The 227,367-nt window shown below is 72.5% G+C and carries 193 protein-coding genes, 1 tRNA gene, 2 other RNA genes, 1 pseudogene and 1 riboswitch (2 of these 198 only partly in view); of the genes and pseudogenes, 99 read left to right on the top strand and 98 right to left on the bottom strand.

Features of this window, described 5'->3' with window-relative positions; genetic code table 11:
* Positions 1-966, bottom strand: partial view of a 2-isopropylmalate synthase gene (locus P2H44_RS11185; RefSeq protein ID WP_275763605.1) — the 5' portion only. Its footprint begins 600 nt before the window's first position; the window shows 966 of its 1,566 coding nt (coding positions 1-966); its start codon is at positions 964-966; the stop codon falls past the left edge of the window.
* Positions 967-1,350: 384 nt separating this feature from the next.
* On the opposite strand from P2H44_RS11185, the gene P2H44_RS11180 reads away from it, so the two are divergent.
* A complete protein-coding gene (locus tag P2H44_RS11180; protein WP_275763604.1) occupies positions 1,351-3,927 on the top strand; it encodes a methyl-accepting chemotaxis protein in 2,577 nt (858 codons plus the stop codon).
* Between the two features lie 187 nt (positions 3,928-4,114).
* Here the strand turns inward: P2H44_RS11180 and P2H44_RS11175 are convergent, their stop codons facing one another.
* Entirely contained in the window at positions 4,115-5,662 is a 1,548-nt protein-coding gene (locus tag P2H44_RS11175; RefSeq protein ID WP_275763603.1) for an MORN repeat-containing protein, read from the bottom strand.
* An 807-nt stretch (positions 5,663-6,469) separates the two neighbouring features.
* Here P2H44_RS11175 and P2H44_RS11170 point away from each other — a divergent pair.
* The 8 genes from P2H44_RS11170 (at position 6,470) to P2H44_RS11135 (ending at position 29,477) form a co-directional block, all read left to right on the top strand.
* Entirely contained in the window at positions 6,470-8,128 is a 1,659-nt protein-coding gene (locus P2H44_RS11170; protein WP_275763602.1) for an NAD+ synthase, read from the top strand.
* A complete protein-coding gene (locus tag P2H44_RS11165) occupies positions 8,121-8,819 on the top strand; it encodes a hypothetical protein (RefSeq protein WP_275763601.1) in 699 nt (232 codons plus the stop codon). The genes P2H44_RS11170 and P2H44_RS11165 overlap by 8 nt, the downstream gene beginning before the upstream one ends.
* Positions 8,816-10,150: a glutamate--tRNA ligase gene (locus P2H44_RS11160; protein WP_275763600.1), complete on the top strand. Its 1,335-nt coding sequence runs from the start codon at positions 8,816-8,818 to the stop codon at positions 10,148-10,150. Before P2H44_RS11165 ends, P2H44_RS11160 begins: the two co-directional genes overlap by 4 nt.
* 93 nt (positions 10,151-10,243) lie before the next feature.
* The gene (locus tag P2H44_RS11155; protein WP_275763599.1) at positions 10,244-12,283 is read left to right on the top strand and encodes an adenylate/guanylate cyclase domain-containing protein; all 2,040 of its coding nucleotides are present in this window, start codon (positions 10,244-10,246) and stop codon (positions 12,281-12,283) included.
* Between the two features lie 257 nt (positions 12,284-12,540).
* Complete coding sequence (locus P2H44_RS11150; protein WP_275763598.1) at positions 12,541-12,879, top strand: hypothetical protein; 339 nt, start codon at positions 12,541-12,543, stop codon at positions 12,877-12,879.
* Between the two features lie 457 nt (positions 12,880-13,336).
* Positions 13,337-14,983: a ShlB/FhaC/HecB family hemolysin secretion/activation protein gene (locus tag P2H44_RS11145; RefSeq protein ID WP_275763597.1), complete on the top strand. Its 1,647-nt coding sequence runs from the start codon at positions 13,337-13,339 to the stop codon at positions 14,981-14,983.
* Positions 14,984-14,985: 2 nt separating this feature from the next.
* A complete protein-coding gene (locus P2H44_RS11140) occupies positions 14,986-26,871 on the top strand; it encodes a two-partner secretion domain-containing protein (protein ID WP_275763596.1) in 11,886 nt (3,961 codons plus the stop codon).
* On the top strand, positions 26,868-29,477 hold the full coding sequence (locus P2H44_RS11135) for a CHAT domain-containing protein (RefSeq protein ID WP_275763595.1): 2,610 nt from the start codon (positions 26,868-26,870) through the stop codon (positions 29,475-29,477). Before P2H44_RS11140 ends, P2H44_RS11135 begins: the two co-directional genes overlap by 4 nt.
* Before the next feature lie 157 nt (positions 29,478-29,634).
* Here P2H44_RS11135 and P2H44_RS11130 read toward each other — a convergent pair whose 3' ends face one another.
* The 7 genes from P2H44_RS11130 to P2H44_RS11100 form a co-directional block, all read right to left on the bottom strand.
* Positions 29,635-31,293, bottom strand: a complete 1,659-nt coding sequence (locus P2H44_RS11130) for a hypothetical protein (protein WP_275763594.1) — start codon at positions 31,291-31,293, stop codon at positions 29,635-29,637.
* A gap of 45 nt (positions 31,294-31,338) precedes the next feature.
* Positions 31,339-33,222: a hypothetical protein gene (locus P2H44_RS11125; RefSeq protein ID WP_275763593.1), complete on the bottom strand. Its 1,884-nt coding sequence runs from the start codon at positions 33,220-33,222 to the stop codon at positions 31,339-31,341.
* 228 nt (positions 33,223-33,450) lie between these two features.
* Entirely contained in the window at positions 33,451-34,767 is a 1,317-nt protein-coding gene (gene hflX, locus P2H44_RS11120; protein WP_275763592.1) for a GTPase HflX, read from the bottom strand.
* A gap of 10 nt (positions 34,768-34,777) precedes the next feature.
* Entirely contained in the window at positions 34,778-35,017 is a 240-nt protein-coding gene (gene hfq / locus P2H44_RS11115; protein ID WP_275763591.1) for an RNA chaperone Hfq, read from the bottom strand.
* Between the two features lie 143 nt (positions 35,018-35,160).
* The gene (locus tag P2H44_RS11110) at positions 35,161-36,684 is read right to left on the bottom strand and encodes a potassium transporter TrkG (RefSeq protein WP_275763590.1); all 1,524 of its coding nucleotides are present in this window, start codon (positions 36,682-36,684) and stop codon (positions 35,161-35,163) included.
* Between the two features lie 16 nt (positions 36,685-36,700).
* Positions 36,701-38,077: a Trk system potassium transporter TrkA gene (gene trkA, locus P2H44_RS11105; RefSeq protein WP_275763589.1), complete on the bottom strand. Its 1,377-nt coding sequence runs from the start codon at positions 38,075-38,077 to the stop codon at positions 36,701-36,703.
* A 161-nt stretch (positions 38,078-38,238) separates the two neighbouring features.
* Positions 38,239-39,204: a DUF2239 family protein gene (locus tag P2H44_RS11100; RefSeq protein WP_275763588.1), complete on the bottom strand. Its 966-nt coding sequence runs from the start codon at positions 39,202-39,204 to the stop codon at positions 38,239-38,241.
* A 103-nt stretch (positions 39,205-39,307) separates the two neighbouring features.
* Between P2H44_RS11100 and P2H44_RS11095 the strand changes: the two genes are divergently transcribed.
* Both P2H44_RS11095 and P2H44_RS11090 read left to right on the top strand, forming a co-directional pair.
* A complete protein-coding gene (locus P2H44_RS11095) occupies positions 39,308-39,640 on the top strand; it encodes a GIY-YIG nuclease family protein (protein ID WP_275763587.1) in 333 nt (110 codons plus the stop codon).
* Between the two features lie 201 nt (positions 39,641-39,841).
* Positions 39,842-40,480 (top strand): glutathione S-transferase family protein, encoded by a 639-nt coding sequence (locus P2H44_RS11090; protein WP_275763586.1) that lies wholly within the window; start codon positions 39,842-39,844, stop codon positions 40,478-40,480.
* 107 nt (positions 40,481-40,587) lie between these two features.
* On the opposite strand, the gene ntrX is transcribed toward P2H44_RS11090, so the two are convergent.
* The 5 genes from ntrX to dusB form a co-directional block, all read right to left on the bottom strand.
* Entirely contained in the window at positions 40,588-42,009 is a 1,422-nt protein-coding gene (ntrX, locus tag P2H44_RS11085; protein WP_275763585.1) for a nitrogen assimilation response regulator NtrX, read from the bottom strand.
* Complete coding sequence (locus P2H44_RS11080) at positions 42,002-44,344, bottom strand: sensor histidine kinase NtrY-like (protein WP_275763584.1); 2,343 nt, start codon at positions 44,342-44,344, stop codon at positions 42,002-42,004. The genes ntrX and P2H44_RS11080 overlap by 8 nt, the downstream gene beginning before the upstream one ends.
* Positions 44,345-44,485: 141 nt before the next feature.
* Positions 44,486-45,937 carry a nitrogen regulation protein NR(I) gene (gene ntrC, locus P2H44_RS11075; protein WP_462976281.1) on the bottom strand — a complete coding sequence of 484 codons (1,452 nt, stop codon included), beginning with the start codon at positions 45,935-45,937 and terminating at the stop codon, positions 44,486-44,488.
* Positions 45,934-47,061, bottom strand: a complete 1,128-nt coding sequence (locus tag P2H44_RS11070; protein WP_275763583.1) for a two-component system sensor histidine kinase NtrB — start codon at positions 47,059-47,061, stop codon at positions 45,934-45,936. Before P2H44_RS11070 ends, ntrC begins: the two co-directional genes overlap by 4 nt.
* Positions 47,062-47,117: 56 nt before the next feature.
* Positions 47,118-48,158 (bottom strand): tRNA dihydrouridine synthase DusB, encoded by a 1,041-nt coding sequence (gene dusB / locus P2H44_RS11065; RefSeq protein ID WP_275763582.1) that lies wholly within the window; start codon positions 48,156-48,158, stop codon positions 47,118-47,120.
* A 184-nt stretch (positions 48,159-48,342) separates the two neighbouring features.
* Between dusB and P2H44_RS11060 the strand changes: the two genes are divergently transcribed.
* Both P2H44_RS11060 and P2H44_RS11055 read left to right on the top strand, forming a co-directional pair.
* Positions 48,343-49,566: a bifunctional 2-C-methyl-D-erythritol 4-phosphate cytidylyltransferase/2-C-methyl-D-erythritol 2,4-cyclodiphosphate synthase gene (locus P2H44_RS11060; RefSeq protein ID WP_345798991.1), complete on the top strand. Its 1,224-nt coding sequence runs from the start codon at positions 48,343-48,345 to the stop codon at positions 49,564-49,566.
* Between the two features lie 26 nt (positions 49,567-49,592).
* Positions 49,593-50,093, top strand: coding sequence for a phosphatidylglycerophosphatase A family protein (locus tag P2H44_RS11055; RefSeq protein ID WP_275763581.1), 501 nt, complete (start codon positions 49,593-49,595; stop codon positions 50,091-50,093).
* Between the two features lie 385 nt (positions 50,094-50,478).
* On the opposite strand, the gene P2H44_RS11050 is transcribed toward P2H44_RS11055, so the two are convergent.
* Both P2H44_RS11050 and P2H44_RS11045 read right to left on the bottom strand, forming a co-directional pair.
* Positions 50,479-52,335 (bottom strand): ABCB family ABC transporter ATP-binding protein/permease, encoded by a 1,857-nt coding sequence (locus P2H44_RS11050; protein ID WP_275763579.1) that lies wholly within the window; start codon positions 52,333-52,335, stop codon positions 50,479-50,481.
* A 162-nt stretch (positions 52,336-52,497) separates the two neighbouring features.
* Entirely contained in the window at positions 52,498-53,880 is a 1,383-nt protein-coding gene (locus tag P2H44_RS11045) for a LysM peptidoglycan-binding domain-containing protein (protein WP_275763578.1), read from the bottom strand.
* Between the two features lie 191 nt (positions 53,881-54,071).
* On the opposite strand from P2H44_RS11045, the gene P2H44_RS11040 reads away from it, so the two are divergent.
* A complete protein-coding gene (locus tag P2H44_RS11040; protein WP_275763577.1) occupies positions 54,072-54,647 on the top strand; it encodes an LOG family protein in 576 nt (191 codons plus the stop codon).
* A gap of 122 nt (positions 54,648-54,769) precedes the next feature.
* Here P2H44_RS11040 and P2H44_RS11035 read toward each other — a convergent pair whose 3' ends face one another.
* Together P2H44_RS11035 and P2H44_RS11030 are read right to left on the bottom strand one after the other, a co-directional pair.
* Positions 54,770-55,366, bottom strand: a complete 597-nt coding sequence (locus P2H44_RS11035) for a superoxide dismutase (protein WP_275763576.1) — start codon at positions 55,364-55,366, stop codon at positions 54,770-54,772.
* A gap of 301 nt (positions 55,367-55,667) precedes the next feature.
* Positions 55,668-56,042 (bottom strand): Mth938-like domain-containing protein, encoded by a 375-nt coding sequence (locus P2H44_RS11030; RefSeq protein WP_275763575.1) that lies wholly within the window; start codon positions 56,040-56,042, stop codon positions 55,668-55,670.
* A gap of 493 nt (positions 56,043-56,535) precedes the next feature.
* On the opposite strand from P2H44_RS11030, the gene P2H44_RS11025 reads away from it, so the two are divergent.
* From P2H44_RS11025 to P2H44_RS11010, 4 genes are all read left to right on the top strand, one after another.
* A complete protein-coding gene (locus P2H44_RS11025; RefSeq protein ID WP_275763574.1) occupies positions 56,536-57,219 on the top strand; it encodes a DNA-3-methyladenine glycosylase I in 684 nt (227 codons plus the stop codon).
* Positions 57,220-57,484: 265 nt separating this feature from the next.
* Positions 57,485-59,164, top strand: coding sequence for a calcium-binding protein (locus tag P2H44_RS11020; protein WP_275763573.1), 1,680 nt, complete (start codon positions 57,485-57,487; stop codon positions 59,162-59,164).
* Positions 59,165-59,374: 210 nt separating this feature from the next.
* Complete coding sequence (locus P2H44_RS11015; RefSeq protein ID WP_275763572.1) at positions 59,375-60,502, top strand: carboxylate-amine ligase; 1,128 nt, start codon at positions 59,375-59,377, stop codon at positions 60,500-60,502.
* 180 nt (positions 60,503-60,682) lie between these two features.
* A complete protein-coding gene (locus P2H44_RS11010; RefSeq protein ID WP_275763571.1) occupies positions 60,683-61,468 on the top strand; it encodes a hypothetical protein in 786 nt (261 codons plus the stop codon).
* 17 nt (positions 61,469-61,485) lie between these two features.
* Here P2H44_RS11010 and P2H44_RS11005 read toward each other — a convergent pair whose 3' ends face one another.
* Positions 61,486-61,935 (bottom strand): PaaI family thioesterase, encoded by a 450-nt coding sequence (locus P2H44_RS11005; protein ID WP_275763570.1) that lies wholly within the window; start codon positions 61,933-61,935, stop codon positions 61,486-61,488.
* A gap of 191 nt (positions 61,936-62,126) precedes the next feature.
* Between P2H44_RS11005 and P2H44_RS11000 the strand changes: the two genes are divergently transcribed.
* From P2H44_RS11000 to P2H44_RS10985, 4 genes are all read left to right on the top strand, one after another.
* A complete protein-coding gene (locus P2H44_RS11000) occupies positions 62,127-62,654 on the top strand; it encodes a hypothetical protein (protein ID WP_275763569.1) in 528 nt (175 codons plus the stop codon).
* 5 nt (positions 62,655-62,659) lie between these two features.
* The gene (locus P2H44_RS10995) at positions 62,660-63,250 is read left to right on the top strand and encodes a hypothetical protein (protein WP_275763568.1); all 591 of its coding nucleotides are present in this window, start codon (positions 62,660-62,662) and stop codon (positions 63,248-63,250) included.
* Complete coding sequence (locus P2H44_RS10990) at positions 63,247-63,945, top strand: SCO family protein (protein ID WP_275763567.1); 699 nt, start codon at positions 63,247-63,249, stop codon at positions 63,943-63,945. Before P2H44_RS10995 ends, P2H44_RS10990 begins: the two co-directional genes overlap by 4 nt.
* Positions 63,946-64,341: 396 nt before the next feature.
* On the top strand, positions 64,342-65,127 hold the full coding sequence (locus P2H44_RS10985; protein ID WP_275763566.1) for a DUF2189 domain-containing protein: 786 nt from the start codon (positions 64,342-64,344) through the stop codon (positions 65,125-65,127).
* Positions 65,128-65,146: 19 nt separating this feature from the next.
* Here the strand turns inward: P2H44_RS10985 and P2H44_RS10980 are convergent, their stop codons facing one another.
* Positions 65,147-65,968, bottom strand: coding sequence for an SDR family NAD(P)-dependent oxidoreductase (locus P2H44_RS10980; protein WP_275763565.1), 822 nt, complete (start codon positions 65,966-65,968; stop codon positions 65,147-65,149).
* A gap of 275 nt (positions 65,969-66,243) precedes the next feature.
* The gene (locus P2H44_RS10975) at positions 66,244-67,008 is read right to left on the bottom strand and encodes a calcium-binding protein (RefSeq protein WP_275763564.1); all 765 of its coding nucleotides are present in this window, start codon (positions 67,006-67,008) and stop codon (positions 66,244-66,246) included.
* A gap of 523 nt (positions 67,009-67,531) precedes the next feature.
* On the opposite strand from P2H44_RS10975, the gene P2H44_RS10970 reads away from it, so the two are divergent.
* The 5 genes from P2H44_RS10970 to P2H44_RS10950 all read left to right on the top strand — a co-directional run bounded on the left by P2H44_RS10970 (position 67,532) and on the right by P2H44_RS10950 (position 72,797).
* Positions 67,532-68,569 carry a metal ABC transporter solute-binding protein, Zn/Mn family gene (locus P2H44_RS10970; RefSeq protein WP_462976280.1) on the top strand — a complete coding sequence of 346 codons (1,038 nt, stop codon included), beginning with the start codon at positions 67,532-67,534 and terminating at the stop codon, positions 68,567-68,569.
* A gap of 2 nt (positions 68,570-68,571) precedes the next feature.
* On the top strand, positions 68,572-69,486 hold the full coding sequence (locus P2H44_RS10965) for a metal ABC transporter ATP-binding protein (protein ID WP_275763563.1): 915 nt from the start codon (positions 68,572-68,574) through the stop codon (positions 69,484-69,486).
* Position 69,487: 1 nt separating this feature from the next.
* Entirely contained in the window at positions 69,488-70,705 is a 1,218-nt protein-coding gene (locus P2H44_RS10960) for a metal ABC transporter permease (RefSeq protein WP_275763562.1), read from the top strand.
* Positions 70,702-71,652, top strand: coding sequence for a metal ABC transporter permease (locus P2H44_RS10955; RefSeq protein ID WP_275763561.1), 951 nt, complete (start codon positions 70,702-70,704; stop codon positions 71,650-71,652). Before P2H44_RS10960 ends, P2H44_RS10955 begins: the two co-directional genes overlap by 4 nt.
* Positions 71,653-72,059: 407 nt before the next feature.
* Positions 72,060-72,797 (top strand): invasion associated locus B family protein, encoded by a 738-nt coding sequence (locus tag P2H44_RS10950; RefSeq protein WP_275763560.1) that lies wholly within the window; start codon positions 72,060-72,062, stop codon positions 72,795-72,797.
* 101 nt (positions 72,798-72,898) lie between these two features.
* Here P2H44_RS10950 and P2H44_RS10945 read toward each other — a convergent pair whose 3' ends face one another.
* The 4 genes from P2H44_RS10945 to P2H44_RS10930 form a co-directional block, all read right to left on the bottom strand.
* Positions 72,899-74,143 carry a beta-ketoacyl-[acyl-carrier-protein] synthase family protein gene (locus P2H44_RS10945; protein ID WP_275763559.1) on the bottom strand — a complete coding sequence of 415 codons (1,245 nt, stop codon included), beginning with the start codon at positions 74,141-74,143 and terminating at the stop codon, positions 72,899-72,901.
* 4 nt (positions 74,144-74,147) lie between these two features.
* On the bottom strand, positions 74,148-74,453 hold the full coding sequence (locus tag P2H44_RS10940; protein ID WP_275763558.1) for an acyl carrier protein: 306 nt from the start codon (positions 74,451-74,453) through the stop codon (positions 74,148-74,150).
* 131 nt (positions 74,454-74,584) lie between these two features.
* A complete protein-coding gene (lpxD, locus tag P2H44_RS10935; RefSeq protein WP_275763557.1) occupies positions 74,585-75,664 on the bottom strand; it encodes a UDP-3-O-(3-hydroxymyristoyl)glucosamine N-acyltransferase in 1,080 nt (359 codons plus the stop codon).
* 174 nt (positions 75,665-75,838) lie between these two features.
* Entirely contained in the window at positions 75,839-77,710 is a 1,872-nt protein-coding gene (locus P2H44_RS10930; protein ID WP_275763556.1) for a L,D-transpeptidase family protein, read from the bottom strand.
* Between the two features lie 440 nt (positions 77,711-78,150).
* On the opposite strand from P2H44_RS10930, the gene P2H44_RS10925 reads away from it, so the two are divergent.
* Positions 78,151-78,648, top strand: a complete 498-nt coding sequence (locus tag P2H44_RS10925) for a YcbK family protein (protein WP_275763555.1) — start codon at positions 78,151-78,153, stop codon at positions 78,646-78,648.
* A gap of 194 nt (positions 78,649-78,842) precedes the next feature.
* Here the strand turns inward: P2H44_RS10925 and P2H44_RS10920 are convergent, their stop codons facing one another.
* From P2H44_RS10920 to P2H44_RS10905, 4 genes are all read right to left on the bottom strand, one after another.
* The gene (locus P2H44_RS10920; RefSeq protein ID WP_275763554.1) at positions 78,843-79,352 is read right to left on the bottom strand and encodes a hypothetical protein; all 510 of its coding nucleotides are present in this window, start codon (positions 79,350-79,352) and stop codon (positions 78,843-78,845) included.
* Between the two features lie 180 nt (positions 79,353-79,532).
* Positions 79,533-80,786, bottom strand: a complete 1,254-nt coding sequence (locus P2H44_RS10915; protein ID WP_275763553.1) for a DUF2333 family protein — start codon at positions 80,784-80,786, stop codon at positions 79,533-79,535.
* A 103-nt stretch (positions 80,787-80,889) separates the two neighbouring features.
* Positions 80,890-81,201 carry a ribbon-helix-helix domain-containing protein gene (locus P2H44_RS10910; RefSeq protein ID WP_275763552.1) on the bottom strand — a complete coding sequence of 104 codons (312 nt, stop codon included), beginning with the start codon at positions 81,199-81,201 and terminating at the stop codon, positions 80,890-80,892.
* Complete coding sequence (locus P2H44_RS10905) at positions 81,198-81,434, bottom strand: DUF4169 family protein (RefSeq protein ID WP_275763551.1); 237 nt, start codon at positions 81,432-81,434, stop codon at positions 81,198-81,200. The genes P2H44_RS10910 and P2H44_RS10905 overlap by 4 nt, the downstream gene beginning before the upstream one ends.
* 310 nt (positions 81,435-81,744) lie before the next feature.
* Here P2H44_RS10905 and P2H44_RS10900 point away from each other — a divergent pair, with 310 nt between their 5' ends.
* Complete coding sequence (locus P2H44_RS10900; protein ID WP_275763550.1) at positions 81,745-82,062, top strand: hypothetical protein; 318 nt, start codon at positions 81,745-81,747, stop codon at positions 82,060-82,062.
* Positions 82,063-82,152: 90 nt separating this feature from the next.
* On the top strand, positions 82,153-83,100 hold the full coding sequence (locus P2H44_RS10895) for a DUF2927 domain-containing protein (protein ID WP_275763549.1): 948 nt from the start codon (positions 82,153-82,155) through the stop codon (positions 83,098-83,100).
* Positions 83,101-83,488: 388 nt separating this feature from the next.
* On the opposite strand, the gene argE is transcribed toward P2H44_RS10895, so the two are convergent.
* Together argE and P2H44_RS10885 are read right to left on the bottom strand one after the other, a co-directional pair.
* The gene (gene argE / locus P2H44_RS10890; protein ID WP_275763548.1) at positions 83,489-84,649 is read right to left on the bottom strand and encodes an acetylornithine deacetylase; all 1,161 of its coding nucleotides are present in this window, start codon (positions 84,647-84,649) and stop codon (positions 83,489-83,491) included.
* 65 nt (positions 84,650-84,714) lie between these two features.
* On the bottom strand, positions 84,715-85,875 hold the full coding sequence (locus tag P2H44_RS10885; protein WP_275763547.1) for a M20 aminoacylase family protein: 1,161 nt from the start codon (positions 85,873-85,875) through the stop codon (positions 84,715-84,717).
* A gap of 347 nt (positions 85,876-86,222) precedes the next feature.
* On the opposite strand from P2H44_RS10885, the gene P2H44_RS10880 reads away from it, so the two are divergent.
* The 6 genes from P2H44_RS10880 to P2H44_RS10855 all read left to right on the top strand — a co-directional run bounded on the left by P2H44_RS10880 (position 86,223) and on the right by P2H44_RS10855 (position 90,695).
* Entirely contained in the window at positions 86,223-86,570 is a 348-nt protein-coding gene (locus P2H44_RS10880) for a hypothetical protein (RefSeq protein WP_275763546.1), read from the top strand.
* Positions 86,571-86,675: 105 nt separating this feature from the next.
* Positions 86,676-87,050: a transfer-messenger RNA gene (ssrA, locus tag P2H44_RS10875) on the top strand.
* A 56-nt stretch (positions 87,051-87,106) separates the two neighbouring features.
* On the top strand, positions 87,107-87,790 hold the full coding sequence (locus P2H44_RS10870; protein ID WP_275763545.1) for a hypothetical protein: 684 nt from the start codon (positions 87,107-87,109) through the stop codon (positions 87,788-87,790).
* Between the two features lie 201 nt (positions 87,791-87,991).
* Positions 87,992-88,480, top strand: coding sequence for an SspB family protein (locus tag P2H44_RS10865; protein WP_275763544.1), 489 nt, complete (start codon positions 87,992-87,994; stop codon positions 88,478-88,480).
* Positions 88,481-88,720: 240 nt separating this feature from the next.
* Positions 88,721-90,112: a class II fumarate hydratase gene (gene fumC, locus P2H44_RS10860; protein ID WP_275763543.1), complete on the top strand. Its 1,392-nt coding sequence runs from the start codon at positions 88,721-88,723 to the stop codon at positions 90,110-90,112.
* Positions 90,113-90,215: 103 nt separating this feature from the next.
* Complete coding sequence (locus tag P2H44_RS10855) at positions 90,216-90,695, top strand: GNAT family N-acetyltransferase (protein ID WP_275763542.1); 480 nt, start codon at positions 90,216-90,218, stop codon at positions 90,693-90,695.
* 34 nt (positions 90,696-90,729) lie between these two features.
* Here P2H44_RS10855 and P2H44_RS10850 read toward each other — a convergent pair whose 3' ends face one another.
* On the bottom strand, positions 90,730-91,746 hold the full coding sequence (locus P2H44_RS10850; protein WP_345798990.1) for a GlxA family transcriptional regulator: 1,017 nt from the start codon (positions 91,744-91,746) through the stop codon (positions 90,730-90,732).
* Positions 91,747-92,012: 266 nt separating this feature from the next.
* On the bottom strand, positions 92,013-93,197 hold the full coding sequence (locus tag P2H44_RS10845; protein WP_275763540.1) for a mechanosensitive ion channel family protein: 1,185 nt from the start codon (positions 93,195-93,197) through the stop codon (positions 92,013-92,015).
* A gap of 279 nt (positions 93,198-93,476) precedes the next feature.
* Between P2H44_RS10845 and P2H44_RS10840 the strand changes: the two genes are divergently transcribed.
* From P2H44_RS10840 to msrP, 3 genes are all read left to right on the top strand, one after another.
* A complete protein-coding gene (locus tag P2H44_RS10840) occupies positions 93,477-94,850 on the top strand; it encodes a class II 3-deoxy-7-phosphoheptulonate synthase (protein WP_275763539.1) in 1,374 nt (457 codons plus the stop codon).
* An 89-nt stretch (positions 94,851-94,939) separates the two neighbouring features.
* Positions 94,940-95,794, top strand: coding sequence for a phosphoserine phosphatase SerB (gene serB / locus P2H44_RS10835; RefSeq protein WP_275763538.1), 855 nt, complete (start codon positions 94,940-94,942; stop codon positions 95,792-95,794).
* A gap of 500 nt (positions 95,795-96,294) precedes the next feature.
* Entirely contained in the window at positions 96,295-97,269 is a 975-nt protein-coding gene (msrP, locus tag P2H44_RS10830) for a protein-methionine-sulfoxide reductase catalytic subunit MsrP (RefSeq protein ID WP_275763537.1), read from the top strand.
* A gap of 349 nt (positions 97,270-97,618) precedes the next feature.
* Here msrP and P2H44_RS10825 read toward each other — a convergent pair whose 3' ends face one another.
* Entirely contained in the window at positions 97,619-98,509 is an 891-nt protein-coding gene (locus P2H44_RS10825; protein WP_275763536.1) for a LysR family transcriptional regulator, read from the bottom strand.
* Positions 98,510-98,614: 105 nt separating this feature from the next.
* On the opposite strand from P2H44_RS10825, the gene P2H44_RS10820 reads away from it, so the two are divergent.
* Positions 98,615-99,538: a hypothetical protein gene (locus P2H44_RS10820; RefSeq protein ID WP_275763535.1), complete on the top strand. Its 924-nt coding sequence runs from the start codon at positions 98,615-98,617 to the stop codon at positions 99,536-99,538.
* Between the two features lie 71 nt (positions 99,539-99,609).
* On the opposite strand, the gene P2H44_RS10815 is transcribed toward P2H44_RS10820, so the two are convergent.
* From P2H44_RS10815 to P2H44_RS10775, 9 genes are all read right to left on the bottom strand, one after another.
* A complete protein-coding gene (locus P2H44_RS10815; RefSeq protein WP_275763534.1) occupies positions 99,610-99,969 on the bottom strand; it encodes a winged helix-turn-helix transcriptional regulator in 360 nt (119 codons plus the stop codon).
* A gap of 147 nt (positions 99,970-100,116) precedes the next feature.
* Positions 100,117-101,079, bottom strand: a complete 963-nt coding sequence (locus P2H44_RS10810; protein ID WP_275763533.1) for an alpha/beta fold hydrolase — start codon at positions 101,077-101,079, stop codon at positions 100,117-100,119.
* 61 nt (positions 101,080-101,140) lie between these two features.
* Complete coding sequence (locus P2H44_RS10805; protein ID WP_275763532.1) at positions 101,141-102,085, bottom strand: AEC family transporter; 945 nt, start codon at positions 102,083-102,085, stop codon at positions 101,141-101,143.
* A 141-nt stretch (positions 102,086-102,226) separates the two neighbouring features.
* Positions 102,227-103,027, bottom strand: coding sequence for an MBL fold metallo-hydrolase (locus P2H44_RS10800; protein ID WP_275763679.1), 801 nt, complete (start codon positions 103,025-103,027; stop codon positions 102,227-102,229).
* Between the two features lie 2 nt (positions 103,028-103,029).
* Positions 103,030-103,836: a TatD family hydrolase gene (locus P2H44_RS10795; protein WP_275763531.1), complete on the bottom strand. Its 807-nt coding sequence runs from the start codon at positions 103,834-103,836 to the stop codon at positions 103,030-103,032.
* 22 nt (positions 103,837-103,858) lie between these two features.
* Positions 103,859-105,073 (bottom strand): DNA polymerase III subunit delta', encoded by a 1,215-nt coding sequence (locus tag P2H44_RS10790; protein WP_275763530.1) that lies wholly within the window; start codon positions 105,071-105,073, stop codon positions 103,859-103,861.
* Positions 105,074-105,082: 9 nt separating this feature from the next.
* Positions 105,083-105,787, bottom strand: coding sequence for a dTMP kinase (gene tmk, locus P2H44_RS10785; protein WP_275763529.1), 705 nt, complete (start codon positions 105,785-105,787; stop codon positions 105,083-105,085).
* A gap of 207 nt (positions 105,788-105,994) precedes the next feature.
* Positions 105,995-107,212, bottom strand: coding sequence for a D-alanyl-D-alanine carboxypeptidase family protein (locus P2H44_RS10780; RefSeq protein WP_275763528.1), 1,218 nt, complete (start codon positions 107,210-107,212; stop codon positions 105,995-105,997).
* Entirely contained in the window at positions 107,209-108,378 is a 1,170-nt protein-coding gene (locus P2H44_RS10775; protein ID WP_275763526.1) for a hypothetical protein, read from the bottom strand. Before P2H44_RS10775 ends, P2H44_RS10780 begins: the two co-directional genes overlap by 4 nt.
* Positions 108,379-108,766: 388 nt before the next feature.
* Here P2H44_RS10775 and P2H44_RS10770 point away from each other — a divergent pair.
* The 8 genes from P2H44_RS10770 (at position 108,767) to P2H44_RS10735 (ending at position 114,715) form a co-directional block, all read left to right on the top strand.
* Positions 108,767-108,856 (top strand) — tRNA-Ser (locus P2H44_RS10770).
* Positions 108,857-109,004: 148 nt separating this feature from the next.
* Positions 109,005-110,183: a tyrosine-type recombinase/integrase gene (locus P2H44_RS10765; protein ID WP_275763525.1), complete on the top strand. Its 1,179-nt coding sequence runs from the start codon at positions 109,005-109,007 to the stop codon at positions 110,181-110,183.
* 12 nt (positions 110,184-110,195) lie between these two features.
* Complete coding sequence (locus P2H44_RS10760; protein WP_275763524.1) at positions 110,196-111,170, top strand: hypothetical protein; 975 nt, start codon at positions 110,196-110,198, stop codon at positions 111,168-111,170.
* Positions 111,171-111,272: 102 nt separating this feature from the next.
* Complete coding sequence (locus P2H44_RS10755) at positions 111,273-111,503, top strand: MerR family transcriptional regulator (RefSeq protein ID WP_275763523.1); 231 nt, start codon at positions 111,273-111,275, stop codon at positions 111,501-111,503.
* 180 nt (positions 111,504-111,683) lie between these two features.
* A complete protein-coding gene (locus P2H44_RS10750) occupies positions 111,684-112,028 on the top strand; it encodes a hypothetical protein (RefSeq protein ID WP_275763522.1) in 345 nt (114 codons plus the stop codon).
* A gap of 31 nt (positions 112,029-112,059) precedes the next feature.
* Positions 112,060-112,536 (top strand): helix-turn-helix domain-containing protein, encoded by a 477-nt coding sequence (locus P2H44_RS10745; protein WP_275763521.1) that lies wholly within the window; start codon positions 112,060-112,062, stop codon positions 112,534-112,536.
* Positions 112,537-112,565: 29 nt separating this feature from the next.
* Positions 112,566-113,093 (top strand): hypothetical protein, encoded by a 528-nt coding sequence (locus P2H44_RS10740; protein WP_275763520.1) that lies wholly within the window; start codon positions 112,566-112,568, stop codon positions 113,091-113,093.
* Between the two features lie 779 nt (positions 113,094-113,872).
* Positions 113,873-114,715: a protein NO VEIN domain-containing protein gene (locus tag P2H44_RS10735; RefSeq protein WP_275763519.1), complete on the top strand. Its 843-nt coding sequence runs from the start codon at positions 113,873-113,875 to the stop codon at positions 114,713-114,715.
* Here the strand turns inward: P2H44_RS10735 and P2H44_RS10730 are convergent.
* The 3 genes from P2H44_RS10730 to P2H44_RS10720 all read right to left on the bottom strand — a co-directional run bounded on the left by P2H44_RS10730 (position 114,691) and on the right by P2H44_RS10720 (position 116,782).
* Positions 114,691-115,446, bottom strand: a complete 756-nt coding sequence (locus tag P2H44_RS10730; protein ID WP_275763518.1) for a hypothetical protein — start codon at positions 115,444-115,446, stop codon at positions 114,691-114,693. The genes P2H44_RS10735 and P2H44_RS10730 overlap by 25 nt on opposite strands.
* A 146-nt stretch (positions 115,447-115,592) precedes the next feature.
* On the bottom strand, positions 115,593-115,973 hold the full coding sequence (locus P2H44_RS10725; protein ID WP_275763517.1) for a hypothetical protein: 381 nt from the start codon (positions 115,971-115,973) through the stop codon (positions 115,593-115,595).
* Complete coding sequence (locus P2H44_RS10720) at positions 115,973-116,782, bottom strand: recombinase family protein (RefSeq protein WP_275763516.1); 810 nt, start codon at positions 116,780-116,782, stop codon at positions 115,973-115,975. Before P2H44_RS10720 ends, P2H44_RS10725 begins: the two co-directional genes overlap by 1 nt.
* 62 nt (positions 116,783-116,844) lie before the next feature.
* On the opposite strand from P2H44_RS10720, the gene P2H44_RS25555 reads away from it, so the two are divergent.
* Together P2H44_RS25555 and P2H44_RS10710 are read left to right on the top strand one after the other, a co-directional pair.
* On the top strand, positions 116,845-117,285 hold the full coding sequence (locus P2H44_RS25555) for a hypothetical protein (RefSeq protein WP_462976279.1): 441 nt from the start codon (positions 116,845-116,847) through the stop codon (positions 117,283-117,285).
* A 38-nt stretch (positions 117,286-117,323) separates the two neighbouring features.
* Positions 117,324-117,422 (top strand): annotated as a pseudogene (locus tag P2H44_RS10710) (IS5/IS1182 family transposase); the annotation flags it as partial.
* A gap of 1,054 nt (positions 117,423-118,476) precedes the next feature.
* Here P2H44_RS10710 and nadC read toward each other — a convergent pair.
* The 3 genes from nadC to nadA are packed head-to-tail and all read right to left on the bottom strand — an operon-like array spanning position 118,477 to position 121,956.
* On the bottom strand, positions 118,477-119,325 hold the full coding sequence (gene nadC / locus P2H44_RS10705; protein ID WP_275763515.1) for a carboxylating nicotinate-nucleotide diphosphorylase: 849 nt from the start codon (positions 119,323-119,325) through the stop codon (positions 118,477-118,479).
* On the bottom strand, positions 119,322-120,893 hold the full coding sequence (locus P2H44_RS10700) for an L-aspartate oxidase (protein WP_275763514.1): 1,572 nt from the start codon (positions 120,891-120,893) through the stop codon (positions 119,322-119,324). Before P2H44_RS10700 ends, nadC begins: the two co-directional genes overlap by 4 nt.
* Before the next feature lie 13 nt (positions 120,894-120,906).
* Positions 120,907-121,956 (bottom strand): quinolinate synthase NadA, encoded by a 1,050-nt coding sequence (nadA, locus tag P2H44_RS10695; RefSeq protein WP_275763512.1) that lies wholly within the window; start codon positions 121,954-121,956, stop codon positions 120,907-120,909.
* 184 nt (positions 121,957-122,140) lie between these two features.
* Positions 122,141-122,242, top strand: a riboswitch (TPP riboswitch).
* A gap of 117 nt (positions 122,243-122,359) precedes the next feature.
* Here nadA and P2H44_RS10690 point away from each other — a divergent pair.
* Genes P2H44_RS10690 through P2H44_RS10670 form a run of 5 tightly spaced genes read left to right on the top strand, consistent with a single transcriptional unit; the run spans position 122,360 to position 125,884 of the window.
* The gene (locus tag P2H44_RS10690) at positions 122,360-123,361 is read left to right on the top strand and encodes an FAD-dependent oxidoreductase (protein WP_275763511.1); all 1,002 of its coding nucleotides are present in this window, start codon (positions 122,360-122,362) and stop codon (positions 123,359-123,361) included.
* On the top strand, positions 123,345-123,542 hold the full coding sequence (thiS, locus tag P2H44_RS10685) for a sulfur carrier protein ThiS (protein ID WP_275763510.1): 198 nt from the start codon (positions 123,345-123,347) through the stop codon (positions 123,540-123,542). The genes P2H44_RS10690 and thiS overlap by 17 nt, the downstream gene beginning before the upstream one ends.
* A gap of 1 nt (position 123,543) precedes the next feature.
* The gene (locus P2H44_RS10680; RefSeq protein WP_275763509.1) at positions 123,544-124,314 is read left to right on the top strand and encodes a thiazole synthase; all 771 of its coding nucleotides are present in this window, start codon (positions 123,544-123,546) and stop codon (positions 124,312-124,314) included.
* Positions 124,311-124,907 carry a thiamine phosphate synthase gene (locus P2H44_RS10675; protein WP_275763507.1) on the top strand — a complete coding sequence of 199 codons (597 nt, stop codon included), beginning with the start codon at positions 124,311-124,313 and terminating at the stop codon, positions 124,905-124,907. The genes P2H44_RS10680 and P2H44_RS10675 overlap by 4 nt, the downstream gene beginning before the upstream one ends.
* On the top strand, positions 124,904-125,884 hold the full coding sequence (locus tag P2H44_RS10670) for a HesA/MoeB/ThiF family protein (protein ID WP_275763506.1): 981 nt from the start codon (positions 124,904-124,906) through the stop codon (positions 125,882-125,884). The genes P2H44_RS10675 and P2H44_RS10670 overlap by 4 nt, the downstream gene beginning before the upstream one ends.
* Positions 125,885-125,918: 34 nt before the next feature.
* Here P2H44_RS10670 and P2H44_RS10665 read toward each other — a convergent pair whose 3' ends face one another.
* Positions 125,919-126,521 carry a 2-hydroxychromene-2-carboxylate isomerase gene (locus tag P2H44_RS10665; RefSeq protein WP_275763505.1) on the bottom strand — a complete coding sequence of 201 codons (603 nt, stop codon included), beginning with the start codon at positions 126,519-126,521 and terminating at the stop codon, positions 125,919-125,921.
* Between the two features lie 295 nt (positions 126,522-126,816).
* Between P2H44_RS10665 and P2H44_RS10660 the strand changes: the two genes are divergently transcribed.
* From P2H44_RS10660 to P2H44_RS10630, 7 genes are all read left to right on the top strand, one after another.
* Positions 126,817-128,562, top strand: coding sequence for a flavin-containing monooxygenase (locus P2H44_RS10660; RefSeq protein ID WP_275763504.1), 1,746 nt, complete (start codon positions 126,817-126,819; stop codon positions 128,560-128,562).
* Positions 128,563-129,081: 519 nt separating this feature from the next.
* The gene (locus P2H44_RS10655; protein ID WP_275763503.1) at positions 129,082-130,353 is read left to right on the top strand and encodes an ABC transporter substrate-binding protein; all 1,272 of its coding nucleotides are present in this window, start codon (positions 129,082-129,084) and stop codon (positions 130,351-130,353) included.
* 130 nt (positions 130,354-130,483) lie between these two features.
* A complete protein-coding gene (locus P2H44_RS10650) occupies positions 130,484-131,383 on the top strand; it encodes a branched-chain amino acid ABC transporter permease (RefSeq protein WP_275763502.1) in 900 nt (299 codons plus the stop codon).
* A gap of 2 nt (positions 131,384-131,385) precedes the next feature.
* A complete protein-coding gene (locus P2H44_RS10645; RefSeq protein ID WP_275763501.1) occupies positions 131,386-132,402 on the top strand; it encodes a branched-chain amino acid ABC transporter permease in 1,017 nt (338 codons plus the stop codon).
* Entirely contained in the window at positions 132,399-133,196 is a 798-nt protein-coding gene (locus tag P2H44_RS10640) for an SDR family NAD(P)-dependent oxidoreductase (RefSeq protein WP_275763500.1), read from the top strand. The genes P2H44_RS10645 and P2H44_RS10640 overlap by 4 nt, the downstream gene beginning before the upstream one ends.
* On the top strand, positions 133,193-133,969 hold the full coding sequence (locus P2H44_RS10635; protein WP_275763499.1) for an ABC transporter ATP-binding protein: 777 nt from the start codon (positions 133,193-133,195) through the stop codon (positions 133,967-133,969). Before P2H44_RS10640 ends, P2H44_RS10635 begins: the two co-directional genes overlap by 4 nt.
* Positions 133,969-134,721 (top strand): ABC transporter ATP-binding protein, encoded by a 753-nt coding sequence (locus tag P2H44_RS10630; protein WP_275763498.1) that lies wholly within the window; start codon positions 133,969-133,971, stop codon positions 134,719-134,721. Before P2H44_RS10635 ends, P2H44_RS10630 begins: the two co-directional genes overlap by 1 nt.
* A 294-nt stretch (positions 134,722-135,015) precedes the next feature.
* Here the strand turns inward: P2H44_RS10630 and P2H44_RS10625 are convergent, their stop codons facing one another.
* Both P2H44_RS10625 and P2H44_RS10620 read right to left on the bottom strand, forming a co-directional pair.
* Positions 135,016-135,909 carry a dihydrodipicolinate synthase family protein gene (locus tag P2H44_RS10625; protein WP_275763497.1) on the bottom strand — a complete coding sequence of 298 codons (894 nt, stop codon included), beginning with the start codon at positions 135,907-135,909 and terminating at the stop codon, positions 135,016-135,018.
* A 171-nt stretch (positions 135,910-136,080) separates the two neighbouring features.
* Positions 136,081-137,115: a calcium-binding protein gene (locus P2H44_RS10620; protein WP_275763496.1), complete on the bottom strand. Its 1,035-nt coding sequence runs from the start codon at positions 137,113-137,115 to the stop codon at positions 136,081-136,083.
* A gap of 312 nt (positions 137,116-137,427) precedes the next feature.
* On the opposite strand from P2H44_RS10620, the gene P2H44_RS10615 reads away from it, so the two are divergent.
* Together P2H44_RS10615 and P2H44_RS10610 are read left to right on the top strand one after the other, a co-directional pair.
* Positions 137,428-137,985: an NADPH-dependent FMN reductase gene (locus P2H44_RS10615; protein ID WP_275763495.1), complete on the top strand. Its 558-nt coding sequence runs from the start codon at positions 137,428-137,430 to the stop codon at positions 137,983-137,985.
* Between the two features lie 121 nt (positions 137,986-138,106).
* Complete coding sequence (locus P2H44_RS10610; RefSeq protein ID WP_275763494.1) at positions 138,107-138,931, top strand: tyrosine-protein phosphatase; 825 nt, start codon at positions 138,107-138,109, stop codon at positions 138,929-138,931.
* Between the two features lie 117 nt (positions 138,932-139,048).
* On the opposite strand, the gene P2H44_RS10605 is transcribed toward P2H44_RS10610, so the two are convergent.
* The 4 genes from P2H44_RS10605 to ffs form a co-directional block, all read right to left on the bottom strand.
* A complete protein-coding gene (locus P2H44_RS10605) occupies positions 139,049-139,510 on the bottom strand; it encodes a hypothetical protein (protein WP_275763493.1) in 462 nt (153 codons plus the stop codon).
* A 581-nt stretch (positions 139,511-140,091) separates the two neighbouring features.
* Positions 140,092-140,436, bottom strand: coding sequence for a YbaB/EbfC family nucleoid-associated protein (locus tag P2H44_RS10600; protein WP_275763492.1), 345 nt, complete (start codon positions 140,434-140,436; stop codon positions 140,092-140,094).
* Between the two features lie 72 nt (positions 140,437-140,508).
* Entirely contained in the window at positions 140,509-142,434 is a 1,926-nt protein-coding gene (locus P2H44_RS10595) for a DNA polymerase III subunit gamma/tau (protein ID WP_275763491.1), read from the bottom strand.
* A gap of 236 nt (positions 142,435-142,670) precedes the next feature.
* An RNA gene (ffs, locus tag P2H44_RS10590) (signal recognition particle sRNA small type) lies at positions 142,671-142,766 on the bottom strand.
* 602 nt (positions 142,767-143,368) lie between these two features.
* Here ffs and nudC point away from each other — a divergent pair.
* Together nudC and P2H44_RS10580 are read left to right on the top strand one after the other, a co-directional pair.
* Positions 143,369-144,373 (top strand): NAD(+) diphosphatase, encoded by a 1,005-nt coding sequence (nudC, locus tag P2H44_RS10585; protein ID WP_462976278.1) that lies wholly within the window; start codon positions 143,369-143,371, stop codon positions 144,371-144,373.
* 514 nt (positions 144,374-144,887) lie between these two features.
* Positions 144,888-145,070: a hypothetical protein gene (locus P2H44_RS10580; protein WP_275763490.1), complete on the top strand. Its 183-nt coding sequence runs from the start codon at positions 144,888-144,890 to the stop codon at positions 145,068-145,070.
* Between the two features lie 439 nt (positions 145,071-145,509).
* Here P2H44_RS10580 and P2H44_RS10575 read toward each other — a convergent pair whose 3' ends face one another.
* Positions 145,510-146,013, bottom strand: coding sequence for a c-type cytochrome (locus P2H44_RS10575; protein ID WP_275763489.1), 504 nt, complete (start codon positions 146,011-146,013; stop codon positions 145,510-145,512).
* 240 nt (positions 146,014-146,253) lie between these two features.
* Between P2H44_RS10575 and P2H44_RS10570 the strand changes: the two genes are divergently transcribed.
* Complete coding sequence (locus P2H44_RS10570; RefSeq protein ID WP_275763488.1) at positions 146,254-147,159, top strand: prephenate dehydratase; 906 nt, start codon at positions 146,254-146,256, stop codon at positions 147,157-147,159.
* Positions 147,160-147,472: 313 nt separating this feature from the next.
* On the opposite strand, the gene P2H44_RS10565 is transcribed toward P2H44_RS10570, so the two are convergent.
* Positions 147,473-148,258, bottom strand: coding sequence for a calcium-binding protein (locus P2H44_RS10565; protein WP_275763487.1), 786 nt, complete (start codon positions 148,256-148,258; stop codon positions 147,473-147,475).
* A 302-nt stretch (positions 148,259-148,560) separates the two neighbouring features.
* Here P2H44_RS10565 and P2H44_RS10560 point away from each other — a divergent pair, with 302 nt between their 5' ends.
* The 9 genes from P2H44_RS10560 to P2H44_RS10520 all read left to right on the top strand — a co-directional run bounded on the left by P2H44_RS10560 (position 148,561) and on the right by P2H44_RS10520 (position 158,575).
* Positions 148,561-149,649 carry an NADH:flavin oxidoreductase gene (locus tag P2H44_RS10560; protein ID WP_275763486.1) on the top strand — a complete coding sequence of 363 codons (1,089 nt, stop codon included), beginning with the start codon at positions 148,561-148,563 and terminating at the stop codon, positions 149,647-149,649.
* 140 nt (positions 149,650-149,789) lie between these two features.
* The gene (locus tag P2H44_RS10555) at positions 149,790-151,808 is read left to right on the top strand and encodes an extracellular solute-binding protein (RefSeq protein ID WP_275763485.1); all 2,019 of its coding nucleotides are present in this window, start codon (positions 149,790-149,792) and stop codon (positions 151,806-151,808) included.
* Entirely contained in the window at positions 151,805-151,969 is a 165-nt protein-coding gene (locus P2H44_RS10550; RefSeq protein WP_275763484.1) for a hypothetical protein, read from the top strand. Before P2H44_RS10555 ends, P2H44_RS10550 begins: the two co-directional genes overlap by 4 nt.
* Positions 151,970-153,061 carry a microcin C ABC transporter permease YejB gene (locus tag P2H44_RS10545; RefSeq protein WP_275763483.1) on the top strand — a complete coding sequence of 364 codons (1,092 nt, stop codon included), beginning with the start codon at positions 151,970-151,972 and terminating at the stop codon, positions 153,059-153,061.
* The gene (locus P2H44_RS10540) at positions 153,058-154,281 is read left to right on the top strand and encodes an ABC transporter permease (protein ID WP_275763482.1); all 1,224 of its coding nucleotides are present in this window, start codon (positions 153,058-153,060) and stop codon (positions 154,279-154,281) included. Before P2H44_RS10545 ends, P2H44_RS10540 begins: the two co-directional genes overlap by 4 nt.
* Positions 154,278-155,873, top strand: a complete 1,596-nt coding sequence (locus tag P2H44_RS10535; protein ID WP_275763481.1) for an ABC transporter ATP-binding protein — start codon at positions 154,278-154,280, stop codon at positions 155,871-155,873. Before P2H44_RS10540 ends, P2H44_RS10535 begins: the two co-directional genes overlap by 4 nt.
* On the top strand, positions 155,870-156,193 hold the full coding sequence (locus tag P2H44_RS10530; RefSeq protein ID WP_275763480.1) for a hypothetical protein: 324 nt from the start codon (positions 155,870-155,872) through the stop codon (positions 156,191-156,193). Before P2H44_RS10535 ends, P2H44_RS10530 begins: the two co-directional genes overlap by 4 nt.
* 301 nt (positions 156,194-156,494) lie before the next feature.
* The gene (gene purB / locus P2H44_RS10525) at positions 156,495-157,799 is read left to right on the top strand and encodes an adenylosuccinate lyase (RefSeq protein ID WP_275763479.1); all 1,305 of its coding nucleotides are present in this window, start codon (positions 156,495-156,497) and stop codon (positions 157,797-157,799) included.
* Positions 157,800-157,993: 194 nt separating this feature from the next.
* Positions 157,994-158,575 carry a glutathione peroxidase gene (locus tag P2H44_RS10520; protein ID WP_275763478.1) on the top strand — a complete coding sequence of 194 codons (582 nt, stop codon included), beginning with the start codon at positions 157,994-157,996 and terminating at the stop codon, positions 158,573-158,575.
* A gap of 270 nt (positions 158,576-158,845) precedes the next feature.
* Here P2H44_RS10520 and P2H44_RS10515 read toward each other — a convergent pair whose 3' ends face one another.
* The 4 genes from P2H44_RS10515 to P2H44_RS10500 all read right to left on the bottom strand — a co-directional run bounded on the left by P2H44_RS10515 (position 158,846) and on the right by P2H44_RS10500 (position 170,913).
* Positions 158,846-163,801 carry a translocation/assembly module TamB domain-containing protein gene (locus P2H44_RS10515; RefSeq protein WP_275763477.1) on the bottom strand — a complete coding sequence of 1,652 codons (4,956 nt, stop codon included), beginning with the start codon at positions 163,799-163,801 and terminating at the stop codon, positions 158,846-158,848.
* The gene (locus P2H44_RS10510) at positions 163,801-165,837 is read right to left on the bottom strand and encodes an autotransporter assembly complex protein TamA (RefSeq protein ID WP_275763476.1); all 2,037 of its coding nucleotides are present in this window, start codon (positions 165,835-165,837) and stop codon (positions 163,801-163,803) included. Before P2H44_RS10510 ends, P2H44_RS10515 begins: the two co-directional genes overlap by 1 nt.
* Positions 165,838-165,925: 88 nt before the next feature.
* Positions 165,926-166,975, bottom strand: a complete 1,050-nt coding sequence (locus P2H44_RS10505; protein ID WP_275763475.1) for a class I SAM-dependent methyltransferase — start codon at positions 166,973-166,975, stop codon at positions 165,926-165,928.
* A gap of 491 nt (positions 166,976-167,466) precedes the next feature.
* The gene (locus P2H44_RS10500; protein ID WP_275763474.1) at positions 167,467-170,913 is read right to left on the bottom strand and encodes a pyruvate carboxylase; all 3,447 of its coding nucleotides are present in this window, start codon (positions 170,911-170,913) and stop codon (positions 167,467-167,469) included.
* A 210-nt stretch (positions 170,914-171,123) separates the two neighbouring features.
* Here P2H44_RS10500 and ypfJ point away from each other — a divergent pair, with 210 nt between their 5' ends.
* Complete coding sequence (gene ypfJ, locus P2H44_RS10495) at positions 171,124-172,044, top strand: KPN_02809 family neutral zinc metallopeptidase (RefSeq protein ID WP_275763473.1); 921 nt, start codon at positions 171,124-171,126, stop codon at positions 172,042-172,044.
* 434 nt (positions 172,045-172,478) lie between these two features.
* Here the strand turns inward: ypfJ and P2H44_RS10490 are convergent, their stop codons facing one another.
* From P2H44_RS10490 to P2H44_RS10470, 5 genes are all read right to left on the bottom strand, one after another.
* Positions 172,479-172,910, bottom strand: coding sequence for a hypothetical protein (locus tag P2H44_RS10490; RefSeq protein ID WP_275763472.1), 432 nt, complete (start codon positions 172,908-172,910; stop codon positions 172,479-172,481).
* Between the two features lie 137 nt (positions 172,911-173,047).
* On the bottom strand, positions 173,048-173,833 hold the full coding sequence (locus P2H44_RS10485) for a hypothetical protein (protein WP_275763471.1): 786 nt from the start codon (positions 173,831-173,833) through the stop codon (positions 173,048-173,050).
* A 489-nt stretch (positions 173,834-174,322) separates the two neighbouring features.
* On the bottom strand, positions 174,323-174,985 hold the full coding sequence (locus P2H44_RS10480; protein ID WP_275763470.1) for a LutC/YkgG family protein: 663 nt from the start codon (positions 174,983-174,985) through the stop codon (positions 174,323-174,325).
* A complete protein-coding gene (locus P2H44_RS10475) occupies positions 174,982-176,427 on the bottom strand; it encodes a LutB/LldF family L-lactate oxidation iron-sulfur protein (protein ID WP_275763469.1) in 1,446 nt (481 codons plus the stop codon). The genes P2H44_RS10480 and P2H44_RS10475 overlap by 4 nt, the downstream gene beginning before the upstream one ends.
* Positions 176,424-177,200: a (Fe-S)-binding protein gene (locus tag P2H44_RS10470; RefSeq protein ID WP_275763468.1), complete on the bottom strand. Its 777-nt coding sequence runs from the start codon at positions 177,198-177,200 to the stop codon at positions 176,424-176,426. The genes P2H44_RS10475 and P2H44_RS10470 overlap by 4 nt, the downstream gene beginning before the upstream one ends.
* Before the next feature lie 635 nt (positions 177,201-177,835).
* Here P2H44_RS10470 and P2H44_RS10465 point away from each other — a divergent pair.
* The 11 genes from P2H44_RS10465 to P2H44_RS10415 all read left to right on the top strand — a co-directional run bounded on the left by P2H44_RS10465 (position 177,836) and on the right by P2H44_RS10415 (position 188,080).
* On the top strand, positions 177,836-178,465 hold the full coding sequence (locus P2H44_RS10465) for a 50S ribosomal protein L25/general stress protein Ctc (RefSeq protein WP_275763467.1): 630 nt from the start codon (positions 177,836-177,838) through the stop codon (positions 178,463-178,465).
* A gap of 242 nt (positions 178,466-178,707) precedes the next feature.
* Positions 178,708-179,199 carry an MOSC domain-containing protein gene (locus tag P2H44_RS10460; protein ID WP_275763466.1) on the top strand — a complete coding sequence of 164 codons (492 nt, stop codon included), beginning with the start codon at positions 178,708-178,710 and terminating at the stop codon, positions 179,197-179,199.
* A 5-nt stretch (positions 179,200-179,204) separates the two neighbouring features.
* Positions 179,205-180,152 carry a PDR/VanB family oxidoreductase gene (locus tag P2H44_RS10455; RefSeq protein ID WP_275763465.1) on the top strand — a complete coding sequence of 316 codons (948 nt, stop codon included), beginning with the start codon at positions 179,205-179,207 and terminating at the stop codon, positions 180,150-180,152.
* Between the two features lie 108 nt (positions 180,153-180,260).
* Positions 180,261-181,184 (top strand): nucleoside triphosphate pyrophosphohydrolase, encoded by a 924-nt coding sequence (mazG, locus tag P2H44_RS10450; RefSeq protein ID WP_275763464.1) that lies wholly within the window; start codon positions 180,261-180,263, stop codon positions 181,182-181,184.
* Between the two features lie 121 nt (positions 181,185-181,305).
* Positions 181,306-181,737 carry a Fur family transcriptional regulator gene (locus P2H44_RS10445; RefSeq protein ID WP_275763463.1) on the top strand — a complete coding sequence of 144 codons (432 nt, stop codon included), beginning with the start codon at positions 181,306-181,308 and terminating at the stop codon, positions 181,735-181,737.
* A 76-nt stretch (positions 181,738-181,813) separates the two neighbouring features.
* The gene (eno, locus tag P2H44_RS10440) at positions 181,814-183,088 is read left to right on the top strand and encodes a phosphopyruvate hydratase (RefSeq protein ID WP_275763462.1); all 1,275 of its coding nucleotides are present in this window, start codon (positions 181,814-181,816) and stop codon (positions 183,086-183,088) included.
* Positions 183,089-183,343: 255 nt separating this feature from the next.
* A complete protein-coding gene (locus P2H44_RS10435) occupies positions 183,344-183,598 on the top strand; it encodes a hypothetical protein (protein WP_275763461.1) in 255 nt (84 codons plus the stop codon).
* 179 nt (positions 183,599-183,777) lie between these two features.
* Positions 183,778-184,080: an FtsB family cell division protein gene (locus P2H44_RS10430; protein WP_275763460.1), complete on the top strand. Its 303-nt coding sequence runs from the start codon at positions 183,778-183,780 to the stop codon at positions 184,078-184,080.
* A gap of 245 nt (positions 184,081-184,325) precedes the next feature.
* Positions 184,326-185,312: a pyruvate dehydrogenase (acetyl-transferring) E1 component subunit alpha gene (gene pdhA / locus P2H44_RS10425; protein ID WP_275763459.1), complete on the top strand. Its 987-nt coding sequence runs from the start codon at positions 184,326-184,328 to the stop codon at positions 185,310-185,312.
* Between the two features lie 11 nt (positions 185,313-185,323).
* Complete coding sequence (locus P2H44_RS10420; RefSeq protein WP_275763458.1) at positions 185,324-186,736, top strand: pyruvate dehydrogenase complex E1 component subunit beta; 1,413 nt, start codon at positions 185,324-185,326, stop codon at positions 186,734-186,736.
* Positions 186,737-186,748: 12 nt separating this feature from the next.
* Complete coding sequence (locus tag P2H44_RS10415; protein ID WP_275763457.1) at positions 186,749-188,080, top strand: pyruvate dehydrogenase complex dihydrolipoamide acetyltransferase; 1,332 nt, start codon at positions 186,749-186,751, stop codon at positions 188,078-188,080.
* A gap of 84 nt (positions 188,081-188,164) precedes the next feature.
* Here the strand turns inward: P2H44_RS10415 and cysE are convergent, their stop codons facing one another.
* The 25 genes from cysE to fabD all read right to left on the bottom strand — a co-directional run bounded on the left by cysE (position 188,165) and on the right by fabD (position 208,771).
* The gene (gene cysE, locus P2H44_RS10410) at positions 188,165-188,968 is read right to left on the bottom strand and encodes a serine O-acetyltransferase (protein WP_275763456.1); all 804 of its coding nucleotides are present in this window, start codon (positions 188,966-188,968) and stop codon (positions 188,165-188,167) included.
* A gap of 127 nt (positions 188,969-189,095) precedes the next feature.
* Positions 189,096-189,794 carry a DUF2793 domain-containing protein gene (locus P2H44_RS10405; protein ID WP_275763455.1) on the bottom strand — a complete coding sequence of 233 codons (699 nt, stop codon included), beginning with the start codon at positions 189,792-189,794 and terminating at the stop codon, positions 189,096-189,098.
* Entirely contained in the window at positions 189,787-193,734 is a 3,948-nt protein-coding gene (locus tag P2H44_RS10400) for a baseplate multidomain protein megatron (RefSeq protein WP_275763454.1), read from the bottom strand. The genes P2H44_RS10405 and P2H44_RS10400 overlap by 8 nt, the downstream gene beginning before the upstream one ends.
* A 3-nt stretch (positions 193,735-193,737) precedes the next feature.
* Entirely contained in the window at positions 193,738-194,217 is a 480-nt protein-coding gene (locus tag P2H44_RS10395; protein WP_275763453.1) for an NlpC/P60 family protein, read from the bottom strand.
* Positions 194,189-195,082: a DUF2163 domain-containing protein gene (locus tag P2H44_RS10390; RefSeq protein ID WP_275763452.1), complete on the bottom strand. Its 894-nt coding sequence runs from the start codon at positions 195,080-195,082 to the stop codon at positions 194,189-194,191. Before P2H44_RS10390 ends, P2H44_RS10395 begins: the two co-directional genes overlap by 29 nt.
* Positions 195,082-195,714 carry a DUF2460 domain-containing protein gene (locus P2H44_RS10385; RefSeq protein WP_275763451.1) on the bottom strand — a complete coding sequence of 211 codons (633 nt, stop codon included), beginning with the start codon at positions 195,712-195,714 and terminating at the stop codon, positions 195,082-195,084. Before P2H44_RS10385 ends, P2H44_RS10390 begins: the two co-directional genes overlap by 1 nt.
* A gap of 35 nt (positions 195,715-195,749) precedes the next feature.
* Positions 195,750-196,409 carry a phage tail tape measure protein gene (locus P2H44_RS10380; protein WP_275763450.1) on the bottom strand — a complete coding sequence of 220 codons (660 nt, stop codon included), beginning with the start codon at positions 196,407-196,409 and terminating at the stop codon, positions 195,750-195,752.
* Positions 196,406-196,603 (bottom strand): rcc01693 family protein, encoded by a 198-nt coding sequence (locus tag P2H44_RS10375; protein WP_275763449.1) that lies wholly within the window; start codon positions 196,601-196,603, stop codon positions 196,406-196,408. Before P2H44_RS10375 ends, P2H44_RS10380 begins: the two co-directional genes overlap by 4 nt.
* Positions 196,604-196,606: 3 nt before the next feature.
* Positions 196,607-196,930, bottom strand: a complete 324-nt coding sequence (locus tag P2H44_RS10370; protein ID WP_275763448.1) for a GTA-gp10 family protein — start codon at positions 196,928-196,930, stop codon at positions 196,607-196,609.
* A 1-nt stretch (position 196,931) separates the two neighbouring features.
* Positions 196,932-197,339 carry a phage major tail protein, TP901-1 family gene (locus tag P2H44_RS10365; RefSeq protein ID WP_275763447.1) on the bottom strand — a complete coding sequence of 136 codons (408 nt, stop codon included), beginning with the start codon at positions 197,337-197,339 and terminating at the stop codon, positions 196,932-196,934.
* A gap of 21 nt (positions 197,340-197,360) precedes the next feature.
* Complete coding sequence (gene gp17 / locus P2H44_RS10360; RefSeq protein WP_275763445.1) at positions 197,361-197,753, bottom strand: tail completion protein gp17; 393 nt, start codon at positions 197,751-197,753, stop codon at positions 197,361-197,363.
* Between the two features lie 20 nt (positions 197,754-197,773).
* The gene (locus tag P2H44_RS10355) at positions 197,774-198,127 is read right to left on the bottom strand and encodes a head-tail adaptor protein (protein WP_275763444.1); all 354 of its coding nucleotides are present in this window, start codon (positions 198,125-198,127) and stop codon (positions 197,774-197,776) included.
* Positions 198,124-198,699, bottom strand: a complete 576-nt coding sequence (locus P2H44_RS10350; protein WP_275763442.1) for a head-tail connector protein — start codon at positions 198,697-198,699, stop codon at positions 198,124-198,126. The genes P2H44_RS10355 and P2H44_RS10350 overlap by 4 nt, the downstream gene beginning before the upstream one ends.
* 12 nt (positions 198,700-198,711) lie before the next feature.
* Positions 198,712-199,002, bottom strand: a complete 291-nt coding sequence (locus P2H44_RS10345; RefSeq protein WP_275763441.1) for a phage fiber-tail adaptor protein — start codon at positions 199,000-199,002, stop codon at positions 198,712-198,714.
* Positions 199,003-199,208: 206 nt separating this feature from the next.
* Complete coding sequence (locus P2H44_RS10340; RefSeq protein WP_275763440.1) at positions 199,209-200,372, bottom strand: phage major capsid protein; 1,164 nt, start codon at positions 200,370-200,372, stop codon at positions 199,209-199,211.
* A gap of 51 nt (positions 200,373-200,423) precedes the next feature.
* Entirely contained in the window at positions 200,424-200,990 is a 567-nt protein-coding gene (locus tag P2H44_RS10335; protein WP_275763439.1) for an HK97 family phage prohead protease, read from the bottom strand.
* Positions 200,991-201,003: 13 nt separating this feature from the next.
* The gene (locus P2H44_RS10330; RefSeq protein WP_275763438.1) at positions 201,004-201,261 is read right to left on the bottom strand and encodes a GTA head formation protein, RCAP_rcc01685 family; all 258 of its coding nucleotides are present in this window, start codon (positions 201,259-201,261) and stop codon (positions 201,004-201,006) included.
* Complete coding sequence (locus P2H44_RS10325) at positions 201,258-202,454, bottom strand: phage portal protein (protein WP_275763436.1); 1,197 nt, start codon at positions 202,452-202,454, stop codon at positions 201,258-201,260. The genes P2H44_RS10330 and P2H44_RS10325 overlap by 4 nt, the downstream gene beginning before the upstream one ends.
* A gap of 47 nt (positions 202,455-202,501) precedes the next feature.
* The gene (locus P2H44_RS10320) at positions 202,502-203,890 is read right to left on the bottom strand and encodes a DNA-packaging protein (protein WP_275763435.1); all 1,389 of its coding nucleotides are present in this window, start codon (positions 203,888-203,890) and stop codon (positions 202,502-202,504) included.
* Complete coding sequence (locus tag P2H44_RS10315; RefSeq protein ID WP_275763434.1) at positions 203,781-204,113, bottom strand: hypothetical protein; 333 nt, start codon at positions 204,111-204,113, stop codon at positions 203,781-203,783. The genes P2H44_RS10320 and P2H44_RS10315 overlap by 110 nt, the downstream gene beginning before the upstream one ends.
* 162 nt (positions 204,114-204,275) lie before the next feature.
* The gene (mltG, locus tag P2H44_RS10310; protein WP_275763433.1) at positions 204,276-205,274 is read right to left on the bottom strand and encodes an endolytic transglycosylase MltG; all 999 of its coding nucleotides are present in this window, start codon (positions 205,272-205,274) and stop codon (positions 204,276-204,278) included.
* 7 nt (positions 205,275-205,281) lie between these two features.
* Positions 205,282-206,544: a beta-ketoacyl-ACP synthase II gene (fabF, locus tag P2H44_RS10305; protein WP_275763432.1), complete on the bottom strand. Its 1,263-nt coding sequence runs from the start codon at positions 206,542-206,544 to the stop codon at positions 205,282-205,284.
* Between the two features lie 109 nt (positions 206,545-206,653).
* Positions 206,654-206,893 carry an acyl carrier protein gene (locus tag P2H44_RS10300; protein ID WP_275763431.1) on the bottom strand — a complete coding sequence of 80 codons (240 nt, stop codon included), beginning with the start codon at positions 206,891-206,893 and terminating at the stop codon, positions 206,654-206,656.
* Between the two features lie 196 nt (positions 206,894-207,089).
* Positions 207,090-207,827: a 3-oxoacyl-[acyl-carrier-protein] reductase gene (fabG, locus tag P2H44_RS10295; protein WP_275763430.1), complete on the bottom strand. Its 738-nt coding sequence runs from the start codon at positions 207,825-207,827 to the stop codon at positions 207,090-207,092.
* 5 nt (positions 207,828-207,832) lie between these two features.
* Complete coding sequence (gene fabD / locus P2H44_RS10290; RefSeq protein WP_275763429.1) at positions 207,833-208,771, bottom strand: ACP S-malonyltransferase; 939 nt, start codon at positions 208,769-208,771, stop codon at positions 207,833-207,835.
* A gap of 349 nt (positions 208,772-209,120) precedes the next feature.
* Here fabD and P2H44_RS10285 point away from each other — a divergent pair, with 349 nt between their 5' ends.
* The 8 genes from P2H44_RS10285 to purN all read left to right on the top strand — a co-directional run bounded on the left by P2H44_RS10285 (position 209,121) and on the right by purN (position 215,477).
* On the top strand, positions 209,121-210,338 hold the full coding sequence (locus P2H44_RS10285) for an Ig-like domain-containing protein (protein WP_275763428.1): 1,218 nt from the start codon (positions 209,121-209,123) through the stop codon (positions 210,336-210,338).
* Between the two features lie 144 nt (positions 210,339-210,482).
* The gene (gene rpsF, locus P2H44_RS10280) at positions 210,483-210,872 is read left to right on the top strand and encodes a 30S ribosomal protein S6 (protein ID WP_275763427.1); all 390 of its coding nucleotides are present in this window, start codon (positions 210,483-210,485) and stop codon (positions 210,870-210,872) included.
* A 21-nt stretch (positions 210,873-210,893) separates the two neighbouring features.
* Positions 210,894-211,121, top strand: a complete 228-nt coding sequence (gene rpsR, locus P2H44_RS10275) for a 30S ribosomal protein S18 (RefSeq protein ID WP_092860043.1) — start codon at positions 210,894-210,896, stop codon at positions 211,119-211,121.
* 11 nt (positions 211,122-211,132) lie between these two features.
* Positions 211,133-211,738, top strand: coding sequence for a 50S ribosomal protein L9 (gene rplI / locus P2H44_RS10270; protein ID WP_275763426.1), 606 nt, complete (start codon positions 211,133-211,135; stop codon positions 211,736-211,738).
* A gap of 133 nt (positions 211,739-211,871) precedes the next feature.
* Complete coding sequence (locus P2H44_RS10265) at positions 211,872-212,285, top strand: MarR family winged helix-turn-helix transcriptional regulator (RefSeq protein WP_275763425.1); 414 nt, start codon at positions 211,872-211,874, stop codon at positions 212,283-212,285.
* A gap of 153 nt (positions 212,286-212,438) precedes the next feature.
* Entirely contained in the window at positions 212,439-213,746 is a 1,308-nt protein-coding gene (locus tag P2H44_RS10260; protein ID WP_275763424.1) for a beta-ketoacyl-ACP synthase, read from the top strand.
* 76 nt (positions 213,747-213,822) lie between these two features.
* Entirely contained in the window at positions 213,823-214,866 is a 1,044-nt protein-coding gene (gene purM / locus P2H44_RS10255) for a phosphoribosylformylglycinamidine cyclo-ligase (protein ID WP_275763423.1), read from the top strand.
* Positions 214,863-215,477: a phosphoribosylglycinamide formyltransferase gene (gene purN, locus P2H44_RS10250; RefSeq protein WP_275763422.1), complete on the top strand. Its 615-nt coding sequence runs from the start codon at positions 214,863-214,865 to the stop codon at positions 215,475-215,477. Before purM ends, purN begins: the two co-directional genes overlap by 4 nt.
* A 144-nt stretch (positions 215,478-215,621) precedes the next feature.
* Here purN and P2H44_RS10245 read toward each other — a convergent pair whose 3' ends face one another.
* Positions 215,622-217,682, bottom strand: a complete 2,061-nt coding sequence (locus P2H44_RS10245) for a M3 family metallopeptidase (protein WP_275763421.1) — start codon at positions 217,680-217,682, stop codon at positions 215,622-215,624.
* 349 nt (positions 217,683-218,031) lie between these two features.
* Here P2H44_RS10245 and P2H44_RS10240 point away from each other — a divergent pair, with 349 nt between their 5' ends.
* Positions 218,032-220,035: a BTAD domain-containing putative transcriptional regulator gene (locus P2H44_RS10240; RefSeq protein ID WP_275763420.1), complete on the top strand. Its 2,004-nt coding sequence runs from the start codon at positions 218,032-218,034 to the stop codon at positions 220,033-220,035.
* Between the two features lie 26 nt (positions 220,036-220,061).
* Here the strand turns inward: P2H44_RS10240 and P2H44_RS10235 are convergent, their stop codons facing one another.
* From P2H44_RS10235 to rpiA, 5 genes are all read right to left on the bottom strand, one after another.
* Positions 220,062-220,244: a DUF2065 domain-containing protein gene (locus tag P2H44_RS10235; protein WP_275763419.1), complete on the bottom strand. Its 183-nt coding sequence runs from the start codon at positions 220,242-220,244 to the stop codon at positions 220,062-220,064.
* A gap of 115 nt (positions 220,245-220,359) precedes the next feature.
* Entirely contained in the window at positions 220,360-221,388 is a 1,029-nt protein-coding gene (gene hflC, locus P2H44_RS10230; RefSeq protein ID WP_275763418.1) for a protease modulator HflC, read from the bottom strand.
* Positions 221,388-222,578, bottom strand: a complete 1,191-nt coding sequence (hflK, locus tag P2H44_RS10225; RefSeq protein WP_275763417.1) for an FtsH protease activity modulator HflK — start codon at positions 222,576-222,578, stop codon at positions 221,388-221,390. The genes hflC and hflK overlap by 1 nt, the downstream gene beginning before the upstream one ends.
* Before the next feature lie 103 nt (positions 222,579-222,681).
* Entirely contained in the window at positions 222,682-224,037 is a 1,356-nt protein-coding gene (gene gor / locus P2H44_RS10220; RefSeq protein ID WP_275763416.1) for a glutathione-disulfide reductase, read from the bottom strand.
* A gap of 157 nt (positions 224,038-224,194) precedes the next feature.
* Complete coding sequence (rpiA, locus tag P2H44_RS10215) at positions 224,195-224,935, bottom strand: ribose-5-phosphate isomerase RpiA (protein ID WP_275763415.1); 741 nt, start codon at positions 224,933-224,935, stop codon at positions 224,195-224,197.
* A gap of 243 nt (positions 224,936-225,178) precedes the next feature.
* Here rpiA and P2H44_RS10210 point away from each other — a divergent pair, with 243 nt between their 5' ends.
* Together P2H44_RS10210 and P2H44_RS10205 are read left to right on the top strand one after the other, a co-directional pair.
* Positions 225,179-226,135: a protein-methionine-sulfoxide reductase heme-binding subunit MsrQ gene (locus tag P2H44_RS10210; protein WP_275763414.1), complete on the top strand. Its 957-nt coding sequence runs from the start codon at positions 225,179-225,181 to the stop codon at positions 226,133-226,135.
* An 86-nt stretch (positions 226,136-226,221) separates the two neighbouring features.
* A protein-coding gene (locus tag P2H44_RS10205; RefSeq protein WP_275763413.1) for an MFS transporter crosses the window boundary here: on the top strand, positions 226,222-227,367 show its 5' portion. The gene runs 96 nt beyond the window's last position; only the first 1,146 of its 1,242 coding nucleotides appear in the window; it begins with the start codon at positions 226,222-226,224; its stop codon lies beyond the right edge, outside the window.

Below are 227,367 nucleotides of genomic sequence, written 5' to 3'. Positions count from 1 at the left end.
GGGACGCATGATCTCGTAGGTGGTGGTGTCCTTCAGCATCCCGTCCTGGTGGATGCCGCTCTCGTGGGCGAAGGCGTTCTTGCCGACCACGGCCTTGTTGTACTGCACCGGGAAGCCGGTGATCTGGCTGACCAGGCGCGAGGCCTGCATGATCCGGGTGGTGTCGACGCCGTTGGTCCAGGGCAGGATGTCATGGCGCACGCGCATCGCCATCACGATCTCCTCCAGCGCGGCGTTGCCCGCCCGCTCGCCCAGGCCGTTGATCGTGCACTCCACCTGCCGCGCGCCGGCCGAGACGGCGGCCAGCGAGTTCGCGACGGCCATGCCCAGGTCGTTGTGGCAGTGGGTCGAGAAGACCACGTCCTCGATCCCCGTCACCCGCTCGCGCAGCATGCGGATCAGGGCGGCGCTCTCCTCCGGCGCGGTGTAGCCGACGGTGTCGGGGATGTTGATGACCTTCGCCCCGGCGTCGACGGCGACCTGCACGGCCTTGACCAGGAAGTCATGCTCCGAGCGGGTGGCGTCCTCGGGCGACCACTGCACCTCGTCCACGAACTTGCGCGCGTGGGTGACGGCGAAGTGGATCTTCTCCAGCACCGCCTCGGGCTCCAGCTGCAGCTTGCGGGCCATGTGGATCGGCGAGGTGGCGATGAAGGTGTGGATGCGGTTCGTCTTGGCCTTCTCCACCGCCTTGGCGGCGCGCTCGATATCGGCGGCGCCGGTGCGGGCCAGGCCGCAGACGGTGGCCTTCTCGACGATTCCGGAGATGGCCGAGACGCTCTCGAAGTCGCCCTCGGAGGCGATGGGGAAGCCCGCCTCGATGATGTCCACGCCCATCTCGTCCAGCAGGCGGGCGACCGACAGCTTCTCGGCCAGGGTCATGGTGGCGCCGGGCGACTGTTCGCCGTCGCGCAGGGTGGTGTCGAAGATCTGCACGCGGTCGGACGCGGGAGCAGGAGCGGTCATGTCGGTGATCCTTTGCGCTTGTGCCTGAGACGGACCGGCCGGGAAATCAGCCGAGGCTCCGTCGGGTCTGCGCGGCGCGTCGCGAACGTCCCCTGAGCGCGCGCGCCGCAGATCCCGGCACGCTCAGGGGCGCGTAAGGAGAAGGAGGTCGAGGCCGCGGAGGACGCGGATATGCGCGCGCGCCGGAACGCCGGGCGCGAAGGGCGCGCGGGCGTCGGCGGGGGCGATATGGGCGTCGGTGACCATAGGCGGGCTTATACACGCGTCGCGCCGGGGAAGAAAAGCGCGAAATCGCGGCGTCGGGCGCCTCGGCGTTGACGCTCTGGAAAGCATATCGGCCGATGGTCCCGCCGCCGAGACCTTGGATCGCAGCGGAGCCGCCGGATGTTCAACTTCACCATCGTGCATCGTTTCGCCCTCGCCGTGGGCGTGCCGCTGCTGTTCATGGCGGCCTTCGCCGCCGTGACGGTGCAGGACGCCTGGAGCCGGCGGGAGGCGGCGCAGGAGGTGGGCAAGGGCGTGGCCATGATGCGCGCCGCCTCGAACCTGGTGCATTCCCTGCAGAAGGAACGCGGCGTCTCGGCGGGCTTCATCGGCGCGCAGGGGCAGGGCGGCTTCGCCTCGCGCCTGGCCGCCGTCCGCGGGGAGACGGACGCGGACCGCGCCGCCTTCGCAACCGCGGTCGACGCCTACCGGGAGGAGGGCGGCGCCCAGGCCGCGCTGGACTCGGCCGCGGCCGCGATGGCGCAGCTCGGCGCGCTCGCCGCCGCCCGCCAGGCGGTGGACGCCCTGACGATGCCGCTGCCCGAGATGGCCAAGACCTACACCGGCGGCATCCGCGACCTGATCGAGGTTGAGAGCGACCTGCGCGCCTCCCTCGACTTCCCCGCCGGCGACCGGCTGATGGGCGTCTACGCCGCCCTGGTCGAGGCGAAGGAGGCCGCGGGGCTGGAGCGGGCGATGGGCGCCAACGGCTTCGGCGGGGGCCGGTTCGAACCGGCGGTGTACGCGCGGTTCACCGATCTCGGCATCCGCCAGTCGGTCCACCTCGACACCGCCCGCGTGGCCGCGGAAGGGGACCTCGCCGAGACGATCGCGGCCTTCGCCGCCTCGCCCGCCTCGCAGGAGGTCGAGCGCCTGCGCGCAGCCGCCGCCGACGGCGTGCGCCTGGGCTTCCTGGCCGGCGTGACGGGGCCGGAGTGGTTCGACGCCGCGACCCGGCGAATCGGGGAGCTGAAAGCGCTCGAGGACCAGGTGGCCGACCGCCTGCAGGCGGCCGCGGCGGGCGTCACGGCGCAGGCCGACGGACGCCTGGCCACGACCGTCGGGGCGATGCTCGTCACCTTCCTGGCGGCCGCCGCGGTGGCCTTCGTGCTGGCGCGCGGCGTGGTCGGGCCGATCCGCGCCCTCTCGCGGGTGTTCGAGGCGCTCAACTCCGGCAAGGACGTCGATCTTCCCCCGGGCGTCACCGCGCGCAAGGACGAGGTCGGCGTGCTGGCCCGCACCGCCGAGGAGACGCAGCGCCTCGCCGACCGCATGCACCGCATCACCACCGCGCTCGACGTCTCCGAGGCGCCGATCGTGGTCTGCAACGCGCGTTTCTACATCACTTACGCCAACCCCGCCTTCTCGAAGATGATCGAGCCCTCGCGCGGCTACTTCGCCTCGATGGGCTCGGACATCGACGGCCTGGCGGGCAAGAAGATCGACATCTTCCACAAGGACAAGGCCCGCATCCAGCAGATGCTGGAGGGGCTGACCGGCCGCCACCATTCGACCATCAGCTTCGACGAGCGGATGTTCGACGTCTCGGCCTCGCTCATCGTCGACCGCAACCGGCGGCGGCTGGGCTACGTGATCACCTGGGACGACGTCACCGACAGCCGCCGGCTGGAGACGCAGCTGCGCGAGGTGCTGACGGCGGCGGCGGACGGCGACTTTTCGCGCCGCATCGACACCGACACGCAGGACGCCTTCCTGCGCGACGTGGGCGGCGGCATGAACCGCATCTGCGAGATCGTGGCCGCCTTCTCGGCCGACGTCGACGCCTCGGTGCGGGCGCTGGCCGAGGGCGACCTGACCCGCCAGGTGCAGGGCGAATACGCGGGCGTGCTGGGCCAGCTCGCGCGCGGCGTGAACGAGACGACCGAGCGGCTGGACACCCTCGTCTCCGAGATCAAGTCCGCCGGCGGCCGGGTGCGCGGCGCCTCCGAGGAGATCGCCTCGGGCGCGGGCTCGCTCGCCGAACGGGCCGAGAGCCAGGCCGCCGCCCTCGAGCAGACCGCCGCCCTGATGGAGGAGATGACCGGCTCGGTGAAGGCCAACGCCGACGCCGCCTCCGAGGCGCGCAGCGAGGCGACCGACGCCGACCGCCGCGCCGACGGCGGGCGCGTGGTGGTCGACGAGGCGGTGGAGGCGATGGGCCGCCTCTCCGAAAGCTCCCGCCGGATGGGGGAGATCGTGGACGTGATCGCCTCGATCGCCACCCAGACCAACCTGCTCGCCCTCAACGCCGCGGTGGAGGCTGCGCGCGCCGGCGACGCGGGCAAGGGCTTCGCGGTGGTCGCCTCCGAGGTCGGGGCGCTCGCCCGTCGCTCGCGCGAGGCCGCCGACGACATCCGCGGCCTGATCGCCGAGAGCGCCGAGCGCGTGACCGAGGGCGTGGGCCTGGTCGAGCGCACCGGCGCCTCGCTCTCCGAGATGGCCGAGAGCCTGCGGCGCATCTCCGAGCGGGTGGGCCGCATCGACGCCGCCAGCCGCGAGCAGGCCTCGGGCGTGGAGGAGATCAACCAGGCGGTCACCCAGATGGACGAGAACACCCAGCGCAACGCGGCGCTCGCCGACAGCTCGGCCCGCTCCGCCCGCGATCTCGCCCGCGAATCCGAAGAGCTCGACCGCCTGACCGCGATGTTCCGCACCCGCGACAGCGCCGCCCCCGCCGCGAAGTCTCGCGCCGCCTGAGGCCGGGAAGGGGAGGAATTCCGGGGAGACCGGGCGTTCGCCTGGAGACCGGGTGTCGGCGAGACGGTCGCGGACGCCGGCGGGGTCAGCTCCGGCCAGGGGAGGCGCCTGTCATTGCCCCGCGGACGGGTTCCAGACGCCGGCGCGCCGGAGGCTCTCCGCCCCCCGAGGCGCCGACGTCCAGGCTTCAGCCGTCGCCTTCCGCCGGCTGGGTCTCGCCCGAGGTGCCTGCGTCGGCGCCAGACGCATCTGCAGCGGGCTGGTCGGCGGCTTGGCCGGCGGACCCGGCGGCGGCGTCGCCCGAGGCTTCGCCGGCGGCCTGACCCTCGGCCTCGCCCGAGGGCTCGGCGCCGGGTCGGCCGTCGACCCACCAGCCCTCGAACACCGTGCCGTCGGCGTATTCCATCCGGCCGGGGCCGTTGCGCTGGCCATGTTCGAAGCGGCCGCGGTAGACGTCGCCGCCCTTGTAGGAGGCCACGCCCTCGCCGTGGATCTCGCCCTCCTGCCAGCCGCCCTCGTAGACGAAGCCGTCGGGCATCTCGATCCGCCCCTGGCCGTCGCGCAGCCCGTTCACGAAGCCGCCCGAGTAGACCGAGCCGTCGGCGAAGGTGGTCGTGCCCGTCCCGTCCTGCACGCCCGCGGTCCATTCGCCGTCGTAAACGTAGCCGTCGGGGTATTCGAGCCGGCCGCTCCCGTCGTACTTGCCGTCGACGAAGCCGCCCTCGTAGCGCGCGCCGTTGGCGTAGACCGCCACGCCCTCGCCCTGGATGCGCCCGCCGGACCACGATCCCTGGAAGGTGGAGCCGTCGGGATAGCGCACCACGCCCGGCCCCTCGGGCGCGCCGGCGACGAATGTCCCCTCGTGCACGGCGCCGTCGGCGTAGGTGGCCTTGCCCTGGCCCTCGATCCGGCCCTCGACCCACTCGCCCTCGTAGCGGAAGCCGTCGGCGCCCACGAAGCGGCCCGCGCCGTGGCGCAGGTCGTCCTTGAAGCCGCCCTCGTAGACGTCGCCGTTGGCGTAGACGACACGGCCCTCGCCCTCGCGCCGGCCGTCGACGAAGGCGCCCTCGTAGACGTCGCCGTTGGCCTGGCGGGCGCGGCCCGAGCCCTCGATCCGGCCCTCGACGAAGCCGCCCTCGTAGACGAAGCCGTCGGCGAGCTCGATCTTGCCCTCGCCGTGGCGCAGTCCGCCCTGCATGCCGCCCTGGTAGACCGAGCCGTCGGGGTAGCGCACGGTCGCCTCGCCCTCGGGCGCGCCGGCGACGAAGGTTCCTTCATAGCGATAGCCGTCGGGGCGGGTCAGCACGCCCTGGCCGGAGGGCTGGTTCTCGACGAAGGCACCCTCGTAGACCACGCCGTCGGCATAGCGCGCCACGCCCTGGCCCTGGATCTTGCCCTCGACCCACTCGCCCTCGTAGGAGCCGCCGTCCGAGTAGCGGATGGTGCCGCGGCCCTGCGGCTTGCCGCCCACGAACTCGCCCTCGTAGACCGAGCCGTTGGGGTATTCGGCGACGCCCTTGCCCTGGATCCAGCCGTCCACGAACTCGCCCGTGTAGCGGAAGCCGTCGGGACGCACGAGCGTGCCGGTCCCGTGTTGGCGGCCTTCCTTGAACTGGCCCTCGTAGACCTCGCCGGTGTCGTAGCGCTTGGTCTCGACGTTCGATTGCGCGGTCGCGACCCCCGCGGCGGCCGCCGCGCCGGCGCCGACCAGCGCCCAGACCCAACCTCGGCCCATGTATCTCCCGCCTGTTCAGCGTCCCGATGCGACGCGCGCCCTCGCGGCGTCCGCGCGCCGGGCGATCGTCGGCGTCGCAGGGCGCAGTCCCCAGGCCCCGCGGCACGCAAGGCGGACAGTAGGCGCGCCCTCCGCCCCATGCAACCGGGCGCGAGGCGGTGCGCAGCGGAAGCCCTTCCAGTTCGGGACGAATTCTCCGCGAAGCCGCCGCAGGCGGGATCCGGCCGCAGGCCGGCCCGCGCTCCGCCCCCGGAGTCTTTCGACCGCCGTTCCGCCGACGCCCGTCGACGACGCGGCCGACCAACCGGGCCGCGTCCGCCGGAGGCGATCCCGGCCGCAGGCCGGCTCCCCTCCGCGAAGCGCGCATAGCGCCCTAGGGAGCCGACGGCCTCCCCGCCAGGCCTCCGCGCAGCCGCGTCTTTGCGCCGGAGGCGAAACCCGGCCGCAGGCCGGCTTACTTTCCGAGGGCGCCGCCGGCGCCCAGGCGCGGCCGCCATTGCAGACGCCCAGGCGCCGTCGCCGCGGATGCGATCGGGCAGGGAGGGCGCCTCGGCATCGCCCCGCTCTCCGTTCCGCTCCCGCCGCTCTCGCGAATGCAGGCCGGCGGCGAGGGACGCGGCGCCGCCTTCGCCCGCCGCAGGCGAGGACCGGCCGCAGGCCGGCTCCCTCGGCGCTTCCCCTCCTTGAGGCGCCATCCGCGAGCCCCCCTCCCCAAGGCCGCGTCGCCGCGCGGGCTTGCCTCGCCGGGCGGGGCGCCTGTAACTGCCCGACCTGAAACCGACCCCGCCGCCCGCGCCGGAGACCGCGATGCCCGACGCCTTCCGCCTGACGCTCGCCCAGCTCGACCCCCGCGTCGGCGACCTGGACGGCAACGCCGCCAAGGCGCTCGCCGCGTGGGAGCAGGGCCGGGACGCCGGCGCCGACCTCGTGGCGCTGCCCGAGATGTTCCTGGCCGGCTACCAGCCCCAGGACCTCGTCCTCAAGCCCGCCTTCGTGAAGGCCTGCATGGCGCGCATTGAGCGCCTGGCGCAAGCCACCCGGGAGGGGCCCGCGCTCGCCATCGGCGCGCCCTGGGCGGGGCTCGAGCGGCCGGAGAATGCCTACTGGATCCTGCAGGGCGGCGAGGTGCGCGCGCGCATCTCCAAGCACCACCTGCCCAACTACGGCGTCTTCGACGAGAAGCGGCTCTACCACTCCGCCGACCCCTCGGGCCCGGTCCAGATCGGCGAGGCGCGCATCGGCGTGCCGATCTGCGAGGACGCCTGGTTCCCCGACGTGGCCGAGACCGCGGCCGAATCCGGGGCCGAGATCCTGTTCGTGCCCAACGGCTCCCCCTACGAGCGGGGCAAGCACGACATGCGCCAGAACCTGATGGTGGCGCGCGTGATCGAGACGGGCCTGCCGCTGGTCTACCTCAACCGCACCGGCGGTCAGGACGACCAGGTCTTCGACGGCGGCAGCTTCGTGCTGAACGTCCACGGCGGGCTGGCCGTGCAGCTTCCGTTCTTCACGGAGCAGGTCGTCCATATCGATTTCGAACGCACGAACGAGGGCTGGCGCTGCGCGCAGGGCCCGCTCGCGCCCGTGCCCGACGCGGCGGAGCTCGACTACCAGGCGATGGTGGTGGGCACGCGGGACTACCTCGCCAAGACCGGCTTCAAGAAGGTGGTGCTGGGCCTCTCGGGCGGGGTCGACAGCGCGCTGGTCGCGGCCATCGCCGCCGACGCCATCGGGCCCGAGAACGTGCGCTGCGTGATGCTCCCCTCCCGCTACACGTCCGAGCACAGCCTCGAAGATGCGGCGGGGGTGGCGAAGGCGCTGGGCACGAAGCTCGACACCGTGCCGATCGGCCCCGGCGTCGAGACCATGACGCAGACGCTGGCGCCCCTGTTCGACGGGCTGGCCGCCGACGTGACGGAGGAGAACCTCCAGTCCCGCCTGCGCGGCCTGATCCTGATGGCGCTCTCGAACAAGTTCGGCGAGCTGCTGCTGACCACCGGCAACAAGTCCGAGGTGGCGGTCGGCTACGCCACGCTCTACGGCGACATGAACGGCGGCTGGAACCCGATCAAGGACCTCTACAAGATGCGGGTCTTCGCGGCCTGCCGCTGGCGCAACGCCAACCATCGCGACTGGATGAAGGGGCCCGAGGGCGTCGTCATCCCGCCGCGCGTGATCGACAAGCCGCCGAGCGCCGAGCTGCGCGAGGACCAGAAGGACGAGGACAGCCTGCCCCCCTACGAGGTGCTGGACGACATCCTGGAAGGGCTGGTGGAGGGCGACCTCTCGGTCGGCGACCTGGTGGCGAGGGGCCACGACCGCGAGACCGTCGAGAAGGTGGAGCGGCTGCTCTACCTCGCCGAATACAAGCGCTTCCAGTCGGCGCCGGGCCCCAAGCTGGGCCCCAAGGCCTTCTGGCTGGACCGCCGTTACCCCATAGCGATGAGCTGGCGCGACCGTGACTGATCCGACCCCGACCGACCCCGTCGCCTTCCTCTACGGGGAGGGGGGCGAGATCCCGCGCGTGATCGAGTTCCACCAGAACACGTTCAAGCTGAAGATGATGAGCGTGATGGCGCTGCTGGTCGCGGCCCTGTTCCTGTGGACCGCGGTCAGCGCCGCGCTGGACCAGCAGCTGGCGCAGACGCGGGCGCAGACCGACGCCGGCCCCACCATCGAGGCGCTGCCCTCGGTGGAGGGTCCGGCCTCGCCTTCGGCCGACGCCTCGGGCGAGGATGCGGGGCAGGGCGGCGACGCGCCCGCGGGGCCGGCCGAGCCGCCCTCGCCGATGATCGCGGGCGTGGGCGGGCTGTGCTTCGCCCTGATGGGCCTGCTGCTGTGGCGCGAGGGGGCGAAGACCCAGCCGGTGCTGCGGGTGACGGCCGAGGGGCTGGAGGACCGCCTGTTCGGCTTCGTGCCCTGGGCGAACGTGAAGAGCTACCGCCTGGTCTCGTCTTTCTTCTCGCCCGGCTTCGGATACAGCCTGAAGAAAGGCGTGCGACCCCCGAAGACCGTTGCGCTTTTCCAGTTCCAGAAGGCGATGAACATGCTGTCGGGGATGCCCGCGCGCTGCTTCCGCAAGCAGATGATCGTGGGCGGCTGCGACCCGATGCTGCTGACCTTCCGCGCCCATCGCCCGGAGCTGGAGGGGAAATGACCCTCACGCGCTTCGCGCCCTCGCCCACCGGGTTCCTGCACCTGGGCAACCTGCGCGCGGCCTTCTTCAACTGGGCCATCGCCCGCCGGGCCGGCGGGCGCTTCGTGCTGCGCATCGACGACACCGACGCCGCCCGCTCGGAGGAGCGCTACGTCGAGGCGATCCGCGAGGATCTCGACTGGCTGGGCCTGGATCGCGACGCGGAGCTGCGCCAGTCCGAACGGCTCGACCGCTACGCCGAGGCGGCGGAGCGGCTGAAGGCCTCCGGCCGCCTCTATCCCTGCTGGGAGACGCCCGACGACCTGGCGCTGAAGCGGCGCGTGCAGCTCTCGCGCGGGCTGCCGCCGGTCTACGACCGGGCGGCGCTGGCGCTGGGCGAGGCGGAGAAGGCGCGGCTCGCCGCCGAGCGTCCGCCCCACTGGCGTTTCAAGCTTGAGCGGCAGCGGGTGGAGTGGATCGACGGGATCCTGGGCCCGGTCTCGATCGACGCGGCCTCGGTCTCCGATCCGGTGCTGATCCGGGAGGACGGGCAGGTCCTCTACACGCTCGCAAGCTCTGTGGACGACGCGGAGATGGGGGTCACCGACGTGGTGCGCGGGGCGGACCACGTGACCAACACCGCCGCCCAGGTGCAGATCATGCGCGCGCTGGGGGCCGAGGCGCCGCGCTTCGCCCACCACTCGCTGCTGACCGGGCCAGAGGGGGAGGCGTTCTCCAAGCGCGCCGAGGCGCTGAGCCTGCGGGCCCTGCGCGCGCAGGGGCTGGAGCCGATGGCGCTGCTGTCGCTGATCGCGCGGCTGGGCTCGGCCGATCCGGTGGAGCCGCGCCAGACGCCGGCGGAGCTGGCCGAGGGCTTCGACGTGACCCGCTTCGGAACCGCGCCGACGCGGCTGGACGCGGCCGACCTCGGGCCGCTGTCCGAGAAGATCCTGCACGCGATGCCCTACGAGGCCGCCGCGCCGCGGCTCGCGGCCCTGGGCGTGGCGAACCCCGAAGCGCTGTGGGCGGCGGTGCACGCCAACCTGACCCGCTTCGACGAGATCGCCGAGTGGGACGCGCTGCTGCGCGAGGGGACCGCGCCCGTGGTCGCGCCCGAGGACCGGGCGTTCGTGGCCCAGGCGCTGGCCGCCCTGCCGCCCAAGCCCTGGACCGAGGCGACCTGGGGCGAGTGGACCGGGGCGCTGAAGGCCGCGACCGGGCGCAAGGGCCGGGGCCTGTTCCTGCCGCTGCGCCGGGCGCTGACCGGGCGCGACCGGGGGCCGGAGATGGCGGCGCTGATGCCGCTGATGTCCGCGCCCGCGCCGCAACCCGGTGAAATCCCCGCCGATTGATCCCGAGGCGTCGCCAAGGTTGACGCGGCTGCGGAGCGCGTGCCACCTCGGTCTGCGGCGTCCACGGACGTCTCGGGGGGAGGACGATCGAGGGTGAGCGCGACGAGCGACGAGGGCGCCTCGGGCGCAGGCGAGCACGGGCGGCTGCGGACGCTGGCCTCGCCGCGGCGTCTGGCGGGGCTGGTCATCGCGCTGGGCGTGGCGCTGGTCTGCGTGATGGGCTTCGCCAACGTGCAGGTCCTCAAGAGCCTGGAATCGGGGCTCAACGACCGGCTGCGGGTGCTGTTCTCGCCCCTGACCGACAAGCAGGACCCAAGGATCTCGGTCATCACCATCACCGAGGAAACGCTGGCGCTGTTCCCCTACCGCTCGCCGGTGGACCGCAACCACCTGGCCGAGGTGATCGACCTGCTGGGAGCGGCGGGGGTGAAGGGCTTCGCGCTCGACATCCTGATCGACCAGCCGACCGAGCCCGCGAAGGACCAGCGCCTGATCGAGGCGATCCGCAACTTCCCCGGCAAGGTCGTGCTGGCCTATGCCGACGAGCGGGCGGGGATGCTGCCGCGGCAGATGGAATACATGAACTGGTTCCGGGAGCAGGCGGGCGCGATCCCCGGCTCGGCGGTGCTCGACTACGACCCCGACGGGGTGGTGCGCCGCTTCGACAACTACATGACCGGCGAGATCCTGGGCATGTCGGCGGCGATGCTGGAATCGGCGGGCGTCGAGGGCGACTTCCAGAAGCGCGGCATCGTCGACTGGCGGCGCGAGACGGTGGATCACGCCGAGGCCTTCCAGAAGATCCAGAGCCAGGTGCTGCTGAACCCCGCGCTGCCCCGGCAGATGTTCTCGGGCTGGTTCGGGGGGCGCTTCGTCTTCATCGGCGCGGACCTGCCGCAGACCGACCGGCACGCGACCTCGCTGCTGGTCGATCCCGGCCTGACCGAGTTCAAGGGCTACGCCGGCGTGCTGGTGCACGCGCATGTGCTGAGTCAGCTGCTCGACGGGCGGGTGGTGCGCAACTGGAGCGTGGACCAGCGCAGCGGCATGGCGGTGGTGGCGGCGATGGCGCTGCTGGGCGCGCTGATCGGCATCTCCTCGATCGCGCTGCACTGGCGCGCGGTCGGGGTGGTCGTGGCCTTCGTGGGCTACATGGCGCTGGCGCTGACGCTGGCGGGCGTCTGGGGCGGGCCCTACCTGCCCATCGGCCCCGGCCTCGCCGCGCTGGCGCTGGCCTTCGGGCTGGGGGGCGCGGCGGAGGCGTTCTTCTCGGTGCAGGAGAAGGCCTTCATCCGCCAAGCGTTCTCCCACTACCTGGAGCCCGCGATGGTCGACCGGCTGGCGCGCGACCGCTCGAGCCTGCGGCTGGGCGGAGAGCGGCGCGAGATCTCCTTCATCTTCACCGACGTCGCCGGCTTCACCGACATGTCCGAGAAGCTGGAGCCGGAGGTGCTGGCGGGGATGCTGAACGAGTATTTCGACGGCATGTCCGACATCATCGGGGCGCATGGCGGCTCGATCGACAAGTTCATCGGCGACGCGGTGGTGGCGCTGTTCGGCGCGCTGACGCCCGAGCGCGACCACGCCCTGAACGCGGTGCGCTGCGCGGTGGCGATGGACGCCTTCGCCGAGGACTTCCGCAGGGCGCACGCGCATCTCGGGCTGGGGGTGACGCGGATCGGGGTGCATTCGGGCGCGGCATCGGTCGGCAACTTCGGCGGGCGCAAGCGCTTCGACTACACCGCCATGGGCGACGCGATGAACACCGCCGCCCGGCTGGAGAGCATCAACAAGACGCTCGGCACCCGGGTGACGGTGTCGGAGGCCGCGCGCGCCGCGGCCGAGGTCTTCGCCGAGCCCGACAAGCCGCTGCCCGCGCTGCGTCCCGTGGGCCGGGTGATGCTGAAGGGCAAGGCCGAGCCGGTGCAGGTGTGGAACCACGATCCCCGCGCCGGCGAGCGGCTGCGCGAGGCCTATGCGCAGGCCCATGCGCTGATCGCGACCGACCCCGCCGCGGCGCTCGCCGCCTTCGAGGCGCTGGCGGCCGAGGGCGCGCTGGGGCAGGGCGATCCGCTGGTCGAGCTGCACGTGGCTCGGCTGCGCGCCGGGCTCATGGACGATCGCATCGCCTGAGCGGCGACGGTTTCCGCCGGCCCCCGGTGTGCGGCGCCCACGACACGCCCTCCGTGGAGCGGAGTCGTGAATCGGGCGGAAATGAGGTATCGTGTCCTTGCGTCACATGGGTGTGGATACGATCTTGTGTTTGACGACGGTGGATTATCCACGCGTTCGCCTGGGCCCCGCCGTCGTCGGCGTCCGCAATTTCGCCGCGTTTCAAGGCAAAGGGTCCGTCGACCTTTTACATGGGAGTATTCGGCATGAAACGGCCTGTGACCCAGATTATCGGCACGGTCCTGTTCGCCGCCGCCGTGTCCCTGGCCGCGCAGCCCGCGGCGGCCTCCGACTTCGTGATCCTGGAGAGCAACGTCTCCTCCATCGTGCCCGGCTCGGTGATTCCGGCCTCGCAGAGCGTGTCGCTCTCGGGCGGGCAGAAGCTGGTGATGATCGCGGCCGACGGCTCGACCCGCTCGGTGAACGGCCCGTATTCCGGGGCGCTGGGCAAGGCGGGCTCCGACGCCCCCGGCGCGCTGGAGCGGCTGACCGCCGAGCGCAACGACTCGAGCCACGTGGTCGGCGCCATCCGCGCCCCCTCCTGGGACCAGGAGTGAGCGGACCGGGCGCGACCGCGCGAAGGGGCTGAGCCTCTGGGTTGAGAACCTGGGCTGAGCGTCCCGCTTTTCGCACCGCACCCACGCGCGCCGGCCCCCGGCTGACGCGCGCGTCGGACCGGCCGAGCGCTGGACGCCGCCGGCGCGCGCCGCGCGTGGCGGGGGCCCGATCCGCGCGACGAAAATCCCTTTCTGAACGTATGGTTAACCGGGGTCTTTCTCTGTAGGAGTCCCCGTTCATTCGTTTGACCGCATACCTTACGCGATGTTAACGCTTGATCGGGCGGGTCGCAGCACGGCGAGGGATATCTTGGGCAAGGCCGGTGGGTCGCGACGGGGGAAGCGACGCGCGTCGGCGGCGACGGCCGCGGCGTTCGCGGCCGGTTTCACGTCTTTCGCGGCGGAGGCGCAGACCGCGCCGCCGATCGCCACGCGCCTTCCCGATCCGGGGCGCGCGATGCGCGAGGCGACCGACCGCGTCCGGCCCGAGCCCGGCGCGCTGGGGCCCGCGGCCGACGTCGAGTTCACCTCCCAGACCCCGCCCGCCAACGCCCGCGACATCCGCTTCGTCCTGACCGGGCTGACGCTGTCGGGCGGCACGCTCTACGACGACGCGACCCTGGCGCAGGCCTACGAGGGCCTGCTGGGGGAGGAGATCGACCTCACCGAGCTCTTCGCCATCGCCGGGCGGCTCCAGCAGCGCTATCGCGACGACGGCTACCTGTTCACCCGCGTGGTGGTGCCCGCCCAGCGCATCGACGGCGGCCGCGCGCGGATCGAGATCGTCGAGGCGGTGATCACCAAGGTCGCCATCGAGGCGCCGGAGCTGCCCATCGGCCCCGTCCGCGCCCTGGCCGAGACCTTCGCCAAACCCCTGGAAGGCAAGCGCAACCCCACGCTCGAAGAGCTGGAGCGGGTCCTGCTGCAGCTCAACGACATCCCCGGCATCACCCGCGCCGCCGCGGTGCCCAAGATCGGCGGCGACGAGCGCGGGGCCATCGAGCTCTACATCAACATGGAGCGGGAGCCGTTCTCGCTGACCGCCTTCGCCGACAACCGCCAGTCGCCGATCCTGGGCCCCGGCCTGGTGGGCCTGGTGGGCACGTTCAACTCCTGGTCGCCCGCCGCCGACACCACCACGCTGAGCTGGTTCAACTCCGCCGACTACGAGGACCTGCTGGGCGACAGCTGGGAGGAGCGCTGGACCGTCCAGCTCGAGCACGAGCGGTTCCTGGGGACCTCCGGCCTGAGCGGGTGGTTCCGCGCGCTATATTCCGAGAGCGCGCCGGGCGACATCGTGAAGGGCTTCGACATCTCGAACGACCAGACCGAGATCGAGCTGGGCCTGCGCTATCCCGCGGTGCGCACCCGCGCGATCAGCCTGGATTTCTTCGGCGGCTTCGAGGCGGTGCAGGTGAACTCCCTGACCCCCGCCGTCGCGCCGATCCCGGGCCTGCCGGCGGTGGGCCAGAACCTGGTGACCGACGACCGGCTGAACGTGCTGTTCTTCGGCTACGAAGGCGTGATGCGCGACGAGAGCGGCTTCACCGAGGGCCGGATCGAGCTGCGCCAGGGCCTGCCGGTGCTGGACGCGAGCCGGGCGGGCGACGTCAACCTCAGCCGCCAGGACGGCGACGGCGTGTTCCTGTCGGTGCGCGCGGAGCTCTCGCGCACCCAGGTGCTGGGGGAGGGGTTCTCGCTCTGGGGCAAGGCCTGGGCGCAGACCGCCGACCGGGCGCTGCTCGCCTCCGAGGAGATGTCGATCGGCGGGCCCGAGCTGGGCCGCGCCTATCACCCGTCCGAATATTCCGGCGACACCGGCCTCGGCGGCGCGGTGGAGGTGCGATACGGCGACGAGCTGGTCATCGACTCCCTGCGCGCGCCCTACGAGCTTTACGGCTTCATGGACTGGGCGGAGGTGCGCAACCTCGACGGCGGCGCGCCGCCGCATGCCGAGATCTTCTCGGCCGGGTTCGGCGTGCGCGCCACCTTCCCCGGCCGCCTGTCGCTGAACCTCGAGGCCGCGAAGCCGATCAACGTTCCCCTCGCCTATGACCAGAGCCGCTCGTGGCGGCTTCTGTTCAGCGCGGTGAAGGAGTTCTGAGCATGGTCCGTTCCTTCCGCGTTCCCCCCACCCGCGTCTTCCCGATCCCGGCCCCGTCGGCCGCCCCGCGCGCGGCGCGGGGGCGCGGAGGGCTGCTGGCGGGGGTCGCGGCCGCGGCGATGGCCGCGGCGCTGGCGGCGCCGCCGCCGGCCGCGGCGGGACCCAGCGGCGGGCAGGTGAAGGGCGGGCAGGCGACCATCGTCACCCGGGGCGACGTGACCGTGGTGCGCCAGGGCTCGCGCCGGCTGATCATCGACTGGACCAGCTTCGACATCGGCGCGGACGAGGCGGTGAAATTCCTCCAGCCCGGGCGCAGCTCGGTGGCGCTGAACCGGGTGCTCGACGGGCTGCCCACCCATATCCGCGGCAAGCTGACGGCCAACGGCAACGTCTGGCTGGTCAACCAGTCGGGGGTGATGTTCCACAAGGGCTCGGTGGTGGATGTGGGCGGGCTGATCGCCACCACCGCCGACATCGACGACGCCGCCTTCATGGCCGGCGGCGGCACGTTCGACAAGCCGGGCGAGCCCGGCGCGGCTGTGGTCAACGAGGGGACCATCACCTTCGCCGAGGCCGGCATGGTCGGCCTGGTCGCCCCCGAGGTCGCCAACCGCGGCGTCATCGCGGGCAAGCTCGGCAAGATCGTGGTCGCGGGGCAGGAGAGCTTCTCGGTCGACGTCTCCGGCGACGGGCTGTTCGAGATCGACCTCAAGGACGCCGCGAAGACCAAGGGCGCGCGGGCCGAGAACTCGGGCCTGCTGATCTCCGAGGGCGGGACGGTCATCATCACCGCCGCCGCCGCGCGCGACGCGGTCGAGGCGGCGGTGTCGATGGGCGGCGTGATCGAGGCCAAAAGCGCCCGCGTCGACGGCGGGACCATCGTGCTCGACGGCGGGGCGGGGGACGTGGTCGTCTCGGGCACGCTCGACGCCTCGGGCGGGGACGGGGCGCGGGGCGGGCGCGTGGACGTGACCGGCGGCACGGTGCGGCTGGCGCGGGGCGCGCGCATCGACGTCTCGGGCGGCACCGGCGGCGGAACCGCGCGGATCGGCGGCGGCGCCCATGGCGCGGGGCCCGCCCAGGGCGGGCTGCGCGCGGCCGAGGTCGTGGCGATGGAGGCGGGCGCGACCATCGACGCCGACGCCCGGATCGAGGGCGACGGCGGCGAGGTCGTGCTGTGGTCGTCCGCCGCCACCTGGATGGGCGGGCGGATCGAGGCGCGCGGCGGCGAGCTGGGCGGCGACGGCGGCTTCGCCGAGATCTCCTCGGCCGCCGCGCTGGGCTTCCACGGGATCGTGGATCTCGCGGCCCCCGCGGGCGCGCCGGGGCTGCTGCTGCTGGATCCGCGCGACGTGCGCATCGTGGCCGACGGCATGGGCGGCTCGGTCCTCACGGGGCCGATCTTCGCGGACGACGCCGCCGGACTGGATCTGACCATCGCCGCCTCCTCGCTGAGCGCGAGCGTCGCGGACGTGCGCATCGAGGCGACGCGCGACATCTCGGTGGAGGCGGCGGTCAGCAACCGCCGCTCGACCGTGGACATGACGCTGAGCGCAGGGCGCGACATCCTGCTGAGCGCCTCGCTGCAGCTGCGCGGCGACCTGACCCTGATCGCGGACGCCGACTTCGCCTCCCAGCCCGCCGACGGGACCGGGGCGATCAAGGTGCTGAACGCGCTGACGCTGGAATCGAGCTTCGGCGCGCTGTCGCTGGCCGCGCCCGGCGGCATCGACGGCGGGGCCATGGCGCTCGGCGACGTGCTGCTGCTGAAGACGAACGAGGGGCTGACCCTGCCCGAGACGGACCTCGCGGGGGGGCTCGCGCTCGACGTGCTGGGGCCGGCGATGCTGGCGGGGCTCGACGCGCACACGCTGACGGCGAACGCGCTGTCCTTCGAGGCGGCGGGCGCGGTCCACGTCGACGCGGCGGCCGAGATCACCACCCGCGGCGGCGACATCACGGCGGTCAGCGGCGGCAACGTCTTCCGGGGCGAGGTGACCCTGGACACCAGCGGCGGGGGCCTGTTCGCGCCCGCGTCGGTGTCGATCCTCTCCCAGCTCGGGCTGCGCCTCGACGGGCTCGTCGCCGACAAGGTCCGCGCGCTGTCGCCCCGCGGAAACATCGACCAGACCGGGCCGGTCTTCGTGAGCGGGGATTCGACGCTGATCGCGCGGGCGATCGACCTGTCGCTGCTCGACAACCTGTTCGGCGGGCCGGTGGCCATGCTGACCCAGGGCACGGCCGCGCTGGGCGCGGCCGGCGACGTGACGCTGTCGACGGTCTTCGCCAACCGGCTCGAGCTCGTCTCGATGGGCGAGATCCGCCAGGCGGCGGGCTCGGCGGCGGTGGTCAACTCGAGCACGACGGTCGCCACGGACGGCGGCGCGGTGCGGCTGGAGTCGCCGACCAACCGCTTCGGCGGCCGGGTCTCGGTCGACACTTCGCTGCTGGGCGCCTCGCCCGCCGACGTGGTCCTGGCCGCCACCGGCGACCTGACGCTGGGCGGCACGCGGGCCCGGGACCTGGAGGCGACGGCGACCGGGGCGCTGGCGCAGCTCGCGCCGCTGACGGTCGAGGGGGCGGCGACGCTGTCGGGCGCCGCCATCACGTTCGACATGGCCGGGAACCGCTTCGGGGGCGCGGTCTCGGCCGCGTCGGTCGGCGACGTTTCGCTGCACGCCGCGCAGGACCTGCTGCTGGGCGACGTGAGCGCGACGGGGCTGAGCCTGGTGGCCGCGGGCGACCTCGGCCAGCTCGCGGGCGCGGGCCTGGTCGCGACAGGCGCGACGGCGATCCGGAGCGCGGGCGGCGACGTCGCGCTGGGCGAGACGACGAACCTCTTCGGCGGCCCGGTCTCTGTCGACGCCCCGGGCGACGTGACGCTGGGGGCCGCGGGCGACCTGGAGATCGCGGGCGCGACCGCGGACCTGCTGCGCCTCGACGTCGCCGGGGCCCTGACCCAGAGCGGCGCGCTGCTGCTGGGCGCGGGGCTGGAGGCCGAGGCGGCCTCGGTCGATTTCTCCAACCCCGCCAACGACCTGGGCGCGCTGGCGAGCGTCTCGACGCCCGGCGCGGCCTTGCTGCGGGACGCGGGCGACCTGGTGCTGGGCGACGTGACGGCGGCCTCGCTGGAGGTGGTCGCGGCGGGCGCGGTCGGGCAGGGCGCGGGCGCGAGCCTGGACGTGGCGGGCCTGACCATGGTGCGCACCGCGGGCGGGGCGGCCACGCTCGGCGCCGCGGGCAACCGCTTCGGCGGCGCCGTCTCGGTGGACACGACCGACACGGGCGCGGCGGCGGCCGACGTGACGCTGGGCGCGACCGGCGACCTGGTGCTGGCCGGCGTGATCGCCGACCGGCTGAGCGTCGAGGCGACGGGCGCGCTGACCCAGACCGGGGCGCTGAGCCTGATCGCGGGCGGCGACCTGGCGGCCGGCAGCTTCACCCTGCTCGACCTCGCCAACGACTTCGGGGCGGAGCTGTCGCTGCAGGGCGGCGCGGCGCGGCTCGCGACCGGCGGCGGGGTACGTTTCGGCGCCTCGAGCCTCGCCTCGCTGGAGCTCTCGGCGGGGGACGACGTGGGGCAGGGCGGCGCGATCGCCGTATCCGGAACCACGCGGATCGAGACGCCGGGCGACGTGATCCTGACCGCGGCCAACGCCTTCGACGGCGCCGTCTCGATCTCGGGCGACGCGGTGGCGGTGACGGATGCCGACGCGCTGACCCTGGTCTCGGTGGAGGCGGGCTCGACGCTCGAGGCCATGGCGCTGGGCGGCGACCTGTCGATGGCGCGGGTCCGCGTGGGCGGCGGAGCGGGCGCGCTGACCGGCGGCGCGGACGGAGGGTCGATCTTCCTCGCCTCGGTCCTCGCGGGCGACACGGTGCTGGGCGGCGCGACGGGCGCCGCGGCGCAGGACGTCACGGTCGAGGCGGCCTCGCTGGGGTCGCTGAACGTTGCGGCCTCGGGCGGCGGCGCGCTGAACGGCGTGCGGCTGGCGGAGGTGGTGCTGGCGGGCGACCTGGGCGTCGCGGGCGCGCCGAACCTGACGCTGGACGGCGTGGCGCTGGCGACCGACGCGGGCTTCGATCCGGGCGACGTGACCGGCGTGCTGACCCTGCACCGGGTGCGCGCGGCGGGCGACCTGACGGCGAGCGTCGCGGGCGACATCCGCCTGGGGCTGGTCGAGCTGACGGCCGGCGCGAAGGGCGCGGGCGACCTGTCGCTGACCTCCACGGGCGGGAGCATCCTGAAGCTCGCCGACGCCGCCATCGACTTCGGCGCGGCGGCGGCCGGCGGGGGCGAGGTCACGATCCTGCTGCCCGACGGCTCGCAGACCACGGTCGCCTCGGTGGCGCTCGCGCCCTATGCGGACCTCCTGGCGACGGCGGGCGACCTGAAGCTGGCGGCGGCGGGAGACCTGCTGCTGCCCCAGGCCGAGGCCGGGACCAGCGCGCGGGCGGCCGCGTCCGGCCTGCGCGTGCGGGTCGGCGGCGCGGCGGACCTCGCGGCGGGGGGCGGCCTGGCGCTGTCGCATGCGGGCGACCTGACGCTGGCGGCGCTCGCGGTCGGGGGCGACGCGGCGATCCAGGTTCTGGCCGACGGCGACGCGGGCGGGCTGGGCCAGAGCGGCGCGGCCTCGGTCGCGGGCACGCTGACGCTGGACGTCGCGGGCGACGCGACGCTGGATCGGGCGGACAACGCGCTGGGCGCGCTCTCGGGCCGGATCGGCGGCGCGCTGGCGGCGCGGGACGCGGACGGCTTCGCGGTCGCGGACCTTCGCGCGGCCTCGCTCTCGGTCGCCGGGCAGGCGGGCGACGTGACTCTGCGCGACGTGGCGACGGCCGGAGACCTGACCGTGGAGGCCGGGAGAGTCTCGGCCCGCCGCATCGCCTCGGGCGCGGAGGTGGCGCTGACGGCGACGCTGGGCGCCGCGCAGGCGCAGGACGTGCAGGCCGCGGGCGCGCTGGCGATGCAGTCGGCGGGCGACCTGACGCTGGCGCGGGTCTCGGCGGCCTCGCTCGATCTCGTCTCCGGCGGGGCGCTGAGCCTGCGGGACGGGGCGGCGGGCGATCTGCTGGCCCTCTCGGACGGCGACGCGACGCTGGCGAACCTGCGGCTGGGAACGGCGCAGGTCGAGGCGGAGGGCGCGATCTCGGCGCTCGGCATCGCGGCGGACGCGCTGTCGCTCGACGCGGTCGGGGCGATCGCGCTGGGCGGGGTGAGCGCGACGGGCGACCTCTCGGCCGTCTCGCTCGACCGGATCGCGACGGTGGACGACGCGCCGGCGGAGCTCTCGGCCGTCACGATCGCGGGCGTGCGCGGCGCGACCGTGGGGGTCGAGACGCAGGCGCGGCTGGGCGATGCGACGCCCGGGCGGCAGCAGCTGAGCCTCGCGGCCGGCCCGGACCTGGCGCTGGGCGCGCAGGCGACGACCGACATGGTGGGCGTGGGCGGCGAGGCGGTCTTCGCCGCGGCGAACGGCATCGACCTGCGGGGCGAGGACGCCCCCGCGGGCGGGCTTCAGAACCGCTTCGACGGCACGCTGATGCTGACTTCCGGCGGCTCGGCGCGGGTGGAGGCGGCGGGCGGCCTGACCTTCGGCGCGACCACGGTGCTGGGCGATCTCTTCGCGCGATCGAACGCCGACGGGGCGGACCTGGCGGGCGGCGCGGGCATCGACCAGCGCGGCGCGCTGCAGGTGCAGGGGCTGGCGCGCTTCGTGACCGGTTCGGGCGACGCGCCCGCGGGCGCGGAACTGGGCGACGTGACGCTGGACCTCGCGGGCAACGGCTTCGCCACGCTCGAGGTCGTGGCGCGCGACGCGACGCTGCGCGACGCCGACGGGTTCGCGCTGGCGAACACGACCCTCTCGGGCCGCCTGACGGTGGGCGGCGGCGGCGTGGCGCAGGCGGGGGACGTGACCCTCTCGGCCGTCTCGGCCGACGGCGGGGCCTTCGTGCTGGCCGCGGGCGACGTCGACGGCGTGGACGTGGCGCTGCGGGCGGACTCCGGCTTCGCCTCTCGGACGGGCGCGGTGTCGCTGGCCGACGTCGCCTCGACCGCGCGGGTGGAGGCGACGGCCGCCACGGACCTGGCGGTGAGCGACTCCTTCATGGCCGCGCTCGCGGCGCAGGCCGGGGGGAACCTGGCGCTCGACGCGGTGCGCGCGCGCTCGGTCGCGGCGACGGCGGGGGGGGCGCTCTCCGCCACCGGCGGCGCCTTCGACGCGGCGACGCTGGCGGCGGACAAGGCCCTGTCGATCGCCGGCGGCGCCCATGGCGACGTGGCGGCGACGGCGGGCGGCGCGGCCTCGGTCTCGGGCGGCACCTTCGCCTCGCTGGACCTGACCAGCGGGGGCGACGCGGCGCTGGGGCTGGTCTCGGCGCAGGATCTCTCGGTCGAGGCGGGCGGAAACGGCCTGCTGGACGAGGTCGCGGCCCGCACCGCGCAGGTCTCCGTCGCGGGGGACCTGGGCGTGATGGGCGGCGCCCTGCGCACGGCCTCGCTGGTCGCGGGCGGGTCGCTGAGCCTGATCGTGGGCGTGCATGGCGACGTGACGGCGCAGGCCGCGACCTCGGCCGAGGTCGTGGGCGCAGGCTTCGCCTCGCTGGGCCTGACCGCGGGCGGGGACGCCTCCCTGTCGCGGGTCACGTCGACCGACCTGTCGGTGGACGCGGGCGGCAACGCGCGCCTCGTCGAGGTGCAGACGAACACGCTCGTGGCCCTGGCCGGCACGGACCTGTCGACGACCGGCGGCGCCTTCGGCACGGCCGCGCTGACGGCGGGCGGCGCGCTCGTCCTGCAGGGCGGCGCGCATGGCGACGTGACCGCGGCGGCGGGTTCGTCGGCGAGCGTCGCCGATGCGCGGTTCGCCTCGCTGGACCTGGCCGCGGGCGTCGACGCGGCGGGCGACGCGGCGCTGGAGGACGTGACCGCGCAGACCGCGACGGTCGCGGCCGGGCGCGCGCTGAGCCTGACCGGCGGGGCGCTGCAGACCGCCTCGCTGACCTCCCTCGGCGCGATGAGCGTCGCGGGCGGGAGCCACGGGACCGTGGCCGCGACCGCGGGCGCTTCGGCCGACCTTCGCGACGCGAACTTCGGCTCGCTGGACCTGACCGCGGGCGCCGGCGTCGCGCTGCTGCGGGTCGCGGCGGAGGATCTCGCGGTCGCCGGCGCCGCCTCGGGCGCGCTGGAGGACGTGTCGGCGCTGGACGCGACGGTCGAGGTCGTGGGCGACCTGGGCGTGATCGGCGGCGCGCTGGAGATGGCCTCGCTGTCCGCGGGCGGGGATTTCAGCCTTTCGGGCGGCATGCATGGCGTCGTGACCGCGCGGTCCGGCGGGGCGGCGAGCCTCGCGGACGCGGATTTCGCCGCGCTGGACCTGACGGCGGGGACCGACGCGGCGCTGGCGCGGATCGGGGCCGGGGACCTGGCGGTCCTGGCCGGCGGAAACGCCGGGCTCGACGCGGTGACGGCGGCGCGGGCCTCGGTCGAGGCCGGGGGCGACCTCGACCTCACGGGCGGGGCGCTGGAGGCGGCGACGCTCGTCTCGGGCGGAGCCTTCCGACTGGCCGGGGGCACGCACGGCGACGTGACGGCGCGAGCGGGGACCACGGCGGCGCTGACCGACGCGGCCTTCGGCTCGCTGGACCTCGTCGCCGGCGGGAACGCCGCGCTGACGCGGCTGACCGCGCGGGCGCTGACCGCGGCGGGCAGCGCGGACGTGGCGCTGACGGCGGTCGAGGCGACGGACGCCGCCGTCTCGGCGGATGGCGACCTGGGCCTCGCGGGCGGCGCCCTGCAGACCGCCTCGCTGACCGCGGGCGGCGGGCTGAGCATCGAGGGCGGCGCCCATGGCGACGTCACCGCGCGCGCGGGGCAGGGCGCCTCGGTCGCGGGGACCGCCTTCGCCTCGCTGGCGCTGGAGGCCGGCGGCGCGGCCTCGCTGGAGACGGTGACGGTCGCCGGCGCGTTGGGGCTGGTCGCGGGCGGCGACGCGGCGCTGAGCGGCGTGACGGCGGACACGCTCGACGCGGACGCGAGCGGCGCGATGAGCTGGACCGACGTCGGCGCACGGATCGCCGGCGGGCGGGCGGGGGGCGACTTCGCCCTCCTGCGGGTCGCCGCGGACGAGGCGACGCTCTCGGGCGACGCGGCGAGCGTCGACGCCTCGGACTTCGGGACGCTGGCGCTCGCGGCTCTCCGCGCCGCGCGGCTGACGGACGTGACGATGGACGCGGGCGCGGTCGACGCCGGCGGCGACGCGGACCTGACGCGGATCGAGGCGGGAACGCTCGACGTGGACGCGGGCGGCGGGATCTCGCTGCGCGAGGTGGCGGCGGGTTCGCTGGACGCGCGCGCGGGCCTCGCGATGAGCTGGACCTCGGTCTCCGTCGACGGCGCGGCGGTGGGCGTGGCCCGAGGCGGCGGCGCGGTCCTGAGCGAGGTCGAGGCGCAGACGGCCGAGATCTCGGCCCGCGGCGACGTCAGCGTGACCGACGCGAGCTTCGAACGCTTCGACCTGATCGCGCTGGGCGACGCGCTGCTGACGAACGTGGCGGCCGGCGATCTGGCGGTCGCGGCCGGCGTGGACTTCGGCGGCGGAGAGGGGCGGCGCACGGCCTCGGTCTCGGAAGGCGAGGGGATCGGCGAGGGCTCGGCGATCCTCGCGAACGTGACCTCGGCCGACGCGACGCTGAGCGCGACGGCGGACGTGATCGCGACGGACTCGGAGCTGACGCGCGTCTCGGCGCTGGCCGGGCGCGACGGGATCTTCGCCCGCGTGCGCGGCGACGCGCTGGACCTGACCGCCGGGCGCGACCTGAGCTGGACGGACCTGAGCTTCGCCACAGCCGCGGGCGTCGCGACGACGGGCGACGCGCAGCTGAGCCGCGTCTCGCTGGGCGCGGCGAGCGTGACGGCGGGGCGCGACCTGGGCGTCGCGGACTCGCGCTTCACCTCCCTCGCGGCCGAGGCCGGGCGGAGCGCCGCCCTCGCCCGCAGCGCGGGCGCGAGCCTCGACGTGGCGGCCCTGGGCGACCTGACGGTCCGCGACGTGGAGGCGGGCGAGCTCGCGCTCGACGCCGGCGGCGCGATGACGGCGCTGCGGGTGGCGGCGCAGAGCGGCGCGCTCACGGCCGGCGGGGCGCTGAGCGCGACCGACCTCTCGGGCGGGCAGGGCGTGCTCTCCTCCGGCGCGGCGACGACGCTGACGCGGGTTGCGCTGGATCAGCTGGAGGCGACGTCGGGCGGCGCGATGACCGTCGCCGACCTCACCCACGGCCGGGCCGTGCTCGACGCCGGCGGCGGGCTGAGCGTGGCGCGCGCCGAGGGCGACGTGCTGCTCGCGACCGCCGGGGGCGCGGCGACGCTGACCGACCTCTCGGCCATGCGCATCGAGGCGGCCGCCGATGGCGACCTGACCGGCACGCGCCTGTGGACCGAGAAGGCGATGACCCTCTCGGGCAAGGGCGTCACGCTGCTGGACCTCGCCGCGGGCGGCGACGTGAGCGTCGCGGCCCGCGCGGGGCTGGACGTGCGCAAGCTGGCGGGCGGCGGCGACGCGACGCTGAGCGCGGGCGACGCCGCGACCCTGACCCAGGTCGCCGCGGCAGGGCTGCTGCGCGCGAGCGCGGACCTCGACGGTTCCGCCGACGCGCCGGCGCTGAAGCTGCGCACGGTCGAGGCGGGCCGGCTCGTGGCGGACGCGGGCGGCCAGATCGACCTCGACGGCGTGGCGACCGGGGCCGACGCCAGCCTGCGCGCGCGCAGCGGCGACCTGCTGCTGGGCTCGCTCTCGGTGGGCGGCGCGCTGACGGCGCAGGCGAACGGCGGCTCGATCCGCACCAAGGTGGGGGCGGCCTCGACCGCGGGCTGGTCGGTCGCGGGCGCCTCCGGTCCCGCCTCTCCTGCAAGCCCCACGGGCCTGCCGAGCGGCGAAACCGGGGAGAGCCTGGGCGCCCCGCTCGAGGTCTCGATCGCGGCGGGCGCGGCCGAGGTCGCCGCGCGCGCCTACTCCGACCTTCTGCGGGTCGAGGGCGACGCGGTCTTCGACGCCGCCGGATCGGTCCTGCTGCCGGGCGAATTCAACGGGCGGAACAACGACTTCCGCGGCGGCGTTACGGTCAGCCGGGCGCGTCACGCGGCCATCTCTGACCGCAACGACCTGCGCATCGGCGCGGCCGAGACGACGCTGCCCGACGGCGGCACGGCGCAGGGCGGCCTCTACAACCGCGTGGACGGGGAGCGGCTGGCGACGATCCACATCGAGGCCGGCGGCGACGTGACCGACGCGGCCGGGGCGAAGATCCGCACCGCCGGCGATGCCTGGGTGGTCGCGGGCCGCGACGTGCGGCTGAACTCCGGCCGGCACGACTTCGGCGGCGCCTTCGCGGCGCGCGCCGGCGACGTCGAGGTGGCGGTGCGCGGCGACCTGCGGCTGGGGCCGATCCAGGCCTCGGGCACGCTGATGGCGCTGGCCGGAAGCTCGGGCGACTACGCCTCGATCACGCAGACGACCTCGGCGCGGGTGACCAAGCTGGGGATGGAGAACGGGCGCGCGGCCGACGGAATGATCGACCTCTCCGGCCCGATCCGGGTGAACGGCGACGCCGACTTCGCCACCGGCGCCGATCCCCATGCGCCGGCCTCCGACCAGGGGGCGGACCTGACGCTGGACGCCGGGACCAACGTCTTCGGGGGCGACGTCGCGATCCGCCGGATCTTCGGCGACGTGACCCTGATCGAGGAATCCGCGCCCGGCGCCCTGCGCGTCGACGCCCATGACGCCGGCTGGCTGCGCTTCGCCGAGTTCGACGCGGGCGGCGACGTGCTGATCCGCACCTCCGACAACGTGCTGTTCATGGGCCGCACCACCGGCCTGACCGACGACATGGACCCCGACGGGCCGCTGCTGCCGCCGAGCGCCGCCTCGGCCGACGCGTGGATCGAGCAGGGCGGGAAGGGCGTGAAGCGCGCCGACCTGCGCCTGTTCATCCGCGACGGCACGGTCTTCGCCATCGACACGACCGCGGGGGGCGCCGACGGGCAGGGCGGCCAGGTGCGCTTCGACCGCCCCATCGACGGCGCCAACGCCCTGTCGAGCGCGCGCGAGCCCGACGCCGCCGCCGGGCGCGACGGCGCGGGGGCGCTGGAGATCGATGCCGGGCCCGGCGGCGACGTGCGCTTCCGCGACTACGTGGGCGCCGCCAACCCGATCGGCGCGGTCACGATCGTGGATGCGCGCAACGTCAGCCTGGGTCACACCTTCGCCCAGCGCGACGCGCGCCCCGACGACGATCCCGACCGCTTCCTGCTGCGCGGCAAGGGCCAGTCGGTGGACATCTTCACCTCCGGTCCCATCGTCATCGACGCCCGCGGCGCGGTCGAGATCTACATGCCCGCCGGCCTGCTCGAGGAATACGAGACCAACGACGACTACTTCGGCCTCAACACCCCCGGCCTGACCTACGGCGAGAACATCGAGCCCGACAGCCTGAGCCTGTTCGGCTACATCGGCGACAGCGGCCAGAAGGCCGCCGGCCTCTACCCGGTGGGGCCGAAGGGCGTGGACTACCTGCTGAACGGCTGCGTGATCGGCGACGTGCAGGACTGCACCGGCGTCAGCCCGCCGCGCATCCTCAACATCGTCACGGTCGACCAGCCGGAGATCCTGAACGTCGAGGAGGAAGACCTCCTCGAACTGTTCGTCTCCTACGGCAACGAGGAGCTCTGGGGCGTGCCTGACGGATATTTCGACGACTCCGACCTCGCCCGCGCGCGCGCCGAGGCCAATCGCCAGGCCGCGGGCGACGACGACGAGGACGACGAGGAGGAGGAGGACCAGGCCGCGGCCCAGGGCGGCGTCCAGGTCGGAGGGACGGACCGATGAGGCGGATCATCTCCCGCTGGCTGCTGGCCGGGGCGGCTGCGGCGCTCGCGGCCTGCGCGGGCTCGGTCCCACCGGGCACGTTCTCGCTCGCCTCGCGCGAGGACGCGCCGGAGCTGTGCGGCCGGGTCGACCAGATCCTGCTGCGCGGCCAGCGCAACAGCTTCGGCCTGAACTTCCGCGCCGCGGAGGACGCGTTCTCGGAGCTGCTGTCGGTCTACGAGATCGAGAACGTGACGGCCAACTGCCCGACCGCCCCCAGCCGGGCGTTCGTGCTGATGAACCAGGCGCTTGCGCACTCGTCTCAAGAGCGGTTCGTAACCGCCGACGGCCTGTTCGACCGGGCCGAGGCGCTGCTGGACGGGGTCGAGGCGGGGCGCGCGGACGCCGAGCGCGACCGCGCCCTGCTGGTCGCCTACCGCGCGCAGGACCAGCTCAACCGCTCGATCCTCGAGGGCGCGCGCGCCTTCGTGGACCAGGCCTCGGCGAGCCTGACCGACACGGTTCAGTTCGGGCTGAACGCGCCGGCCGCGCGCTCCTCCGGCTCCGGCCAGATCACCGGGGGCGCGCTGATCGAGACCTCGGGCGAGGAGCAGCTCGCCCTGATCGAGGAGGCCTCGAACAACCACACGCTCAGCCACGTGCGGCTGCTGGAGGGCGACGACGCAGGCGCCGAGCAGGCGATCAACCGCGCCCTCGACGTGATCGCGCTGGCCCCGCGGGCGGCTGCGGCCTACCGGCCGCGGTTCCTGTCCCAGCGCGCGCTGATCGAGCTGGAGCAGGGCGACTACGAGGACGCCCGGCGCGACGCGCACGAAGCCGCGGAGACCTTCGGCGCGCTGATGCCCGACACCCCGCTCGAGGCCCGCGCGCGCCTGCGCGAGGGGCGGGCGCTGGTGGCGCTGGGACGCAAGGACGAGGCCATGGAGGTCTTCGAGCGCGGCTTCCTCGTCTACGAGGAGAACCCGGTGGTGGTGGACTACGGCTCGCTGTGGCCGTTCTTCCAGCTCGGTCTCAGCATCGTCTCGGAACAGCCTGAACGACAAACGGAAATGGGCGCGCGCATCTTCCGCGCCGCGCAGATCGTGCGCCAGTCGATCACCGCGCAGACCGTCTCCGGCGCCGCTGCGCTGCTGGGCGAGGGCGACAACGACAAGGCCCGCGCGGTGCGCGCCTGGCGCGATGCGAACGAGCGCTATGCGACCCTCAAGGCGCTGCAGGTGCTCCAGCTTCGCGATCCGCTGAGCCAGCCCGATCAGGCCAGGGCGCTCGCCGAGGCGGTGTCCCAGGCGCAGACGGAGGTCGAGCGGCTGCGCGCCGCCCGCGACCGCATCGCGCCCGAGTACCAGTCCGCGATCTCGAGCCCCGTGTCGCTGGAGCAGCTCCAGTCGGTGCTCCAGGAAGGCGAGGCGCTGGTGCAGGTGCTGGTGGGCTGGCCGCGCAGCTTCCTGCTGATCATCTCGCGCGACGAGGTCACCTATGGCGCGCTGCCGGTGACAGACAGCCAGATCAACGTGTTGGTCGGCGTTCTTCGCAGAGGGGTCGAGACGGACCGCGAGGGCAGGGTGCCCGCCTACCGCGCCGACGTGGCCTTCCAGGTGTTCAACCTGCTGTTCCCGGGCTACCGCGACGCGCTGATGAAGCACGACCGGCTGATCTTCTCGACCTCCGGCGCGCTGCAGAGCCTGCCGCTGGAGCTGCTGGTGACGTCGTCGCCGGGCACGGCCTGGCAGTCGGGCGACTACACGCAGGTGCCGTTCCTTGGCGCGCAGCGGGCCGTGAGCTACGTGCCGAGCCCGCGCAACCTGGTGGACATCCGCGCGCGGGCCGGAACCTCGAACGCCTCGGGCGCGGTCGCGTCCTTCGCCGACTTCAGAGCGGGCGTGAACCCTCAGAAAGTGCTCGATGTTTCCAGCCTGCCGCAGACCTGCCTGCGGCTCGCCCAGGCGGTCGACCGGGTGGGCGAGCTGCCGGGCACCGCGCGCGAGGCGGAGGTGATCCGCGAGATCTTCGGCGACCAGGCGCTGCTCGCCACCGGGGCGGAGTTCAACGAGGACGCGGTGAAGCGGGAGGCGGCCGACGGCACGCTCGCCGACTACCGGGTGCTGCATTTCGCGACCCACGGCATCCTGTGGCCGACGCCGGACTGCTTCACCGATCCCGCGCTGACCGTGACCGCCACGACCTCGGAGGACAGCGACGGGCTGCTGACCGCCTCCGAGATCCGGTTGATGAACTTCGACGCGCAACTGGTTGTTCTGTCGGCCTGCAACACGGCCTCGGGCTACCTGACCACGGCCTCGAACTCGATCTACGGCGCGCGTCGCCAGGTGGGCCTGTCGGGGGCGGGGGGCGAGAGCCTGTCGGGCCTCGCGCGGGCCTTCTTCGCCGCCGGCGCGCGCGCGGTGCTCGCCACCCACTGGCCGGTGGCGGACAAGGAGACGACCTTGCTGATGGAGCGGTTCTTCCGGCTGCTGAAGGACGACGGCCTCGACTTCGCCGACGCGCTCCAGCAGGCGCAGGAGGAGCTGCGCCGCAATCCCGCGACCTCGCATCCGGTGTTCTGGGGACCGTTCGTCCTGATCGGCGACGCGTCGGCCTCGCTCTGAGGCCGCGCGCGGCGCCGGAAGGGGGGATCAGGAGGGCGAGGGGCGCAGGCGGACGCGGCCGTCCGCGCGCATGTCCGTTCTTCGTATAATCAATATTATGTAAAATATCTGGATGGAGAAACGCGGGGCGACGTTGCAACGCCGCCCCGCAAGTCCCTCAGCCGAAGAGGAAATCGTGGTGGTCGAAGGCGTCGGCGTCCTTCACGTCCTCGAACACCACCGTCGTGCCGGCCTTGAGCTTCAGCACCACGTCGCCCTTCTTCTCCTTGAACTTCAGGTCGTCGAACTCCGACGCGCCCCAGGTCAGCCAGACCTGGTCCACGCCATGCTGGAAGTCCGCGATCGCGAGCTTGGTCTTCTTCTCGACCAGGAACGTGTCCGAACCCTCGCCGCCCATCGCCCAGTCCTTGCCCGAGCCGCCGTCGAGCAAATCGTCGCCGTCGCCGCCGAAGAGCTCGTCCTTGCCTCGGCCGCCGCGCAGCACGTCGTCGTCGTCGCCGCCGTAAAGGTCGTCCTTGCCGTTGTTGCCGAACAGGCTGTCGTCGCCCTCATGGCCCCACAGCTTGTCCTTGCCGTTCCCGCCGCGCATCACGTCGTCGTTGTTGCCGCCGTGCTCGCGGTCCTTGCCGTTGCCGTAGTCGGCGATCACCGGATCGTCGAGCACCACGCCCGTGGTCGTCCCCGAGGGATCGAGCCGCTGGGCGAGGATCTCGTAGTCCGGGCCGCTCTCGTAGGCGACGATCAGGTCGTCGTCGGTCAGCAGCGCCACGTCCGCGCGGCCCTGGTGACCATCGGGATCCTGGTTGACCACGAAGGGATCGCCCTCGGACAGGCAGTCGGCGTCGAACTTCTGGGCCATCACCTCGTAGCCCGCGGGATCGGCGTAGTCGCCGCCCAGGTAGACCACCAGGAAGCCGCCGTCGGCGGTCGGCGAGATCGAGCGCGCCTCCAGCGTCTCGTCCACGGTCGAGACCAGCGGCGCGGCCACGGTGCCGTCCGCATCCACCTTCCAGATCGAGAGCTCGGAGCTGTCGCCCGTGCGCACGACCTCGACCACCACCGCGCCGCCGTCCGCGGTCGCGGCGAAGAGGAACGAGCCGGGATTGGGCAGATCGTCGACGATCACGGTCGAGGACAGCAGGTTCCCGTCCGCGTCCAGCCGGTGCAGCGTCAGGTCGCGCGACCAGCTCATGTCCGGCAGGCGCGAGCCCACCGTGTTGCGCAGGAACAGGATGTCGCCGTTCGAGGCCGTCGTCGCCTGCCACGCGCCCCCGACCAGCGAGTTGCGGCCCATCCCCTCGTCCTCGTAGTCCTTCGAGAGCGTGCCGTTCGTCTCCACCACGCTGACGCGGGTGCTGTCGTCGGTGAAGTCGGAATGGATCACGACGATCTCGCCGGTGGGCGCGGCGCTGAGGCCGATCACGCCGCCGAAGTCGCTGTAGCCCAGCTCCACCGCATCGCCGTCGCGGGTCCCGTCCGCGTCGAAGCGCTGGAGCATGGGAACCTGCGGGCTCCCCACGAGCGGGCTCGCGAGCCACAGCACCGCGAAGCCGGTGGGCGTGGCGATGATCTCCTGCGGCAGGTGCGAGCCGGTGGTGTCGAGCGCCACGTGGAAGGCCGGGCCCGCGGGCTGGCCGTCGGCGTCGTAGATCCGCACCGCCGCGCCGGCGCCCCCGTCAGGGTCGGTCGCCGCGTCGAAGGTGGTCTGGTAGAGCACCGCGAACCCGCCGCCCGGCAGTCCGAGGACCGCAGGCGAATAGCTGGTGGAGGACTGGGTGATCTCGATCGGCGCGCCGTCGAGGCTTGGCACGGTCATTCAGTTTCTCCTTGCAAGCCGTTGCGTTCGTTCACGCAATCGGGATCAAACGAACACGAAATCGGAGGCGTCGAGATCGGCCTTGTCCACGTCCTCGAGGATCGCGAGCTTCACGCGGCCGTCCTTCAGCAGGACGTCGTCGCCCTTGCCGCGCAGCTTCAGGTCGTCGAACTCCGATGCGCCCGAGGCGATGGCCAGCGTGTCGAACCCGTCGGCGAAATCCTTCACCCGGTCGGGACCGCCCTTGCCGTCGAGCACGAACTGGTCCGCGCCCTCGCCGCCGATCAGCCGGTCGCGGCCCTTGCCGCCGTCGAGCCGGTCGTCGCCGGCGTCGCCGCGCACCAGGTCCTTGCCGCCGTCGCCGCGCAGGTCGTCGTCGCCGTCCCGGCCCAGCAGCTTGTCCTTGCCGCCCTTGCCCTTGAGCACGTCGTCGCCGGCCGCGCCCTCGAGCGTGTCCTTCTTCTTCGTGCCGACGAGGTTGCGGGGCTGGGGCTCCGGCTCGGTCCCGGCGAAGGGGATCGTCAGCGTCTCGACATAGGTGTTGAACTGGGCGTCGGTGACGCGGATCTGCACCTGGTTGTAGGCGTAGATGTCGGTCGGCGCGATCGCGGGATTGAAGCGCAGCTCGTCGCCCACGATCTCGAAGCGCAGGGCCTCGTAGGGGTCGACGAAGGAGAACACGAAGCTCTCGTCCGCGTCCGGGTCCACGGCCGAGAGCGTGCCGATGGTCTGGCCCTGCACGCCGGGCTCGATCGGGTCGCCGGTCAGCACGATGTCGGTGGGCGCGTTCCCCGCGGTCGTGCCGGAGGGGTCGAACCCCTGCCCCATGATCTGCACCACGGAGGCGGTCGGCGAATCCTCCCACACCGCGATGAAGTCGCCGCCCTCGAGCCAGGCGCCGTGGGCGCGCGACTGGAAGCCGGCGGACTCGCGGTGGATCGGGAACGCCTCGCCCTCGACCTCGCCGTCGGCGTCGAACTTCAGCGCGATCGCCTCCTGCTTGTCGGGGCCGAAGACGTCGCCGGAGGTCATCAGCACCAGGAAGCCGCCGTCGGGCGAGGGCACGATCTGGCTGGGATAGTTGTCGCCGTCGGGATCGGGATCGAAGGTCGCGTCCGTCAGCGCCGCGCCGTCGGCGCCGAACAGGCGCACGCGCAGCACGCTCGCGTCGCCGTCCTGGAACGAAAGCGCCACCACCGCGCGCCCGTCCGGCAGCACCTGGCCCAGGTAGTTGCCGAAGGAGTTCTCCGAGGCGATCAGCGGGGTCGAGGAGACCACCGCCCCGTCCGCGCCCAGCACGTGCAGCGTGGCGCTGCGCGAGGAGGCGCCGCCGGAGAGCTCGACGAAGGCCGCGCCGTCGCCGAGCGGGCTGAGGATGTTCTCCCCCCCGATCGACACGGCGGCCGCCCCGGTCGGCACGTCGGTCGCGCCCACCGTGTTGGTCTCGTCCACGATGGTCGCGACGATGCCCGAGGTCGGGCCGTAGATCACGCGCAGCACCGCCACCGACCCGTCGGAGAGCCCCGCGACGCCCACCGCGCCGGTCCCCTCGGAGACCTTGGCGTCGTCCGCCACCCGCGCGCCGGTCTTGTCGAAGCGCGCGACGAAGGAGCCGGGGTCCGAGGCCACGGTCACGTCGGTGTAGAGCACCGCGAAGCCGCCGTCGGCGGTGGCCGTTACGAGGAAGTCGGACTGGGAGCCGTCGAGATCGCCGGGGACCTCGAAGCTCGCCCCCCTGGGGTTGCGGTCGGCGTCGAAGATGCGCGCGATCAGCGTCTGGCCTTGGTCGGCGTCGACGTCGGGGCCGCGGAACCCGGCCCAGACCACGGCGAAATCGCCGTCGGCCAGCGCCACGATCTGCGGGCGATACTTGGCGTAGCCGCCGTCGGAGGTCAGGAAATCCGGCCCATCCCAGCTCGGTATGGTCATGCGTGCGTCCTGCCCCATCGGCGCGCTCTGCGGCGCGCGCTCCCGCTTTCCCCAACGGCCCTTCTGCGACAGGAAAGGGATTGTTGCAAGAACATGAACGCTGCGGCGGTGGAAACGCGTTCCGACACGTGACGGCCACGCGCGGCGCCGGGCGCGCGACGATGCGCGGCCCGGGGGCCGGATCGGATCGGGTTTCCGGGGGGCGCCAAGGCGCCCTGCCCCGCGCGCCTACTCGGCCACGCGCGGCAGGTTTTCTTCGGACGGGATCTCGGCGACGTCCTCGAAACGCTTGGCGAGACGGCCGAAATCTTCCGGATCGCCGCGCACGTCGAGGATCGTCGCCTCGTCGGTCGTCTCGGTCCGGTCGACGGTCATGTGGGCGTGGACCCAGGCGAGCGCCGCGCCGTTCTCGGAGGGCACGCGCAGGCGGCGCGGAAGCTCCCGCGCGCCCAGCCGCGCCTCGATGGCGGCGAGGAGGTCGGGGATCCCCTGCCCGGTCAGCGCAGAGCAGGCCACCGCCTCGGGGCGGCGGTCGGTCTCGTTGAGCATGGCGAGCCGCTGCGCGTCGGGCAGCCGGTCGACCTTGTTGCGCACCTCCAGCATCCCGGCGCGGCGGTCGTCGCCGACCCCCAGCGCCCCCAGCACGCGGGCCACGTCCTCGGCCTGGGCCTCGGCGTCCTCGTGGCTGACGTCGCGCACGTGCAGGATCAGGTCGGCCTCCAGCACCTCCTCCAGCGTGGCGCGGAAGGCCGCGACCAGCTGCGTGGGCAGGTTGGAGATGAAGCCCACCGTGTCCGACAGGATCGCCCGGCGGCCCGAGGGCAGCCGGATCTCGCGCATCGTGGGGTCGAGGGTCGCGAACAGCATGTCCTCGGCCATCACCTGCGCCTCGGTCAGGCGGTTGAACAGCGTGGACTTGCCGGCGTTGGTGTAGCCCACCAGCGCGATCACCGGATACGGGATCTTGCGGCGGGACTCGCGATGCAGCTCGCGGGTTTTCACCACCGTCTCAAGGCGTTTCTCAAGCTTCTTGATCCGCTCGCTCAGCGCGCGGCGGTCCGCCTCGATCTGGGTCTCGCCGGGTCCGCCGACAAAGCCGAGGCCGCCGCGCTGACGCTCGAGGTGGGTCCAGGACCGGACCAGGCGAGTCTTCTGGTAGTTCAGATGCGCCAGCTCGACCTGGAGCACGCCCTCTCGCGTCCGGGCGCGCTCGCCGAAGATCTCCAGGATCAGGCCGGTGCGGTCGAGGATCTTGACCTTCCAGGCCTTCTCCAGGTTGCGCTGCTGGACGGGGGAGACGGGGCCGTCGATGACGACCAGCTCCGTCTCCGTCTCCTTGAAGCGTTCGCCCAGCTCCTCGACCTTGCCGGAGCCGAAGAGATGGCCGGCGTCCGCCTTGGGCAGGCGGACGACGTCCGCGCCGACGACCTCGAGGTCGATGGCGGCGGCGAGGCCCACGGCTTCCTCCAGCGCCTGCTGAGGCAGGCGGAGGTCGTCCGTCGGGCGGTTGCGGATATCGGGATGCAGCACATGAGCGCGGGTCATCCCGCGCGCATTAAGCCTCTTCGCCGGGCTCGTAAAGGGAGATCGGCTGCGACGGCATCACGGTGGAGATCGCGTGCTTGTAGACGAGCTGGCTCTGCCCGTCCCGGCGCAGCAGCACGCAGAAATTGTCGAACCAGGTGATCACGCCCTGCAGCTTGACCCCGTTCACGAGGAAGATCGTGACCGGGACCTTGTTCTTGCGGATGTGATTGAGGAAGGCATCCTGCAGGTTCTGCTTGTCGGCCGCCATGTTTGCGTCCCCCTCTCATGGGGTTTCAGTTTTATGAGTCGGGCGCCCTTCGGCGCTCTTGGGTCGATGAAGGCAAGATGAGGGCGCGGCCTGCGAATTGAAAGTCCTTTTCGCGCGTGCGTCCGTTTGCTGCGGGTGCGAGATCAGGAGCGCCAGTAGGCCGGGTTGCACAGCGCCACGGCGGCCAGCACCTCGATCCGGCCCAGGATCATCGCGGCCATCATCACCGCGCGCGCGCCCTCGGAGGCCTGCTGGTAATCGTGGCCGGTGGCCAGCGGAAACAGCGGCCCGGTGTTCGACAGCGAGGCGACCGCGCCCGCCATCGCCGCGTCGAAATCCATGCCCGCCAGCGTCAGCGCCATCAGCGCCACGGCCAGCGCGGTCATGTAGAGCATGACGTAGACCCAGGCGTTCACGATCGCGTCGCGCGACAGCCGCCCGCCGGAGGTGCGCGCCGTGTCGACCCGCGAGGGGTGGCAGAGCCGGTCGAGCTCGCCCCCGCCATGGCGGTAGAGCGCATAGGCCCGAAACAGCTTCACGCCCCCCGCGGTGGTGGCCACGCCCCCGCCGAGGGTGGCGAGGCCCATCAGCATCAGCGAGGGCGCCTCGACCTGCGCCCAGGTCACCACGTCCGGCCAGTCGGCGGAGACGTAGCCCGAGGTGGAGATCATCCCCACCGAGGTCGCGAAGCCGCCCCACAGCGCGCGGCCGGCGTGGAAGGGGTTGTCGAAGATCTGGCTCGGCCCCGCCCCGACCCAGACGCCATGGGCGAAGAGCCAGGCCGTCGCCACGGCCACCGCGATCAGGAACAGCTGGATCTCGGGGTCGCGCCGCGCCTCGAGCCAGTTGCGCGCGGCGCCGGGGCCCGCGGTGGGGCCGCGCCGCCCGAAGGTCAGGCGCGAGATCGACAGGATCAGGAACAGCACCGCCACCACCTCGGCCATGCGGTTGCCCTGGGCCGCGAGCCCGCCCGCGAGCGGCGAGATGCCGGAGGTCGAGACGATGCCCATCGCGTGGCACAGGGCCACGAAGCTCGGCGTTCCCGCGGTGGCGAGCGCCGCAGCGGCGATGGCGGTCAGCGCGGCGTAGGCCGGCCCGATCGCCATCAGCGCGCGCATCGCGCGGCGTCCGCCCGGCCCCAGCGCCAGGATCCGGCCGACGCGCATCCGCGCCTCGCCCGCGGACGAGGCGCCGGGCAGGTCCAGCAACTCCCGCGGGGCGAGGATCGAGACGGCGCCCACCAGCGTCGCCAGCCCCCCGACCCAGCCCAGCATCGAGCGCCACAGGTGGATCGACGGCGGCGCCGAGAAGGGCGTGATCAGCGTGGCCCCGGTGGTGGTCAGGGACGAGGTCGCCTCGAAATAGGCCCCGGTCCAGCCCAGTTCCGGCAGGATCAGCGCGATGGGCGCGGCGGCGAAGACCGGCCCCGCGGCGAAGACGCCCAGCAGCGTCATCAGCTCGGCCCGCGCGTTCGCCCCCGACGCCCCGCGCCGCCAGGCCGCCGCCCCCAGCGCCGAGGCCGCCAGCATCACGAAGAGCGCCGCGTAGAAGAACAGCCGCGCCGAGCGCCAGTCCCGCTCCAGCCCCGCCGCCAGCGCGGGCAGCAGCATCATCGCCCCCAGCGCGAAGGCGAAGACCAGGAAGACGGGAAAGCCCCTCAGGCGCATGGCGGGCCTGCGCGGTTCAGAAGAAGTCGACCGAGACGCGGAACAGCTGCTCCACCTCCCGCACCACGTCGCGGCGCGCGAAGACCACCACGCGGTCATGCTCCTGGATCACGAGGTCGCCCGAGGGCATCTTGACCCCGTCGCGCGTCAGCACCGCGCCGACGATGGCGGATTCGGGAAAGCCCGCCGCCCGCAGCGGCTTGCCGGCGATGGGCGAGGTGGCGAGCACCTGCGCCTCGATCACCTCCGCCTCGGCGTCGCCCACCGCGTAGACCGCCCGCACCCGGCCCCGGCGCACGTGGCGCAGGATCGAGGAGACGGTGGTCGAGCGGGGCACCAGCAGGGCGTCGACGCCCAGGCTGTCCGAAAGCTCGGCGTAGGAGGGATCGTTCGACAGCGCGATCGCCGTCCGGCAGCCGGCCTTCTTGCCCCGCGCCGCGGCCAGCAGGTTGGTCTTGTCGTCGTCGGTCAGCGACAGGATCGCGTCGGCGTCGCGGACGTTCGCCTCCTCGAGCAGGATCGGGTCGAGGCCGTCGCCCAGCAGGACGATGGTGCGCTCCAGCTCCTCGGCCGCGCGCTCGGCGCGCACGCGGTTGCGGTCGATCATCTTCACGCGGGGGCGGCCCGGGTGTTTCTCAAGCATTCTGGCCACTTGCAGCCCGACGTTGCCGGCGCCCACGATCACCACACGCGCGACCTTGCGGCTTTCGCGACCGAACAGCGACAGGGTGCGGGTCACGTCCTCGGCCGCGGCCACGAAGTAGATGTCGTCGCCGGCAAACAGCGAGTCCTGCGGCGAGGCCACGTGAAGCTGCCCGTCGCGGCGGTAGGCGACCACGATGGCGCGCAGGGTCGAGAACAGCTCCGACAGCTGGCGCAGGGGCGTGTTCACCACCGGGCAGTCGTCCAGCAGCCGCGTGCCCACCAGCCGCACCTTCCCGTCGAGGAAGTTCTCGATGTCGAAGGCCTCGGGGTTCTCCAGCCGGCGCATGGCGACGCGCGCGACCTCGAGCTCCGGGCTGATCACCACGTCGATGGGCATGTGATCGCGCCGGAACAGGTCCGCCCAGCGGTTCTCGAGGTAGGACTGCGCGCGGATGCGGGCGATCTTCTGGGGCACCGAGAAGACCGAGTGCGCCACCTGGCAGGCCACCATGTTCACCTCGTCGGCGAAGGTGGCTGCAATCAACATGTCGGCGTCCTCGGCGCCCGCGCGCTCGAGCACGTCGGGATGGGAGGCGAATCCAACGATTCCATTGACATCGAAGGAGTCCGTCACACGCCGCACGAGCCCCGCGTCCTGGTCGACGATGGTGACGTCGTTGGCCTCGCGGCTGAGGTGGCGGGCGATCTGCGAGCCGACCTGGCCCGCGCCGCAGATGATGATCTTCATGGGATCTCCGTCCCCGCAGGTCGTCGCCTGCACGCCGGGGCGGAGGATGCGACGGCGCCCGCGCGGTGTCAAACGGGGACCGGGCGGCAGGCCCCGCGGCACGGGGCGGCGCCGGCCGGGGCGCGCGCGCCCCCTGCCCCGTCCGGTGGCCGTGGCCGGGCTCAGTCCAGCGGCGTCTCGGTCAGCGGGATCAGGCGGCTGTCGGCGACGGCGGCGGTCCGGTGCGGCAGGGCGGCGGCGATGCGCGGATCCTGCGCGTGGGCGAGGAACGCCTCGAGACTCGCCTGGCGCACCAGCATCGCGCGGTCCCACCGCTCCCCCTCCGGCCCGATCAGGGCGGGGTGGGCGCGGGCGAGCAGCGTCAGCTCCCCCCCGCTCTCGCGCAGCAGGGGGAGCGTCTCGCGCACGTAGCGCTCGAAGGCCGCGACGCCCGAGATCGGGGTCTCGGGGGCGAGGTCGGGGGTCTCGGAATAGTCCGCCACCTCCCGCAGCCGCAGCAGGTTCAGCATCAGGGCCGCACCCGGCGGCGGGTCGGCCATCAGCGCGCGCACGGCGGTTGGGGAGACGTCCCGATGGCCCGCCGGCTGGCGCAGCCCCGGGGCGGCGAGGCGGCGGGCGTGCTCGGCGAGGTCCGCGGGCCAGGCGGCGAGCCGGGCGGCGAAGCCCTCGGCGTCGCCGGCGTAGAGGGCGCGGGCGGCCTCCTCGAAGCCCGGCAGGTCGCCGCCGGCCGCGGACATGAAGCGCCAGGCGGCGTCACGGGCGTCCTTGGGGGCCTCGGCGCGGCGCGCGGCCTCGACCAGGCGGCGGATCGCGGCCGAGGCGCCGCCCCGCCCCGTCAGCCAGTCCCAGTGCCGCGGCAGCAGCGTGACCTCGCGCGCCACCACGCCCAGCTTCGGGCGGCCGCGCCCGCGGGGACGGGGCGCGGTCTCGGCCGGATCGGCGTGGCGGGCGCGGACGTCGGCCTCGGTCCCGCGCAGGTCGAGGTCGATCTGGCGGCCCTGCGGATCGAAGACCAGCGCCCCCGGCGCGGGCGAGGCGTGCAGCGCCGCCGCCACCTCGGCCAGCGATCCGCGCGCCAGCAGGCGGGGGCCGAGGAAGGCGGCGTGGAGGGGGGCGGGATCGGTCATGGCTCGGGGTCCGGTGCGGGGACGGCGGGGGGGCGTCGCGGACCCATTGCCATCGGGCGGCGGTCATGTCAATTAAACCCGGGTTTAATTCGAGGAGCCGGTCATGAAGACGTCGGATCGCAAGGCGGCCATGGCCGCGTGGAAGGAAAGCAAGCGCCGCCCGGGCGTATGGCTCGTGCGCTGCGAGGCGACGGGCGAGGCCTGGGTGGGGGCGGGCCGCGACCTCGTCGCCGCGCGCAATCGCTTCGACTTTTCAATGCGCCAGGGCTCGCCCCTGCATCCCGACATGAAGTCCGCGCTCGCGGCCCATGGAGGCCAGGCCTTCACCTTCGAGGAGGTCGAGTCGCTGGAGAAGATCGAGGAGATCGCCCTGCCCCGCGAGCTCAAGGATCGCCGCGCCGCCGCCGCGGAACGGCTGGGGGCGCGGGCGATCTGAGGCGGGGCCGCGCCGAAGGGCCGCTTGAGGAACGCCGGACATCTATCTGACTTCCCACCGAATTCCGGGATCGACCCAGCGACCGCGGAACTTTCTTCAGCCCCTCCGAAGCCTGCTGACACGATGCTGTCAGCAGGCGGGGCGCAGGGTGCGCAGCAAGGGAGGCGGATGGCCGCCCCCATCTTCGCAAGGACCCTGAGCATGATCCTGCATCTGCATCCGTTCTCTCAGAATTCCCGCCGGGTCGAGGCCCTGCTGAACTGCGCCGGCGTCGTCTGCGAGCGTCGCGTGGTGGACCTGATGAAGGGCGACCACCGGCGGCCGGAGTTCCTGGCCCTGAACCCCAACGGCCAGATCCCGGTGCTGGAGGACGACGGGCTGGTGCTGGCCGAGTCCATGGCGATCCTGCGCCACATCTGCCGCTCCCGCGGGCTGGAAGACTGGCATCCCGGGGATCCGGCGCGTCATGCGCAGGTCGACCAGTGGCTCGACTGGATCCAGTGCCGCATCGCCCGGCCCACGAGCCTGGTGTTCTTCAACACCATCGTCGCCGACCCGATCGAGAACGCTGCCCTGATCGCCGAAGGCAGGCGCCTGCTGGCCGACCTCGTCCCGATCCTCGAAGCGGCGCTGAGCGGGCGGGAGTGGCTGGTGGGCGAGGGGCCGACGATCGCCGACCTCGCGCTCGTGACCGGCTTCCAGAACCTGGCCTTCATCGACGCCCGTCCCTCGGCGCCGGCGCTCGACGCCTGGTTCGACCGGGTCAACGCCCTGCCCGGCGTGCGCGCCGCCCTGCCCGAGCCCTTCGCGCAGCGCATGGGCCTGGCGGCGGCCGCCTGAGGAGAACCGCGAGGGCGGGCCTGCCCGCCCTCGCAAAACACCGCGGGGGCGGGTCCGCCCGCCCGCGTCGAGGTCGAGGGGGGCGGGCGAGCCCGCCCCCGGGGCGATCAATCCTCGAACTCGTCCTCGTCCCCGTCGCCCTCTCCGGCGATGGCGACGCGGGCGCCGCCGCGGGTGACGGTGGCGACGCCCAGGCTCTTGAGCTTGCGGTGCAGGGCCGATCGCTCCATCCCCACGAAGGCGGCGGTGCGGGAGATGTTGCCGCCGAAGCGGTTGATCTGGGCGATCAGGTAGTCCCGCTCGAACAGCTCGCGCGCCTCGCGCAGCGGCAGGGTCGCCATGGCGGGCGAGAGCACCGCGCCCCCCTCGGCCGGATCGCCCGCGGTCAGGGGCAGCTCGTCGGGCGAGATCTCGCCCGTGCCCCCGCCCAGGATCAGCACCTGCTCCATCACGTTGCGCAGCTGGCGCACGTTGCCGGGCCAGTTCTGCGTCTGCAGCAGCGCCGCCGCGTCGGGCGAGAGCTTGCGCAGCGGCAGGCCTTCGGTCTTCGCCAGCCGGGCGAGGAAGTGGTTGGCCAGCACCGGGATGTCCTCGCGAAGCGCGGCCAGCGACGGCGTCTCCAGCGGCACGACCGAGAGGCGGTGGAACAGGTCCTCGCGGAAGCGCCCCGCCTGGATCAGCGATTGCAGGTCGCGCGTGGTGGCCGAGATCACCCGCACGTCGGTCTGCACCATGTCCGAGCCGCCGACGCGGGCGAACTTCTGGTCGACCAGCACGCGCAGGATCTTCGACTGGGCCCCCGCCGGCATCTCGGCCACCTCGTCGAGGAAGAGCGTGCCGCCCGAGGCCTTCTCGAACAGGCCCGGCACCACGGCGCCGTCCTCCCGCTCGCGGCCGAACAGGGTCTCCTCCATCTTCGCGGGCTCGATGTTGGCGGCGTTCAGCACCACGAAGGGCGCGCGGGCGCGGTCGGAATGGGTGTGGATGTAGCGCGCCGCCACCTCCTTGCCCGAGCCCGGCGGGCCCGAGAGCAGGACGCGCGACGCGGTGCGCGCCACCCGGTCGAGCTTCTGGCGCAGCGCCGCGATGGCGTGGGAGGAGCCGATGATCTCGGCCTGCGCGCGATCCGCCTCCTGCAACGAGGCGATCTCCCGGCGCAGGCGCGAGGCCTCGAGCGCGCGGGTCGAGACCAGCATCAGCTGGTCGGTGGTGAAGGGCTTCTCGATGAAGTCGTAGGCGCCCTGCTTCACCGCCGCGACCGCGATCTCGATGTTGCCGTGGCCGGAGATGATGACCACGGGGATGTCGGGCTGGTTGCGCCGCACGGTCTTGAGGATCTCGATCCCGTCCATCCGGCTGCCCTGCAGCCAGATGTCGAGGATGATCAGGTCGGGGCGCGCCACCTCGACCGCCTTCAGCGCGCCGTCGGCGTCGGAGGCGGTGCGGGTGGCGTGGCCTTCGTCCTCCAGGATGTCGGCGACCAGCTCGCGGATGTCGGCCTCGTCGTCCACCACCAGAATGTCAGCCATCGGTCGGGCCTCCTGCCTCGGTCTCGGTCGCGCCGGGCTTCGCCGGCGTCTGTTTCTGGGTCGTCGCGTCGCCGCCGCCGCCGCGCTTGCCGGCGAGCGGCAGGCGGATCACGGCCATGGCCCCGCGCGGCGCGTCGGCGGGCGCGTCGGGATCGAACGGCGCATCGTCGAGCGCGAAGGTTCCGCCATGTTCCTCGGCGATCTTCTTGACGATTGCGAGGCCGAGGCCCGTGCCCTTGTCGCGGGTGGTGACGTAGGGCTCCAGCAGCCGGGCGCGGCCCGTCTCGGGAAGGCCCACGCCGTTGTCGATCACCCGGATCTCGGCGGTCTCGGCGTCGCGGCGAAGCTGGGCGATCACCCGGCCCGGGGGCTCGGGCCGGTCGGCCAGCCGCGCCTCGACCGCCTCGCCCGCGTTCTTGAGCAGGTTGGTCAGCGCCTGGCTCAGCATCGCGCGGTCGCAGCGCAGCGGCAGCGGCTCGTCCGCCCCCTCCGCCTCGAAGCGCACGGGGCCGCCGGCCTCGGCCTGCAGCAGCACCGCCTCGCTCACGATCCCGGCGAGGTCGTCGCGCGCCAGCTCCGGCGCGGGCATGCGGGCGAATTTCGAGAACTCGTCCACCATGCGCCGGATGTCGCCGGCCTGGCGCACGATCATGTCGGCGTAGCTGTCGAAGCGTTCCCGGTCGCGCCCGGTCAACCCGTCGGCGAACTTCTTCTTCAGGCGCTCGGCCGAGAGCTGGATGGGGGTCAGCGGGTTCTTGATCTCGTGGGCGATGCGCCGCGCGATGTCGCCCCAGGCGGCCATGCGCTGGGCGGTCACCAGCTCGGTCAGGTCGTCGAAGGTCAGCACGAAGATCTCGGCGTCGCCCTCGGGCGCGATGCGCGAGACGCGGGCGAGGAAGTCGCGCTCGGTCCCGTCGACGCGGGCGTGGATGCGCTCGGTCGTCTGACCGCCGCGCCGTTCCCGCGACTGGGAGAGGAGGCCCTCGAACATCGGCGCGACCTCGGCCAGCGTGCGGCCCGCGGCCTCGGCCGGGGTGACGCCCAGCATCCGTGCGCCGGCCTCGTTCAGCAGCTCCACCCGCCCCTCGGAGTCGAGGCGCGCGACCCCCGCGGTGACGCCCGCGAGCACGGTCGAGGAGAAGCGGCGCCGGCGCTCCGTCTCCTGGTTCACGGCGACGAGCGCGTCGCGCTGGGCCTTCACCTGCTCGGTCATGCGGTTGAAGATGCGGGCGAGCACCGCGATCTCGTCGTCGCCCCGCTCCTCGCGCACGCGCACGTCGAGGTCGCCCGCGCCCACCCGCTCGGCCGCGCCGGCGAGGCGGCCGATGGGCCGCGCGAGCCGTTCGGCGAAGTAGAGCCCGGCCCAGATCGCGGCCAGCGTCACCACCAGCGCGAAGCCCACGTAGAGGATCGCGAATTCCAGCAGGATCGAGTTCCGCTGGCCTTCCAGCGCCTCGTAGAGGCGCACGGTGTCCTGGGTTTCGTCGAGCAATCTCAGGACGTTGCCGTCCACGTTGCGGCCGACGTAGAGGTAATAGTCGACGAAGCCCTTCAGCGCGACCAGGGCGCGGACCTCGGATTCGTTCTCGTCCGAGATCACCACCACCTGCCCCTCGCGGGCGCGGGCCATCTGCTCGGCCGTCGGCGGGGTGAAGTTGAAGAGGTAGGAGAATTCGCCCCGCGCGCGCAGCTCCATCGAGCCGTCGAAGATGTAGGCCTCGGGGATCTCGCGCAGGTAGGCCTGGGCGCGCAGCATGTCGCCCAGCTGGGCGTCGTTGACCATGCGCGCGGCCTCGGAGGCGAGGTCCCCGGCGATGGCCAGCGCCTCGCCCCGGATGCGGCGGCGGTGCTCGTCCTCGTAGCTCTCGGCGACCTCGAGCGAGTTGCGCACCACCGAGCCGATCTGGTTCGAGAACCAGCCCTCGATGCCGAAGGAGACGGTCAGCGTGGCGAAGACCGCGACCAGGATGGTCGGGGCCAGCGCCATCGCCGCGAAGACGCCGGTCAGCCGCAGGTGCAGCCGCGAGCCGGCCGAGCGGGCGCGTCGCGCCGAGATCAGCGCGGCCACCCGCCAGGCGACCAGCCCCGCGATGACGAGGATGTAGACGAGATCGAGCAGGAAGACGCCGCGCAGCACCTCCTGCCGCACGGGGCCCCGCTCGCCCCCCGACAGGGCCCAGCCGGTGACGACGGCCAGCAGCGGGCCGAGCGCCGCCACCGCCAGCGTCAGGCGGGCCCGGGTTCGACGCGAGAGCTCTCCGCGTAGCGCGACGGAGGGGAGCGACGCCAACGCCTCTGCGGCGGATCTGGCGGCGCGGATCGTGCGCTGGGTCACAAGGCCTCCCCGGTTGCGACGGCGCCGCGCCCGGGGCTGCGACCCGCGCGCGGCGACCTCGCGCAGCCGTCGGAACCCCCTCCGTCCCGGAAGCGCGCGGGCGGCGGACCTGTCGGACCGCCGCCGGTCACTGTTGCAAACTTACATCAATGTCTTGCCGCGCGTGACAGGAATGTCAAGCTCCCGGATCTTCTTGCGCAGGGTGTTGCGGTTGATGCCCAGCAGGTCCGCGGCGCGAAGCTGGTTGCCCCGGGTGGCCGAGAGCGTCAGCGCGATCAGCGGCAGCTCCACCTCCCGCAGGATCCGGTCGTAGAGGCCCGGAGGCGGCAGCGCGTCGCCGTGGAGCTGGAAATAGGCGCGCAGATGCGCCTCGACCGAGGCGCCCAGCGACGCCCCCCGCTCCATCTCCGGCGCAGCGGCGGAGGGACGCGCCGCCAGCTCCCGCTCCACGTCCGCCAGCGTGATCACCTCGTCGGCGCACAGCGCCGCGAGCCGCTTCATCAGGTTCTCCAGCTCGCGCACGTTGCCGGGCCAGGACTGGGCCTTCAGCACCTCGACCGCGTCGTTGGCGATGGACTTGCGCGGCAGACCCTCGGTCTCGGCCTTGCGCAGGAAGGCGCGGGCGAGGTCGGGGATGTCCTCGGTCCGGTCGCGCAGCGGCGGCAGTCGGATGGGCACGACGTTGAGGCGGTAGAACAGGTCCTCGCGGAACGAGCCCTCGTTGATCAGGGAGCGCAGGTCCTGGTGGGTCGCCGCGATCACACGCACGTCGGCCTTGATCGGCGTGCGCCCGCCGATGCGGGTGAACTGGCCGTCCTGCAGGACGCGCAGCAGGCGGGTCTGGGCGTCGAGCGGCATGTCCCCGATCTCGTCGAGGAACAGCGTGCCGCCGGCCGCGGCCTCGAACTTGCCGGCCGCCCGCTCGGTCGCGCCGGTGAAGGCGCCCTTCTCGTGGCCGAACAGCTCCGCCTCGATCAGGTCGCGGGGGATGGCGGCCATGTTGACGGCGATGAAGGGACCCTGCTTGCGCCAGCCGAAGCTGTGCAAAGCGCGGGCCACCAGTTCCTTGCCGGTGCCGCTCTCGCCGTTGATCATCACCGTCAGGTCGGTGTTCATCAGGCGGGCCATGATCCGGTAGACCTCCTGCATCGCAGGGGATCGCCCGATGATCGGCAGGCCCTCGTCGCGCGGCGCGTCGGCGGCGGGGGTGGGCTTCTTCACCCCCTCCAGCGCGCGGTCCACGTGCTCGAGCACCTGGCGCAGGTCGAAGGGCTTGGGCAGGTATTCGTAGGCCCCGACCTCGGCCGCGCGGATCGCGGTCAGCATCGTGTTCTGCGCCGACATGACGATCACCGGCAGGTCGGGCCGCTTCTTGCGGATCGCCGGCAGCAGGTCCAGCGCGTCGCCGTCGGGCATCATCACGTCGGTGACGATCAGGTCGCCCTCGCCGTCCTCGACCCAGCGCCAGAGCGTCGAGGCGGAGCCGGTCGAGCGCACCCGCGCGCCGGCCCGCGACAGGGCCTGCGACAGGACGGTGCGGATCGCGCGGTCGTCGTCGGCGACGAGGATGGTGCCGTTCATGCGGCCGGTCATGCCGTCTTCTCCTTTCGGCGCCGGGGCGCGGGTTTCTTCTTCTTCACCTCGGGGTCGGACCACACCGGCAGCAGCACGCGGAACGTGGTCCAGCCGGGATCGGATTCGCACTCGATGACGCCGCCATGGTCGGCCACGAGCTTGGAGACCATCGCCAGCCCCAGCCCCGAGCCGGTAGCCTTGGAGGTGACGAAGGGCTCGAAGATGTCGCGCTTGAGCTGCTCGGGCACGCCCGAGCCGTTGTCCGAGATCGAGACCTGCAGCGGCAGCGACTCGGTCCCCCCGCCCGCCACGGCCATGCGGATGCCCGGGCGGTAGGAGGTGCGGATGGTGATCATGCCGCCCACTTCGGGCGTCGCCTCGGCGGCGTTCTTCAGCAGGTTCTGGAACACCTGCATCAGCAGGTCCGCGTCGCCCGCGGTGGGGGGCAGCGAGGGGTCGTATTCCTCGACGAAGCGCACGTGGCGCGCGAAGCCCGCCGCCGCGGAGCGCTTGGCGCGGTCGAGCACGTCGTGGATGTTCACCGGATCGCGCGGCGCGGGGCGGCTGTCGCCGAAGAGCTCCACCTTGTTGAGCAGCGAGGCGATGCGCTCGGCCTCCTCGCGGATCAGGTCGGTGAGCTCGGTCTCCTCGTCGCCGAGCTGCATCGCCAGCAGCTGCGCCGCGCCGGAGATGCCGGCCAGCGGGTTCTTGATCTCGTGCGCCAGCATCGCCGCCATGCCCGAGACCGAGCGCGCGGCGGCCCGGTGGCTGAGCGTGCGGTCCATCTTCTCTGCGATCGACTGGGGCTGGATCATCACCAGCACCTGCCCCGCGTCGTCGGAGACGAGGCTCACGTACAGGTCCACGATCCGCGGCGCGCGGTCGGTGGCCGACAGCTCCATCTGGTGCTCGGCGAGGCTGACCGAGCCATGGCGCACCTGCCCGACCAGGTCCGCGACCCGCGAGGCGGGGCCGAACATCGTCTCCAGCGAGCGCCCGGCAAGCGAGCGGGAGGACATGCCGAAGAACACCTCGGCGGCGGAGTTGGCGTCCTGCACGCGGTCCTCGGGGTCCAGAACCAGCGCGGCGAAGGGCACGGCGTTCCAGATGGCGGGGCAGGACGTGGCTGGGATCTCGGGCATCTGGGAACCGTATGTCAGGCCGGGGGGCGGGGCGGCGGGCGGCGGAGCGGAACGGGTCAGGCGGCGCGGGCCCCGGGGGGCGCGGCCTCGGCGAGGCCCTGCGGCAGGTCGGCGAGGCCGGCGAGCGTCGCCAGCACCCGCTCGGGATCGGTCTCGCGCAGCAGGGCGGGGCGCAGCGCCTGCGCGCCCTCGATCCCCTCCAGCCGCCAGTCGAGGTGCTTGCGCGCGCAGCGCAGCCCCACGTCGCGGCCGTAGAAGCGCAGCATGTCGCGATAGTGCTCGATCAGGCTCCCGGCCTGGTCGGCGAGGCTGGGCGTCGCGGGGACCGGCCGTCCTGCGAGCGCCGCGGCGATCTGGGCGGGCAGCCAGGGCCGGCCGCGCGCCGCGCGCCCCACCATCACCCCCGCCGCGCCCGACAGGCGCAGCGCCTCGGCCGCGGTGGCGGCGTCGACCACGTCGCCGTTGACGACGACGGGGATCGAGACCGCCTCGACCACGCGGCGCACCGCCGCCCAGTCGGCGGCGCCCTTGTAGAACTGGCAGCGGGTGCGGCCGTGGACGGTGACCATCGCCACCCCCGCCGCCTCGGCCCGGCGGGCGATGTCGGGCGCGTTCAGGCAGCCGTCGTCCCAGCCCAGCCGCATCTTGACGGTGACCGGGACCGAGACCGCTGCGACCGTCGCCTCGATCAGGCGCAGGGCATGGTCGGGCTCGCGCATCAGGGCCGAGCCGGACTGGCCGCCGGTGACCTTGCGCGCGGGGCAGCCCATGTTGATGTCGATGACCGGCGCGCCCTGCCCCTCGGCGTAGCGGGCGGCCTCGGCGATCCATTCGGGGTCGCGGGCGGCGAGCTGCACCGCGGTCGCGCCCAGCGCGCCGTCGATCTCGGCCTTGGCCCGCGCGCGCGCGTCGCCTTGCGCCGCCTCGCGGGAGGCGATCATCTCCGACACCATCAGGCCGGGGGCGTTCTCGCCCGATCCGTCCGCGCCGTCGCCGAACCGCGCGACCTGCCTGCGGAACGGCAAATCGGTGATTCCTGCCATCGGCGCGAGCAGAACCGGATTTCGCAACGCCAGTTTGCCTATCGCGAAGGACACCTGCCCATTCCTTATGCAGCTCGGGCAAGGGATATCTCCGCCCCTTGCGGGACGCAAGGCCGCGTGCCACCCATCGCCCCGCCGGGCCCGTGTTTTCCACGCGCAAGGCGTGAACCCGCCCGATCCCCGGGCGCCCGGGGGCCCGACGCCCCCCGAACGTTGCTCGCCGGAGGCGCCGCCGCCCGTGTCCGACCCGTCCCCGCCGCCCGTCCCGCGCGATGATTCCTCGCCCGGCCCGATCCACGTCCTGGTGGTCGCGGCGGGCCGCGGCACGCGGGCCGGACCGGGCGGACCCAAGCAGTATCGCCGCCTCGGGGGCGAGACGGTGCTGCGCCGCACCCTGGCCGCCGTCGCCGCCTGGCCCGGGGTCGCGCCGGCGCGGATCCGGGTGGCGATCCACCCCGACGACGCCGAGGCCTACGCCGAGGCCGCCCGCGGCCTGCCCCTCGGCGCCCCCGTCCCCGGCGGCGCCACCCGGCAGGAGAGCGTGCGCCTGGGCCTCGAGGCGCTGGCGGCCGAGGGCGCGACGGGCGCGGTCCTGATCCACGACGCCGCCCGCCCCTTCGCCGACGCGGCCCTCGCCGGCCGGGTGCTGGACGCGCTTGCCCGCGGCGCCGCGGGCGCCTGCCCGGCCCTGCCGGTGGTCGACACCCTGCGCCGCGGCGCGCCGGGGGGCCTCGCGGGCGAGGGGGTGGAGCGCGCGGGCCTGCTGCGCGCCCAGACCCCGCAGGGCTTCGCGCTGGAGGCGATCCTCGCCGCCCACCGCGCGGCGCGGGGCCGGGAGATGACGGACGACGTGGCGGTCGCGCAGGCCGCGGGACAGGAGGTCGAGATGGTCGACGGCGACGAGGCGAACCTGAAGCTCACCACGCCTGCGGATTTCGCCCGCGCCGAGACCTGGCTGCGCGCCGCGGCCCCCGCGACCGAGACGCGCGTGGGGACCGGCTTCGACGTCCACGCCTTCGCCCCCGGCGACAGCCTGTGGCTGTGCGGGATCGAGATCCCGTTCGACCGCACCCTCTCGGGCCATTCCGACGCCGACGTGGGCATGCACGCCCTGACCGACGCGATCTTCGGCGCGCTCGCCGAGGGCGACATCGGCCGCTGGTTCCCGCCCTCCGACCCGCAGTGGAAGGGCGCGGCCTCCAAGATCTTCCTGCGCAAGGCGATGGAGCGGGTGGCCGCCCGCGGGGGGCGCCTGGTCAACGCCGACGTCACGCTGATTTGCGAGGCGCCAAAGATCGGCCCCCATTCGGCCCAGATGCAGGCGCGCCTTGCGTTCATCATGAACGTTCCGCCCGAGCGCGTTTCGGTGAAGGCCACCACCACCGAGCGTCTCGGGTTCCCCGGTCGGGGCGAGGGGATCGCGGCGCAGGCCGTCGCCTCGCTCGCCCTGCCCGCTCCCTGACCCGTCTGCCCGGAGGATATGGACGCATGATCACCGCCCGTTTCGCGACCCTCTTCGGCCTGGGCGAGGCGACGCCGGCGGCGCCGGGCACGGTGGGCTCGCTGGTCGCGCTGCCGGTGGGGTGGCTTCTGCACTGGGCGGGGGGCTTCCCGCTGTTCGCCTTCGGGCTGATCGTGGCGATCGCGCTGGGCTACACGTCCATCGACCGCTACCTCGCCATCCATGGCGAGGACGAGGACCCGGGCGAGGTGATCGCCGACGAGCTCGCCGGCCAGCTCCTCGCGCTCGCGCCGCTGTCGCTGGGCCTGTTCCTGGCCGGCGCGCCCGCGCATGTGTTTCCCTGGCCGGGCTGGGTCGGGGCCTTCGTGCTGTTCCGCCTGTTCGACATCCTCAAGCCGCCGCCGGTCTCGACGGCCGAGCGTCTGCCCGGCGCCACGGGCGTGATGGCCGACGACCTCGTCGCGGGCCTGCTCGCCGCCATCGTGGTCACCGTCTCCGCCGCCGTCGCCCACGGCTGGCTCGCCTGAGCCCGCTCGCCTCCAGGCGCCCCAGCGCAACGCCGGAGGCCCGCGCGAAGCGCCTGTTCCCCGGAGCCGTCCGTCGCTGATGCCGATCAGAGCGAGTCGCCGGGAGGGGTCCAGGATCGCGCAGCGACCCCCGAAGGGGGCTTGTCCTTGACCCCTCCCGGCGACTCGCTCAGGCATCAACAGCGACGGACGGATCCGGGGGACAGGCGCGGCCCTGTTCCCGGGTGAGCTCCCGAAGCGGCCCCGCGCGCAGCGCGCAAGCCGAGCGAGCCCCGCCTCGCGAGGCCCTCGCCCCATGCGCCCCGCCCGCCCCGCGCCGCGGGCCGAACGCCCCCCGCGGGCGCGACGCCCGACGCGGCGCCGCCTCCAGCCCGGGCCGGCGCCCTCAGGCCGCCTCGTCCGCCTCCTGCTGACGCCGCCACAGCTGCGCATAGCGTCCGTTGCGCGCCAGCAGCTCCCCATGCGTCCCGGTCTCGGCCACGCGCCCTTCCTCGAGCACCACGATCCGGTCCGCCGCCGCCACCGTCGACAGCCGGTGCGCGATGACCAGCACCGTGCGGTCGCGCGAGAGCCGCTCGAGGCTGTCCTGGATCTCCCGCTCGGTCTGGGTGTCGAGGGCCGAGGTCGCCTCGTCCAGCAGCAGGATCCGCGGGTTCTTGAGGATCGCGCGGGCGATCGCCACCCGCTGCTTCTCCCCGCCCGAGAGCTTCAAGCCCCGCTCGCCCACCACCGTCTCATAGCCCTTGGGCAGCGCCTCGATGAAGTCGTGGATGCGCGCGGCCTTCGCGGCCTCCACCACCTCGGCCTGCGAGGCGCCCTCGCGCCCGTAGGCGATGTTGTAGCCGATGGTGTCGTTGAACAGGACCGTGTCCTGGGGCACCACGCCCACCGCCTCGCGCAGCGAGACCTGGGTCACGTCGCGCACGTCCTGCCCGTCGATGGTCACCCGGCCCGACTGCACGTCGTAGAAGCGGAACAGCAGCCGCCCCAGCGTCGACTTGCCCGAGCCGGTGGCCCCGACCACGGCCACCGTCTCGCCGCCCGCGCCCTCGATGGTCACGCCCTTCAGGATCGGGCGGTCGGGCTCATAGGCGAAATGCACGTCCTCGAAGGCGAAGCGCCCGTCGCCCCGGCGCAGCGCCGGCGCGCCGGGCTTGTCGGAGACCTCGGGCGGCTGGTCGATCAGGCGGAACATCTCGGCCATGTCGACCAGCGCCTGGCGGATCTCGCGGTAGACGGTGCCCAGGAACCCCAGCGGCATGGTGATCTGGATGATGTAGGCGTTGACCATCACGAAGTCGCCGACCGTCAGCGTGCCCGCCTGCACGCCCTGCGCGGCCATCGCCATCACCGCCACCAGCCCCAGCGAGATGATCGTCGCCTGCCCCGCGTTCAGCGCGGCGAGCGAGGTGGCGGTCTTCACCGCCGCATCCTCGTAGGCGGCCATCGAGCGGTCGTAGCGCTCGGCCTCGCGCGCCTCGGCGCCGAAGTATTTCACCGTCTCGAAGTTCAGCAGGCTGTCGATGGCCTTCTGGGTGGCGGCCTGGTCCTCGTGGTTCATCTTGCGCCGGATGCGCACCCGCCACTCGGTCACCGCGAAGGTGTAGGCGATGTAGGCCACGATCATCGCCACCACGACCGCGAAATAGCGCCAGTCGAAGGCGAGCAGGAAGATCACCGCCACCAGCGCCAGCTCGATCACCAGCGGCACCAGGCTGAACAGCAGGAAGCGCAGCAGGAAGTCGACCGCCTTCACGCCCCGGTCGATGACCCGGCTCAGCGAGCCGGTCTGGCGGGAGATGTGGTAGCGCAGGCTCAGCGCGTGGACATGGCGGAAGGTGGTCAGCGCCATCTTGCGCAGCGCCCGCTGGCCCACGCGCGCGAAGACCGCGTCGCGCAGCTGCTGGAAGCCCGCCCCCGTCAGGCGCATCACCCCGTAGGCGACGACCAGCGCCACCGGCCCCGCGGCGATCAGGATCGCGAGGTTGCCCGTGCCGCCCCCCTGCCCCGCGCCCGCCTCGGGCGCGAGCGCGTCGACGGCGGCCTTGTAGAACCAGGGCGTGGCGACGGTCGCGGCCTTGGCCAGCGCCAGCAGCGCCAGCGCGATCAGCACGCGGCGCTTGGCCCAGCCCTCGCCCTCAGGCCACAGCCACGGGGCCACGCGGGAGAGGATGCGCAGGTCGCCGTCGGCGCCCTCCAGCGCATCGGGGGCGCCGACGGGCGGGGTACGGATGCGTTTCATGAAGCTCCTGGGTCCTGGCGGGCGCGCCTCGCGCAGGCCGGGGGGCGCGCGGGCGGCGGGCTTGGGCGGGAGGCCCGCGGCGGCCCCGGTTGCGGGGCGCGCGGGCGCGGAGGCGGGGCGCGGGAGGGCCGCCGCGGTCGTCCCCGCCTCGGCGCGCAGGCTCTAGCGGGGCGGCGGCGTCTCTCCCGAGGGCAGGTCGAAGACCTGGCCGGGATAGATCAGGTCGGGGTCGCGGATGCGGTCCCGGTTCGCCCCATAGATTAGGGCGTAGCGCGTCCCGCTTCCATAGCGCGCCTGCGCGATGGCCCACAGGCTGTGGCCCGGCTGGACCACCACCTGCCCCGGCTGGGCGGCCAGCGCCTCGGGCGGCTCGCGCAGGAAGGGGGATTCGATGCGGCTGGCGACGCGGCCCCGCTCGTCGACCTCGTCGACCCTGAGCGTGTAATGTCCCGGCCGCCGCAGGCCGGCGAGGGTGATGCGCCAGGCGCCGTCCTCGCCCACGGCGGCGTCCGCCTGGTGGCGGTCGTCGGCGTAGATGCGCGCCGTGCGCCCCGCCGCTCCGCGCCCGGCCAGGTGCACGTCGCCCCGCTCGGTATAGGTCAGCGCGTCGAGCGTGACGCCCCGCGCCGGCCCCAGCCGCTCGGGATCGAGGACCGAGACCTCGCCGGTCGAGGAGGTCTTGAGCAGCACCGGCGGCGCGGGTTCCAGCGCCGCGGCCTGCTGCGTCGCCTCACCCGCCGCGTCGCCCTGCCCGGCGGGTTCGGCCGAGGCTTCGGCGATCTGCGGCGCCTGCGACGCGTCCGGGGTTCCAGCCGCGGGCGCGTCGGCGAACTCGCCCTCGGCGGGGGCCTCCGTCCGGGTCGGAGCGGGGGGCGGCGCGGGACCGGGCGCGGCGGGGGCGCCGGGGCGCGGCGCGCCCGCCTGCGGCGCCTCCAGCGGCGCGACCGAGGCGATGGTCGCGCCCGGCGCGGCCGCGGCGGGCAGGATCAGGACGCTGTCGGCCGAGAGCGTCTCGGGCCGCCCCGGCAGGCGGGCGGCGAGCGTCAGCTCCTGCGCCACGGCCGCGGGGGCGGCCTCGGGCCCCGCCTGGGTCTCGGCCCGGGGCGCGGTCTCGGCGAAGAGCACGAACTGGCCCGTGGCGTCGGCGACGGCCTCGCCGATCACGGCGCCGTTCAGCCGCGCCTCGACCGTCGCGCCCGGCGCGGCGCGGCCGGCGACCAGGGCGGCGCCGTCGGGCTCGACCCGCACCACGTCGAAGCGGGGCGCGTCGGGGGAGGCCGCCTCGGCCACGCTCGTCCCGGCCTCCGGCGCGGAGGGCGCATCGGCGTCGGCGGCGGGGGCGGCTTCGGGTGCGGGGGTCTCGGGCGCGGAGGCGCCGGGCGTCGTCGCGGGCGGCCGGCCCGGGATCGCCGCCACGGGGGCGGCGCCGGGCGAGGCGTCGGGCCCGCCTCCGGGCGCGGAGGGTCCCTTCGGGCCGATCCAGCCGGTCAGCGCCAGCGCGCCCGCGCCGAGCGCCAGCGCGGCGACGACGGTCGCGATCCGCATCGGGGCCCTCGATTCGGCCATCGTTTTCCCTTGCCCCGCCTCGCTTTCCCTCCCATTAGCATGCCTCCCGACGCGCCCCCGCGCAATTCATGTCCGTTTCATGGCGCCGGGCCCGCGCGCAGCCATCCGCCGCGCCGCCCGCCGACGCCCCATCGCGACGCCTCGCCCCGCGATCTTCGAAAGGAGCTCCCATGACCGCCTCCGCCGCCCGCGCCCATCCCTACAGCGTCTGCGTCTACTGCGGCTCCCGCCACGGGGCGCGCGAGAGCTATCGCGCCGCGGCCGAGGCGGTGGGCCGGGGACTGGCCGCGCGGGGCATTCGGCTGGTCTACGGGGCGGGCGACGTGGGCCTGATGGGCGAGGTCGCGCGCGCGGCCGGCGAGGCCGGCGGCCAGACCTTCGGCGTGATCCCCCGCCACCTCGAGGCGCTGGAGGTCGGGCGGCGCGAGCTGACCTCCTACGTGGTCACCGAGACCATGCACGAGCGCAAGAAGGTGATGCTGATGAACTCCGACGCCGTGGTCGCCCTTCCCGGCGGCGCCGGCACGCTGGACGAGCTGTTCGAGGCGCTGACCTGGCGCCAGCTCGGCCTGCACGACAAGCCGGTGCTGCTGCTGAACACCGAGGGCTACTGGGATCCGCTGCTGGCGCTGATCGAGCATGTGGTGGCCGAGGGCATGGCGGGCGAGAGCTTCCTCGACCTCTACGAGACCGTGCCCGACGCCACCGCCCTGCTCGCGCGGCTGGAGGCGCTGGCGGAGGGCTGACGCCACCCGCACCGCGCGTCCCGGCTCCGGGCCGGGACGTCGGAGCCCGGACGCGCGAAAGGCCCCGCCCGGGGGGCGAGGCCTTCGCTTGCGGGCCCGAGGGCCCGGACCGGGTCGGCGCCTCAGAGCTTGGCGGCCACGTATTCCCAGTTCACCAGGTTATCCAGGAAGTTCTGGAGGTAGACCGGGCGCTTGTTGCGGAAGTCGATGTAGTAGGAATGCTCCCACACGTCGCAGCCCAGCAGCGCGGTCTGGCCGAAGCACAGCGGGTTCACGCCGTTTTCGGTCTTGGTGACCTTCAGCGAGCCGTCCTTGTCCTTGACCAGCCACGCCCAGCCCGAGCCGAACTGGCCGGCGCCGGCGGCGGAGAACTCCTTCTTGAAGTCGTCGACCGAGCCGAAGGCCTCCTTGAGGGCCTTCTCGACCTCGGAGGGCATCGCCATCTTCGGCGCCATCATCTGCCAGAACTCGGTGTGGTTCCAGTGCTGGGAGGCGTTGTTGAAGATCCCCGACTGGGCGACCGCGCCGGACTGGTAGGTGCCCTTCACGATCTCCTCGACCGACTTGTCGGCCCACTCGGTGTCCTTGATCAGGTTGTTGCCGTTGTCGACATAGGCCTTGTGGTGGATGTCGTGGTGGAACTCCAGCGTCTCCTTCGACATGCCGGCGTCGGCCAGCGCGTCGTGGGCGTAGGGCAGCGGGGGAAGTTCGAAGGCCATGGAAAGCTCCCGGTCGTATCTCGCGTCGAATGCCGGAGACGCGCGTGCGCCCCGGTGGGCGGCGGGGGCCGCCCGGCGTTTCTGAGAGCGGCTCCGCGCCCGGAAAGGGCGCGTCGGTTTCCGCTCGACACCACACATAGCCCCCGACCGGCAGGCCTTAAAGGGCGTCCTGCAAGATGGAAGCGCGCTTCGTGCCGCGGCGCCGCGACGACGGGCGCGAAGGTAGGCGCAAGGGCGGGCTGGAGGACGGGCGCATGGTCGTTCGCCAGCAGCCGCGCCGGGCGGACGCTCGGGCGGGAGCTCAGACCGCGATCAGCGCGGCCGCGACGCGGCGATCCTCGGCCAGCAGCACGTTGAAGGTGCGGCAGGCGGCGGCGGTGGACATGGTCTCGTAGCCCAGCGCGGCCGCCTCGAACGCCTCCCGCGCGGCGCGCGGCAGGGGGGCGATGTCGGGGCCCATGCCGATCAGCACCACGTCGATCTCGCCCGCCTCGGCCAGCACCGCGGCGAAGGCCTCGGGCGTGGTCTCGGCCGGGGCCGCCACCGACCAGGCCGCGAGGCCCGAGGGCAGGTGCAGGAGCGAGCCCAGCCGCTTCTCCCCCGCGATGCGGAAGCCGCCGCCGCCGTAGGCGTCGATGGGGGGGCGGGCCTCGTAGTCGATCTCGATCATGCGCATGGGGGCGGTCTCCGGCGCGGGGAGGGGCGGGCAAGGGCGGACGATACCGGGGATGGGGCGCCATGTCGAACCGGGGGGGGAGCCTCGCCGGAGCGGGGCTCCTCTCGGGGGGCGCTTCGCGCGGGAGGACCGCCTGGGGGGCCCTTGCCGGGAGGGGGCGGGACGCTCCTGACTCACCAAAGAACAGGGGCCGCGCCTGTCCTCCGGATCCGTCTCTCGCTGAAGATGCCTGAGCGACTCGACGGGAGGGGTCAAGGACAAGCCCCGCTTGCGCGGGGTCGCTTCGCGATCCCTGACCCCTCCCGCCGAGTCGCTCTTTACGGCATCAGCGAGAGACGGCTCCGGAGAACAGGCGCTTCGCGAGGGCCGCAGGCGGCGCGCCGGCCCTCGGGGCGGGCGGCAGGCGATTCTGGGTGGACAGGGGGCGCAGCGGCGGGGCTTGGTGAAGGCGGTCGGGGGATGCGGCCCCGACGCAAGGCGAAGGGAGGCGGCCGTGACCCCGTTCAAGGACCTGTGGGAGATGGCGCGCGCGCGCAAGGGCGGACATGCGGCGGTGGAATCGGAGCTGCCCCGGCCCGCCACGCCCGAGGCGCTGCATGCGGTCTCGGACAGCCAGTGGCTGTCGGACATGGGCAAGCGGGTGTTCTCGGCCGGGTTCAACTGGAAGGTCGTGGACGCCAAGTGGCCCGCCTTCGAGGCCGCCTTCGACGGCTTCGACCCCTGGAAGATCCGGATGCTGTCCGACGAGGCGCTCGACGACCTCGCCGCCAACAAGGACCTGATCCGCAACCGCATGCGCATGGAAAGCCTGCGCGAGAACGCGGCCTTCCTGTGCGAGCTGTCCGAGGAGCGCAAGAAGCCCGCGGGCCACGTCTTCGCCGACTGGCCCCGGACCGACTACGTGGGCCTGCTGGACCTGCTCAAGACCCGCGGCTCGCGCCTGGGCGGGCTGACCGGCATGTACCTGCTGCGCTGGCGGGGGATCGACGGCTTCGTGCTGTCGGACGACGTGGTCGCGGCCCTGCAGCGCGAAGGCGTGATCGAAGGCCCCGCCACCTCGAAGAAGGCGCTGCGCGCGATCCAGACCGCCTTCGACATCTGGCACTCCGAAAGCGGGCGGCCGATGATGCAGATCTCCAAGGTCCTGGCGCTGACCGTCGGCCCGAAGCCCGCCTGAGGGGGCGCTCGGGACCGCGACCGAAGGACGTCGCGACCGTCGCAGCCGTCCCGCGCCTTCGGCGGCGCGGGACGCTGGTCCCGCGCCGGCGGGGGCCCGGGCCGCGCGTCCGCGTGTGGCGCGGGGAGCGCCCGGCGCGACGGTGCGGCGAAAAGCATTCTGGTTTTGATATATATCAAGGCCGGCGCGCCGCCGATGATCAGACTGCCTTTGAAACGAAACCGAGTCCCCCAAGCGACGGGGGACCGTCTGGAGGATTTCGATCATGGCACATTCCGGTGGCGGCAGCGGCGGCGGCGGCGGTGGCGACCTTTACGGCGACCTCTGGGTCCTGGTCCGCGACCTCGATCCCAGCGACGGCGGCGGGAACGGCGAGCCGGTGCTCGACGAGAACGGTCAGGTCGTCCCTGTCGGGCTCGACGCCGAGACCGGCGACCTGTTCCCGATCCACCTCGTCGACGCCGGCGAGGACGACTGGGAGGTTCCGGCCGAGCTGCTCGACAGCGTTCAGGAGGTGGAGCTCGAGCGGGCCAACATCATCCGCTCCCCCGACTCGGTGAAGGAGGCCGCCCTCGAGGAGGCGCTGGCCAAGATCGAGGGGGGCACGGAGATCACCGCCGACGCCTCGGGCCGGATCGCGGTGGACGGGGTCCTGATCGACTCCCCGCGCGAGTGCATGGCCCTCTACGACCTGATCATGACCGCCGGCGGCGCGATGAGCTGGACCGAGGCCCAGGCCAACGCCGACGGCGTCCTGCCTCACGCGATCGTCGACCTGATGGCCGCGGGCTGGAACCCCACCGGGCTGCTGGCGGGCACGTTCTCGAAGTTCGTGCCGGTGGGCCTCGACGAGGTGCTGACCGCCCATACGCTGATGGGGATCAACGACTTCGACGACACGGGGCCGGCGCCGGTCACCACCTTCTACAGCTTCCTCGAGGACGGGGGCGAGGCCTTCGACTACGACCGCGAGGCGGCCTACGGCGGCAAGTGGATCCAGTGGTTCCAGGACATCGACGGCGACCCCTCGGACCTCGAGGCCGTGCAGCGCTCGCTGTTCGACCTGGTCTGGGGCTATGACAAGAACGGCGACGGCATCAACGACGTGGGCTCCGGCCGCGCCTGGACGGACGAGTACATCGCCCTCTCGGCCGACGGGCTGAGCTTCGAGACGGTCGCGGCCGACAGCGCCGGCGTGAACGACTGGGCCCAGGCCGTCGAGGACGCCCGCGCGGTCATCTACGCCCTGCACGAGAACGTGGGCGCCTTCGAGATCGACGCCCCCGGCGACGAGGACGAGCTGATCGAGGGCGGCCCGGACAGCGACCTGCTGGCCGGCTGGGGCGGCGACGACACCATCCTGGGCCATGGCGCGGACGACACGCTGGAAGGCGGCGACGGCGAGGACCTCCTCAAGGGCCAGCGCGGCGACGACCTGCTCGACGGCGGCGACGGCGACGACGTGATGCGCGGCGGCGTGGGCGACGACCGGCTGGTCTACGGCCAGGGCGCCGACCGCATGTTCGGCGGCGCGGGCGACGACCGCATGGGCGGCGGCTTCGGCGACGACGTCATGGACGGCGGCGACGGCGACGACCGGCTGAGCGGCGGGCGCGGCGCGAACGAGCTGACCGGGGGCGAGGGCGCGGACGACTTCGTGTTCCGCGCCGCCAAGGCGCCGGTCGACACGATCCTCGACTTCTCGGCGGCCGAGGGCGACCGGATCCGGCTCGACCCGATGGACGCCGACGCCTCGACGCCCGAGGACGACGCCTTCGCGTTCCTGGGTTACGCCGCCTTCAGCGGCGCGGCCGGCGAGCTGCGGGCCGTCCACCTCGACGGCGCCCAGCGGATCGAGGGCGACGTGGACGGCGACGGCGCGGCCGACTTCGCGATCGAGGTCGCGGGCGACGCCTCGGCGGTCGAGGGCTGGTTCGTGCTCTGACGACGCTGGCCCCCGCCCGTCCTGCACGGGCGGGGGCCGACGACGGCCGGGGGCGGCGCTCCGCCCCCCCGGTCCGTCGAACCCCATCGCGGCGCGCGCTCCCCTGCCGGAGCGCGCGCCGTTCGTCGTTGCGGCCCCCGCCCATTGCTCCGCGCCCCTGCGCCGGGCAGGGTCGGACCTTGGGGGAACGAACCGGGAGGGAGGCGCGCCATGGACCGTCCGAGCCTGACGCTGGGGATCGAGGAGGAGTACCTCGTCGTCGACCGCGAGACGCGCGACCTGGTGCGCTCGCCCGATCCCGGCTTTCTCGAGATGTGCTCGGACAAGATCGGCGACCGGGTGACGCCCGAATACCTGCAATGCCAGGTGGAGGTCGGCACCTCGGTCCACCGCTCCGTCCCCGAGGCGATCGAGGAGCTGACCGCCCTGCGCCGCGGCGTGGCGGAGGCGGCGGAGGCCTTCGGCTACGCCCCCATCGCCGCCTCCACCCACCCGTTCGCCAAGTGGCGCGAGCAGACCCACACCCGCAAGGCCCGCTACGACGCCCTGCGGGAGGACCTGGGACACCCGGTGCGGCGGATGCTGATCTGCGGCTGCCACGTACACGTCGGCGTCGAGGACGACGACCTGCGCATCGACCTGATGAACCAGGCGGCCTATTTCCTGCCCCACCTGCTGGCGCTGTCGTGCTCCTCGCCGTTCTGGGAGGGGGAGGACACCGGCCTCGCCTCCTACCGGCTGACGGTGTTCGACGCCCTGCCCCGCACCGGCCTGCCCGATCCGCTGGCCTCGTGGTCCGAGTATCGCCGCCTGACCGAGCACCTGGTCGCTTCGGGCTGCATCGAGGACGCGACGCGGATCTGGTGGGACGTGCGCCCCTCGGACAAGTTCCCCACGCTCGAACAGCGGGTGACGGACGTGTGCTCGCGCGTGCGGGACGCGGCGGCGGTGGCGGCGGTGTGGCAGTCGCTGCTGGGCTTCCTGCTGCGCCTGCGCACCCGCAACCAGCGCTGGCGGGTCTATCCCGCGACCCTGGTGAACGAGAACCGCTGGCGGGCGCAGCGCTACGGCTCGGGCGCGAAGCTGGTCGACCACGGCCGCCAGCGCCTCGCCCCCTTCGCGGACCTGGTCGAGGAGATCCTGGAGCTGACCCTGCCCGACGCCGAGACGCTGGGCTGCCGGGCCGAGCTTCTGCACGCCCGCCGGATCGCAGCGGAGGGCGATTCCTCCGCCCGCCAGCGCGCCGCCTACGCCAAGGCCCGCCAGGACGGCGCCGACGACCGGGAGGCGCTGACGGCGGTGGTCGACGGCCTGATCGCCGAGTTCCTGGAGGACTGAGCGGCCGGGACCGCGGCACGGACTGCGTGCGCCGCCCGGGGCCGCACGGCCCGGCCCCCCGGGCGACCTGACGCAGGGATGAACGGATCATTGACGGCGCGGCATGGGCGTGCGTTCCATCGGGGCGCGTCCCCTTTTCTTCGCGCGCCCCGCGCCCGCCTCGATCCGCAGGAGACCGCCTTGCCGTCCCCCCGCCCCCCCTTCGTCCGCCGTCCCTCCCTCCGCCGCGCCCTCGTCCTCCTCTCGCTTCTCGCCGCGCCGCTGATCGCCCCCTCCCTGCTCGTCCCGTCCGCGCTCGCCCAGTCCCGCGGGGCGCTGCCCGAGGAGGTGCAGATGGCCGTCAGCTTCGGCGCCGAGCTGCCCTCCTCGGGCGGCGACGGCGCCGCGCGGCTGGAGATGATCTGCGCGGTGACCGAGTATCCCTCCCGCTCCGACCCGCGCTTCACCCTGCGCGAGCCGCTGCTGGTGGCCGAGATCGACGCCGACGCCGACGCCTTCGTCTTCTACGGCGCGCGCGAGACCCGCCGCCTGCAGGCGCTGTTCCTCGCCGACGACGGCCGCATGCGCTGGAGCCCGCAGGAGATGGACCGCGTCACGCCCCCGCCGGCGCCGGATATGGACCTAGACTCGGTCGTGGCGCTGTCGCGCGAGAAAGAGGACGCGAGGCTGTGGCGCACGTCGTCGACGATCCTCTTCGCCGACGAGCTGCGCGACGCGCAGAAGTTGACCGTGGCCTTCACCAACCCCTACCAGCCCGACCGCCAGGTCGCCTTCGAGTTCCAGGGCGAGGCGTTCAAGGCCTGGGCGGAGGAGGCGCACGAGCTGATGCGCTGCTGCGGCCAGCGCGGCGACGGGCGCACGGTGTCGCAGAGCCGGCTGCCCCGCGACTGCCGCCGGCGCGCGGACCTCACCGCGGACTTCGTGGTGGACTACGAATCCCGCAGGATCCTGCGGCCCGTCGAGTAGGCCGCCGCCGCCGCGCCTCAGGCGGACTGGAAGCTCGCCGAGGCGCGGGCGGCGGGCTTGCCGTCGATCTCGATCAGCGCGTCGGCGAAGGCCATGCGCCGCCCCACCCGGATCACCCGCGGGCGCACCTCGAACCACTGGCCCGGCCGGCCGGTGGCGAGGTAGTCGACCGTCAGCCCCACCGTCAGGTAGCCGCGACGCGGGGCGCCGTCCTCCGCCGGGGCGGGCGCCGGCGCGCCGGGCGCCTCGAGCGCGCCGGCGACCAGCGCGCAGGACAGGCCCATGGCGTTGTCCGCCAGCGCCGCGATCAGCCCGCCATGGACGAAGCCCCGCCCGTTGCAATGCGCAGGCCGCAGCTCCAGCCCCAGGCGCACCGCCTCGCCGGGGTCGATGCGCGACAGGATCGGCTCCCACGGGTCGGTCAGGGGGCTGGAGCGGAAATGCGGGGCGAAACCCTCTGGCGGCATGGCGCCCTCCGATTTGCTTGCCTGTCGGCCGGTTGGCTGAGGCTATCACCCCCGCGCGCCGCTGTCTCCCGCCCCCCGCGCGATCCCGGATCGCGCGGCGCACGCAAGGATGTGACGACACGGCGCCCGGCACGGGGCTAGAGTCGGCGACGAACGCGGCCGGGGGCGCGCGGGAGGGACGGGAGGGGACGATGATCGGCGACCTGACACGCGGCGGACGGCCGCTCGGCCGGGAACGGCCGGCCCGCCGGGGCCGCGCGGCGCTGGCGCTCGTCGCGACGGGGCTGGCGGCGCTCGCGGCGCAGGCGGGGCCTGCGCGGGCGGCGGCCTCGGGCGAGCGCATCCAGGTGACGGGGGAGATCATCGACACCTGGTGCTACCTCTCGGGCGTGATGGGCGGCCAGGACGCGGTGGTGGGCTCGGCCCACCACACCTGCGCCATGTGGTGCGCGGCGGGCGGCATCCCCGTGGGCCTGCTGGGCGACGACGGCGAGGTCTACATGGTCCTGAAATGGGAGGGCTCGGACGACGTCGCCGGTGGCGACACGATCCTCGAGCTTCAGTCCGACCGCGTGGTCGCCGACGGCGTCCTGCACCGGCGCGACGGCGTCAGCTACATCATCGTCGAGAAGGTGGTGGCCAACGAGGGGATCGCGAACCTCAGCCACGAGGACTACGGCGTGGTCCCCCCCTTCGCCATCCCCGAGCCGAAGGAGTGAGCGCCATGAGCCTGCGGTCCGCGGCCCTCGCGCTGTGCCTCCTCCACCCCTCCGCCGCGCTGGCGCAGGATCCGGGTCCGTTCTCCGAAGGCAGCCAGGCCGAGTCCTGGGGCCTCGCCGGCGAGGAGAAGGCGCGGTTCGAGGCGACGGTGGTCGACGTGCTGTGCGCGCTGACCGGCGACTGCCCCGCCGACTGCGGCGCCGGGCGGCGGCAGCTGGGCCTGCTGCGCGGGGCCGACGGCGCGCTGGTGCTGGCGGCCAAGAACGGCCAGCCCCTGTTCACCGGCGCCGGCCAGGACCTGCTGCCCTGGTGCGGGCAGGCGGTGGAGGTCGACGGCCTGATGGTGGGCGACCCCGAGGAGGCCCCCGCCCGCGTCTTCCAGATCCAGCTGATCCGCGCGGCGGGCTCGGACGGCGATTTCGTGAAGGCCGACCGCTGGACGCAGACCTGGGACGCGCGCTATCCCGAGCTCGCGGCCCTGCCCGGCCCCTGGTTCCGCAAGGACCCGCGCGTCGCCTCGCTGGTCGAGGCGAACGGCTGGCTGGGGCTGGGGCTCGAGACCGACGCCAAGTTCCTGGAAGAGTGGTTCCCATGACGCAGACCTCCCCCGCCCGCCGCGCTCCGTCGTCGGGCAAGGCGCTCGGAACGGCGCTGGCCGCGGCCGGGCTCTGGGTGGGCGTCTGGGCGGGGCTCTTCGCGGGGCTCGCCCCGGCCGCGCAGGCGCAGGAGACGGCGGCCGAGCTGCGCGCGGCCGGCCTCGCGGTGCGCGACGAGGAGGCGGGGGCGATGCCCGAGACCGCCCCCCTGCCCTTCGAGATCGAGCCGCACTTCCGCCTGATCGACCAGACCGGCCGCGAGGTGACCGAGGCGGACTTCGCCGGCAAGCCCTACGCGCTGTTCTTCGGCTACGTCTCCTGCCAGTCGATCTGCTCGGTGGTGCTGCCGCGGATCGCGGGGGCCACCAACATCCTGCTCGACGCAGGGCTCGAGGTGACGCCGGTGGTGGTCACCATCGACCCCGCCCGCGACACGCCCCAGGCGCTGGCCGAGGCCCTGCCCCAGTGGCACGAGAAGCTGGTGGGCCTGACCGGCTCCGAGGAGGACCTGCAGGCGATCCGCGACACGTTCCAGGTGCAGATGGAGAAGGTGGCCGAGCTCCCCGACGGCTCGCCCGTCTACGCCCACGGCAGCTTCGTCTACCTCGTGGGCCCGGACGGCAAGGTGCTGACCCTGCTGCCCCCGATCATCTCGCCGCGCCGCATGGCCGAGGTCTTCGCCTCCTACCTCTGAGGCCGCGCCTCCCGCGTCAGGCGGAAGCCGCGCGTCGACGGCCGCGCCGGTGCGTCGCGCCCGCCCGCGCGGCCGGGCGGCCGTCGCGCAGGTGGGACGGGTCGCCCGTCGGCTCCGGTCGCGCTCCGCCTCATGGCGAAGACGCCTGCGGACGCCGCCGGGAGGGGCCGCGGAACAGCGCCGAACCTCCCCGCCAGGGACCCTCCCCGCACGCGCCGACGCCCGCCGCGCCGCGCGGGCGGGCGCGGGCCACGGGCGCGGGGGTCGACGCGCGGCTCCCACGCTCGCCTCCGACGCGAGCGGGACGGACCGCGACTCCTTCCCCCGCCCGCCTCCCTGCGGCATGATCGGGGCCAAGGCCGCGGGACGGCGGCCAGGCGCAGGGAGGGCGATGCGATGACCCAGGCGACGATCCGGCCCCGGCCGATGCCGCAGGTGCGGCCGATCACCTACGACGACCTTGGCGAGGCGTTCCGCGCCGGCGTCTCGGACTTCAAGCGCGCGCCCCGCTTCGGCCTGTTCTTCGGCGGCGTCTACTTCCTGGGCGGCTGGGTCATGTGGGCGCTCCTGAACCTCGCCCACGCGCCCTGGCTGATGCTGCCCTTCGCGCTCGCCTTCCCGCTGATCGGCCCCTTCGTGGCGGTGGGGCTCTACGACGTCTCCCGCAGGCTCCAGGCGGGCCAGAGCCTCGACTGGCAGTCGGTGCTGGGCGTGGTGTTCGAGCAGCGCAAGCGCGAGCTCGGCTGGATGGCCTTCGTCACCCTCTTCATCTGCTTCGTGTGGTTCTACCAGGTGCGCACCATCATGGTGCTGACCATGCAGAACATGAGCTTCAGCAGCTTCGAGCAGTTCCTGGCCCTCGTCTTCACCACCACCGAAGGAATGACCTTCCTCGCCGTCGGCACGCTGGTCGGGGGGTTCCTGGCGCTGGTGCTGTTCTCGGTGACGGTCGTCGCGATCCCCCTGCTGCTGGAGCGGGACCGCGACTTCATCACCGCCATCATCACCTCGGTGAAGGCGGTCACCACCTCGCCCGCGCCGATGATCGGCTGGGGGATCACGGTGACGGCGCTGATGATGGTCTCGATCCTGGCGGGCTTCCTGGGGCTGCTGGTGACGCTGCCGGTGCTGGGCCACGCCACCTGGCACCTCTACAAGCGCGCCGTGGCCCCCGAGACCTGAGGCTCCCCCGCCGCGCCCGTCAGCCCCTGCGCGCCCGCGACGCGAGCAGGTCGAACCAGACGTCCAGCGCCGGGCGCACCGCGGGGGCGAGGCGCAGGAGCGCCCAGGTCGCAAGGCCCACGGGCACGTCCGCCCGCCCCCGCCGCGCCCCGCGCAGGAGCGCCGCGGCCACGTCCTCCGCCGACCGCGCCTTCGCCGTTCCCGCGATCGCCGCGAGCTCGGGCGGACGCTCAGCCCGCTCGGCCGCGAGCTGCGGCGTCTCGACGTCCGGCGGATGGGCGATCGAGACGCGCACCCCGTCGGGCGCGCATTCCGCGCGCAGCGCTTCGGCGAGGCCCCGGAGCGCGAACTTGGTGGGCGCATAGGCCGAGTAGCCCCACAGCCCCGCCAGCCCCGCCGCCGAGCCCACGATCAGCGACCGCCCCGCTCCCCGCGCCCGCATCGCCGCGAGGCTTGGGCGCAGCAGGTTGAGGACGCCGAAATAGTTCGTCTCCATCAACCCGCGATGCGCCGCCGGGTCGAGCGCCTCGAAGGTCCCCGCCTTCACAACGCCCGCGCAGGCGACGACGAAATCGAGCGGCGCCTCCGCCTCCGCCCGCGCCACGGCCTGGGCGACCGCCTCGGCCTCGCGCATGTCGCAGGGGATCGTCAGAACCGCCGCCGCGGGGGAGGCCGCCCGGATCTCCTCCGCCGCCGCCTCCAGCCGGACCGGGTCGCGGGCGAGCAGCGTCAGCCGGCTCCCCTGCGCCGCCAGCGCCTGCGCCATCGCCAGCCCGATGCCCGACGAGCCGCCGGAGATCACGGCATGGCGCGGCGGCCAGGGCGGTCGGGGTCGAGGCATGCGGCGAGGCTCCGAAGGAACGCGGGACGGGCGAAGGGCGGCGAGGCGGTCCCGCGCACAATCGCCCGCCCGCCCGCGATTGTCAGCAGGGCGGCGGCGTCGCGGTCCGGGCGGGCGGGAGAGAGCGCCGCCCGCGGCCCGTCGGCCGAGAGCGAGCCCCCGCGCGACGCGCGCGCCCGGCGACCGAAGCGCTCGCGATGGGCGCAGGGCGGCCCGCTCCACGGAGCGCAGCCGCGGCGCGGACGCCTGCGCCCCGCCGGCTCCGCCCGACGGCCTCAGCCCTCGGAGAACAGGAAGTCGCCCTTGTCGAAATCGCCCGGCCGGGCGTCGTCGACGAAGAACGCGACGCCGGTGTCTCCGATGGTCACCTTCACGTCCGATCCCTTCTTCGCGAAATCGAGGTCGGAGAAGCCCAGGCCCTCGAAGTCGATCTCGAACCGGTCGGTCCCGTCCTTCCAGTCGCGCACGATGTTGCGCCCCGAGGCGAGCTCGGAGAAGTGGAACAGGTCGCGCCCGCCGCCGCCGGTCATCTCGTCCTTGCCGGCGCCCGCGGTCAGCCGGTCCTTGCCGCCCTGCCCGAACATGCGGTCGTCGCCCTCGCCGCCGGCCAGCTCGTCGCCGCCGCGCCCGCCCTTGAGCAGGTCGTCCCCGTCGCCGCCGAAGATCAGGTCGTCGCCCCCGCCGCCCAGCAGCCGGTCGTCGCCCGAGTTCGCGAAGGCGAGGCCGTGGCCTGCGCCGAACAGGATGTCGTCGCCGCCGCCGCCCTTCACCACGTCGTCGCCCTGCCCGCCGTAGACGATGTCGTCGCCGCCCCCGCCGCTCGCCACGTCCTTGCCGTCGTTTCCGTAAAGCCCGTCGTTCCCCGCCCCGCCGAGGATCTTGTCCTTGCCCGAACTGCCGGAGACGAAGTCGTTCCCGCCCTTGGCGTCCAGCCGCCCGGGCGTGTCCATGGTCAGCGTGTCGTCGCCGTTGGTCGGCCGCGGCGCCGCCGCCGCGATCACGTTGTCGACGCTGTCGGGAAGCAGGTCCTGCTCGTTCATCTTCGCCTCCGCGCCGCGGCTCCGCTGCACCCCCGCGCGCCGCGCGGCGGCCGGCGGCGGAGGCGGGGCGGCGACGCCCGGCCGCCGACGCGCCGGAACGGGCGCGGCCGGGTCGGACCGGTCGAAGCGGGCGGTCGTGCGTCTCCCCCCATCCGCGGGCGCCGGCCCCGGCCGGCCCCCGCGTGCGCCCGTGTCGCGCAGGCCCTTCCCCGGGCCCGTCGCCGGCGCGTTCATGTTCCGTTAGGCAAACTCGCGCGCCCGTTGTCAATCATCTCGCGCGGCGGCCGTCGGTTTCGGGGGCGCCTGTTTCGCTTCCGCCCGCGTTTGCGCGCGGACCCGTCCCCCCGCTTGCGCCCGCGATGCGGGCGCCTGGGGGCCGCAGGCGCCCGAATGAACGGCGCCCGGGCGCCGGCGCCCCCAATTCGGCGCCGCGGCCGCGGGAATCCTCTTGACGCAGCGCCGCGAGGCGCCATGTTACTTGCGAACGCTTCTCAATCTCAGCAATCCAAGGCCCCGCCCCTTCATGCCCCCCATGGCCACGCTCCCCGAGGCTTCGATCCGCCCCGCCGCCGCCCGACCGCGACCCGCCTCCGGGCTCTCCCGCCGCGCGCTGCTGGCGGGGACGGCGGCGGCGACGCTGGCGGCGGGCCTGCCCCGCGGCGCCCGCGCGGCCGCGCCCCTGCAGGTGGTCGCCACCACCTCGATGATCGCCGACCTCGCCCGGCGCGTGGGCGGCGACCGGGTCGAGGTCGCGGCCCTGATGGGCCCCGGCGTCGATCCCCACGCCTACCGCCAGACCCGCACCGACATCGTGCGCCTGACCCGCGCCGACCTGGTGCTCGCCAACGGCCTCTACCTCGAGGCGCAGATGGAGGAGTTCCTGGACGAGCTCGCCGCCCGCCGCCCCGTGGTCGAACTCGCCGAGGTCTCGATCCCCGAGGACCTGCGCCTGGGCGCCGAGGTCTACGAGAACCGCTGGGACCCGCACGTGTGGATGGACCCCGCCCTCTGGTCCCGCCTGATCCCCTCGCTGCAGGCGACCCTCTCCGACCTGGATCCCGAGGGCGCCGAGACCTACGCCGCCGGCGCCGAGGAGGCGACGCGGACCCTGGCCCGCCTCGACGCCTACTCGCGCGAGGCGCTGGCCTCGATCCCGCCGGAGCGGCGCGTGCTGGTCACCGCCCACGACGCCTTCCGCTACTTCGGGCGCGCCTACGGGTTCGAGGTGATGGGCATCCAGGGCATCTCCACCGAATCCGAGGCCGGCCTCGCCCGGATCGAGGAGCTGGTCGGCGTCCTCGCCGCCCGCTCGATCCCCGCGGTCTTCGTCGAAAGCTCGGTGCCCGAGCGCAACGTGCGCGCCCTGATCGAGGGCGCGCAGGCCCGCGGCCACGACGCGCGGGTGGGGGCGGAGCTTTTCTCCGACGCCATGGGCCAGCCCGGCACCTACGAGGGGACCTACCCCGGCATGATCGACCACAACGTCACCGCCATCGCCCGCGCGCTGGGCGGCGCGGCGCCCGAGCGGGGCATGGACGGCCGCCTCTCGGCGGGGCTGTGATCATGCGCCTGTTCGAAAGCTTCGCTCCCCGCGCGCCGCGCGTGGCGCTGGGAGCCTCCGTTCCCGGCGCCGCCCGCCCGCCCCGCGCGCAGGGGCCGGAGCGCGGCGCGGGCGGACCGGCGGCGACCGGCGCGAGCGCCGACGCGCCGCTCCGCGTCCGCGGCCTGACGGTGGCCTACGGCGACAAGCCCGCGATCTTCTCCGTCGACGCCGACCTGCCCGCCGGCTCGATGACCGCCATCGTGGGGCCCAACGGCGCGGGCAAGTCCACCTTCCTCAAGGGCGCGCTCGGCGTGATCCCGACCGTCTCGGGCGAGGTGACGGTCTTCGGCCGCCCCTTCGCGAAATCCCGCGCCCGCGTCGCCTACGTGCCCCAGCGCGCCTCCGTCGACTGGGACTTCCCCGCGCTCGCCGAGGACGTGGTGATGATGGGCCTCTACGGGCGCATCGGCCTGTTCCGCCTGCCCTCCCGCCGCCACCGGGAGACGGCGCGCGCCTGCCTCGCCCGCGTGGGCATGGAGGCCTTCGCCGAGCGCCAGATCGGCCAGCTTTCGGGCGGCCAGCAGCAGCGGGTCTTCCTCGCCCGCGCGCTGGCGCAGGACGCGGACCTCTACCTGCTCGACGAGCCCTTCGCCGGCGTCGACGCGGCGACCGAGCGGGTGCTGGTCTCGGTCCTCCAGTCCCTGCGCGACGAGGGGCGCACGGTGGCCTGCGTCCACCACGACCTCGCGACCGTGCCGGAATACTTCGACCGCGTGCTGCTGCTCAACGGCGCCAAGATAGCCGAGGGGCCGACGGCGGCGGCCTTCACCGAGGCGAACCTCCAGGCCGCCTACGGCGGGCGCCTCGCGACCACCGGCCTCGGCCTCGGCGGCCCCGCCGCCGACCTCGCCCCTGATCTCGCCGCAGGGGCCTGAGATGGACTTCGCCGGCGCGCTGATCGCGGCGCTGACGCTTCAGGGGGGCTGGAACGCCTCGCTGGTGGCGCTGGGCGCGGGCATGCTGGGGCTCGCGGCCGGGGGGGCGGGCTCGTTCCTGTTCCTGCGCAAGCGCGCGCTGGTCTCCGACGCCGCCAGCCACGCCACCCTGCCCGGGGTCGCGGCGGCCTTCCTCGCGATGGTGGCGCTGGGCGGCGACGGGCGCTTCCTGCCGGGGCTGATGCTGGGCTCGGCGATCTCGGCGGGGCTGGGCCTCGCCCTCGTCGCCTGGATCACCCGGGCCACGCGGCTCGCCGAGGACGCGGCCATCGGCGCCGTCCTCTCCGTCTCCTTCGGCCTCGGCATCGTGCTGCTGACGGTGATCCAGACCGTGCCCGCGGGCAAGGCGGCGGGGCTCGAGGGGTTCCTGCTGGGCTCCACCGCCGGGATGCTTCAGTCCGAGGCGATCACCATCGCCGTCGCGGGCGCCCTCGCCGCCGCCCTCGTCTTCGCCCTGCGCCGCCCGATGACGCTGGTCGCCTTCGACCCCGAGCACGCCGAGGCGACGGGCGTGGGCGTCTGGCGCACCGACCTCGCGATGATGGGCGTGGCGCTGCTGGTCACCGTGGTGGGGCTGAAGATCGTGGGCCTGGTCCTGATCGTCGCCCTGCTGATCATCCCCCCCGTCGCCGCCCGCTTCTGGACCGACCGGGTCTCGACGCTGGCGCTGCTCGCCACCGCCTTCGGCGGGCTCTCGGGCTACGTCGGCGCGGCGATCTCCTCGATCGAGGGGCGCCTGCCCACCGGGCCGATCATCGTGCTGGTCGCCTTCGCGATCTTCGCCGTCTCCTTCCTCGCCTCCCCGCGCCGCGGGGTGCTCGCCGCCCTCCTGCGCCGCCGCCGGCTCGAGGCGCGGGTCCACCTGCGCCAGGGCCTGCTGGCGCTGGCGCGGGGCGAGGCGGTCTACGACCGGCTGACCCTGCGCCTGATGCTGCGCCGGGGCCTGATCCGCCCCGACGGCGCGATGACCGAGGCCGGCCGCGCCGCCGCCGCCCGCGCCGCCCGCGACGAGGCCCGCTGGACCCTCGCCCGAACCCTGCTGCCCGAGGCGGGCGTGGCCGAGCGCTACGACGGGCTCACCCCGCTCGAGCGCAGCCTGACCCCCGACCAGATCGCCGAGATCGACCGTCGCCTCGCCCTGGGGGGCGCCCCCGCATGATCGTCGCCATGATCGCCGAGATCCGCTCGCCCGAGTTCGTGATGATCTCCCTGCCGCCGATGCTGGTGGGTCTGCTCGCCTCGCTCGCCTGCGCGCTGCCGGGCAACTTCCTGCTGCTGCGCCGGCAGGCGCTGATCGGGGACGCGATCTCCCACGTCGCGCTGCCGGGCATCGTGCTCGCCTTCCTGGTCACCGGCACGGTGGCCGCCTGGCCGATGCTGCTGGGCGCGGGCGCGGCCGCCGTCGTCGCCGTCGCCCTGATCGAGGCCGTGCGCCGCCTCGGCCGGATCGAGAGCGGGGCGGCGATGGGCGTGGTCTTCACCGCCCTCTTCGCCGCCGGCGTCCTGCTGCTGGAGCGCTCCGACGCCTCCTCGGTCCATCTCGACGTGCAGCATGCGCTCTACGGCAATCTCGAGTCGCTGATCTGGTTCGACGCGCAGGGGTGGAGCTCGCTGCTCGACCCCGCCGCGCTCGCCTCCCTGCCCGACGCGGCGCCGCGGCTGGCGGTGGTGCTGGCGGCGGTGGCGATCCTGACGCGGCTGTTCTGGAAGGAGCTGACGCTGACCACCTTCGATCCGGGCCACGCCTCGGCCATCGGCCTGCCCACCGGGCTGATCGGCGTGGGGCTGACCATGGCGACCGCCACGGCGGCGGTGGCGGCCTTCGACGCCGTCGGCTCGATCATCGTGATCGCGATGTTCGTCTGCCCCCCCGCCGCCGCTCGGCTGATGACCGACCGGCTGGGCCGGCAGGTGGCGTGGAGCCTGCTGTTCGCCGCCGTCTCCTCGATCCTGGGCTACGTGCTGGCGGGCTACGGGCCGCTGTGGTTCGGGGCCTCCGACGCGGTCGGGGCGGCGGGGATGATCGCCGTGGTCGCCGGCGCGATCCTGGCGCTGGCCTGCGTGGCGGGCCCGCGGCGGCGTCGCGCCAACGCTACGGTTTCCTGACGAATGGCGTTAGGGAAAGATCAATGCTTGCCAGCCCTCCACGGGGCTTGACCCCCCCTGCGACTCACCGTAGCGTCCCCCTTGCGATTGGCACGGCCAGTCCGACAGGGACCTACGGGGCCCGCCCCCGCCGAGAACCCGGAGACCGGGCGAAACGGGGAGCGGTCCACCAAAAGAACGCCGCACATGCGGGAAAAGGACGCTTGGGAGGGCGTCCTTTTCATTTTCCGGGGAGGTCCCGCGCCCCTCTCCGGCGCGGGCCTTGATTTCGCCTTTAGCGGCGGCGAGAACCCGAACCCGAGCCGAGCCGCGCGTGCACCGCGGCGCACCGTCCGGGGCCGAGCGCCGCGACGGGCGCGCCCGGAGACGCCGCGCGGAGACCGAGCCCGAAGCGCACAGGAATCGACATGCCGAGAACCCACGTCCGCTCTTCCCTCCGCCTTGCGGCGCTGGCCGCCCTGATGGCCGGCGCGGCGGCCCCTGCGCTCGCCCAGCAGGCGCAGACCGGGACGAGCGACCCCGCCCAGGCCCCGGCGGCGCAGGCCCCCGCGCCCGCCGCCCCGGCCGCCGAGGCGCCCGCGGCCCAGGCCCCCGCCCTGGCGCCTGCCGCGCCCGCCCAGCAGGCCCCCGCCCAGGCCCAGCAGGCGCCCGCCCAGCAGGCGCCCGCCCAGCAGGCCCCGCAGCAGCCCGCCGGCCCGCAGCCGCAGGTGGTCGCGACCCATGGCGACTGGACGATCCTGTGCCTCGACGGCAAGCCGCCCTGCATCATGCGCCAGCTCGGCTACAACGCCGACGGCCGCGAGGTGATGGAGCTGTCGATCCGCCGCATCCCCCCGCAGCAGACCCAGCAGGGCACCGTCGAGGCGGTGATGGACGTGCGCGTCCCCCTGGGCGTGTTCCTGCGCGAGGGGCTGAGCCTGCAGATCGACAGCGCCGAGAGCCAGCGCGCCCAGTTCTCGATCTGCCTGTCCGAGGGCTGCCTGATGCGCCAGCCGATTCCCAATGCCATGGTCTCGGCCATGAAGAAGGGCGCGGTCGCCAAGTTCGGCTTCGTGGTGCCCCAGGGCGGCCAGGGCGGCACCGAGTTCAACATCGACATCTCGCTGTCGGGCTTCACCGCCGCCTACAACGCGCTGGCCGAGTAAGCCGCGCGCCCTCGGGCCGGAAACCGAACGGGCCGCCCCATGGGGCGGCCCGTTTCGCGTTCGGCAAGGCCCGGCCCCCTCGGACCGCGCCCCCGGCCCCCTCAGACCCGCCGCAGCGCCAGCACCGCGTTCAGCCCGCCGAAGGCGAAGGCGTTGCTCAGCGCGGCGGGGACCGCCCGCTCCCGCGCCACGTTGGGGGTGACGTCGAGATCGCACTCGGGGTCCGCCTCGAGGTGGTTCGCCGTCGGCGGGATCACCCCCTCGCGCAGCGCGCCCAGGACGGCGGCGAACTCCAGCGCCCCCGCGGCCCCCAGCGCATGCCCGTGCATCGACTTGGTGGACGAGATCGAGAGCCCGTCCGCCAGCCCCCCGAACACCTGGCGCAGGGCCGCGACCTCGGTCCGGTCGTTGGCCGCGGTGCCGGTGCCGTGGGCGTTCACGTAGGCGACCTCGCCCGGGTCCATGCCCGCGTCCGCCAGCGCCCCCGCGATGGCGCGAGAGGCGCCGTCGACCGAGGGCTGCACGATGTCGCCCGCATCCGCCGACATCGCGAACCCCGCCACCTCGCCCAGGATCGTCGCGCCGCGGGCCTGCGCCCGCTCCAGGTCCTCGAGCACGAAGACGCCCGCGCCCTCGGCGATGGCCATGCCGGTGCGGCCCTTAGAGAACGGGCGGCAGACGTCCTTCGTCATCACCCGCAGCCCTTCCCAGGCCTTCATCGCGCCGAAGGTCAGCGGCGCCTCCGCCCCGCCCGCCACCGCCAGCGGCGCGGCGCCCGAGCGGACCAGGTGGAAGGCCTGCCCGATGGCGTGGTTGGCCGAGGCGCAGGCGGTCGACACCGTCCACGCCGGCCCCTTCAGCCCGTGGGTCATCGAGATGTGGGAGGCGGGCGCCGAGACCATCAGCCGGGGCACCACGAAGGGATGCACCCGGCTCTTCCCCTCCTCGAACACCGCGCGATAGCTGTCGTCGACCGTGTTCATCCCTGGCAGCGCGGTGCCGATCACCACCGCGGCGCGCAGGGCCTCCGCCTCGCTCAGGCCGGGGTCGGACTGGGCCCAGGCCTCGGCGGCCGCGGTCAGCGCGAGCTGCGCGTGACGGTCGTAGAGCGTGAGCTGGGAGCGGGAGAACCGCTCCCCCCCGTCGAAGCCCTTCGCCTGCCCGCCGATCCCCACGCTCAGCCGGTCGAGGTCGCGGATCTCCAGCGGGCCGATCCCGCAGACCCCCTCGACCAGCGCCCGCCAGTGCGCGCCCGAGTCGAGCCCCAGCGCCGAGACGACGCCCATGCCGGTGACGACGACCCGGCGCGGGCCGCCTGCGGCGCTCTGCGCGCGCGGAGCGGTCATGCGCTCAGCCTTTCTGCTCGGCGATCAGGCGCTTCACCGCTGCGACGATCGCCGCGACGTCGGCGATGTCGAACTCGCTCTGCGCAGGGTCGTTGGCGTTGAAAGGGATCGAGATGTCGAACCGCTCCTCGATGGCGAAGACGGTCTCGACGAGGCCGAGGCTGTCGACCCCCAGCTCCTCGGGCGTCGAGCTCAGGCGCACTTCGGCGGGATCGAGCACGGCCTGGTCGGCGATGATGCGGATCACCTCGCGGGCGACCTCGTCCTCGGCGGATCCGGTTGCGGCGGCGGCGGCGGCGGCATCGGTCATCTCGACCTCCCACGGAACGACAAAGCCCGGCGACGTCGACGGAGCGACGGTCCGCCCGACGGCCCTGTTACCCCCTCGACGGAGGTCAGGGAAGGCGAAATCTGGTCCCACCCTCCGGCAGGCGCAAGGGGTCAGCGCAGGCTTCCGGTCAGGGCGCGCAGCTTGTCCATCGCCCGCGGCAGGCGGCGCATGGCCATGTACATGCGGTTGAACTCGTCGCGCTTCATCGCCGGGGAGCCGATCATGACCGAGCGCGGCGGCACGTTGGTGCCCACGCCCGAGCCTCCCGCGATCACGCTGTCATGGCCGATGGTCAGGTGGTCGGCGACGCCCGCCTTGCCCCCCAGCACCACCCGGTCCTCGATCACCGCCGAGCCGGCGATGCCCACATGCGCGCACAGCAGGCAGTGCGCGCCGACCGAGACGTTGTGGCCGACCTGCACGAGGTTGTCGATCTTGGTGCCGTTCCCGATCGTGGTGTCCTTCAGGGTGCCGCGGTCGAGGCAGGCGCCCGCCCCCAGCTCCACGTCGTCGCCCACCGAGATCGATCCCAGCGAGTGGATGCGCACGTAGACCGTCGCCGCCGCCCCGAACACGTCCGAGGCGCCGCGGTCCTTCGCGGCCTCGACCGCGCCGGGCTCGGGCGTGACGAAGCTGAAGCCGTCCGCGCCCGCGACCGCGTTGGGATGGGCGATGAAGCGATGCCCGATGCGGGCCCGCGCGCCGATGCGCACCCCCTCCATCAGCAGGGCGTCGTCGCCGATCCGCGCCTCGGCCCCGACGGAGACATGGCTCAGGATCCGCGCCCGCGCGCCGATCTTCACGTCCCGCCCGATCACCACGAACGGCCCGATCGAGGCGCCGGGCCCGATCTCGGCCGAGGGGTCGACGATCGCCGAAGGGTGCACCCCCGCGGGCGCGTCGACCGGGTGCTGGAAGCGCGCGGTCAGCCCGGCCATGGCGTAGCGCGCGCGCGGCGCGAAGATCGCAGCCGCGAGCCCCAGCCCCCGCCAGTCGGCTCCCGCCGGCAGCACCGCCGCCCGCGCCCGGCCGGCGGCGAGGTCGCCCAGGAACTTGGGGTCCATCGCGACGGCCAGGTCCTCGGGCCCCGCCTGGGCGGGCGGAGCGGGCGTGCGCACCATCAGGTCCCCGTCGCCGGCATGCTCCAGCCCCAGGGCGGCGGCGACGTCGGCGATGCGATGGGCGGTCATGGGCGGCTCCGTCGATTGCGGGGGGCCGGCTCGCCTCCCCCGCGCCCTGATTAGCGGCCGCGAGGCGCCCCGGCCAGTCCCCGGCGCGGGATCGGGCGCATGAAAAACCCCCGCGCCGGGGACGGCGCGGGGGCGGGATCGCGGCGCGGGGCGCCGCGGCTTTTCAGGCGGGCCTCAGTAGGCGGGGGCCAGGCCCTTCTCCTCCAGCGCGGCCCAGACCGCCTCGTCGCGGTCGTAGACGTCGGCGCGGAACTGCGCCTGGCCATGCTCGTCCACCCAGGCGGTGCGGTAGGTGAGGTTCACCTTCACCGGCTCCTTGAGGTTCACCCAGCGCTCGCGGCCCGAATCCAGCAGCGACTGGAACGAGCCCTTGGGGTCCGCGTACTGCGGGGCGAGCAGGATGTAGGCCAGCTCGAACGGGTTCTCGACCCGCACGCAGCCGTGCGAGAAGGCCCGCGCGTCGCGCGAGAACAGCCGCTTGGACGGCGTGTCGTGCAGGTAGATCGAGAACTGGTTGGGGAACATGAACTTCACCTTCCCCAGCGCGTTGCCGTCGCCCGGCGCCTGCTTCACGCGATAGGGGAAGTGGCCCTTGGAATACTGCGTCCAGTCCACGAACGACGGATCCGCCGGCACCGGGCCGCCGTCGGTCGAGATCAGCCGCATGTTCTGCTTCTCGAGGTAGTAGGGATCCTTGCGCAGCGCCGGCAGGATCTCGTTCGTCGCGATCGAGCGGGGCACGTTCCACGACGGGTTCACCACCAGGTGGTCCATGTCGTCGATGAACTCGGGCGTCTGGTGCTGGCGCTGGCCCACGACCACGCGGGTCTGGTGGATCAGCTTGCCGTCCTCGTAGAGGCGCAGGCGGTAGTCGGGCTGGTTCACCACGATGTACTTGCGGCCCAGGTCATGGGGCGCCCAGCGCATCCGCTCGAGGTTCACCGCGACCTGCCGGATGCGCGAGCCGACGTCCGCGCCGAGCGCCGCGAAGGTGCGCGCGCCGGCGATGCCGTCGTCGTTCAGCCCGTGGCGGCGCTGGAAGGCCTTCACCGCGGTCTCGAGGCCCGCGTCGTAGAGCTCGGGGCTCGCGGAGGCCGGCGTGGGCTCGCCGAGCTCGGCCAGGCGCGCGCGCAGCTGGGTCACCCGCTCGCCGGTCTGGCCGGGGCGCAGGGTGCCGCCCTCGGACAGGGTGGCGCGCCAGCCGCCCGAGGCCGCCTCGGTCTGCAGGCGGGCGTAGAGCGCGCGCAGCGGCGCGTAGCCCGGATCGGTCGGGGCCAGCCCGTCGAGCCAGGCGCCCAGGTCCGGCGCGGTCTCGGCCTGGGTCATCAGCGCCATCGCCTTCGGCCGGTCGGGGAAGACGTGGATGTCGGAATCGATGCGGCTGGGCACCAGCGCGCCCGCGCTCATGTCGCCGGCATAGCGCACCAGCGCCCGGCTGAGGTCGAGCTCCAGCGCCGCCATGTCCTCGGGCGCGCCGGAGGAGGCGAGCGCCCCCTGCGCGCGCTGGCGCAGCGCGGCGGGCGAATAGGCGGCGGCGGGCAGCGCGTGGCTCTCGGCCTCGTCGAGACGCGCGAGCAGCGCCTGCGCGTCCAGCTCGCCGCCCGAGACGGTCCAGGCGGGGCGGCCGTCGCGCGCGGCGTACCAGGCCTTCAGCTCGCCGTCCGAGGCCGCGGCGCGCAGGATCGCGGCGGCCAGCGGGGTCTGGGGCGAGGGAACGGCGGCCACGGTCTCGGGGGCCGGCGCCGGGGCGGGCGGAACCGCCTCGACCGGCGCCGCGGCGCCCGTCCCGGCCTGGGGCGCGGCTTCGGGCGCGGTCTCGACGGAGGCGACCTCGGCGGACGTCTCTGCGGGGGCCGCGGCCGCCTCGGAGGCCGTGCGGTCCGCGCCCAGCAGGGCATCCTTGACCGGCGTGGAGGAGGCCGTCGCCGCCGGGCTCGCCGTCAGACCCAGGGTCTGGGCGACGGCGGGACCCGCGGGCGCGAGCGACGCGCCTCCTGCGAGCCCGCCGACGGCGATTGCGGCGACAATGTGGAACTTGAACGACATAGTGGCGCCTCTGACACAGGGATCCGCTTGCGAAGATCATAGCGTGAACGCCGGGGGTCGACGAGGACACGCCCCCGTGAGCCGCGGACGAAGGGTCGGGGCGTGTGAAATCCGCCGCAGATACAGGGCCGAACCGGCCCGGGCTTCCAAGGGGCGGCGACGCCCTCCACCAAGCGACGCGGCGCCCGACCGGCAGGCAGGCGATCGTTTCACGCTGCGACAGGCGCCTTTTCCCCGGGCGCCGGACGGGAAAGCGCTGCGAATCTGCAACTTTAACCTTGGCGCCCCGCGTGGCATATTCCGGGCGTCCACCAAGAACCGCCGAGAAACATCGGCTAGACGGACGAACGAGGCGACAGACAGTGAAACCGAGCGATTACGGGCGAGTGTCCCGTCGCGCGGCCCTAGCGGGTCTCGCTGGCGGACTCCTTGCGGCGACCATGGGCGGGCAGGCCCTTGCAGCGCCGTCGATCAACTCCGGAAAGGGCGCGTTCCGACGCATCCGGTTCGTCAATTCGCGGCTGCAGGAGCAGCTCGACACGGTCTACTGGATCGATGGCGAATACGTGCCCGAGGCGCTTCAGGAGATCAGCGGCATCCTGCGGGACTGGCGCGCCGATCTGGTGAAGCCCTACCACGAGCGCGCGCTGGACGTGCTGGCCGCGGCGCATGCCCGGCTGGGCGTTAACGAGCCGTTCGAGGTGGTGTCGGGCTACCGCTCGCCGCAGACCAACGCGGCGATGCGCCAGCGCTCCTCGGGCGTGGCGCGCAACAGCTACCACACCCGGGCGATGGCCGTGGACGTGAAGCTCAAGGGCCGGACCGTGCGCCAGATCGCCGGCGCGGCCGAGAGCCTGAGCGCCGGCGGCGTGGGGCGGTACTCGCGCTCCAACTTCGTGCACATGGATTGCGGCCCCGTCCGCACCTGGGGCGCCTGAGCCCCTCCGCACGCGGCGCCTGACGCGGCCCCGACGGGCCGGACCGATCGCCTTCGCCTCCTCCGGGCGCGGGCGCGAAAGACCTGAGCGATGCGACACGTTCCGAACGGCCGGGCCCTGCGCCCGGCCGTCGGCGTTCCGGGGTGCGCCCCGCGGCCTCCGGCCGGGCGCCGCGCGCCCCATGCCCGCCCCGCTCAGCCCGCGGCCGGCGGACAGGGCCGCCCCGGCGCGTAGACGCCCAGCAGCCCGGCCGCGAGCACCGCGTCGACCGTCGCCGCGTCCGCCTGCCCCTCGACGCCCCGGCGCACGAAGGTTCCGCGCAGGCCCTGGGCACGCAGCGCGTTGAAATCCACCGTCAGCGAGGGCATCGCCTCGCTCCCGTGGCGCAGCGAGGTGCGGCCGGGCAGGTCGTCGAGATGCAGGGGCCAGGTGCCGGCGCTGATGCCGGTGCAGCGAAGGACCTTGTCGCGGAAGCGCTGGCGAAGCTCGAACGGCTCCAGGGCCGCGGCGGCGTTCGGATCGACCTCCGCGGCCAGGTCCTCGATCCAGGCGGCCATGTCGCGGTCGGGCCCCAGCGCCTCGCCCAGGCCCAGCGAGGCGCCGTAGACGGCCAGCGCCCCCAGCAGCAGGAAGGACGACGCGACGCTGATCTGCGCCCCGCGCACGCTGCGCCTGCTCCGGGGATCCTCGGCGGCCGCGCTCATCGCGCGGCCGTCATGACGCGGCTTCCATCGCTCAACCCTCCGATACGCGGGGTCACGCCTGACGCGAAAGGGGGCCGGCGGACCGGCCCCCCCTCATCCAGAGACTGCCCGAGTCGCCCGCCGGGGTCGAGGGCCCCGCCGCCCCCGAAGGACCGGCGCCCGCCCCGGCCGGCGCCCGGGTCAGCGATCAAGGATGTCGCGCAGCTCCACCATGTTGGCCCGCGCGCGCAGCAGCTTCTCACCCATCACGGCCAGGTGGTCGGGGGTCACGGTGCCGTCCTCCTGCCCGTTGGCCACGATCATCGGGTTCATCCGCACACCCTCGGCGATATGCGCCTCCATCCGGTCCCAGACCTGGCGCAGGTCCGAGACCTCGATGGTCTTGGCGAAGTCCTGGCGCACCGCCTGCAGCACGCCGTGCAGCGCGAAGAGCTCGCCGCGGGCCTCGTGGAACAGATTGTCGGCCCGGAAGTCGAAGTAGCCCAGGTTGTTGCCGCCCGCGTCGACGAAGGCCTTCTTCTCGACCGACCACTCCTTCGCCTTGGAGCGGGTGTTCAGCCGCGAGGCCATCGAGCCGAGGTCCGCCGCCAGCCGGTCGATCAGCGTGCGCAGGTTGTCGCGGCGCACGTCGAACAGCGCGTTGCAGGCGCCCAGGCGGTCATTGTAGCTCTGATAGAGCGGGATCGCGCCGCGATAGGACTGCTCCGCCCCCTCCATCACCGTCTGCAGCTGCGGGTCGAACGGATTGTTCAGCACCCAGGCGCGCTCGTTCACGCGCAGGCGGCCCTGGGCGGCCTGCAGGTCGGGGTCGGCCTCCGAGGTGCCGCGCACGCGCCCCAGCGTGTCGGCGAGGTCGAGCGAGACGCGCCGCACCACGGTCAGCATGCCCATCTGCATCGCCGCCTTGTTGTCGAACCAGGGCGTGTCGGCGAAGTCGATCAGGCCGAAGAAGCCCAGCCGGTACTGCGGATCGCCCGGAACCCAGGGGTTCTGGTTCACCATCAGGTCCAGCAGGCCCACCTGCATCTGCACGATCCGCGAATGCGCGCAGGTGCGCGGGTCCGAGTTGCCGGCCGCGCTGGTGTCGCCCGCCGGCAGGCCGGAGTCGGCGCTGGCGGTGGTCGAGGTTCCGGGCTCGGCGTCGCCGTTGGGGCGCGTCACCTCGGGCCGGTCCAGGATCACGCCCTCCTGCGGGATGATCCGCTGGGGATAGGCGACGTCCATGCCGGGATAGAAGCAGAACCGCCAGAACAGCACGCCCACGTAGACGATGGCCAGCACCGTCAGGATCGCCGGCAGAGCGCCCAGCAGGCGGCGGAACCAGCCGCGGTTGGGGTCCGCGAAGGGATCGTTGGGGTCGGTCTTGCGGCGGAGGCCGAAGAACCGCCCGATCCGCTCCAGGATCTCCACCAGGAAGTCGACGATGCGGGTCATGAATGGCTCCGGTTTCGCTTCGGCGCACAAGAGGTAGCTTCTCGGGCGCGGCAGGAAAAGGCGAAGGGGGGCGTCGGGGCGCCGCGCTTGGACGCGGGCGACGCTATCGGGGCCCCTCTGCGTGCGTGTCGGGGGCGTCAGGTTCGGACGACAGCGCGCCGGCGATGGCCTGGCGCAGGACGAAGGTGCGCAGGGCGCAGGCGAGCCCCACCTCGGGCGGGCGGGTCGCGTCGATCTCGGCGGCGAGCGCGTTCAGCGCCTGCCCCCGCCGCGCGGCCAGCGCGCGGAACGCCTCCCAGAACTCGGGCTCCAGCGTCACCGAGCTGCGGTGGCCGCGCAGCGTCAGCGAGCGTTTCTCGGGCGCGGCGTAGGGCGCCGGGGACGCGGCGGTCGAGGAGAGGGACGCGGCGCTCATCGCGGGCCGGGATCGTCGGGGGCGGGATCTTCAGGCGCGTCGGGGGCCTCGTCCTCCGTCGCCTCGCGCAGGTGGCCGTCCAGGCGGCGGCGGGCCAGCGCCTCCTCGGCGGCCTCGCGCGCCTTGTCGGCGGCGGCGCGGCCGTGGCGGGCGGCGTTGGCGTCGCCCTCCTTGCGGCGCGCCTCGCGGCCGCGCTTCTTGCGCGCCTGGCGCAGGTTGATGATCTCGGCCATCGGCGTCTCTCCCTTGCGGGGAGGAGTCTAGCGCCCCGCGGCCGCCCGGGCGAGGGGGCGCCGCCCCCCGCCGCGGCGACCCGGCCGGAAACGGCGCGGAAGGCGCGCGCGAACGCCGCCTCGACGGCTGCGCCAAGCGCGACGCCCTGGATCGCCAAAGTCCGGCGCCCAGGCGTTCCGGTCGCCTGAAAGACGCGCGCGGGGACCGCTTGCGCGGCCGCTCGGGACGCCCCATCTGCTCCCATCGCCGGCGCTCCGCCGGCGCCTCGGCGCGGCGCGGGTCGCCCGCCGTCACGGGAGCCGCCCCTCGATGCTTCGCTATGGCGCGCCGGTGCTCTACGCCGGGTTCCTGGTTCTCTCCTTCGCGCGGATCTGGCTGAACCGCCCCGGGCGCGATCCCGGGATCTCCGGCTACATGCTGGGGGCCTCGATCAGCTACCTGGTGGTCTTCGGCACGGCCTACGGCGGCGTCGCCACGCTGGTCGAGGCCTTCTCGGGCGAGGCCGGCCCCCTGTTCTGGGCCGAGGTCGCCCTGCTCGCCCCCGCCTGCTGGCTGACCTGGCGCGGCCTGCGGGCTCTGTTCCCCTGGCCCCTGGCCATGGAGGCCGAGGGCGGCCCCGGCGCCTGAGCGACCCCCGGGCGACGAGGCGCCGCGCGCGGCGCCTCGCGCTCGCCCCGATTGGCAGGGCATCGTGCGCCGACCGATTCTGGAGGCCCGATGTTCCGACCGCCGCTCCTCGCAGCCCTGCTGAGCGCCCTGTGCCTCGCCACGTCCCCGCCCGCCGCGGCGCAGACCGCGGGCGGCGCGCAGACCGAGACGCCTGCGCAGGCGCCCGCCGGCGCGCCCGATGCAGTAGAAGAGAGCGCCACGAGCGAGAGCGTTCCGGGCGAGGCCCCCTCCGCCCCCGACCGCCCCGCGATCCGCCTGCCGGGGGGCGAGACGCTGGACCCCGCGATCCTGCGCCAGCTCGCGCTCGACATCGGCTTCGGGCGGGAGATGTTCCAGCTTCCCGGCGACGCCGCCCACTGGTCGGACGCGCGCCTGCGCCGCTTCCGCCGCGGGGGCGTGCCGGTGGAGGTCTATTCCGACGACCCCGACTTCGCGACCAACCCCGCCTTCTGGGGCCCGTTCAAGCTGCTGGCCGAGAAGCTCCCCGCCCTGACCGGCCTGACCCTGATCCCCCGCTCGCGCATCGAGCTGTGGGACGGCCCCCCCGGCCTGATGATCTTCGTGGGCAAGCGCCTCTGGCTGAAGGACAGCCTCGTGGGCCTCGCGCGCCTGGCCGGGGCGGACGAGGAGATGGCGGCGCGGCGCTTCGACCGGCTCGCCCTGCCCTTCCTGATGCGCGGCCGCCCGGTCTGCTTCGCCGAGGTGCGCTTCCGGGCCGAGGACTCGGCCGAGCTCGCGCTGTCGGTCGTGGCGCTCGAGATCAGCCCCCACCTCTCCGAATGCGTCTACGAGGAGGTGATCCAGGCCCTGGGCCCGATCAACGACAGCCGCACCGTGGCGCAGACCATGTTCAACGACGACGGCGTCGAGACGATCCCCACCACCTACGACTGGCTGGCGCTGTCGATCCTCTACGACCCCCGCCTGAAGACCGGCATGACCCGCGAGGAGGCGGCGCCGGAGATCGATGCGATCCTCGACGGCCTGATGCGCTGAGCGGGGGAAAGGGGGGGCGGGCGCATCGCCCGCCGGCCGGGGAAGTCGGCCGACGGGACTGCTGCAGCGGTGAAGTCAGGACGCCATACGACTTCACACCTTACACGCATGACGCGACGCAACGCTCTGGACCAACTACCCTTTCGGGAACCGGGCCATCGCCATGAATGCAGCAATCATTATGAATGCATCCTGAATCTTATCAGGAAGCTGAATGCGTCCGCAGGCTGTGCCCGAAATGCCACGCATGTGGCGCCCCAGCGCCATCGACGCGCCCGCCCCGGCCGCGCCCGACCAGCCGCCGCTTCCCTCGCCGAAGCGAAACGCCGCGGGGCCGTCCGGGCGGCTCCGCGGCGCGTTCTGGTCCCGAAAGCCCCAGTTGCCGCCCTCAGGCGGAGAGCGTCTCCACCAGCCGCTTCATGAAGGCCTCGCCCTTCTCCAGCTGCTCGACCTCGAGGTATTCGTCGGGCTGGTGGGCCTGGGCGATGTCGCCCGGCCCGCAGACCGCGGTCGAGTAGCCGACCCGCTGGAACAGCCCCGCCTCGGTCGCGTAGCTGACCGCGTTCGAGGCGTTGTCCCCGGTCAGCCGGCGCAGCAGCGCCTCGGCCGCGCCGCCCTCCTCGGGGGCGCAGGGGGGCACGTCGGCCTTCACCTCCACCCGCAGCTCCGCCTCCGGGCGCACCTTGCGCGCGGCGGCCTCCAGTTCGGCGGCCTTCTCGCGGATGCGCGCCAGCCACTCGGCCGAGGTCTCCGGCGGGCAGGCCCGCACGTCGACCGAGAACCAGGCCCGGCCGGCGGTGATGTTGTGCGCCTCGCCCCCCTGGAACTCGCCCACGTGGACCGAGGTGCAGGGCGGGTCGAACAGCTCCGCCCCCGGCAGCGGCCGGCTCAGGTTCTCGTCCTGCCGGTCGTCCAGCCAGGTGACCATGCGGGCCGCGAGATGCACCGCCGACACGCCCTTGTGGCGGATCGAGGAATGCGTCTCGAACCCCTTGGCGCGCACGATCAGCTCCAGGATCCCCTTGTGGGCCCCCACGACCGAGAGGTTCGTGGGCTCCCCCACGATCACCGCCGAGGCCTCGGGCAGCTCGGCGCGCATCCGCTCGATCATCGGAGGGGCGCCGTACATGCCGTCCTCCTCGTCGTAGCTCAGCGCGATCTGGATCGGGCGCTTCAGCCCCGCCTCCAGCGCATGGGGCACGATGGTCAGCGCCAGCGCGTCGAACCCCTTCATGTCGCAGGCCCCGCGGCCGTAGAGGCGCCCGTTCTCCTCGACCAGCGTCCAGGGATCGCGCGACCAGTCCTGCCCCTCCACCGGGACCACGTCGGTATGCCCCGACAGCACCACGCCGCCCGGAACCATCGGCCCGACGTTGGCGAACAGGCTCGCCTTGTCGCCCGCATCGTTGGGGGTGATCGTGCAGGCCACTCCGTGGCCCTCGAGGTAGTCGCGCACGAACTCGATCAGCGCGAGGTTCGAGCGGGTGCAGGTGGTGTCGAAGGACACCAGCTTCTCGAGCATCTCGCGCGGGGTGTAGCGGTCGCCCATGGGACCTCCTGAAAGCGAAGGCGCCGCCCGTTCCGGGGCGGCGCGTCGCGGGTCTGCGTTCGGGTTCAGCCGGCGGCGAGGCGCGCCTCGGCGACCTTCACCAGCATCGAGGCGCCCAGCGGGATCGCATCGTCGTCGAAGACGAAGGCGGGGTTGTGCAGCGGCACGTCGCCCTTGTGGCCGACGGTGAAATAGACCCCCGGCGCGGCCTTGAGCATGTCGGCGAAGTCCTCCGAGCCGGTGGCGGCCTCGTCCTGGATCTTCACCAGCGCCTTGTCGGTGACCTCGGCGGCGATGCCGGCCACGATCTCCGACAGGCCGCCGTCGTTCTCCAGCACCGTGAAGATGTCGCGGATGTCGACCTCGATCTCCACCCCGAAGGCGGCGGCGAGGCCGCCGGCGATTTCGCGCATGCGGGTGCGCATCCGCTCGGCCGCCTCGTCGGTGAAGAAGCGCATGGTGCCCGAGAGCGTCGCCTCGGACGGCACCACGTTGTAGGCCGCCCCCGAGTGGATCTGGGTGATCGAGAGCACCGCCGCCTCATGCGGGGGGGCGTTGCGCGAGCGGATGGTCTGCAGCGCCTGCGCCAGCGCCGTCGCCACCATGATCGGGTCCTTCGAGTGCTGGGGCGAGGCGCCGTGGGAGCCGACGCCGCGGATGCGGATGTCGAAGAAATCCGCCCCCGCCATCGCCACGCCCGGCTTGATCCCCACCACGCCCGGATCGGTGTAGGGGGAGTTGTGCAGCCCGTAGACCTCGTCGCAGGGGAATTTCTCGAACAGCCCGTCGGCGATCATCGCGCGCGCGCCGCCCAGCCCCTCCTCGGCCGGCTGGAAGATCAGCACCACGCGGCCCGCGAAGTCGCGCGTCTCGGCCAGGCGCTGGGCGGCGGCGAGCAGGATGGTGGTGTGCCCGTCGTGCCCGCAGGCGTGGGAGACGCCCGGCACGGTCGAGCGCCAGGGCAGGTTCGTCTCCTCCTCGATCGGCAGCGCGTCCATGTCGGCGCGCAGGCCCACGGTGCGGCCGGGGGACTTGCCCTCGATCACGCCCACCACGCCGGTGCCGCCGATGCCGGTGTGCACCTCGATCCCCCACTCCTTCAGCTTCTCGACCACGATGCCGGAGGTGCGCACCTCCTGGAAGCCGATCTCGGGATGGGCGTGGATGTCGCGGCGGATCGCGGCGAAGGTCTCGAGGCGGTCGGCGATCTCGGGGATGACGGGCATGGGGGCTCCGGGAGCGGGACGTGGGGGGCCGCGCGGGGGGCGCGAAGGTTCGGACATTCGTCGCTCCGCAGGCGGGGCCGGTCAAGGGGCACGCGGCCCGGCGCGCCGCGCGGGGCGTGGGAGCGGGGCGCGGGAGGCGGCGTCGGGAGCCGGGACGGCCCGCCCCTCCGCGCGGAGCCCCCGCCGCGGAGGACCGGGCTCGCCGCCGCCCCTCGCCCACCGCCGCGCGCGCTGGACCCCGGCCGAGGCCGCAGGCCCGCCCCCCCTCCGGAGAGGGTTCGGCAACCCTGGCGCCCCTACCCTGCCCCGCGGCCCGCGCCCCGGGCCGGGAGCCCAGGAGTCGCCCCATGCCCCGCCCCGCCGTCGCCGCAGCCCCCGTCCTCGCCGCAGCGCTCGCCGCCGTGCCCGCGTCCTCGGCCGCCGCGCCCTCCGGCTGCCGGATGAACGTGGCCGAGTTCGTCGGCTGGCAGATCATCTACCGCGGCACGCTGAGCGGCACCGTCGACCCCTCCGGGCGCAGCGAGACCTTCCAGGGCTGCGTCCCCGGCCGGATCCTGCTGCTCGACGAGGACCGCAGCGTGGTGTGCACGGGCGCGGGCCTCGGCGCGGGGTGGCGGCCCGACGTGGTGGTGCTCTCGGACGGGCGGCGGATGGTCGCCTGCATCGCCGACCGGCTCTACGCGGTTCGGGACTGATCGGGGCGGGACTGATCGGGGCGGGACCGGGCGGGGCGGGACCGGGCCGGGCCGCGGCCCCCGCTCCGCCGGTCCCGCGGAAATCCGCGCCGCCACCCCGGGCGCCCCCTTCAAATCCGGGGAGGAGGGGGCTATATGTGTCCTGTCTCCGCAAGGGGACTATGGCGATAAACGCGCACGGAATAAGCGGCTCGGACCCGGGGGCGGTACCCGGCGGCTCCACCAATCTCCTGCTTCCCGGTCTTGGACGGGGGGATCACAGGACGCGAGGGGCCGAAACAGGATCGACGGACGTGTAAAGGTGTTTGCTTTCGCTCGGCAGGATGCCACCGTTACCGGCTCAAATTGTACAGTTGCCAATGACAACCGTGCTCCGGTGGCCGTCGCTGCGTAATGCAGCTTAAACCACCGATCTTGAAGTCCTAGGGGTTTGCACTTCTAGGCGGGGCTCGCTGGCGCCTGGCAACAGAAGCCAGCACTTTCCTTCACCCCACAGGAATGCGACGCTCGCCCCGATTTGTTTCGGAGGCTCGTTCGTGTCGCGTTTTCTTGCTTTCGCCGTCGTCCTGATGACGACGACGTCCGCCGCCGCCCAGACCAGCGCGCTTCCCCCCCTCGGCCCCGAGGATCCCGACGCGCCCCTGGTCGTCGCCCGCCATTTCGGCGTTCTGCCGGTGGGAACCACGCGCCTCTCCTACAATCAAAGGTTACGGGAGGACGCGCCGATCGAGGCGTTGCGCATCGTCTCGCGCGAAGAAGACGGGCTGACCACGGTTCACGCCTACCGGGACGCCGACCTCGACGGCAAGGTCGCGCGGCGGCGTCTCTATGACGAGGACGGCAACCTGCTCGCCGACGGCAAAGCCCACAACCTCCTCGGCACGACGGTCTATATCGACACCCGGTACATCCCGCACGATTGCGGCAACGTCCTCGGGGTCTGCCGCTACGATATCGTCCTGGACGACAGACGGATGTCGAAGCTCACGCCCCCGCGTCTCGCCCTTCGGATGCAGCGGCGCGAGACGGCCCGGGAGATCTTCATCGAGACGGGCGACTGCATCGAGGCGGGCGACTGCATAGAGGCGGACTGCGGGGCCGACATGCTTCAGGTGCTCGATCTTTCGCCCGCCGGCCTGCCGATGGCGCTGTGGGAAGACTTCCTGTGGTCGGGCGAGGACCTGAACCTCGTCGAGACCTACGAATGGTCGATCCCCTGACCCGACCCGCGCCCTCGCTCGGCCGCGAGCCACGGCCGGCGCGTTAACCGCCCGCTCACGAGTTCCGCACGAACGTCGGGGAACGGCGGACGAACGCGCGGCGCGGCGCGCGCGCATGTCCCCCTCGCCTTTCTTCGCGCGCCGAATCGGATATGGTCGCGCGAAACCCCCTTCGCCGGCCCATCGCACCCGGAACGACCGATGACATCCAATCCCCTCGACTACGGCCGCCTGATGCAACGCGCGCTCCGCTCGGTGGTGCACGAAGCGCTGGCCGTGGCGGTGGAGGAAGGGCTGCCGGGGGAGCATCACTTCTACATCTCCTTCGACACCACCCATCCCGGCGTCGACCTGCCCGACTGGCTGAAGGCCCAGTACCCCGAGGAGCTGACCATCGTCCTGCAGCATGAGTTCTGGGACCTGGCCGTCACCTCGGACCGCTTCTCGGTGGGGCTGTCGTTCTCCGAGCGCCCGGTGAAGCTGACCGTGCCCTTCGACGCGGTGCTGACCTTCGTGGACCCCCACGCCGAATTCGGCCTGAAGTTCGACCCCCACGAGGTCGACGACGAGGACGAGCTGGGCGAGCTCGAGGACGGGTTCGACGACGAGGACGACGACGACCCCGAGCCCACGCCCCCCTCCGGCGGCAAGGGCGAAGTCGTCAGCCTCGACCGCTTCCGCAAGGGCTGACCCCGCCCCCCGGCCGGAGGCGCCGCGTCGGCCCGCGCGCCCCGCGCCGGCGCCGCGCCCGCGGCGCGGCCCGCCCGGCGCGCCCTGCCCCCCTCCCGCATCCGTCGCGCCCGGGCCCCGATCCATTCCGCCCGCCGCGGGCGGACCCTGATCCGCGCCGCCCGACGCGGGCGGCCGTTGCTCCGCTTCGTGGACGCCCGTATACAGCCCCCGGATCGCATTTCCCGGAGGCCCCGCTCGATGACCGCCACCCGCACCGAGACCGACAGCTTCGGCCCGCTCGAGGTTCCCGCCGACCGCTACTGGGGCGCCCAGACCCAGCGGTCCCTGATGAACTTCCCCATCGGCTGGGAGAAGCAGCCGGTCGCGGTGGTCCGCGCGCTGGGCGTCATCAAGTGCGCCGCCGCCAAGACCAACATGGCGCTGGGCGTGCTGGACGAGACCCTGGGCAAGGCCATGGTCGAGGCCGCGAACGAGGTGATCGAGGGCAAGCTCGACGACCACTTCCCGCTGGTGGTCTGGCAGACCGGCTCGGGCACCCAATCGAACATGAACGCGAACGAGGTGATCTCGAACCGCGCCATCGAGATCCTGGGCGGCGAGATGGGCTCGAAGAAGCCCGTCCACCCCAACGACCACTGCAACATGGGCCAGTCGTCCAACGACACCTTCCCGACCGCGATGCACATCGCCGCCGCGATGACCGCCCGCGACGTCCTGCTGCCCGGCCTGCGCAAGCTGCACGCCGCCCTGCAGGAGAAGCAGGAGGCGTTCAAGGACATCATCAAGATCGGCCGCACCCACACCCAGGACGCGACGCCCCTGACGCTGGGCCAGGAGTTCTCGGGCTACGTCTGGCAGGTCTCCCAGGGCATCGACCGGGTGGAGCGGGCGCTGCCCAACATCCTGGCGCTGGCCCAGGGCGGCACCGCGGTCGGCACCGGCCTGAACGCCAAGGTGGGCTTCGCCGAGCAGTTCGCCGAGAACGTCGCCGAGATCACCGGCATGGCCTTCCACACCGCCCCGAACAAGTTCGAGGCGCTGGCCGCCCATGACGCGGTGGTCGAGATGTCGGGCGCGGTGAAGACGGTCGCGGCCTCGCTCTTCAAGATCGCCAACGACATCCGCTTCCTGGGCTCGGGCCCACGCTGCGGCCTGGGCGAGCTGATCCTGCCGGAGAACGAGCCCGGCTCCTCGATCATGCCGGGCAAGGTGAACCCCACCCAGTCCGAGGCGCTGACCCAGGTCTGCGCCCATGTCTTCGGCAACGACGCGGCCATCGGCTTCGCGGGCTCCCAGGGGCACTTCGAGCTGAACGTCTACAAGCCGATGATGATCTACAACCTCCTGCAGTCGATGCAGCTGCTGGGCGACGCCGCCGGCGCCTTCACCGACAACTGCGTGGTCGGCATCCGCGCGGACGAGGAGCGGATCTCCAAGCTGATGCGCGAGAGCCTGATGCTGGTCACCGCGCTCGCCCCCACCATCGGCTACGACGCCGCCACCAAGGTCGCCAAGACCGCCCACAAGAACGGCACGACCCTCAAGGAAGAGGCGATCGCGCTGGGCTACGTGGACGAGGAGACCTTCGACCGCGTGGTGCGCCCCGAGGACATGCTCGGGCCGAAGTGAGGCCGAAGGCGGGGCGCAGGCCCCGCCGCCCGCCCGCGCCGTCAAGGCCCCGGACCCGCGCCGGGGCCTTCGTCGTTCCGCCCCCGTTCACCAGGCCCGCGCCATGCCCGCCGCGATCCGCCCCGCCGTCCCCTCCGACGCCCCGGCCCTGAGCGCGCTCGTGCGCGAGGCCTTCGCCCTCTACGTCGATCGGATGGGCAAGGAGCCCGCGCCGATGTCCCAGGACTTTCCCGCCGACATCGCCGCCGGCCGCTGCTGGGCGGCGGACGGCCCGGAGGGGCTGCTGGGCCTCGTGGTCGCCTATGACGACGGCCCGGCGGAGGACCCCTCCTTCCACCTCGAGACGGTGGCGGTCTCGCCCGCCGCGCAGGGGACCGGCCTCGGCCGCGCGCTGATCGCCTTCGCCGAGGCGGAGGCCCGCCGCCGGGGCTTGCCCTGCGTGCGCCTCTACACCAACGCGAAGATGGTCGAGAACCTCGCCCTCTACCCGCGCCTGGGCTACGTCGAGACCGGCCGGCGCGCCGAGAAGGGGTTCGAGCGGGTGTTCTTCGAGAAGCCGCTGCCGCCAATGTCGGCGAGTTGACAGCTGTCAACTCGCCCGCGGCGGTCGCGAGTTCTCACTCCTCGAGATCCGCCTCGCCGAGTTCCGCCGCCTCCTCGCCCTTCGCGGGGCTGGGGCCGGAGACGCCGCGCTCGCGGTAGGGGGTGCGCTTGTAGTGCGCCCGGTAGCACTTGGAGAAATGCGAGGGGCTGGTGAAGCCGCAGGCGAGCGCCACGTTGATCACGCTCATGTCCGTCTGCAGCAGCAGCCGGCGCGCCTTCTCCAGCCGCAGTTCGAGGTAATAGCGCTTGGGCGAGCGGTCGAGGTAGCGGCGGAACAGCCGCTCGAGCTGGCGGGTGGACATGCCCACGCTCTCGGCCAGGCGCGCGGCCGAGACCGGCTCCTCGATGTTCTCGTGCATCAGGGCGATGACGCGGCTCAGCTTGGGGTGGCGCACGCCGATGCGCGCGGGCACCGACAGGCGCTGGTGATCCTCGTCGCCGCGCAGGTTGGTGTAGACCATCTGGTCGGCGACCATGCCCGCGATCTCGGGCCCGTGGGCGTTGGCGACCACGCGCAGCATCATGTCGCCCGCAGCCGCCCCGCCCGCCGCCGTCATCGCGTCGCGGTCGATCACGTAGATCTGGTCCGACAGCTCCACGTCCGGGAAATCCTCGGTGAAGCCGTCCTGGTTCTCCCAGTGGATGGTGCAGCGCTTGCCGTCGAGCAGCCCCGCGCGGGCCAGCGCGTAGGCGCCGGTGCAGACAGCGCCCAGGGTCACGCCCTTGCGGCTTTCGCGGCGCAGCCAGTTCAGCACGCCCTTGGTGGTGGCGCGGGCCACGTCGATGCCCCCGCAGACCACCGCCGTCGCGCCGCGCGGCAGCTCGTCGAGCGCGCCGTCGACCGCGACCTCGAGCCCGGCCGAGGCGCGCACCGGCGCCCCCGTCTCCGAGACCAGCCGCCAGCGGTAGAGGGTCTGGCCCGAGACATGGTTGGCGAGCCTGAGCGGCTCGATGGCCGAGGCGAAGGCGATCAGCGAGAACTGGTCGAGGAGGACGAAGACGAACTGGGCCGGCTCGGCCGAAGCCGTCATGCCCGTTCTGGGGGAGTTTGCCGGTCGCGTGTTCATCTTGTTTCCAGAGCCGTCATCGTCGGCGAAGGACGGCACGTCAAACGAAATCCGACATCCGCGCAAGAGCCGAGGCGCCCCCGCTACGCGGTTCGTCCGCAAGGAAAACGAAAACGACCGGCCGGCGCGCGGACGCGACGCCGCCGCGGCGTCCGCCCCGCGTCCCGGCCGCCGGAACCGGCCCGCCGCGCATCCGCCCGCGGCGGCGCCCGATTCCCCCGCGGCCCGCGCTACTCCGCCGCCGCCGGTCGGCCGGCGAGCGGGCCGGGCCCGTCGCGCGCCGCCTCCCGCCCCTCGGGCCGCAGGCGCACGTCGCCGCGGTCGCGCGGCAGCGCCTCGGGGTGCGCCTCGCGCAGCCACAGCAGGATCTTCTCGCGCACCTCGCAGCGCAGCTCCCACGCGCGCGGCGAGGAGCGGGCCGACATCAGCGCGCGCACCTCCACCGTGCGCTCGCTCGCCCCGATCACCTGGAAGACCGAGACCTGCCCGTCCCACCAGCTCGAGGCGCGCACCACCTCGTCGAATTTTTCGCGCAGCGCCTCGAACGGGGCGGCGTAGTCCAGGTGCAGCACCACCGAGCCGATGATCGCCCCGCTCTCGCGCGTCCAGTTCTCGAACGGCTTCTCGATGAAATAGCTGATCGGCAGCACCAGCCTGCGCCAGTCCCAGATCCGCACCACGACGTAGGTGGCGGTGATCTCCTCGATCCAGCCCCACTCGCCCTCGACGATCACCACGTCGTCGATGCGCATGGGCTGGGTGATGGCGATCTGCATCCCCGCGATCAGGTTCGCCAGCACCGGCCGCGCCGCCACCGCCGCCACGATCCCCGCCACGCCGGCCGAGGCGAACAGCCCCGCGCCGTACTCCTTCACCGAGTCGAAGGTCAGCAGGCACGCCCCCGCCGTGACCAGGAAGATCACGATGTTCAGGATCCGTCGGAACACCCGGATCTGGGTGCGGTTCTTGCGCGCCTCGACGTTCTCCTCGTCCGCGCCGATCCAGCGGCGCAGCGAGCGGTCGGCGGTGTGGCTGACCGTGGTCATCAGCGCCCAGCCCACCATCACGATCAGCAGGATCGAGATCACGTGCCGGATCAGGGCGATCCACTCCGCCGGCAGGCTCGTCGCCGGCAGGGTCACGATCATGCCCCCCAGCACGAAGGCGAGCCGGGTCAGCCCGCCGGTGCGCAGCAGCACCTGGCGCAGGAAGCCGTCGCCGCCCCGGGTCAGGCGCAGCAGCGTGCGCCGGATCGCCCAGTGCAGCGCGAGGCAGACCAGCACGCCCCCGATCAGCGCGCTCGCCCCCATCAGCAGCGCGGGAATCCCGGCCACGAACTCGCGCAGCGGCGCCGTGAGCTGGTCGAGCGAGCCGACCACCTCGCCGATCGTCTCTGCCGGTTGAAGCTCCTCCATGGACGCGCCTTTCGGGGCTGGTTCGGGAAGCGGGACGGGCTCGGACCTGTCGATGGTAAGCCAGGCCGCCCATTGTGCAGCGCGGCAGGATGTCCTGCTGCGCCGCAAAATGCGATGACTTTGCGGAAAGGCCGCTCCGCCCGCCCCGGCGGCGCCTGCGGCCGGAAGGCCCTGCTGCGCCGCAAAATCGCCCGATTCCGCGCCGTCGCGGCTTGGAATGAGGGGGGTTCTCGGCTACAGGGGGCGCCCTGACGAAAACCCGACCCGGGGATGGAGCCAATGACCGAGGCCTGGACCAAGCGCAGCTGGCGTGACCACGAAGCCCTGCAGATGCCCGTCTATCGCGATCAGACCGCGCTGGACGCCGCCTATTCGCAGCTCGCCTCGTATCCCCCGCTGGTCTTCGCCGGCGAGGCCCGCGCGCTGACCGCGCGCCTGGGCGAGGTGGCCGAGGGGCGGGCCTTTCTGCTCCAGGGCGGCGACTGCGCCGAAAGCTTCGGCGAGTTCGGGGCCGACAACATCCGCGACACCTTCCGGGTGCTGCTGCAGATGGCGATCGTGCTGACCTTCGGCGCCTCGATGCCGGTGGTGAAGGTGGGCCGCATGGCCGGCCAGTTCGCCAAGCCGCGCTCCTCGGATTTCGAGAAGATCGACGGGGTGGAGCTGCCCTCCTACCGCGGCGACATCATCAACGGCTTCGACTTCAACCCCGAGGCGCGCGAGCCCGACCCGGAGCGGATGAAGCAGGCCTACCTGCAGTCGGCCGCCACGCTGAACCTGCTGCGCGCCTTCTCGCAGGGCGGCTTCGCGGACATCCACCGCGTGCACGCCTGGAACCTGGGCTTCGCCTCCGGCACCCCGGGTTCCGAGCGCTACGCCGCTCTGGCCGAACGGATCTCGGCCGCGCTCGACTTCATGACCGCCGCCGGCATCGACCGCGCGACGGAGGAGAAGCTGCAGCGCGTCGACTTCTGGACCTCGCACGAGGCGCTGCTGCTGCCCTATGAGGAGGCGCTGACCCGCCAGGACTCGATCACCGGCCAGTGGGTCGCGGGCTCGGGCCACATGATCTGGATCGGCGACCGCACCCGCCAGCCCGACGGCGCGCACGTGGAATACTGCCGCGGCGTGATCAACCCGATCGGCCTGAAGTGCGGCCCCTCGCTGACGCCGGACGGGCTGCTGGAGCTGATCGACCTGCTCAACCCCAACAACGTCCCCGGCCGCCTGACGCTGATCAACCGCTTCGGCGCCGGCAAGGTGGGCGACCACCTGCCCGGCCTGATCCGGGCGGTGGAGCGGGCGGGCCGCAAGGTCGTGTGGTCGTGCGACCCGATGCACGGCAACACCGTGAAGTCGGCCTCGGGCTACAAGACCCGGCCGTTCGAGCGGGTGCAGCAGGAGGTCTCCGAGTTCTTCGAGATCTGCAAGGCCGAGGGCGTCCATGCCGGCGGCGTGCATTTCGAGATGACCGGCAAGAACGTGACCGAGTGCACCGGCGGCCTGCATGACGTGACCGACGAGGACCTGCACTCGCGCTACCACACCGCCTGCGACCCGCGCCTCAACGCGGCCCAGGCCCTCGAGCTGGCCTTCCTGCTGGCCGAGGAGCTGGAGCGCGAGCGTCGGGTGAACCTGGCCGCCGCGAGCTGAGACCTGCGCGGGGGCGCCTGCGCGCCCCCTGCCCTTTCGCCCGGACGGAGCCTCGCGGCCGTCCGGGCGTTTCCGTTCAGGAGCTGCGAATGACCCACGTGGTTGTGCTGACCGCGCAGGCAGGCGTCCCCGACGACTTCCTGGCCGAGGCCGAGAAGATCTGCGGCGCGACCCCGCGCCGGCTGGGCCCGCGCTCGGCCGACATCGACGGCACCGCCGGCATGGCGGCCGAGCTTCACGCGGCGCTGGGCGGCTCGGTCGACGTGAACCTGGTGGCGAAGGCGGGCCGGGCCAAGCGCCTGCTGATCGCGGACATGGACAGCACGATCATCCCGGTGGAGTGCATCGACGAGATCGCCGACGTCGCCGGCGTCGGCGCCCGGGTCGCCGAGATCACCGAGCGCGCGATGCAGGGCGAGCTCGACTTCGAGGGCGCGCTGCGCGCCCGCGTCGGCCTGCTGCGCGGCCTGCCGGTCGAGGCGCTGGAGACGGTGTGGACCGAGCGCGTCTCCCTCAACCCCGGCGCCCGCGCGCTGGTGCAGACGATGAACGCCCGCGGCGCGGTCACGGCGCTGGTCTCGGGCGGCTTCACCTATTTCGCCGACCGGGTGGCCGAGGCCGCGGGCTTCCGCTTCGCCCAGGCCAACACCCTGCTCGAGGACGGCGGGCGCCTGACGGGCGAGCCGGGCGAGCCGATCCTGGGCCGCCAGGCCAAGCTCGACGCGCTCGAGCGGCTGTGCGCCGAGCACGGCATCGGCCTCGAGGCCGCGATCGCGGTGGGCGACGGCGCCAACGACCTCGCCATGGTCGAGGCCGCGGGCCTGGGCGTCGCCTACCACGCCAAGCCCGCGCTCGCCGCGAAGGCCGACGCGGTGCTCGCCGTCTCCGACCTCACCGCGCTGCTGGCCCTGCAGGGCATCCCCGAGGCCGACTACGCCGCCTGACCCCCCGCATCGCCCACTCCTCGCGTCGCCCACTCCCGCGCGCCGCCCGCCTCTCCAGGCGCCCCGGCGCGCGGCCTGCGGCCCGCTCGAAGCGCCTGTTCTTCGGAGCCGTCTCTCGCTGATGCCGTAAAGAGCGACTCGGCGGGAGGGGTCAGGGATCGCGAAGCGACCCCGCGCAAGCGGGGCTTGTCCTTGTCCCCTCCCGACGAGTCGCTCAGGCATCTTCAGCGAGAGACGGATCCGAAGGACAGGCGCGGCCCTGTTCTTTGGTGAGTCAGGAGCCCGCCGGAGGCTCCCGCCCTTCGCAAACGAAGGCGCGCCAGACCCCAGAGGCCCAAGCCCGCCCGCAGGGCGCCTCCGCCCCTTCCTCCCCGCTACGCCCCTTGGCCCTGAAACATTCCCTCTCGGCCTTTCCACGCCTCGTGATTGGACCGGACCCGGCCGCAACCCTATCCTTTCGCAACGTCCGCCCCTCGCGACGTCAGCCGAAAGGACCGCAGATGATCTTCCACCGTCGCCCCTCCTGGCGCATCCCGGAGCGAGAGGTCACCCCGGAGCGCGTGTTCCTGAACCGCCGCTCGGTGCTGGCCGGCCTCGGCTTCGCGGGCGCGGCGGCGGCCTCGGGGATCGCCCTGCCCGGCGCCGCCCGGGCCCGCACGGCGGGCGAGGCCTGGACGCCCGCCCCCCCGACCGATCCCGCCTATGCCGACGCCGGCCGCGCGATCACGCCCGAGGCGGTGAACGGCAGCTACAACAACTTCTACGAGTTCGGCACCCACAAGGGCATCGCCGACGCCGCCCAGGCCCTGCCCACCGATCCCTGGACGATCTCGATCGAGGGGATGTGCGCCAAGGCCGGCCAGGTCGGGCTCGAGGATCTGCTGGCCAAGATGCCGGTGCAGGAGCGGGTCTACCGCCACCGCTGCGTCGAGGCCTGGTCGATGGTGGTCCCCTGGATCGGCTTCCCGCTGGCGGACCTGGTGAAATGGGCCGAGCCGACCTCGGACGCCAAATACGTCCGCTTCGAGACGCTGGTCGACAAGGACACGATGCCCGGCATCCGCCAGTCCTGGTATCCCTGGCCCTATGTCGAGGGCGTGACGATCGAGGAGGCGCTGAACCCCCTGCCCTTCATGGTCACCGGCGCCTACGGCAAGGTGCTGCCCAAGCAGTTCGGCGCGCCGATCCGCCTGCACCTGCCGTGGAAGTACGGGTTCAAGTCGGCCAAATCCATCGCCCGCATCTCCTTCACCGACGAGAAGCCGATGGGCTTCTGGCAGGAGCTGCAGGGCTCGGAATACGGGTTCTGGGCGAACGTGAACCCCGAGTTCTCGCACCCCCGCTGGTCGCAGGCGCAGGAGCGGGTGCTGGGCACCGGGGACGAGGCGCCGACGGTGATCTACAACGGCTACGGCGAGGAGGTGGCCGGCCTCTACAAGGACATGGACCTGACCCAGCGCGGCCTCTGGTTCTGAGTCCCCTCGCGGCGCCGCGGCGGGCCTTCCGCCGGGCGCATGCCGCAACGTAAGTTGCAAACCGGCTACGGTTTCCAATCCCAGGGCGAGGCGCGCGAGCGTCTCGCCTTTTCGTTTGGGTTCAGGGGGTTCCGCCGTCCGGACAGAAAAAAAGCCGGACGCGAACGTCCGGCCAAGTCCAACAGGGAGGTGCAGCCGTCGCCGGAGTGCAACAGTGTCGCGGGGCGTCGGCTACAAGGCGCGATATAGGCCCGGCCTTCGGGCTTAGCAAGCGCAACAATCGCGGGAAAAACCAATTCAACGCCGGTTTGCGCTCAGCGCATGGCTTTTCCGCAACAACGGAGATCGCTCAACCTGTGAGCAAGCCGTCCTTCTCCAGCTCGTCCAGGACGAAGTCCCGGAACACCGCCACCCGCTTCGAGCGGCGAAGCTCGGTCGGGTAGACGAAATAGACGGTGGTGGGGTCGGACGACAGGCTCGGCGCCACGTTCACCAGGTCGGGCACGTCGCGCGCCAGGTAGTCGGGCAGCGCGCAGATCCCCAGCCCGCTGATCGCCGCGGTGTAGAGGCCGAAGTAGTTGTTCACCGTCGCCCGCGCCCGGTGCGCGCCCGCGTAGATGGGCGCGAGGAACGCCTCGCCCGCCTGGATCTGCGGATAGCCGGGGCTGTGGCCGACGATGCGGTGGTTGGCGAAGTCGGCCGCCGTCTCCGGCGCGCCGTGCTTCTCGACATAGCTCTTCGAGGCGAAGAAGCGGATCGTCACGTCGAACAGCTTGCGCCGGATCAGGTCGGCCTGGAACGGCTCCTTCATGCGGATGGCGACGTCGGCCTCGCGCATCGGCAGGTCCATCACCGTCTCGGTCAGGATCAGGTCGACCGAGAGATCGGGGTAGATGTCGAACAGGTTGGGCAGCCGCGGCGTCAGCCACATGGTGCCGAAGCCGATGGTCGAGGTGACGCGCAGCTCCCCGTAGACGTCGTCCTTGGCGTCCTTGATGCGGGCGCTGGCGGTGTCGAGCATCCGGGTCATCTCGCGGGTGGCCGCGAACAGCAGCTCCCCCTGCTCGGTCAGCAGCAGGCCGCGGGCGTGACGGTGGAAGAGGGTCGCGCCCACCTCGTCCTCCAGCGCGCGGATCTGGCGGCTGACGGCGGACTGGCTGAGGTGCAGGCTCTCGCCCGCATGCGTCAGGCTGCCCGCGTCGGCCACGGCGTGGAAGATGCGCAGCTTGTCCCAGTCCATTCACGGTCCCCCGAAAGACGATTCGGGGTCGATATACCCCTGCCGCCTCGCGGCGGTCAAAGTTACGGTATAGCCAGAACGCGACCGAAACAGCCGGAGCCCTTCATGTCGTCGATCGTTCTTCGTCCCCTGTCCCGTTCCGGCGACCCGTTCGGCCTGCGCGCGGCCCTGTTCGCGGCGCTCGCGACGGCGGCGCTGGCGGCCGCGCTGCTTTTCGCCGCGCCCGTGCGGGCCGACGACTCGCCCGTCCGCGATCTCCAGGGCCGCTACGTGGGCATCGGCCCCGCCCGCGGCATGCAGGTCGAGATCACCGACGTCGGCCGCAAGCCCGCCGGCAAGTTCCACGATTCGAACGGGGTCGAGGCCGACATCGGCGGCGGCTGGAAAGAAGGCGGACTCGAGGCGCTGCTGAACTTTCCCGGCCGCCCCGTCTTCGTGCGCATGACCCCCTCGGCGCTGGGGATGCAGATGGCCGTGCTGCCGCTGGACCCCGAGGGCAAGCCCTTGCGCGAGCAGGCCCGCGTGCTCGCCTTCCTGCGCGAAGGGATCGAGACGCCCGAGCAACCGGCCCTCTACCAGGATCCGCCCAAGCGCGCGGGTTCGGAGATCGACCCGGACGTGTTCCTGGCGAGCTACCAGTTCTGGCCGCCCGAGGGCGTGGCGAACGGGTTCGACAACATCGGCCCGCGCTACCGCACGATCCTGCGCATGTTCCCGCAGATCCATGCCGACGTGCTGTGGAAGCTGTGCCAGGCCCAGACCCAGCGCGGCCTGCTGGCCGAGGCGCTGCGCGGCCAGGGCGCGGGCTGCGCCGACATCGAGAAGACGGTGGCGCGCCTGCAGAGCGCGGGGCGCTTCAGCGACTGGAAGGCCGCGGTCGACCGCGAGATCGGCCAGCTGATGCCGGCGGTGCAGTGCTCGCGCGGGTACATCGTGAAGGAATCGGTCTGCGGGCCGGCCTCCCAGCGGGTGGCGAAGGCCGCGACCTCGCTCGAGACGCTGGGCACGCTGCTCGCGCAGTGGCGCTGAACGGGCCGGCCGGGACCGACCCACGCAAGCCAAGGCCGCGCCCCGGGCGCGGCCTTTTTCGTGGGCGGAGCCTATTTCTCGACCTCGGCCGTCGCCGTCCAGACTTCGCCCCAGCGGACGAGACGGTCGAGCACGTCGCGCAGCGCCGCGCCCTTGCGCGTCAGCGCGTATTCCATCCGCCGGGCGCCGTCGCGCACCGGGCGTTTCTCGAGAATGCCAAGGTCCGTCAGGCGCCTGAGGCGGTTCGAGAGGATGTTCCGCGCGACGCTGAGGTCGCGGTGGAAGTCGTCGAAACGGCTGGTGCCTCCGGCCGCCGCCCAGACGATGAGCAGCGACCAGCGGTCGCCGATCTCCTCGACCGCGCGGGACAGGGCCGCGTCGGCGTCGCCTCCCGGTTCAAGAGGAGGGTGAGGGAGGTCCTCCGGGGACATGGCGCCTCCTGATACGCTTTGGTCGTGCAGGTGCGGCGGGCGTCCTGCGCCGGCGGCGGCCTGCGAAAGGGGCGCGTGGGTGTCTGGGATCCACGCGGATTGCGCCCAGTATACCGTTACAGTGCGAAACTTTCCATGGAATATCCGCTATATTCCGGAAAGTATTTCCACTCTGCGGACGACGATCTGCGGATCGTCATGATGGGGCATGTGGCCCACGCCCGGCAAGAGTGCAAGGCGGGCCCGCGGCGCAATCTGCGCGAGCGCCTCGGAATGCACCTGCGCCGAGACGATCGGGTCGGCCAGCCCGTGCACGATCTCCAGCGGCGGCTGCAGATCCGGATAGAGGCGCGAGAGCTCGGCGAGCTCCCCGTCCAGCCGCTCGATGTCCTCGGTGTTGTGGCGGAAGGTCTCCGGGCGCAGCAGCAGCTCGGGCTGCAGGTGCGCGAGATAGCCTTCGGGCACCGGCTGGGGCCGGAAGATCCGCGCGGCGGCCGAGGCGCCGCCGTCCCGCTCCGCCCACAGGCCGAAGATCGTCGCCCCCAGCCAGGCGGCGGGGGCCGAGGTCTTCAGCCAGGTCAGCCAGTCGTCGCCGTCCGACCAGGGCATGGTCGCGCCCGAGACCACCACCGCCCCGCGGATCCCGGGATCCTGCAGCGCCCAGGCCGTGGCCACCGCCCCGCCCCAGGAATGGCCCAGCACCACCGGCGCCTCGACGCCCAGGCGGCCGGCGGCCTCGCGCAGCACGGCGGCCTGCACCGCGGGGCGCCAGCCCTCCTTCGCCGGCCGCTCCGACCAGCCCAGCCCCGGGCGGTCGAAGGCGATCACGCGATGCCGTCCGGCCAGGCGCGGGGCGAGGTCGAAGGTCATGTCGTTGAGGTTGCCCGTCGCCCCGTGCACCAGCACCACCGGCGGCGCCTCGGGCGGGCCCATCTCGACGTAGTGGATGCGCAGCCCCGCCGCCTCGACGAATTGCCCGGCGGGGGGATTGCGCGCCTCGATGCGCGAGGGCGAGGGGATCACGGCGCAGCCTCCTGCGAGGGCGCCGAGGGCGGCGGTTCCGCCCAGCAGGACGGCGCGGCGGGTGAGGGTCGACGGGTCATGGGCCATGTCGAGACATACGCGCCGCAAGCCGATCCGGTTTCCCCCGCGCGTGGCATCGCCCCCCGCCCTACGGCGCCACGACGTGCAGCACCGCCAGCCAGCCGGAGGCGGTCACCACCGAGAACATCGTCGCCAGCAGCACCGTCGCGGCCGCGACGCCGGTCGCGCGCTGGTACATCACCGCGAAGAGATAGGCGTTGATCCCCGGCGGCATCGAGGCGGTGACCACCGCCGAGCGCAGGAACCGGTCCTCGATCCCGAAGCCGTAGTGGCCGGCGAGGAAGGTGATCAGCGGATGCAGCAGCAACGACAGGGCGGCCGCGAAGGCCGCCTCGCCGATCCCATCCTGCAGCCGGTAGCGCGTCATCGCCGCCCCCAGCGCGAACAGCGCCACGGGGATGCCGCCCCGGCCCAGCGTCTGCACGCCCTCGAACACCGGGTCGGGCAGCGGCAGGCCGGTCAGGTTCACCGCCAGGCCGATGGCGATGCCGATGGTCAGCGAGTTGCGGAACATCATCCGCGCCGTCGCCTTCGCGGTCGCGGCGGCCGAGCGGCCGTCGGCGCGCGCGAACTCCATCGCCACGATCCCCACGAAGTAGATGAAGGGCGCGTGGATCGAGAGGATCGCAAAGTTGGCCGACAGCGCCTCGGTCCCGTAGGCGCGCTCGGTCACCGGGATGCCGAGCAGGAGGGAGTTGGAGAACAGCGCGCAGAAGGCGACGGCCACGGCCTCTCCGGGGCGACGCTTGAAGATCTTGCGCGCGCCGACGTAGCCCAGGCCGAAGGCCACCAGCCCGCCGCCGTAGAACGAGATCAGCGGCGCCGCCTTGAAGTTGTCCGCCAGGTCCAGCCGCGCCACGCCCGAGAACAGCAGGCACGGGATCGCGATGCCGGTGCAGAAGCGCAGCAGCACGTCGATGTCCGCGTCCTTCAAGAGCCCGATGCGGGAGGCGACGTAGCCCAGCCCCACGATCACGAAGACGGGCAGGACGATCAGCAGGATGTCGAGCATCAGGCGGGGACTCGCGGGGGCTTGAGAACGAAATCGCCCCCCGCGCGCGCAGCCGTGTCGGGGGCGCGGCGCCGGGGGGCGGAGGGGTCGGAGGGGCGCCGGGGGGCGTCTGCTGCGCGCGGGAGGCGCGGGGCGGACGCCTCAGTCGGCAAAGGTCAGGACCATCCCGTCGTGGGCGGGCTCGACGTTCTCGGGCGTCTCGACGCGCATCCGCTCGAAGTCGAGGTCGACGTGCATGTTGGTCAGCACGCCGCGGCGCACGCCGGATTTCTCGATCCAGCCCAGCGTCTGCTCCAGGTGCGAATGCGTCGGGTGGGGGGTGTAGCGCAGCGCGTCGACCACCCAGGTGTCCGCGCCCTCGATCTCCGTCCACGCCTCGTCGGACATGGCCGAGACGTCGGGCAGGTAGGCGAGCGGCCCGATGCGGAAGCCCAGCGCGTCGATCGAGCCGTGGCGCACCTTGAAGGGCCGGAACACCAGGTCGCCCCCGTCGCCCCACACCGTCACCGGGCCGGCGATGGTCTTGAGGTTCAGGATCGGCGGATAGGGCGAGCCCTCGGGCTGCACGAAGGCGTAGCCGAAGCGCGAGATCAGGCTGTCCTGCGTCTCGGGATTGGCCCAGACCGTCAGGCGCTTGCGCTTGTTGAAGACGATCATCCGCAGGTCGTCGAGCCCGTGGATGTGGTCGGCGTGCTCGTGGGTGTAGATCACCCCGTCGAGCAGGCCGACGCCCGCGCTCAGCAGCTGCTCGCGCATGTCGGGGCCGGTGTCGATCAGGACGCGGGTGATCCCCTGCCCATCCTCGATCCGCTCGACCAGCATCGAGCAGCGGCGGCGGCGGTTCTTGGGGTTCTGCGGGTCGCAGGCGCCCCAGACGTCGCCCAGCCGCGGCACACCCCCGGAGGAGCCGCAGCCCAGGATGGTGAAGCGCAGTTCGGCCAAGGTCAGGCGGCCTCCCGCTTCGTCCACTCGGCGGCCTTCGAGAACAGGCGGTCGAAATTGGCGGTGGTGGCGGCGGCGAACGCCTCGGTCGAGATCCCGAAGACGTCCGCCCCCACCTGCGCGGTCATCGCGGTGTAGGCCGGCTCGTTGCGCTTGCCCCGCTTGGGCTTGGGCGCGAGATACGGGCTGTCGGTCTCCACCAGGATCCGGTCGAGCGGCGCGGCGGCGAAGATGTCGCGCAGCTCCTGGCTCTTGGGGAAGGTCGCGATGCCGGACATCGAGAGGTAGAAGCCCAAGGCCAGCATGTCCTCGGCGAGCTGCGCCGAGGACGAGAAGCAATGCATCACGCACTCGAACGCCCCGGCCGCGTGCTCCTCCGCGAGGATCCGGCTCATGTCGGCGTCGGCGTCGCGGGAATGGATGATCAGCGGCAGGCCGGTGCGCCGCGCCGCCTCGCAGTGCAGGCGCAGGCTCTCCTGCTGCACGTCCTTCGTCTCGGCGGAATAGTGGTAGTCGAGCCCCGTCTCCCCGATCCCCACCATCTTGGGGTGGCGCGCGACGGCGACCAGCGCCTCGACGGTCGGAACCGGCTCCTCGTGGACGTGCAGCGGGTGCAGGCCGCAGGCGTAGAGGACCTCCGGATGCGCCTCGGCGATGGCGCGCACGCGGGGCTCCGACTTCAGGGTGGTGGCGATCGAGACCATCCGGGTCACCCCGGCGGCGACGGCGCGCGCGACCACGTCGGGCAGCTCGTCGGCGAAATCCGGGAAATCCAGGTGGCAATGGCTGTCGACGAGCACGGGGGGCAAGCGGCGGCTCCGGGAATTGCGATCAGGCGGGCTGAGAGCCCTGGAGCGCGGCGGCCCGGCGGGCGCAGGCGTCCAACGCGGAGAAGGTATCGAGGATGATCCGGTCGGGGTCAAGGTTGACGGCGCGCGCCCGCGCGGCGCGCGCGGGGATCTCCTGCGCCGCCTCCGCCCAGACCCGCGCCTGCCCCGCATGGGCCGAGAGGCGGGCGGCGAGCGCCTCTTCCCCCGGCGCGGCCTCGGGCGACATCGGCCGGCCGGCGCCGGCGCGGGCGAGGCGCGCGAGCAGCAGCTCGACCAGCCGCAGGGAGGCGTCGAGCCTCGGCGCATTGTCCCGCCCGGTGACCGTGGCGGCCCAGTCGTGGAACTGCGCCCGGTCCATCCCCGGCGCGCCGGAGGCCATGCGCACCAGCCGCGCATAGAGCTTCGGCCCCCCTTCGGCGGCGAGGCGCAACGCCTCCCCCGCCGAGCCGCCCGAGAGCGCGTGCAGCGCCTCGGCCGAGGCGCCCAGGTCCGGCGCCGCCTCCCCCTCCGCCTCCATCGCCTGCACGACCGCGGCCGACAGGTCGGGCGGCGACAGCGGCCGCAGCACCAGCGTGCGGCAGCGCGAGCGGATGGTGGGCAGGATGCGCGAGGGTTGGTGGCAGACCAGCAGGAACATGGAGCGCGCCGGCGGCTCCTCGACCAGCTTCAGCAGCGCGTTGGCGGACTGCGCGTTCATCTCGTCCACGCAGTCGACCACCGCCACCCGCCAGCCGCCGTCGGGCGCGGTGTTGGCGAACAGCTCGCGCAAGCTCCGCGCGTCCTCGGCCGCGATCTGGGTCTTCAGGCGCTTGACCTTGTCGTCCCAGGGCCGGCGCAGCAGGCGCAGCCGCCCCTCCGACAGCGCCAGCGTGCGGCGAAAGACCGGATCGTCGGGCGCCATGTCGAGGCTGGGGGGCGCCGGCGGCTCGGTCTCCACCGGCTCTCCGAACAGGGCCGGGCCGTCCTGGCCGGGGGCGGGCGCGGCCAGCAGCGCGCGCGCCATGCGCCAGGCGAGCGTCGCCTTGCCGACGCCCCGCGGCCCGGTCAGCAGCCAGGCATGATGCATCCGCCCCGAGGCCCAGGCGTCGAGAAAGGCCTGCTCGGCCGCCTCCTGCCCGAACAGGCGCAGGGTCGCGCGCGGATGCGGCGCGCCCTCGACGCGGTCGGCCTCGGGGGGCGGGGGCTCGTTCTCGGGGACGTAGGGGGCGCGGGCCATGGGCGGGTTCTAGGCCGGCGCGAGCCGATCCGCCAGCGCCGCGCGGACGCGGGCGAAGACCGCGTCCGGCTCGCCGGAGGCGTCGATGATCCGGCAGCGCTGCGGAAACCGCTCGGCGAGCGCCCGGAAGCGGGCGCGCACCTGGGCGTGGAACTCGAGGCCCAGCCGCTCGAAGCGCAGCTCCTCGCCGCCGCGCGCGACGCCGCGGCCGAGGCCCACCTCCGGGTCGATGTCGAAGATCAGGGTCAGGTCCGGCTCGATCCCGATCACCAGCGCATGCAGCGCGTCGGCCATCGCGAGGTCGGGCTCCGGCAGGCCGGTCCGCCCCGCCGAGCCGCCCTGCCCCGCGGCCTGGGCCGCGGCCTCGCGCGCCGCGCCCTGGTAGACGCGGGTCGAATCCGCGAAGCGGTCGCACAGCACCACCGCCCCGCGGGCCAGCGCGGGCAGGATCGTGCGCTCCACGTGATCGCGCCGGGCGGCGTTGAACAGCAGCAACTCCGAGACCGGCGACCAGCGCCCCGGCTCCCCCTCCAGCACCAGGCGGCGGATCTCCTCGGCGCCGGGGGCGCCGCCGGGCTCGCGGGTGACCACCACGTCGCGGCCCTCGGCGCGCAGCGCCTCGGCCAGGCGGCGGAGCTGGGTGGACTTCCCCGCCCCGTCCCCGCCCTCGACGCTGACGAAAAGGCCGGGGCCCGCGGGGGTCTGCCGGGTCATCGCGCGCCCTCCGACGTCGGCGCCCCGGGCTCGACCCGGGGCCTCGCGGACAGGACCGGCGGGGCGGCCCGCAGGAGGCCCCGGCTCAGGCCCGGGGCGCCCTCGGGGCGGGCGGAGGCGTCGCGGCTCCGGGATGTCGCGCCGTCGCGGCGCGCGGCGCCGCGCGCGCCGGCCTGCCCCTCGCCCCGCGCCGGACCGGCCCGGCGCTCAGCCGCCGGCATTCGCCGCGTCCGCGGGGGCCTCGGCCTCGTCGCCCTCGCCCAGCACCGCGCCCATCGCCCTGCGCGCCAGCAGCCCCGCGGCCGCCTGCAGGCGGGTCAGGTAGCCGCCGCGGGGCACGTCCTCGGCCGCGATCACGGGGATGCGGATCTCGGGGATCTCCGCCGCCTCGACCACCAGCTCCGCCACCTTCTGGCCGCGGGTCACCGGCGCCTCGATCGGCCCCTCGTAGCGCAGGGTCGCGTGCAGGTCCTCGGCCGCCGCGAAGGGGATTGTGGCCAGCGCGTCCTTCTCGACCGTCATGCGCACCGAGGGCTTGGCTCCCAGCCACACCTCCGCCGCGCCCAGGTCCTGCCCGGCGCGGTAGAGGGTGATGTTGCGGAACTCCCGGAACGCCCAGTTCACGATCCGCTCGCTCTCCTGCGCGCGGGCCTGGGTCGAGCCGAGGCCCCCGATCATGAACACCACCCGCCGGTCGTCCTGCACGGCCGAGCCGACGAGGCCGTAGCCCGCCTCCTCGGTATGCCCGGTCTTCAGCCCGTCGGCGCCGAGATCGGCGTAGAGCAGCGGGTTGCGGTTGCGCTGCGCCACCCCGTTCCACTCGAAATCCGTCTCGGCGAAATAGCGGTAGAACTCCGGATGCTCGGCGATCATCCGCTGCGCCAGGTAGACCAGGTCGCGGGGCGTCATAAGGTTGTCGGGATGCGGCCAGCCGGTGGCGTTGCCGAAGGTGGACGTCATGCCCAGCTCCTTCGCGCGCTCGGTCATCCGCCGCGCGAAGGCGTCCTCCGAGCCCGCCAGCCCCTCGGCCAGCACCACGCAGGCGTCGTTGCCCGACAGCACGATGACGCCGCGGATCAGGTCCTCGACGCTCACCCGCTCGCCGACCTTCACGAACATCTTCGAGCCGCCCATCCGCCAGGCCTTCTCGGAGACGAGGAAGGTGTCGTCCAGGCTCAGCCGCCCCTCCTCCAGCGCCTCGAAGACCATGGTCAGGGTCATCAGCTTCAGCATCGAGGCGGGGGCGGTCAGCGTGTCGGGATCCTTCGACAGCAGCACCGCGCCGGTGGTCATGTCGACCACCAGCCCCTCGCGGGCTTCGATGTCGAGCTCGGTCGCCTCCGCCCCGCGCGGCGCGAGGCCGAGCCCGAGGCTGAGCGTGAGGGCGAGCGCCGCGAGGGCGCGCAGACGCGGGCGGCGGGTCATGCTGGGTCGGTTCCTCCGGCTTGGGGGGCGGGGGCGGCCGCGGCGGGGCGCGAGGGCGGCCGCGGGCTCGAAACGGGGGCGCCGCGCAGCAGCCCGGCGGGGAGCGGCGCGGGACCGGCGGCGGGCGAGGCGGTGGGCGCGGCCGAGGGCCGCGCGGCCGGCGGCCCGGCGAGGGCCAGCCTCGCGCGCGGCGCGGCCGGACGGGCCGAGGCCGGGGCGAGCGCGCCCGGCGCGCCGCCCGCCTGCGTCGATGTCGAGGCCGGCGTCGGGGCCGGCGAAGGGCTGCGCGCCGGCGCGCCGACCGCGGGCCGCGAGGGCGGCGCGAGGGCCGCCAGCGGCGCCGAGGGCACCGCGGGCGGCGTTCCGCTCGTCTCCGGCGCGGCGCTCGGCGGCGCCAGCGGTCCGGTCGCCGGCTGCGACGGCGGCCGCCGCGCGACATCCACCGGCGCCGCCTCGGGCGCAGGGCGGGCGGTCTCGCCCGCGTCCGGCCGCGAGGCCGGCGCCTCCGCGGCCGCCGTCGTCGCCGCCGCCGCGTCCGCCGCCGACGGCGTCGCCTGGGGCAAGGGCGAGACGGCCGGCGCGGCCTCCGCCGCTTCGACCGGCGCGGTCCCGGCCGTCTCCGACGCGGCGGACTCGGACCCCGAGGCCTCCGCCGTCGAAGCAGAAACGTTCGCGGCCGTCTCCAACGGCGCGGCCTCGGCCGTCGCCGCGTCGGCGGCGTCGCGCGGGGCCGTCGCCTCGGCCGGCGCCGCCTGCGCGACCGCCTCTGCCGGCGCGGGATCTTCCCCGGCCGGCGCGGGAACCCGGTTCAGCTCCACCTTCGAGGGCGCCGCGAAGCCGCCCGTCTCACGCGCCGCGGGGGCGGCGGAGGCCTGGGCCGTCCCGGTCTCGACATCGTGAAGGGTCAGGCGCACCGGCGCGCCGGCCTCGAGCCCCAGCTCCGCCGCAGCCTCGGCCGAGAGCAGGAACCCAGGCGCGCGCGACGACTCGGTCAGCGGCAGCAGCCGCGCGCGGGTCCGCGCCCCGTCCTCGGTCTCGATCTCCACGTCGCGCGGGGTCTTCACCAGCGGATGGGCGATCCAGGCGCCCCCGAAGGTCGGCCCCCCCGCCCAGACGCCGACCCCCGACGCAGGCTCCGCCTGCGCCGCGTCCGTGGTCTCCGACATAGACGCAGGCGCCTGCACGCCCGCCGCGGCGGCGTCACGGGCCTCCGTCGTCGCCGCATCCGTCGCGGCCGCAGGCGCCGAGGCCGCCGGCCTCTGCGTCTCCTGGGCCGCGGCGGGGCCTGCGCCGACGGGCGCGAGAGCTCCCAGCCCCAACGCCGCGCCGACCGCGAGGGCCGCGCGCGCAGGAGCGACGAGCAGGGTCATCGACCGCATGAAGCGTCTCCGGGATCCCGGGCGTGCGTCGCCCGACCGGTCCCGAAGCTACAGGAGCCCCACGCCCGAGGAAACCGCCCCCGTCGCCCCGCGCACGCCCGCGCGAGCCTCTTCCCCGATCCCCCCTCGCACGGTCTTGTCGTCCGCGCCCGCAACGATTACCGAGTCCGCAACCGGAAGGGTGGCAGAGCGGTCGAATGCGGCGGTCTTGAAAACCGTTGGGCTCGCAAGGGTCCCGTGGGTTCGAATCCCACCCCTTCCGCCACCCCCAGCTTCCCATGCATCGCATTCGCTTCCGAACGATAGCGTAAGTCTCCATTTTTAATGCGATATCCTTGCCATTCGATTCTCGTGGTTTTCGTTCGGTTCGCCTAGTATGCTTCCGTTGCGTGGTACGGAAGGTGGTACGGAAAATGGCGGCGCTGGGCGGGAAGCTGACGAAACGGCTGGTGGAGAATCTTGGCCCCGGCCGCCATGGCGACGGCGCGGGCCTCTACCTCGTCGTTGACCCGTCGGGCGCGCGGCGCTGGGTGGTGCGCGTCACCGTGAAGGGCCAGAAGAACCGCAAGGGCGCACCGCTCCGCACCGACTTCGGGCTGGGCGGGGCCGACGTGGTTTCGCTGCCTCAAGCGCGAGAACGGGCCTTGGAATACCGGCGCATGGCGAAGGCCGGACTTAACCCGCGCTTCAACGCCAAGCGGGAGATTCCGACGTTTGAGGAACTGGCCCGTCAGGTTCATATCGACCGCCTGCCCACCTGGAAAAACCCGAAGCATGCCCAGCAATGGCTGAACACGCTGCGCGACTACGCCTTTCCGAAGATTGGCCGGATGCCGGTGGACACCATCGGCCAGCCGGAGGTCCTGATGTGTTTGTCACCCGTCTGGACGGCGAAGCACGAGACGGCGACTCGCCTTGCGCAGCGGATGAAGACGGTCCTGGACGTGGCGAAGTCGATGGGGTTGCGCTCGGGCGAGAACCCCGTGACCGCGGTCAAAGAGGCGGAAGTTCTGCCCAAGGTGAAGGCCAGGGCGCAGCACCATGACGCGATGCCATGGCAGGACGTGCCCGCGTTCTACGCCGAACTGGCGAAGCGCAGCGCCACCGCCGCGAAGGCGCTTCAATTCACCATCCTGACCGCCTGCCGCACTTCCGAGGTGCTGGGAATGACCTGGCCCGAGGTGGATTTAGAAGCCCGCCTGTGGACCATTCCATCCGAGCGGATGAAAGGCGGCGCGACGCATCGCGTGCCGCTCACAGACGAGATGATTGCCATCTTGGAGCCAATGAAAGCGATGGCATCAGAGTATGTCTTTGAAGGTCAAAAGCGCCACTCACCACTTTCGAACATGTCGATGTTGATGCTGTTGCGGCGGATGGGTCGCAACGCCTTCACAGTCCATGGCTTCCGTAGCGCATTCAGAGATTGGGCCGCGGAAGCGGCAGGTGCGCCGCGCGAAATCGCCGAGACGGCCTTGGCTCACCAAGTCGGCTCGGAGGTCGAGAGAGCGTATGCGCGATCTGATTTGTTGGAGCATCGGCGAACGCTGATGGCTAAATGGTCGCTTACCGTAACAAAGCAACACCATTGAGGAGCAACGCCAATGTTTGCCCCAGCGGGATTTTTAATGGTTTCTGATTTGATGGATGAGCTAGCAGACGCCAGCAGCGCGCGAGTAGAAATGCTGTCAGGGATTATCAATTCAACGTCGAGCTTGGAAGATGAGAAACGCGATGCGTTCCTCACCCATAGGGCTTACTTGGCAAACACGCTGAACCTTCAAGAGGCCGAATTAATCGCCTTTGAAACGGCCATAGATGGCATCGCGGTATTCACCTGCCATCCCGAAAAGGGGATCTGGCAGTTTCGGTTTCCGGTCTTCGCTCGACGAGTCCGATATAGAACCCTATTGAACTACACCCCGGATGGCGCTGATGCCCTCTACGAAGTGGATCGGGATTGGCATGCCCACCACCAACGCGTCGCACAATGCATCATAGAGCATCGCGACCCATGGGATGAGACTTTCCTAAGTCGCGCCCACATGTCTCCAAACCTCTTTTTCGCGAGGACATTTGGCCTACTCGACTATTCGGCCACGCGGTCCCTAGATCGACTCCTTACCTACGGGTTTAGTCTCGATTCTTACGGATACCCTTTCAGGCTTTCGGACATAGAGCCATTCGAAGGCTGGGCACTCTGTGTAGAAGCCAGCGGTTTCGATTGGGGCAAGTTTCGTTCCAAGTTCATCGAGGCGCTGGTGGAACTCGTCTTTAGCGCTGCGGTCGGAGACGATTTAGTTCAAAGCTTTAAGTCGGACTCCCCCAAGGAATGGACATCGTTTCTATTCGGTAACAGCGCAAACGCCGCCGCCTCCGTGAATGCGACAATTGCTTCCGAAACGCGCGCTCTCAACCACCTTAGAAGCTACGTCGCCGCCCACGGCTTGACGTTCACGAAAGCCGAATTGAGAGACGCCTGCCCAGAGCAGCTGACCGCTCGTGGCTTCGAACGCGTCTGGGCAAGACTTCGCGAGGAGCACCCGGAACTCGCTCGCCCCGGGCGCAGAGGAAAATAGGGCACCGTATCGAAACGGCCAAGTATCCCATCAGGGTTTTTTCCCTACGCTCCCTGAGGCTAGCGTTCGCCATCGAAACCAATCCGATGAGGAGGATTGCCGATGGCAGACATCTTCGACGACGACCGCATCTACTTCGCAGAGGACCCCGAGATGGGGCCGATCGGCGGCGATGACTTGCGGCTGCGCAGGGGCAAGCTTGCCCGCTGGCGCTATCTGAACTGCGGCCCGGCCTTCATACGCATCGGGCGGCGCATCGGCTACCACGGCGCTGACCTGAACGCCTACCTCCGCGCCCGCCGAACCGACCCGAACGGGGAGGCCCCGAAATGAAAAGCCCCAACTCCGCACGCGGGGCTGGGGCCTTCCGAGCGGCATGGACTGCCACCGTTGCAAGTTCAGTCGATGCCACATCGGACCTCCCCCCGACAAGCTTTTCCGGACGCAGGTTCCGCTGGTGCCCGCTCAGCAACTCCGTCCAGACGTTCGAACTCCGCAAGGGATGCATCGCCCATGACTGAACACTGGCACAGCAACAAGACGCAGATCTACTGGACCTGCCGCGCCCTCTCCGGCGGCCGGACCATCAACCACCTGGACGAGATCGGGGAGGCGCGCGGCTGGCGTCTCGGGGCCATCATCCACACCCTGCGGACCCGGTACGGATGGCCCATCTTCACCGACTACCGCGGCCCCGACCGTATCGCCCACTATCGCCTGTCCAGCCGGTGCGACGTGCTCGCCCTCGACTACCCCCAGTCCGCCAAGGCGCTTCAGGAGGAACTGAGAGCGGCGGCCGAGGCCGCAGGGGCCATGGACGGCACGCCTGCCGGGGCGACGGGACAACCGCATGGGTAAGAGAGGCAAGAGGTCCGTGGAGGGGCAGTATGTGCCCCTCCCCTACGCCATCCTGAAAAGCCCGGCATGGCGAAGCCTGTCGGGGGCTGCGGTGCGCGTCTTCCTCGAACTCCACACGCGGTACAACGGCGGGAACAACGGGGCGTTGACCCTTTCCTATGCAGAGGCGGCCGAGGCGCTGGGGCTTGGGAAGGCCACCGTCCAGCGGGCGTATCGCGAACTGATGGCGAAGGGCTTCCTGGCGCTGGCGCGCGAAGGAAACTGGTATCATCGGCAGGCGCACGAATGGCGGCTGACCACCAAGCCGATGCAGCGCGTGCGGGGCACGGAACCGCCGACGCATGACTGGCGGAACTACCGGCCGGAAAAATCAGAACGCGGTTCCAAGGCGGAACCGTCGGCCGCCGCGGTGGTTCCATTCGAGAACCCAAGCCGAGCGCGTGGTTCCATTCCGGAACCCGTCAGGTGCAATCCGGAGCCGCGCCACGGTTCTGGTTCGGAACACTAGTACTTACCACTCACAGGAGCCTTGCGGAGATGAGCGCGCCACGGAGCGACCCGCAGTTGAGCGCAGATGCGCCCTGCCCCCGATACCCGAAGCTGACCGGCAACAGCACCGATGGGTTTCATGTCGAATTTGAAGACGCCGTAGAGATGGAAAACCTCTTGGGCGTGCAGACCCCGGACGCGGCAAGCGCCGTATTCACAACCGCGATTGCGGCGCTGGGCGAGTCAGCGGAGATGTACGGCACCATGGCGTCCGCGATGTTCGCTGAGATGAAGCCCAGAGATGCGGTCGAGGCCATGCTCATAGCGCAGATGACCGCGACCCATGTCGCGATGACCCGGACTGCGGACAGGATGAGCCGCCTGCCCACCTATCAGATGCGCGAGAGCGCGGAGAGATCCGTGACCCGCCTAAGCCGGACCTACCTGGCGCAGATGGACGCGCTGAAAAAGTACCGTGCCAAGGCGCAGCAAGTCGTTCGGGTCGAGCGCGTGACCGTCAATGACGGCGGGCAAGCGATTGTGGGCGACGTGACCCACTCCGGGGGGAGCACATGACCGAAACCGCCGGTAACCTCATAGACCCCACTCAACGGCTCAGGAACGCCCCCAGGTGCGCGGCTAAGGCCAAGAGCACCGGCCGACGCTGCCGGTGCCCATCGGTCCGGGGATGGGGCGTATGCCGCCTTCATGGCGCAGGCGGCGGCGCGCCCGCTGGGGAAGCTCACCCGAACTATCGCCATGGGCTACGGTCGCAGGAGATGCAGTCTTTGCGGCGAGCCGTTCGCCTCATATGCTCAGATCTACGGGATGCCCTAGCTGACCCGAACTAGGGGCCGGAATTTCAGCGTGTGGTGGTATTTTCTGTGGTACACGCCCAGCCATCCCCCGTTTTTTTATTGTGAATCAATTCCTTATCGGAAACATGCGGAAGACACCCCTTCCGCCATTATCACCCTTTCGAACCCGTTCAGGCCGCCCGACCGAGGCGGATTTTCTCCTGTTTTCAAAGGGGTTTGCTGGCTGGATGCGAACCGTTGAGACGCGGGTACGCTGCGATTTCCGTCTCTGAATGGCCCGTCGTCTCTGGTTGGGCGAACCGCGCCGATTTCGGTTCGGTCGAAAATTTCTTCGCCTTTCCAATGGCCTGACTTGCAGCGCCGCCAAAACTGCGCGCCCTGTTTCCATCGCTATCGAGTGAAACAGAGACCGAACATGCAGGAGACGTAGCCGATGGGTGCGCTGGTTGAACGGCGCGTAGCGGTGGCGGATCAATCGGCGCCGGGCCGAGCGAAGCCATTGATGACAAACGCACATCGCGCCTCTAGCCTGGCGACATGGCGAGTGGCCCCTGGACCGATGAAGAAAACGACCTGATCGTCGCGGATTACTTCGCGATGCTGGCCGACGACATCGCCGGGCGTCCCTACAACAAGGCGGAGCATCGACGGGCACTCCTGCCGCTTCTGAATGACCGGTCTGAGGGATCGGTCGAGTTCAAGCACCAGAACATCAGCGCGGTGCTGAAGGGGCTCGGCGAGGACTGGATCCCCGGCTACAAGCCCGCCTTCAATTTCCAGATGACGCTGGTCGATGCGGTGGCGCGGTGGCTGGAGCTACATCCGGACTGGCTCGGCCGGTTGCCAGGCATGTGGCCCGCGGACGGCATGCACGAGGCGGCGCAGGTCTGGATCGGTCCTCCGCCTACGCTCTCCAACCAGCCTCCGCCGCAAGAGCTCGACCAGATGCTGCACATCGCGAGGAAGTTCGACGTGGCAGGCCGGGACGAGCGCAATCGCGCCCTCGGCCGTGCCGGCGAGGAACGTGTGCTTGCGCACGAGCATGCCACGCTGAAGGCCGCGGGACGGGATGACCTGGCGCGCAAGGTCCGCTGGGTCTCGGGGGAGGACGGCGATGGAGCGGGATATGACATCGCCAGCTATGCGCCCGATGGCCGGCCGCGCTTGATCGAGGTGAAGACGACGAACGGCTGGGAGCGGACGCCTTTCCACATCACGCGAAACGAACTGGCCGTTGCCGACGAACGGCGCACTGATTGGTGTCTATTCCGGATGTGGAATTTCTCGCGCGAGCCGAGGGCGTTCGAGCTGCACCCGCCGCTCGATGCGCATGTCTCGCTGACGCCGACGTCGTTTCAGGCGAACTTTCTAGCCTCGTGAAGCAGAAATTCCTTCATCCGAGGTTGCGCCCAAGGCCAATGCCCATTCAAGCTCCCATCTAGAGACATTTTCGTCCAGCTCGGCCACTGCGTCGGCTGACAGATCGTTGAAGCTTTTTTCCGTCCCTGAGCAAGCTCGGCCCGGACGCCTTGCTCATCAATCACACGGAGACAGTTCCGCCCTTCCCAGAATTCAACACTCAAGTAATGCCGACTCGGTAAATATCGCATGCCCTCTGCGGTAGGTTCTCCCCGGAATCCTCTGACTTTAATCGCTACGAATTCAGAAGGAGTTTGAGCGCTTTTTTCAGAGCTTACATCGGAAAGCTTCGGAGCCATTGCTTTCGCCTGTTTGTCTGAAAGGCGGTCGTAATTCCTTATCCCAAAGTATGGGCAGACCCGCAAGGTAAAGTCTTTGGCCTCACCACACATCGGGGCGTCCATCAAGAGGCCGAAGGGTACGAAGGCCAGGTCCGGAGTAGTGACGAACCATACATCTTCTGTGTCGAGCAACGTCCCGGTCACGGCGCACTTTTGAGAGCAAAACAGCTCAATTTCCTTTATCGGATTTGTGATCGCAAAAATCGGCTTTCCGTTCTTCGAGTCGTAGCTGACGTTCGTGGGAATCGGCAGGCCCCGGGGATCTCGTTCCATGGCAGCAACTTTTGGAAATTCTTCAATCCATCGTTCAGATGCTTCCTTGGTTGATCGAGATATTTCCGCCCGGTTCATTCCGCTGAGCCCGTTGTTCGTTCGAATGGGTTTGTTTGCCGTTTCGCGTACGCTCTGAGGCGCTGCCCGACAAAAATAGTGGAAGCCTTCGCTGACGAAGTAGTCGCTAAGCTGCGTGACTATCTGCCTCTTTGGTTTTGGGCAACCTAGAACACCCGCGCCGGCTGCTCGTCCCAAGGCAGGGATGCCACGAAGCAGAGGTCGTAGAGGCTGATCGCGCAGGGCTCGCGGCGCACGACCAGTCGCTCGAGAACCTCGGGCGCCAGCCAAGCGAGGCGCAGGAGGCGGCTGACGTAGCGGTCGGAGAGGCCTTCCTCGGCGGCGAGATCGGCGATGGTCGTGATCTCGCCGCGCTCCATCCGTTGCCGCCACGCCCACGCTTTGCCGATGGCGCGCAGCACGCGGGGATCCTGCCCCGGCGGTGGGCCCGAAGTCTCGACATCGCGCGGCGGCAAGATGCGCGGCCGGCCACCGCGTTTGCGGACCGTGAGTGGGATGTGGACACGGATCGTCTCGTTCGCGGGCATCAGGCAGCGTCCTCCTGTGCGGGCGTCATCAGGCTCGCAAGCGCGCCGAGGCCGTCATGGCGCAGGTCGATGTCGAGCCCGTCCTCGCCCACGGTCACGCGCGCTACGAGCAGCTGGACGACGCGGGCCTGCTCGGCGGGGATCAGCGCCTTCCACAGATCGTCGAACTGCGTGAGCGCCGCGGTCACGGTGCCCTCATCGAGGTCGGGGCGCTCTTTCTTCAGGGCCCGAGCGGTGCGCGCAATGATCTCCGGCGTGCGCAGCAGCCGCCGGATCTCACCGATCACCGCTTCCTCGATCATGGCCGCGGGGAGCCGCTGGGGCCCGCGCAGCTCGGCAGTGGGTCGCTTCTGTATCACATCCATCGAGACGTAGTAGCAGTACCGCCTGTTGCCCTTCTTCGTGTGGTGCGGCGTCATCGCGGCGCCTGTCTCGGTGAAGATCAGGCCGCGCAGCAGCGCCGGCTCGGTGCTCCGCGTGCGCCCGGCGCGCTGGTTCCGGTTGCCGGCCAGCACGGCATGCGCGGCGTCCCACAACTCCGCATCGAAGATGGGCTCGTGCATGCCGGGATAGGTCTCGCCCTTGTGGGTGATCTCGCCGCGGTAGATGCGGTTGTGCAGCAGCTTGTAGAGCGCCCCGCGGTCGATGGGCCGGCCCCGCTTGGAGCGGATGCCGCGGGCGTTCAGCTCCCGGATCACGGCCGCCGTGGAATCCGACCGCGCGAAGAGCTCGAATATGGTGCGGACGTGCGCGGCCTCGGCCTCGTTCACGATCAGCTTGCGGTCGACCACGTCGTAGCCGAGCGGCACGTAGCCGCCTGAACCGCACCGGGTCTGCCGAAGGCTCGCATTCCTGAGAATGTCGGAGCACCATGAACAAGACCACCGGCAAGTTCAGCCCCGAGATCCGGGCCCGGCCAGTGCGGCTCGTGTTGGAGCATGAGGGCGATCACCCATCGCGCTGGCAGGCGATCCTCTCCGTCGCGCCCAAGACCGGCTGTTCGGCGCAGACGCTGAACGAGCGGATCAAGAAGTCGGAGACAGACAACGGCCGTCGCGCCGGCGTCCCATCGGACATGGCCGCGAAGCTGAAGACGGCGGTGGTCACGGTGGCCGGCGATACGGTGAACCTGGCCTCGCGCCTGCAGGAGAAGGCCAAGGACCTCGGGGGGGAGCTGGTCGCGACCCGCGAAGCGCTCGAGGCGGCCGGCGGGGACCATGCGGCGCGACCAGGCTACGCCCTCGCCGCCCACGTCCCGATCCGGGGCCGCAGCGCGGCGGCGGAGGTCTGGAAGCGCACCGCCATCGCCTGACGCTGCGCGACTGAACGCTTCAAGGACGCGAGAAATGCGTCGCCACTCGCTACGACAAGACCGCCGACAGCTACTGCGGCTTCGTCCAGATCACCTCGATCCGCCTATGGATCAGGAAGTTCGTCAACACGCCCTAGACCATCGGATCGACCTGCACGGTCCGGACGGCGAGAATGTCGGCTGGGCTCGCCATCTTCGTGCCGCCGACAGCGACGTCCCAGACGCTGGCTGCAAAGAGCGCCACGGCCCGCCTCGGCGCAGGATCGAAGATGCAGCCTGCCGCCAACAGCGTGGGGAGGCTTGGCGGAGGCCATGGGCGAAGAAGCGTTCCGGGAGTGGGTCCGGCGCCCCCCGACGCTGGCTCGCGTGGTGCTGGGCGGCGAAAAATCGAGTCGCAGCCCTGAACCGTGACCTCAAGCCGCCTGAGCACGGCGGACGGCGTCATGTCGGACATCGGCCTCCCTCGCCGAGGCGACGGAACGACCAGATCCGGATCGAACCCTTTCGCAGCCTCGAGCAAGGCGCAGGCTTCGGGCGTCAGCGGAACTCGATGAGGAAACCCGGCCTTCATCCGCTTCGCCGGCGCCGTCCAGATGCGGCGGTCGAGGTCGGTCTCCTCCCAACGCGCGCCCCGCCGGATCGAGCGGCGGTCAGGATGGCGGAGCGCAGGGCCAAGGCTCCGGAGCGCTGGACGCCCTCGATACGCGGCATCGGCGACGGCAACTCCCGCCACCCAGGCGCTTGGTGGCGTCGCGCGCGGTCGCGCTGCTTCGGCAGGCCTCGTTCCATGGCCTCGACCGGGTCGATCCCGACCCGACGACCGGCCGTCCGGGCCCGGGCGAGCCCTGTCCGAATGTGTTGGCGGACCCGACGCGCCGATTACGGTTTCTCGATCCGGAGAGGGGCGGGCACGCGCAGGACGTCCCCCTGCCCGACCGCGTGCACCGGCGACGCGCCCCGTCTTGGAAAGGCATGGGTCGTGCGTGGATTGGTCCACTGCGCCTTGCGCTGGTCGTTCCGTGCCGTCGGCTCGACATTCTCCGCCCGGACCTGGCGCGCCGCCTGCTCGAACGGGACCGGCGCCCGTTCGTCCTCGTCCCGCTCGCCGACGGCATGGTCGATGCGCCGTCGGCCGCCGGCGCCGGGCGGGCCTCCGACCTGCGGCCAGCGCGCCTCCCGGGCCGGCCGCCCTCAGAAATCCAGCCCCAGGTCCAGCGCCGCGGCCGAGTGCGTCAGGGCGCCGACGGAGATGACGTCGACGCCGGCGGCGGCGACCTCGGCGACGCGGTCGAGGCGCATGTTGCCGGAGGCCTCCAGGACCAGGCGGCCGGCGGTCAGGCGCACCGCCTCGGCCAGCGTGGGCGCGTCCATGTTGTCGAGCAGCGCCACGTCCGCGCCCCCCTCCTCCAGCGCCTCGGCGAGCTGGTCGAGCGTGTCGACCTCGATCTCGATGCGCAGCATGTGCGAGGCGGAGGCCTTCGCCGCGCGCAGGGCCGCGCGCACGCCCCCCGCGGCCGCGATATGGTTGTCCTTGATCAGCACCGCGTCGGCCAGGGAGAAGCGGTGGTTCACGCCGCCCCCGTGCAGCACCGCCTGCTTCTCGACCAGCCGCAGGCCGGGCGTGGTCTTGCGGGTGCAGGCGATGCGGGCCGCGGTCCCGCGCGTCTCGCCCACGAAGGCCGCGGTCAGCGTGGCGACGCCCGAGAGCCGGCCCGCGAAGTTCAGCGCCACCCGCTCGGCCGAGAGGACCGAGGCGGCGGCGCCCGCGATCTCCATCCCCGTCTCGCCGGCCGCGACCCGGGCGCCGTCGGGGCGCAGGACGCGGACGCTCAGCGCCGGGTCCACCAGCCGGAAGGCCAGCGCCGCGACCTGGATGCCCGACAGCACGCCCGCCTCGCGCGCCCGCAGCCGCGCGCGGCAGGTCGCGCCCTCGGGGATCACCAGGCGGGTGGTGACGTCGCCGCCGGCGCCCAGATCCTCGATCAGGGCGGCGCGCACGAGGGGCTCGAGCAGCAGGTCAGGCAGGGGGGCGGCGGTCATCGGGCGGTCTCCAGCAGGGCGGCCTCGCGGATCTCCCGCGCGCGGTCGAGCGTCAGGCGGCTGCGCCGCCCCTCGCCCGGCGGCGGCGCGGGACGCTCGGCGCGGAAATGGGCGCCCCGGCTCTCGGGTCGCAGCAGGGCGGCGGCGGCGATCAGGGTCGCGGCCGCGGTCATCGGGCGAAGGGCGGCGCAGGCGGGGGCCTCGGCCTCGATCCGGGCGATCTCGCGCAAGGTCCGGCGCAGGCCGGGGGCGTCGCGCACCACGCCTGCGCCGTCGGTCATCGCCCGGCGCAGGCGGGCGATCAGGGCGGGGTCGGGCGCCGGCAGGGCGCCGCCGCGGGGAACCGCGACCTCGGGCGCCGGGCCGGCCGGCCCCAGCGCCGCGTCGATGTCGCGCGCGCAGCGGGCCCCGAAGACCAGCGCCTCCAGCAACCCGTTGGAGGCGAGCCGGTTGGCCCCGTGCAGCCCGGTCGAGGCCGCCTCCCCGCAGGCCCAGAGGCCGGGGAGCGAGCTGCGCCCGGCCGCGTCGGTCTCGATCCCGCCCATGTGGTAATGGGCGGCGGCGGCGACCGGGATCGGCTCGCGAACCGGGTCGATGCCGGCGCGGCGGCAGGCGGCGGCGACGGCGGGAAACGCTCTCTCGATCCGCGCCCCCACCGCCGCGCGCGCGTCCAGCATCGGCCGCCCGCCGGCCTGCGCGCAGGCGTAGACGGCGCGGGCCACCACGTCGCGGGGCGCAAGCTCGAGGTCCGGGTGCAGGCCCTCGAGGATCCGGCGGCCGGCGCGGTCCACCAGGATCGCGCCCTCCCCCCGCAGCGCCTCGGTCGCCAGCGGCGCGGGGTCGAACCCGACGTCGAGCGCGGTGGGGTGGAACTGCACGAACTCCGCATCCGCGATCGCCGCGCCGGCCAGCGCGGCCATGCCCATCGCCTGCCCGCGGATCCGCGCGGGGTTGGTGGTGAGCGCGAAGAGCCCCCCGGCCCCGCCCGCGGCCAGCAGCACCGCCGGCGCCTCGATCGCCGCGGGGCCGGGGCCGCCGGGACGGGCGGGGGCGATCTCCACCCCCGTCACGCGCCCGGCCGAGACGCGCAGGCCCGTCGCCTCCGCTCCCTCCAGCACCTGGATCGAGGGCGTCTCCCGCACCCGCGCGACCAGCGCGCGCATGATGCCCGCGCCCGCCCCGTCGCCGCCGATGCGGGCCACGCGGGCGAAGCTGTGCGCGGCCTCCCGCGACAGCACGTAGCCGCCGTCGGGCGTGCGGTCGAAGGGCGCGCCGAGGCGGACCAGCGCCTCGACATGGCCGCGCGCCTCCGCCGCGGCGGCCGCGGCGACGGCCGGGTCGACCAGCCCCGCCCCCGCGCGGCAGGTGTCCGCGGCATGGACCTCCGGCGCGTCCGGCGGCGCCAGCGCCGCGGCCACCCCGCCCTGCGCCCAGGCCGAGCTCGCCCCCTCGCCCAGCGGCTCGGGAGAGATCACCAGCGCCGGGCGCGGGGCGAGGGCCAGCGCGGCGTAGAGCCCGCCGAGCCCCGCCCCCACGATCACCGGACGGGCGGTCGCGATGCGCTCCATCCCCCGCGCCGCCTCAGGCGGCCGCGGCGGAGAGCGCGATCATCCGCTCGATGGGAACCCGGGCGCGGGCGGCGACGTCGGGGGCGACCTCCACCGCCCCCTCCATCGCGTGCAGCGACCACAGGATCTTCTCCAGCGTGATCGTCTTCATGTAGGGGCACATGTTGCAGGGCCCGACGAACGCGACCTCGGGCAGCTCGTCCGAGATGTTGGAGGCCATCGAGCATTCGGTGACCAGCATCGCCTCGCGCGGACGCTCCCGCCGCACGAAATCGATGATGCCGCTGGTGGAGCCGGCGAAGTCCGCCTCCGCCACCACGTCTGTCGGGCATTCGGGATGGGCGATGATCAGGGCGTCGGGGCGCCCCTCGCGGAACAGGCGCAGGTCGTCGGCGGTGAAGCGCTCGTGCACCACGCAGGCGCCGTCCCACCACACGATCCGCTTGTGGGGGACCTGCTTGGCCACGTTGCGCGCCAGGTGCTTGTCGGGGGCCATGATGACGGTCTCCGACTCCATCGCCGCCACGATCCGGGCTGCGTTCGAGGAGGTGCAGCACACGTCGGAGACCGCCTTCACCTCGGCCGAGGTGTTCACGTAGGTCACCACCGGCGCGCCGGGGTGACGGCGGCGCATCTCCTCGATCCCCGCCGGCGTGACGCTCTCGGCCAGCGAGCAGCCGGCCTCGCGGTCGGGGATCAGCACCGTCTTCTCCGGGTTCAGGATCTTCGAGGTCTCGGCCATGAAGTGCACCCCGCACTGCACGATGACCGAGGCGTCGACCTCGCTCGCCCGGATCGCGAGCTGCAGGCTGTCGCCGACGAAATCCGCGACCCCGTGATAGATCTCCGGCGTCATGTAGTTGTGCGCCAGGATCACCGCGTCGCGCTCGGCCTTCAGGCGGTTGATCGCCTCGACGTAGGGGGCGTGCATCGCCCAGTCGAAGGGGGTCACCACGCGGCTCATGCGGGCGTAGGCGTCCTGCATCCGGCGCGCCGTCTCGGGCGAGGGCGCGAGGTCGTAGCGCCCGGCGAGCTCCTGCCGGTCGACGTTCGGGGCGGTCATCGGCGGTCTCCTCTCACGCGCATCGAATGCACGCAAATATTTGTGCCACAACGATTTTCCCGACTCAGCGGGTCGAGGGCGCAGCCATAGCCCCCGCCCTGCCGGTCGGCAAGTCGCCTGCGCCGCGGCCCCGGCGGAGGGGCGGGAGAGCATTTGCAACGCGGCCGGCCGGCTGCTACCGCTTGGCGATCCGTTGGGGGGCCCCGTCCGGGGCTGAGAGACGCCGAGTCGACCCATCGAACCTGATCCGGGCAATGCCGGCGTAGGGAACGGAGACCGAGCCGACGACGTCCCCCGGGCGCCGTCGCGACGTCCGCCTCCCGTCGTCGGGGGAGGACGAGTTGACCCCGCAGACCTGCCGACGCGCCGACCGCCGCGCCCTCCCGCTCCCGGGCGGGCCGCGATGACGCGCGCGAGCGTCACGCGCGCAACCGTGCTCGGCGCCGGCGTCGCCGGCCTGTGCGTGACCGCCGAGCTCCTGGCGCGGGGCTGCGCGGTCACGGTCCTCGACCCCTGCCCCAGCCCCGGCCCGCACGGCTGCTCCTGGTGGGCGGGCGGCATGCTGGCCCCGTTCTGCGAGGGCGAGACGGCCGAGGAGCCGGTGGTGCGCCTCGGCCGCCGCTCCGCCGACTGGTGGGAGCGGCAGGGCGCGACCGTCCACCGCTGCGGCACGCTGGTGGTGGCCCCCGGACGTGACCGCCGGGAGCTCGACCGCTTCGCCCGCCGGGTGCCCGAGGCCGAGCGGCTCGACGCGGACGCCCTCGCGGCGCTGGAGCCCGACCTCGCCGGCCGCTTCGACCGCGCCCTCTTCGTGCGCGACGAGGGCCACCTCGACCCCCGCGCCGCCCTCGCCCACCTGCGCGCGCGGCTGGAGCGCGACGGCGCGACCTTCGTCGCGGGAACCGAGGCCCCCTCCGGTCCCGACACTCTCGTCTTCGACTGCCGCGGCCTCGCCGCGCGCGACGCGCTGGCGGACCTGCGCGGGGTGAAGGGCGAGATGGTGGTGCTGCGCAGCGCCGAGATCCGCCTCGCGCGCCCGGTGCGCCTGCTGCACCCGCGCTTCCCCCTCTACGTGGTCCCTCGCGAGGGGGGCCTGTTCATGCTCGGCGCCACCCAGATCGAGAGCGACGACCGCCGCCGCAGCGTGCGCGCGGCGCTGGAGCTGCTGTCGGCCGCCTACGCCCTGCACCCCGCCTTCGCCGAGGCGGAGCTGCTCGAGCACGGCGCCGACGCCCGTCCCGCCTTCCCCGACAACCTGCCCCGCCTGCGCCGGCGGGGCGACACGATCCTCGTCAACGGCCTGTTCCGCCACGGCTTCCTGCTCGCGCCCGTGCTGGCGCGGATGGCGGCGGAGGCGGCCTTCGACGGGACCCAACCGGAGTTGATGGATGAAGATCACGCTTAACGGCGCCCCCGCCGAAGTGCAGGCCGAAACGCTCGCCGCCGCGCTGGAGGAGCTGGGCTACGGCGACGCCAAGGTCGCCACCGCCCTCAACGAGGCCTTCGTGCCCGCCGCCGCGCGCGCCGCCACGCCCCTCTCCCCCGGCGACCGGGTCGAGATCGTCTCGCCCCGGCAGGGGGGCTGAGATGCGCCTCTACGGAACCGAGATCGCCTCCCGCCTGATGCTGGGCACGGCGCAGTATCCCTCCCCCCAGGTGCTGGCCGAGGCCTTCCGCCGCTCCGGCGCCGGCATCGCCACCGTCTCGGTGCGCCGCGAGTCCGGGGGCGAGAAGGCCGGCGCCGCGTTCTGGGAGCTCGCCCGGGGCCTCGGCGTCGCGATCCTGCCCAACACCGCCGGCTGCCATTCGGTGAAGGAGGCCGTCACCACCGCCCACATGGCGCGCGAGCTCTTCGACACCCCCTGGATCAAGCTCGAGGTGATCGGGCACGCCGACACGCTCCAGCCCGACCCGTTCGGCCTGGTCGAGGCCGCGCGGATCCTCGTCGAAGACGGCTTCCAGGTGTTCCCCTACACGACCGAGGACGTGGTGCTCGCCGACCGGCTGCTGTCGGCGGGCTGCGAGCTGCTGATGCCCTGGGGCGCTCCCATCGGCACCGGGCTCGGCCTGACCAACGTCTACGGCCTGCGCACCCTGCGCGCTCAATTTCCGGACGTGCCGATGGTGGTCGACGCCGGCCTCGGCCTGCCCAGCCAGGCGGCGCAGGCGATGGAGATGGGCTTCGACGCCGTGCTCCTGAACACAGCCGTGGCGAAGGCCGGCGACCCCGCCGCGATGGCCGAGGGCTTCGCCCGCGCCGTCCAGGCCGGCCGCCTCGCCTACGAGGCCGATCCGATGGAGCCGCGCGACATGGCCGCCCCCTCCACCCCCGTGATCGGAAAGGCGTTCCTGGAATGAGCCTCGACCGATTCTACCCGATCTTCGACGGCCTGCCCTGGCTGGAGCGGATGCTGCCGCTGGGCGTGAAGCTGGTGCAGCTGCGCATCAAGGACGCGCCGGAGGAGGCGCTGGACCGGACCATTCCCCAGGCCCTCGCCCTCTGCCGCGCCCACGGCGCGACGCTGGTGGTCAACGACCACTGGCGCCAGGCCATCGACGCGGGTTGCGACTGGCTGCACCTCGGCCAGGAGGATCTCGACGAGGCCGACCTTCTCGCCATCCGCCGCGCCGGCCTGAAGCTCGGCGTCAGCACCCATGACGAGGCGGAGCTGGAGCGGGCGCTGGCCCTCTCCCCCGACTACGTGGCGCTGGGGCCGGTCTACCCCACGATCCTCAAGAAGATGAAATGGGAGCGTCAGGGCCTCGGGCGCGTCGCGGAGTGGAAGCGCCGCATCGGCGAGCTTCCCCTGGTCGCCATCGGCGGCATGAGCGTCGAGCGCGCCGCCGGCGCCTTCGCGGCCGGGGCCGACGTCGTCTCGGTCGTCACCGACATCACGCTCAACGAGGACCCCGAGGCCCGCGTGCGCGCATGGATCGAGGCGACGCGATGAACCGCTACGCCCGCCAGGTCGCGGTGCCCGAGTTCGGCCCGCAGGGCCAGGCGGCCCTCGCCCGCGCCCGGATCCTGGTGGTCGGCGCCGGCGGGCTGGCCGCGCCCGCGCTGCAATACCTCGCCGGCGCCGGCGTGGGCGCGGTGCGCCTGGTCGATCCCGACCGGGTGGAGGTCACGAACCTCCACCGCCAGACCCTGTTCCGCGAGGCCGACGTCGGCCGCCCCAAGGTCGAAGCCGCCGCCGCCGCGGTCGCGGCCCTGAACCCCGACTGCCGGGTCGAGCCCGCGGCCCTCGCCCTCGACCCCGCCAACGTCGCGGCCCTGTGCGAGGGCGTCGACCTCGTGCTCGACTGCGCCGACGGCTTCGCGGTCAGCTACATCCTCTCCGACGCCTGCCTCGCCGCCGGCCGGCCGCTGGTCGGCGCCTCGGTCTCGGGGCTGGAGGGCTACGCGGGCGGCTTCTGCGCCGGCGCCCCCAGCCTGCGGGCGGTGTTCCCCGAGCTTCCCGTGCAGCTCGGCTCCTGCGAGGCGGACGGGGTGCTGGGGCCGGTGGTCGGGGTGATCGGCGCGCTGCAGGCGCAGATGGCCGTGGCGATCCTCGCGGGCCTCGACCCCTCCCCCCTCGGCCGCCTCGTGACCTTCGAGGCGCGGAGCTTCCGCTTCGGCGGCTTCCGCTTCGACGGCGTGCCGGAGCCCGAGCGCGGCCCCCGCTTCCTCGCCCCCTCGGCCATAGCGCCCGGCGACTTCCTGGTGGACCTGCGCGAACCGCACGAGGGGCCGCTGGTCCGCGCGGGCGCCCTGCGACTGCCCGCCACCGCCTTCGGCCCCGACGGCCCCGTCCCCGCCCCCGGCCAGCGCGCGGTGCTGTGCTGCCGCTCCGGCCTGCGCGCCTGGCGCGCCGCCGAGCGCCTGTCCGCGGTCTGGCCCGGCGAGATCGCCCTCGTCGCCCTGGGCGCCCCCGAGGGTCCGGGCTGAGGGGGCGCGCGCCCGGCGCGCCCCTGCCCGGCCCTCAGCCCGCCGCCCCGCGTTCCTCCAGCCGCGCCTCGAGCATCCACAGCCGGTCGCCGCCCCAGAACAGCTCCCCCTCGTAGACGAAGCTGGGGACGCCGAAGACGCCCAGTTCCTCGGCCTCGGTCACGATGCGGGCCTGCTCCTCGCGGCCCTCGCCCTCGGCGTAGGCGCGGAAGGCCTCGGCGTCGCCGCCCTGGGCCCCGATCTCGGCGCAGATGTCCTCGGGGGAATCGACGTCCAGCTCGTGGCGCCAGAACTTCTCGAACACCGCCTGGTGATAGCCCTCGAAGATCCCCGCCCGCTGGGCGAACAGCATGCCGGCGTTCGACCAGTAGCCGTCGTAGATCCGCCGCGGCCCCTTCAGCGTCAGCCCCTGCAGGTTCGCGTAGCGCCGCGCGTCCATGTAGGCGTAGCGCACCTTGCGCCAGAAATGCGGGGTGCGGGCCTCGACCGTGCCCATGAACTCGGCGATGCGCAGGGTGTAGGGCAGCCACTCGAGCGTCGCCCCGTGCCGCGCGGCCATCTCCAGCGTCGGGGCCAGCGCCACGTAGGCGTAGGGGCTCTTGTAGTCGGTGTAGGCGCGCACCACGGGCCGGCTCATCGCGCGACCCTCCGCCGGCGCAGGCCCCCGGCGCCCCGGGGCGCCCCGTCCAGATCGGCCATCTCATCCTCCCCGGCCCGTCGCCCCGTGGGCGCGGACCTCTTGTTCTCCAGAGCGCCCGAGCGTGGCGGCCGCCGCCCCGCTTGGCAACGGCTTCGTAAGCGGGCCTTGCAATCGGCCCCCTCCTCGACGGAAACTCCCAGCCGACCCCGCGCTCCGCGGCCGCCCCCGCGCCGGCCCGCCCGCGGGCCCCATAATCAGGAGTCGCCCAGACGCGACCCGGGAGGAGACCCAGATGACCCAAGCCGCCGCAGACGCCCCCAAATCCCTCGACGCCGTGATCGTCGGCGCGGGGTTCGCGGGGCTCTACCAGCTCCACCTGCTGCGCGACCGCCTCGGGCTGAAGGCCCGCGTGCTCGAGACCGCCGACGGCGTCGGCGGCACCTGGTACTGGAACCGCTACCCCGGCGCGCGCTGCGACAGCGAGAGCCACTCCTACCGCTACTTCTTCTCGAAGGAGCTGCACGAGAGCTGGGACTATTCCGAGCGCTACCCGGGGCAGGAGGAGATCCGCGCCTACCTCAACCACGTCGCCGACACGCTTAACCTGCGCCCGGACATCCAGCTCTCGACCCGCGTCTCGGCCGCGTCCTGGGACGAGGCCTCGAAGCTCTGGACCGTGACGACCGAGGCCGGCGAGCGCTTCGCCTGCCGCTGGCTGATCACCGCGGTGGGCTGCCTCAGCTCGGCCAACGTGCCCAACATCCCGGGGCTCGAGGACTTCAAGGGCGAATGGCACCACACCGGCCGCTGGCCGCATGAGGGCGTGGACTTCTCCGGCAAGCGCGTGGGCCAGGTCGGCACCGGCTCGACCGGGATCCAGGCCGCCCCGGTGATCGCCGAGACGGCCAAGACCCTCACCGTCTTCCAGCGCACCGCCAACTACTCGGTGCCCGCCCGCAACGGCCCCCTGAACGAGCAGCGCAAGCAGGAGTGGCGCGACAACTTCGAGGAGGTGCGCAACCTGGTGCGCTCCACCCCGAACTCGCACCCGTTCCGGATCTCGACCGACCGCGCGCTGGACCTGAGCCCGGAGGAGCGGCTGGCCCGCTACCAGAAGGCCTGGGACATCGGCGGCCTGCGCTTCCGCGCGGTCTTCCACGACCTTCTGCTGTCGAAGGAGGCGAACGACACCGCCGCCGAGTTCCTCAAGGGCAAGATCCGCGAGATCGTGAAGGACCCCGAGACCGCCCGGATCCTCTCGGACATCGACCACCCCTACGCGGCCAAGCGCCCGCCCATCGACACCAACTACTTCGACACGTTCAACAAGGACCACGTCTCGGTCGTCGACGTGCGCGCCGACCCGATCAAGCGAATCGTGCCCGAGGGGATCGAGCTCGAATCGGGGAAGGTCCACGAGCTCGACGTGATCGTCTTCGCCACCGGGTTCGACGCGATGACCGGGCCGCTCCTGTCCATCGACTTCACCGGGACCGAGGGGCGCAAGCTGCGCGACGACTGGGCGGCGGGGCCGAAGACCTGGCTGGGCGTGGCGATCCCCGGCTATCCGAACCTGTTCACGGTGACGGGACCGGGCAGCCCCTCGGTGCTCGCCAACATGATCGTGCCCATCGAGCAGCACGTGGAGTGGATCGCCGACTGCATCGAGACCCTGATGCGCGAGGACATGGACCGGATCGAGGCGACCCCCGCCGCGGCCGAGGCCTGGATGGCCCATGTGAACGACGCGGCCGAGGCGACGCTCCTGCCCCAGGCCGGGCACAGCTGGTACCTGGGCGCGAACGTGCCGGGCAAGCCGCGGGTGTTCATGCCCTACGCCGGCGGCATGGTGCGCTTCCGCCAGATCTGCGACGCCGCCGCCCAGCGCGGCTACGAGGGCTTCGCGCTCGGCAAGCCCGCCGATCCGGACGCGCCCCCGCCCCCGGTGCTGGCCGAGATGACCGGCCCCGACGCCCCGCCCCTGCCCGGCTACCCCGCCGGCGCCAAGACCTCGCTGGTCGAAGCGCCCGGCGTCTGACGACGCCCCCGGGGCGGGCGCGCCCCGGGCGCGTGCGTGCGCCCCCGGGCCCCACGCGCGCCCCGGGCCGCGAACGCCTGGGCGCGCCCTCTTCGGCCCCCGCGCGCCCCGGGCTTGACCCGGGGCCCCCCGCTCCCCGTCCGGCGGGCTCGCGGCGGAGGCACGAGGCCACGGGTCAGGCCCGGGGCGCGCGGACGGCGGCGCCGGATCTTCCGGGGCGAGGCCGCGAGGCTTGGCGGGTTCGGCGCCCGGCCCCGGGGCCGGGCCGGCCCTCCGGCGCCGTCCGCTTCCGCCCGGGGCCTCGGGCCTGCATCCCCCTTCCCTCCCGCGCCGGGCCCGCCCCGGCGCGGCCTTCTGTGCTGGGCGCGGGCGCTGCGGCAGGCGGTCGCATGAATCCTTGACGCCGTGCCAACCGCTTGGTCAGGATGGCGAACCGTCGACGCGTGGAACCGCTTCCCCGCGTCGGCCCGCCAGGGCGCGCGCCAACGACGCGCCCGGCGCAAGGGAGGATACGCACACATGAAGAGACCCCACGCCCCGACTCCGTCCCGGCGCGCGGTGCTGGCCGGCGCCGGCGCGGCGACCGCCGTCGCCGCCCTCGGCACGCCCTTCGTCGCCCGCGGCCAGGGCGCCAAGATCCGCATCGGCATGCCGACCATCCTGTCGGGCCGCGTCGCGATCCTGGGCACCTCCAGCCGCGACGCCGCCATGCTCGCCGTCAACAGGCTCAACGCCGGCGGCGGCTTCGGCGGCCGCGAGGTCGAGCTGGTGGTGCGCGACTCCAAGGGCCAGCCCGACGAGGCCGCGCGCGTCACCCGCGACCTGGTCAACACCGAGGGCTGCGAGATCATCATCGACGCCGAGGCCTCCTCGGGCGCCTTCGCGGTCCACGAGGTGGTGGGCGATCTCGGCGTGCTCTGCCTGCACACCTGCTCCGAGACCTCGGCGCTGACGGCGGATCCCAAGCTGCACAAGCCCACCGCCTTCCGGGCTGCGCGCCAGGGCATCCACGACGCGGTGGCGGGCGGCAAGTACGCCGCCAACATCGCCAAGCAGAACAACCTGATGAAGTGGATGACCTGCTCGCCCGACTACGCCTACGGCCGGGACAACACCGCGCAGTTCGTCGAGTACCTCAAGATCTTCGCCCCCGAGGTCGAGGTGGTGAACGAGGCCTGGCCCAAGCTGTTCGAGCCGGACTACACCGCCTACGTGACCCGCGTACTGCAGGTGCAGCCCGACGCGATCTACTCGGCGCTCTGGGGCGGCGACCTGGTGTCGTTCCTCGAGCAGGCGAACCTCTACCAGATCTTCGCGGGCGGCCTGCAGTGGTTCTCCGGCGGGCTCGCCGATCCGCCGATCGTCAACGCGCTCAAGCAGCTCCCCTCCGGCCTGCACTCGGTGTTCCGCTACGACCCGGACTACCCCGACACCCAGGCCAACAAGGACTTCTACAAGGGCTTCACCGACATCTCGGAGACGGAGCCGACCAACTGGGCCTGGCAGACCTACACCGCCGTCCAGTTCATCGACCAGGCGCTGGCGGCCACGGGCGGCAAGACCGACGGCCAGGCCCTGGCCGACGCGGTGAAGGGCGCCGAGGTCGAGAGCCCGTTCACCGAGACCGGCACCATCACCATGCGCGCCGACGACCACACGATCATCGGCTACCCCGTCGCCTGGGGCCAGTCGCGCCCCGATCCCAAGGGCTTCCAGAACTGGGAGCGCGGCGACTGGGACGAGATCCTGTCCATGGAGCAGGAGTGGAAGAAGCGCCAGGGCTACGCCTGAGCGACGGCCGCGCCCGACGGTCCCGGACCCCAACCCGGACCCGCCGGCGCGGCCCCTCTTCCATTCCTCGCCCGCCCCGGCTTCGCGGCCGGGGCGGGTCCGCCTCTCCGCCCCTCATCGGGAGACCTTCATGGACCTCACGGCGCTGACCGGCTGCCTCTCCGTGCCCGCCTGCGCGGTCACCCAGATCTCCACCGGGCTGATCATCGGAATGCTGCTGTTCCTGGTCGCCTCGGGCCTGTCGCTGATCTTCGGCGTGCTGGGGGTGATCAACTTCGCCCACGGCGCCTTCTACATGCTGGGCGCCTATTTCGCGCTCGCCGGCTACCAGCTGACCGGCAACTTCGTGGTGGCGCTGGGCGCGGGCGCGATCGGCATGGCGCTGTTCGGAGCGTTGTTCGAGCGCCTGTTCATCTCGCGGATATACGGCCGGGACGTGCTGATGCAGCTGCTGCTCTGCTACGCCTTCGTGCTGATCCTCGACGACATGGTGAAGATCATCTGGGGCGCCGAGTACAAGATGATGGGCATGCCGCAGAGCTTCGCGATGCCGCCCATGTTCATCGGCGGCGGGCCGGTTCCGCCCTACTACCTGTTCATGATCGGCGCCTCGGTCGGGGTCGGCGCGATCCTGTGGCTGGGCATCGCCAAGACCCGCTTCGGCAAGCTGGTGCGCGCCGCGGCGGTCAACCCGCAGATGGTGGGCGCGCTGGGTGTGAACACCTCCGTCCTCTACGCCTCGGTCTTCGGCATCGGCTCGCTGCTCGCGGGCCTCGCGGGGGCGCTGGCGGCGCCGGTGCGCACGCTGACCCCGGGCATGGGCCTCTCGATCCTGATCGAGAGCTTCATCGTCACGGTGATCGGCGGCATGGGCTCGATCGTGGGGGCCTTCGTCGCCTCCCTGCTGATCGGGCTGACGCGGTCCTTCGGGTCCATCGGCTTCCCGCTCTTCGTGGACGGGGCGATGTTCGTGATGATGGGGCTGGTGCTGGTGCTGCGGCCCTCGGGTCTCTTCGGGCGGCAGGTGTGAGCATGGGACAGGGCCTGATTCGGGACCTGGGCGTCGGCGTCGTCGCCCTGGTCGTGCTGCTGGCGATCCCCGGCCTCGCGAACTCGGCGGGGCTGACGGACTTCATCATCTACGTCGCCGCCTACGGGCTGCTGGCGATGTCGCTGAACCTGCTGACCGGCTACACCGGCCTCGTCAGCTTCGGGCACGCGGCCTACTTCGCCTCCGGCGCCTATTCCTTCGGGCTGCTGATGCAGTCGGGGGCGGTGTCGATCCCGCTCGCCTTCGTGCTGGCGGTGGGCTTCTCGGCGCTGACGGCGCTGATCGTGGGCGCGATCTGCGTGCGGCTGAAGGAGATCTACTTCGCCTTCCTCACCCTCGCCTTCCAGATGATGTTCCACTCCATCATCCTCACATGGGTCTCGCTGACCGGCGGCGACCAGGGGCTGATGGGCGGCATCCCGCGGCCCGCCTTCTGGGGGATCGACCTCGGCTCGGCCTCGGTCTTCTACACGTTCTGCATGGTGGTCTTCGTGATCTGCGTGCTGATCCTGCGCCAGATCGTGCAGAGCCCCTTCGGCCACACGCTGCGCATGATCCGCGACAACCCCCAGCGGGCCGTGTTCCTGGGCGTGAACACCTACCGCGCCAAGCTGCTCAGCTTCGTGCTGGCGGGCTCCATCGCCTCGGTCGGAGGGATCCTGCTGGCGCTCTTCGCGTCCGGCGCCTACCCCGAGTTCGCCTACTGGACCATGTCCGGCCAGGCGATCTTCATGATCATGCTCGGCGGCAGCCGGGTGTTCCTGGGCCCGCTGCTGGGGGCGATCCTGCTGCAGGGCCTCAACCACTACGTCACCGCGGTGACCGAGCATCACGGCCTGGTGCTGGGCATCGTGATCGTGGTCGCGGTGCTCGGCCTGCGCCGGGGCATCGCCGACTTCGCGCTCGACTGGCGCGAGGCGCGGCGCGAGCGGCGCCTCGCCGCCGCGCGCGAGCCCGCCGGCGGCGGCCGCCCGGCCTCGACGGGAGGAAACGCATGATGGACATGACCGGCCGCGTCGCGGTCGTCACCGGCGGCGCCAGCGGCATCGGCGCCGCCTGCTGCCGGATGCTGGCGGACCTCGGCGCCCGCGTCGCCGTGCTCGACGTGAACCTCGCCGGCGCCGAGACGGTGGCCGACGCCCTGCCCGGCGAGGGCCACGTCGCCGCCTGGCTCGACGTGCGCGAAGAGGCGGCGGTCGAGGCGCTGGCCGCGAAGCTCGACGCCGAGATGGGCCCCGCCTCGGCGCTGGTCACCTCCGCCGGCGTCCTCCAGCTTCCCCAGTCGCCCGAGGACCTGCCGATGTCCGAATGGGACCGGGTCGTCGCCGTCGACCAGCGCGGCGTCTGGGTCAGCTGCGTCGCCTGGGGCCGGCGCATGGCGCTGCGCGGCGCGGGCTCGATCGTCAACATCGCCTCCATCGCGGGGATGCGCGCCCTGCCGCTGCACGCCTACTCCCCCGCCAAGGCCGCGGTGATCTCGATGACCGAGTGCCTTTCGACCGAATGGGGCCGCTCGGGCGTGCGCGTGAACGCCGTGTCCCCCGGCTTCACCCTCACCCCCGCGCTCGCCGAGCGGTTCGAGAACGGCGAGCGGGATCCCAAGCCGATGCAGGACATGACCCCCATGGGCCGCCTGGTGAAGCCGGAGGAGATCGCCTCGGCCGTCTGCTTCCTGTGCTCCGACGCCTCCTCCGCGATCAGCGGCGTCACCTTGCCCGTGGACGGCGGCTGGCTCTCCGGCCCCGCCTGGACCACCTACGCGCCGTTCCCGGCGGCCAGGGGGAACGCATGACCCAGCCCATGCTCGAGATCCGCGACCTCGCCAAGTCCTTCGGCGGCGTCGAGGCGATGCGCGGCGTCAGCCTCGACTTCCCCGCCGGCTCGCTCACCGCCATCATCGGCCCCAACGGCGCGGGCAAGACCACCTTCTTCAACCTCATCTCCGGCCACATCCGCCCCGACCGCGGCTCGGTGAAGCTCGACGGGAAGGAGCTCGTGGGCCTCTCCAGCCTCGAGGTCGTGCGCCGGGGGATGACGCGGGCCTTCCAGGTGGCCAGCATCTTCCCCGACATGACCATGGAGCAGAGCCTGGTCGCCGCCGTCACCGCGCACCGGGGCGACCTCTTCTCGATGCTGCGCCGCGCGCCCCTGCCCCAGTCCCGCGACCGCGCGCGGGAGATCATGGACCTGCTGGGCCTGACGCCGCGGGCCGAGGCGCTGTCGCGCAACCTCAGCCACGGGGAGCAGAAGCTCCTCGACATCGGCCTGGCGCTGGCGCTCGACCCCAAGGTGCTGCTCCTCGATGAGCCCACGGCCGGCATGGGCGCCGAGGAACGCTGGCGGATGATCGAGAAGGTCCACGCCCTGTGGGAGGCCTCGGACCTGACCGTGATCTTCATCGAGCACGACATGGACATCGTGTTCCAGATCGCCCAGCAGATCGACGTGCTCAGCTACGGCCAGGTGCTCGCCAAGGGGACGCCCGACGAGATCAAGCGCAACCAGGACGTGATCGACGCCTACCTGGGCCAGGATCACCACCACGCCGTGACGGAGGGCGCCTGATGGCCGAGACAGCCACGCTGGAGACGCGCGCCGCCGAGGCGGGCGCGCCGCTGCTCGAGGTCGAGCATCTCGACGTCTACTATGGCGCGAGCCAGATCCTCTTCGACCTCGGCCTCTCGGTCGGCGAGGGGCACACGGTCGCCCTGCTGGGCCGCAACGGCGCGGGCAAGTCGACCACCTTCAAGGCCATCGCCGGCATCGCGCCGCCGCGGCGCGGCTCGGTCCGTCTGCGGGGGCGGGAGATGGCGGGCCAGCCCCCCCACCGGATCGCCCGCGCCGGCATCGGCTACGTCCCCGAGGACCGGCAGGTGTTCCCCGAGCACTCCGTCGAGGACAACCTCCTGATCGGCGAGAAGAAGGGCGCCACCGGCAAGCGCGACTGGACGCTGGAGCGGGTCTACGACGTGTTCCCGATCCTCGCGGGCATGAAGGGGCGCATGGCGGGCCGCCTCTCGGGCGGCGAGCAGCAGATGCTGACCATCGCCCGCACCCTGATGGGCAACCCCGACCTGGTGCTGCTGGACGAGCCGTCCGAGGGCCTCGCCCCGATCATCGTGGCCGAGATCGGCAAGCTGATCGCCACCCTGCGCGGGATGGGCGTGACGATCCTGATGGCCGAGCAGAACATGCACTTCTGCCTCGCCGTCGCCACCCACGCCGCGGTGATCGACAAGGGCGTGGTGGTCTATCGCGACACCATCGCAGGACTGAAGGCCAACCGGGAGATAACCGACCGCTACCTCTCGATCTGAGCCCGGCCTCTCCCGCCCTTCGCCGCCTCGGCCCCGGGCTAGGCCCGACCGGCTCGGCATCGCGCCCCGGGCTCGGCCCGGGGCGTCTCCCGCCATCGGCCGCCTCGCCTCTGCGCTCCGGGCTTGACCCGGGGCCCCTCCCGCCATTGGCCGCTGGGCGTCTCGTCGTGATCGGCGCGCGGGCCGTGGGCGCGAGGTCCCGGGTCAAGCCCGGGGCAAGGTCTCCGCTGCGCGGCGGGCGCGCTCATCCCCCCGCGCCGTCTCCGCTCCTGCCGTCTCCGCCCCTCCCGGCGCCTACAGCGCCCCGACCCGCTCCAGCACCTTTCGCACCGCCTCGACCTGATCGGGGGTCAGCGGCGACTGGGGCGGGGCGGGGTCGCCGCAGTCGAAGCCCTGAAGCCGCAGGCCCGCCTTCACCGCGCCCGCCAGGTTGTAGCGCGCGAAGACCTGGTTCACCGCCCACAGCTCGCGCTGCAGATCCATCGCCTCGGCCCAGGCGCCGGCCTCGCACAGCTCGAACAGGCGCACGCTCTGGCGCGGGATCAGGCAGGACGGACCCGCCAGCCACCCCCGCCCCCCGATCAGCATCACCGCCGTGGTCACGTGCGACGAGGCCGCGAACACCCCGATCCGCCCCTCGCAGCGGTTCAGGATCGACAGCAGCCGCCCGGTGTTGGTCGAGGCGTCCTTGACGAAGACGATGTCGGGATGGCGCGACAGCGCCTCGATCGCCTCCAGCGACAGGTCCGAGCGCTGGAAATTGGGGTTGGTGTAGAGCGTCGTGGGCACCCCCGCCGCATCGGCGACGGCGGTGAAATAGGCGACCACCCCGGCCTCGGAGACCGGGAAATACGCCTCGAGCACCGCCAGGATCCCGTCGGCGCCCAGCTCCACCCAGCGCCGCGCCTGGGCGACCGCGTCATGGGTCGAGGTGGCCGCGACGCCGGCGATCACCGGAACCCGGCCGGCCGCGGCCGCGACGGTCGTCGCCACCACCCGCTCCTTCGCCGCGAAGTCGAGATAGGCGAACTCCCCCGTCGAGCCCAGCGGCGTCAGCCCGTGCACCCCGGCCCCGATCAGGTGGTCGCTCAGGCGCGCCAGGGCCCCCTCGTCCACCGCGCCCTCGGCGGTCAGCGGCGTGGGCAGATAGGGCACGACGCCCCGCAGCTCCCGGACGCGGTCGCTCATGCGATCCTCCCCTGCATTCGTCCCGCCCCGGCGGCTCCGGGGTCTTCCCCCCAAGCCAGAGCAGGCGGGCGGGGGGCGGTCAAGCGGAGCGCTCCGCGAGGCGGCGCCGCGAACGGCGAAGGGCCGCGCCTGTCCGGCGCGGCCCCCGCTCGGTTCCCGATGCGCGTCCGCTCAGACGAAGGCGAAGGACTCCGCCTCCAGCGAGGCCGCGGTCACCCCCTGCAGGGTCACGTCCCAGCCCTCGCCCAGCGCGATCAGCACGCCGTCGTCGGCGTCGCTGATCGCCGCGGACAGCGCCTCGAAATCGGCGAAGGCCTCGGCCGAGACCGCCAGCCGGTCGCCCTCCGAGGCGTCGAAGTCGAGGATCACGTCATGCCCGCCGCCGTCGACGAAGTCGAAGCGGTCGCCGCCGCGACCGCCCTTCAGCACGTCGTCGCCCTCGCCGCCGATCAGCCGGTCGGCGCCCTTGCCGCCGTAGAGCCGGTCGTCGCCGTCGCCGCCCTCCAGCCGGTCGCGCCAGGCGTTGCCGCGCAGCACGTCGTCGCCGTCGCCGCCATAGAGGCGGTCCTTCGCGCCGCCGCCCCGCAGCACGTCGTCGCCCGCGCCGCCGAAGGCCTCGTCCTGCAGGTCGCCGCCGGTGAAGCGGTCGGCCCCCTCGCCCCCCTGGAAGGACAGCGAATAGCCCGACAGAAGCGACGTGATCGCCTCGGCGTCGCCGGTCTGCGCGGCGGAATAGAGCGCGTAGACCGGGTTGGTCTCGGCGTCCGACCCCGCCCCCGGCTCGAGCGAGAGGCCCAGGCCCGAGATCGTGACCGCAGCGTCCAGGCCCGTCACCTCGCCCGCCTCGCCGGTCCCCTGCTCGCCGCTCGTCTCGCCCTCGACCCAGTCGCCGAAGACGATGGCGTCGATGGCGCCCGAGATGCCGTGGCCGAAGGCGGGGCCGTTGTGGATGAAGTCGTAGGCGAGCTCCGCCCCCTCCAGCAGCACCGAGGCCGAGGCCGCCTCGTCGGTTCCCGCCGTCTCGTAGGAGACCAGAACCTGGCTGCCGTTCATGTAGTAGGTGCCGCCGAAGGCGCTGTCCGGCTCGCCCCCGTAGAAGGCGGTCGAGCCGTCTTCGAGCGCCGCGAAATAGTCGGCGAGGTAGTCGTCGAAGTTCACGCCGCCCGCGGCGGCGACGTCGACGGTGACGTAATCGGTTCTGGCCATGATGGCGCCCCTTTTCCCGGCCGGTCCCGGGGACCGGCGCGCGTCTGATGCAGGATCCGTTGGAGATCGGGTCGTCTGCTGGCTGGCGCTTGGGGTCCCAGGGCGCGGGACGGCGGCTCGTGCGGGCTTCGACCTGGCTCCGTGGTTAACGACCCCCGCGCGGGGATGCAACGCCGACGTCGGGCCGCCCCGCCGTCCGCGAATGTTCTCATATTCGAAACCGATCGGAGCCTACGGCGGGCTTGTTCGCCGCGACGGAGGAGTTAGGTGTGGGGGGCGAACCTGATGCCGCATCCAGCCGAGGGGCCCCCCATGCTTCGTCTCGCCATCGTCACCGCCTCCACCCGCCCGGGCCGCAACGGCGCCGCCGTCGCCAAGTGGTTCGCCGAGGCCGCCCGCGCCCACGGCGGCTTCGAGATCGTGGAGGTCGACCTCGCCGACCACGACCTGCCCGTCTACGACGAGCCGAAGCATCCCCGCATGCAGGACTACCAGCACGAGCACACCCGGCGCTGGTCGGAGGTGATCGGCGCCGCCGACGCCTTCGTGTTCGTGACGCCGGAATACAACTACGGCCCCACCCCGGCGCTGCTGAACGCCTTCACCTACCTCGCCAAGGAATGGGGCCGGAAGGTCTGCGGCTTCGTCTCCTACGGCGGCGTCTCGGGCGGCCTGCGCGGCGTGCAGGCGATCAAGCCGATCTTCGCCACCGCGAACCTGATGTGCATCGCCCAGCAGGTCACGATCCCCTTCGTGTTCGAGCAGCTCAAGGACGGCGTCTTCACTCCGACGGGCCCGAACACCGAGGCCGTGGGCCCCATGCTGGACGAGCTTCAGGCCTGGGCCGGCGCGCTGAAGACCATCCGCTGAGCGCCCGGCGCGGCGGGGCGCAGGACGCCCGCCGCGCCGCCGCGGCTGGCAATGCCCGGCCGGGAAGGCTAGATGGGCGCGATCCCAGCGCCCATCGCGCCCCCCTGAGCGACCCGGACCCTTGACCGATCCCGACGCCCCCCAGCCCTCCGCGCGCCCCGATCCGCTCAGGCCCGACCCCCTGCGGCCCGACGCGGTGATGGCCCCGCCGAAGACGGCGAAGGAGGCGAAGCGCCAGGCCCGCCGCCTGCGCGCGCAGGAGCGGTGGGAGACCTCGCTCGAAAGCCCCCGCGCCCGGCTGCGCGCCTGGCTCGACATGCTCTTCGTCGACCATGGCGTGATCCGCGCGGTCTACCTCAACCTGCATCCCGTCGGCCCCGACGCGTTCCGCGCCGCCCAGCCCCTGCCCGGGCAGATCGCCCGCCTCGCCCGCCGCTCGGGCCTCAAGGCGGTGATCTCGCTGCGCGGCGGGGTGCTGCACGGCTCCTACCCGCTGGAGCGCGAGGTCTGCGAGGCCGAGGGCCTGGTCTTCACCCGCGCCGTCCTGCGCTCCCGCGGGCTGCCCAGCCGGGAGGAGTTCGCGGCGCTCGAGACCCTGATCGCCGAAACCCCGACCCCCGTCCTCTTCCACTGCAAGTCGGGCGCCGACCGCGCCGGCTTCATGGCCGCCCTGTGGATGATCCTGCACGAGGGACGCTCCGCAGCCGAGGCGGCCGGGCAGCTCTCGCTCCGCTACGGGCATCTCTCCCACGGGCCCACCGGCGTGCTCGACCGTTTCTTCGCCGAGGCGGTGGCGGCCGAGGCCCGAGGCGTGCCCTTCCGCGTCTGGATCGAGACCGAATACGACCGCGAGGCCATCGAGACCGCCCACCGCGCCCAGGGCCGCCGGGGCCTGGTCGAGCGGATCTCCGGCTGGATCACCGACCGCCTCCTGCGCCGCGAGTGACCCCGAGAGGCCGTGCCGCGAAGGCGCTATCTTTTGGATAGCGCTTCCGTCGCCGGTCGATTCCCTTGGAAAAGCAATGACCTAGCCGCACCAAGGCCGAAAGCCGGGGCCCGGGCGTCAGTTCGCCGGCCGGTCGCCCTGCACCAGCTCGACCTCGGCGCCGCCCTCCAGCATCGGCGCCTCGGCGCGCGCGCCGATCACGTCGCCGGGCAGGAACCAGTGGAAGCCGAACAGCGTGGCCGCGCCGGTGGGGATGCGCGCCTCGACCGCCACGCGGTCGCTCATCGAGACGCTGACCGAGACCGCATGGCGCGCCTCGCCCTGCAAGCGCGCCCGCACCCGTCGCGCGGCCTCGCGCGGCGCGATCTCGCCCGCGCCCAGCGACAGCGCGGCCTGGGAGGCGGCGACGCGCAGCTCCGCCTCGGCCCGCAGCACCAGCACGTAATCGGTCAGGGCGAATCCCGCCACCAGCGCCGCCGGCGCCCACAGCGCGGTCTCGGCCCGGGGGACGAAGCGCGCGAGGTCGGCCGGTTTCGGCAGGCGGGAGCGTCGGACGAAGCGGGCGATCGGCGCCATCATGCGGCCGCCCTCACGGCGGCATGATGGACGCCTCCGGCTCGCCGGCCGGCGTGACGCCAGGCGGGGCGCATCGCGACGCTTCCCCGCGTCCCGACGTGCGCGACCGACCCCCGGTCGCATGCCCTGCCCGCTTTCGCGCGAACCCAATGCCGGAACCGAACCGTGGTCCCGCCGCGCGCGACGCTCGAGGTCGAAGCGACGTCCCGGCCGATGCCGGTCGCCGCGAACCCGTCGCGTTCCATGCTGCACCTCCCCCCGCGCCCCTCCCCAGACGGGCGCGGCTTGGCGTGGCGTCATCTGGGGATCGGGATAAATGAACCTTACGTGAAGATCAAGTTATATTCTCGTTCATATTGGAAGAAAACCGACGCGCAGACAAGGCCGCGGCGGGCGCGCCCCGCCCGGCCCCCGAACCGCCGGGCGGACGCCCCTCGCGCCCGCGCCCGGCGCCCCGCCGCGCCGAATCCGGCGCCCCGTCCGAAGCGCCCCCGCGCCCCCCGCCGCGGTCCGGGCGCGGCGCATGAAAAAGCCCGCCGCGCTCCGGGTGGAGCGCGGCGGGCGATGGCGTCAGGGACGCCGGATCAGAACGGCAGCTTCATGCCCGGCGGCAGGGGCAGGCCCTCGGCGGCCTTGGCCATCTCGGCCTGGGCGGCCTCGGCGGCGCGCTCCTGGGCGGTCTTGATGGCGGCGACCACCAGGTCCTCGACCGCCTCGCGGTCCTCGGGCACGAAGAGGGAGGGGTCGATGGACAGCCGCTTCAGCTCGCCCTTGCCCGTCACCCAGGCCTTGACCATCCCCGCGCCGGCGTCGCCCTCGACCTCCAGCGCCTCGACCGCGGCCTGGGCCTCGGCCATCTTGGTCTGGAACTCCTGCGCCTTGGCCATCATCTTGGCCATGTCGCCAAGGTTCCCAAGTCCCTTCAGCATGATGTCGTCCTTTCTTCAGGCGGAGCGTCGGCCTCTCCCGCCCATCCATGTCCTGCCGGGGCGCCTCGCGGCCTAGTCGCCGTCGAACGCGTCCACCGGCTCCCATCCGTCCCAGTCCTCGTCCTCGGGGGTCTCCTCCCATTCGGGCGCGGTCTGGGTCTCCTCCGGCTCCTCCGACGCGCCGAAGGCGCGGGTGGCGAGGATCTCGGCCCCCGGAAAGGCCGCGATGGCGGCCGCGACCAGGGGATGCTCCTTCAGGCGGGCGTGCAGGTCGTCGCGCTCGGCGGCCTCGCGCTCGCGCACCGTGGGGGCGCCGCCGCCCGATTCCACCGCCACCATCCAGCGCGAGCCGGTCCAGGCCATCAGCCGCTGGGCGAGGTCGGAGGCGAGGCTCTCGGGCGCGTCATGGGCGGGTTCGAAGACGATGCGCCCGGGCTGGTAGGAGACCAGGCGCACATGCGCCTCCAGCTCCACCAGCAGGCGGGCGTCGCGCTTGTCGCGCACCAGCTCCAGCACCGCCTCGAAGGTGGTCAGGGCGGCCACGGCCTCGGGCAGCGGCGGCGCCTCGCGCCGCGCCACGTCGGGCGAGGCCGCGGCCAGCGTCGGGCGCGGCGCGCTCTGGGCGCGGGGCGCGGCGGCGGTGGCGGGCGCATGGGCGGGCGTCGCCGCCCCCCCGTTCGCCGCCGCGCGCATCTCGCCGCCCTGCCCGCCGGATGGCGCGCCCATGGCCGGTCCCGCCGAAGGCCCGCCGCCGCCCGGCCCCGCCGGCGCCGGGGCGCCGGGGCCCGCGGGGGCGCCGCCCTGCTCGGTCAGCCGGCGCACCAGGTCCTCGGGGCTCGGCAGGTCGGCCACGTGGGTCAGGCGGATGATCGCCATTTCGGCGGCCATCATCGGGTTGGGGGCGCCCGCGGCCTCCTCCATCGCCTTGAGCAGCATCTGCCAGGCGCGGGCCAGCGGGCGCAGGCCCAGCCGGGCGGCGAAATCGCGGGCGCGGGCCTGCGCCTCGGGGCCCGCGGTGGGATCCTCGGCGGCCTCCGGCGTGACCTTGGCGATCGAGATCCAGTGCGTCACCTCCGCCAGGTCCCGCAGCACCGCCAGCGGATCGGCGCCGGCCGCATACTGCTCCGACAGCTCCGCCAGCGCGCCCGCGCAGTCGCCCTTCATCACCGTCTCGAAGAGGTCCAGAACCCGCCCGCGGTCGGCGAGGCCCAGCATCGCGCGCACCTCCTCGGCCGAGGTCTCCCCCGCGCCGTGGGCGATCGCCTGGTCGAGCAGCGAGAGCGCGTCGCGCACCGAGCCCTCGGCCGCCCGCGCGATCAGCGCCAGCGCGTCCTCGGCGACCTTCGCGCCCTCCATCCGGCAGATCTTCGCCAGGTGCGCGATCATCACCTCCGGCTCGATCCGGCGCAGGTCGAAGCGCTGGCAGCGCGACAGCACCGTCACCGGCACCTTGCGGATCTCGGTGGTGGCGAAGATGAACTTCACATGCTCGGGCGGCTCCTCCAGCGTCTTGAGCAGCGCGTTGAACGCGCTGGTCGAGAGCATGTGGACCTCGTCGATGATGTAGACCTTGTAGCGCGCCGAGGCCGCGCGGTAACGCACCGACTCGATGATCTCGCGCACGTCGCCGACGCCGGTGCGCGAGGCCGCGTCCATCTCCAGCACGTCGACATGGCGGGATTCGGCGATGGCGCGGCAGGGCTCGCAGACGCCGCAGGGGGCGACGGTGGGCCCGCCCTGCCCGTCGGGCCCGATGCAGTTCAGCCCCTTGGCGACGATGCGCGCGGTGGTGGTCTTGCCCACGCCGCGCACGCCGGTCAGCACGAAGGCATGGGCGATGCGGTCGGTCTCGAAGGCGTTGCGCAGGGTGCGCACCATCGCCTCCTGCCCGATCAGGTCGGCGAAGGTCTGCGGGCGATGCTTGCGCGCCAGGACCTGATAGGCGGCGCCCTCGGCGGAGGGGAGGCTCATCGGCGGCGGGGCGGCGTCGTCGGCCATGCGCTCCCTCTCGGGCGGGTGGGATCGTGGGGTCCTCGCCCTGCCGGGCCCTGGCGGCCGTGCGGACGGGCGGGCGCGCCCGCGGTTCAGAGGGTAAGGACCGCGGGGGGCCGCCGCAAGGCGCCCCGTCCCCGCGGGGCGGCCGTCGCCGCGGAACGGGCGCCGCTCCGGAGCTTAGAGCCCGCGGCGAGACCCTCGGAAACGACGAAGCCGCCCCCGGGGGAGCGGCTTCGCTGGGTGAGAGGCTGAACGCGACCCAAGCGGGACTCGTTACGGCTGCTTCCTTCCGGACCTGACCGGGTTGGCGAGGCGCTCGCCCACGCCAACCTCTCGAGACGCGAGATACGTCGAGCGCCGCCCGGTTTCAACCCCCTCGCATCGCCCGCCCGCGTCGCAGTCGGTCGCGCCCCCGCGCATGCCGAAGAAATCGGATGCCCCCGTTTGCGCCGCCCCGCCTCCGCTGGCCCGCCTCCATCACCCCATGCGCCCGCCCGCCGGCCCGCGCCCGCCCGCCGAACGCACCGCCGCGAGCGCCTGTTCTTCGGAGCCGTCCGTCGCTGATGCCGTAAAGAGCGAGTCGGGGGGAGGGGTCCAGGATCGCGAAGCGACCCCCGAAGGGGGCTTGTCCTTGACCCCTCCCCCCGACTCGCTCAGGCATCGTCAGCGACGGACGGATCCGAAGGACAGGCGCGGCCCTGTTCTTTGGTGGGTTCCCGAAGCTCCCCCGCGCGCAGCGCGCAAGCCGAGCGAGCCCCGCCTCGCGAGGCCCTCGCCCCAAGCGCAGCACCCGCCCCGCGCCGCGGGCCGAACGCCCCCCATGGGCGGGCCCCCCGACGCGGCGCCCCCTCCCGCACGCTCCGGCTTGCCCCCGCCGCCCCCCGCGGTCCATAGAGTCCCCCAAACAAAGGTTTGCGCCGAGGGGAGGCCGCCCAAGATGCCCGATCCGATCATCCCGGAAGAGACCATCGCCTTCGCCGGCGGGACCCGCGACCGCGCGGACCGCATGCGCGGCGACGCCGCCCTGATCCGGCGCTTCTGGAACGATCCCGAGGCGCGGGTGCTGCCGATGTGGCGGGGCAAGCCGCTGCTGGTCGCGGACGGCGCGGACCTGGGCCTGGGCTGGCTGCCCTCCGATTCCCCGATGCTGGAGGTGGCGAAGGAGACGCCGGTGTTCCTCGGCCTCGAGGATGCGGGCGGGCGTCCCTGCGGGCGCTTCGCCCTCGACGTCTCCGCCTGGGAGGATCCCGCCGCCCCCGACGGCCCGCCGGGCACGTTCCGCGACGAGACGGTGAACCGCCACCCCGACCTGCCCGACACCCACGCCTTCCTCGACCTGCGCCAGGAGATGGCGCGCCTGTCGGTGCAGGACGCGGCGGACGCCTCGACCGCCAAGGGCGTGCTGGAATGGCACCGCTCGCACCGCTTCTGCTCGCGCTGCGGCCAGCCCTCGGCGATGGTCCACGCCGGCTGGCGGCGCGAATGCCCCGCCTGCGGCGCCCAGCATTTCCCGCGCACCGACCCGGTGGTGATCATGCTGATCACCCGCGGCTCTAAGGTGCTGGTGGGCCGCCAGACGATGTGGCCGCGGGGCATGTGGTCCCTGCTCGCGGGGTTCATGGAGCCGGGCGAGACGCTCGAGGCCGCCGTGCGCCGCGAGGTGGACGAGGAGGCGATGATCCGGGTCGGCCGGGTGATCTACGTGGCCTCCCAGCCCTGGCCCTTCCCCGCTTCGCTGATGATCGCCTGCGCGGGCGAGGCGCTGGACGAGGACATCCGCATCGACCCGGCCGAGCTGGAGGCCGCGATGTGGGTCGAGAAGGACGAGATGCGCGAGGCGCTGGCCGGCCGGCATCCGCAGATCGCCCCCGCCCGCGCCGGCGCCATCGCCCGCTCGGTGCTCGAGGCCTGGGTCGACGGCCGGGTGCCCGAGTTCCGCTGAGCCCCGGCGCGCCGTCTCGTCGCCGGGCCCTCCCGTCTCCGCGCCGTCGCGCGGAGGCGCCGCGTCGACCGTCGCGCCCCGGGCTCGCGTCTCGCCCGCGGCGCGCGGCAAGGGCCTGCGCCGGCCGCTCCCGTCTCCCGCCGGTTTCCGACGCGCAGCCGTCCCCGGATCGCAGGGCGCCCCGCGCGCCCCTTCGGCGACGGGTCGTCCGGGCGCAGCGCCCGCCCTGCGCCGCGGGCGCGAGGCCGGGACCTGCGCGACGTCCGCCGCGGCGCTCGGCAAGCGGGGAGCGGGGAGCGGGGAGCGGGGAGCGGGGAGCGGGGAGCGGGGTCCCTCGCCTGGATGCGCGCTCGCGTCGACCCCGTCGCGCCTGGCCGTCGAACTGCGGCGCCCTGACGCATCGGGGGTTCCCCCGTCGGCTCATCTCCCTTACGTTGCGTTCCCGGCCGGCGCCTGCGCCGGACCCGCTCCGGCGCGCCGGCCCTCCGCATGAGCCAATCTGGGAGGATGCGACATGCGCATGGAAGACGTCGAACTTCAGGCCCGCGCGCTCTTCGACGAACTCGGCCCCCGCGCCATCGCCACCGCGGCGCAACGGGCCGCCCAGCTCGAAAGCGAAGGCGACCGCGAGGAAGCCAGCAACTGGCGCCGCATCCAGCAGCGCCTGACCGAGAAGCGCGGCGCGCGCCAGAGCTGACGCCGCCGCGCCAGAGCTGTCGACTACGCTTGCGTCCTGAAATGCGAGGCGGACCTCCGGGTCCGCCTCTTTTCCTGCGCGGTCAGTGGGAATGCTCCGCAGCGGGTTCGAAGGACCGGGCTCATCCTGCCCGCCCCGCGCCGCCGAGCGACCGCCGGATGCGCTCGCTCGGAGCCTCGGAGCGGCTCGCAGCCGCCCGGCATCGCGAACCGACCTGAACGCTCATGCGTAGGGGCGCGGCGCGGACGCCGCAGGCTGACGCGTCCCCGGGCGCACGGCGCCGTCGGAGCGCCGCGCCCTACGAAGGATCGCGGCGCGCGCGGGGCGAGGCGAAGCCCGCTCTCCGCCCCGCCGCCGGGCGCCGGGCACCACGCCGCCCCGGAATCGAAAGAGCCGCCCCGGGGGGCGGCTCCTGCAGATCCGGCGCTCAGCGTCGGGATCAGTTCTGAAGCGTCGCCAGGTAGGCGATCAGGTCGGCGCGGTCGTCGGCCTTCTTCAGACCCGCGAAGCCCATGGCGGTGCCCGGAGCGACGCCCTTGGGGTTCTCGAGGAAGTGGAACAGGTTCTCCTTGGTCCAGGTGTCGCCCACCTGAAGCAGGGCGCCCGAGTAGCCGAAGCCGTCCACCGCGTCGACCGCGCGGTCCACCACGCCGTCGAGGTGCGGGCCGGTGCCGTTAGAGCCGTCCACCTTGTGGCAGGCCTTGCACTTGCCGAAGATGCGCTCGCCGCGGCTGGGATCGCCGGCGGCCAGCAGCGCGGCCACGTCGACTTCCTGCTCCTCGCCGCCGCCGGCCTCTTCGACCTCCAGCGCGTAGGCGTAGTGATGCTCGTCCCCGTGAGAGGCGGGGTGGAAGATCAGGTCGGCGAAGAACTGAACGCCGAGATAGACCAGAAGCGCGCCCACGCAGGCGCCGACGATCTTGTTGATCTCCATCGTGTCCATAACGGTCCAGACCCCTTTTCGTTCCTTGCCCGGCGCTCGCGTCGTGTATCGCTCGAGGCCCGTTTCGCCCCCCTCCCGGGGCCGGCGCGCGGATGCCGCGGCCGGCCGGCGAGGCGCGGCTGGGTGAGCGATCTCCTACCCGCTTCCCGCCGCCCCCCGCAAGGCGTATAAGGCGCGACCCATTGACCGGAGAAAGCTTTCTCTCGGGCGCGCCCGCGCCCGCGGGACCGCACGGAGCTCATGACAGACGCCCACGACCGCACCGACCGGACCCCGGAGATCTCGCCCGAGAAGACCGTCGAGAAGATCGCCTTCCAGGGGGAGCCGGGGGCCTATTCGCACCTCGCCTGCAAGCAGGAGCACCCCGAGCTCGAGCCCCTGCCCTGCCAGACCTTCGAGGAGGCCATCGCCGCGGTGAAGACGGGCGAGGCGAAGCTCGCCATGCTGCCGGTGGAGAACTCCACCTACGGCCGCGTCGCCGACATCCACGCGCTGCTGCCCGGCTCGGGCCTGTTCATCATCGGCGAGACCTTCGTGCCGGTCGCGATCCAGCTGATGGGGCCGAAGGGCGCCAAGCTTTCGGACGTGAAGTCGGCGATGAGCCACACGGTCCTGCTGGGCCAGTGCCGCGAGTTCCTGGCCGAGCACCGGATCCGCGCGATCACCGGCGCCGACACCGCCGGCTCCGCCCGCCAGGTGTTCGAGGCGAACGACCCGACCCAGGCCGCGCTCGCCTCCGAGCTCGCCGCCGAGATCAACGGGCTCGAGATCCTCGCGCGCGACGTGCATGACAACAAGCACAACGCCACCCGCTTCCTGGTGATGTCGCGCCAGAAGGTCGAGGCCGAGCCTGCGACGCCGAAGGTCCTGACCACGTTCATCTTCCAGGTCCGCAACGTGCCCGCCGCGCTCTACAAGGCGATGGGCGGCTTCGCGACCAACGGCGTGAACATGGTCAAGCTCGAGAGCTACATGGTCGACGGCTCCTTCACCGCGACCCAGTTCCTCGCCGACATCGAGGGCCACCCCGACGATCCCGGCGTGCGCAACGCGATGGAGGAGCTGGCCTTCTTCACCTCCTACCGCCGCATCCTGGGCGTCTACCCCGCCCACCCCTACCGCGAGGCGGTCCGCCTGATCGTCTGAGCGGCCCGCGGCGCCCCCGCCGCCGATCCGGCCGCGCGCCGGTCCCGGGCGAGGGAGGCGCCGCGGCCGCCGTCGCGCCCGCCCCGGCGCCTCGCCCGCGGCGCAGGGCGGGCGGCGGTCCCGGCCCCGCCGTCTCCGCCCGCGGCCGTCGCGCCGGGCGCCCCGTCCGCCGCGCGCCGCGGGCGGAGCGGTCGGGCCGGGGGCGAGGGTCGACGCGGCGCCTGCGCGTCCGGCCGGGCGCGCGGCGCGCAAGAAAAAGGGGCGGGGCCGTCGCGCGGCCCCGCCCCTTGTCGCCCGGAGGCTCGGTCCGGCCTCAACCGAACATGAAGTCGTGATGGTCGAGGTCGCCGATGTCGGCATCCTTGATGCGCACCAGCATGTCGCCGTCGAACTTCACCACCACGTCGCCGTTGGCCTTCTCCTTCAGGGTCAGGTCGGCGAAGCCGTCGGCATTGCCGGCCACGTGGAACGAGTCCTCGTCGTCGGTGAAGTCCACGACCTTCGCCTTGCCGCCGGCGCCGATCAGGAAGGTGTCGTCGCCGTCGCCGCCGATCAGCCGGTCCTTGCCCAGGCCGCCGTCGAGCACGTCGTCGCCATCGCCGCCGAACAGCGCGTCGCTGCCCTTGCCGCCGAACAGGAAGTCGTCCGCGCCGCCGCCGATCAGCAGGTCGGCGCCGGAATTCCCGTAGAGCTCGTCGGCGAAGCCCCCGCCGCGCAGCTCGTCCGAGCCCGAGCCGCCCATCAGCACGTCCGAGCCCTTGCCGCCGTCGAGGTAGTCCTTGCCGTTGCCGCCCGAGAGCCAGTCGCCCCCCCAGCCGCCGTGCATCTCGTCCTTGCCGTTCTCGCCGACCAGCTTGTCGGCGCCGTCGCCGCCTTCCAGCAGGTCCTTGCCGTTGCCGCCCTGCAGGAGGTCGTCGTCGTCGCCGCCGTAGAGCGCGTCCTTGCCGTTGCCGCCGAACAGGCGGTCGTCGCCCTGCCGGCCCCAGAGGGAATCGTGGCCGTTCTCGCCATGCAGGCGATCGTCGTTGTCGAGGCCGTAGACGGAATCGTGTCCGTTGCCGGCGAACTCGACGATGGGATCATGCTTGGGGTCGGCCATGGGGCGGCTCCTCTTCTTCTGTCTTGCACGCAGTCGGGGCTGGGGCGCCCGGTCGTCCTGCGAAAGGGGGGCGACCCCGCAAGGGCCGCCGATGCTTATGAACTTGCATCGCGAGACGGCCGGCCAAGGGCGGGAACGTGTCCCATCCCGGACCATTCGGCGCCCGGTTCCGCCTCATTCACGCTTGTCGCGCCCGTCCGGCCGCGCCGCCGCCGCGGGGCGGGACCCCCTCCCGCGATTGACACTTGCCGCGCGACTTGGTCCCGTCCCCCCAACCAGATTCAGGAGGAGCCCGACCCGCCATGACCCGCCTTGCAGACGCCCTGTCCCTGACGCGCGGACCCGCCTGGAAGAACCGCTTCATGCTGGCGCCGCTGACCAACCAGCAGAGCCACGCCGACGGCACGCTTTCGGACGACGAATACCGCTGGCTGACCCTGCGCGCGCAGGGCGGCTTCGGGCTGACCATGACCTGCGCCGCCCATGTCCAGCCCTCGGGCAACGCCTTCGCGGGCCAGCTCGGCATCTTCGGGGACCAGCACCTCGAGGGGCTGACGCGCCTCGCCGACGGGATCCGCGCGGCGGGCTCCGTCTCCTCCGTCCAGCTCCATCATGGGGGCATGCGCTGCCCCAAGACGCTGGTGGACGACGTGGTCGCCCCCTCCGACGACGCCGAGACCGGGGCCCGCGCCCTGACCACGGCCGAGGTCGAGCAACTGCGCGACGACTTCATCGCCGCCGCCGTGCGCGCCCAGAAGGCGGGCTTCGACGGGGTCGAGATCCACGGCGCGCATGGCTACATCCTCTGCGCCTTCCTCTCGACCCAGTACAACCGTCGCGACGACCGGTACGGCGGCGCGCTGGAGAATCGCGCCCGCCTGACGCTCGAGATCCTCGACGGCATCCGCGCCGCCTGCCGTCCGGACTTCCAGGTGGGCCTGCGCCTGTCGCCCGAGCGCTTCGGGATGGAGCTGGCCGAGATCCGCGACCTCGCCGCCGAGGTGATGGCGGGCGGCAAGCTCGACTATCTCGACATGTCGCTGTGGGACGTCTTCAAGAAGCCCATGGACGAGGGCTTCGCCGAGCGCGACCTGCTGGGCTGGTTCACCGACCTGCCCCGCCACGGCACGAAGCTGGGCGTGGCCGGCAAGCTGATGACCGCCGCCCAGGCGCAGGAGACGCTGGACCGCGGCTGCGACTTCGCCGTGATCGGGCGCGCCGCGATCCTGCGCCACGACTTCCCCGACCGGGCGATCGCCGACGCGGGTTACGTCTCGCCGGCCACCCCGGTCTCGGAGGCGCACCTGCTGGCCGAGGGTCTGTCGCCCTCCTTCGTGCAGTACATGCGCAACTGGAAGGGCTTCGTGGAAGAGGCCGAGTCGGCCGCCTGAGCCGACCGCCCTCCCCCCTCGCGGCCCCGCCCCCGGGCGACCGCGAGGGGGGGCGCGCGCTCACGTCCTCGCGGGTGCGCTTGAACTGGAGGGGGGCGCGGCCTAACCCTTTAGAGGACGGAGACAAGGGAGATCCGCCGATGCCGCAGCGCCCCGCCGACAGACGCCCCGCAGCCCTGACCGACGCCGCCCCGGCGCGGGCGGACGCGGCCCGCGGCGCGACGCCGGCCGAGACGCTCGCGATCCGGGCGCCCCACGCGCTGTCGCGCCGCGAGCTCGCCTTCGGCTTCGCCGCCTTCGGCGCCGCGATCGGCCTCGCGCCGCGCGCCCTGCGCGCCGCCTCGGGCGACGCCCCCGCCGGCGCCGCCCCGGCCGCGAACGCGGACGGCGTGATCGTCTCCCACGGCATCTCCACCTTCGGGAATCTGAAATACCCGCCCGATTTCAAGCATTTCGACTTCGTGAACCCCGACGCGCCCCAGGGCGGGACCTGGTCGGGCCGCGGGACCTCCGCCTCGAACACCTTCGACAGCCTCAACCCCTTCATCCTCAAGGGCGAGGCCGCGCAGGGCATGGGGGCGCTGTTCGACACGCTGCTGGTCGGCTCCCCCGACGAGATCGACGCCGCCTACGGCCTGCTCGCCGAGACCCTCGAATATCCCGAGGACCGCTCCTGGGTGCTGTTCCGCCTGCGCCCGGAGGCGCGGTTCTCCGACGGCTCCCCCGTCACCGCCGAGGACATCAAGTTCACCTTCGAGGCGCTGCGCGACCAAGGCCACCCGTCCTACCGCATCCAGTATCGCGACATCGAAAGCGCGACGGTGGTCGAAGACCTCGCGATCCGCTTCGACTTCAAGCCCGGCGTCGCCACCCGCGACCTGCCCGCGATCGTGGGTGGCCTGCCGGCGCTGTCGAAGGCCTGGTGGGCGGAGCGCGACTTCTCCGCCTCCACGCTCGAGCCGATGCTGGCGTCGGGCCCCTACGAGGTCGAGCGCGCCGAACCCGGCCGCCGGATCATCTACCGCCGGCGCGCCGACTACTGGGGCGCGGACCTGCCGGTGAACGTGGGCGGCAGCAACTTCGACCGCTACGTGTTCGAGTACTTCAAGGACTACACGGCCGCCTTCGAGGCCTTCAAGGGCGGCGCCTTCACCTTCCATGAAGAGTTCTTTTCGAAGACCTGGGCCACGGAATACAACTTCCCCGCCCTCCAGAAGGGCTGGGTGAAGCAGGACCAGATCCCCGACGGGCGCCCCTCGGGCACCCAGGGCTTCTGGTTCAACATGCGCCGCCCCCAGTTCCAGGACCCGCGCGTGCGCGAGGCGCTGAGCCTGGCCTTCGACTTCGAGTGGTCGAACAAGACCCTGTTCTACGGCCTCTACGACCGCACCGTCTCCTTCTTCGGCAACTCGCCCATGGTGGCCGAGGGGATGCCGTCGGAGGCCGAGCTCGCCCTGCTCGAGCCGCTGCGCGACGAGCTGCCGGCGGAGGTCTTCGAGGATCCCGCCTACATGCCCCCCGTCTCCGACGGCTCCGGCTCCGACCGCCGCCTGCTGCGGCGGGCGATGAAGCTGCTCGACGAGGCCGGCTGGACGGTGAAGGACGGCATGCGGGTCAACGCCGAGGGCCAGCCCCTGCGGGTCGAGATCCTCGACGACAGCCCCACGTTCGAGCGGATCATCGGCCCGATGATCGCCAACATGCGCAAGATGGGCGTCGACGCCAGCCTGCGCGTCGTCGATCCCGCCCAGTACCAGCAGCGGCAGGAGGATTTCGACTACGACGTGGTCCCCGGCCGCTTCGTGATGTCGATGACCCCGGGCCAGGGCCTGCGGCCCCTGTTCTCCTCCGAAGCGGCCGACAAGCCGGGCACGCCCAACCTCACCGGCCTCGCCAACCCGGCCGTCGACGCGCTGATCGAGAAGGTGATCGCCGCCGACAGCCGCGAAAGCCTCGACGTGGCGGCCCGCGCGCTCGACCGCGTGCTGCGCGCGCTGCACATCTGGATCCCCAACTGGTACAAGAGCCGGTACAACATCGCCTTCTGGGACGTGTTCGGGCGGCCCGACAGCCCGCCCCCCTACTCCCGCGGCGACGAGTACTGGTGGTGGGACGAGACGAAATACCAGAAGCTCAAGTCGGAGGGCGCGCCGCTGTGACCCCGGAAGAGACCCTGATCCTGATCGGCTTCGCCGGCGCCACCGCCGCCGCGGCCCTGCTCGGCGCCGGACGCCGCCCCGAGCGCGAGCCCATCCGCGTGCCGGTCGACCGGCCGCGCCGCCGCCCCGACACGGCCGAGACCGACCGGACCGACGCCTGAATGGGCGCCTACATCCTTCGCCGCATCCTGCTGATGATCCCGACCCTGTTCGGGATCATGGCGATCAATTTCGCGGTCATCCAGTTCGCGCCGGGCGGCCCGGTGCAGCAGATCATCTCCCAGCTCAACGACCCCTCCTCGGCCACCGACCGCTTCACGGGCGGCGGCGGCGGCGAGGCGGGCGGCGGCGGCGGCGGGCCCGCGAGCTCCGAGTACCGCGGGGCCCAGGGCCTCGACCCCGACTTCATCGCCGATCTCGAGAAGCAGTTCGGCTTCGACCGGCCCCCGCTGGAGCGGTTCGGCCTGATGATCTGGAACTACCTGCGCTTCGACTTCGGCGAGAGCTACTACCGCTCGATCTCGGTCATCGACCTGGTCCTCGAGAAGATGCCCGTCTCGATCAGCCTCGGGCTGTGGACGACGCTGCTGGCCTACCTCGTCTCGATCCCGCTGGGCATCCGCAAGGCGGTGCGCGACGGCACCGTCTTCGACGCTTGGACCTCGGCGGTGGTGGTGGTGGGCTACGCGATCCCGGGGTTCCTGTTCGCGGTGATGCTGCTGATCTTCTTCGCCGGCGGCAGCTACTGGCAATGGTTCCCCTTGCGGGGCCTCGTTTCGGACGGCTTCTGGCAGATGTCGACGGGCGCGCAGATCCTCGACTACTTCTGGCACATCACCCTGCCCGTCATCGCCATGTCGATCTCGGGCTTCGCCACGCTGACGCTGCTGACCAAGAACTCCTTCCTGGACGAGATCCGCAAGCAGTACGTGGTCACCGCCCGCGCCAAGGGCCTGTCGGAGCGCAAGGTCCTCTACGGCCACGTCTTCCGCAACGCCATGCTGATCGTGGTGGCGGGCTTCCCGGCCGCCTTCATCTCGATCTTCTTCACCGGCGCCTTCATCATCGAGATCGTGTTCTCCCTCGATGGGCTCGGCCTGCTGGGCTACGAGAGCATCGTGAACCGCGACTACCCGGTGGTGTTCGGCACGCTCTATCTGTTCTCGATCCTGGGCATGGTGGTGAAGCTGATCTCGGACCTGACCTACGTGTGGATCGACCCGCGCATCGACTTCGAGAGCCGCGAGACATGACCCGGCCCGAGACCCCGCCCGAAACCGTGGCCGCGCTCGACGCGGTCGCCCCGACCGAGACCCCGGCCGGCCCCGCGCCCGCGCCCGCGCTGGTTCCGCCGCCGCGGCGCCGGCTGTTCCAGCTCGACCCCCTGCAGAAGCGGCGCTGGGACAACTTCCGCTCCAACCGCCGGGCCTTCTGGTCGCTGTGGGTCTTCCTGGTCCTGTTCGTCGTCTCGCTGTTCGCCGAGTTCGTGGCCAACGACAAGCCGTTCCTGGTCATGTACCGGGGCGAGGCGATGTTCCCGATCTTCGAGTTCCACCCCGAGACCGACTACGGCGGCGACTTCGAGACCGAGGCCGACTACCGCGCCATCGAGGTGCGCTGCCTGATCCTGACCGGCGGGCTCGACGCCTGCTTCGACGACCCCGAGGGGCTGATCGCCCAGGTCGAGGCCGGCGAGGAGATCGAGGGCGCCCATCCCGGCTCGATCTGGTGGCCGCTGATCCCGTTCAGCTACGACACCATCTCCTACGGGGTTGAGACCGCCCCCTCGCCCCCCGACGCGACCCACTGGCTGGGCACCGACGACCAGGCGCGCGACGTGCTGGCGCGGGTGATCTACGGGTTCCGCATCTCGGTCCTGTTCGGGCTGGCGCTGACCGCGCTTTCGACCGTGATCGGCGTGGTGGCGGGCGCCTCGCAGGGCTATTTCGGCGGCTGGGTGGACCTCACCTTCCAGCGGGTGGAGGAAATCTGGTCCGCCATCCCCACCCTGTTCCTGATCATGATCATCGCCGCGATCATCGAGCCGACCTTCTGGTCGATGCTGATCCTGCTGTCGCTGTTCCAGTGGACCGCGCTGGTGAACGTGGTGCGGGCCGAGTTCCTGCGCGCGCGCAACTTCGAGTACGTCCGCGCCGCCCGCGCGCTGGGCGTCGGGGACTGGACGATCATGTTCCGCCACCTGCTGCCCAACGCGATGGTGGCGACGCTGACGATGATGCCCTTCATCCTCACCGCCTCGATCTCGACGCTGGCGACGCTCGACTTCATCGGCTTCGGCCTGCCGGCCTCCTACCCCTCGCTGGGCGACCTCGCGCTGCAGGGAAAGAACAACCTCCAGGCGCCGTGGCTGGGCTTCACCGCCTTCTTCACCTTCGCCATCATGCTGTCGCTGCTGGTCTTCGTCTTCGAAGGCGTGCGCGACGCCTTCGATCCGCGAAAGGCGTTCCGATGAGCCGCCTCCTCGACGTCCGCGACCTCGCCATCGGCTTCCGCAACCGCGAGGGCGTGAGCCAGGCCGTCCACGGCGTCTCCTTCCATGTCGAGCGCGGAGAGACGCTGGCGCTGGTGGGCGAATCCGGCTCCGGCAAGTCGATCACCGCGCTCTCCACCGTGGGCCTCCTGCCCGACACGGCCGAGGTCTCGGGCTCCGTCCTCTACGACGGCGCCGAGATGGTCGGCGCGCCCGAGCGGGAGCTTCGGCGCGTGCGCGGCAACGACGTCAGCTTCGTCTTCCAGGAGCCGATGACCTCGCTCAACCCGCTCCACACGATCGAGCGCCAGATCGGGGAGAGCCTCGCCCTCCACCAGGGCCTGAGCGGCGCGAAGGCGCGCGAGCGCACGCTGGACCTGATGCGCAAGGTCGGCATCCGCGACCCGGAGGAGCGGCTGGGCGCCTATCCCCACCAGCTCTCGGGCGGTCAGCGCCAGCGGGTGATGATCGCCATGGCGCTCGCCAACGGCCCCCGGCTGCTGATCGCCGACGAGCCGACCACCGCCCTCGACGTCACCATCCAGGCCCAGATCCTCGACCTGCTGAAGCAGCTTCAGCGCGACGAGGGGCTGTCGATGCTGTTCATCACCCACGACCTCGGCATCGTGCGCCGCATCGCCGACCGGGTCGCGGTGATGAAGGACGGCCATATCGTCGAGACGAACGCGACCGCCCCCCTCTTCGCCGACCCCCAGCACGCCTACACCCGCAAGCTGCTGGCGGCCGAGCCGAAGGGGACCGCGCCCCCCGCCCCCGCCGACGCCCCCGTGGTGGTCGAGACGCCGGGCCTCAAGATCTGGTTCCCGATCCGCCGCGGCCTGCTGCGCAAGACCGTGGGCCACGTGAAGGCCGTGAACCACGCCCAGATCGCCGTCCATGCCGGCGAGACGCTGGGCATCGTGGGCGAGAGCGGCTCGGGCAAGACCACGCTCGCGCTCGCGCTGATGCGGCTGATCTCCTCCGACGGGCCGGTGGTGTTCCTGGGCGAGGACATGCAGGGCCGCGACGCCAAGGCCCTGCGCCCGCTGCGCCGCCAGATGCAGATGGTCTTCCAGGACCCGTTCGGCTCGCTCAGCCCCCGCATGACCATCGAGCAGATCATCTCCGAGGGGCTGACCGTCCACCAGCTGCCCGGCGTCGACGATCCCCGCGCGGCGGTGGCCGAGGCGATGACCGAGGTCGGCCTCGACCCCGCGATGATGGACCGCTACCCGCACGAGTTCTCCGGCGGCCAGCGCCAGCGCATCGCCATCGCCCGCGCGATGATCCTCAAGCCCAAGCTGCTGGTGCTGGACGAGCCGACCTCGGCCCTCGACATGACGGTGCAGGTGCAGATCGTCGACCTCCTGCGACGACTGCAGACGCGACACGGGATGGCTTATCTGTTCATATCCCACGACCTCAAGGTCGTGAGGGCCATGTCGCACAGGGTGATCGTGATGAAGACCGGCGACATCGTCGAAAGCGGAACCGCCGAGGAGGTGTTCTCCGCCCCCCGCACCGACTACACGCGGGAGCTGATGCGCGCGGCGCTCGGCGGCGCGGCGGCATGATCCGGTTCCTCGGCAGGAAGGGCGACGCGGCCGAAACGGGGGGCGAGGTCTTCGTCGACCACACCCATCTCTACCTCGGCGCCACCTGCCGCCTGCTCGACGCGGACGCCGTGTCGCCCGCCGGCAACCCGGTGCGGGTCGAGTTCTCCGACGGCGTCGTCGCCTCCGGCCGCGCCGCGGCGATGCCCGGCGGGCGCACGAGGCTCGAGGTCGCGGCCTACCGCACCTCGAAGGGCGCGCGCATCGGCGCCAAGGCCTGGATCCTGGAGCCGAACCCCGAGGACGCCGACCAGTTCCGCGTCCGCGCCAGCGGCGACTGACGCCGGCCGAAGCGCTCTCCTTCAGCGAAGCCGCGCGTCGACCCGCGCGCCGGCCGCGCCGCCCCGCCCGCGCGGCCCCGACGCGACGCGCCCCTGGCCGGCCGGGCCCCGGCCTCGCGCGCCGCGCCCCTCCCCGCCCGCGCCGCCGCCCGCCGCGCCGCGCGGGCGCGACCGCCCCGACGGCGCCTCGCCCGACGCGCGGCTCCCCTCGCCCCCGCTTGCGCGCCTCCGCCGTCTTGCCGCGTCGGCCCCCGCGCGCTATCCCCCGCGCGTCCCGCTCCCTGACGCAGAGGCCGCCGCCATGATCCCCCGTTACGCCCGCCCCGAGATGACGGCCGTCTGGACGCCCGAGACCAAGTTCCGCCTGTGGTTCGAGATCGAGGCCCACGCCTGCGACGCCCAGGCCGAGCTGGGCGTGATCCCCAAGGAAGCCGCCGCCCAGGTCTGGACCGCGAAGGACATGACCTTCGACATCGAGCGCATCGACGAGATCGAGCGCGAGACCAAGCACGACGTCATCGCCTTCCTCACCCACCTGGCCGAGCTGGTGGGCCCGCAGGCGCGCTTCGTGCACCAGGGGATGACCTCGTCCGACATCCTCGACACCTGCTTCAACCTGCAGCTGGTCCAGGCCGCCGACATCCTGATCGCCGACGTCGACGCCCTGCTCGCCGCCCTCAAGCGCCGCGCGTTCGAGCACAAGGACACGGTCCGCATCGGCCGCTCCCACGGCATCCACGCGGAGCCCACCACCATGGGCCTGACCTTCGCGCGCTTCTACGCCGAGATGAAGCGCAACCGGAACCGGCTCGAGAAGGCCCGGTTCGAGATCGCCACCGGCGCGATCTCCGGCGCCGTGGGCACCTTCGCCAACATCGACCCGTTCGTCGAAGAGCACGTCTGCAAGGCCATGGGCCTGGAGCCCGAGCCCATCTCCACCCAGGTGATCCCCCGCGACCGCCACGCCGCCTTCTTCGCGGCGCTGGGCGTGGTGGCAAGCTCGATCGAGAACATCGCCATCGAGATCCGCCACATGCAGCGCACGGAAGTGCTGGAGGCCGAGGAGTTCTTCTCCCCCGGCCAGAAGGGCTCCTCGGCGATGCCCCACAAGCGCAACCCGGTGCTGACCGAGAACCTCACCGGCCTCGCGCGCATGGTCCGCGGCTACGTGGTCCCGGCGCTGGAGAACGTGGCGCTGTGGCACGAGCGGGACATCTCCCACTCCTCCGTCGAGCGCTACATCGGCCCCGACGCCACCATAACCCTCGACTTCGCGCTGGCCCGCCTGACCGGCGTGATCGACAAGCTGGTGGTCTACCCCGAGAACATGCTGGCGAACCTCAACAAGTTCAAAGGCTTGGTCCACTCGCAGCGGGTGCTGCTGGCCCTGACCCAGGCCGGCTGCTCGCGCGAGGACAGCTACCGCCTGGTGCAGCGCAACGCCATGAAGGTGTGGGAGCACGGCGCGGACTTCCTGACCGAGCTGAAGGCCGACCCCGAGGTGACCGCCGCCCTGTCGGACGCCGAGCTCGAGGAGAAGTTCGACCTCGGCTACCACCTCAAGCGCGTCGACGTGATCTTCGACCGGGTCTTCGCCGAGGACTGATCCCCCTGGGCCGAGCCCCACGACAAGGCGCGCCGCGGAGCCCCCGCGGCGCGCCTTTCGCGTTCCGGGCCCGGCCCGCGCCGCGGGATCGCCCTCCGCCCTGCGAGCCGCCGTCCGCGCGAACCGTCGCGGCCGATGAAACCGATCGCGCGTTTCCTACGTATCTGATGCGAGAGACCAGGAGACGTAGCGTCATGAGCCAGCCGAACATCCATCGTCGCCGTTTCTTCGCGCTGGGCGCGGGCGCCCTCGCGCTGCCGCACATGGCCCGGGCCGCCGGCGCCACCGCCCATGCCTTCGTGTTCGAACCGCTGGAGGGCGCCGGCCAGCGCATCGCGCTCGCCGACTACGCGGGCCGGCCGGTGCTGGTGGTCAACACCGCCTCGCGCTGCGGCTTCACCCCCCAGTACGACGGGCTCCAGGCGCTGTGGGAGACCTATCGCGAGCGCGGCCTGGTGGTGGTGGGCGCGCCCAGCCGCGACTTCGGCCGCCAGGAATACGAAGACGAGGGCGCGATCAAGGACTTCTGCGAGGTCAACTTCGCCATCGACTTCCCGATGTCGGGCCTGGTGCGCGTGAAGGGCCCGCAGGCCCACCCGTTCTACGCCTGGGCCGCCGCCGAGGGCCGCGGCCGCGACCTGCCGGCGCCGCGCTGGAACTTCCACAAGTACCTGATCGGCCCCGACGGCGGGCTGGCCGGCGCCTGGGACAGCGCCGTGGACCCCCAGTCGGCCGAGCTCACCGAGACCATCGAGGCCCTGCTCCCCGCCGGCTGAGCCGACGCCCCCCGGCCGACCTTCGCCCGTCGCAGCCAGGCGCCGCGTCGACCGTCGCGCCTGCCGCCTCCCCTCCGCCCGCGGCGCGCCCCGGCCGGGGCGCCCGGACCAACCGGCGCCCGGCCGCGGATCTCCCGCCCCCTCCTGCGGACGCGGATCGCCCCGGACCGCGCAGCCGGGAGTCAAGACCGCCCGACGAAAACGGCCCGCCGCGCGACGCGCGGCGGGCCGGTCTTTTCGGCGCGGCGGGGGTCAGGCCCCCGCCCCGCCTCACCAGTCGTATTTCCAGTTCACGCCGACCGAGGAGCCGTCGGCGCCGCTGGTCTCGGCGTCGACGGTGACATGCTCGAACACGTCCACCTCGACCTCCACCGAGGTCGCGCCGCCGTCCACCGGCTGCTTCACGCCCACGTAGACCCCGTCCGCCACGTTCTGCCCGGCCGAGATCGAGGTCCCGTCCCCCGTCGCGTCCACCGCCAGCACGTCGAGCCCCACCGCCGAGCGGACCCGCCCCAGCGCGCCCTCCCCGCCGGAGGCGAGCGTGGCGACGCCGGCGGCGAGCTGGATGCCCTGCGCGGCCGTCAGGCTCTGGCGGTTGGTCCCGAAGATCACCCGCGGCAGGACCTCGTCCTCGGGCAGCGCGGGCACCGACTCGAAGGCGAGCTGCGGGTCCGAGGCGCTGCCCCGCACCGCGATCCGGCCCAGGATGTCGGCGCGCTCATGCTCGAAGGCGACGTCGAGCTGCGGGTTGATCTCCGGCCCGCCCAGGAACTTCACCTGGCTGCGCACCAGGTCGAAGTCCCGGCCGAGGAAGTCGAGCGTGCCGCGCACGCCCGCAACCTCGCCGGTGATCCGGGGCGAGGCGGCATAGCCTTTCACCGCCAGGTCCACCCGCCATTCCGAGGTCAGGCCGCGCCCGCGCACGAAGATGTTCCCCGGCGCCACGATCTTGAGCTCGAGCGTCGGGCCGCCGTCGGCCTCGGGCTCCGCCTCCTTCGGGGGCTCGCCCTTGATCTCCACCTCGCCGAGGTCCGGCAGCGACGGCGGCGTGGCGTTGACCAGGCGCACCTCGGCCCGGTCGATCCGGATCTCTCCGGTCACCGCGGGGGCGATGGTGGGGCCCTCCACCCTGATGTCCGTCGAGACCGCGGCGGTCACGTCGTCGCGGCGCACCAGCACCGCCTCGCGCGTGGTGGCCGAGGCGGTGATCTGGTCGCCCACCAGGTCCACCGTCGCCTCCACCGGCCCGCCCGCGCCGTCGGTCGCGGTCAGCCGCACCCGCAGCCCGCCCCCGTCGCGCAGCGTCGAGCGGACCTGCATGTCGTCGAGGATCGTGCCCGTCTCGAGGTTCTGGTAGGTCCCGTCGATCAGCTGGATGCGCCCCGCCGGCTGCGGCGCGTCCAGCGTGCCGGTCACCTTCAGGTCCACGTCGAGCTCGCCCGTCAGCACGTGGTCGGGCAGCGGCAGCAGCGGCCAGATCGCCTCGGCCCGGCCCTGCCAGATCACCGCGGCGTCGATCTGCGCCCCCGGCGGCGGCGCGGGGACCATCCCCGCCGGGCGCAGCGGCAGGGCCGCGGTCACCCGCACCCCGTCCTGGCCGAAGGGCCCGCGGATCACGCCCTCGGCGTTCATCATCCGCCCGTTCCAGTCCGCGTCGAAGTCGACCGCGAGCGCCCCCTCGTCCACCGTCAGGTTCGAGAAGCCGAGGTCGCGCGCCTGCCCCGTCACCTTCGCCCGGGCCGAGCCCGGCCGCGTGTCGAAATCCGCAGACACCTGCACCGAGCCCGAGTCCACCGGCGCGTCCACGATCCGCGCCAGCGCCGGCAGGTCGCCGATGGCGAGCTCGAGGTTCCCCTGCGCGCCGCCCGAGGACAGCGTCGCCGTCCCCGTCAGCCCGCCGCCGGGCAGCGAGACGTTCAGCCCCTGCACCTCGGTCGTCCCGCCCGAGAGGCGCACGTTCAGCGGCCCCTGTTGGGCCACCACCACCTCTCCGGCCGAGAGCGAGAGGGTCGAGACGGTGATCGTCTGCGGGTCGCCGTCGAGCTTGCCGCGCCCGTCCACCCGGATCGCGATCGGCTCGTCGTCGGCCGTGGTCCCCGCCCCGTCGACCGAGAAGCTCAGCGCCTCCAGCCCGCCCTCGGCCCGCGCGGTCACCCGGCTCAGCGCCGCCGCGCCGGGCACGTCGACGGTCGAGGCGACGACGGTCGCCTTGCCGCGCGGCGCCTCGATCAGGTTCGACCCTTCGGCGTCCACGGTCACCGTGGCGATGGTCGCCCCGCCCGCGTCGATGCCGCTCGCCACCGCCTTCGCGGTCGCCTGCGGGGCGGCGATCAGGTTGGAGCCCTGGGCGTCCAGCGTCACGGTGCGCACCGTGGCCCCGCCCGCGTCCACGCCGCTCGCGGTCGCCTTCACCGTGGCCGAGGGCGCGCCCATCAGGTCGCTTCCCTGCGCCGCGATCTCCACCGTGCTCACGCGCGCCCCGCCGGCGTCGATCCCGCCGATCGTGGCCGTCAGCTCCGCGCTGCGCCCGGTGGTCAGCCCCTCGGCCGTGGCGGAGGCGTCCAGCGTCTCGACCGACACCCCCTCCGCCGCGAGGCTCCGGGCCCGGATCGAGGCCTCGCCCCGCCCCTCGCCCAGCAGATCCTCGCCGCGGGCGTCGAAATCGACCCGCGCCACCGTCGCGCCCTCGGCGGCGATCCCCTCGGCGTAGCCCACCGCGCGGGCGGAGGGATCCTCGACCAGGTTCACCCCGTCCACGGTCACGTCCAGCACCGCCACCTCGGCGCCCTGCCCCGAGGCGTCCTCGGCCAGCAGCCGCACCGTGCCCTGGGGCGCGCCGGTCAGGTCCTTCAGATCCGCCTCCACCGTGACGCGGGCGAGCCGCGCCTCGTACTGGGGGGAGGTCGCCTCGGTCACCACGGCCTTGGCGCGCACCGCGGGGGCGCCGGTCAGGTCGGTCGCCTCGCCGGTCAGCTCCAGGCGCTTCACGCGGGCGACGTCGGCGACGGGGTTCTCGGCCTCGGCCTCCTTCGCCGCATCCGCGGCCGCATCGGCGGTCTTGTCGGCCACGCTCTCGGCGCCGGCCTCCTGCGTCGCCTCGGCCGCCGTCTCGGTCGCCTTGCGCGCGCCGGCGGCATGCAGCACCGCGTCCTCGGCCGCCACCGCGAAGGCCGCCGTCGCGTTCTCGCCCAGCGCGTCGCGCACCGTCACGTCGAGGTCGGCGAAGGCCAGCTCCCCGTCATATCCCCGCAGCCCGTCCGCCCGGCCCACCAGGTGCACGTCCTGCTTGCCGTCGGGCGTGGTCAGGTCCAGGTCCGCCTTCAGCGACCCCTCCAGCGGCGCCCCCGCGAGGTCGGAGAACGCGCCCAGGTCCGCGACCTCGACCGTCAGCGTCCCCTTGGTCAGGGTCGTCGCCAGGTCCACCTCGGCCGAGCCCGTCATGACCGTGCCCATCGCCTGCCCGTCGAGGTTGGTCACGCTCAGCGTCTCGCCCTCCAGCGAGAAGTCGGTGGCGATCTTCGCCGGCCCGTAGGGGGAGCCCGAGGCGTCCACCGTCACGTTGCCCGCGATCGTCTCGCCCACGGTCACGTCATGGCTCACCGCCACCGTGCCGTAGTCCTCGCCCTGGAAGGTCAGGTCCTCGCCCGCCGCGCGCCCGGTCAGGTGCAGGGCCGAGAACGGCCCCTCCGCCCGCCCGTCGACCGCGAGCCGCCCGCCCGCGACCTGGTCGTAGGCCGCCGCCACCGGCGCGAGATCGGGCGTCGAGACCTCGTAGTCCAGCGCCGCCGTCTGCTGCGCCACGTCCGCCTGCCCCTGAGCCGAGACCGACAGCAGCGGGCTTTCGATCGACAGGGTCTCGAGCCGCGCCTGCTGGCTCTCCAGCCCCCAGACCGCGCGGACGTCGAGCTTCGTGTCGCCCATGATCTCCGGCCCCAGCCGGTCCAGCCGCACGCCCGTCGCGTCGCCGTCGGCGGTCACCTCCAGCTCCTGCCCGCGCACCGTCGCCGCCACCTCCAGCGCCGCCGAGCCGATGTCGGCGGGCTGGGTCGCGAGCCCCCGCAGGGTCAGCGCGCCCGAGGCGGTGAAATCATCCGGCACGCCCTTCAGCGCGCCGTCGAAGCCGACGGCCTCGAAGTCGACCCCCTCGGCCACCTCCGACATCACCGCGCCGGCGGCCAGCCGCAGGTCGAAATCCATCTCCCCCGTCTCGCGCCGGTAGGTGCCGATGGCCGAGGCCTGGATCGAGGGCGAGGCGAAGGAGCCGGTCTGGATCCGCACCACGCCCTCGTCGTCCTCGCGCACCGACAGGTCGAGGATCGCCCGATCCCCCAGCGCCGTGCGCGCCTGCTCCGACAGCTCCGGCCCCGGAACCAGCGCCAGCGCCGCGTCCACCGCCACCGGCGCCTGCGCGTCGATCACCGCGTTGCCGTCGACGCGGATCACCTGCTCGACCTCGGCGGCGAGCTCCAGCTTCCAGTCCACCAGCGGGCCAGAGGCGTCGAGGGTCACGAAGCTGGCCGAGGTGTTGGGCAGCCCGCCCATCACCGCCACCAGCCCGCCCGGCGCCTCCTTGGCGTTCAGCGCCAGCTTCAGGCTCTCGTCCGAGAAGTCGCGCACGTATTCCAGCGCGATGTTCCCCTCCACGTCGTCGGTGCGCACGACGTCGAGCTTCAGGCTCTGGATCTGCCCCTCGTCGCGGAAGGATCCCGTGGCCTCGAAGGCCAGCGACTGCGGCGCGAACACCCCCTCGGCCACGAAGGCGTCGACCAGGCGCAGGCTCTCGACCCGCACCGTGATGGGGGAGCGCGGCCAGGCGAACGGGTCGAACCCGGCCTGGTCGAGCTCGGAATCCTCCACCACCTCCACCTTCGGCGGCGTCGGCGTGCGCAGCACCCGCATCCCCGTCAGCGCGATGTCCGAGATCTCGACCTCGCCGCGCAGGATCCGGCTCGCGTTCCAGCGCAGCGAGGCGCTCTGCGCCTCGAACCACACGCCCTCGCCGTCGGCGATTTTGATGCCGCGCAGCTCGGTCTGGCCCTCGTCGTTCTCCTCGACCCCGTCGGCGGTGATCTCGAACTCGCCCTCGACCGAGATCTGCGACAGCACGAACTGCACCAGCCCGTTCTTCAGCCCCAGCAGCGAGAACTGCGCCGCCGCCGGCTGGGCCGCCAGCATCGCGGCCGCCAGCGCCAGCGGCGCGAGGAGGCTCAGGATCGCACGCCGCATCAGTAAGCCTGTCCGATGGAGAAATAGAACCCGAAGGCGTCGTCGATCTTCCGCCCGTTCAGCGGGAAGGCGAGGTCGAAGCGGATCGGCCCCACGGGCGAGTAGTACCGCCCGCCGACGCCGGCCGCGTACTGCACCCCGTCCGAGAAGTCCGGCGCCACCGCCGTCGAGACCGAGCCCGCGTCCACGAAGGCCACCACGCCGATGTCGCCGTAGACCCGCGCGCGCGCCTCCACGCTCAGCTCCACGACCGAGCGTCCGCCGGTGGGATCGTTGTTGCGGTCGATCGGCCCGATCATCTGGTCGCCGTAGCCGCGCACCGAGCCGCCGCCCCCGGAATAGAGCCGCTTGGTCAGCGGCACGTCGTTGAGGTTCTCGGCGAAGATCGAGCCCAGCCGCCCCCGGCTTGCCAGCACGTAGCGATGCTCCTCGTCGATGGGCAGGTAGCCCGAGACGATGGTCTCCGCGCGCAGGAACTGGGAATCGCCCCGGTCGCGGAAGGCGTAGTAGGGCGTGCCGTAGATCGCGGCCCGCACCCCCTCGGTCGGGTTCAGCAGGTCGTCCGAGCCGTCGTAGCGCACGTAGGCCGGCAGGCCCAGCAGCACCACGTCCTCGGAATAGAGCTGGTCGTTGATGTTGGAATACTCGACCAGCCCGCCGCCGCCGAAGGTCCAGTAGCGGGCGCGCTCGCGCTCGAGCCCCGCGCTCAGCGTGGCGCCGGTCTCGTCGTAGGCGTTGTCCTCGATGTGGCGGGCCTGGGCGAAGCCGGTCAGGGTCTGGCGGCGCTGGAGGAACTGGGGCTTGCGCCCCTCCACCGTCAGGCTCTGCTCGCTCTGGCCCAGCACGCCGGTCACGTCCACCCGCTCGCCGCGCCCGAAGAGGTTGCGCTGGGTGTAGCCCGCGCGCGCCTCGGGGCCGCTGTCGGTGTTGAAGCGCAGGCCGGCGGTCGCGGTGTTGCGCGGCCCCTCGACCACGTCCACCAGGATCGGGACCGCGTCGCCCGAGGCGCCGGAGGGCGGCTGGTCGGGCACCTTCACGATGACCGAGTCGAACAGCTCCGTCTCCATCAGGTCCGACTGGTACTGGCGCAGGTCGCGCCGGTCGACCGGCCGCCCGTGGCGGAAGTCGCGGTAGCCGCGGATGTGCTGGGGCACGACCTTGTCGGTCCCCGAGACCTCGATCTCCCCGTATTCGGCGTAGGGCCCGGGATCGACCGAGGTCTCGATCTCGATGGTCCCCGCCTCCATGTCCGCGATCGCCCGCCGCCCCTGGAGCTTGGCCCAGGGCCGCCCGTCGTAGAGCAGCGCCGCCACCGCCTTGTCCTCGGCCGCCAGGATCTCGCCCGCGTCCGCCCGCCGCCCGACGGGGGAGCCCGCCTGCTCGGGCGTCATCAGGTCGAGCTTCCGACGCCGGCTCGGATCGCCCACCACCACGAACTCGTGACGCGTCAGGCGGAAGGCCGGGCCGGGATCGATGATCACCCGCGCCACCGCCGTCTCCCGCGGGCCCGCGGGCTCCGCGCCGGGCGTCCCATCCTCGTCGGCCGGGTCCGCCGCCTCGTCCTCGTCCGATCCGAAGAGCTGGCCGAAGGTGTAGGAGGGGACGGGCTGCGGCTCGCGGCGCTCCGGCGCGGCCTGCGCCGTCTCGGCGGGCGCCTCCTCGCCGGTCTTCTCCACCTCCACCTTCACCGTGGGGCGGTAGTAGCCGAAGCTGCGCAGGATCTTCTTGGTCGCCTCCACGTCCTGCTCCGCCCGCCGGCGCAGGATCGCGAGCGAGGGCGCCCCGTCCTCCTGCCGGCGATAGAGCGAGAGCGATTCCTCCAGCGCCGAGGTCGCCTCGTCGCGGGGCGAGCCGACCAGCTCCACCTCGTATTCCACCGCGCTCTCGGGCTCGGCGAATTCGAGGGGCGGGAAGTCGCCCTTGCGCTCCCCGAACAGGCCGCAGCCGCCCAGGGAGAGCGCGAGGGCGAGGGTCGTGCAGGCCGCGGCGCGGCGCGCGAGGGTCGGGCCGGAGGCCCGGGCGATCGTGCGGTTCATGCGCGGATTTTCACCCCTTGGCGGCATCAGGGAAGCGGCGCGGCCCCACGATGCGCGGCCCGCGCCCGAGGCGCAAGGTCGGCGGAGTTCACCGCCCCGTGCGCGGGCGCCCCGCGGGCGGCCGGGGCCGCGCCCCGCACAGCAGCTTGTAGGTCCGGTCGCCCCCGACCTCGGACCATTCCACGAAGGCCCGCTCCAGCACCCGCTCGTACGGAAGGGTGCGGTTGGCGACGACCCAGAGCCGCCCGGAAGGCTTCAGCAGACGCGCTCCCGCCTCCAGGAAGGCGGTCCCCAGCGCCAGCGAGACCTCGCGCCCGTCATGGAAGGGCGGGTTCGCCACCACCGTGTCGTGAGAGGCGCGCGCGAGCGGCATGGCACGCACGTCCGCCCAGTGGAAACGCGCCCGCGGGTCGTCCAGGTTGGCCTGCGCGCAGTCGAGCGAGACCCGCTCCGCCTCCACCAGGTCGAGCGAGACGACCTCCGCCGATTCGAGAATCTTCGCCGAGAGATACCCCCAGCCCGCGCCCAGGTCGGCCACCGCGCCCTTGAGCTCCGGCAGCGCCTCGGCCAGCAGCGCCGAGCCCGGATCGACCCGGTCCCAGGAGAAGACGCCCGCCGCGGTGACGAAGCGGCGCCCCATCGCCTCGACGCGGGGCGCGGCGGCGGCCTCCTCGCGCCATTCGGCGAAGATCGCGGGCGGCTCGCCCGTGCGGATCAGCGACAGCACCCGGCCGTGGCGGCGCGGGGTCGCCTCCACTTCCAGCCCCGCCTTGCGCAGGGCCTTCTGCAGGCTCTCGATCCCGTCGGTCTTGGCGCCGGCGACCAGCAGCCGCCCGCCCTCGACGGTCCGCGCCCAGGCGCGGTCCAGGTTGGCGCGGTTCTCGGCGCGCGAGCGGGTCAGGCAGACGGCGGCGGCGGGAAAGCCGCCGAGGTCGTCGGGCAGCGCCGCATGAACCTCGCGCCCCTCCGCTTCCAGCCCGACGTGGAGGGGCTTGAGCCCCTGCTCGCAGACCAGCGCGTCGCGCGCGAAATGGCGGGAGGGACGGGCGCGCAGGACCAGCAGTCCACGCGGCCCGAAGGGCGAGGGCTCGCCGTCGAAGGCGTCGGCGAGCAGCTCCATGGGATCAGGTTCGGCCATGCCAGCCCGATACCCCGAACCGCCCCCCGGCGCCAGAGCCGAAGCCCCCCCGCGCCCCGCGCCGCCCCCGCCCAGCCCCAGGCGCTCCGCAAAGCCCCCCCGGCGCCGCCGCCCGCCCCAGTCCCCCGCGCGCCGCAGGCTCCGCCGAGAGCGCCTGTTCTTCGGAGCCGTCCGTCGCTGATGCCGTGAAGAGCGAGTCGGGGGGAGGGGTCAGGGATCGCGAAGCGACCCCGCGCCCCGCGCGGGGCTTGTCCTTGACCCCTCCCCCCGACTCGCTCAGGCATCTTCAGCGACGGACGGATCCGAAGGACAGGCGCGGCCCTGTTCTTTGGTGGGTTCCCGAAGCGCCCCCGCGCGCAGCGCGCAAGCCGAGCGAGCCCCGCCTCGCGAGGCCCTCGCCGAATGCGCAGCACCCGCCCCGCGCCGCGATCCGAACGCCCCCCACGGGCGGGCCCCCCGACGCGGCGCCCCCCCCCGCGGCGGGTCGCCCGTCAGCTCTCGTATTCGACCAGCAGGTCCTTGGCGTCCACCTGCGCCCCCGCCGAGACGTGGACGGCCTTCACGGTCCCCTCCCGCTCGGCGTGCAGCGCGGTCTCCATCTTCATCGCCTCGATGGTCAGCAGCATGTCGCCGGCCTTCACCTTCTTGCCGGCCTCGACGGCGATGGACGCCACCACGCCCGGCATCGGCGCCGCGACATGGGCCGCGTTGGCGGCGTCGGCCTTCGGCCGCGCCTCGACCGACGCCGCGACCTTGCGGTTCTTCACCGTGATCATGCGCTGCTGGCCGTTGAGCTCGAAGAACACCTTCACCGTGCCGTCCTCGGCGGTGTCGGTCATCGCCGAGAGGCCGACCTGCAGGGTCTTGCCCTGCTCCATCTCGACCTCGATCTGCTCGCCCTCCTCCATGCCGTAGAAGAAGGTCGGCGTGGGCAACACGCGCACCGGGCCGAAGTCGGCGTGGCGCTTCATGTAGTCGGTGAAGACCTTGGGATACATCAGGTATCCGCACAGGTCCTCGTCGTCGATCTCCTCGCCGTCGAGCTCCTCGGAGACCTGTTTGCGGATCTTCTCGAAATCCGCCGGCGGGATGCGCGCGCCGGGCCGCGTCTCGTCGGGCGTCTCGCCCTTCAGCGCCTTCTTCACCAGCTTCTTCGGGAAGCCCCCCGGCGGCTGGCCCAGGTCGCCGCGCAGCATCCCGATCACCGACTCGGGGAAGCTCACGTCCACCTTCGGGTCCATCACCTGGTCCACGCTCAGCCCGGCCGAGACCATGGTCAGCGCCATGTCCCCCACCACTTTCGAGGACGGCGTCACCTTCACGATGTCGCCGAACATCCGGTTGACGTCGGCATACATCTTGGCGACCTCGTGCCAGCGCTCGTCCAGCCCCATCGAGCGCGCCTGCGCCTTGAGGTTGGTGAACTGCCCACCTGGCATCTCGTGGAGGTAGACCTCCGAGGCGCCGGCCTTCAGCTCGCTCTCGAAGGCCGCGTACTGCAGGCGCACCAGCTCCCAGTAGTCCGACATCTCGCGGATGCGCGCGGGCTCCAGCAGCGTGTCGCGCTCGGTATGGCGCAGCGCCTCGACGATCGAGCCGAGGCAGGGCTGCGAGGTCTGGCCGGAGAACGAGTCCATCGCCGCGTCCACCGCGTCGACCCCCGCCGCCGCGGCCGCCAGCACGGTGGCCGCCGAGATGCCCGAGGTGTCGTGGGTGTGGAAGTGGACGGGCAGCCCCGTCTCCTCCTTCAGCGCGCGGACCAGCGGCCCGGCGGCGGCGGGCTTCAGCAGCCCCGCCATGTCTTTCAGCCCCAGCACGTGGACGCCGGCGGCCTGAAGCTCCTTGGCCATGCCGACGTAGTACTTCAGGTCGTACTTGGCGCGGTCGGGGTCGTTGATGTCGCCGGTGTAGCAGATGGTCCCCTCCAGGACCTTGCCCGTCTCCAGCACCGCGTCCATCGCGACGCGCATGTTCTCGACCCAGTTGAGCGAGTCGAAAACCCGGAACACGTCCACGCCCGAGGTCGCCGCCTGGTGCACGAAGCGCTGCACCACGTTGTCGGGATAATTCGTATACCCCACCCCGTTGGCCCCGCGCAGCAGCATCTGGGTCATCAGGTTGGGCATCCGCGCGCGCAGGTCGCGCAGCCGCTGCCAGGGGCATTCGTCGAGGAACCGGTAGGCGACGTCGAAGGTCGCGCCCCCCCAGCACTCGACCGAGAACAGCCCCGGCAGGTTCTTCGAATAGGCCTCCGCCGCGCGGATCATGTCGTAGCTGCGCATGCGGGTGGCGAGCAGGCTCTGGTGGCCGTCGCGCATGGTGGTGTCGGTGACCAGCAGGCGCGTCTCGCCCAGCATCCAGTCCGCCACGGCCTTGGGCCCCTGCGCCTCGAGCAGGTCGCGCGTGCCGGGCACGGGGCCGCCCTCGACCGCCTTGGGCGGCGTGGGCTTGCGGGCGTGGGCGGGGGGCCTGGGCCGCCCGGCGGTGTCGGGATGCCCGTTCACCGTCACGTCCGCCACCCAGGTCAGCAGCTTGGTCGCGCGGTCCTGGCGGGCGGGAAAGTCGAACAGCTCCGGCGTCTCGTCGATGAACTTGGTGGTGTAGGAGCTGTCGAGGAACTTGGGGTGCTTCAGCAGGTTCTCGACGAAGGCGATGTTGGTGGCCACGCCGCGGATGCGGAACTCGCGCAGCGCCCGGTCCAGCCGCTTGATCGCCTCGTCGGGCCGCGGCGCCCAGGCCGTCACCTTCTCGAGCAGCGAGTCGTAGTAGCGGGTGATCACCGCCCCCGAATAGGCCGTGCCCCCGTCGAGCCGGATGCCGAAGCCCGTGGCCCCGCGATAGGCGGTGATGCGGCCGTAGTCGGGGATGAAGCTGTTGGTGGGGTCCTCGGTGGTCACGCGGCACTGCAGGGCGTGACCGTTCAGCTGCACCGCGTGCTGGCCGGGCACGCCCGTCGCCTCGGCCACCGTCGCGCCTTCGGCGATGCGGATCTGGGCCTTCACCAGGTCGATGCCGGTGACCTCCTCGGTCACGGTATGCTCGACCTGGATGCGCGGGTTTACCTCGATGAAGAAGAACTCCTGCGTGTCCATGTCCATCAGGAACTCGACGGTTCCCGCGTTCACGTAGCCGGCGTGGCGCGCGATGCGCAGGGCCAGCTCGCAGACCATGGCCCGCTGCTCTTCGCTCAGGTACGGGGCGGGCGCGCGCTCGACGACCTTCTGGTTGCGCCGCTGCACGGTGCAGTCGCGCTCGAACAGGTGCAGGATCGAGCCGTGGCTGTCGCCCAGCACCTGCACCTCGACATGGCGCGCGCGCTGGATCAGCCGCTCGAGATAGCCCTCGCCGTTGCCGAAGGCGGCCTCGGCTTCGCGCCGGCCGGCGCGCACCTTCTCCTCCAGCTCCTCGGGGCCGAAGATCGGGCGCATGCCGCGCCCGCCGCCGCCCCAGGAGGCCTTCAGCATCAGCGGATAGCCGACCTTGTCGGCCATGGCGCGCACGGCCTTCATGTCCTCGCCCAGCACCTCGGTCGCGGGCACCACGGGCACGCCCGCGGCGATGGCGGCGTTGCGCGCGCTCGCCTTGTCGCCCAGCATCCGCATGGCGCGCGCGGTCGGGCCGATGAAGGCGATGCCGGCCGCGTCGCAGGCGTCGACCAGGGCCGGGTTCTCCGACAGCAGGCCGTAGCCGGGATGGATCGCGTCGGCGCCCGACAGCTTCGCCACCCGGATCATCTCGTCGATCGAGAGATAGGCGCCCACCGGGCCCAGCCCCTCGCCGATGCGATAGGCCTCGTCCGCCTTGAAGCGGTGCAGGCCCAGCTTGTCCTCCTCGGCGTAGACGGCGACCGTGGCCTTGCCCAGCTCGTTGGCGGCCCGCATCACGCGGATCGCGATCTCGGACCGGTTGGCGACCAGGATCTTCTTGAAGTCTTTCATCGGGGGACGTGCTCCGGCTTGGGCGCGGACAGGTGCGATCATAGAAACCACAGGCGTCTGACCGGGGGCAAGGGCCTACGCTGCGCCGCAGCGAAAGCGACCCGCCGCCGCCCGCGGGGAAAGCGACCCGCCGCCGCCGACGGGGGGAGGACCCGCGGCTTCCCCGCGCTATCTAGGCTGCGAGGGGCGTGCGGCGAGGAGGAGACCGCCATGCAGTGGCGCGGACGGCGCGGAAGCTCGAACGTCGAGGACCGGCGGGGCCAGACCCCCTCGCGCGGGGGCTTCGGCCTGCCCGGCGGCTTCGGGCGCCGGCCCGGCGGGTTCCCGGGCGGCTTTCCCGGCTCCGGCTCGGGGCGTGGCGTCTCCCTGCCCCGCTCCAAGGCCGGCTGGGTGATCTTCCTGATCTTCGTGGGCGTCTCGCTGTTCGCGGGGTCGCAGTACGAGGGCGGCGCGCCCGGCGCCTCCACCGGCCCCCTGACGCAGGAGGACCGCGACCGCGGCCAGTTCGCCTCGGTGGTGCTGGCGGACACCGAGGAGGTCTGGGCCGACGCCTTCTCCAACGAGCTCGGCCGGCGCTACGAGCCGCCGAAGCTGGTGCTGTTCTCGGGCGCGGTGCAGTCGGCCTGCGGGGGCGCGAGCGCCGCCTCCGGCCCGTTCTACTGCCCGCTCGACGAGAAGGCCTATCTCGACACCGATTTCTTCGACGCGCTCGACCGGCGGCTCGGGGCGGGGGGCGACTTCGCCGCGGCTTACGTGATCGCGCACGAGGTCGGCCACCACGTGCAGAACGAGCTCGGCGTCCTCAAGCGCGCCCAGCGGCTGAAGGCGGGCCTCGGCCAGGCCGAGGCGAACGCGGTGCAGGTGAAGGTCGAGCTGATGGCCGACTGCCTCGCCGGCGTCTGGGCGCAGAAGGCGCAGGCGAAGTTCGGCAGCCTCGACGAGGGCGACGTGGACGAGGCGCTGAACGCCGCCTCGCGCATCGGCGACGACACGCTCCAGCGCGAGGCCGGCCGCAGCGTCCGCCCCGAGAGCTTCCAGCACGGCACCTCCCAGCAGCGCAAGAGCTGGTTCGCCCGCGGCTGGAACGAGGGCTCCATCGCCGCCTGCGACACCTTCGCCCGCGCGCCCTGACGCCCGCCTGAGGCGCCGCGTCCCCCGTTGCGCCGGACGCACCGCCCCGCCCGCGGCGCGCCCCACCCCCATCTCCCGTGGCCCCCGCCTCCCTCACCTGCAGACCGGGCGCCCCGGCGCGACGGCCGCACGGGTCGCAAAGCGCCTGTTCTCCGGAGCCGTCTCTCGCGGATGCCGACAAGAGCGAGTCGGGGGGAGGGGTCAGGGATCGCGAAGCGACCCCGCCTTTTGGCGGGGCTTGTCCTTGACCCCTCCCCCCGACTCGCTCAGGCATCGCAAGCGAGAGACGGATCCGGAGAACAGGCGCGGCCCTTGTTCTTTGGTGAGTCAGGAGCCCGCCGGAGGCAGCGACACCTGCAAATCCGGGCGCGCCCGACCCCACAGGCCCAAGCCCGCCCGCAGGGCGCCTCCGCCCCCCTCCGCCCGCCGGAGGATCAGCGCCCCTCGTCGCCCCCCTCCACCGGCTCGAAGCTCGCGATCGTCGCCTGCACGCCCAGCCGCGCCATCAGCGCCGCCGGGTCGATCCCCGCCGCCGCCTGCGCCCGCGCCGCCTCGACCTTCGCCGCCGCGAGGTCGGCCGTCGCCCCCCATTCCACCAGCGTGGCGATCTCCACCCGCCCGTCGGGCAGCGTTCGCTCCAGCAGCAGGTCGCGCAGGAAGCCGGGTCGGCGGCGCAGGACGGCGTGGATGACGCGCACCGCTTCGAGGAACTCGGCGCGCGCCGCCGCGGGCATCTCGAACCGGTCGAGGCGCGCCTGCGCCAGGCGCGGCGCCGCATCCTCGAAGAGCGCGTCGAAGGGGGCGTCGAGCGGGGCGTCCAGTTGGGCGTCGCCGCCCTCGGCGAAATCGGGAAGGTCCAGGGCCATGGTCGGTCATCCTGCGCGACGGCGCGGGGGCGCCGGGATGCGGGTCTCCGGCCGCCGCGCGCGGCCGGTCGTCGCCCACCCGACATCCTCGACCATGGTCGAGGTCAAGCGCTTTCGCGCCCCCGTCAGCCCCCGCGTCAGCCCTTGCGCGAGACCGGGGTCAGCAGCCGCTCGGGCCGCGCCTTCTCGGCCTGCTGGAACAGCGAGAAGGTCTGGTTGACGTAGTTCACCGCCCCCGAGACATGCTTCTCGTAGGCCTTCAGCGCCTCGGTGTGCTCGGCCTCCACCAGGCGCACCGGGCGCTCCTGCGGGGCGGTTTCGAATTGCACGTAGAACCAGGGCTCGCCCCGGCGCAGCACCAGGTCCTTGGTCACGTCGTGCCACTCGAAGGCCCACATCAGCGGGCGCGGCCAGACGTGCACCGGGAAACGGCCGCCGAAGATGGTGCCGGGCAGCGGCTCGGCGCGGTAGTGCAGGAAGGCCGAGAGCTGGGTGAGGAACACCGGCTCGTCGGCCACGAACAGGTACGGCAGGCTGATCTGCACCGTCGGCCGGTCGGGATGGCGCCATTCCGCCTCGCCCACCACGTGCAGGTGCTTGTTGAGCTTCTTGGGGCGCACCGGGCTGGCGTTGCCCATCAGGTTGCGCAGGCCCGGGCGGCCGTCCTTGTCCCGCTCGAACCGCAGCGCCAGGTCGAAGGGGCAGCGGATCACGAAGTACCGGCTCTCGAGGTTGATCACCGCCGGGCAGCGCGAGGCGGACTTGGCGTGGCGCCGGTTCATCTCGACCGAGCGCACCCGCTCCGGCGGGAAGAACACCACGCCCGCCTCGGGCTCGGTCAGCAGCCAGCCCACGTCCACCGGACCGCTGGCGCGCGGCGCCGGGGCGCGGTCGGAGGGGGCGAACATGCGGGAGAGGGACATCGGGCGCGGGCTCCGGGGCGGGCGAGGGATCGCGCGAGACGATGCCCCGAAGGCGGCGCAGCGGGCAAGGCCCCGGCGACGGCGGGGCGCGTGGGCGCCCTGCGGGCGGGCTTGGGCCTGCGGGGTCGGGCGCGCCCGGATTTGCGGGTGCGGCGGCCTCCGGCGGGCTCCTGACTCACCAAAGAACAAGGGCCGCGCCTGTTCTCCGGATCCGTCTCTCGCTTGCGATGCCTGAGCGAGTCGGGGGGAGGGGTCAAGGACAAGCCCCGCCAAGAGGCGGGGTCGCTTCGCGATCCTGGACCCCTCCCCCCGACTCGCTCTTGTCGGCATCCGCGAGAGACGGCTCCGGAGAACAGGCGCTTCGCGACCCGTGCGGGCGTCGCGCCTGGGCGCCCGGTCTGCGAGGGAGGAGACTTTTGCCCCGGGCGTTGGGGGTGGGGCGCGCCGCGGGCTGGAGGCTGCGTCCGGCGCGACGGGAGACGCGGCGCTTCAGGCGTCGACCAGGAAGACGTGGACGGCGACGGGGCCGTGGGCGCCGAGCTGCAGGACGCCGCCGATGTCGGCCGAGCGGCTGGGGCCCGTCACCAGGTTCACCGTGCGCGGCTGCGCGCCCGAGCGGCGCACCCGGGCCCACAGCTCCTCGAGGCCCGGGACCACCTCCGAGCGGCGCAGGACGATGAAATGCGTCTCGCCCAGGAAGGTCAGCGTCACCGGGTTCTCGGGGCCCGAACGCAGCGCCACCGTGCCCGTCTCCGCCGCGCCGCAGACCGCGCGGGAGAGAGTGGCGGGCTCCTCGATCCGCCCCGGGCCGCGGCTCGCCTCCAGCCCCGACCAGTCGAGGCCCGTGAGCTCGGCATCCTCGCCCATCCGGATCGCGGCCGGCAGGTTGCGCGCGCGCAGCTCGCTCGCCAGCGCCTCCGGCAACGCCTCGAAGGAGGCGACGTGGGAGACGCTCGCGTCCACCGCGCGCAGCTTCTCCTCGAAGCGGGCCAGCGCCTCGGCCCCCTCGAGCTGCGAGGCGGCGGGGCGCGGCGCGGTCTGCGCGCCGGCGAGGCGCAGGCGGGCGGCCACGCCCTCGGCCCGCTCGGCGGCCGGGCGCCCCTCCTCCAGCCGGCGGCGGAGGTTGGCGAGGATGCGCACCCGGGAGCTCATTTCGCGCCCCCCCGGCGGCGACCCTCGGCGTCGGGGTTCCAGCGGGCCATGAAGGTCCCCCCGGCCTCGGGCGCGGGGAAGTCGCGGGTCGCGGTCCAGGCCCCGCCCGCCATCGGCAGCCGGCGGATCGAGCCCGCCCCCAGCATCCGCAGCGCCCGCGCCGCCAGAGAGGCGCCCGCGCGGTAGAGCCCCGGCCGACGCGCCGCCCAGGCCCAGACGCCCAGGCCCCTGCGCACGCCCTTGGGCGAGAGCTTGCGCTCGAACTCCCGCGCCCGCCAGTGGCGCATCATCTTGGGCAGCGGGATGCGCATCGGGCACACTTCCTCGCAGCGCCCGCAGAAGGTCGAGGCGTTGGGCAGGTTGCCGCCCTGCGTCACCCCGATCAGCGCCGGCGTCAGCACCGCGCCCATCGGGCCGGGATAGACCCAGCCGTAGGCGTGGCCCCCCACCGCCCGGTAGACCGGGCAATGGTTCATGCAGGCCCCGCAGCGGATGCAGCGCAGCATGTCCTGGAAGTCCGAGCCCAGCATCTCCGAGCGCCCGTTGTCGAGGAGCACCACGTGGTATTCCTCGGGCCCGTCGGGATCCTCGGCCCGGCGGGGACCGGAGGAGAAGGTCGTGTAGACCGACATCTCCTGCCCCGTGGCCGAGCGCGCCAGCAGGCGCAGCACGGTCGACGCATCCTCCAGCGTCGGCACGATCTTCTCCAGCGAGGCGATGACCACGTGGACCTTGGCCAGCGACTGCGACAGGTCCCCGTTGCCCTCGTTGGTCACGATCACCGACTGGCCGGTCTCGGCGATCAGCATGTTGGCGCCTGTGATCCCGACCTCGGCCTCGAAATACTTGCGGCGCAGCTCGCCGCGGGCCTCCAGCAGCAGCTTGTCGAGGCCCTCGAGGTCCCGGTCCTCGGGCAGGTGCGGGTGGAATTTCCGGAACGCCTCGCGCCACTGGGGGACGTTCACGTGCATCGCCGGGGCGATGATGTGAGAGGGCGTCTCCTTGCGGAGCTGGATGATGTATTCGCCGAGATCGGTCTCGACCGGCTTCACCCCGTTCTCTTCGAGGTAGTCGTTGAGCCCGATCTCCTCCGAGATCATCGACTTGCCCTTGTTGACCGTCTTCGCCCCCGCCTTGCGGCAGATCTCGAGGATGATCTCGCGCGCCTCCTGCGCCGTCTCGGCCCAGTGCACGTGGCCGCCGGCGTCGGTCACGGATTTCTCGTAGGTCTCGAGATAGACGTCGAGATGCTCGAGCACGTGGTTCTTCAGGTCGCGGCCGGCGTCGCGGATCTGGTCGAACTCCGGCACCGCCCCCGCGGCCCCGGCACGACGGGCCATCGAGCCGGTGAGCGCGGTGGTCATCTGCTCCATCAGCGGCGCGTCGGCCATCGCCGCGCGCACGTTCTCGCGGAAGCGGGGGGTGGTGGGCTGATGGGTCATCGGCTCTCTCCGATGGCGGGCAGGTCGGTCATCCCGGCCAGCACCTCGACCACGTGGCGGGCCTTCACGGGGCGGCCCTCGCGGCTCATCTTGCCGGCGATGTTCATCAGGCAGCCGAGGTCGCCCGCCAGGATCGTGCCGGCGCCGGTCGCCTCAGCGTGGCGGGCCTTGTCGCCGACCATGCGGTCCGAGATCTCGGGGTATTTCACGCAGAACGTGCCGCCGAAGCCGCAGCAGACCTCGGCCTCGGGCAGCTCGCGCAGCTCCAGCCCCTCGATCGCGCCCAGCAGGGCGCGGGGCTGGGCCTTGACGCCGAGGCTGCGCAGGCCCGAGCAGCTGTCGTGATAGGTCACCGGCCCCTCGGGCGCGCGCCCGTCGGTGGCCGCGACGTTCAGCACGTCGCGCAGGAACTGGGTGATCTCGAAGGTCTTGGCGGCCAGCGCCTCGGCCCGGGCGCGCCAGCGGTCGCCGGGGCGGAACATCTGGGGGTAGTCCTTGACCACGGTCGCCGCGCAGGAGCCCGAGGGGACCACCACCGCGTCGTACTCCTCGAAATCCTCGATCACCCGGCGGGCGAGGCGGCGGGCGGCGCGTTCGTCGCCCGAGTTCCAGGCCGGCTGGCCGCAGCAGGTCTGGTTCGGGGGCACCCGCACGTCGCAGCCCGCGTCCTCCAGCAGCTTGGCGGCCGCGAAGCCGACCGAGGGTCGGAACAGGTCCACCAGGCAGGTGGCCAGCAGCGCCACGCGGGGCTTGTCGCCCTCGGATCCGGTCATGGCTGGCGGCCCTCCCTTGTCGCTCGCTCCCTCTTGTAAAGCGCGGGTGGGCGCGCGGGGCAAGAGCGCGCCGCCGATGCGGGCGCGGGGGCCCGGCTTTTCCGCCAGGCGAGCGATCCGCAGGCCGGTCCGAGCGCCGCGCAGGCAGGCGCCGCGTCGACCCGCGCGCCGGTGGCGGAGGCTCCGCCCGCGGCGCGTCCCGGCCGGGGCGCGCGGGGCGGAGGTCTCTCGCCGGCGCGCGGGAGGAAGGGGGTCGGGCGGTGGCGCCGCGAGCGGCAGCGGGGCGCCGTCCTGCCGGAAGGCGCGTCGGCGCGCGGCGTCCCGACGCGAGGCGAGCGAAGGGGGGTCGAGGGGCGTCTCGACCGGCAGGGATTTCTTCAACCGAGTTGATTTAATCCACGGCCTGCTTGGCCCCTCCGGGCGGCGCGCGCGGGGAGAATTCCTCATCCGGTCCGATCTATTCGCCCGGCCCCTCTCCGCCCGACCCCAGGCCCTCGCCGGGCGCGTCGGGTCTTTCCCTCGGGCCGGTTTCGGCGTATAGGCGCGCGTCCGCGGCGACGACACCCCTGGAGGCGCCCGCGGAGGATGCGGGGGGATCGGCCCCTCGCGCCACATCTTATGAATTGGAGTCGACGATGGCCGAACTTCCCGTTCTCGAGGCCACCGCCCGCTCCGGCACGGGCAAAGGGGCTGCCCGTGCCGCGCGGCGCGAAGGACTGGTTCCGGGCGTGATCTATGGCGGCGGGCAGGACCCCGTCACCATCAACGTCAAGCACAACGAGCTGCTCAAGCGCCTGAAGGCCGGCCGCTTCCTGAGCACGCTGTTCAACGTCAAGGTGGACGGCGCGGACAACCGCGTGATCTGCCGCGCCGTGCAGCGCGACGTGGTGCGCGACCTGCCCACCCACGTCGACTTCCTGCGCCTGACCGAGAAGTCGCGCGTGAACCTCTTCGTCCACGTCGACTACGTGAACCAGGAGGCCTCGCCGGGCCTGAAGAAGGGCGGCGTGCTGACCGTGGTGCGCTCCGAGGTCGAGCTGAACGTGGTCGCGGGCTCGATCCCCGATCACATCACCGTCGACCTGACGGGCAAGAGCTTCGGCGACGTGATCCACATCTCCGACGTCGAGCTGCCCAAGGGCGTGACGCCGGTGATCAAGGACCGCGACTTCGTGCTGGCCAACATCTCCGCCCCCTCCGGCCTGCGCGCCGCGGAGGCCGAGGAGGCCGAGGGCGAGGCCGAGGAGGCCGCCGCCGAGGAGTGATCCTCGACGCGCCGCACGGCTTGCGAACAGGAACGCCCGCTCCGGATCCGGAGCGGGCGTTTTTCGTTTTCGCTCGGGATTTCAGTCGCATGGGAGTTCTGCGCCCGCCTTTGACAGCCCCCGCACGCCGCATCTTTCGCCCGCGCCGCGGGCGCGGCAGACTGCGCCCGGCCAAGACCCTGCACAGGAGCCGCCCCGATGCCGCGCCCGCCCGCCCCCTCCTCCGCCCGCCCGGACCGCGCATGAGCTGGTCGGGCGAGCTGCTGCACATCCACGTCGCCCCCGCCGCCGCCTACGAGATGGAGGCGCTGGACGAGGCCGAGCTGGTCGCCGGCCGCGGCATCGTCGGCGACCGCTATTACCTCGGAACCGGAACCTATTCGCCCAAGCCCGACGTGCGCGAGGTGACGCTGATCGAGATGGAGGTTCTGGAGGCGCTGGCGGCCGGCGAGCCGCGCGTCCCCGGCTTTCGCGCCACGCTTGCGCCCGAGGATCACCGGCGCAACCTGACCACCCGGGGCGTGCCGCTCAACCACCTGGTCGGAAAGCGATTTCGGGTGGGCGAGACGGTGCTGCGCGCCCATCGCCTGAACTTCCCCTGCCGCTATTTCGAGGAGCTGATGGGGATGCCGGATCTGCACGACGCGCTTCTCAACCGCTCGGGCCTCAACTGCGCGATCGAGACGGGCGGGATCATCCGCCCCGGCGACCCGATCCTGCCGCTGGACGGCTGAGCGCCATGGCCGCGCCCCGCCTGATCATGAAGCTGGAGGTCGCGGCCCTGCGCGACGGGCCGGGCGAAGTGCGGATCGTGGAGTTCGCCCACCCCCGCCGGCCCACCCTGCCCGGCTTCGCCCCCGGCGCCCATGTCGACGTGCACCTGCCCTTCGGAGGGGTGCGCCAGTACTCGCTGATCGGGGATCCCGCCGAGACAGGCCGATATGTCATCGCGGTGAAGCGGGAGGCGCAGGGGCGCGGCGGCTCGGCCTGGGTGCACGAGGGGCTGGCGGTCGGCGACCTCGTCCCCGTCTCGGCCCCGCGCAACCATTTCGCGATCCCGCCGGGCGAGGGGCCGGCGCTGCTGCTGGCGGGGGGGATCGGGGCGACGCCGCTGATCGCCATGGCCCGGGCGCTGGAGGCGCAGGGGGCGGAATGGCGGCTGCATCATTTCGTGCGCGACCGCGCCGAGGCGCCGCTCCGCCACGAGATCGCGGCCGTCCTGCCCGCCGCGCGCGTGACCCTGCACGACGCGGGCGCGGAGGCGGCGCGCCGCACCCTCGCCGCCCTGCTGGCCGATCCGCCCCCGGACGGGCGGCTGATGCATTGCGGCCCGCCGGGGTTCATGGCGGCGGTGGCGGAGGCGGCGCAGGGGTGGCCCGAGGGCTCGGTCGCGAGCGAGGCGTTCCAGCCCCTCGACGACGGCGCCCCGCCCGCCCCCTTCGCGATCCGCCTGCGCGACGGGCGCGAGGTGACGGTGCCGGCCGATCGCTCGGCGCTCGACGCGCTGCGGGAGGCGGGGGTGGCGCTGAACGCGGCCTGCGAGAACGGGGTCTGCGGGACCTGCGAATGCGGCCTGCTGGCGGGCGAGGCGATCCACCGCGACCAGGCGCTGTCGCCCATGGCGCAGGCGCGGCGCTTCATCCCCTGCGTGTCGCGCGGGCGGGGGGTGATCGCGCTCGACCTCTGAGGGCGGCGAGGGCGGGCGCCCTGCCGCCTTGTCCCCGACCGCCCCGCCGCGCTACCCCGATGCCCGACCGCCCCGCCCCCGCCGCCGCCCCCGCCGCCGGAGACGCCGATGACCGACGCCCCCTCCCCCCGCCGGACCGCAGACGCGGGCCGAGAGGCCTCCGACGCGCTGGTGCGCGACCCCGCCGGCGCGCTGGAGCGCCTGCGCGAGATCATGCGCCGCCTGCGCGCCCCCGACGGCTGCCCCTGGGACCGCGACCAGGACTTCGCCTCGATCGCCAAGTATACGGTGGAGGAGGCCTACGAGGTCGCCGACGCCATCGAGCGGAACGACATGGAAGACCTGAAGGACGAGCTGGGGGACCTGCTGCTGCAGGTCGTCTACCACGCGCAGATGGCCGACGAGGCGGGCCATTTCGACTTCGACGACGTGGCGCGCGCCGTCTCGGACAAGATGCTGCGCCGCCACCCCCATGTCTTCGGCGACGAGACCGGCCTGGTGCGCGAGCTGCGCCCCGGCGACTGGGAGCGGATGAAGGCCGAGGAGCGGGCGGCGAAGGGCAAGGTCGAACCGGCCGGGGCCTCGGCGCTGGACGGGGTGGCGCTGGGGTTGCCGGCGCTGACGCGGGCGGTGAAGCTGCAGGCGCGCGCGGCGCGGGTGGGCTTCGACTGGCCGGACCTGACGGGCGTGATGGCCAAGGTGGTGGAGGAGGCGGGGGAGCTCGCCGAGGCGCACGAGACGCTGACCGCCGACGAGGTGGAGGCGGAGTTCGGGGACCTCGCCTTCGTGCTCGCCAACCTCGCGCGGCATCTCAAGGTCGAGCCCGAGCACGCGATCCGGCGCACCAACGCCAAGTTCGAACGGCGGTTCCGGGAGGTGGAGCGCCGGCTCGCCGCCCGCGGCCGGCGGCCGGAGGAGGCGGGGCTGGCCGAGATGGACGCGATCTGGGACGAGATCCGCGCCGAGGAGAAGGCGGCGGCGGGCGCGCCGGCGGCGGACGCCCCGCGGCCCGCGCCCGACGACCGGCTCTGAGCGTCGCCGAAGGACGCGTCGCCGCTTTGACCCGGCCTCGCGCATCCGTTATCACCGCACCCGACCGCGGCCCCGACCCGTTTCACGGGGCCCAGGACGGCCCGGAGAAGACCGCCCGCCCATGACCGACAGCATCCTGGATCGTTGCGAGGCCGCGGGCCTGCGCATGACCGGACAGCGGCGCACCGTCGCCCGCGTGCTGGAGACCAGTTCCGACCATCCCGACGTCGAGGAGCTGCACCGCCGGGCCGCGGCCGAGGACGCGCGGATCAGCCTCGCGACCGTCTACCGGACCGTGAAGCTGTTCGAGGACGCGGGGATCGTCGAGAAGGTCGATTTCGGCGACGGGCGCGCGCGCTACGAGGACGCCGAGCGGGAGCACCACGACCACCTGATCGACATGGCCACCGGCGAGGTCATCGAGTTCGTGGACGAAGAGATCGAGGCCCTGCAGCGCAAGGTGGCCGAGCGGCTGGGATACGAGCTGCTGGGCCATCGCATGGAGCTTTTCGGGCGGCCCATCAAGAAGGGCCGCGCCAAGCGGGGCGGCTGACGCCCCATCCCTTTCCGCCGGCGCGCGCCCCCTGTGCAGCGGGCCGCCCGCCGGCCCGAGCAACGGAGACGCGAGAATGAGCGCCATCGTGGACATCGCGGGTCGCGAGATCCTGGACAGCCGCGGCAACCCGACCGTCGAGGTCGACGTGACGCTGGAGGACGGCTCCTTCGGCCGCGCCGCGGTCCCCTCGGGCGCCTCGACGGGCGCGCACGAGGCCGTGGAGCTGCGCGACGGCGGCGCGCGCTACAAGGGCAAGGGCGTCACGCAGGCGGTCGAGTCGGTGAACGGCGAGATCTTCGAGGCGCTGGCCGGCGTCGACGCGACCGAGCAGGTCGCCATCGACCGCGCGATGATCGAGCTGGACGGCACCGAGAACAAGGGCCGGCTGGGCGCGAACGCCATCCTGGGCGTGTCGCTCGCCTGCGCCAAGGCCGCGGCCGAGAGCGTCGCCCTGCCCCTCTACCGCTACGTGGGCGGCACCAACGCCAAGGTCCTGCCCGTGCCGATGATGAACATCATCAACGGCGGCGAGCATGCCGACAACCCGATCGACGTGCAGGAATTCATGATCATGCCCGTCGGGGCGAGCTCGCTGCGCGAGGCGGTGCGCATCGGGGCGGAGGTGTTCCACACCCTGAAGTCCGAGCTGAAGGCCGCCGGCCACAACACCAACGTCGGCGACGAGGGCGGCTTCGCGCCGAACCTCGCGGGCACGCGCGACGCGCTCGATTTCATCATGAAGTCGGTGGAGAAGGCGGGCTTCAAGCCGGGCGAGGAGGTCTACATCGCGCTGGATGCGGCCTCAACCGAGTTCTACGAGGACGGCAAGTACCACCTCAAGGGCGAGGATGCGGTGCTGACCTCGGAGCAGATGGCCGAGTACCTGCGCCGGCTGGTCGCCGACTACCCGATCATCTCGATCGAGGACGGCATGGCCGAGGACGACTGGGAGGGGTGGAAGGCCCTGACCGACCTGGTGGGCGACAAGTGCCAGCTGGTGGGCGACGACCTGTTCGTGACCAACACGAAGCGCCTGATCACCGGCATCGAGATGGGCGCGGCGAACTCGATCCTGGTGAAGGTGAACCAGATCGGCTCGCTGACCGAGACCATCGAGGCGGTCGAGATGGCGCATCGCGCGCGCTACACCTCGGTGATGTCGCACCGTTCGGGCGAGACCGAGGACGCGACCATCGCCGACCTCGCGGTGGCGCTGAACTGCGGGCAGATCAAGACCGGCTCGCTGGCGCGCTCGGACCGGCTGGCGAAGTACAACCAGCTGATCCGTATCGAGGAGGAGCTGGGCGAGGCGGCGATCTTCGCCGGCCGCTCGATCCTGAAGGGCTGAGGAGGGCCGCCGGCCGGCGCGGGCCTTCGGGCCCGGCCGGTCGCGCCCGAAATATTGCGCCGAGCATCGCGCCGTCGGATCCGGGCCCGGATTCGACGGCGCAAACGTTTTTTTCTCGCTGCGAGCCAGGCCCTTGAGTCCCTGACGTCTTTCGGCGTGGAATGGCGGTCGGAGGGCGCTTTGGTCATGAAGATATACGGAATCTGCATGCGTCGTTAAGCGGGCGGACAACCGCGATGGGGTATCGGCCCAGTCATGGTCAGTCCTTCCCGAAATTTCCTGCGCCCCACCGACTCGGGCGCCGCGTCGCGCTCCGCGACGGACGGGCGGACGCGTTTCTTCTCCACCGGCGCCACCGCGCGAGAGGAGGCGCATCATCGCCCGCCCCCGCTGAAGGCCTATTCGCGGGTGGGCGGATCGTCCCTCGGCGGACAGCTGCGGGCGCGCCACGTGGCGATCCTGGCGGCGGCCGCGGCGATCCTCTTCTACGTCAGCGCCCACGGGGTCTGAGCCGGCGCGCCTCGGGCGCGTGCAGGTCCGACGTCGACACGGCGTCTGAGCGCGGGCCGACAAGCCCGCGTGCACAAAGACTCTTTTCAAATCGACATGGCTGCGGCATTGTGCGGAGTCAGGTCCCCGGCCGCCGTGTGGCGGTCAGCGGGGACGCCGGATCAGGCAGGCGGGACGACATGAGCGAGAGCGGCGCATCGCGACGGATCGTGGCCGCGGCCTTCGGCTTCTTCGTGGTCGGGGCCACCAGCTACTTCGGATATTCGGCGCTGCAGGGCGACACGGGCCTGGTCGAGCAGGTGCGCCTGGCGCGCGAGCAGACCACGCTGGAGGCGAACCTGGCCGAGCTGAAGGCCGAGCGCCGGCGGATGGAGAACCTGACCCGCCGCCTGTCGGACCGCTATCTCGACCTCGACCTGCTCGATGAACGCGCCCGCCGGATCCTGGGCTACGCCCGCCCCGACGAGATCGTGATCCGCTGACCCCGTCGCGCCGGAGCGTTCGCGCGAGCCTCGCGGAGGCTGGCGGCGGCGAAATCGCGTCCGATGGTATGGCAACCACATGATTTCGCTGCGGCGCCTTCGGCCTCGGGACGCACGAAACTTCCCTTTCCCCCAAGAAAACCGCAATTCGGTTGCTCGGTATTGGCGTGCAGACGCTATGGTGCGAGGCTAGAAAAGCCGGGACATCGTGAACGATCCGGGCCCACACCAGGGAGGACGACGCCATGGCCGCCACGCGGCGAAAGAAGCCCAATGCGTCCAAGGAGGAGCTGCTCGCGTATTATCGCGACATGCTGCTCATCCGCCGCTTCGAGGAGAAGGCGGGCCAGCTCTACGGCATGGGCCTGATCGGCGGGTTCTGCCACCTCTACATCGGCCAGGAGGCCGTGGTGGTCGGGGCCGAGGCCGCCGCCAAGGAGGGCGACCAGCGCATCACCACCTACCGCGACCATGGCCACATGCTGGCCTGCGGGATGGATCCCGACGGGGTGATGGCCGAGCTGACCGGGCGCGAGGGGGGATACTCCAAGGGCAAGGGCGGCTCGATGCACATGTTCTCCAAGGAGAAGGAGTTCTACGGCGGTCACGGCATCGTCGGCGCGAACGTCCCTCTTGGCGCGGGGCTGGCCTTCGCGAACAAGTATCGCGGCAACGACAACGTCACCTTCACCTATTTCGGCGACGGCGCGGCGAACCAGGGCCAGGTCTACGAGACCTTCAACATGGCCTCGCTGTGGCATCTGCCGGTGATCTTCGTCATCGAGAACAACCAGTACGCGATGGGCACCAGCCTGAAGCGCGCCAGCTCCTCCCCCGCGCTCTACACCCGCGGCGCGGCCTTCGGGATCGAGGGCGAGGCGGTGGACGGCATGGACGTGCTGGCGGTGCGCGACGCCTGCGTGAAGGCGGCCGACATCTGCCGCGCGGGCAAGGGCCCCTACATCCTCGAGATGAACACCTACCGCTACCGCGGCCACTCGATGTCGGACCCGGCGAAATACCGGACCCGCGAGGAAGTGCAGAAGATGCGCGAGACCCGCGACCCGATCGAGCATGTGCGCGAGCTGCTGACGATGGGCGGCGACGCCACGGACGAGGAGCTGAAGGCCATCGACAAGGAGGTCCGCGGCATCGTCAACAAGTCCGCCGACTTCGCCCAGGAGAGCCCCGAGCCCGCGCTCGAAGAGCTCTGGACCGACGTGTACGCCTGAGGAGGGGAAGAATGGCGATTCAGATCCTGATGCCCGCGCTCTCCCCCACCATGGAGGAGGGGACGCTCTCGAAGTGGAACGTCAAGGAGGGGGACAAGGTCTCCTCCGGCGACGTGATCGCGGAGATCGAGACCGACAAGGCGACGATGGAGTTCGAGGCCGTCGACGAAGGCGTCGTCGGCAAGATCCTGATCGAGGAAGGCACGGAGGGCGTGAAGGTCAATACGCCCATCATGGTGCTTCTGGAGGAGGGGGAGGACGCCTCCGCCGCCGAAGGGGCCGCCGAGGCGCCCGCGGCGAAGACCGAGCCGAAGGATGAGGCGTCGGACACGCCCGAGGCGCCCAAGGCGCTGGAGGATGCGCCCCACGCCACCGTCCCCGCCGCCGCCAAGCCCGGCGCGCCGATGGCCGAGCTGGAGCTCGACTGGCCCGAAGACGCGCCGATGAAGAAGCAGACGGTGCGCGAGGCCCTGCGCGACGCGATGGCCGAGGAGATGCGCGCCGACGGCGACGTCTTCGTGATGGGCGAGGAGGTGGCCGAGTACCAGGGCGCCTACAAGATCACCCAGGGCCTGCTGGACGAGTTCGGCGCCAAGCGGGTGATCGACACCCCGATCACCGAGCATGGCTTCGCCGGCCTGGGCGTGGGCGCGGCCTTCGCCGGCCTGCGTCCCATCGTCGAGTTCATGACCTTCAACTTCGCCATGCAGGCGATCGACCAGATCATCAACTCGGCGGCCAAGACGTTGTATATGTCCGGCGGCCAGATGGGCTGCCCGATCGTGTTCCGCGGCCCCAACGGCGCCGCGGCCCGCGTGGGGGCCCAGCACAGCCAGGACTACGCGGCCTGGTATGCGCAGATCCCCGGCCTGAAGGTCGTGCAGCCCTACTCGGCCGCCGACGCCAAGGGCCTGCTGAAGTCGGCGATCCGCGACCCCAACCCGGTGGTGTTCCTGGAGAACGAGATCCTCTACGGCCGCAGCTTCGACGTGCCCGAGGTCGAGGATCTGACCGTGCCGCTGGGCAAGGCGCGGATCTGGCGCAAGGGCACGGACGTGACGATCGTGAGCTTCGGCATCGGCATGACCTACGCGCTGGAGGCCGCCGAGGCGCTCGCGGGCGAGGGGATCGAGGCCGAGGTCGTCGACCTGCGCAGCCTGCGCCCGATGGACACGGACACGGTCGTGCGCTCGGTCATGAAGACCAACCGTTGCGTGACGGTCGAGGAGGGGTGGCCCGTCGCCTCCATCGGCAGCCACATCTCGGCGACGCTGATGAAGGAGGCGTTCGACTACCTCGACGCCCCGGTCCTGAACTGCACCGGCAAGGACGTGCCGATGCCCTACGCGGCCAACCTGGAACGACACGCCCTCGTCACCACCGCCGAGGTGGTCGAGGCCGTGAAGTCCGTCTGCTACCGCTGAGGGGGGAGGGAGATGTCCATCCAGATCCTGATGCCCGCGCTGTCCCCCACGATGGAGGAGGGCACGCTGGCCAAGTGGACGGTCAAGGAAGGCGACACGGTCAGCTCCGGCGACGTGATCGCGGAGATCGAGACCGACAAGGCCACGATGGAGTTCGAGGCCGTCGACGAGGGCGTGATCGGCAAGCTGCTGATCGCCGAGGGCACGGAGGGGGTGAAGGTGAACACCCCCATCGCCGTCCTGCTCGAGGAGGGCGAGGACGCCTCGGCGGTCGACGAGGCCGCCTCCGCCAAGCCCGAGGCCAAGCCCGCCCCGGCCGAGAGCGAGGGCGAAAAGCCCTCCGCCGCCTCTGCCGCGCCTGAGCCGAAGGCGGCCGAGACCCCTGCCCCCGCCGCGCCGTCGACCGCCGACGGCGAGCGGATCTTCGCCTCCCCGCTCGCGCGGCGGATCGCGAAGGAGAAGGGGCTCGACCTGACGAAGGTGAAGGGGTCCGGGCCGAAGGGCCGGATCGTGAAGGCCGACGTCGAGAACGCGAAGCCCGAGGCCGCCGCCCCCGCGGCGAAGGCCGAGGACAAGGCCCCGGCCGCCGTCGCTCCCGTCGCCAAGGCCGAGCCGGCCTCCGCCGATGCCGTGAAGAAGCTCTACGGCGACGTGGAGTTCGAGGAGGTCAAGCTCGACGGGATGCGCAAGACGATCGCCGCGCGCCTCACCGAGGCGAAGTCGACGATCCCGCATTTCTACCTGCGGCGGGACATCGAGCTGGATGCGCTGATGGCGTTCCGGGCAGAGCTGAACGGCGCGCTCGAGAAGCGCGGCGTGAAGCTCTCGGTCAACGACTTCGTCATCAAGGCCTGCGCGGCGGCCCTGATCCAGGTTCCCGACTGCAACGCGGTCTGGGCCGGCGACCGGATCCTGAAGTTCTCGCGCGCCGACGTGGCGGTCGCAGTGGCCATCGACGGCGGCCTGATCACGCCGGTGCTGCGCGGCTCCGACACGAAGTCGCTCTCGGCGATCTCGGCCGAGATGAAGACGCTCGCCGGCAAGGCGCGCGACCGCAAGCTGCAGCCGCAGGAATACCAGGGCGGCAGCTTCGCGATCTCGAACCTCGGGATGTACGGGATCGAGAACTTCGACGCGGTGATCAACCCGCCCCACGGCTCGATCCTTGCGGTCGGCGCGGGCGTGAAGAAGCCGGTCGTGGGAGCGGACGGCGAGATCAAGGTGGCCACGGTGATGTCCGTGACCCTCTCGGTCGACCACCGGGTGATCGACGGCGCGCTGGGCGCCCAGTTCCTCGAGGCGGTGAAGACCAACCTCGAGAACCCGATGGCCCTGCTCGCCTGAGCCGAGGGCCGAACATGAAAAAAGGGCGCGGAGGCATCAGCCTCCGCGCCCTTCTTCATTCCGCCCGCAGAAGCGGCGGCGTTCTCACATGATCTGGTCCATGCTCAGCGAGGGCTGAGCGCAGCCCGCGTCGCCCACGACCTTCGCCGGCACGCCGGCGACGGTCTTGCAGGGCGGCACGTCGTGGAGCACCACCGAACCGGCCGCGATGCGGCTGCAATGTCCGATCTGGATGTTGCCCAGGATCTTCGCGCCCGCGCCGATCAGCACCCCGTGCCCGACCTTGGGATGGCGGTCGCCATCCTCCTTGCCGGTGCCGCCCAGCGTCACGCCGTGCAGCAGCGAGCAGTTGTCGCCCAGCACCGCCGTCTCGCCGATCACCACCGAATGCCCGTGGTCGATCATGATCCCGCGGCCCACGCGGGCGTTGGGATGGATGTCGATCGCGAAGACTTCCGAGGCGCGCATCTGGATGAACAGCGCCAGGTCCTGCCGCCCGTTCATCCACAGCCAGTGCGCGACCCGATAGCTCTGGATCGCCAGATAGCCTTTGAAGAACAACAGCGGCTGAACATAGCGATGGCAGGCGGGGTCGCGCTCATAGACCGCGACCACGTCCGCCCGCGCCGCGGCGCCGATCGACTTGTCCTGACGGATCACGTCACGCGCCACGTCCTGCAGGATCAACGCCGACAGGTCCGGGGCGGCCAGCTTCTGGGCGATGCGATAGCTCAGCGCATCTTCGAAACTGTCGTGATGCAGCACGGTGGCGTGGACGAGGCTGCCGATCAGCGGCTCGTCGTCCACCATCTCACGGGCCTCGTCGCGAATGCGGGACCACACGGGGTCCAGCTTCGCAAGGGCCTCTTCCTTCGGGGCCACGGACATGGCGGTCCTCCCTCGGGGCCGCGCGCGGATTGCGCGCCTTAAGGGAGATCGTTGCCCCATCCGGCGTTTCAAGCCAAGGCGTCATGACCAATTGTGAAGACATCGGTCACGCAATCCCTGCCCCGCTTCACGCCGGCGGAGCGGCGAAGGTCAGTCGGTGAATATTGAATTTCACACGGCCGCCTGTGAAATTCCCGCCCTCCGGCGTCAGCCGCAGCGCGACGCTGGACGAATAGGCCAGGGGCGCCCCCGTGACCGAGACGATCCCTGCGCCCGCGCCCACCGCCAGACCCTCGCCATAACGGGTCTCGGCCTCGACGACGCCGAGCGACCAGCCGGCCGCCCCGGTGATCGCCTGCTGCACCCGCGCCGTCACGCCCAGCACCAGCGACCCCGCCGGAATCTGCCCCGTCGTGGACTGCGCGCCGCCTGCGCTCAGTTGATGCTCGAACTCGACCACCGTGATCGCGCCCGACGGCGCGGCCGGCAGGGTCAGCACGCTCCACACCCCGGCGGCGTGCACGACCTCCGCCGCCTCGTCTTCGACATAGGCGCGCCAGCCGGTCAGGGGCGTGATGAAGTCCCAGCCGCCGTTGACGAAGATCGCGACGTCCGAGGTCCGCCCGGCCCAGGCGCCGCTCGCCCCCGTAGGCACGATGTAGCGGTTCCCGTCCGCCGGCGAGACCGGAGGCGTCGCCAGCGTGCGGCTGATCGCGGCCATCATCACCAGGTGGTCAAGGCGGGTCAGCGCCTCGTTGACCGTGATATGCTTGCGCGCCTGGCTGTCGGACAGCAGCGGCAGATCGAGGTTGGCGGTCTCAGCCATCGAAGGTCACCTTCCCATAGTGGCCGGCGCCGACGGCGGCCGACATCTGCGCGATCTCGAAGGTAGCGGCGCCCGGCACTCCGTCCGCGGACTGCATCGCGGTCGTGTAGGTGAACTCCGGCGAACTCACCTGCACCTGCCGCACGACCGATCCGCCGGTCGAGCGGACGCGGACCCGGTAGGCCTCGGTCTCTTCGAACAGCGGCGTCTCGCTCGCCGGCCAGAGGTCGATGTCCAACCGCCCGCGACGGGTCCAGGTCACCTTCACCTCGCCCCCCGGCGCCCGCACGGCCGAGATCCGAACCGGCGCGAAGGGCTTCAGCGCCGCCCCGTTCCAGGTCCAGGTCGCGTGCGCGAAGCTGTCGTCCCCTGGCTGGTCGGCCGCGGGCCCGATGCGGTAGTGCCGCTCCAGCTCCAGCGCCTCCAGCCCCAGATCGATCCCGATCAACCGCTGGTTCAGCATCACCAGCACGGCCCCGGCCGGCGTCGGATCGCCGATCACCGGCTCGGTCCCGCAGGTTCCCCTCAGAAAACCCGACAGCTCGTAGATCCCCGGCGAGATCAGCTTCGCCTCGCGGAACTGCAGCACCTCCCACCCGCCGAGCGGAGAGCTCAGCGCCGCGAGGTTCGCCCCGTTCAGCACCGCCAGCTCGTCCGCGCTCGACAACGTGCCCGAGATCATCTGCACCTGGATCGTCACCCCCCGCGTCCAGCGCCAGGGCTGGGACGCCGGCAGCGGCGTCAGCAGCTTCGCGACCGTCGACGGCCGCGTCGTCGCCGCCTCCGCCGTATAGTCGTCGTCGCGATCCGAGGAGTAGACGGCCACCGTCCCGGGCCACGGAGTCGACCAGACCGCGGCGAAGCCGTTGTCCTCGTCGCCCCCGAACACCGCCCAGGGCACGTCCATCAGACGATAGCCGGGAACCCCGGCGCCGGGCCGCGTGTCGAGCGGCGCTTCGGGGTCCTCGCCGAAGGGACGCGCGCCCAGCTGGTAGACCGACGGCTCGATCCGCGTGCCTTCGATCGAGCGCGCGACGCCCTCGACGATGCGATCCACCCGATACTCCGGCTCGCCCGCCGGCCCCAGGCGAACCACGTCGCCCGGCTCGAGATCGAGCCGCGAGCCCGGAACCGCGAAGCCGATCGTCTCGCGCGCCACCGTGCTTTCCCGCGCCCAGCGATCGGCGATCTCCACCGCCCGTCCCCGGCTCATCGCGATCGGCAGCTCCGAGCCCTCGACCCCCACGGCCGCGCCGTCGGGGTTGATCACCTCGGCGGCGCCCGCCTGGTAGGAGGCTTCGGTGCGCAGGTAGCCCACCCGAACCTCCCGCAGCGCCGCGCCCGTCGGCGCACGCACGCGCTCGACGTCGCGGGCCGCGCCGGCGCCGTCCTCGACCACCGTCTCGGGATCGATCTCCACCGCTTCCTGCATACCGCGCATCACGAAGCGCAGCGTCCCCGCCGTCTCATAGGCGTCGAAGCCGAAGGCGATCATCAGCGCCTGCAACGCCGCGCGCGGCGACTGCGTGGCCTGCTGGACGAACCCGTCCATCAGCGCATGCAGCCCGGTCACGTCGATGTCGGTCAACCCGGCCTCGGCGCAGATCTCCGCCACCACCCGGTCCAGCGAGGCGGACGCCACGCGCCCGTTCAGCCAGTGCCCGTACTCGTAGTTCGAGCCGTCCGACCACAGGTCCGAGCGTGCCGGAAACGTCGGCCACGGCCGCGCGTCCCAGGTCCACACATGGACGTTGGACAGGTCCAGCATCCGCCCGTTGTAGCGGCTGGACCAGGGATTGTTCGCAGACCGCCCCCAGTGCAACTGCATCGCCTGGAGCATCCGACGCTGGATCAGGTCGTCCCGCAGGCCGGAGGAGAAATGCGGCAGCCCGTTCTCCGAACTCTTCGGATCCACGAAGACGTTGGGCTGGTTGGTCCCCTTGTCGACGGCGCCGCAACCGATCTCCGTCAGCCACACCGGCTTCGAGCGCGGCGTCCAGTCCGTTCTCTCGGCCTGCCGGACGCCGTCGATCCGGTCGAAGTGGACGTTCGACCACCAGCTCTTGATGTCCTTGGCGCGCCAGACCCAGGGTTCGCCATACCAGTCGTCGATGGGCGTGCGGATCTGCGCCGTCCGATCCGCATCCGACGCATAGTACCAGTCGTAGTTCTCGCCTGCCTCGAAACGCGAGGCGAGGTAGTCGAGATCGTAGATCGTGGGCGCGAGCTCCGCGTCCAGATGGTCGAAGCCGTCCCGCCAGTCGGTCAGCGGCGCGTAGTAGTCGATCCCGATGAAATCGACGTCCCGGTCGGCCCACAGCGGATCCAGGTGGAAGATCCGATCTCCCGAACCGTCGCCCGGATTGTGCCCGAAATACTCCGACCAGTCGGCCGCATAGCCGATCTTCGTCCCGTCCCCCAGCACCGCGCGCACGTCGCCCGCCAGCGCCTTCAGCCGCTCGACCGCCGGATAGACGGTCTTGGCCGAGCGCACCTGCGTCAGGCTGCGCATCTCCGAGCCGATGCAGAACGCATCGACGCCCCCCGCCAGCGCGCACAGATGCGCATAGTGCAGGATGAACCGCCGATAGCGATGCGCTCCTGCGCCGGAGAAGAGCACCGTGTCGCCCGCGGACGTGAACTCGCCCGGCTGCGCATCCCCGAAGAACGCGTCGACCTCCGCCGCCGCCGCCGCCGTCTGATCCGGAGAGCCCGGCTGACCCGCCGCGACCGACTGCGTGATCCGCCCTCGCCAGGGATAGGCCGCCTGCTCGGCGCCCCCCCACGGATCCGGTTTGCCGTTGCCCGGCGCCACATCCATCAAGATGAAGGGATAGAACAGCACCCGAAGGCCGCGCGCCTTCAGCTCCTGGAGATAGCGCACCACCGACCCGTCCGAGGGGGTGCCCCCGTAGATCGGCCGCCCCTCGCCGTCGCGCCCGACCAGGTACGCGTCCGCCCGAGCCTCGCCGCCGACGGTCCAGACATGAGGCGCGGTCACCTTGTCCGCGTACTCGACGCCCGGCCTCACCTGGCACTGGGCGCAGCGCAGGTCGTCGCCGAACCAGCTGACCACGACCGAGATCGTCTCCAGCTCCGGCAGCTCGTCCAGCAGCTGGTCCAGCGCCACCACGGCATCGGTCTTGTCGGACCAGGCGTTGAGGTTCAGGAACTTTTCCTGCCCCTCGCCGATGATCTCCCGCACCGGCTCGGTCTCGAGCACGAATTCCCCCGACCCGGGGATCATCGTCACGCCCTTGACCAGCTTGTGGAGGCGAAGCTCCCCCTCCTCGCCCACCTCGACCGAGGCCGGGGTCTTCGGCCGCCGGAACACCTCGACGCTGATTTGCGGCACGCGGTTCCCGAACTGGCCGAGGGGCACGTCCTCGAACACCATGTAGGCGAGGCCGCGGTAGGCGGGCGTGTTCCCCTCGCCTTCCACCGCCTCGATCGCGGGATCGGGCCCCTGCCCCTCGGTCCCGCGATGAAGACGCCAGTTCAGCGAATCCGCGTTGATCTGCCGGCCGTCGGCCCAGATCCGCCCGATGCGCGTGATCGGCCCCTCGCACAGGGCGACCGCGAAGCTGATGGTGTAGGCGTATTCGGTGACGGTCGTGCCGCCGCCGCCGCCCTTCCCGCCATGCTCCTCGCGGTTCACATGCTCCTTGAAGCGGGTCGACCAGATCACCTGGCCCGCCACGCGCATCCGGCCATAGACGCGCGCGATCGGCGCGCCCTCGTTCGCCGCCTGCACCCGCAGGGTCGAGGCGCGCCCCCGCTCCACCGCGCGGCCGCCGCCGCCCAGGATCTTCTGATCGATCAGCCCGCCGACGACCGCGCCCGCGGCCTGCCCCAGCGCAACCGCGCTGACGCCGGCGATGCCGCCCCCGACGGCGCCGCCCACGGCGGCGCCCGCGGCGGCCAGTACCAAAGTCGCCATGGATCACTCCGGAAAGCTGAAGGCCGCCGCGATGCGCCGCTGCCAGGAAGGCCCGAGCGAGGACCCCACGACCCCGCGCCCCGAATAGGCGTGGATCATCCGGGGCTCGTCGCCCCCCGTCTCGACCAGGATGCCGAGGTGCTTTGCCGGGCCGCGCGCGCGCATACGGAACAGCAGCACGTCGCCTGCCTGCGCCTCGCCCGGCGGGATCCGCCGCATCAGCCGCTCGCAGGCCTCGAACAGACGCTCTTCCCGGCTGACCTCGAGCCACTCGGGCGTATAGGCGGGCGGCGTCTCCGGCTCCGGCCCGATCACCTCGCGCCAGACGCCCCGCACCAGGCCGAGGCAATCGGCGCCCGCCCCGCGCGCGCTCGCCTGATGACGATACGGCGTCCCCAGCCAGCCGCGCGCCGCCGCGACGATCGCCGCGCGCCGCGCCTCGGCCCGCCGTGCGTCACCCATTGAACAGCGACCCGCCGTCATGCACCTCGTCCGCGCGCGGATAGGCCGTGGCCCAGTCTTCCCCCGGCATCAGAGGAAAGCCTCGGAAGCTGAGGAAATTGCTGAACTTCGCCTTGCAAGTGGACGCGGTCTTGTCGCACCCCGCCACCAAGCGCAGCTCATCCCCCGCCTGGATCGGGGCCGAGGGCGTGTTCCACAGGTCCACCACCATCTGCCCGGCCTGCGCATAGAAGCGCCGAACCGAAACGACCTGCCCATCGTTGGCGCCCGAGGTCCACTCGACTTTGCCGTGATCGAACCACCCTGCAGGCCGGTCGGCCGCGTTCCCCGCGACGGTGAAGCGGCGTGCGTCCTGCACCGCCTGCACCTCGCCGCTCTTGCGGAACTCGCCCTCCAGCGCCACCCCGCAGCGCGCATCGCCCAGCTCGGCGTCGCAGGAGCGTTGGAACACCCGCCCCAACGGCCGGTTCAACACCTCCGAGCGCCCCAGGATCTCCAGCTCGAAGGCCAGGTCTCCGCGCCGGATCTCGCCGACCACCCCGACCGAGAGCTTCACGCGCCGCGCGACGTCGGTGAAATCCACGACCCAGCGCGTCACCTCCGCGCCGTCGTAGAGCCCCCGCACGATATCCGCCTCCCGGATCGCGTCGGACCGCAGGGCGCCCACCGTCTCCTGGTTGTCGACCGCCAGCCCCAGCGAGCTCTCGACCTCGGTGCCCTCGAACCCCGTCTCCGGCTCGAAATCGACGCCGGCGAACCGCAACGGCAGGTCGTGATCGGTGAAGCCCAGCTCCACCCCGTCGGCGCGCTTCACCACCCAGCAGCGGCAGAGCGTCGTCGCCTCCTGCCCCAGCAGCTCGGCGATCTCGGGTTCCAGCGCGCGCATCAGACCCGCACCTCGACCACGGGGATCGAGGGGATCTCTCCCGCCTGCAGCGCCGTCAGGCTCCACACGATCCGGTCGGTGTCGAAGCGCACCGGCACGTCGAACTCGAACCCAGCCGTGATCGCCTGCCCGGCGGTCGGCGCGACCGTGAAGCTGATCTCCCCCGTCGCGTCGGCCACGACGAAATCCGCGGCCGGAACCTGCTCCACTCCGTCGACGGCGACCTTCGTGCTCCCCGTCACCGGCTTTTGGATCGTGCGCACGTAGGGGTTCACCGCCGCCTCGTAGCTCTTGATCAGCTGGAACGTGGTGGTGCTTCCATCCCCCGTCCCGATCTGCTGGTCGCTCGCCGAGGGCGTCTGCGAGGGCGCGCAGGACTTGAAGTCCAGCCAGTCCTTCCAGCGGAAGCCATGCAGCTGCCCGCGCCGCGCCTCGAAGAAGGCCACGACCTCCTCGAGGTCGTCCAGGCTCGAGACGCCGACGCCCGCATCGTAGCTGCGACGCGACTCGGCCCAGTTCGTGTTCCGCTGCTCGTAGCCGTTCGCCAGCGTCACGATCTCCGTGCGCCGCATCGGGCCGCCGGTCGAACCGACCGACAGCGCATCGGGAAATCTCACTTCATGAAAGGCCATCGCCGCCTCCTGTCTGCGCGCCTCGCCGCTCGCCGTCAGCCGTTGCGCATCCCCAGCCGAACCGCGCGCGCCACCTGCGCGCCGACCTGGCTGCGGGACTTGTCGAAGCCTGCGACGTCGGGGGTCGAGACGTTGACCGTCACGTTCACCGCCCGCCCGCCTCCGCCTGCCGCGACGCCCAGCCGCCCGTCGGCGCCGCGCTGCAGGGGCATGATCGCCTCCGGCCCCGCCTCGCCCATCAGCCCCGCGCCGCCCCGCATCCCGAACAGCGTCGGACCGTCCACCACGCCTCCGCCCGCGAAGGCCCGCAGGCGACCGCCGGAGAACGCGCCCCCCGCCGCGAACGGCGAGATCCCGGCAAGCAGCCCCGAGATCCCCGAGGTCAGCGCCGAGCTCAGCGCGCCGTGCACCGGCCGGATCGCCGCGTCGAACGTCCGTCCCGCCAGGTCCGACCCCAGCCGCCGCAACACGTCCGAGGCCCCGGCGCCGCCGGTGACCATCCGGTCGAACGCCGAGCGCAAGGATCCCGAGATCGCCCCCGCCAGCCCCTGCGCCTCGCGCGAGGTCTCGCGCATCTCGCCGCGCAGCCGGGCCATCTCCTCGGCGACGCTCTGCGCCAGGCCCTGCGCCTCTTCGCCCGCCGCGCCGAACTCGCGCAGCGCGCCGGAAAGGTCGCCGTCCATGTCGTCGCTCATCCGTCCGCCTCCCGCGTCACGTCAGGGAACCGCGCCCGCAGCGCCTTCAGCTCCGCGCGCCCCATCGGCGCGGCCTCGTCGCCCAGAAAGGGCTCCGAGGCCGCGAGGAATTCGCGCGGGGTCATCTCCCAGAAGTCCCGCGGCGTCATCCGCAGGATCCCCAGGCCGAAGCGCATCATCGCCGGCCAGTCCATCGCTCAGCCGTTCTCGCCCAGGGGGGCGAAGGTCGCGGCGAGCAGGCGCGCCGCCGCCCGCGCCGCGCCGCCCGCGCCCCCCTCGAAGCTCATGCGCGCCACCTGTTCGTCCGACACCGCCAGGCCTCCGCCACGCAGTCCCGCGCCCAGCAGCGCCACCAGGTCGCCCGCGCCGAAGTCGCCGCCCTCGAAGCGTGCGACCAGCCCGGCCAGCCCCTTCGCGTCCAGCCGCCCTTCCAGCTCCGCCAGCGCGCCCAGCGTCAGCCGCATCGCGCGTCGCTCGCCCTCGACGACGACCTCCGCCTCTCCCCGCGCCGCGTTGACCATCTCAGGCCGCCGCGAAGCTCAGCGCGCCGGACGAGGCGAGCGAGATCTCGTAGACCGCCTCGCCGTCGTGCTGGCCGGAATACTCCAGCGCGGTGATCTGGAAGGTCCCCTCCAGCGTGCCGAAGTCCGGCACCACCACCTGGAAGTCGGGCGCGGCGCCGTCGAAGAAGGCCTGGCGCAGCGTCGCGTCGGTCGCCTCGTCCAGGAACACGCCCGAGCCCGAGATCGAGGCCGAGCGCAGCCCCGCCCCCGCCAGCAGCTGCCGCCACCGTCCCGCCGAGCCGACATGCGTGACGTCCACCGTCTGCGCATTGAAGGCGATGCGCGTGGCGCGAAGCCCCGCGACCGTCGCGTAGCCGCTTCCGGTGTCCACCTTCAGCAGCAGGTCCTTACCGCTCTGAGCCGCCATTTCCCGCGCCCTCTCCTACCTTTATGCTTCGATCCTGAAGCGAAACCGCAGCTCGATGGCGCGCCCGCCGGCCCTCTCGCGCCGCGCGCGGGCGCCGCGGAAATCCGCCGTCGCCACGCGCCCCTGCGACAGCGGCGGCAGCGGTCCCAAGACCGCCGCGCTCACCGCTTCGGCCGCCACCTTGGCGGCGGCGAACCCTTCGTCCGATCCGTGAACCGTCACCGAGAAGTCATGGATCGCGCCGGACAATCCCTGCGCGGACCAGTTCGAGACCCGCTCGTCGCCGAGCGTCACGAACACCCCCGCCGTCGCATCCGGCGCGTCCGAATGCGGCGCGGCGTCGTAGATCCGCTCCCCGACGAGCGCGCTCAGCGCCGCGGACCCGGTCAGGACCGAATAGACCGCCTCCTGCAAGGCGAAGGATGCGCCATAACTCATTGCAACGCCTCCTCTTCGGCCCAGCAGAACAGGAACCGGCCCCGGGGATCGGCCTCCGCCACCCCGGTGATGCGGAAGGCGCGGTCGCCCTCGCGGAACCGCTGGTCCGCGCGCGGCCGAAATGCCGAACCCACCGGCGTCGCGCGCACCAGGATCCGCCAGCGCACCTGCGCCCGCTCGCGCCCCCGATCCTCGCCCTCGCTTGCGGACCGCGCCTCGAGCGACGCCCACAGGCTGGTCACCTTCACCCACGCGCGGGTCCAGCCGCCCGCGCCGTCGGGGCTGCGGCTCTCCTCCTCCAGCGCCAGCTTGCGGTTCAGCAGCGGCGCGAAGGGCTGGTGGGGCCTCACAGCCGGATCTCCCGGTGACGCGCCACCAGCGCCTCGACGCCATAGGGCGCCTCGCGCACGGGATCCGCAGTCACCTGGCGTTGCTCGTAGTACTGCGCCGCCAGCAACATCACCGCCTGGCGAAGATCGGCGGGGATCGCGTTCCAGTCCTCTCCGAAGCCCGCCGTCAGCTCGACCTCGATGCGTCCGCCCACCGGAACCGCGGGCAGCGCCCGGCCCCGCGCCCCCTCGATCCGCGGACGATGCGCGGAGGGAACCAGCACGTAGGTGGAGGGGTCCGCGGCCTGCCACCCGCCCTCGGCGTCCAGCATCGTCACTGCGTCTATCCAGGACACCGGCGCGATCGGCAGAGGCGCCGAGAAGGCATCCCGCCAGCGCGTCACCGTCCAGGTGAATTTCCGCGAGATCAGCGCCTTGCCCGTCATGCCTTCCACGGCCGCGCCCGCGGCCCGGGCATAGAGCTCAAGCGCGCCTCGCTCCTGCTCCTCCAGGCCCTCGGGCAGACGCAGATGGGCGGCGAGCTCCGCCAGGGGGATCGGCGCCCAGGGGGCCGGCTCCAGTTCGCTCAGCATCGTCGATCCTCCTCAACCGGCCGTCACGCGCACCAGCAGGCCGCGGGTCAGCACCCGCGCATCGCTCGTGCGCACCCGGTTCGCGACGTGGTAGAGGTGACCGGGCCGACCGCCCGTCAGCACCGCCGTCGCCGTGGCGCCGGCCTGGGTGGAAGACGCAACCGACAGCGCCATCGCGTCCATCTCGTCGGGGACGACCGTCCACCCCAGGTCCTCGGTGACCGTCTCGCCCGGGGCGAGCTCGGCATAGAGAACGGCGAAGGGCCGCTCTTCGCTCGGCGCCTTGGTCACATATTCGCTCATGGTCCCGCCCTCGCCGCAGGCGACGACGCCGTCTCAGGCGCAGCCGCGACCACTTTGAATTCTCAGGAGAAGCGACGCCTTCGCGCAGGCCCGGTCACGTGGGGAAGCAGGTCGCGGACGTGGAGCGCGAAGGCGTCCGGCCCGGTCCCCATGGGGACCAGGCCGCCACGGCCCGGGTCAGCAGTCCGGGTCGCGGTTCATCGGCCTCAGGAGGCCGAGAACTTCAGCAGCTTGATCGCCGAGAAGTCGGTCACGTCCCCGCCCACGCGCTTGGTGGCGTAGAACAGGACGTGCGGCTTGGCCGAGAACGGATCGCGCAGCACCCGCAGGTCCGGCCGCTCGGCGATCGTGTAGCCGGCCGCGAAGTCGCCGAAGGCGATCGAGCGGCTGTCGGCGGCGATGTCCGGCATGTCCTCGCAGATCAGCACCGGATAACCCATCAGCCGCGCCGGCTCGCTCGCCGCCAGCCCGTCCGACCACAGGAAGCGGCCGTCCGCGTCCTTCATCTTGCGCACCGCGCCGGCGGTCTTCGAGTTCATCACGAAGCTCGCCTTGGCGCGGTAGCGGGCGCCCAGCGAATAGACCAGGTCGACGATGGCGTCGGCCGGGTTCAGCGCGTTGAAGTCGCCCGCCTGCCCCGTCACCACGTGCTCGAGTTGCCCCCACGCGCCGGTCCCTGCCGCGACGGAGGCGTAGTCGAGGATGCCGGTCGGCTGGTCGCCGCCGTCGCCGTTCACGAACGCATCGCTCTCGGCGCGGGCGAACTTGTCCGCGATGCGGTCGGCGAGCCACCCCTCGATGTCGAAGGCGCTGTCGTCCAGCAGCCGCTGCGAGGCCTTCGGCAGGGCCGACAGCTCATGCAGCGGGATCGAGACCCGCTCGATGGTCGGGGTCGAGCTCTCCGCCACCGGCCCGGCCTCCGAGGACCAGCCGTGGCCGAAGTCCTCGTGATCGACCAGCACGTCGAAGGCGTTCGACTCCACCTGCACCACGTTGGCGATCGAGCGGATCGAGCCCGCGCCCGTCAGCACCCCCTGGATGCGCGCCGCGGTCTGCGGATCGACCAGGTAGCCGCCCTCGGCGTTGACCGCCGTCGACAGGCCCTTGCGTTCGATCTGAACGCCGCGCAGCGCGTCGTCGTCGCCGGTGCGCAGATAGGCCGCCAGCGCCTTGCGATGAGGCGCCTCGGCGTCCGAGGCGCGGCTCAGCACGGGACGCGCGCCGACCGAGGCGGCCTTGCGGTCGATCTGCTCCAGCCGGTCGTCCTGGGCGCGCATGCGCGCCTTCACTTCATCCTGAAAGGCGCCGAATTCCTTGAGAAATCCTGCAACCGCCGACTTGGCCTCGAGGCCGTGGCCCATGTCCTTCATCCTGGATATTCCTTCATCCATAGACCGTCAGGTTCGCCGCGATACGCCGCTCTAGCGGCCCCGCGCCTCGCTCAGCGCCTCGGCCAGCGCGGCCTCGAACGCATCCTCCTCCGCGTCGGTCCCGGCCGCCGACGCGCGCGCCTCGGGGAGCATCGGGAAGGTCACCAGCGACACCTCCCACAGCTCCACCTCCAGCAGCGCCCGGCCGCCCTGGGGCGTCCGACCCGCCTTCACCGCGCGATAGCCGATGGACAGCCCGTCCACCGCGCCCGCCCGCAGCAGCGCCAGCGCCTCCGCGCCGCGCCGCACCTCCGTCATCAGACGCCCCGAGACCCGGAGGCCCCGCTCGTCCTCGCGCACCAGGTCCCAGACGCCGATCGGCTCGCCCGGATCGTGCTGCCACAGCAGCTTCACCGAGCGTCCCGCCTCCCGCATCCGGCGCAGGCTGGCCGCGAAGGCGCCGTCCTCGACCACGTCGCCCGAGGCGTCGGCGACGCCGAACAAAGAGGCGTAGCCCTCGATCCGGCCATCGTCCGCCACCGTGGCGACCTGATCGAAGGCGACGAATTTCGTCTCCAGGCCAGTCGCTTGTCGGCCGGAGTTCGCTCCGTAACACATCTCGGAACCCCTCTCAGGGATGAAACCGGCCCTCGAACAGGACCGAGGCGACCTGGCCGACCATTGCCGTGGCCACGCCGAACACCGCGACCCAGAGGCGTTTCTCAAGCCGATCAACCGTTTCGTCGATCTTCTTGAGCGAAAGCTCCAGCGCCGCCCAGCGTTCGTCCAGCACCCTCTCCAGCGCTTCGATGCGCGCATGGGCGCTGTCGAACGGTTCGTAGAGGTATCGGGACCCGGACCCCTGGGACCGCAGCGAACTCCGGTTCATCGCGACCCGCCCGCGGGCAGCCCCAGCATGGCCCGCTTCTCGTCCTCGCTCAGGAAATCGGCCTCGGACACCCGTCGCCACAACGCTTCGCGCTCCGGCGCCAGGGCCGGCAGCGCATCGAGGTCGGGCTTCAGCACGATCGCCTCCCCCGCCTGCGCCGCGAGCCAGGCCGCGAGGCCCGCCGCCACCTTGCTCACCAGCGGCAGCACCGTCTGCCGATAGAAGGCCCGGTTGGCCTCCTGGTAGTTGGCGTAGGTCGCGTCGCCCGGGATACCCAGCAACATCGGCGGCACGCCGAAGGCGATGGCGATGTCGCGCGCCGCCGCCGTCTTGGTCTGCAGGAACTCCATGTCCGAGGGGCTGAACCCCATCGGCTTCCAGTCGAGCCCGCCTTCCAGCAGCATCGGACGGCCGGCGTTGCGGGCGCCCTGGTGGTTGTCCTCCAGCTCCTCGACCAGGCGACGGTACTGGTTCTCGGTCATCGTGCCGCCGTCGGCCGCCCGGTAGACGATCGCGCCCGACGGGCGTGCGGCGTTGTCCAGCAGCGCCTTCGACCAGGCGCCGGCCGCGTTGTGAATGTCCACGGACGCCGAGGCCGCCTCCATCGGAGACATCCCGTAGTGGTCGTCCAGCGGATGGAACGTCTTCAGGTGCAGGATCGGCTGCGCCTCGGAACTCATTTCGAACCGGAGCTTTTTGCCGCCGACCGCGTACTCGTAGGCCTCCGGCCACCCGTCGGTCCCGGGTATCGCTTTCATCCGGTCCGGACGAAGCGCGTAGAGCTCCGCCGGCAGGCCGGACGCGAGCATTCCAGCCGCCTCCACGAAGGCGTCGCCCGACAGCAGCAGGTGCCCGTAGACGCTCTCCAGAAACGCCGCGCGGACCTGCCCGGGATTGGGCCGCTCCAGGAGCCTGGCGACCGGGTGCAGGTCCAGCCGACGCTCCCCGTCGGAGAGGATCATCGGAACCGCCGCGGCCGCTTCGGCCAGCATCCGCACGCAGCGAAAGCCGATCACGTTCCGCGCGAAGCCGTTGCGCGCCAGGCTGACCGTATCCCGCGGCGACCAGGCCGCCCGCCCGGTCGTCGCCCAGGCCACCGCCGCCCCCACGGCCGAGGCCTTGGCCTCCGCCGGCCGCGCCGAGCGGCGCTCGGGCGAGATCTCGGCCGCGCTTCGCAACCAATTGAAAGCCATCGGCCTTCTCCCATGCTTGTCTGCCAGAGACCGACGCGTCCGCGCGCCTACAGCTGGCGCACGCGGGGCGTCTGCGTCACGCCGCGGCGCAGCTCGCTCACCGCCCAGACCAGGGCGTCGACCCGATCGGGGCTGCCTTCGCGCGGATCGCGCGCCGGGCCGAAGGCGCACATCTCGTCCTCCAGCTCCGGAAAGGCGCCGACATGCCGGACCTGCCCGCGCTCGTAGGCCATCGCGATCGGCTCCGCGCGCGCGAGCTTCCCGCGCGAGGCGGAGACGCCCGCGTAGCTCACGTCGGGATCGATCTGGCGCACCAGCGCCTCGACCATCTCGCCGCTCTGGTTCACCTCGGCCACGATCCTGTCGGCCTGCCATTGGTGGAAGGCGTCCACCGCCCGCCGCGCCCAGTCGAGCGGCGCGGCCCCCTGGACCGTCAGGTCCGCGAGCACGTAGATCCCGTCCTCCGCGCACAGTCCGGCCACCACGATCCCGCAGCTGTCCGCCGACTTGCCCGAGGTCGTCGCCGGATCGACCGCCACCACGATGCGGACCAGGGGCGGCGCCTGGCGCACCCTCTGCTTCTCCAGCAGCGCGCATGTCCACAGCGCGCCCTCGACGTCCTCCAGCAGCTCCCCGCCCAGCTCCTGCCGGGCGAAGCTGGTCGCGCCGAACTCGCGCTCCATCGCTTCCAGGAACTCCGGCGCCAGGTTGGCCGCGTTCGCCTCGGTCGGCGCGCGCGTGACCACCGTGTCCTCCGCCGCCAGCAGCCGCTTCAGCAGGGGCGTCCTCCGCGGCGTGGTGGTCACCAGCGCCTGCGGCGCCTCCCCCAGCCGAAGGCACAGGCCCAGGTTCGCCCAGGTCGCCGCCCCGCGCGGCCACTTGGCGAGCTCGTCGCACCAGGCCGCGTCGAACTGCGGCCCCCGCAGCGCCTCCGGCTGCCCGGCCGAGAACGCCAGCGCCTCCGCCCCGTTCTGCCAGCGCAGCAAGCGCCGGGTCGCGATCCACTCCGGCCGCCGGTCGGGCGGCGAGCAGGCCCGGATCCCCGAGGGCCCCTCGATCATCACCTCGCGGACCTGGTCGAAGGTTTCCCCCACCAGCGCCACGCGCGAGCGTGCGCCCGGCGCCAGCGGCGTCCCCCCTTCGACCAGGGCGCGGACCCATTCGGCCCCGGCCCGCGTCTTGCCCGCGCCGCGGCCGCCCAGGATCACCCAGGACCGCCACCGGCCCGGCGGCGGCGCCTGGTGCCCCGCCAGGCGCCAGACCTCGAAGGTCCAGCGCAGCGCCGCCGCCGCCTCGTCGCTCAGCCCCTCGACGAAGCCCTGCCGCTCATCCTCGCTCAGCGAGGCGAGCCAGCTCGCCCAGGATCTCCCGCCGGGCGGCGTCGAGGTCCAGGTCCCCGGCCGCCCGTCCTTCCCGCTGTTCGATTTCGGCGGCAAGTCGATCCTCGTATTTGCAAAGCTGCACCAAGGCGCCCTGCAGGCGCGAGACGTCGTCGGCCAGGGCCTTCGTCGCCTCCTTGTCGCCGCCCACCTCCTCCGCGGCCATCGCCGAGACGAGTTGATCGATCCGCTTCAGGAGCACTCCGTGAAGCGTCAGGTAGATGCGATGCGCGGACTGGAGATCGCCCAGCACGTCGGGCACGTCGTCGTCGCGGTCCATAGGGTCTCCCTCGCCGACCCTGAGCCGCCCGCAACGAAAAGGGCCCCGCGACCGATCGGTCGGGAGCCCTGTTCGCCTGCTTGTCCCAGCGTGCTCTTTTTCTATCAGAGAGCGTTCGCCATGTCAACGACTAAATTCCAGGTTGCGAGACCCGCGCAGGTCTCAGTCGCTGGAGCTGCGCTGCCGTTCGATCTGCCGCCACCGGGCGACGTTCCGGTTGTGCTCCACCAGCGTCCGGGCGAAGGCGTGTCCACCGGTGCCGTCCGCCACGAAATACAGGAAGTCGGTTTCCCCAGGGTTGACCGCCGCCTCGATCGAGGCGCGCCCGGGGTTGGCGATCGGCGTCTCCGGCAGGCCGGGGATCACGTAGGTGTTCCAGGGCGTCGGCTTGTCCAGCTCGCTGCGCCGCAGCCCGCGGCCCAGCGGCGCCTTGCCCTCGGTCACGCCATAGATCACCGCCGGATCGGTCTGCAGCTTCATGCGCCGCTTCAGCCGGTTCTCGAAGACCGAGGCGACCTCGCCGCGTTCCTCGGGCACGCCGGTCTCCTTCTCGATCAGCGAGGCGAGGATCAGCGCCTCGGCCTTGTTCGAGATCGGCAGATCGTCCGCCCGGTTCGCCCAGGCCTCGTCCAGGATGCGCGACTGCTCCGCCTGCATCCGGGTGATCAGGCCCTGGCGGGTGTCGCCGCGGTTCACCTGGTAGGTCTCGGGGGCCAGCGTGCCTTCGGCCGGCATCTCGGCGATCTCGCCGGTCAGCACGTCCATGGCCTTCACCTGCTCGATCACCTGCCACACGGTCGAGCCTTCGACGACGGTGATCCGGTAGGTCACCCGCTCGCAGGTGGTCTGGTCGACCACGCAGACCAGCGCGTCGTGCATCGAGATCCCGGCCGGCATCAGGAACTCGCCCGCCTGCAGGCGCGAGCCCAGCTTCTCGTAGCGCGCGCCCAGCCGGAAGATGCGCGCGTCGGTGATGACGCCCGCCTCTTCCAGGATCTGCGAGGTTCGGGTCAGGTTGGCGCCCTTGGGCACCATGACCTGCACGGGCTCCTGCGCGGGGCCCTCGCCGGTCCACTGATTGAAGCCCCAGGCGATGACCCCCGCGAGGATCAGGCCCAGGACAATGAAGATCGTCAGCGCGTTGGCCGCGACGTGGCGCATGCCTCGCTCAGTCCAGTCGGCCCAGGATCAGCGACGCGTTGGTGCCGCCGAACCCGAAGGAGTTGGACAGCGCGACCTTGATCTCGCGCTTGCGCGCCTCGCCGGGGGCGAGGTCGATCGGGGTCTCCACCGACGGATTGTCGAGGTTCAGCGTCGGCGGCGCGACCTGGTCGCGGATCGCCAGCGCGCAGAAGATCGCCTCGACCGCGCCGGCGGCGCCCAGCAGGTGGCCGATCGCCGACTTGGTCGAGCTCATCGTCACCTTCGAGGCATGCTCGCCCAGCAGGCGGGTCACCGCGCCCAGCTCGATCTCGTCGCCCAGCGGCGTCGAGGTGCCGTGCGCGTTGACGTAATCGATGTCGGCCGCCGTCAGCCCCGCGTTCTCCAGCGCCGCGGACATGGAGCGGAAGCCCCCGTCCCCGTCCGGCGACGGCGAGGTGATGTGATAGGCGTCGCCCGACAGGCCGTAGCCGAGCACCTCGGCGTAGATCTTCGCGCCGCGGGCCTTGGCGTGCTCGTATTCCTCGAGCACGACGATGCCGGCGCCCTCGCCCATGACGAAGCCGTCGCGATCCTTGTCATAGGGGCGCGAGGCCTTCTCGGGCGTGTCGTTGAAGCCGGTCGACAGCGCCTTGCAGGCGCAGAAGCCCGCGACCCCGATCTCGCAGACCGGGCTCTCGGAGCCGCCGGCGATCATCACGTCGGCGTCGCCGTAGCGGATCAGCCGGGCCGCGTCGCCGATGGCGTGCGCGCCGGTCGAACAGGCCGTCACCACCGCGTGGTTGGGGCCCTTGAAGCCGTACTTGATCGACACCTGGCCGGAGCACAGGTTGATCAGCGCGCCCGGGATGAAGAAGGGCGAGATCCGGCGCGGACCCTTTTCCTTCAACGTGATGGCGGCTTCGGCGATGCTCTCGACGCCGCCGATTCCCGACCCGATCAGAACGCCGGTGCGCTTCCGCTCGGCCTCGTCCTCGGGCATCCAGTCCGCGTCCCGCACGGCCTGCTCGGCCGCGGTCAGCGCGTAGGTGATGAAGCGGTCGACCTTGCGGCGATCCTTCGCGGGCACCCAGTCGTCCGGGTTCCAGGTCCCGTCGGACCCGTCGCCCAAGGGGATTTCGCACGCGATCTGCGCCGGCAGGTGGCTGGCATCGAAATACTTGATCTTTCCTGCGCCGGATTTTCCGGCGACCAGACGCGACCAGGTCTCCTCGACGCCGCAGCCAAGCGGCGTCAGCAAGCCCAAGCCGGTGACGACGACCCGCCTCACGCGCTGCTCCATCCCTGAATTCTGAGGTTCCGGGCGCGACCCTAACCGCGCCCCGACGCCCTGTGCAAGCGACGCTCCCGAAACCGTCATCGGCTCGGGAGCGATCCGATCAGCTCTCGGCGTTCTCGGAGATGAACTTCACGGCGTCGCCGACCGTCTGGATGGTCTCGGCGGCGTCGTCGGGGATCTCGATCCCGAACTCTTCCTCGAAAGCCATGACCAGCTCGACGGTGTCCAGCGAGTCGGCGCCCAGATCGTCGATGAAGCTGGCGCTCTCGGTGACCTTGTCCTCTTCGACGGACAGGTGCTCGACCACGATCTTCTTAACGCGCTCGGCGATGTCGCTCATGCGAGAATCCTCACTTCTCTTGGCCCCAGTTCACGGGCCTGTCGTCTCTCGATCGCGTCCCGCGGCGCCTGCGCCACGGGGCGGAAACCTGTCCGACGGGCCGGAGCGTCCGGTCCGCCGCGTGTGGGGCGGCTATATCATAGCCTCCGGGGGTGGCAACATTGAATCGCCCCCCTTTCGCCGCCGCCCCGGGCGGTCAGATCATCGCCATCCCGCCGTTGACGTGCAAGGTCGCGCCCGTCGTGTAGCCGGCCTCGGACGAGGCGAGATAGACCGCGGCGGCCGCGATTTCCTGCGCCGTGCCCATGCGCCCGGCGGGGATGCCGCCCAGCAGCTTCTCCTTCTGCGCGTCCGCCAGCTTGGCGGTCATCGCCGTCTCGATGAAGCCCGGCGCGATGCAGTTCACGGTGATGCCGCGGCCCGCGACCTCGCCCGCCAGGCTCTTGGACATGCCGATCAGCCCGGCCTTCGAGGCGGCGTAGTTCCCCTGCCCCGGATTGCCCGTCACGCCCACGATCGAGGTGACCGAGATGATGCGCCCCCAGCGCGCCTTCATCATCCCGCGCAGCACGCCGCGCGACAGGCGGAAGGCCGCCAACAGGTTGATCTGCAGGACGGTCTCGAAATCCTCGTCCGACATGCGCATGAACAGCTGGTCGCGGGTGACGCCGGCGTTGTTCACCAGGATGTCGACGCCGCCCATCGCCTCGGCCGCCGCCTTCGGCAGCGCCTCGACCGCGGCCGCGTCGCCCAGGTTGCAGGGCGTCACGAACGCCCGCTCGCCCAGCTCGGCCGCCAGCGCCTCCAGCGGCTCGGTGCGGGTGCCCGACAGGGCCACCGTCGCGCCCTGCGCGTGCAGCGCGCGCGCCACCTCGCCCCCGATGCCGCCCGAGGCGCCGGTCACCAGCGCCCGCTTGCCGGTCAGATCGAACATCCCGCTCACCCCTTGATCTCGGCCGCCACGGCCTTCGCGTCCTCGGGCCCGTTCACGGCCTTCGCCGCCAGCCCCTTGTCGATGCGCCGCGCGAGCCCGCACAGCACCTTGCCCGCGCCGATCTCCACCAGCTCGGTCACGCCCTGGGACTGCATCCACAGCACGTCCTCGCGCCAGCGCACCGCGCCGGTCACCTGCTCCACCAGCAGCTTCCGGATCTCGTCGGGGTCCGAGACGCCCTCGGCCTTGACGTTCGAGACCACCGGCACCGCCGGCGCCTTGATCTCGACCGAGGCCAGCGCCTCCGCCATCTTGTCGGCCGCGGGCTGCATCAGCGCGCAATGGAACGGCGCGCTCACCGGCAGCAGCATGCCGCGCTTGGCGCCGAGCGCCTTGCACCCCTCGATCGCCCGCTCCACCGCCGCCTTGTGACCCGAGATCACCACCTGCGTCGGCTCGTTGTCATTGGCCGCCTCGCAGACCTCGCCCTGGGCGGCCTCGGCCGCGGCCTGGCGTGCGCCCTCGAGGCCCAGGCCCAGGATCGCCGCCATCGCGCCGACGCCCGGCGCGCAGGCCGCCTGCATCGCCTCGCCGCGCAGGCGCAGCAGCTTCGCCGCCTCGCCCACCTGCAGCGCGCCCGCCGCGCACAGCGCCGAGTACTCGCCCAGCGAGTGCCCCGCCACGAACGCCGCGTCGGAGATCGAGACCCCCTCCGCCTCCAGCGCCCGCATCGCCGCGATCGAGGTCGCGAACAGCGCCGGCTGGGTGTTGGCGGTCAGGGTCAGCGCCTCGGCCGGCCCCTCCCAGATCACCGCGCTCAGCTTCTCGCCCAGCGCGTCGTCGACCTCCTCGAACACGGCGGCCGCCGCCGGATAGGCCTCGGCCAGGGCCTTGCCCATGCCCACCGCCTGGGCGCCCTGCCCCGGGAACACGAATGCGCGCACGCGAGATCCTCCCTTCGCTGTCTCGGCCCCGCTCTACCGCCGTCCCCTGCCGTCCGCAACCGGCCGGCACATGGGCGCCGGCGCGCCGCACGCCTTGGCTCGCCGTGCGCGGCGGCTCCGGCGTCCCGCCGATTCCGTCCGCCGGCCGGCCCTGCATCGGCGGCTCGCGAAATCCACGGCGTCGTCCGGGGTCGCCGAGGAACGCATCCGGCCGGGTCGACTCCTCCACGTCGTGGAGACCCATCCCGCACCGTCCGCCCGGCGGCGCCTGTCGCGCCCTGCCAGGATCTGCTATCAGGAGGCGATTATCCCATCGGGCGTGCCCGCCCGCATCGAAGGACCCCTTTTCATGACCGGCATTGTCACACGCGGCCTCGTCACGTTCGGCACGGACGGCGACGACATCTTCGAGCTCGCCTCCGACGACGAAAATGGCCGCTTCATCGGCGGCGACGGCATTGACGTGCTCCTCGTCGATGGGGACAGCACCGCCTTCACCGGCGGCTCCGGCTGGATCGAGAGCCTCTCGGGCATCACATACGCCCGCTACTTCGAGGTCGAGATCCTGCGCTTCGACGACCGCGACGTGGCCGTGGCCGATCTGCCCGACGGCGCAGGCGTCACCATCGTCGGCGACCAGAATCCCGACCAGCTCGCGGATGAGATCGAGTACACGGAGCGTGGCAACATCTGGATCGATTCCGGCCGCGGCGCGGACGAGGTGATCCATGACCTCCTCGGCGCCGGAGCGCTGGTGGCGAAACTCGGCCGCGGCGCCGACCGCCTGGAAAGCGACGCATGGGCCGCGACCGTCCATGCCGGCCGGGGCGACGACGTGGTCGACCTCCACTCCGTCACGGAATACACCGCCGAAGTCTACGGCGGGGGCGGCGACGACGTGCTGCGCATCGGCGGCGACTACGCTCTGGTCAAGGGCGGCGCAGGGGACGACCTCTTCGAAGCCGCCGGCATGCTGAAGGGCGGACGCGGCGACGACACCTTCCGCTCCTGGTGGACGCTCGACGGCTCGACGATCGACGGCGGCGCCGGCGTGGACAAGGTCGTCGCCAGCGTCGTCCCCGACGACTACGAGCTGATCTACGACGACATCGGCGCGCTGACCTACATCACCACGTTCACCTACGACGAGTACGAGTTCGACGACGTGTCGACCTTCGTGTTCACCGACATCGAGATCTTCGTCGACAGCTCGGGCGAGCGGCATCGCGTGGACGGCCGGCCCATCGGCTTGGACGACACCTTCAAGACCGCCTACGAAGAGTCGCGGACCGTCGACGTGGCGAAGCTGCTGGCGAACGACGCCTACCTGGCCGATCTCGGCATCGAGTTCGTCAAGGTGAAGAACGCCGAGCACGGGACCGTCGAACTGATCGACGATGAGGTCGTCTTCACCCCGGAGGAAGGCTTCTCGGGCCGCGCCGGCTTCGACTACATTATCCGGAACGAGATCGGCCGGGACAAGGTTCACGTGACGGTGCGCGTCCAGGACGCCGAGCCCGATCCCGACGGCCCCTGGCCCTACGACGACGATCCCGGTCTCCTCTGACTCGGTCGAGGCTTGCGTTTGGCGGCGAAATCCGCCATACGCGCGCTTCCTTCCGAAAACGGATGCCGTCGCGCCTCTCGTATGCGGGCTTCGGAAGGCTTCGCCCCCGCATTTTGAAGCGCCGACACGACAAAGGATGACCAGATGGCGCTCTACGAGCACGTCTTCATCGCGCGTCAGGATCTTTCCAACGCGCAGGCCGAGGGGCTGATCGAGCACTTCGGCCAGGTTCTCAAGGACAACGGCGGCGACGTCCAGGGCTCCGAATACTGGGGCGTGCGGACTCTCGCCTACAAGATCAACAAGAACCGCAAGGGCCACTACGCCTTCCTCAAGACCGACAGCCCCTCGGCCGCGGTCATGGAGATGGAGCGCCTGATGCGCCTGCACGACGACGTCCTGCGCGTCCTGACCGTCAAGGTCGAGGAGCACGAGGAAGGTCCGTCGGCCGTGATCCAGGCCAAGAACTCGCGCGACGATCGCGGCGGCCGCGGCGGCCGGGATCGCGGCCCGCGCGGTCCGCGTCGCGACTGATCGGCAGAGGAGAGATAGACCATGGCTCGCAAGCCCTTCTTCCGTCGTCGCAAGACCTGCCCGTTCTCGGGCGAGAACGCGCCGAAGATCGACTACAAGGACGTGAAGCTCCTGCAGCGCTACATCTCCGAGCGCGGCAAGATCGTCCCCTCCCGCATCACCGCCGTCTCGGCGAAGAAGCAGCGTGAGCTGGCCAAGGCCATCAAGCGTTCGCGCTTCCTCGCCCTGCTGCCGTACGCGATCAACTGAGGAGCAGACCGATGGAAGTCGTTCTTCTCGAGCGCGTCGAAAAGCTGGGCCAGATGGGTGACGTCGTCACCGTGAAGCCCGGCTACGGCCGCAACTTCCTTCTCCCCCAGGGCAAGGCCCTGCGGGCGACGAAGGCCAACCTGGCCCAGTTCGAGGCCCAGCGCGCCCAGCTCGAGGCCCGCAACCTCGAGCTCAAGGCCGAAGCGCAGACCGTCGCCGACAAGCTCGACGGCCAGTCCTTCGTCATCATCCGCTCGGCTTCCGAGATGGGCGCCCTCTACGGCTCCGTGACCCCGCGCGACGTCGCGGACGCGGCGACCGAGGGCGGCTTCTCGGTCGACAAGCGCCAGGTGTCGCTGGACAAGCCCGTCAAGGAGCTCGGCCTGCACGACATCCGCATCGTCCTCCACCCGGAGGTCTCGGCGACCGTGACGATCAACGTCGCGCGCTCGAACGAGGAAGCGGAGCTCCAGGCCACCGGCAAGACCATCCAGGAGGCCCGCGCCGAAGAAGAGGCGGCCGCGGAGTTCGACATCCAGGAGCTGTTCGAGGACGACGAGGAGGCCGAGGGCCTGCTCTCCGATCCCCGCGGCTCGGACGAGGACGATCGTCTCTGAGATCCAGGGATCCGGTCGCAGCCGAATCCTCCTGCGCCCGCGGCGGACACGCCGCGGGCGCTTTTCGTTCCGCGCCCCGCCCTTGCGCCCTCGCGGCTCTTGATCCGTTCCGCGCGCAAGGCTAGCCGGAAGCATGTCGACCCCGCTCTCCACCTGCCTCGTCCTCTCGACGATCCGCGCGGCCCGCGCCCTGACCCGTCGCTATGACGCGCGCCTGCGCGAGCATGGCGTGACGCTGGCGCAGTTCTCGGTGATGGGCTCGATCCGCGAACAGGCCGAGCGCACGCTCTCCGAACATGCCGAGCGCATCGCGATGGACCGCACCACGCTGTCGCGCAATCTCGACCTGCTCGAGCGCAAGGGCCTGGCGCGCAAGACCTCCGGGGCCGGCAACGCCCGCCGCTGCGCCCTGACGCCCGCGGGCGAGGCGCTTCTCGACCGCCTCATGCCCCTCTGGGCCGAGGCCCAGGACGAGATCCGCGCCCGCCTCGGCGACGCGGACCCCGACGCCTTCCTCCACATGTTGGACCTGCTGACCCGGCCCTGACCGCGGGCGTCCCGCAGCAGCCGTCCTCAGGGGGCGTCGAGCCCCCTTCGGCCGCGCTCGGCTTCGCCTCCCTGTCCCCGCCCCGACCGTCGCGCCCTTGTCGCGGTCCCATTTCGTGCATATACACCGTGCATCTGCACGAATGAGGCCGCCATGTCCCCCGCTCCCCTGACCCCGCCCGATCCCTCCGACCCGATCGTGGTCACCGGCCTCGGCGCCGTCTCCCCGCTCGGCGTGGGGATCGAGGCGACCTGGCGCGCGCTGATGGCGCGGCGCAGCGGCATCCGCGCGAACGACCGCTTCGACGTCTCCGACTACCCCGCCCGCATCGCCGGCCTCGTCCCCGGCAAGGGCGAGCCCGACGGGTTCGACCCGCTCGACCACGTCGACGGCAAGGACCTGCGCAAGATGGACCTGTTCATCGTCTACGCCGTCGCCGCGGCCGCCCAGGCGCTGGCCCAGGCCGGCTGGGCGCCCGACGCGGCCGAGCCCCTGGCCCGCACCGCCACGATCGTCGGAACCGGGGTCGGCGGCGTGCCCGCGATGACCGGCGCGATGGAGACGATCCGCGCCCGCGGGCCCCGCCGCCTCTCGCCCTTCGTCGTTCCCTCGTTCCTGCCCAACCTCGCCGCCGGCTGGATCTCGATCCGACACGGCTTCACCGGCCCCATCGGCGCGCCGACCACCGCCTGCGCCGCCTCCGCCCAGGCCATCGCCGACGGCATGCGGCTGATCCGTTCGGGCGAGGCGGACGTGGCCCTCGTCGGCGGCGCCGACGCCTGCGTGGACCCGATCTCCATCGGCGGCTTCTGCGCCGCGCGGGCGCTCGCCACCGAGTTCAACGACCGCCCGGAAGAGGCCTCCCGCCCCCTCGACCAGGCCCGCGCCGGCTTCGTCCTGTCCGAGGGCGCGGCGGCGCTGGTGATCGAGACCCTGTCCCACGCCCGCGCCCGGGGCGCGACGCCTCTCGCCGTCCTCGCCGGCCACGGCGCCTCGGCCGACGCCTACCAGCTCACCGCCGGCCACGCGGACGGGCACGGCCCCCGCGCGGCGATGGAGAAGGCGATGGCCATGGCCGGCCTCGCGCCCGCCGACGTCGACTACGTGAACGCCCACTCCACCTCGACGCCCGTGGGCGACGCGGCCGAGCTCGCCGCCATCGCCGCCGCCCTGCCCAACCGCGGCAAGGACCTCGCCGTCACCGCCACCAAGGCCAACACCGGCCACCTCCTGGGCGCCGCCGGCGCCATCGAGGCCGCCATCACGGTCGAGATCCTGCGCCGCCGGACGATCCCGCCGGCCGCGAATCTCTCCGCCCCCGAGCCCGCCGCGCAGGCCTGGACCCTCGCGACCGAGGGCCCGGTGACCCGCCCGATCCGCGCCGCGCTCTCCAACGCCTTCGGGTTCGGAGGGGTCAACGCCTGCCTCGCCTTCCGCGAGGCGGCCTCCCTGCCCGCCTGAGGCCCATCGCCGGCTTTCCTCGCCTCGCGCGCCACGCTAAACGGGCGCCGACGCAACGGGAGTCGAGGAAGCCGCCATGACCCTCCGCAACGGCCTCACCTATCGCGACGCGGGCGTGGACATCGACGCGGGCGACGCGCTGGTCAAACGCATCGGTCCGGCCGCCGCCTCCACCCGCCGCCCCGGCGTCGCCGACGCGCTCGGCGGCTTCGGCGGCCTGTTCGACCTCAAGGCCGCCGGCTTCCAGGACCCGGTCCTGGTCGCGGCGACCGACGGCGTGGGCACCAAGCTGCGCATCGCCATCGACACCGGCCATCTCGACGGCGTGGGCGTCGACCTGGTGGCCATGTGCGTCAACGACCTGATCTGCCAGGGCGCCGAGCCGCTGTTCTTCCTCGACTACTTCGCCACCGGCAAACTGTCGGTCGACGAGGCCGCCCGCGTGGTCGAGGGCATCGCCGCCGGCTGCCGCACCGCCGGCTGCGCCCTGATCGGGGGCGAGACGGCCGAGATGCCCGGCATGTACGCCGCCGGCGACTTCGACCTCGCCGGCTTCGCCGTCGGCGCGGCCGAGCGCGGCCAGACCCTTCCCGCGCAGGCCCAGCCCGGCGACGTCGTGCTCGGCCTCGCCTCCGACGGCGTCCACTCCAACGGCTTCTCGCTCGTGCGCCGCGTCGCCGACCACGCCGGCCTGACCTGGGAGTCCGGGAGCCCCTTTTCCGAAGGGACCCTCGGCGAGGCGCTGCTGACCCCCACCCGCATCTACGTGCGCCCGGCGCTCGCCGCCTTCCGCGCGGGCGGGGTGCGCGGCTTCGCCCACATCACCGGCGGCGGACTGACCGAGAACCTGCCCCGCGTGCTGCCCGAGGGCCTCGGCGCCCGCCTCGACCTCGCCGCATGGACCCTGCCCCCCGTCTTCGCCTGGCTTCGCGACGCCGGCGGCCTGGAGGAGGCGGAGCTGCTGCGCGTCTTCAACTGCGGGATCGGCCTCTGCATCGTCGTCGCACCCGACCGGGCCGAGGCGCTCTCCGCCCTGCTGACCGAGGAGGGCGAGACCGTCTTCCGCCTCGGCGAGATCGCCGAGGGCGAGGGCGTCTCCTACACCGGGACGCTCGCGTGAGCGCGAAGGTCCGCGTCGCGATCCTGATCTCCGGCGGCGGCTCCAACATGGAGTCGCTGCTGGCCGACATGGCCGACCCCGACCATCCCTGCGAACCGGCGCTGGTCCTGTCGAACCGCGCCGACGCCGGCGGCCTGGCCAAGGCCGCCGCCCGCGGCGTCGACACCGCGGTCGTCGACCACCGCCCCCACAAGGGCGACCGCCACGCCTTCGAGGCGGAGCTGAACGCCGCCCTCGCCGCCGCGCGCCCGGACCTGATCTGCCTCGCCGGGTTCATGCGCGTGCTGACGCCGGAGTTCGTCTCGGGCCACGCGGGCCGGATGCTCAACATCCACCCCTCGCTGCTGCCCCTCTTCCCTGGCCTGCATACCCACGCCCGCGCCATCGAGGCCGGCTGCGCCGTCCACGGCTGCACCGTCCACGAGGTGACGGGAGAGCTCGACCTCGGCCCCATCCTCGGCCAGGCGGTGGTGCCGGTCCTGCCCTCCGACGATCCGGACGCGCTCGCCGCCCGGGTCCTGCGGCAGGAGCATCGGCTCTACCCCGCCGTCCTGCGCCGCTTCGCGCTGGGCGACCGCAGCCGCTTCTCGATCCTCGACCAGCCCGCCTGAGGCGCTTCGGAGCGGTCGGGACGGCCCTCGTGCGGCGCTGCGCGCCGCCCTCGCCCCGCCCGACCGTCCCCGCCGAACGCCTCGGACGCGCGCGCATGAAAAAGGGGGCCGACTGGCCCCCTTCTCCGTCGATGCGGCGCCTGCTCAGGCCGCGTCGTCCAGCCCGCGACCGCGGATCATCGCCGCCGGGTCCGGCTCCCGCCCGCGGAAGGCCAGCCATTCCTCCATCGGATCGCGGCTGCCGCCCTTGGTCAGGATGTCGTCCGCCAGCCGCTTCGCCGTCGCCGCGTCGAACACGTCGCCCGCCTCTTCGAAGGCCGCGAAGGCGTCGGCGTCCATCACCTCGGACCACATGTAGCTGTAGTAGCCCGCCGAATAGCCGTCGCCCGAGAACACGTGCAGGAAATGCGGCGCGGCGTGGCGCGACACGATCCCCCGCGGCATCCCCAGCCGCTCCAGCACCCCCGCCTCGAACGCCGAGGCGTCGAACCCGTCGGCCGAGGTCAGCCGGTGCATCTCGTGATCGGTCAGCGCCGAGGCCAGGTATTCCACCGTCGCGAAGCCCTGCCCGAAGTTGCGCGCCGCCAGCATCTTCTCCATCAGCGCCGCCGGGATCGGCTCCCCTGTCCGGTAGTGCCGCGCGTGCTTGGTCAACACCTCCGGCGTCTCCAGCCAGTGCTCGTAGAGCTGCGAGGGCAGCTCCACGAAGTCCCGCGCCACCGACGTCCCCGCCACCGACGGATAGGTCACGTCCGACAGCATGCCGTGCAGCGCATGCCCGAACTCGTGGAACAGCGTGCGCGCGTCGTCGAAGGAGAGCAGCGTCTCCTCCTCCCCCTGCGCGAAGTTCATCACGTTCAGGATCACCGGCCGCACCCGGCCGACGGCGGGGTCGAAATCCTCCTGCCCCACCATCTGGCTCATCCATGCGCCCGAGCGCTTGGAGGGCCGGGCGAAATAGTCGCCCACGAACAGCGCCACCGGCTCCCCGCCGCGCGTCACCTCCCAGGCGCGCGCGTCGGGATGGTGCAGGGCCAGGCCCTCCACCTCCCGAAACTCCAGCCCGAACAGGCGCCCGGCGCAATCGAACGCGGCCTCGATCATGCCCGACAGCGGGAAGTAGGGCTTCAGCTCCGCCTCCGACAGCGCGTGGTCGCGCGCCCGGGTCTTCTCCGACCAGTAGCGCCAGTCCCAGGCCTCGATCTCGGGATTGGCGCCCGCCTCGGCCGCGACCTCGGCCAGTCGCGCGGCCTCCGCCTCGGCCTTGGCCTTGGCCGGTCCCCAGACCCGCATCAGCAGCTCGCGCACCGCGTCCGGCGTCTTCGCCATCTCCGGCGCCAGCTTGAACTCGGCGAAGGTCGGATAGCCCAGCAGGTTCGCCCGCTCGATCCGCAGCGCCACGATGCGCGCGATGATCTCGCGGTTGTCCGTCTCCCCGCCGTTGGCCCCGCGCGAAACCCAGGCCCGCCAGGCCCGCTCGCGCAGGTCCCGCCGCGGCGCGAGCTTCAGGAACGGCTCGACCGAGGAGCGGGCCAGCGTCACCACGTGCCCCTCCTTGCCCCGGTCCTTCGCCGCCCGCGCGGCCGAGGCGACCAGGCTCTCGGGCAGGTCCTCGATATCCGCGGCCGTCAGCTCCATGAACCAGCCGCTCTCGTCGGCCAGAACGTTCTGGGAGAACTGGGTGGCGAGCTTCGAGAGCTCCTCCATGATCTCCGCCAGCCGCGACCGACCGGCCTCGTCCAGTCGCGCGCCCGAGCGCTCGTAGCCCTGCCGCCACAGGAACAGCACGCGCGCCTGCTCGGGCGTCAGCCCGTCCTCGGGCACGGCGTCCACGCGGGCGGCGAGCTTGGGATCCATCGAGACGGCCGACCAGTGACGCGACATCACCGGCGCCATCTCGCGTTCCAGCTCCCGGATCGCGTCGTCCGAGCAGGTGGAGGCCAGCGTGTAGAACACCGTCGCCACCCGCCCCAGGCCGCGGCCCGCGGATTCGAGCGCGGCGATGGTGTTGTCGAAATCCGGCGCGGCCTCCGAATCGCGGATCGCCGCGATCTCGGACTTGTGATCGGCCAGCGCTCTCGCGAACGCGTCGCGGATCGCCTGCGGCGTGGCCGCGGCGAAGGGCGGCAGTCCGTAGGGATCGGCGCTCGGCGCATCCAGCGCAATCGGCGCGTTGACGGAGGGGTCGGCGGTTTCGTGGGTCATCACGGCTCCCGGTGGGCGGCCCGCGCGGCGTCCCGATCCCGCGGCGCGGCGAGTCGAGGCGGCCGCTTGCCCCTTGCCAAGGGCCTGCGGCGCGCGGAAGGTCTTGGAGGCGCTGCGGCGCGCGCCTTTCGTTCGACATATCAGGGCGAAGGCGATGCCGCCAGCGACGGCGCCGGGAGAGGGGCCGCGCGACGATCGAGGGGGATCGACGCGTGGGCCTTTGGAACAGAAACGAGAACGAAGGCGGCCGGCCTGCGCAGAGGCCCGCCGCGCCGACGGGGAAGGTGCGGCCATGATGCGTGGCGGCGCGGGCGGAACGCCGGCCAATGACAGGGGCGGAAACGCCGCGATGGAGATGCGACGGGCGAAGATCGGCGCGACCGGACCCGCGATGGAGCTGCGTCTGCTGGGCGCGGCCCTCGCGCGGCATCCCGACGGCGCGGCGCTGACCGGCCTGGGCGCCAAGGGCATGGCCGTGCTCGCCTATCTCTCGATGCAGCCGGGGCGCACGGCGACCCGCGACGTGCTCGTCGACCTTTTGTGGTCCCAGGGCTCCCCCGACCAGGGCCGCGCCTCGCTGCGCCAGGAGCTGCGGCGCATGAAGCGCGCGATGGGACCGCTGTTCGAGCGGGTGATCGAGACGCCCGGCGGCCAGATCGCGCTTCTTCCCGGCTCGGTCCTGACCGACCTCGAACAGGTCGAAGCCGCCTATGCCTCGCGTGAGACGGCGGGCCTCTCGGCCCTGATCGACGTCTACGGCGGCCCCCTGCTGTCGCCCCTCGCGGTGCCCGAGGCCGCCTTTCAGGACTGGGTCGCCGCGCGCAACTCCCAGATCGAGGCCGCCGTGGGCGACGGCCTCCTGCGCCTGATGCTGCTCGACGAGAGCGCCGGGCGCCTCGACCGCGCCGCCGCCGCCGCGCGCAAGCTGCTCGACATCGACAGCCTGCAGGAGGACGTGCACGCCTCGCTGGTGCGCATCCACGTCGCCGCCGGTCGCATCCCCCAGGCCCGCCGCGCGGTGGAGACCTGCAAGGCCCTGTTCGAGCAGGAGATGGGCGGTCCGCCCGAGATCGACCTCGACTCGCTCCTGCCCCCGCTCCGCCCGGCGCGCGTCTCCGGCGCCGCGCCCCAGGGCGAGTTCGCGCCCGAGCGCGCCGCCCGCCAGCCCGAACCCGACGACCGCCCCCTCGTCGCCCTCGCCCCCTGCCTGGGCCAGTGCCCGGAAAGCATGCTCGCCGCCGCCGCTGCCGAGGCCGCGCTCGAACAGCTCGCCCGCGTCAGCTGGATGCGCGTGCGCGGCGCCGCGGCGCTGGAAGCCTCGGGCATCAAGATCGCCGACCTCGCGAACGCCGCCGACTACGCGGTCACCCTGCGCGTCGAGATGGGCGAGGAGACCGCGGCCGAAATCGTCGCCGCCACCCGCATGGGCGACGCCGCCGCCGTCGCCGCGCGCCGCCTCGCCCTCGCCGCGGACGGAGAGCTTTCGACCGCCGTCGGCCTCGGCCGCGCCCTCGCCGGCGCGATCTGCGCAGACCTCACCGAGCTGGAGACCCGCGCCGCCCTCGCCCTCGACGACGCCTGCAGCGCCTCCCGCCCCTGGCCCCGCCTGATGCGGGCGCGCGGCCTGGTGATGCACGGCGGCCCCCGCGCGGCCGAGAAGGCGCGCGCCCTGCTCGAGCCCCTAGCCCGCACCGGCGAGGCCGACGCCGCCGAGCTCTGCGTCCTCGCGCTCTCCAACCTCGAGGAATGCTGGTCGGGCTGGAGCGACGGCCCGCGAGAGGCGCTGTTCCGGGGCCGGGAGCTTGCGCTGCGCGCCCTGCGCCGCGCGCCCGGCGATCCCTGGCCCCAGCACGTGCTGGGCATCGCCGCCTCGCTGATGCTCGACCCCGACAGCGCGCGCGCCCACCAGCTCCGCGCGCTCACCATCGCCCCGGGCTTCGCCCCCGCGATCGGCGAGATGGCGCGCCTGCTCGCCCTCTCCGGCGACGCGGTGGAGGCGGGGGACTGGGCTGCGCGCGCCCTCGCCGCCGCGCCCGGCGCGGCCGAGGCCGCCGCCTGGATCCGCGCCCCCGCGCTCGCCCGCTTCGCCATCGGCGACGTCGAGGGGGCGCTGGAATGCACCGACCGCGCGCTCGCCCTGCGTCCGGACTGGGCCCAGACGCGCCTCCTGAAGGCCGCCTGCCTCGAGGCCCTGGGCCGTCGGGAGGAGATGGCCCGCGCCCTCGATCCGGTGGCGAAGATCCTCGCCCGGATCTCGCCCGACGCGGTGCGCATGGCGCATCCCTTCGCGGACGCCGAGCGGACCGAGGCGCTGATGGCCCCCCTCGCCTTCGCCACCGCCGAGACTGCCTGACCCCCAACGCCCCTGCTCCGGGGCGTTCAGTGCACCAGCAGCAGGATCACGGTGCCCAGTGTCGCGCAGCCGAGCCCCGCGTAGCGCAGCCGCTCCGGCCCCCAGTCCCGCATCATTTCCAGCAACGTCTCGAGACGCGCCGGAGAGATGGCGAGCAGAAGCCCTTCGACCGCGAGGATCGCGCCGAGGGCGAACAGAAGATCACGCATGGCGGACGACGTCCCCAGCCTCGAGGGAGCGGGCCTCGCCCCGAGCGGGCGGGCCGAAACGAGAACCGGCGGCGCGAGGGTTCGCGCCGCCGGTCGGTTCAGGTCTGGAAAGGCCTCAGTCCGCGGCCGGCGCCTGGCTCCCGCCCGTCGCGGACGGGGCGGCGGGCGCCGGGGCCGCGGCCGACCCGGACTGCGCCGGGGCCGCGTCGGAACCGGCCTCCGTCGCCGCCTCGGACCCGGCGGCCCGGGCGTCCGCGGCCTCCTGCAGCGCCTCGGTCAGCTCGCCCTCGGTGAAGTAGCGGAAGAACTCGCTGTCCGGCGTCAGCACGATGGACGAGTTGTTCCCCTTCAGCGCCGTCTCGTAGGCCCGCAGGGAGCGGTAGAAGGCGAAGAACTCCTCGTCCTTGCCGTAGGCCGCGGCGAAGATCCGGTTGCGCTCGCCATCGGCCTGACCGCGGATCACCTCGGACTCCCGCCGCGCTTCCGAGACCAGCTCGATCGCCTGGCGGTCGGCGTTGGCGCGGATCCGCTGCGCGGCCTCCTCGCCTCGGGCCCGCTCGTCCGCGGCCTCGCGCTCGCGCTCGGCCTGCATCCGCTGGAAGGTCGCCTGCAGGTTCTGCTGGGGCAGGTCCACCCGGCGCAGACGCACGTCGACGATCTGCACGCCCAGGTTCAGCGACTGCGCCCGCGTGGTGTCGCGGATGCGGGTCATCAGCTCCGAACGCTCGTCCGACAGGATCGTGTCCGAGGTGACCGAACCCAGCACCTCGCGGAGCGAGGCGTTCAGCACGCGCTCCAGGCGCGGCAGGGCGTTCAGCTCGTTGGTCACGGCCTGGCGGAAGCGCACCGGATCGGTGATGCGCCAGCGGGCGAAGGCGTCGACCACCAGGCGGCGGTCGTCGATCGGGGTCACCTCCAGTTCGCCGCCTTCCAGCGGCAGGATGCGGTCCTCATAATAGACCACGTTCTGGATCAGCGGGATCTTGAAGTAGAGCCCGGGCTCCCGGTAGCCCTCGGTCTTGCCGACCACCTGGCCGAACTGGAGCTTCAGGGCCTGCTGCCGCTCGTCGACGATGAAGATCGAGTTGATCAGCACGAAGACGACGACGGCGACGACGGCGATCAGGATGGGAAGCTTCTTCATCACTTCGTACCCCCGGCCTGGCCGCGCTGCAGCTGGTCGAGCGGCAGGTAGGGCACGATGCCCTGCCCGCCTTCGCCGCCCGCGATCCCGTCGCTGACGATCAGCTTGTCGAGGTCGCCCAGAACCTTCTCCATCGTCTCGAGGTACATGCGCTTGCGGGTCACGTCCTTGGCGCCCGAATAGGCCTCGTAGATCGACTCGAAGCGCGCCGCGTCGCCGCGCGCGTCGTTGACGGTCTGCGCCGCATAGGCCTCGGCCTCCTGCACCAGCTGCGCGGACTGGCCGCGCGCCTCGGCCAGCGCCCGGTTGGCGTAGGCTTCGGCTTGGTTCTCGGAGCGCACGCGGTCCTGACCGGCCGCCTGAACGTCGCGGAACGCGTCGATGACCTCGCGCGGCGGGTCGGCCTTGTCGAAGTTCACGCGCACGATGTTCACGCCCGACTCGTAGCTGTCGAGCGTCGACTGGATCAGCGCCTGCACGTCCTGGCTGACGATCGCGCGGTCGCGGTTGAGGATCGGGCTCAGCTCCGACTTGCCGATCACCTCGCGCATCGCCGCCTCGGAGACGGCGCGGATCGTGGCTTCCGGCTCGGCCAGGTTGAACAGGTACTTGGCCGGATCCGAGATGTTCCAGACCACCTGGTAGTCCACGTCGACGATGTTCTCGTCGCCCGTCAGGATCAGGCCCGCGTCGGCCTGCCGGCTGGCGCCCGTGCGCGGCGTGTTCTGGCCGATGTTGATCACGTTCTCACGCGTCACCGGCAGAACCTCGTAGGTGTAGATCGGCCAGGGCGCGATGTTCAGGCCCTCCTCGCCGATCGAGGCGAACTCGCCCAGGCGAAGCTCGACCGACTGCTCCGAGGTGTCGACGGTGTAGAGCGAGGCCGCCAGCCACGCGCCCAGCAGCGCGATCGCGGCGATCACGTAGCCGCCGCGCCCGATCCCTTCGGGCAGGCCCGAGCCGCCGCCGCGACCACCGCCGCCGCCGCCGTTCTGGCCGCCGAAGATCACCTTCAGGCGGTCGCGGCCCTGCCGCAGCAGTTCGTCCATGTCGGGGCCCTGATCGCCCCCGCCGCCGCCGCCGCCGGAGCCGCCGCCCCCGCCCCATGGGCCGCGGTTTCCGCCGCCGCCCGAGTTCCTGTCTCGACCCCCGCCGCCCCACGGGCCGCCGGAGTTGTTGGAGAAGGGCATGTCCCTGATGTCCTCCCGGAAAATTTCCAGTGCAGTTGGTTCGTCGTTTAGCAGACCGGGCGCGCCGACGAAACGCTTCGCGCCTGGGTGGAGCGCCGCGCGCTCAGCGCGTCGGCGTCTTCATGGTCACCAGCTCCTCGGCCGCGGTGGGGTGAACCGCCACCGTGCGGTCGAAGTCCTCCTTCGTGGCGCCCATCTTTACGGCGATGCCGGCGAGCTGGATCATCTCGCCCGCCGCGTGGCCGACCACGTGGCAGCCCAGCACCTTGCGGGTGGCCTTGTCGACCAGCAGCTTCATCAGCATCCGCTCGTCGCGCCCCGACAGCGTGTGGATCATCGGGCGGAACGCGGCCGAGTAGACCTCGATGTCATGCGAGGCGCGCGCCTCCTCCTCGGTCATGCCGCAGGTCCCGATCTCGGGCTGGGTGAAGACCGCGGTGGGGATCAGCTCGTGATCGGCCGCCGTCAGCTCGCCCTCGAAGGCCGAACGCGCGAAGGCCGCGCCTTCGCGGATCGCGACCGGGGTCAGCGCCACGCGGTCGGTCACGTCGCCGATCGCCCAGATCGAGGGGACGGAGGTGCGCGAGTATTCGTCGACCACGACCTCCCCCTTCGCGCCCAGCGTCACGCCCGCCTCCTCCAGCCCGATCCCGCGGGTGTTGGGATGGCGCCCGGTGGCGTAGAGCACGGCGTCGGCCTCGATCTTCTCTCCGGTGGTCAACTCGACCACCATGCCGGTCTCGGTCGGGTCCTCGATGGCGGCGACGTCGCTCTCCAGCCGGATCACGACGCCCTTCTTGATCATCTCGTCCTGCACGAAGCCCGCGACCTCGCCGTCGAAGCCGCGCAGGATCCGCTTGCCGCGGTAGAGCTGGGTGACATGCGCGCCCAGCCCGTTCAGCACGCCCGCGAATTCGCAGGCGATGTAGCCGCCGCCGACGATCACCACGCGCCTGGGCATCTCGGGCAGTTCGAACAGCTCGTTCGAGGTCATCGCGTGGCACGCGCCGGGCACGTCGGGCACGAAGGGCGCGCCGCCGGTGGCGATCAGGATGTGCTTGGCGGTCAAATCCTTGTCGTGGGAGCTCAGGCGCACCGAATGCGGCCCCGTCACCACGCCGCGCGCGCGATGCAACTCGACCCCCGAGTTGGCGAGGTTGCGCGCATAGATCCCCTCCAGCCGGGCGATCTCGGCGTCCTTGGCGGCCATGAAGTCGGGCCAGGAGAAGCGGCTTTCGCCGACCGTCCAGCCGAAGCCCTTCGCGTCCTCGAAGCTCTCGGCGAAGGACGAGGCGTAGACCATCAGCTTCTTGGGCACGCAGCCCCGGATCACGCAGGTGCCGCCGTAGCGGTATTCCTCGACGATCGCGACCTTCGCGCCGGCCTGCGCGGACATCCGCGCCGCGCGCACTCCGCCCGAGCCCGCGCCGATGACGATCAGGTCGTAGTCGTGGGACATGCGCCTCTTCCCCCTCTGCAGGCCCGCCGCGTCTTGTCGGCCCACACTTAGTCGCGCAGGCGCGCCGGCGCCATGGGCGCCGGGCCATTGCGGAGGCGAAACGCGCCTGCCCTTGCGTCAGGTCCGGCCTTGCCGGACCCGACGCGAGGGGCGACGGTCAGACGAACGCGTCGTCTTCCTCGTCCTCTTCGATCTCCAGCACCTCGACCGAGCCGTCCTCGTAGCCCACGATCACGCGGTCGCAGATGTCGATGAACAGGCCCGTCTCCACCACGCCGGGAATGGCGTTCAGCTGGGCGGCCAGCTCGTCGGCGTCGCCGATCCGCTTCAGCCGGCAGTCGATGATGAAGTTGCCGCAATCGGTCACGTAGGGCTCGTCGCCGTCCATGCGCAGCGTCGTGAGCGTGCCGGCGACGTCCATGTCCTCCAGCGTCTCCTCGACGATGGCCTTGGTCGTCTCCCAGCCGAAGGTCACGATCTCCACCGGCAGCGGGAAGGCGCCCAGGTGCTCCACCTGCTTGCCCTGGTCGGCGATCACGATCATGTGGTCCGAGGCGGTGGCCACGATCTTCTCCTGCAGCAGCGCGCCGCCGCCGCCCTTGATCAGGTTCAGGTCGGGATCGAACTCGTCCGCGCCGTCGACCGTCAGGTCGAGCCAGCCGGTCTCGTCCAGCGTCACCACCTTCAGCCCCACCGACTCCGCCTGGCGCGCGGTGCGCAGGCTGGTGGCGACGCAGGTCAGCTCCAGCCCCTCGGCCTTGGCGCGCTCCCCCAGGAGGTCGACGAACCACTTGGCGGTCGAGCCGGTGCCCAGCCCCAGCCGCATCCCGTCCTGGACGAGCTCGAGGGCGGCCTTCGCGGCGGCCCGCTTGGCGATTTCCGAGCGGTCGAGACTCATGGCGCCCTCCTGTTCTCTGCCCCCGACGCGGGTCCGGGAGGCTCCCGGCCGACGCAGGAGGGGGCGGCCCCCTACGGGCCGCCGACTCGCGGCCCATGTAGCGCGGATCGCGGCCCGAAACCACAGGCGCCGCGCCGCTCCGCCCCCGCGCTCCGCCGCGCCGACATTTTCGTGAACGGGGAGGCGCCCGGGCCATATCCGCCGTAACTGGAGGACAGGACCCAACTCCGAGCAGGAGGCGACATGGCCCCGACCGACGCGCAGACGCCCCGACCCCAGGCGAGGAACGCCCCTCCCCTGGCGCGGGCCGCGGGCTGGCGGCGGACCGCGCTCGAGTGGTCGCCCTGGCGCGACCGCGCCGGGCGCCTCTCGCCGCTGCGCGCCGCCTGCTTCGCCGTCTCGATCCTTCCCGGCCTCTGGCTCGCGCTCGCGCTCGGCGGCGTCTTCGGTCCCGCCGCGCTCGGCGCCGAGCCGATCCACCAGGCGGAGCATCTGACCGGCCTGTGGGCCGTGCGCTTCCTGCTCGCGTCGCTGGCGCTGACCCCGCTGCGCCTAATCACCGGCTGGGGCCGGCTCGCCCAGGTGCGTCGCCTGATCGGCCTGACCGCCTTCGCCTACGCCGCCGTCCACTTCGGCCTCTACATCGTCGAGCAGCAGTACCACCTGCTGCGCGTCGCCTCCGAGATCGTGCAGCGCCTCTATCTCGCCATCGGCTTCACCGCGTTGCTGGCGCTCGGCGCGCTGTCGGCGACCTCCTTCGACCGGGCGATCCGGCGCATGGGCGCGAACTGGCGCCGCCTGCACCGCCTGTCCTACGTCATCGCCCTGCTCGCCCTCGCCCACTTCGCCCTGCAGGAGAAGCTGGACGTGGCAGAGCCCGCCTTCCTCTTCGGCCTCTTCGCCGCGCTGATGCTGCATCGGCTCTTCGACGGCCGCGGGTTTCCCGAACTGCGCATCCTCGGCGTCGCCATCCTCGCCGCCGCCCTGACCGCGGGGGTGGAGTGGACCTGGTATCAGCTCCTAACCGGCCTGCCCGCCGACCGGATCCTGGCCGCGAACCTCGACCTCGCCGCCCGCCGTCCCGCCGTGCTGGTGCTGGTCGCCACGGCCCTGCCCGTCGTCGTCCCCCTCGCGCGGCGGGCGCTGGCGCTCGCCCGCCCCGCACCCGCCGCGCCCGAGGCCCGCGACCCCGTCGCCTGATCCCGCGCCCCCTTTCCTCCCGCTCCGCTTCGCGTCACTGATGGGCCGGACGGCGACCGGCCGACCGGCAAGCGAGCGGAACGGACATGCGCAGAGACGACGAGGCGGAGACGACGGCGCCGGGCCCGACAGGCGCCTCCGCCCCGCCGCGGCGCCCCGATCGCCTGGCCCTCGCATTGATCTCGCTGGGCGAGCTGCTGGCCTGGTCGGCGCTGCACTATTCCTTCTCCGCCCTCCTGCCGCATTTCGAGGCGGAATACGCCGCGGCTGCGCTCCCCGCCTCCCTTGGCCTGACCCTGTCGCTCGCCGCCATGGCCTGCCTCGCGCCCCTTTCCGGACGCTGGGTGGATCGGGGCCGCGCGCCCTGGACGATGCCGGGGGGCGCGCTGCTGGGCGCGCTGGGCCTGTGCCTCGTCGCGATGTCGAACGCGCAGCCCCTGTTCCTGGTCGGCTGGATCGTGGTGGGCGCAGGGGCGGCCTTCTGCCTTTACGAGCCCTGCTTCGCCCTCCTCACGCGCACCCGAGGCCTGGAGGCCCGCCGCGCCATCGCGACCGTGACCCTGACCGCGGGCTTCGCCACGCTGGTCTCCTTCCCCGGCAACGCCGCGCTCGAATCCGCCTTCGGCTGGCGCGGCGCCGCGCTGGGCATGGCGGCGGTCTCGGCCTTTCTCGCCGCGCCCCTCCTCGCCTGGTCCGCCCGGCGCATCGACCGCGAGGCGCCGCCCCGCGCCCCCGGCGCCGCCGTCTCCCGCGGGGTGAGCATCCGCGCGGCGATGCGCCGGCCCGGCGTCGCGAGGATCGTGGCGGCGTTCCTCGGGGCCTCGATCTCCCACGGCGTGATCGTGGCGCACATGCTGCCGCTGCTCGCGGCGCAGGGCGTGCCGCCGGCGATCGCGGTGGGCGTGGCCGCGGCGATGGGGCCGCTGCAGGTGGCCGGGCGTCTGGCCCTGATCGCCTCCCCCGCCGCCTGGCCTGTCCGGACCCTCGCCATGGCCGCGCTCACCGGCCTCGCCCTCGCCTCCGCGGCCCTGCTGACCGCGGGCTGGGGTCTCGGCCTCGTCGGCGCGGCGGCCTTCGTGGCCCTGCAGGGCGTCGCCATCGGCACCGTCACCATCCTGCGCCCCGTGGTGCTGGCCGAGACCTCGGGGACCGAGGACTACGGCTCAGTCTCCGGCGCCGCCGCCCTCGCCTGGATCTCGGGCATGGCCGCCGCCCCCTCCCTCGGCGGCGCC

The sequence above is a fragment of the Albimonas marina genome, from assembly GCF_029223255.1.
In the GTDB taxonomy this organism is placed as follows: Bacteria; Pseudomonadota; Alphaproteobacteria; order Rhodobacterales; family Rhodobacteraceae; genus Albimonas.
Note: the sequence above shows the minus strand (reverse complement) of the source record. Positions and strands in the feature narration are given on the sequence as shown.

Bases quoted from the DNA above. Each gene is read 5' to 3' on its own strand.
- P2H44_RS11180 (WP_275763604.1), top strand. From the start codon at position 1,351: ATGTTCAACTTCACCATCGTGCATCGTTTCGCCCTCGCCGTGGGCGTG.
- P2H44_RS11175 (WP_275763603.1), bottom strand. From the start codon at position 5,662: ATGGGCCGAGGTTGGGTCTGGGCGCTGGTCGGCGCCGGCGCGGCGGCC.
- P2H44_RS11170 (WP_275763602.1), top strand. From the start codon at position 6,470: ATGCCCGACGCCTTCCGCCTGACGCTCGCCCAGCTCGACCCCCGCGTC.
- P2H44_RS11160 (WP_275763600.1), top strand. From the start codon at position 8,816: ATGACCCTCACGCGCTTCGCGCCCTCGCCCACCGGGTTCCTGCACCTG.
- P2H44_RS11145 (WP_275763597.1), top strand. From the start codon at position 13,337: ATGCGCGAGGCGACCGACCGCGTCCGGCCCGAGCCCGGCGCGCTGGGG.
- P2H44_RS11140 (WP_275763596.1), top strand. From the start codon at position 14,986: ATGGTCCGTTCCTTCCGCGTTCCCCCCACCCGCGTCTTCCCGATCCCG.
- P2H44_RS11135 (WP_275763595.1), top strand. From the start codon at position 26,868: ATGAGGCGGATCATCTCCCGCTGGCTGCTGGCCGGGGCGGCTGCGGCG.
- P2H44_RS11130 (WP_275763594.1), bottom strand. From the start codon at position 31,293: ATGACCGTGCCAAGCCTCGACGGCGCGCCGATCGAGATCACCCAGTCC.
- P2H44_RS11125 (WP_275763593.1), bottom strand. From the start codon at position 33,222: ATGACCATACCGAGCTGGGATGGGCCGGATTTCCTGACCTCCGACGGC.
- hflX (WP_275763592.1), bottom strand. From the start codon at position 34,767: ATGACCCGCGCTCATGTGCTGCATCCCGATATCCGCAACCGCCCGACG.
- hfq (WP_275763591.1), bottom strand. From the start codon at position 35,017: ATGGCGGCCGACAAGCAGAACCTGCAGGATGCCTTCCTCAATCACATC.
- P2H44_RS11110 (WP_275763590.1), bottom strand. From the start codon at position 36,684: ATGCGCCTGAGGGGCTTTCCCGTCTTCCTGGTCTTCGCCTTCGCGCTG.
- trkA (WP_275763589.1), bottom strand. From the start codon at position 38,077: ATGAAGATCATCATCTGCGGCGCGGGCCAGGTCGGCTCGCAGATCGCC.
- P2H44_RS11100 (WP_275763588.1), bottom strand. From the start codon at position 39,204: ATGACCGATCCCGCCCCCCTCCACGCCGCCTTCCTCGGCCCCCGCCTG.
- P2H44_RS11095 (WP_275763587.1), top strand. From the start codon at position 39,308: ATGAAGACGTCGGATCGCAAGGCGGCCATGGCCGCGTGGAAGGAAAGC.
- P2H44_RS11090 (WP_275763586.1), top strand. From the start codon at position 39,842: ATGATCCTGCATCTGCATCCGTTCTCTCAGAATTCCCGCCGGGTCGAG.
- ntrX (WP_275763585.1), bottom strand. From the start codon at position 42,009: ATGGCTGACATTCTGGTGGTGGACGACGAGGCCGACATCCGCGAGCTG.
- ntrC (WP_462976281.1), bottom strand. From the start codon at position 45,937: ATGACCGGCCGCATGAACGGCACCATCCTCGTCGCCGACGACGACCGC.
- P2H44_RS11070 (WP_275763583.1), bottom strand. From the start codon at position 47,061: ATGCCCGAGATCCCAGCCACGTCCTGCCCCGCCATCTGGAACGCCGTG.
- P2H44_RS11055 (WP_275763581.1), top strand. From the start codon at position 49,593: ATGATCACCGCCCGTTTCGCGACCCTCTTCGGCCTGGGCGAGGCGACG.
- P2H44_RS11050 (WP_275763579.1), bottom strand. From the start codon at position 52,335: ATGAAACGCATCCGTACCCCGCCCGTCGGCGCCCCCGATGCGCTGGAG.
- P2H44_RS11045 (WP_275763578.1), bottom strand. From the start codon at position 53,880: ATGCGGATCGCGACCGTCGTCGCCGCGCTGGCGCTCGGCGCGGGCGCG.
- P2H44_RS11040 (WP_275763577.1), top strand. From the start codon at position 54,072: ATGACCGCCTCCGCCGCCCGCGCCCATCCCTACAGCGTCTGCGTCTAC.
- P2H44_RS11035 (WP_275763576.1), bottom strand. From the start codon at position 55,366: ATGGCCTTCGAACTTCCCCCGCTGCCCTACGCCCACGACGCGCTGGCC.
- P2H44_RS11030 (WP_275763575.1), bottom strand. From the start codon at position 56,042: ATGCGCATGATCGAGATCGACTACGAGGCCCGCCCCCCCATCGACGCC.
- P2H44_RS11020 (WP_275763573.1), top strand. From the start codon at position 57,485: ATGGCACATTCCGGTGGCGGCAGCGGCGGCGGCGGCGGTGGCGACCTT.
- P2H44_RS11015 (WP_275763572.1), top strand. From the start codon at position 59,375: ATGGACCGTCCGAGCCTGACGCTGGGGATCGAGGAGGAGTACCTCGTC.
- P2H44_RS11005 (WP_275763570.1), bottom strand. From the start codon at position 61,935: ATGCCGCCAGAGGGTTTCGCCCCGCATTTCCGCTCCAGCCCCCTGACC.
- P2H44_RS11000 (WP_275763569.1), top strand. From the start codon at position 62,127: ATGATCGGCGACCTGACACGCGGCGGACGGCCGCTCGGCCGGGAACGG.
- P2H44_RS10995 (WP_275763568.1), top strand. From the start codon at position 62,660: ATGAGCCTGCGGTCCGCGGCCCTCGCGCTGTGCCTCCTCCACCCCTCC.
- P2H44_RS10990 (WP_275763567.1), top strand. From the start codon at position 63,247: ATGACGCAGACCTCCCCCGCCCGCCGCGCTCCGTCGTCGGGCAAGGCG.
- P2H44_RS10985 (WP_275763566.1), top strand. From the start codon at position 64,342: ATGACCCAGGCGACGATCCGGCCCCGGCCGATGCCGCAGGTGCGGCCG.
- P2H44_RS10980 (WP_275763565.1), bottom strand. From the start codon at position 65,968: ATGCCTCGACCCCGACCGCCCTGGCCGCCGCGCCATGCCGTGATCTCC.
- P2H44_RS10975 (WP_275763564.1), bottom strand. From the start codon at position 67,008: ATGAACGAGCAGGACCTGCTTCCCGACAGCGTCGACAACGTGATCGCG.
- P2H44_RS10970 (WP_462976280.1), top strand. From the start codon at position 67,532: ATGCCCCCCATGGCCACGCTCCCCGAGGCTTCGATCCGCCCCGCCGCC.
- P2H44_RS10965 (WP_275763563.1), top strand. From the start codon at position 68,572: ATGCGCCTGTTCGAAAGCTTCGCTCCCCGCGCGCCGCGCGTGGCGCTG.
- P2H44_RS10960 (WP_275763562.1), top strand. From the start codon at position 69,488: ATGGACTTCGCCGGCGCGCTGATCGCGGCGCTGACGCTTCAGGGGGGC.
- P2H44_RS10955 (WP_275763561.1), top strand. From the start codon at position 70,702: ATGATCGTCGCCATGATCGCCGAGATCCGCTCGCCCGAGTTCGTGATG.
- P2H44_RS10950 (WP_275763560.1), top strand. From the start codon at position 72,060: ATGCCGAGAACCCACGTCCGCTCTTCCCTCCGCCTTGCGGCGCTGGCC.
- P2H44_RS10945 (WP_275763559.1), bottom strand. From the start codon at position 74,143: ATGACCGCTCCGCGCGCGCAGAGCGCCGCAGGCGGCCCGCGCCGGGTC.
- P2H44_RS10940 (WP_275763558.1), bottom strand. From the start codon at position 74,453: ATGACCGATGCCGCCGCCGCCGCCGCCGCAACCGGATCCGCCGAGGAC.
- lpxD (WP_275763557.1), bottom strand. From the start codon at position 75,664: ATGACCGCCCATCGCATCGCCGACGTCGCCGCCGCCCTGGGGCTGGAG.
- P2H44_RS10930 (WP_275763556.1), bottom strand. From the start codon at position 77,710: ATGTCGTTCAAGTTCCACATTGTCGCCGCAATCGCCGTCGGCGGGCTC.
- P2H44_RS10925 (WP_275763555.1), top strand. From the start codon at position 78,151: ATGGGCGGGCAGGCCCTTGCAGCGCCGTCGATCAACTCCGGAAAGGGC.
- P2H44_RS10920 (WP_275763554.1), bottom strand. From the start codon at position 79,352: ATGAGCGCGGCCGCCGAGGATCCCCGGAGCAGGCGCAGCGTGCGCGGG.
- P2H44_RS10915 (WP_275763553.1), bottom strand. From the start codon at position 80,786: ATGACCCGCATCGTCGACTTCCTGGTGGAGATCCTGGAGCGGATCGGG.
- P2H44_RS10910 (WP_275763552.1), bottom strand. From the start codon at position 81,201: ATGAGCGCCGCGTCCCTCTCCTCGACCGCCGCGTCCCCGGCGCCCTAC.
- P2H44_RS10905 (WP_275763551.1), bottom strand. From the start codon at position 81,434: ATGGCCGAGATCATCAACCTGCGCCAGGCGCGCAAGAAGCGCGGCCGC.
- P2H44_RS10900 (WP_275763550.1), top strand. From the start codon at position 81,745: ATGCTTCGCTATGGCGCGCCGGTGCTCTACGCCGGGTTCCTGGTTCTC.
- P2H44_RS10895 (WP_275763549.1), top strand. From the start codon at position 82,153: ATGTTCCGACCGCCGCTCCTCGCAGCCCTGCTGAGCGCCCTGTGCCTC.
- argE (WP_275763548.1), bottom strand. From the start codon at position 84,649: ATGGGCGACCGCTACACCCCGCGCGAGATGCTCGAGAAGCTGGTGTCC.
- P2H44_RS10885 (WP_275763547.1), bottom strand. From the start codon at position 85,875: ATGCCCGTCATCCCCGAGATCGCCGACCGCCTCGAGACCTTCGCCGCG.
- P2H44_RS10880 (WP_275763546.1), top strand. From the start codon at position 86,223: ATGCCCCGCCCCGCCGTCGCCGCAGCCCCCGTCCTCGCCGCAGCGCTC.
- P2H44_RS10865 (WP_275763544.1), top strand. From the start codon at position 87,992: ATGACATCCAATCCCCTCGACTACGGCCGCCTGATGCAACGCGCGCTC.
- fumC (WP_275763543.1), top strand. From the start codon at position 88,721: ATGACCGCCACCCGCACCGAGACCGACAGCTTCGGCCCGCTCGAGGTT.
- P2H44_RS10855 (WP_275763542.1), top strand. From the start codon at position 90,216: ATGCCCGCCGCGATCCGCCCCGCCGTCCCCTCCGACGCCCCGGCCCTG.
- P2H44_RS10850 (WP_345798990.1), bottom strand. From the start codon at position 91,746: ATGACGGCTTCGGCCGAGCCGGCCCAGTTCGTCTTCGTCCTCCTCGAC.
- P2H44_RS10845 (WP_275763540.1), bottom strand. From the start codon at position 93,197: ATGGAGGAGCTTCAACCGGCAGAGACGATCGGCGAGGTGGTCGGCTCG.
- P2H44_RS10840 (WP_275763539.1), top strand. From the start codon at position 93,477: ATGACCGAGGCCTGGACCAAGCGCAGCTGGCGTGACCACGAAGCCCTG.
- serB (WP_275763538.1), top strand. From the start codon at position 94,940: ATGACCCACGTGGTTGTGCTGACCGCGCAGGCAGGCGTCCCCGACGAC.
- msrP (WP_275763537.1), top strand. From the start codon at position 96,295: ATGATCTTCCACCGTCGCCCCTCCTGGCGCATCCCGGAGCGAGAGGTC.
- P2H44_RS10825 (WP_275763536.1), bottom strand. From the start codon at position 98,509: ATGGACTGGGACAAGCTGCGCATCTTCCACGCCGTGGCCGACGCGGGC.
- P2H44_RS10820 (WP_275763535.1), top strand. From the start codon at position 98,615: ATGTCGTCGATCGTTCTTCGTCCCCTGTCCCGTTCCGGCGACCCGTTC.
- P2H44_RS10815 (WP_275763534.1), bottom strand. From the start codon at position 99,969: ATGTCCCCGGAGGACCTCCCTCACCCTCCTCTTGAACCGGGAGGCGAC.
- P2H44_RS10810 (WP_275763533.1), bottom strand. From the start codon at position 101,079: ATGGCCCATGACCCGTCGACCCTCACCCGCCGCGCCGTCCTGCTGGGC.
- P2H44_RS10805 (WP_275763532.1), bottom strand. From the start codon at position 102,085: ATGCTCGACATCCTGCTGATCGTCCTGCCCGTCTTCGTGATCGTGGGG.
- P2H44_RS10790 (WP_275763530.1), bottom strand. From the start codon at position 105,073: ATGGCCCGCGCCCCCTACGTCCCCGAGAACGAGCCCCCGCCCCCCGAG.
- tmk (WP_275763529.1), bottom strand. From the start codon at position 105,787: ATGACCCGGCAGACCCCCGCGGGCCCCGGCCTTTTCGTCAGCGTCGAG.
- P2H44_RS10780 (WP_275763528.1), bottom strand. From the start codon at position 107,212: ATGACCCGCCGCCCGCGTCTGCGCGCCCTCGCGGCGCTCGCCCTCACG.
- P2H44_RS10775 (WP_275763526.1), bottom strand. From the start codon at position 108,378: ATGTCGGAGACCACGGACGCGGCGCAGGCGGAGCCTGCGTCGGGGGTC.
- P2H44_RS10765 (WP_275763525.1), top strand. From the start codon at position 109,005: ATGGCGGCGCTGGGCGGGAAGCTGACGAAACGGCTGGTGGAGAATCTT.
- P2H44_RS10760 (WP_275763524.1), top strand. From the start codon at position 110,196: ATGTTTGCCCCAGCGGGATTTTTAATGGTTTCTGATTTGATGGATGAG.
- P2H44_RS10755 (WP_275763523.1), top strand. From the start codon at position 111,273: ATGGCAGACATCTTCGACGACGACCGCATCTACTTCGCAGAGGACCCC.
- P2H44_RS10750 (WP_275763522.1), top strand. From the start codon at position 111,684: ATGACTGAACACTGGCACAGCAACAAGACGCAGATCTACTGGACCTGC.
- P2H44_RS10740 (WP_275763520.1), top strand. From the start codon at position 112,566: ATGAGCGCGCCACGGAGCGACCCGCAGTTGAGCGCAGATGCGCCCTGC.
- P2H44_RS10735 (WP_275763519.1), top strand. From the start codon at position 113,873: ATGGCGAGTGGCCCCTGGACCGATGAAGAAAACGACCTGATCGTCGCG.
- P2H44_RS10730 (WP_275763518.1), bottom strand. From the start codon at position 115,446: ATGAACCGGGCGGAAATATCTCGATCAACCAAGGAAGCATCTGAACGA.
- P2H44_RS10725 (WP_275763517.1), bottom strand. From the start codon at position 115,973: ATGCCCGCGAACGAGACGATCCGTGTCCACATCCCACTCACGGTCCGC.
- P2H44_RS25555 (WP_462976279.1), top strand. From the start codon at position 116,845: ATGAACAAGACCACCGGCAAGTTCAGCCCCGAGATCCGGGCCCGGCCA.
- nadC (WP_275763515.1), bottom strand. From the start codon at position 119,325: ATGACCGCCGCCCCCCTGCCTGACCTGCTGCTCGAGCCCCTCGTGCGC.
- P2H44_RS10700 (WP_275763514.1), bottom strand. From the start codon at position 120,893: ATGGAGCGCATCGCGACCGCCCGTCCGGTGATCGTGGGGGCGGGGCTC.
- nadA (WP_275763512.1), bottom strand. From the start codon at position 121,956: ATGACCGCCCCGAACGTCGACCGGCAGGAGCTCGCCGGGCGCTACGAC.
- P2H44_RS10690 (WP_275763511.1), top strand. From the start codon at position 122,360: ATGACGCGCGCGAGCGTCACGCGCGCAACCGTGCTCGGCGCCGGCGTC.
- thiS (WP_275763510.1), top strand. From the start codon at position 123,345: ATGAAGATCACGCTTAACGGCGCCCCCGCCGAAGTGCAGGCCGAAACG.
- P2H44_RS10680 (WP_275763509.1), top strand. From the start codon at position 123,544: ATGCGCCTCTACGGAACCGAGATCGCCTCCCGCCTGATGCTGGGCACG.
- P2H44_RS10675 (WP_275763507.1), top strand. From the start codon at position 124,311: ATGAGCCTCGACCGATTCTACCCGATCTTCGACGGCCTGCCCTGGCTG.
- P2H44_RS10670 (WP_275763506.1), top strand. From the start codon at position 124,904: ATGAACCGCTACGCCCGCCAGGTCGCGGTGCCCGAGTTCGGCCCGCAG.
- P2H44_RS10665 (WP_275763505.1), bottom strand. From the start codon at position 126,521: ATGAGCCGGCCCGTGGTGCGCGCCTACACCGACTACAAGAGCCCCTAC.
- P2H44_RS10660 (WP_275763504.1), top strand. From the start codon at position 126,817: ATGACCCAAGCCGCCGCAGACGCCCCCAAATCCCTCGACGCCGTGATC.
- P2H44_RS10655 (WP_275763503.1), top strand. From the start codon at position 129,082: ATGAAGAGACCCCACGCCCCGACTCCGTCCCGGCGCGCGGTGCTGGCC.
- P2H44_RS10650 (WP_275763502.1), top strand. From the start codon at position 130,484: ATGGACCTCACGGCGCTGACCGGCTGCCTCTCCGTGCCCGCCTGCGCG.
- P2H44_RS10645 (WP_275763501.1), top strand. From the start codon at position 131,386: ATGGGACAGGGCCTGATTCGGGACCTGGGCGTCGGCGTCGTCGCCCTG.
- P2H44_RS10640 (WP_275763500.1), top strand. From the start codon at position 132,399: ATGATGGACATGACCGGCCGCGTCGCGGTCGTCACCGGCGGCGCCAGC.
- P2H44_RS10635 (WP_275763499.1), top strand. From the start codon at position 133,193: ATGACCCAGCCCATGCTCGAGATCCGCGACCTCGCCAAGTCCTTCGGC.
- P2H44_RS10630 (WP_275763498.1), top strand. From the start codon at position 133,969: ATGGCCGAGACAGCCACGCTGGAGACGCGCGCCGCCGAGGCGGGCGCG.
- P2H44_RS10625 (WP_275763497.1), bottom strand. From the start codon at position 135,909: ATGAGCGACCGCGTCCGGGAGCTGCGGGGCGTCGTGCCCTATCTGCCC.
- P2H44_RS10620 (WP_275763496.1), bottom strand. From the start codon at position 137,115: ATGGCCAGAACCGATTACGTCACCGTCGACGTCGCCGCCGCGGGCGGC.
- P2H44_RS10615 (WP_275763495.1), top strand. From the start codon at position 137,428: ATGCTTCGTCTCGCCATCGTCACCGCCTCCACCCGCCCGGGCCGCAAC.
- P2H44_RS10605 (WP_275763493.1), bottom strand. From the start codon at position 139,510: ATGATGGCGCCGATCGCCCGCTTCGTCCGACGCTCCCGCCTGCCGAAA.
- P2H44_RS10600 (WP_275763492.1), bottom strand. From the start codon at position 140,436: ATGCTGAAGGGACTTGGGAACCTTGGCGACATGGCCAAGATGATGGCC.
- P2H44_RS10595 (WP_275763491.1), bottom strand. From the start codon at position 142,434: ATGGCCGACGACGCCGCCCCGCCGCCGATGAGCCTCCCCTCCGCCGAG.
- nudC (WP_462976278.1), top strand. From the start codon at position 143,369: ATGCCCGATCCGATCATCCCGGAAGAGACCATCGCCTTCGCCGGCGGG.
- P2H44_RS10580 (WP_275763490.1), top strand. From the start codon at position 144,888: ATGCGCATGGAAGACGTCGAACTTCAGGCCCGCGCGCTCTTCGACGAA.
- P2H44_RS10575 (WP_275763489.1), bottom strand. From the start codon at position 146,013: ATGGACACGATGGAGATCAACAAGATCGTCGGCGCCTGCGTGGGCGCG.
- P2H44_RS10570 (WP_275763488.1), top strand. From the start codon at position 146,254: ATGACAGACGCCCACGACCGCACCGACCGGACCCCGGAGATCTCGCCC.
- P2H44_RS10565 (WP_275763487.1), bottom strand. From the start codon at position 148,258: ATGGCCGACCCCAAGCATGATCCCATCGTCGAGTTCGCCGGCAACGGA.
- P2H44_RS10560 (WP_275763486.1), top strand. From the start codon at position 148,561: ATGACCCGCCTTGCAGACGCCCTGTCCCTGACGCGCGGACCCGCCTGG.
- P2H44_RS10555 (WP_275763485.1), top strand. From the start codon at position 149,790: ATGCCGCAGCGCCCCGCCGACAGACGCCCCGCAGCCCTGACCGACGCC.
- P2H44_RS10545 (WP_275763483.1), top strand. From the start codon at position 151,970: ATGGGCGCCTACATCCTTCGCCGCATCCTGCTGATGATCCCGACCCTG.
- P2H44_RS10540 (WP_275763482.1), top strand. From the start codon at position 153,058: ATGACCCGGCCCGAGACCCCGCCCGAAACCGTGGCCGCGCTCGACGCG.
- P2H44_RS10535 (WP_275763481.1), top strand. From the start codon at position 154,278: ATGAGCCGCCTCCTCGACGTCCGCGACCTCGCCATCGGCTTCCGCAAC.
- P2H44_RS10530 (WP_275763480.1), top strand. From the start codon at position 155,870: ATGATCCGGTTCCTCGGCAGGAAGGGCGACGCGGCCGAAACGGGGGGC.
- purB (WP_275763479.1), top strand. From the start codon at position 156,495: ATGATCCCCCGTTACGCCCGCCCCGAGATGACGGCCGTCTGGACGCCC.
- P2H44_RS10520 (WP_275763478.1), top strand. From the start codon at position 157,994: ATGAGCCAGCCGAACATCCATCGTCGCCGTTTCTTCGCGCTGGGCGCG.
- P2H44_RS10515 (WP_275763477.1), bottom strand. From the start codon at position 163,801: ATGCGGCGTGCGATCCTGAGCCTCCTCGCGCCGCTGGCGCTGGCGGCC.
- P2H44_RS10510 (WP_275763476.1), bottom strand. From the start codon at position 165,837: ATGAACCGCACGATCGCCCGGGCCTCCGGCCCGACCCTCGCGCGCCGC.
- P2H44_RS10505 (WP_275763475.1), bottom strand. From the start codon at position 166,975: ATGGCCGAACCTGATCCCATGGAGCTGCTCGCCGACGCCTTCGACGGC.
- P2H44_RS10500 (WP_275763474.1), bottom strand. From the start codon at position 170,913: ATGAAAGACTTCAAGAAGATCCTGGTCGCCAACCGGTCCGAGATCGCG.
- ypfJ (WP_275763473.1), top strand. From the start codon at position 171,124: ATGCAGTGGCGCGGACGGCGCGGAAGCTCGAACGTCGAGGACCGGCGG.
- P2H44_RS10490 (WP_275763472.1), bottom strand. From the start codon at position 172,910: ATGGCCCTGGACCTTCCCGATTTCGCCGAGGGCGGCGACGCCCAACTG.
- P2H44_RS10485 (WP_275763471.1), bottom strand. From the start codon at position 173,833: ATGTCCCTCTCCCGCATGTTCGCCCCCTCCGACCGCGCCCCGGCGCCG.
- P2H44_RS10480 (WP_275763470.1), bottom strand. From the start codon at position 174,985: ATGAGCTCCCGGGTGCGCATCCTCGCCAACCTCCGCCGCCGGCTGGAG.
- P2H44_RS10475 (WP_275763469.1), bottom strand. From the start codon at position 176,427: ATGACCCATCAGCCCACCACCCCCCGCTTCCGCGAGAACGTGCGCGCG.
- P2H44_RS10470 (WP_275763468.1), bottom strand. From the start codon at position 177,200: ATGACCGGATCCGAGGGCGACAAGCCCCGCGTGGCGCTGCTGGCCACC.
- P2H44_RS10465 (WP_275763467.1), top strand. From the start codon at position 177,836: ATGGCCGAACTTCCCGTTCTCGAGGCCACCGCCCGCTCCGGCACGGGC.
- P2H44_RS10460 (WP_275763466.1), top strand. From the start codon at position 178,708: ATGAGCTGGTCGGGCGAGCTGCTGCACATCCACGTCGCCCCCGCCGCC.
- P2H44_RS10455 (WP_275763465.1), top strand. From the start codon at position 179,205: ATGGCCGCGCCCCGCCTGATCATGAAGCTGGAGGTCGCGGCCCTGCGC.
- mazG (WP_275763464.1), top strand. From the start codon at position 180,261: ATGACCGACGCCCCCTCCCCCCGCCGGACCGCAGACGCGGGCCGAGAG.
- P2H44_RS10445 (WP_275763463.1), top strand. From the start codon at position 181,306: ATGACCGACAGCATCCTGGATCGTTGCGAGGCCGCGGGCCTGCGCATG.
- eno (WP_275763462.1), top strand. From the start codon at position 181,814: ATGAGCGCCATCGTGGACATCGCGGGTCGCGAGATCCTGGACAGCCGC.
- P2H44_RS10435 (WP_275763461.1), top strand. From the start codon at position 183,344: ATGGTCAGTCCTTCCCGAAATTTCCTGCGCCCCACCGACTCGGGCGCC.
- P2H44_RS10430 (WP_275763460.1), top strand. From the start codon at position 183,778: ATGAGCGAGAGCGGCGCATCGCGACGGATCGTGGCCGCGGCCTTCGGC.
- pdhA (WP_275763459.1), top strand. From the start codon at position 184,326: ATGGCCGCCACGCGGCGAAAGAAGCCCAATGCGTCCAAGGAGGAGCTG.
- P2H44_RS10420 (WP_275763458.1), top strand. From the start codon at position 185,324: ATGGCGATTCAGATCCTGATGCCCGCGCTCTCCCCCACCATGGAGGAG.
- P2H44_RS10415 (WP_275763457.1), top strand. From the start codon at position 186,749: ATGTCCATCCAGATCCTGATGCCCGCGCTGTCCCCCACGATGGAGGAG.
- cysE (WP_275763456.1), bottom strand. From the start codon at position 188,968: ATGTCCGTGGCCCCGAAGGAAGAGGCCCTTGCGAAGCTGGACCCCGTG.
- P2H44_RS10405 (WP_275763455.1), bottom strand. From the start codon at position 189,794: ATGGCTGAGACCGCCAACCTCGATCTGCCGCTGCTGTCCGACAGCCAG.
- P2H44_RS10400 (WP_275763454.1), bottom strand. From the start codon at position 193,734: ATGGCGACTTTGGTACTGGCCGCCGCGGGCGCCGCCGTGGGCGGCGCC.
- P2H44_RS10395 (WP_275763453.1), bottom strand. From the start codon at position 194,217: ATGACGGCGGGTCGCTGTTCAATGGGTGACGCACGGCGGGCCGAGGCG.
- P2H44_RS10390 (WP_275763452.1), bottom strand. From the start codon at position 195,082: ATGCGCGCGCTGGAACCCGAGATCGCCGAGCTGCTGGGGCAGGAGGCG.
- P2H44_RS10385 (WP_275763451.1), bottom strand. From the start codon at position 195,714: ATGGCCTTTCATGAAGTGAGATTTCCCGATGCGCTGTCGGTCGGTTCG.
- P2H44_RS10380 (WP_275763450.1), bottom strand. From the start codon at position 196,409: ATGAGCGACGACATGGACGGCGACCTTTCCGGCGCGCTGCGCGAGTTC.
- P2H44_RS10375 (WP_275763449.1), bottom strand. From the start codon at position 196,603: ATGGACTGGCCGGCGATGATGCGCTTCGGCCTGGGGATCCTGCGGATG.
- P2H44_RS10370 (WP_275763448.1), bottom strand. From the start codon at position 196,930: ATGGTCAACGCGGCGCGGGGAGAGGCGGAGGTCGTCGTCGAGGGCGAG.
- P2H44_RS10365 (WP_275763447.1), bottom strand. From the start codon at position 197,339: ATGGCGGCTCAGAGCGGTAAGGACCTGCTGCTGAAGGTGGACACCGGA.
- P2H44_RS10350 (WP_275763442.1), bottom strand. From the start codon at position 198,699: ATGCTGAGCGAACTGGAGCCGGCCCCCTGGGCGCCGATCCCCCTGGCG.
- P2H44_RS10345 (WP_275763441.1), bottom strand. From the start codon at position 199,002: ATGAGCGAATATGTGACCAAGGCGCCGAGCGAAGAGCGGCCCTTCGCC.
- P2H44_RS10340 (WP_275763440.1), bottom strand. From the start codon at position 200,372: ATGAAGGACATGGGCCACGGCCTCGAGGCCAAGTCGGCGGTTGCAGGA.
- P2H44_RS10335 (WP_275763439.1), bottom strand. From the start codon at position 200,990: ATGTGTTACGGAGCGAACTCCGGCCGACAAGCGACTGGCCTGGAGACG.
- P2H44_RS10330 (WP_275763438.1), bottom strand. From the start codon at position 201,261: ATGAACCGGAGTTCGCTGCGGTCCCAGGGGTCCGGGTCCCGATACCTC.
- P2H44_RS10325 (WP_275763436.1), bottom strand. From the start codon at position 202,454: ATGGCTTTCAATTGGTTGCGAAGCGCGGCCGAGATCTCGCCCGAGCGC.
- P2H44_RS10315 (WP_275763434.1), bottom strand. From the start codon at position 204,113: ATGGACCGCGACGACGACGTGCCCGACGTGCTGGGCGATCTCCAGTCC.
- mltG (WP_275763433.1), bottom strand. From the start codon at position 205,274: ATGCGCCACGTCGCGGCCAACGCGCTGACGATCTTCATTGTCCTGGGC.
- P2H44_RS10300 (WP_275763431.1), bottom strand. From the start codon at position 206,893: ATGAGCGACATCGCCGAGCGCGTTAAGAAGATCGTGGTCGAGCACCTG.
- fabG (WP_275763430.1), bottom strand. From the start codon at position 207,827: ATGTTCGATCTGACCGGCAAGCGGGCGCTGGTGACCGGCGCCTCGGGC.
- P2H44_RS10285 (WP_275763428.1), top strand. From the start codon at position 209,121: ATGACCGGCATTGTCACACGCGGCCTCGTCACGTTCGGCACGGACGGC.
- rpsF (WP_275763427.1), top strand. From the start codon at position 210,483: ATGGCGCTCTACGAGCACGTCTTCATCGCGCGTCAGGATCTTTCCAAC.
- rpsR (WP_092860043.1), top strand. From the start codon at position 210,894: ATGGCTCGCAAGCCCTTCTTCCGTCGTCGCAAGACCTGCCCGTTCTCG.
- rplI (WP_275763426.1), top strand. From the start codon at position 211,133: ATGGAAGTCGTTCTTCTCGAGCGCGTCGAAAAGCTGGGCCAGATGGGT.
- P2H44_RS10265 (WP_275763425.1), top strand. From the start codon at position 211,872: ATGTCGACCCCGCTCTCCACCTGCCTCGTCCTCTCGACGATCCGCGCG.
- P2H44_RS10260 (WP_275763424.1), top strand. From the start codon at position 212,439: ATGTCCCCCGCTCCCCTGACCCCGCCCGATCCCTCCGACCCGATCGTG.
- purM (WP_275763423.1), top strand. From the start codon at position 213,823: ATGACCCTCCGCAACGGCCTCACCTATCGCGACGCGGGCGTGGACATC.
- P2H44_RS10245 (WP_275763421.1), bottom strand. From the start codon at position 217,682: ATGACCCACGAAACCGCCGACCCCTCCGTCAACGCGCCGATTGCGCTG.
- P2H44_RS10240 (WP_275763420.1), top strand. From the start codon at position 218,032: ATGGAGATGCGACGGGCGAAGATCGGCGCGACCGGACCCGCGATGGAG.
- P2H44_RS10235 (WP_275763419.1), bottom strand. From the start codon at position 220,244: ATGCGTGATCTTCTGTTCGCCCTCGGCGCGATCCTCGCGGTCGAAGGG.
- hflC (WP_275763418.1), bottom strand. From the start codon at position 221,388: ATGAAGAAGCTTCCCATCCTGATCGCCGTCGTCGCCGTCGTCGTCTTC.
- hflK (WP_275763417.1), bottom strand. From the start codon at position 222,578: ATGCCCTTCTCCAACAACTCCGGCGGCCCGTGGGGCGGCGGGGGTCGA.
- gor (WP_275763416.1), bottom strand. From the start codon at position 224,037: ATGTCCCACGACTACGACCTGATCGTCATCGGCGCGGGCTCGGGCGGA.
- rpiA (WP_275763415.1), bottom strand. From the start codon at position 224,935: ATGAGTCTCGACCGCTCGGAAATCGCCAAGCGGGCCGCCGCGAAGGCC.
- P2H44_RS10210 (WP_275763414.1), top strand. From the start codon at position 225,179: ATGGCCCCGACCGACGCGCAGACGCCCCGACCCCAGGCGAGGAACGCC.